The organism is Pantoea sp. sgz302252, from assembly GCF_047713085.1.
Taxonomy (GTDB): domain Bacteria; phylum Pseudomonadota; class Gammaproteobacteria; order Enterobacterales; family Enterobacteriaceae; genus Scandinavium.
Genome location: NZ_JBLFJW010000004.1, coordinates 1 through 215,856, shown reverse-complemented (window position 1 = coordinate 215,856; position 215,856 = coordinate 1). Strand labels below are relative to the sequence as shown.

Annotated in this window: 194 protein-coding genes, 5 tRNA genes, 3 other RNA genes, 10 pseudogenes and 1 other annotated feature; of the genes and pseudogenes, 110 read left to right on the top strand and 102 right to left on the bottom strand. The window is 53.3% G+C overall.

Annotation, left to right across the window (positions count from 1 at the left end; translation table 11 throughout):
• A partial coding sequence (locus tag ACLW56_RS05190) for a DUF6531 domain-containing protein (protein ID WP_330982736.1) occupies positions 1-2,393 on the bottom strand: 2,393 nt, incomplete at its 3' end.
• Between the two features lie 225 nt (positions 2,394-2,618).
• On the bottom strand, positions 2,619-4,298 hold the full coding sequence (locus tag ACLW56_RS05185; RefSeq protein WP_330982735.1) for an alpha,alpha-trehalase: 1,680 nt from the start codon (positions 4,296-4,298) through the stop codon (positions 2,619-2,621).
• 300 nt (positions 4,299-4,598) lie between these two features.
• Between ACLW56_RS05185 and ACLW56_RS05180 the strand changes: the two genes are divergently transcribed.
• From ACLW56_RS05180 to dbpA, 6 genes are all read left to right on the top strand, one after another.
• Positions 4,599-5,993, top strand: a complete 1,395-nt coding sequence (locus tag ACLW56_RS05180; protein WP_330982741.1) for a glycoside-pentoside-hexuronide (GPH):cation symporter — start codon at positions 4,599-4,601, stop codon at positions 5,991-5,993.
• Between the two features lie 197 nt (positions 5,994-6,190).
• On the top strand, positions 6,191-7,033 hold the full coding sequence (gene phnC, locus ACLW56_RS05175; protein ID WP_330982734.1) for a phosphonate ABC transporter ATP-binding protein: 843 nt from the start codon (positions 6,191-6,193) through the stop codon (positions 7,031-7,033).
• A 47-nt stretch (positions 7,034-7,080) separates the two neighbouring features.
• Complete coding sequence (gene phnD, locus ACLW56_RS05170) at positions 7,081-8,019, top strand: phosphonate ABC transporter substrate-binding protein (protein ID WP_330982733.1); 939 nt, start codon at positions 7,081-7,083, stop codon at positions 8,017-8,019.
• Between the two features lie 59 nt (positions 8,020-8,078).
• Positions 8,079-8,945, top strand: coding sequence for a phosphonate ABC transporter, permease protein PhnE (gene phnE / locus ACLW56_RS05165; RefSeq protein WP_415377567.1), 867 nt, complete (start codon positions 8,079-8,081; stop codon positions 8,943-8,945).
• A complete protein-coding gene (gene phnE / locus ACLW56_RS05160) occupies positions 8,942-9,823 on the top strand; it encodes a phosphonate ABC transporter, permease protein PhnE (RefSeq protein WP_330982731.1) in 882 nt (293 codons plus the stop codon). The genes phnE (ACLW56_RS05165) and phnE (ACLW56_RS05160) overlap by 4 nt, the downstream gene beginning before the upstream one ends.
• A 154-nt stretch (positions 9,824-9,977) precedes the next feature.
• Entirely contained in the window at positions 9,978-11,351 is a 1,374-nt protein-coding gene (dbpA, locus tag ACLW56_RS05155) for an ATP-dependent RNA helicase DbpA (RefSeq protein ID WP_330982730.1), read from the top strand.
• 49 nt (positions 11,352-11,400) lie between these two features.
• Here the strand turns inward: dbpA and ACLW56_RS05150 are convergent, their stop codons facing one another.
• The 8 genes from ACLW56_RS05150 to pth all read right to left on the bottom strand — a co-directional run bounded on the left by ACLW56_RS05150 (position 11,401) and on the right by pth (position 18,968).
• The gene (locus ACLW56_RS05150; RefSeq protein WP_330982729.1) at positions 11,401-12,759 is read right to left on the bottom strand and encodes a serine/threonine-protein kinase; all 1,359 of its coding nucleotides are present in this window, start codon (positions 12,757-12,759) and stop codon (positions 11,401-11,403) included.
• Between the two features lie 38 nt (positions 12,760-12,797).
• Positions 12,798-13,745 carry a hypothetical protein gene (locus tag ACLW56_RS05145; protein WP_330982728.1) on the bottom strand — a complete coding sequence of 316 codons (948 nt, stop codon included), beginning with the start codon at positions 13,743-13,745 and terminating at the stop codon, positions 12,798-12,800.
• Between the two features lie 59 nt (positions 13,746-13,804).
• Positions 13,805-14,302, bottom strand: a complete 498-nt coding sequence (locus ACLW56_RS05140) for an SH3 domain-containing protein (RefSeq protein WP_330982740.1) — start codon at positions 14,300-14,302, stop codon at positions 13,805-13,807.
• 339 nt (positions 14,303-14,641) lie between these two features.
• Positions 14,642-15,652 carry a type I glyceraldehyde-3-phosphate dehydrogenase gene (gap, locus tag ACLW56_RS05135; protein WP_330982727.1) on the bottom strand — a complete coding sequence of 337 codons (1,011 nt, stop codon included), beginning with the start codon at positions 15,650-15,652 and terminating at the stop codon, positions 14,642-14,644.
• 78 nt (positions 15,653-15,730) lie between these two features.
• Positions 15,731-16,711, bottom strand: a complete 981-nt coding sequence (locus tag ACLW56_RS05130; protein WP_330982726.1) for a GlxA family transcriptional regulator — start codon at positions 16,709-16,711, stop codon at positions 15,731-15,733.
• 94 nt (positions 16,712-16,805) lie between these two features.
• A complete protein-coding gene (locus ACLW56_RS05125; protein ID WP_330982725.1) occupies positions 16,806-17,051 on the bottom strand; it encodes a DUF2543 family protein in 246 nt (81 codons plus the stop codon).
• A 121-nt stretch (positions 17,052-17,172) separates the two neighbouring features.
• Complete coding sequence (gene ychF / locus ACLW56_RS05120; protein WP_330982724.1) at positions 17,173-18,267, bottom strand: redox-regulated ATPase YchF; 1,095 nt, start codon at positions 18,265-18,267, stop codon at positions 17,173-17,175.
• A gap of 116 nt (positions 18,268-18,383) precedes the next feature.
• Positions 18,384-18,968: an aminoacyl-tRNA hydrolase gene (pth, locus tag ACLW56_RS05115; protein WP_330982723.1), complete on the bottom strand. Its 585-nt coding sequence runs from the start codon at positions 18,966-18,968 to the stop codon at positions 18,384-18,386.
• A 272-nt stretch (positions 18,969-19,240) separates the two neighbouring features.
• On the opposite strand from pth, the gene ychH reads away from it, so the two are divergent.
• Positions 19,241-19,516 (top strand): stress-induced protein YchH, encoded by a 276-nt coding sequence (gene ychH / locus ACLW56_RS05110; RefSeq protein WP_330982722.1) that lies wholly within the window; start codon positions 19,241-19,243, stop codon positions 19,514-19,516.
• Positions 19,517-19,777: 261 nt separating this feature from the next.
• On the opposite strand, the gene ACLW56_RS05105 is transcribed toward ychH, so the two are convergent.
• From ACLW56_RS05105 to lolB, 5 genes are all read right to left on the bottom strand, one after another.
• On the bottom strand, positions 19,778-20,302 hold the full coding sequence (locus ACLW56_RS05105; protein ID WP_330982721.1) for a GNAT family N-acetyltransferase: 525 nt from the start codon (positions 20,300-20,302) through the stop codon (positions 19,778-19,780).
• A 37-nt stretch (positions 20,303-20,339) separates the two neighbouring features.
• Entirely contained in the window at positions 20,340-22,043 is a 1,704-nt protein-coding gene (gene dauA, locus ACLW56_RS05100) for a C4-dicarboxylic acid transporter DauA (RefSeq protein WP_330982720.1), read from the bottom strand.
• 112 nt (positions 22,044-22,155) lie between these two features.
• On the bottom strand, positions 22,156-23,103 hold the full coding sequence (prs, locus tag ACLW56_RS05095) for a ribose-phosphate diphosphokinase (protein ID WP_097164424.1): 948 nt from the start codon (positions 23,101-23,103) through the stop codon (positions 22,156-22,158).
• A 134-nt stretch (positions 23,104-23,237) separates the two neighbouring features.
• Entirely contained in the window at positions 23,238-24,098 is an 861-nt protein-coding gene (gene ispE / locus ACLW56_RS05090) for a 4-(cytidine 5'-diphospho)-2-C-methyl-D-erythritol kinase (protein ID WP_330982719.1), read from the bottom strand.
• The gene (gene lolB / locus ACLW56_RS05085; RefSeq protein ID WP_330982718.1) at positions 24,095-24,712 is read right to left on the bottom strand and encodes a lipoprotein insertase outer membrane protein LolB; all 618 of its coding nucleotides are present in this window, start codon (positions 24,710-24,712) and stop codon (positions 24,095-24,097) included. The genes ispE and lolB overlap by 4 nt, the downstream gene beginning before the upstream one ends.
• Positions 24,713-24,908: 196 nt before the next feature.
• On the opposite strand from lolB, the gene hemA reads away from it, so the two are divergent.
• From hemA to kdsA, 5 genes are all read left to right on the top strand, one after another.
• On the top strand, positions 24,909-26,165 hold the full coding sequence (gene hemA, locus ACLW56_RS05080; RefSeq protein WP_330982717.1) for a glutamyl-tRNA reductase: 1,257 nt from the start codon (positions 24,909-24,911) through the stop codon (positions 26,163-26,165).
• A gap of 42 nt (positions 26,166-26,207) precedes the next feature.
• The gene (gene prfA / locus ACLW56_RS05075) at positions 26,208-27,290 is read left to right on the top strand and encodes a peptide chain release factor 1 (protein ID WP_330982716.1); all 1,083 of its coding nucleotides are present in this window, start codon (positions 26,208-26,210) and stop codon (positions 27,288-27,290) included.
• Positions 27,290-28,126, top strand: coding sequence for a peptide chain release factor N(5)-glutamine methyltransferase (gene prmC / locus ACLW56_RS05070; RefSeq protein ID WP_330982739.1), 837 nt, complete (start codon positions 27,290-27,292; stop codon positions 28,124-28,126). The genes prfA and prmC overlap by 1 nt, the downstream gene beginning before the upstream one ends.
• A gap of 78 nt (positions 28,127-28,204) precedes the next feature.
• Positions 28,205-29,014 carry an invasion regulator SirB1 gene (gene sirB1 / locus ACLW56_RS05065; RefSeq protein WP_330982715.1) on the top strand — a complete coding sequence of 270 codons (810 nt, stop codon included), beginning with the start codon at positions 28,205-28,207 and terminating at the stop codon, positions 29,012-29,014.
• A 27-nt stretch (positions 29,015-29,041) separates the two neighbouring features.
• The gene (kdsA, locus tag ACLW56_RS05060) at positions 29,042-29,896 is read left to right on the top strand and encodes a 3-deoxy-8-phosphooctulonate synthase (RefSeq protein ID WP_330982714.1); all 855 of its coding nucleotides are present in this window, start codon (positions 29,042-29,044) and stop codon (positions 29,894-29,896) included.
• 118 nt (positions 29,897-30,014) lie between these two features.
• Here kdsA and chaA read toward each other — a convergent pair whose 3' ends face one another.
• Positions 30,015-31,115: a sodium-potassium/proton antiporter ChaA gene (gene chaA / locus ACLW56_RS05055; protein WP_330982713.1), complete on the bottom strand. Its 1,101-nt coding sequence runs from the start codon at positions 31,113-31,115 to the stop codon at positions 30,015-30,017.
• 400 nt (positions 31,116-31,515) lie between these two features.
• Between chaA and ACLW56_RS05050 the strand changes: the two genes are divergently transcribed.
• Entirely contained in the window at positions 31,516-32,196 is a 681-nt protein-coding gene (locus ACLW56_RS05050; RefSeq protein ID WP_330982712.1) for a gamma-glutamylcyclotransferase, read from the top strand.
• 203 nt (positions 32,197-32,399) lie between these two features.
• Here ACLW56_RS05050 and ACLW56_RS05045 read toward each other — a convergent pair whose 3' ends face one another.
• The 4 genes from ACLW56_RS05045 to ACLW56_RS05030 form a co-directional block, all read right to left on the bottom strand.
• Positions 32,400-32,645, bottom strand: a complete 246-nt coding sequence (locus ACLW56_RS05045) for a DUF1883 domain-containing protein (RefSeq protein WP_330982711.1) — start codon at positions 32,643-32,645, stop codon at positions 32,400-32,402.
• A gap of 188 nt (positions 32,646-32,833) precedes the next feature.
• Positions 32,834-33,031, bottom strand: coding sequence for a hypothetical protein (locus tag ACLW56_RS05040; protein ID WP_415377569.1), 198 nt, complete (start codon positions 33,029-33,031; stop codon positions 32,834-32,836).
• A 77-nt stretch (positions 33,032-33,108) separates the two neighbouring features.
• A complete protein-coding gene (locus ACLW56_RS05035; protein ID WP_330982710.1) occupies positions 33,109-33,459 on the bottom strand; it encodes a DsrE/DsrF/TusD sulfur relay family protein in 351 nt (116 codons plus the stop codon).
• A 51-nt stretch (positions 33,460-33,510) separates the two neighbouring features.
• Complete coding sequence (locus tag ACLW56_RS05030; protein WP_330982709.1) at positions 33,511-34,062, bottom strand: YbhB/YbcL family Raf kinase inhibitor-like protein; 552 nt, start codon at positions 34,060-34,062, stop codon at positions 33,511-33,513.
• 116 nt (positions 34,063-34,178) lie between these two features.
• On the opposite strand from ACLW56_RS05030, the gene ACLW56_RS05025 reads away from it, so the two are divergent.
• Both ACLW56_RS05025 and ACLW56_RS05020 read left to right on the top strand, forming a co-directional pair.
• Entirely contained in the window at positions 34,179-34,379 is a 201-nt protein-coding gene (locus ACLW56_RS05025; RefSeq protein ID WP_330982708.1) for a hypothetical protein, read from the top strand.
• Positions 34,339-34,638, top strand: a pseudogene (locus tag ACLW56_RS05020) (inverse autotransporter invasin YchO); the annotation flags it as partial. The gene ACLW56_RS05025 and the pseudogene ACLW56_RS05020, both read left to right, overlap by 41 nt.
• Here ACLW56_RS05020 and narL read toward each other — a convergent pair.
• Positions 34,635-35,285 (bottom strand): two-component system response regulator NarL, encoded by a 651-nt coding sequence (gene narL, locus ACLW56_RS05015; RefSeq protein WP_330982707.1) that lies wholly within the window; start codon positions 35,283-35,285, stop codon positions 34,635-34,637. The pseudogene ACLW56_RS05020 and the gene narL overlap by 4 nt on opposite strands.
• Positions 35,278-37,074, bottom strand: a complete 1,797-nt coding sequence (narX, locus tag ACLW56_RS05010; RefSeq protein WP_330982706.1) for a nitrate/nitrite two-component system sensor histidine kinase NarX — start codon at positions 37,072-37,074, stop codon at positions 35,278-35,280. Before narX ends, narL begins: the two co-directional genes overlap by 8 nt.
• A gap of 312 nt (positions 37,075-37,386) precedes the next feature.
• On the opposite strand from narX, the gene ACLW56_RS05005 reads away from it, so the two are divergent.
• From ACLW56_RS05005 to narI, 5 genes are all read left to right on the top strand, one after another.
• Positions 37,387-38,778: a NarK family nitrate/nitrite MFS transporter gene (locus ACLW56_RS05005; protein ID WP_330982705.1), complete on the top strand. Its 1,392-nt coding sequence runs from the start codon at positions 37,387-37,389 to the stop codon at positions 38,776-38,778.
• Between the two features lie 389 nt (positions 38,779-39,167).
• Positions 39,168-42,911: a nitrate reductase subunit alpha gene (locus ACLW56_RS05000; RefSeq protein ID WP_330982704.1), complete on the top strand. Its 3,744-nt coding sequence runs from the start codon at positions 39,168-39,170 to the stop codon at positions 42,909-42,911.
• The gene (gene narH, locus ACLW56_RS04995) at positions 42,908-44,443 is read left to right on the top strand and encodes a nitrate reductase subunit beta (RefSeq protein WP_330982703.1); all 1,536 of its coding nucleotides are present in this window, start codon (positions 42,908-42,910) and stop codon (positions 44,441-44,443) included. Before ACLW56_RS05000 ends, narH begins: the two co-directional genes overlap by 4 nt.
• The gene (gene narJ / locus ACLW56_RS04990; protein ID WP_330982702.1) at positions 44,440-45,150 is read left to right on the top strand and encodes a nitrate reductase molybdenum cofactor assembly chaperone; all 711 of its coding nucleotides are present in this window, start codon (positions 44,440-44,442) and stop codon (positions 45,148-45,150) included. Before narH ends, narJ begins: the two co-directional genes overlap by 4 nt.
• The gene (narI, locus tag ACLW56_RS04985; RefSeq protein WP_330982701.1) at positions 45,150-45,827 is read left to right on the top strand and encodes a respiratory nitrate reductase subunit gamma; all 678 of its coding nucleotides are present in this window, start codon (positions 45,150-45,152) and stop codon (positions 45,825-45,827) included. The genes narJ and narI overlap by 1 nt, the downstream gene beginning before the upstream one ends.
• Positions 45,828-46,055: 228 nt before the next feature.
• On the opposite strand, the gene ACLW56_RS04980 is transcribed toward narI, so the two are convergent.
• The 6 genes from ACLW56_RS04980 to ACLW56_RS04955 form a co-directional block, all read right to left on the bottom strand.
• Positions 46,056-46,185: non-coding RNA, RtT sRNA (locus ACLW56_RS04980), on the bottom strand.
• 42 nt (positions 46,186-46,227) lie between these two features.
• Positions 46,228-46,357, bottom strand: a non-coding RNA gene (locus ACLW56_RS04975) — RtT sRNA.
• A gap of 42 nt (positions 46,358-46,399) precedes the next feature.
• A tRNA-Tyr gene (locus tag ACLW56_RS04970) sits at positions 46,400-46,484 on the bottom strand.
• 35 nt (positions 46,485-46,519) lie between these two features.
• Positions 46,520-46,604, bottom strand: a tRNA-Tyr gene (locus ACLW56_RS04965).
• Positions 46,605-47,040: 436 nt separating this feature from the next.
• Positions 47,041-47,883, bottom strand: coding sequence for a formyltetrahydrofolate deformylase (gene purU / locus ACLW56_RS04960; protein ID WP_330982700.1), 843 nt, complete (start codon positions 47,881-47,883; stop codon positions 47,041-47,043).
• Positions 47,884-47,933: 50 nt separating this feature from the next.
• Positions 47,934-48,389: a YchJ family protein gene (locus ACLW56_RS04955; protein WP_330982699.1), complete on the bottom strand. Its 456-nt coding sequence runs from the start codon at positions 48,387-48,389 to the stop codon at positions 47,934-47,936.
• 110 nt (positions 48,390-48,499) lie between these two features.
• Between ACLW56_RS04955 and rssA the strand changes: the two genes are divergently transcribed.
• The 3 genes from rssA (at position 48,500) to galU (ending at position 51,612) form a co-directional block, all read left to right on the top strand.
• Positions 48,500-49,405, top strand: coding sequence for a patatin-like phospholipase RssA (gene rssA / locus ACLW56_RS04950; RefSeq protein ID WP_330982698.1), 906 nt, complete (start codon positions 48,500-48,502; stop codon positions 49,403-49,405).
• Positions 49,406-49,492: 87 nt separating this feature from the next.
• On the top strand, positions 49,493-50,506 hold the full coding sequence (gene rssB, locus ACLW56_RS04945; RefSeq protein WP_330982697.1) for a two-component system response regulator RssB: 1,014 nt from the start codon (positions 49,493-49,495) through the stop codon (positions 50,504-50,506).
• A gap of 197 nt (positions 50,507-50,703) precedes the next feature.
• Entirely contained in the window at positions 50,704-51,612 is a 909-nt protein-coding gene (gene galU / locus ACLW56_RS04940; RefSeq protein ID WP_330982696.1) for a UTP--glucose-1-phosphate uridylyltransferase GalU, read from the top strand.
• Between the two features lie 162 nt (positions 51,613-51,774).
• Here galU and hns read toward each other — a convergent pair whose 3' ends face one another.
• Positions 51,775-52,185: a histone-like nucleoid-structuring protein H-NS gene (gene hns, locus ACLW56_RS04935; protein WP_330982695.1), complete on the bottom strand. Its 411-nt coding sequence runs from the start codon at positions 52,183-52,185 to the stop codon at positions 51,775-51,777.
• Positions 52,186-52,746: 561 nt separating this feature from the next.
• Here hns and tdk point away from each other — a divergent pair.
• The gene (gene tdk / locus ACLW56_RS04930; RefSeq protein ID WP_330982738.1) at positions 52,747-53,373 is read left to right on the top strand and encodes a thymidine kinase; all 627 of its coding nucleotides are present in this window, start codon (positions 52,747-52,749) and stop codon (positions 53,371-53,373) included.
• A 91-nt stretch (positions 53,374-53,464) separates the two neighbouring features.
• Positions 53,465-53,593, top strand: a complete 129-nt coding sequence (locus ACLW56_RS04925) for a hypothetical protein (RefSeq protein WP_330982743.1) — start codon at positions 53,465-53,467, stop codon at positions 53,591-53,593.
• Between the two features lie 12 nt (positions 53,594-53,605).
• Here ACLW56_RS04925 and adhE read toward each other — a convergent pair whose 3' ends face one another.
• Positions 53,606-56,281, bottom strand: a complete 2,676-nt coding sequence (gene adhE, locus ACLW56_RS04920) for a bifunctional acetaldehyde-CoA/alcohol dehydrogenase (RefSeq protein WP_330982694.1) — start codon at positions 56,279-56,281, stop codon at positions 53,606-53,608.
• A gap of 477 nt (positions 56,282-56,758) precedes the next feature.
• Here adhE and ACLW56_RS04915 point away from each other — a divergent pair, with 477 nt between their 5' ends.
• The 7 genes from ACLW56_RS04915 to ACLW56_RS04885 all read left to right on the top strand — a co-directional run bounded on the left by ACLW56_RS04915 (position 56,759) and on the right by ACLW56_RS04885 (position 64,823).
• Positions 56,759-57,406 carry a YchE family NAAT transporter gene (locus ACLW56_RS04915; protein WP_330982693.1) on the top strand — a complete coding sequence of 216 codons (648 nt, stop codon included), beginning with the start codon at positions 56,759-56,761 and terminating at the stop codon, positions 57,404-57,406.
• Between the two features lie 758 nt (positions 57,407-58,164).
• Positions 58,165-59,796: an oligopeptide ABC transporter substrate-binding protein OppA gene (oppA, locus tag ACLW56_RS04910; protein ID WP_330982692.1), complete on the top strand. Its 1,632-nt coding sequence runs from the start codon at positions 58,165-58,167 to the stop codon at positions 59,794-59,796.
• A gap of 120 nt (positions 59,797-59,916) precedes the next feature.
• A complete protein-coding gene (oppB, locus tag ACLW56_RS04905) occupies positions 59,917-60,837 on the top strand; it encodes an oligopeptide ABC transporter permease OppB (protein WP_330982691.1) in 921 nt (306 codons plus the stop codon).
• A 14-nt stretch (positions 60,838-60,851) separates the two neighbouring features.
• Positions 60,852-61,760, top strand: coding sequence for an oligopeptide ABC transporter permease OppC (gene oppC / locus ACLW56_RS04900; RefSeq protein WP_330982690.1), 909 nt, complete (start codon positions 60,852-60,854; stop codon positions 61,758-61,760).
• A gap of 11 nt (positions 61,761-61,771) precedes the next feature.
• Complete coding sequence (locus ACLW56_RS04895; protein WP_330982689.1) at positions 61,772-62,782, top strand: ABC transporter ATP-binding protein; 1,011 nt, start codon at positions 61,772-61,774, stop codon at positions 62,780-62,782.
• A complete protein-coding gene (gene oppF / locus ACLW56_RS04890; protein WP_330982688.1) occupies positions 62,779-63,783 on the top strand; it encodes a murein tripeptide/oligopeptide ABC transporter ATP-binding protein OppF in 1,005 nt (334 codons plus the stop codon). The genes ACLW56_RS04895 and oppF overlap by 4 nt, the downstream gene beginning before the upstream one ends.
• 209 nt (positions 63,784-63,992) lie before the next feature.
• Entirely contained in the window at positions 63,993-64,823 is an 831-nt protein-coding gene (locus tag ACLW56_RS04885; RefSeq protein ID WP_330982687.1) for an ion transporter, read from the top strand.
• Positions 64,824-65,026: 203 nt separating this feature from the next.
• Here the strand turns inward: ACLW56_RS04885 and ACLW56_RS04880 are convergent, their stop codons facing one another.
• Complete coding sequence (locus ACLW56_RS04880; RefSeq protein WP_330982686.1) at positions 65,027-65,356, bottom strand: HI1450 family dsDNA-mimic protein; 330 nt, start codon at positions 65,354-65,356, stop codon at positions 65,027-65,029.
• Positions 65,357-65,390: 34 nt separating this feature from the next.
• Positions 65,391-66,851: a cardiolipin synthase gene (gene cls, locus ACLW56_RS04875; RefSeq protein ID WP_330982685.1), complete on the bottom strand. Its 1,461-nt coding sequence runs from the start codon at positions 66,849-66,851 to the stop codon at positions 65,391-65,393.
• 136 nt (positions 66,852-66,987) lie between these two features.
• Between cls and ACLW56_RS04870 the strand changes: the two genes are divergently transcribed.
• Positions 66,988-67,161 (top strand): YciY family protein, encoded by a 174-nt coding sequence (locus tag ACLW56_RS04870; RefSeq protein ID WP_330982684.1) that lies wholly within the window; start codon positions 66,988-66,990, stop codon positions 67,159-67,161.
• A gap of 45 nt (positions 67,162-67,206) precedes the next feature.
• Here the strand turns inward: ACLW56_RS04870 and ACLW56_RS04865 are convergent, their stop codons facing one another.
• The gene (locus ACLW56_RS04865; RefSeq protein ID WP_330982683.1) at positions 67,207-67,503 is read right to left on the bottom strand and encodes a YciI family protein; all 297 of its coding nucleotides are present in this window, start codon (positions 67,501-67,503) and stop codon (positions 67,207-67,209) included.
• A 212-nt stretch (positions 67,504-67,715) separates the two neighbouring features.
• Here ACLW56_RS04865 and tonB point away from each other — a divergent pair, with 212 nt between their 5' ends.
• A complete protein-coding gene (gene tonB / locus ACLW56_RS04860) occupies positions 67,716-68,438 on the top strand; it encodes a TonB system transport protein TonB (protein ID WP_330982682.1) in 723 nt (240 codons plus the stop codon).
• A gap of 161 nt (positions 68,439-68,599) precedes the next feature.
• On the opposite strand, the gene ACLW56_RS04855 is transcribed toward tonB, so the two are convergent.
• Entirely contained in the window at positions 68,600-69,457 is an 858-nt protein-coding gene (locus tag ACLW56_RS04855; RefSeq protein ID WP_330982681.1) for a fructosamine kinase family protein, read from the bottom strand.
• Positions 69,458-69,554: 97 nt separating this feature from the next.
• On the bottom strand, positions 69,555-69,848 hold the full coding sequence (ghoS, locus tag ACLW56_RS04850) for a type V toxin-antitoxin system endoribonuclease antitoxin GhoS (protein ID WP_330982680.1): 294 nt from the start codon (positions 69,846-69,848) through the stop codon (positions 69,555-69,557).
• 644 nt (positions 69,849-70,492) lie between these two features.
• Here ghoS and ACLW56_RS04845 point away from each other — a divergent pair.
• Positions 70,493-71,251 carry a YdiY family protein gene (locus ACLW56_RS04845; RefSeq protein ID WP_330982679.1) on the top strand — a complete coding sequence of 253 codons (759 nt, stop codon included), beginning with the start codon at positions 70,493-70,495 and terminating at the stop codon, positions 71,249-71,251.
• A gap of 188 nt (positions 71,252-71,439) precedes the next feature.
• Positions 71,440-72,216, top strand: coding sequence for a 5-oxoprolinase subunit PxpA (locus ACLW56_RS04840; RefSeq protein ID WP_330982678.1), 777 nt, complete (start codon positions 71,440-71,442; stop codon positions 72,214-72,216).
• A gap of 19 nt (positions 72,217-72,235) precedes the next feature.
• Here the strand turns inward: ACLW56_RS04840 and ACLW56_RS04835 are convergent.
• Both ACLW56_RS04835 and ACLW56_RS04830 read right to left on the bottom strand, forming a co-directional pair.
• Positions 72,236-72,612: pseudogene (locus tag ACLW56_RS04835) on the bottom strand (miniconductance mechanosensitive channel); the annotation flags it as partial.
• Between the two features lie 50 nt (positions 72,613-72,662).
• On the bottom strand, positions 72,663-73,379 hold the full coding sequence (locus ACLW56_RS04830) for an XRE family transcriptional regulator (RefSeq protein WP_330982677.1): 717 nt from the start codon (positions 73,377-73,379) through the stop codon (positions 72,663-72,665).
• 106 nt (positions 73,380-73,485) lie between these two features.
• Here ACLW56_RS04830 and ACLW56_RS04825 point away from each other — a divergent pair, with 106 nt between their 5' ends.
• The 23 genes from ACLW56_RS04825 (at position 73,486) to selO (ending at position 95,914) form a co-directional block, all read left to right on the top strand.
• The gene (locus tag ACLW56_RS04825) at positions 73,486-73,680 is read left to right on the top strand and encodes a Cro/CI family transcriptional regulator (RefSeq protein ID WP_330982676.1); all 195 of its coding nucleotides are present in this window, start codon (positions 73,486-73,488) and stop codon (positions 73,678-73,680) included.
• A gap of 230 nt (positions 73,681-73,910) precedes the next feature.
• The gene (gene thrS / locus ACLW56_RS04820) at positions 73,911-75,839 is read left to right on the top strand and encodes a threonine--tRNA ligase (RefSeq protein WP_330982675.1); all 1,929 of its coding nucleotides are present in this window, start codon (positions 73,911-73,913) and stop codon (positions 75,837-75,839) included.
• A 3-nt stretch (positions 75,840-75,842) separates the two neighbouring features.
• Positions 75,843-76,385, top strand: coding sequence for a translation initiation factor IF-3 (gene infC / locus ACLW56_RS04815; protein WP_319627598.1), 543 nt, complete (start codon positions 75,843-75,845; stop codon positions 76,383-76,385).
• Between the two features lie 100 nt (positions 76,386-76,485).
• On the top strand, positions 76,486-76,683 hold the full coding sequence (gene rpmI, locus ACLW56_RS04810; protein ID WP_001124225.1) for a 50S ribosomal protein L35: 198 nt from the start codon (positions 76,486-76,488) through the stop codon (positions 76,681-76,683).
• Positions 76,684-76,734: 51 nt separating this feature from the next.
• Positions 76,735-77,091, top strand: a complete 357-nt coding sequence (gene rplT, locus ACLW56_RS04805; RefSeq protein ID WP_000124852.1) for a 50S ribosomal protein L20 — start codon at positions 76,735-76,737, stop codon at positions 77,089-77,091.
• A gap of 118 nt (positions 77,092-77,209) precedes the next feature.
• Positions 77,210-77,334 (top strand) — a sequence feature (Phe leader region).
• Positions 77,215-77,259 carry a pheST operon leader peptide PheM gene (pheM, locus tag ACLW56_RS04800; protein ID WP_001386830.1) on the top strand — a complete coding sequence of 15 codons (45 nt, stop codon included), beginning with the start codon at positions 77,215-77,217 and terminating at the stop codon, positions 77,257-77,259. Its footprint overlaps the feature before it by 45 nt.
• Before the next feature lie 40 nt (positions 77,335-77,374).
• Complete coding sequence (pheS, locus tag ACLW56_RS04795) at positions 77,375-78,358, top strand: phenylalanine--tRNA ligase subunit alpha (protein WP_330982674.1); 984 nt, start codon at positions 77,375-77,377, stop codon at positions 78,356-78,358.
• 15 nt (positions 78,359-78,373) lie between these two features.
• Complete coding sequence (pheT, locus tag ACLW56_RS04790; RefSeq protein WP_330982673.1) at positions 78,374-80,761, top strand: phenylalanine--tRNA ligase subunit beta; 2,388 nt, start codon at positions 78,374-78,376, stop codon at positions 80,759-80,761.
• Between the two features lie 4 nt (positions 80,762-80,765).
• Positions 80,766-81,065 (top strand): integration host factor subunit alpha, encoded by a 300-nt coding sequence (gene ihfA, locus ACLW56_RS04785; RefSeq protein ID WP_006820203.1) that lies wholly within the window; start codon positions 80,766-80,768, stop codon positions 81,063-81,065.
• Between the two features lie 180 nt (positions 81,066-81,245).
• Positions 81,246-83,885, top strand: coding sequence for a CRISPR-associated helicase Cas3' (cas3, locus tag ACLW56_RS04780; RefSeq protein WP_330982672.1), 2,640 nt, complete (start codon positions 81,246-81,248; stop codon positions 83,883-83,885).
• Between the two features lie 3 nt (positions 83,886-83,888).
• Positions 83,889-85,394 (top strand): type I-E CRISPR-associated protein Cse1/CasA, encoded by a 1,506-nt coding sequence (gene casA, locus ACLW56_RS04775; RefSeq protein ID WP_330982671.1) that lies wholly within the window; start codon positions 83,889-83,891, stop codon positions 85,392-85,394.
• A complete protein-coding gene (gene casB / locus ACLW56_RS04770) occupies positions 85,391-85,918 on the top strand; it encodes a type I-E CRISPR-associated protein Cse2/CasB (RefSeq protein WP_330982670.1) in 528 nt (175 codons plus the stop codon). Before casA ends, casB begins: the two co-directional genes overlap by 4 nt.
• Positions 85,915-86,550: a type I-E CRISPR-associated protein Cas6/Cse3/CasE gene (gene cas6e, locus ACLW56_RS04765; RefSeq protein ID WP_330982669.1), complete on the top strand. Its 636-nt coding sequence runs from the start codon at positions 85,915-85,917 to the stop codon at positions 86,548-86,550. The genes casB and cas6e overlap by 4 nt, the downstream gene beginning before the upstream one ends.
• A 14-nt stretch (positions 86,551-86,564) precedes the next feature.
• The gene (gene cas7e / locus ACLW56_RS04760) at positions 86,565-87,611 is read left to right on the top strand and encodes a type I-E CRISPR-associated protein Cas7/Cse4/CasC (RefSeq protein ID WP_330982668.1); all 1,047 of its coding nucleotides are present in this window, start codon (positions 86,565-86,567) and stop codon (positions 87,609-87,611) included.
• A 3-nt stretch (positions 87,612-87,614) separates the two neighbouring features.
• Positions 87,615-88,313: a type I-E CRISPR-associated protein Cas5/CasD gene (cas5e, locus tag ACLW56_RS04755; RefSeq protein WP_330982667.1), complete on the top strand. Its 699-nt coding sequence runs from the start codon at positions 87,615-87,617 to the stop codon at positions 88,311-88,313.
• A 44-nt stretch (positions 88,314-88,357) separates the two neighbouring features.
• A complete protein-coding gene (gene cas1e, locus ACLW56_RS04750) occupies positions 88,358-89,218 on the top strand; it encodes a type I-E CRISPR-associated endonuclease Cas1e (protein WP_330982666.1) in 861 nt (286 codons plus the stop codon).
• Complete coding sequence (gene cas2e, locus ACLW56_RS04745; protein WP_330982665.1) at positions 89,215-89,505, top strand: type I-E CRISPR-associated endoribonuclease Cas2e; 291 nt, start codon at positions 89,215-89,217, stop codon at positions 89,503-89,505. The genes cas1e and cas2e overlap by 4 nt, the downstream gene beginning before the upstream one ends.
• Before the next feature lie 1,062 nt (positions 89,506-90,567).
• The gene (gene btuC, locus ACLW56_RS04740) at positions 90,568-91,548 is read left to right on the top strand and encodes a vitamin B12 ABC transporter permease BtuC (RefSeq protein ID WP_330982664.1); all 981 of its coding nucleotides are present in this window, start codon (positions 90,568-90,570) and stop codon (positions 91,546-91,548) included.
• Positions 91,549-91,576: 28 nt separating this feature from the next.
• Positions 91,577-92,128, top strand: coding sequence for a glutathione peroxidase (locus ACLW56_RS04735; protein ID WP_330982663.1), 552 nt, complete (start codon positions 91,577-91,579; stop codon positions 92,126-92,128).
• Positions 92,129-92,139: 11 nt separating this feature from the next.
• Positions 92,140-92,877 carry a vitamin B12 ABC transporter ATP-binding protein BtuD gene (btuD, locus tag ACLW56_RS04730; RefSeq protein WP_415377568.1) on the top strand — a complete coding sequence of 246 codons (738 nt, stop codon included), beginning with the start codon at positions 92,140-92,142 and terminating at the stop codon, positions 92,875-92,877.
• 78 nt (positions 92,878-92,955) lie between these two features.
• Positions 92,956-93,420, top strand: a complete 465-nt coding sequence (locus ACLW56_RS04725; protein ID WP_330982661.1) for a C40 family peptidase — start codon at positions 92,956-92,958, stop codon at positions 93,418-93,420.
• Positions 93,421-93,696: 276 nt separating this feature from the next.
• Positions 93,697-94,410 carry an EAL domain-containing protein gene (locus tag ACLW56_RS04720; protein WP_330982660.1) on the top strand — a complete coding sequence of 238 codons (714 nt, stop codon included), beginning with the start codon at positions 93,697-93,699 and terminating at the stop codon, positions 94,408-94,410.
• Positions 94,411-94,471: 61 nt separating this feature from the next.
• The gene (gene selO / locus ACLW56_RS04715) at positions 94,472-95,914 is read left to right on the top strand and encodes a protein adenylyltransferase SelO (protein ID WP_330982659.1); all 1,443 of its coding nucleotides are present in this window, start codon (positions 94,472-94,474) and stop codon (positions 95,912-95,914) included.
• 3 nt (positions 95,915-95,917) lie between these two features.
• Here the strand turns inward: selO and ACLW56_RS04710 are convergent.
• From ACLW56_RS04710 to ACLW56_RS04675, 8 genes and pseudogenes are all read right to left on the bottom strand, one after another.
• A pseudogene (locus ACLW56_RS04710) lies at positions 95,918-96,628 on the bottom strand (heme ABC transporter ATP-binding protein); the annotation flags it as partial.
• A gap of 49 nt (positions 96,629-96,677) precedes the next feature.
• The gene (locus ACLW56_RS04705) at positions 96,678-97,667 is read right to left on the bottom strand and encodes an iron ABC transporter permease (RefSeq protein WP_330982657.1); all 990 of its coding nucleotides are present in this window, start codon (positions 97,665-97,667) and stop codon (positions 96,678-96,680) included.
• Positions 97,667-98,485 (bottom strand): hemin ABC transporter substrate-binding protein, encoded by an 819-nt coding sequence (locus ACLW56_RS04700; RefSeq protein WP_330982656.1) that lies wholly within the window; start codon positions 98,483-98,485, stop codon positions 97,667-97,669. The genes ACLW56_RS04705 and ACLW56_RS04700 overlap by 1 nt, the downstream gene beginning before the upstream one ends.
• A complete protein-coding gene (locus ACLW56_RS04695) occupies positions 98,482-99,510 on the bottom strand; it encodes a hemin-degrading factor (protein ID WP_330982655.1) in 1,029 nt (342 codons plus the stop codon). The genes ACLW56_RS04700 and ACLW56_RS04695 overlap by 4 nt, the downstream gene beginning before the upstream one ends.
• Positions 99,511-99,560: 50 nt before the next feature.
• Positions 99,561-101,540, bottom strand: coding sequence for a TonB-dependent hemoglobin/transferrin/lactoferrin family receptor (locus ACLW56_RS04690; protein ID WP_330982654.1), 1,980 nt, complete (start codon positions 101,538-101,540; stop codon positions 99,561-99,563).
• Positions 101,541-101,623: 83 nt separating this feature from the next.
• Positions 101,624-101,809 carry a hemin uptake protein HemP gene (gene hemP / locus ACLW56_RS04685; RefSeq protein ID WP_330982653.1) on the bottom strand — a complete coding sequence of 62 codons (186 nt, stop codon included), beginning with the start codon at positions 101,807-101,809 and terminating at the stop codon, positions 101,624-101,626.
• 246 nt (positions 101,810-102,055) lie between these two features.
• Complete coding sequence (gene aroH / locus ACLW56_RS04680; protein ID WP_330982652.1) at positions 102,056-103,102, bottom strand: 3-deoxy-7-phosphoheptulonate synthase AroH; 1,047 nt, start codon at positions 103,100-103,102, stop codon at positions 102,056-102,058.
• Between the two features lie 153 nt (positions 103,103-103,255).
• On the bottom strand, positions 103,256-104,089 hold the full coding sequence (locus ACLW56_RS04675; RefSeq protein WP_330982651.1) for a pyruvate, water dikinase regulatory protein: 834 nt from the start codon (positions 104,087-104,089) through the stop codon (positions 103,256-103,258).
• A gap of 338 nt (positions 104,090-104,427) precedes the next feature.
• On the opposite strand from ACLW56_RS04675, the gene ppsA reads away from it, so the two are divergent.
• Positions 104,428-106,806 carry a phosphoenolpyruvate synthase gene (ppsA, locus tag ACLW56_RS04670; protein WP_330982650.1) on the top strand — a complete coding sequence of 793 codons (2,379 nt, stop codon included), beginning with the start codon at positions 104,428-104,430 and terminating at the stop codon, positions 106,804-106,806.
• Positions 106,807-107,003: 197 nt separating this feature from the next.
• On the top strand, positions 107,004-109,379 hold the full coding sequence (locus ACLW56_RS04665) for a glycoside hydrolase family 3 N-terminal domain-containing protein (protein ID WP_330982649.1): 2,376 nt from the start codon (positions 107,004-107,006) through the stop codon (positions 109,377-109,379).
• Here the strand turns inward: ACLW56_RS04665 and rprA are convergent.
• Both rprA and ydiK read right to left on the bottom strand, forming a co-directional pair.
• An RNA gene (rprA, locus tag ACLW56_RS04660) (antisense sRNA RprA) lies at positions 109,376-109,483 on the bottom strand. The two genes, ACLW56_RS04665 and rprA, sit on opposite strands and share 4 nt — an antisense overlap.
• Before the next feature lie 195 nt (positions 109,484-109,678).
• Positions 109,679-110,803: an AI-2E family transporter YdiK gene (gene ydiK, locus ACLW56_RS04655; protein WP_330982648.1), complete on the bottom strand. Its 1,125-nt coding sequence runs from the start codon at positions 110,801-110,803 to the stop codon at positions 109,679-109,681.
• 208 nt (positions 110,804-111,011) lie between these two features.
• On the opposite strand from ydiK, the gene ACLW56_RS04650 reads away from it, so the two are divergent.
• The 10 genes from ACLW56_RS04650 to ldtE all read left to right on the top strand — a co-directional run bounded on the left by ACLW56_RS04650 (position 111,012) and on the right by ldtE (position 122,786).
• Positions 111,012-114,068 (top strand): FAD-binding and (Fe-S)-binding domain-containing protein, encoded by a 3,057-nt coding sequence (locus ACLW56_RS04650; RefSeq protein WP_330982647.1) that lies wholly within the window; start codon positions 111,012-111,014, stop codon positions 114,066-114,068.
• Positions 114,065-114,475 carry a 1,4-dihydroxy-2-naphthoyl-CoA hydrolase gene (gene menI / locus ACLW56_RS04645; protein WP_330982646.1) on the top strand — a complete coding sequence of 137 codons (411 nt, stop codon included), beginning with the start codon at positions 114,065-114,067 and terminating at the stop codon, positions 114,473-114,475. The genes ACLW56_RS04650 and menI overlap by 4 nt, the downstream gene beginning before the upstream one ends.
• 434 nt (positions 114,476-114,909) lie before the next feature.
• The gene (lpxP, locus tag ACLW56_RS04640; RefSeq protein ID WP_330982645.1) at positions 114,910-115,824 is read left to right on the top strand and encodes a kdo(2)-lipid IV(A) palmitoleoyltransferase; all 915 of its coding nucleotides are present in this window, start codon (positions 114,910-114,912) and stop codon (positions 115,822-115,824) included.
• 336 nt (positions 115,825-116,160) lie between these two features.
• Positions 116,161-116,535 (top strand): Fe-S cluster assembly scaffold SufA, encoded by a 375-nt coding sequence (gene sufA / locus ACLW56_RS04635; protein ID WP_330982644.1) that lies wholly within the window; start codon positions 116,161-116,163, stop codon positions 116,533-116,535.
• A 2-nt stretch (positions 116,536-116,537) separates the two neighbouring features.
• Positions 116,538-118,025, top strand: a complete 1,488-nt coding sequence (sufB, locus tag ACLW56_RS04630; protein ID WP_330982643.1) for a Fe-S cluster assembly protein SufB — start codon at positions 116,538-116,540, stop codon at positions 118,023-118,025.
• A 16-nt stretch (positions 118,026-118,041) separates the two neighbouring features.
• On the top strand, positions 118,042-118,788 hold the full coding sequence (gene sufC / locus ACLW56_RS04625; protein ID WP_330982642.1) for a Fe-S cluster assembly ATPase SufC: 747 nt from the start codon (positions 118,042-118,044) through the stop codon (positions 118,786-118,788).
• Positions 118,763-120,034 carry a Fe-S cluster assembly protein SufD gene (gene sufD, locus ACLW56_RS04620; protein WP_330982641.1) on the top strand — a complete coding sequence of 424 codons (1,272 nt, stop codon included), beginning with the start codon at positions 118,763-118,765 and terminating at the stop codon, positions 120,032-120,034. The genes sufC and sufD overlap by 26 nt, the downstream gene beginning before the upstream one ends.
• Complete coding sequence (gene sufS, locus ACLW56_RS04615) at positions 120,031-121,251, top strand: cysteine desulfurase SufS (protein WP_330982640.1); 1,221 nt, start codon at positions 120,031-120,033, stop codon at positions 121,249-121,251. Before sufD ends, sufS begins: the two co-directional genes overlap by 4 nt.
• Before the next feature lie 12 nt (positions 121,252-121,263).
• A complete protein-coding gene (gene sufE, locus ACLW56_RS04610) occupies positions 121,264-121,680 on the top strand; it encodes a cysteine desulfuration protein SufE (protein WP_330982639.1) in 417 nt (138 codons plus the stop codon).
• Positions 121,681-121,781: 101 nt separating this feature from the next.
• A complete protein-coding gene (gene ldtE / locus ACLW56_RS04605; protein WP_330982638.1) occupies positions 121,782-122,786 on the top strand; it encodes a L,D-transpeptidase LdtE in 1,005 nt (334 codons plus the stop codon).
• 76 nt (positions 122,787-122,862) lie between these two features.
• Here the strand turns inward: ldtE and lpp are convergent, their stop codons facing one another.
• Both lpp and pykF read right to left on the bottom strand, forming a co-directional pair.
• Positions 122,863-123,099 (bottom strand): murein lipoprotein Lpp, encoded by a 237-nt coding sequence (lpp, locus tag ACLW56_RS04600; protein ID WP_003029373.1) that lies wholly within the window; start codon positions 123,097-123,099, stop codon positions 122,863-122,865.
• A gap of 308 nt (positions 123,100-123,407) precedes the next feature.
• A complete protein-coding gene (gene pykF, locus ACLW56_RS04595; RefSeq protein WP_330982637.1) occupies positions 123,408-124,820 on the bottom strand; it encodes a pyruvate kinase PykF in 1,413 nt (470 codons plus the stop codon).
• A 418-nt stretch (positions 124,821-125,238) separates the two neighbouring features.
• Between pykF and fumD the strand changes: the two genes are divergently transcribed.
• A complete protein-coding gene (fumD, locus tag ACLW56_RS04590) occupies positions 125,239-125,451 on the top strand; it encodes a fumarate hydratase FumD (protein WP_330982636.1) in 213 nt (70 codons plus the stop codon).
• A gap of 57 nt (positions 125,452-125,508) precedes the next feature.
• On the opposite strand, the pseudogene ACLW56_RS04585 reads toward fumD, so the two are convergent.
• Positions 125,509-125,628: pseudogene (locus tag ACLW56_RS04585) on the bottom strand (TetR/AcrR family transcriptional regulator); the annotation flags it as partial.
• Between the two features lie 248 nt (positions 125,629-125,876).
• On the opposite strand from ACLW56_RS04585, the gene ACLW56_RS04580 reads away from it, so the two are divergent.
• The 6 genes from ACLW56_RS04580 to ACLW56_RS04555 all read left to right on the top strand — a co-directional run bounded on the left by ACLW56_RS04580 (position 125,877) and on the right by ACLW56_RS04555 (position 130,567).
• Positions 125,877-126,644 carry a basic amino acid ABC transporter substrate-binding protein gene (locus ACLW56_RS04580; protein ID WP_330982635.1) on the top strand — a complete coding sequence of 256 codons (768 nt, stop codon included), beginning with the start codon at positions 125,877-125,879 and terminating at the stop codon, positions 126,642-126,644.
• A 69-nt stretch (positions 126,645-126,713) separates the two neighbouring features.
• Positions 126,714-127,478 carry an amino acid ABC transporter permease gene (locus ACLW56_RS04575; RefSeq protein ID WP_330982634.1) on the top strand — a complete coding sequence of 255 codons (765 nt, stop codon included), beginning with the start codon at positions 126,714-126,716 and terminating at the stop codon, positions 127,476-127,478.
• Positions 127,465-128,187 carry an amino acid ABC transporter ATP-binding protein gene (locus ACLW56_RS04570; RefSeq protein ID WP_330982633.1) on the top strand — a complete coding sequence of 241 codons (723 nt, stop codon included), beginning with the start codon at positions 127,465-127,467 and terminating at the stop codon, positions 128,185-128,187. The genes ACLW56_RS04575 and ACLW56_RS04570 overlap by 14 nt, the downstream gene beginning before the upstream one ends.
• An 89-nt stretch (positions 128,188-128,276) precedes the next feature.
• On the top strand, positions 128,277-129,002 hold the full coding sequence (pgeF, locus tag ACLW56_RS04565; protein WP_330982632.1) for a peptidoglycan editing factor PgeF: 726 nt from the start codon (positions 128,277-128,279) through the stop codon (positions 129,000-129,002).
• 313 nt (positions 129,003-129,315) lie between these two features.
• Positions 129,316-129,957: a helix-turn-helix transcriptional regulator gene (locus ACLW56_RS04560; RefSeq protein WP_330982631.1), complete on the top strand. Its 642-nt coding sequence runs from the start codon at positions 129,316-129,318 to the stop codon at positions 129,955-129,957.
• 4 nt (positions 129,958-129,961) lie between these two features.
• Positions 129,962-130,567 (top strand): helix-turn-helix transcriptional regulator, encoded by a 606-nt coding sequence (locus tag ACLW56_RS04555; RefSeq protein WP_330982630.1) that lies wholly within the window; start codon positions 129,962-129,964, stop codon positions 130,565-130,567.
• A gap of 802 nt (positions 130,568-131,369) precedes the next feature.
• Here ACLW56_RS04555 and ACLW56_RS04550 read toward each other — a convergent pair.
• From ACLW56_RS04550 to mdtK, 4 genes are all read right to left on the bottom strand, one after another.
• Positions 131,370-131,446, bottom strand: a tRNA-Val gene (locus ACLW56_RS04550).
• A 15-nt stretch (positions 131,447-131,461) separates the two neighbouring features.
• A tRNA-Val gene (locus ACLW56_RS04545) sits at positions 131,462-131,538 on the bottom strand.
• A 2-nt stretch (positions 131,539-131,540) separates the two neighbouring features.
• Positions 131,541-131,617 (bottom strand) — tRNA-Val (locus ACLW56_RS04540).
• A 138-nt stretch (positions 131,618-131,755) separates the two neighbouring features.
• On the bottom strand, positions 131,756-133,129 hold the full coding sequence (gene mdtK, locus ACLW56_RS04535) for an MdtK family multidrug efflux MATE transporter (protein WP_330982629.1): 1,374 nt from the start codon (positions 133,127-133,129) through the stop codon (positions 131,756-131,758).
• 237 nt (positions 133,130-133,366) lie between these two features.
• On the opposite strand from mdtK, the gene ACLW56_RS04530 reads away from it, so the two are divergent.
• Positions 133,367-134,008, top strand: a complete 642-nt coding sequence (locus ACLW56_RS04530) for a riboflavin synthase subunit alpha (protein WP_330982628.1) — start codon at positions 133,367-133,369, stop codon at positions 134,006-134,008.
• A 208-nt stretch (positions 134,009-134,216) separates the two neighbouring features.
• Positions 134,217-134,426 (top strand): cell surface composition regulator GlgS, encoded by a 210-nt coding sequence (glgS, locus tag ACLW56_RS04525; RefSeq protein WP_330982627.1) that lies wholly within the window; start codon positions 134,217-134,219, stop codon positions 134,424-134,426.
• A gap of 46 nt (positions 134,427-134,472) precedes the next feature.
• Here the strand turns inward: glgS and ACLW56_RS04520 are convergent, their stop codons facing one another.
• From ACLW56_RS04520 to punC, 5 genes are all read right to left on the bottom strand, one after another.
• Entirely contained in the window at positions 134,473-135,801 is a 1,329-nt protein-coding gene (locus tag ACLW56_RS04520; protein WP_330982626.1) for a PTS sugar transporter subunit IIC, read from the bottom strand.
• A gap of 1 nt (position 135,802) precedes the next feature.
• The gene (locus ACLW56_RS04515) at positions 135,803-137,191 is read right to left on the bottom strand and encodes a glycoside hydrolase family 1 protein (protein WP_330982625.1); all 1,389 of its coding nucleotides are present in this window, start codon (positions 137,189-137,191) and stop codon (positions 135,803-135,805) included.
• Positions 137,192-137,200: 9 nt separating this feature from the next.
• The gene (locus ACLW56_RS04510; protein WP_330982624.1) at positions 137,201-137,515 is read right to left on the bottom strand and encodes a PTS sugar transporter subunit IIB; all 315 of its coding nucleotides are present in this window, start codon (positions 137,513-137,515) and stop codon (positions 137,201-137,203) included.
• Between the two features lie 287 nt (positions 137,516-137,802).
• On the bottom strand, positions 137,803-138,951 hold the full coding sequence (gene cfa / locus ACLW56_RS04505) for a cyclopropane fatty acyl phospholipid synthase (protein WP_330982623.1): 1,149 nt from the start codon (positions 138,949-138,951) through the stop codon (positions 137,803-137,805).
• Positions 138,952-139,251: 300 nt separating this feature from the next.
• Positions 139,252-140,442 carry a purine nucleoside transporter PunC gene (punC, locus tag ACLW56_RS04500; RefSeq protein WP_330982737.1) on the bottom strand — a complete coding sequence of 397 codons (1,191 nt, stop codon included), beginning with the start codon at positions 140,440-140,442 and terminating at the stop codon, positions 139,252-139,254.
• 113 nt (positions 140,443-140,555) lie between these two features.
• Here punC and punR point away from each other — a divergent pair, with 113 nt between their 5' ends.
• On the top strand, positions 140,556-141,467 hold the full coding sequence (gene punR, locus ACLW56_RS04495) for a DNA-binding transcriptional activator PunR (RefSeq protein ID WP_330982622.1): 912 nt from the start codon (positions 140,556-140,558) through the stop codon (positions 141,465-141,467).
• Between the two features lie 169 nt (positions 141,468-141,636).
• Here the strand turns inward: punR and purR are convergent, their stop codons facing one another.
• Positions 141,637-142,662 carry an HTH-type transcriptional repressor PurR gene (gene purR / locus ACLW56_RS04490; protein WP_330982621.1) on the bottom strand — a complete coding sequence of 342 codons (1,026 nt, stop codon included), beginning with the start codon at positions 142,660-142,662 and terminating at the stop codon, positions 141,637-141,639.
• 293 nt (positions 142,663-142,955) lie between these two features.
• Here purR and ACLW56_RS04485 point away from each other — a divergent pair, with 293 nt between their 5' ends.
• Complete coding sequence (locus ACLW56_RS04485) at positions 142,956-143,045, top strand: YnhF family membrane protein (protein ID WP_330982620.1); 90 nt, start codon at positions 142,956-142,958, stop codon at positions 143,043-143,045.
• A gap of 170 nt (positions 143,046-143,215) precedes the next feature.
• Complete coding sequence (locus ACLW56_RS04480; protein ID WP_330982619.1) at positions 143,216-144,382, top strand: MFS transporter; 1,167 nt, start codon at positions 143,216-143,218, stop codon at positions 144,380-144,382.
• Positions 144,383-144,418: 36 nt separating this feature from the next.
• Here ACLW56_RS04480 and sodB read toward each other — a convergent pair whose 3' ends face one another.
• Both sodB and ACLW56_RS04470 read right to left on the bottom strand, forming a co-directional pair.
• Positions 144,419-145,000 carry a superoxide dismutase [Fe] gene (sodB, locus tag ACLW56_RS04475; protein WP_330982618.1) on the bottom strand — a complete coding sequence of 194 codons (582 nt, stop codon included), beginning with the start codon at positions 144,998-145,000 and terminating at the stop codon, positions 144,419-144,421.
• 123 nt (positions 145,001-145,123) lie between these two features.
• The gene (locus tag ACLW56_RS04470; protein ID WP_330982617.1) at positions 145,124-145,942 is read right to left on the bottom strand and encodes a C40 family peptidase; all 819 of its coding nucleotides are present in this window, start codon (positions 145,940-145,942) and stop codon (positions 145,124-145,126) included.
• A gap of 341 nt (positions 145,943-146,283) precedes the next feature.
• Between ACLW56_RS04470 and ACLW56_RS04465 the strand changes: the two genes are divergently transcribed.
• On the top strand, positions 146,284-146,631 hold the full coding sequence (locus tag ACLW56_RS04465) for a Grx4 family monothiol glutaredoxin (protein WP_330982616.1): 348 nt from the start codon (positions 146,284-146,286) through the stop codon (positions 146,629-146,631).
• 58 nt (positions 146,632-146,689) lie between these two features.
• Here the strand turns inward: ACLW56_RS04465 and ACLW56_RS04460 are convergent, their stop codons facing one another.
• The 8 genes from ACLW56_RS04460 to ACLW56_RS04425 form a co-directional block, all read right to left on the bottom strand.
• Positions 146,690-147,730 (bottom strand): pilus assembly protein, encoded by a 1,041-nt coding sequence (locus tag ACLW56_RS04460; protein WP_330982615.1) that lies wholly within the window; start codon positions 147,728-147,730, stop codon positions 146,690-146,692.
• Positions 147,731-147,733: 3 nt separating this feature from the next.
• Positions 147,734-148,468, bottom strand: coding sequence for a molecular chaperone (locus ACLW56_RS04455; protein ID WP_330982614.1), 735 nt, complete (start codon positions 148,466-148,468; stop codon positions 147,734-147,736).
• Between the two features lie 15 nt (positions 148,469-148,483).
• Positions 148,484-151,018, bottom strand: a complete 2,535-nt coding sequence (locus ACLW56_RS04450; RefSeq protein ID WP_330982613.1) for a fimbria/pilus outer membrane usher protein — start codon at positions 151,016-151,018, stop codon at positions 148,484-148,486.
• Positions 151,019-151,102: 84 nt separating this feature from the next.
• The gene (locus ACLW56_RS04445) at positions 151,103-151,645 is read right to left on the bottom strand and encodes a fimbrial-like protein (RefSeq protein ID WP_330982612.1); all 543 of its coding nucleotides are present in this window, start codon (positions 151,643-151,645) and stop codon (positions 151,103-151,105) included.
• Positions 151,646-152,390: 745 nt separating this feature from the next.
• Positions 152,391-153,041 carry a ribonuclease T gene (rnt, locus tag ACLW56_RS04440; RefSeq protein ID WP_330982611.1) on the bottom strand — a complete coding sequence of 217 codons (651 nt, stop codon included), beginning with the start codon at positions 153,039-153,041 and terminating at the stop codon, positions 152,391-152,393.
• Positions 153,042-153,261: 220 nt separating this feature from the next.
• Positions 153,262-153,669 (bottom strand): lactoylglutathione lyase, encoded by a 408-nt coding sequence (gloA, locus tag ACLW56_RS04435; RefSeq protein ID WP_330982610.1) that lies wholly within the window; start codon positions 153,667-153,669, stop codon positions 153,262-153,264.
• Positions 153,670-153,748: 79 nt separating this feature from the next.
• On the bottom strand, positions 153,749-154,846 hold the full coding sequence (locus ACLW56_RS04430; RefSeq protein WP_330982609.1) for an alkene reductase: 1,098 nt from the start codon (positions 154,844-154,846) through the stop codon (positions 153,749-153,751).
• 54 nt (positions 154,847-154,900) lie between these two features.
• Complete coding sequence (locus tag ACLW56_RS04425; RefSeq protein ID WP_330982608.1) at positions 154,901-155,500, bottom strand: TetR/AcrR family transcriptional regulator; 600 nt, start codon at positions 155,498-155,500, stop codon at positions 154,901-154,903.
• Between the two features lie 49 nt (positions 155,501-155,549).
• Between ACLW56_RS04425 and ACLW56_RS04420 the strand changes: the two genes are divergently transcribed.
• Genes ACLW56_RS04420 through ACLW56_RS04410 form a run of 3 tightly spaced genes read left to right on the top strand, consistent with a single transcriptional unit; the run spans position 155,550 to position 156,942 of the window.
• Positions 155,550-155,744: a hypothetical protein gene (locus tag ACLW56_RS04420; RefSeq protein ID WP_330982742.1), complete on the top strand. Its 195-nt coding sequence runs from the start codon at positions 155,550-155,552 to the stop codon at positions 155,742-155,744.
• Positions 155,745-155,756: 12 nt separating this feature from the next.
• Entirely contained in the window at positions 155,757-155,996 is a 240-nt protein-coding gene (locus ACLW56_RS04415) for a DUF1289 domain-containing protein (RefSeq protein ID WP_330982607.1), read from the top strand.
• A gap of 49 nt (positions 155,997-156,045) precedes the next feature.
• Positions 156,046-156,942: an aldo/keto reductase family oxidoreductase gene (locus ACLW56_RS04410; RefSeq protein WP_330982606.1), complete on the top strand. Its 897-nt coding sequence runs from the start codon at positions 156,046-156,048 to the stop codon at positions 156,940-156,942.
• A 97-nt stretch (positions 156,943-157,039) separates the two neighbouring features.
• Here the strand turns inward: ACLW56_RS04410 and ACLW56_RS04405 are convergent, their stop codons facing one another.
• From ACLW56_RS04405 to ACLW56_RS04395, 3 genes are read right to left on the bottom strand one after another with little or no spacing between them, the layout of a single operon-like run.
• Positions 157,040-159,064: an FUSC family protein gene (locus ACLW56_RS04405; RefSeq protein WP_330982605.1), complete on the bottom strand. Its 2,025-nt coding sequence runs from the start codon at positions 159,062-159,064 to the stop codon at positions 157,040-157,042.
• A gap of 2 nt (positions 159,065-159,066) precedes the next feature.
• Positions 159,067-160,002, bottom strand: a complete 936-nt coding sequence (locus tag ACLW56_RS04400; RefSeq protein WP_330982604.1) for an HlyD family secretion protein — start codon at positions 160,000-160,002, stop codon at positions 159,067-159,069.
• 9 nt (positions 160,003-160,011) lie between these two features.
• Positions 160,012-160,248 carry a DUF1656 domain-containing protein gene (locus ACLW56_RS04395; protein WP_330982603.1) on the bottom strand — a complete coding sequence of 79 codons (237 nt, stop codon included), beginning with the start codon at positions 160,246-160,248 and terminating at the stop codon, positions 160,012-160,014.
• Between the two features lie 181 nt (positions 160,249-160,429).
• Between ACLW56_RS04395 and slyA the strand changes: the two genes are divergently transcribed.
• A complete protein-coding gene (slyA, locus tag ACLW56_RS04390; protein WP_330982602.1) occupies positions 160,430-160,870 on the top strand; it encodes a transcriptional regulator SlyA in 441 nt (146 codons plus the stop codon).
• Positions 160,871-161,090: 220 nt separating this feature from the next.
• Here the strand turns inward: slyA and ACLW56_RS04385 are convergent, their stop codons facing one another.
• Together ACLW56_RS04385 and slyB are read right to left on the bottom strand one after the other, a co-directional pair.
• On the bottom strand, positions 161,091-161,816 hold the full coding sequence (locus ACLW56_RS04385) for an MASE4 domain-containing protein (protein ID WP_330982601.1): 726 nt from the start codon (positions 161,814-161,816) through the stop codon (positions 161,091-161,093).
• A 218-nt stretch (positions 161,817-162,034) separates the two neighbouring features.
• Positions 162,035-162,502 carry an outer membrane lipoprotein SlyB gene (gene slyB / locus ACLW56_RS04380; RefSeq protein WP_330982600.1) on the bottom strand — a complete coding sequence of 156 codons (468 nt, stop codon included), beginning with the start codon at positions 162,500-162,502 and terminating at the stop codon, positions 162,035-162,037.
• A gap of 274 nt (positions 162,503-162,776) precedes the next feature.
• Here slyB and anmK point away from each other — a divergent pair, with 274 nt between their 5' ends.
• From anmK to tyrS, 4 genes are all read left to right on the top strand, one after another.
• A complete protein-coding gene (anmK, locus tag ACLW56_RS04375) occupies positions 162,777-163,901 on the top strand; it encodes an anhydro-N-acetylmuramic acid kinase (RefSeq protein ID WP_330982599.1) in 1,125 nt (374 codons plus the stop codon).
• 92 nt (positions 163,902-163,993) lie between these two features.
• Complete coding sequence (gene mliC / locus ACLW56_RS04370) at positions 163,994-164,317, top strand: C-type lysozyme inhibitor (protein ID WP_330982598.1); 324 nt, start codon at positions 163,994-163,996, stop codon at positions 164,315-164,317.
• A gap of 57 nt (positions 164,318-164,374) precedes the next feature.
• Positions 164,375-165,031 (top strand): pyridoxamine 5'-phosphate oxidase, encoded by a 657-nt coding sequence (gene pdxH, locus ACLW56_RS04365; RefSeq protein WP_330982597.1) that lies wholly within the window; start codon positions 164,375-164,377, stop codon positions 165,029-165,031.
• Between the two features lie 126 nt (positions 165,032-165,157).
• On the top strand, positions 165,158-166,432 hold the full coding sequence (tyrS, locus tag ACLW56_RS04360; protein ID WP_330982596.1) for a tyrosine--tRNA ligase: 1,275 nt from the start codon (positions 165,158-165,160) through the stop codon (positions 166,430-166,432).
• A 167-nt stretch (positions 166,433-166,599) separates the two neighbouring features.
• Here tyrS and gstA read toward each other — a convergent pair whose 3' ends face one another.
• From gstA to blr, 13 genes and pseudogenes are all read right to left on the bottom strand, one after another.
• Positions 166,600-167,205, bottom strand: a complete 606-nt coding sequence (gene gstA, locus ACLW56_RS04355; protein ID WP_330982595.1) for a glutathione transferase GstA — start codon at positions 167,203-167,205, stop codon at positions 166,600-166,602.
• Positions 167,206-167,312: 107 nt separating this feature from the next.
• Positions 167,313-168,818, bottom strand: a complete 1,506-nt coding sequence (dtpA, locus tag ACLW56_RS04350; RefSeq protein WP_330982594.1) for a dipeptide/tripeptide permease DtpA — start codon at positions 168,816-168,818, stop codon at positions 167,313-167,315.
• 577 nt (positions 168,819-169,395) lie between these two features.
• Positions 169,396-170,031 (bottom strand): endonuclease III, encoded by a 636-nt coding sequence (gene nth, locus ACLW56_RS04345; protein WP_330982593.1) that lies wholly within the window; start codon positions 170,029-170,031, stop codon positions 169,396-169,398.
• The gene (locus ACLW56_RS04340) at positions 170,031-170,735 is read right to left on the bottom strand and encodes an electron transport complex subunit E (RefSeq protein ID WP_330982592.1); all 705 of its coding nucleotides are present in this window, start codon (positions 170,733-170,735) and stop codon (positions 170,031-170,033) included. Before ACLW56_RS04340 ends, nth begins: the two co-directional genes overlap by 1 nt.
• Before the next feature lie 3 nt (positions 170,736-170,738).
• Positions 170,739-171,359: an electron transport complex subunit RsxG gene (gene rsxG / locus ACLW56_RS04335; RefSeq protein ID WP_330982591.1), complete on the bottom strand. Its 621-nt coding sequence runs from the start codon at positions 171,357-171,359 to the stop codon at positions 170,739-170,741.
• A gap of 8 nt (positions 171,360-171,367) precedes the next feature.
• Entirely contained in the window at positions 171,368-172,420 is a 1,053-nt protein-coding gene (gene rsxD / locus ACLW56_RS04330) for an electron transport complex subunit RsxD (RefSeq protein ID WP_330982590.1), read from the bottom strand.
• 3 nt (positions 172,421-172,423) lie between these two features.
• Positions 172,424-174,448, bottom strand: a pseudogene (gene rsxC, locus ACLW56_RS04325) (electron transport complex subunit RsxC); the annotation flags it as partial.
• The gene (rsxB, locus tag ACLW56_RS04320; protein WP_330982588.1) at positions 174,441-175,019 is read right to left on the bottom strand and encodes an electron transport complex subunit RsxB; all 579 of its coding nucleotides are present in this window, start codon (positions 175,017-175,019) and stop codon (positions 174,441-174,443) included. The gene rsxB and the pseudogene rsxC, both read right to left, overlap by 8 nt.
• Positions 175,019-175,600 (bottom strand): electron transport complex subunit RsxA, encoded by a 582-nt coding sequence (rsxA, locus tag ACLW56_RS04315; protein ID WP_110508395.1) that lies wholly within the window; start codon positions 175,598-175,600, stop codon positions 175,019-175,021. The genes rsxB and rsxA overlap by 1 nt, the downstream gene beginning before the upstream one ends.
• Before the next feature lie 77 nt (positions 175,601-175,677).
• Positions 175,678-176,106, bottom strand: a complete 429-nt coding sequence (locus ACLW56_RS04310; RefSeq protein ID WP_330982587.1) for a DUF2569 domain-containing protein — start codon at positions 176,104-176,106, stop codon at positions 175,678-175,680.
• Positions 176,107-176,179: 73 nt separating this feature from the next.
• The gene (gene ydgT / locus ACLW56_RS04305; protein WP_330982586.1) at positions 176,180-176,395 is read right to left on the bottom strand and encodes a transcription modulator YdgT; all 216 of its coding nucleotides are present in this window, start codon (positions 176,393-176,395) and stop codon (positions 176,180-176,182) included.
• A gap of 222 nt (positions 176,396-176,617) precedes the next feature.
• Positions 176,618-178,018 carry a GH1 family beta-glucosidase gene (locus tag ACLW56_RS04300; protein WP_330982585.1) on the bottom strand — a complete coding sequence of 467 codons (1,401 nt, stop codon included), beginning with the start codon at positions 178,016-178,018 and terminating at the stop codon, positions 176,618-176,620.
• 113 nt (positions 178,019-178,131) lie between these two features.
• A complete protein-coding gene (gene blr, locus ACLW56_RS04295) occupies positions 178,132-178,272 on the bottom strand; it encodes a division septum protein Blr (protein ID WP_330982584.1) in 141 nt (46 codons plus the stop codon).
• 212 nt (positions 178,273-178,484) lie between these two features.
• Here blr and ACLW56_RS04290 point away from each other — a divergent pair, with 212 nt between their 5' ends.
• Positions 178,485-179,525, top strand: coding sequence for an oxidoreductase (locus ACLW56_RS04290; protein WP_330982583.1), 1,041 nt, complete (start codon positions 178,485-178,487; stop codon positions 179,523-179,525).
• 218 nt (positions 179,526-179,743) lie between these two features.
• On the opposite strand, the gene add is transcribed toward ACLW56_RS04290, so the two are convergent.
• The 3 genes from add to malX all read right to left on the bottom strand — a co-directional run bounded on the left by add (position 179,744) and on the right by malX (position 183,680).
• Positions 179,744-180,745 (bottom strand): adenosine deaminase, encoded by a 1,002-nt coding sequence (add, locus tag ACLW56_RS04285; protein ID WP_330982582.1) that lies wholly within the window; start codon positions 180,743-180,745, stop codon positions 179,744-179,746.
• 98 nt (positions 180,746-180,843) lie between these two features.
• Entirely contained in the window at positions 180,844-182,016 is a 1,173-nt protein-coding gene (locus tag ACLW56_RS04280; RefSeq protein ID WP_330982581.1) for a MalY/PatB family protein, read from the bottom strand.
• Between the two features lie 71 nt (positions 182,017-182,087).
• Entirely contained in the window at positions 182,088-183,680 is a 1,593-nt protein-coding gene (malX, locus tag ACLW56_RS04275; protein ID WP_330982580.1) for a maltose/glucose-specific PTS transporter subunit IIBC, read from the bottom strand.
• Between the two features lie 182 nt (positions 183,681-183,862).
• On the opposite strand from malX, the gene ACLW56_RS04270 reads away from it, so the two are divergent.
• Complete coding sequence (locus ACLW56_RS04270) at positions 183,863-184,891, top strand: Mal regulon transcriptional regulator MalI (protein ID WP_330982579.1); 1,029 nt, start codon at positions 183,863-183,865, stop codon at positions 184,889-184,891.
• 30 nt (positions 184,892-184,921) lie between these two features.
• Here ACLW56_RS04270 and ACLW56_RS04265 read toward each other — a convergent pair whose 3' ends face one another.
• Entirely contained in the window at positions 184,922-186,499 is a 1,578-nt protein-coding gene (locus tag ACLW56_RS04265) for a YdgA family protein (RefSeq protein WP_330982578.1), read from the bottom strand.
• A 225-nt stretch (positions 186,500-186,724) separates the two neighbouring features.
• Positions 186,725-187,903 carry a mannose-6-phosphate isomerase gene (gene manA, locus ACLW56_RS04260; RefSeq protein WP_330982577.1) on the bottom strand — a complete coding sequence of 393 codons (1,179 nt, stop codon included), beginning with the start codon at positions 187,901-187,903 and terminating at the stop codon, positions 186,725-186,727.
• 197 nt (positions 187,904-188,100) lie between these two features.
• Between manA and fumA the strand changes: the two genes are divergently transcribed.
• A complete protein-coding gene (gene fumA / locus ACLW56_RS04255) occupies positions 188,101-189,747 on the top strand; it encodes a class I fumarate hydratase FumA (protein WP_330982576.1) in 1,647 nt (548 codons plus the stop codon).
• Between the two features lie 189 nt (positions 189,748-189,936).
• Complete coding sequence (gene fumC / locus ACLW56_RS04250; protein WP_330982575.1) at positions 189,937-191,340, top strand: class II fumarate hydratase; 1,404 nt, start codon at positions 189,937-189,939, stop codon at positions 191,338-191,340.
• On the opposite strand, the gene tus is transcribed toward fumC, so the two are convergent.
• From tus to rstA, 3 genes are all read right to left on the bottom strand, one after another.
• Positions 191,330-192,262: a DNA replication terminus site-binding protein gene (gene tus / locus ACLW56_RS04245; RefSeq protein WP_330982574.1), complete on the bottom strand. Its 933-nt coding sequence runs from the start codon at positions 192,260-192,262 to the stop codon at positions 191,330-191,332. The genes fumC and tus overlap by 11 nt on opposite strands.
• Positions 192,263-192,336: 74 nt before the next feature.
• On the bottom strand, positions 192,337-193,638 hold the full coding sequence (gene rstB / locus ACLW56_RS04240) for a two-component system sensor histidine kinase RstB (protein ID WP_330982573.1): 1,302 nt from the start codon (positions 193,636-193,638) through the stop codon (positions 192,337-192,339).
• Between the two features lie 24 nt (positions 193,639-193,662).
• Positions 193,663-194,382 (bottom strand): two-component system response regulator RstA, encoded by a 720-nt coding sequence (gene rstA, locus ACLW56_RS04235; RefSeq protein ID WP_330982572.1) that lies wholly within the window; start codon positions 194,380-194,382, stop codon positions 193,663-193,665.
• A gap of 125 nt (positions 194,383-194,507) precedes the next feature.
• Here rstA and ACLW56_RS04230 point away from each other — a divergent pair.
• Positions 194,508-194,600 (top strand): annotated as a pseudogene (locus tag ACLW56_RS04230) (GlpM family protein); the annotation flags it as partial.
• A gap of 8 nt (positions 194,601-194,608) precedes the next feature.
• On the opposite strand, the gene folM reads toward ACLW56_RS04230, so the two are convergent.
• The 3 genes from folM to ydgH form a co-directional block, all read right to left on the bottom strand.
• Positions 194,609-195,331 (bottom strand): dihydromonapterin reductase, encoded by a 723-nt coding sequence (gene folM, locus ACLW56_RS04225; protein ID WP_330982571.1) that lies wholly within the window; start codon positions 195,329-195,331, stop codon positions 194,609-194,611.
• A 35-nt stretch (positions 195,332-195,366) separates the two neighbouring features.
• A complete protein-coding gene (locus ACLW56_RS04220) occupies positions 195,367-196,749 on the bottom strand; it encodes an amino acid permease (RefSeq protein ID WP_330982570.1) in 1,383 nt (460 codons plus the stop codon).
• Positions 196,750-197,087: 338 nt separating this feature from the next.
• Positions 197,088-198,038: a DUF1471 family protein YdgH gene (ydgH, locus tag ACLW56_RS04215; protein WP_330982569.1), complete on the bottom strand. Its 951-nt coding sequence runs from the start codon at positions 198,036-198,038 to the stop codon at positions 197,088-197,090.
• Positions 198,039-198,562: 524 nt separating this feature from the next.
• On the opposite strand from ydgH, the gene pntA reads away from it, so the two are divergent.
• The 8 genes and pseudogenes from pntA to ACLW56_RS04175 form a co-directional block, all read left to right on the top strand.
• Complete coding sequence (pntA, locus tag ACLW56_RS04210) at positions 198,563-200,092, top strand: Re/Si-specific NAD(P)(+) transhydrogenase subunit alpha (RefSeq protein ID WP_330982568.1); 1,530 nt, start codon at positions 198,563-198,565, stop codon at positions 200,090-200,092.
• A 10-nt stretch (positions 200,093-200,102) separates the two neighbouring features.
• Positions 200,103-201,491: a Re/Si-specific NAD(P)(+) transhydrogenase subunit beta gene (gene pntB, locus ACLW56_RS04205; protein WP_330982567.1), complete on the top strand. Its 1,389-nt coding sequence runs from the start codon at positions 200,103-200,105 to the stop codon at positions 201,489-201,491.
• Between the two features lie 108 nt (positions 201,492-201,599).
• Positions 201,600-202,238, top strand: coding sequence for a leucine efflux protein LeuE (leuE, locus tag ACLW56_RS04200; RefSeq protein WP_330982566.1), 639 nt, complete (start codon positions 201,600-201,602; stop codon positions 202,236-202,238).
• A gap of 433 nt (positions 202,239-202,671) precedes the next feature.
• On the top strand, positions 202,672-202,947 hold the full coding sequence (locus ACLW56_RS04195; protein ID WP_330982565.1) for a metal/formaldehyde-sensitive transcriptional repressor: 276 nt from the start codon (positions 202,672-202,674) through the stop codon (positions 202,945-202,947).
• Between the two features lie 25 nt (positions 202,948-202,972).
• Positions 202,973-204,091: an S-(hydroxymethyl)glutathione dehydrogenase/class III alcohol dehydrogenase gene (locus ACLW56_RS04190; RefSeq protein WP_330982564.1), complete on the top strand. Its 1,119-nt coding sequence runs from the start codon at positions 202,973-202,975 to the stop codon at positions 204,089-204,091.
• A gap of 154 nt (positions 204,092-204,245) precedes the next feature.
• Positions 204,246-205,937 carry a methyl-accepting chemotaxis protein gene (locus ACLW56_RS04185; protein ID WP_330982563.1) on the top strand — a complete coding sequence of 564 codons (1,692 nt, stop codon included), beginning with the start codon at positions 204,246-204,248 and terminating at the stop codon, positions 205,935-205,937.
• Positions 205,938-206,105: 168 nt separating this feature from the next.
• Positions 206,106-206,788: pseudogene (locus ACLW56_RS04180) on the top strand (MFS transporter); the annotation flags it as partial.
• Positions 206,772-206,879, top strand: a pseudogene (locus ACLW56_RS04175) (YdiH family protein); the annotation flags it as partial. The pseudogenes ACLW56_RS04180 and ACLW56_RS04175, both read left to right, overlap by 17 nt.
• Positions 206,880-207,035: 156 nt before the next feature.
• Here ACLW56_RS04175 and uspE read toward each other — a convergent pair.
• The 3 genes from uspE to ogt all read right to left on the bottom strand — a co-directional run bounded on the left by uspE (position 207,036) and on the right by ogt (position 209,585).
• Positions 207,036-207,986, bottom strand: coding sequence for a universal stress protein UspE (uspE, locus tag ACLW56_RS04170; protein WP_330982562.1), 951 nt, complete (start codon positions 207,984-207,986; stop codon positions 207,036-207,038).
• 137 nt (positions 207,987-208,123) lie between these two features.
• Positions 208,124-208,876, bottom strand: a complete 753-nt coding sequence (gene fnr / locus ACLW56_RS04165) for a fumarate/nitrate reduction transcriptional regulator Fnr (RefSeq protein ID WP_138097328.1) — start codon at positions 208,874-208,876, stop codon at positions 208,124-208,126.
• A 193-nt stretch (positions 208,877-209,069) separates the two neighbouring features.
• The gene (ogt, locus tag ACLW56_RS04160) at positions 209,070-209,585 is read right to left on the bottom strand and encodes a methylated-DNA--[protein]-cysteine S-methyltransferase (RefSeq protein WP_330982561.1); all 516 of its coding nucleotides are present in this window, start codon (positions 209,583-209,585) and stop codon (positions 209,070-209,072) included.
• Between the two features lie 931 nt (positions 209,586-210,516).
• Between ogt and ACLW56_RS04155 the strand changes: the two are divergent.
• From ACLW56_RS04155 to ACLW56_RS04135, 5 genes and pseudogenes are all read left to right on the top strand, one after another.
• Positions 210,517-210,774 (top strand): annotated as a pseudogene (locus ACLW56_RS04155) (Smr/MutS family protein); the annotation flags it as partial.
• 30 nt (positions 210,775-210,804) lie between these two features.
• A pseudogene (locus ACLW56_RS04150) lies at positions 210,805-210,999 on the top strand (3-oxoadipyl-CoA thiolase); the annotation flags it as partial.
• A 124-nt stretch (positions 211,000-211,123) separates the two neighbouring features.
• Positions 211,124-211,879 (top strand): 3-oxoadipate enol-lactonase, encoded by a 756-nt coding sequence (gene pcaD, locus ACLW56_RS04145; protein WP_330982559.1) that lies wholly within the window; start codon positions 211,124-211,126, stop codon positions 211,877-211,879.
• 598 nt (positions 211,880-212,477) lie between these two features.
• Positions 212,478-213,041, top strand: coding sequence for a hypothetical protein (locus ACLW56_RS04140; protein ID WP_330982558.1), 564 nt, complete (start codon positions 212,478-212,480; stop codon positions 213,039-213,041).
• Between the two features lie 168 nt (positions 213,042-213,209).
• Positions 213,210-215,856: beta strand repeat-containing protein (locus tag ACLW56_RS04135; protein ID WP_415377533.1), on the top strand; the 2,647-nt coding region annotated here is incomplete at its 3' end.

Below are 215,856 nucleotides of genomic sequence, written 5' to 3'. Positions count from 1 at the left end.
CGGTGCAGGCGGTCGCGGGTGAAGTCGATGAGCGGTGTGTCACCGAGCTTCATGCCTGCCAGATGGCCGGAGCCGTAGGTCAGCCACTCTGCGGCCGGGAGACCGTCAGGTGTGACGCAGGTGGCGAGTCCGGCCTGCCATGCGTGGCGGGTGTCGTGCTGCCACAGCAGTTCTTCAGAGTCCGCGGCGTGGACGGTCTGCCGTTCACGTGTGAGGCGGCCCTGGTCGTTGTAGTCATAGTGAACGGCCACGCGCTGGCCTTCGCTGAGGTGACAGATACCGCTCAGCCAGCCGCGCTCATCATACTGCCACTGCTCCGCCGGTTCGCCGCTGACCGTGCGGTGCGTCAGCCGGTCAGATTCATCGTAGTGCCAGAGGGTGATGAGGCCTTCATCGTCACTTTGGGTGAGTTTGCCGGTCAGCCCGTATTGGTAGCGCTGCGTGCGGCCATCGAACCCGGTCTGCTGCATCAGGCGGTCCAGTGCATCCCAGGTGAATTCCGTGTGGCGGCCGTTTTCATTGGTCAGTTGAATGACACGCCCGGCATCATCATATGCCATCTGCCGGGTCAGGCTGCCGGAAGTGGTACTGACCGGTCGCCCGGCGGCGTCGAACTGCGTTTCCCGGCGGGTGCTGTCCGGGAGCACTGTCACGGTGAGGTCGCCTGCGGCATTGTATTCATAGCGGGTCTGATGCCCTGCCGCGTCCGTCTGGCAGACCAGTCGGCCACGGGCGTCGTACTCACGCTGCAGGCTCAGCCCTTCTTCGCCGGATACCGCCGTCAGTTGCCCGAAGCGGTCGTATTCATAACGGGTCTGATAGCCCGAGCAGTCGGTAGAGGTCAGCAACTGGCCGTAGCAATTCCACGCCATCTTTTGCTGGCTGCCAGTGGCGTCCTCGCGGGTGGCCGGAAGTTCATTGCGTGGTGAATCAAAGGTATAGCGCACCGTATCGCCGTGACGGTCCGTTTCAGCCGTCAGCCGCCCCTGTGCGTCATATTCCCGTTGACTACGCAGACCGTCCGGGTAGGTGGTGCGGATAAGCTGCCGCTGCGGGCTGTAGCTGAAGGTGGTGATTCTGCCATCGGGGCTGACGATGGCATCTAACAGCCCGGAGCCCGGGCTCAGCCGGAACGCCGTCTTTCGTCCGGCCGCATCAGTCTGCGCCACCAGCCGGCCGTAGGGGTCGAACTCGCTGTGAGTCACTGAACCGTCGGCGAACACCTTCTTCACCACCCGCTTCAGGCCACCTTCACCTTCGGTGTGCAGCACTTCCTGGCGTTTCAGGCTGTCGGTAATGATGACCCGGTCTTTTTCATACACGTACGCGTAACTCAGGCCCGCCGGGTTGTGCTGCGCCGTCACCCGGCCTGCCGCATCGTAGCGATACTGCGTGGCCGGACGCCCGGCGTAATGGTGTGCCACCATCCGCCCGGGATATGCCTCATCGTAAGCAAAATGACGCGTCTGCACGCCGCTGCGGTCATGGACGGCGGTCAGCTCACCGCGAGGCGAGTACGCATAGCGCACCAGCGGCCGGGCGGGTAAATCCTGCGGATATTCCGGGTCCTGCGTCAGCCACACCTCCGTCAGGCGGATACCGGCGTCTGTCCCGTAGCGGGTCTGCGGCACGTCAGGAAATCGCGCGTAGTTCAGCCTGAAGCAACGACCTGCGCCGTCGGTGACCGTCATTATCGCCCCGGCAAAGACCCCGTCCGCGGCACGACGAAATGAAAGTGTGCGGCCCAAATTATCCACCAGCCCGGTCAGCACCCGGTACGGCGGCAGCGGCGCGGGCAGCACCTCATCCGCCTGTGGCACACGCTCACACCAGCCTAAAATCCACCATGGCCCCTGCAGACTGCTGGTCGCCAGATAAACGTGCGGACTTAGGCGCAGGGCCTCCGGCACTTTGCCCCACAGTACCGCCAATGGATGGCCCTCATACAGCCGGTCCACCCCGCCGCGCGCCAGCCAGAAAGACTCGCTGCGGCTGAACGCCAGCTCTCCCGGCAGCAGCGGTTCGAAGTGAATGCTGCGCCCGCCGTTGTCGTTGAGGATGAGTTCGCCCGGCGTAAGCAGCAGATGAATATCGGAAGGGGCTTTCCAGCCCGGACCGAACACCCCGACCGGGGCCGGGGTACGGGTCTGGTAGCTGCTGTAGGTGCGGGAGAGCACAAAGGGCATCGGGCCCGGCAGGGCAAGGTCGGTCTCATCGGGCAGGACTTTGGCCCCAGGCAGCGGGTTCACCGGACTCCCGGACACCACCCCGCCCGGGCAAACCGAGCAGGCGACGCCGGTGGGGGCGCCAATCATTACCCCGAGTGAGCCCTGCACAATCGGACCGCCTATGGCCGTCATATCTCCCTGTCGTGCCGCCGGTTTGCCACTCATCACCCTGTCCTGTTGAATAATGATAATGGCCGGATTTTACGCAGGGGATGGCGTGCGGAACCGTGACTCGGCTCACGAACAAAAATATAGTTAATTGTTTTTAAAGGAATTTATTTGTTTTGGTGATGACTGAATGATTACGGATTCGCATAGGAAATAGGTGAACAATACCGATCGCTCTACGCGATCGGTATTTCCGGGCGTTATTAAATTGATGGATGAGTTCTAAGGTTTTTTCTCATCAGTTGCTGACCGGTTTTTCGGCACGTCGTCGCAAGGCTTCTCTTTCGGGCAGATCAAATCCAGCATTTTCAGCGTCACGCCGTTACTCCAGCCAAAGCCGTCCTGTAACGGATATTCGCCGCCACCTCCGCCCGTACCGGTAGACGTAATGTCATATTTCTCGACCAGCTTTTTCTCACGATCGTAGGTGTGCTGCACGTTAGTCAGGAATCGCCAGCTGACTTCCATCGCGATGTTGTCCTTACCGTAATTTTGCAGCCCTTCAGTGGCGACCCATTGCAGCGGAGCCCAGCCGTTCGGTGAATCCCACTGCTGACCGCTGTTGACGGTCGTGGTCGCAATACCGCCCGCTTTCAGCAGGCGAGATTCCGTAGCCGCCGCCATTTTTGAGGCCCGATCATTGGAAGCCGCATTCACATAAAGCGGGAACAAGGCAGCGGCTGTCAGCTGATTGCGCACTTTGTGGGATTTCAGGTCGTAATCGGCATACCAGCCTTCTTTATCGTTCCACAAATAGTGTTCCATCGCTTTCTGGCGTGTGCCTGCCATTGCGTCATAGCTTGAGGACTTCCCGTCATCGCCTGCTGCTTTACTGGCGCGAGCGATGATTTTTTCCATCTTGTACATCAGAGCATTGAGGTCGACCGGCACAATGCTGGTGGTGCGGATGGTGCTGAGTTTTTGCGGATCATCCATCCAGCGCGAACTGAAATCCCAACCGGAAGCGGCGGCGGAACGCAGGTCGCGGTAAATCTCTGTCGCCGGGCGATTCGGATTACTTTTGGCGGTATTCACGTCATCCAGCCAGGATTCTGGTCGCGGTGTGTCTTTATCATCCCAATAGCGGTTTAACACCGTGCCATCAGCGAGTTTCACCACGCGCTTGTCGGCTTGCCCGGCCTGGAGATTCTCCTGCCCGTCCATCCAGTAAGCGTGCTCTTTCTCCATTTGCGGAAGGTATTTCTTCAGCGCGGCATCGCCATCGTGGGTGGCGAGCAGTTCGACCATCAAAGAGAAGAACGGGGGCTGCGAACGGCTCAGGTAATAGCTACGGTTGCCATTGGGAATGTGGCCCCAGGTATCGATTTCCCAGGCGAAGTTATCCACCATATCTTCGATTTTGTCCCAGTGTCCGCTCTCGGCAAGCCCCAGCATGGTGAAGTAGCTGTCCCAATAATAGACTTCGCGAAAACGCCCGCCGGGTACCACATACGGTTTGGGCAACGGCAGCAGGGAATCCCATTTGGCGGCGGTATCCGTGGTGCGCGTCAACACCGGCCACAGGCCATCAATATGTGCCCGCAGGCTCTCGCCTTCAGGCGGTATGTACTTATCTTTCTCTTCCGGCAGCGTGAAATTCACATCAACAAAATGGCGAAGATCAAAACTGCGCTGGTTCCGCTGCATGCGGTAATCCGCAAGGATCATCAGCGGGTCACCTTTGGGGATCGCATCAGCAAAGGTTTTCTGATCCGGGAAAAGTTTGGCGCTCTGCACATCATTAAAGAGTGGCCCGAGGAGTACGTCCGGGGACTGCGGCGGTGCAGAAGGCGCATCGTCGGCCTGTGCAGAGGCAAGAGTCAGTGAGAGAAGCATGCCGCCAAGCGCGAGTGGCAAAGCAGCGTAAAGGGGAGAGGTGCGGCGCAAAACGGGTTTTCTCATCGGTTATTCTCCTTGTAAGAAGCGCTAATTCCGCAGTTTCAACCATAGACGAATATCCACTGGTGCGCGTGTCGGGGTTAACGTTTTATGCTTTTCCAGACAAATTACCGGGACATTCGCGTGTGACCGGGAAAACAAAAAAGAGGGGGAGATTGCGCATCGAACCCTTTCAGATCACATAAAGCAAAAAACATAAGAAATTAGCAAAAAATCATAATGGATCTGTTTTCCACGCCTGTGCAAAGAATAACGCCTCAAACTGGAACCGGTTGCAGTTCAGTATCCTTAAAGGGGAAATATATCGTGGCTGGAGAAAAACTCTCTGTCAGAGAAAAAGTCGGCTATAGCCTGGGTGATGCCGCAAGTCATATTGTATTTGATTCCTCAGTCGCTATTCTTGCCTGGTATTATACCGACATTTATGGCTTGCCTCCGGCGGTCATGGGCACCATGTTTTTACTGGTTCGCATATTAGACGCTATTACTGACCCCATTATGGGCGCGATTGCGGATGCCACAGCCACCCGCTGGGGCCGCTTCCGCCCGTGGTTGCTTGCCATTTGCATTCCGTTTGCCGTCAGCTGCGTGTTGGTCTATTCCATTCCGAGTTTTTCCGACAGTGGTAAAGTGGTGTATGCCGTCGCGGCATATATATTTATGACACTGATGTATACCGCCATTAATATTCCTTACTGTTCATTGGGTGCGGCATTGACCACGGACCCCCAGGAAAGTTTGTCATTGCAATCCTGGCGTTTTGCCATTACGCCAATTGGCGGCGCATTAGGTACAGCCTTTATTTTACCGTTGGCGGATTTCTTGTTCCCAGGCGATCGTGCTACGGGTGTTCAGGCGGCAATGGCAATATTTGGGGTAATTGGTTGCCTGATGTTTATCGTCTGTTTCTTGACTACTAAAGAACGCGTGCAGCCGATTAAAGAGGAAAACCTCAATATTGCGCGGGATATTAAAATTTTGTTCCGCAACGATCAGTGGCGCATATTGTCCATCTACAATTTTACGATGCTGGTGGCCGTGGTTATCCGCGGTGGCGCGGTGGTGTATTACGTCAACAGCGTGCTGAGCAAAGGCGCGGATATTATCAGCTGGTTTATGCTCGGCGGGATGTTTGCTTCCATGTTCGGATCGGTGCTGGCAAAACCGTTCGGCACGCGTTTTTGCAAGGTCAAACTGTCGTTCTGGATCAACATGATTAACGCCGCCCTCGGCGCGGTGTGTTTCCTGCTGCCCGTCCAGTACTGGGCAATCCCGCTGTTTGCTCACATGCTGATTCAACTGGTGCAAGGCGGCAACGCTGCCATCCAGTGGTCGATGATCACCGACGCTAACAACTACGGTGAATGGAAAACGCAGCGCCGAATTACCGGCATGAACGTCGCCGCCAACATCTTTGTGATCAAGTTAGGCGTGGCGGTCGGCGGGGCCATCCTGGGTTGGGTGCTGGCGTTTTATGGCTATGCGTCCAGCAGCAGTGTGCAATCGGCCGAAGCCATCGGCGGTATCGTGCTGCTGTTCTCCATCATTCCGTCGGTGTTCTATGTGCTGACCGCCATCGCCATTCGTTTCTATGGCCTGAATGAAGCCCGAATGAACAGCATTGTCGCAGACCTCAACCACGGGAAGTTTGCCAGGGCTGAACCTGATGTCACCCGTCCTGTTTCTGTGCAGGAGTAAACGGCTGACCTTGATCCCAGCGTGAGGGCCAGTGCGCCAGATAGTGCGAAACGCTATCTGGCGCATGGCGAATAACCCGCACGTTCTCCCTCTTGCTTTGTCTGTCATCTTCATCTGTTTATCGTTTTTCTGTCATTAAAGCGTCACGCGCAGCGTTGTTAATAACCCACGACGAATTCAGGCTACGTGGAACCGATATGAACAACGCACGCGCACTCTTTTCTCTGAACGATTATCCGACCTTGCCGCAAATCACAGGCGTCCAGCAGCGTAAAGTGCTGAGCGTGAAAAATTTGTACAAATCGTACAACGCCAGCCAGCCGGTGCTGAGTGACATCAATTTTGACTTACATGCAGGCGAAATGGTCGGGATTGTCGGGCGCTCCGGTGCGGGAAAATCCACGCTGCTGCACGTGCTTAACGGCACCCACAGCGCCACGTCCGGCGAAATGCTGAACTACCCGGAAGTGGGCATGCCACATGATGTCTCTGGCCTTCGCGGTCGAGCGTTAAATCAGTGGCGCACGCAATGCGGGATGATTTTCCAGGACTTCTGCCTGGTGCCACGTCTGGACGTGCTGACCAACGTGCTGTTAGGCCGTCTGAGCCAGACCTCAACGCTGAAATCTTTATTCAAAGTGTTCTCCGATGACGACCGCGCTCGCGCCATTGCGCTGCTCGAATGGATGAACATGCTGCCACACGCCTTACAGCGCGCCGAGAACCTTTCCGGTGGCCAGATGCAGCGCGTCGCCATTTGCCGGGCATTAATCCAGAACCCTTCCATTTTGTTGGCCGATGAGCCGGTGGCCTCGCTGGACCCGAAAAACACCCAGCGCATCATGAGCGTGCTGCGGGAAGTGAGCGAGCAGGGCATCAGCGTGATGGTTAACCTGCACTCCATCGAACTGGTTAAAACGTACTGCACCCGCGTGATTGGCATCGCGCAGGGCAAAATTGTGTTTGATGACAGACCGGAGCGGCTGACTCCGGATGTTCTGCACCAGCTGTATGGCGACGAAGTCAGCCAGCTCCATTGATTCTTTTCACCAACGTTTCTCAACATAAGACAACACGGGCAAAGATAATGACTAAGCACATGACGAGCGCATTACGATTTTCCGCATTGATGGCAGGGCTGCTGGTGGCTTGGCAGGCAACGGCTGAGCAACCCAAAGAGCTGAATCTGGGGATTCTGGGCGGGCAAAACGCCACACAGCAAATCGGCGATAACCAGTGTGTCAAAACCTTCCTCGATAAAGAGTTGAAGGTGGATACCAAGCTGCGCAACTCTTCTGACTACTCTGGCGTGATTCAGGGTCTGCTCGGCGGCAAAGTGGATGTGGTCCTGAGCATGTCGCCATCTTCTTACGCTTCGGTGTACATCAACAACCCGAAAGCGGTTGATATCGTGGGCATCGCTGTCGATGACAAAGATCAGTCGCGCGGTTATCACTCAGTGGTGATTGTTAAGGCCGACAGCCCGTACAAAACCATTGATGACCTGAAAGGCAAATCCTTCGGCATGGCGGACCCGGATTCCACCTCCGGCTTCCTGATCCCAAACCAGGCTTTCAAGCAGAAATTCGGCGGCACGCCGGATAACAAATACAACAACTTCTTCTCCAGCGTGACCTTCTCTGGCGGCCACGAGCAGGACATTCTCGGCGTGCTGAACGGCCAGTTCGCAGGCGCGGTGACCTGGGCTTCAATGGTTGGTGATTACAACGAGGGTTACACCGCAGGTGCTTTCAACCGTCTGATTCGTATGGATCACCCGGACCTGATGAAAAATATCCGCATTATCTGGCAATCGCCGTTAATCCCGAATGGCCCGATTCTGGTCAGCAACAGCCTGCCAGCGGATTTCAAAGCCAAAGTCGTTGAGGCGGTGAAGAAACTGGATACGGAAGATCACGCCTGCTTTATCAAGGCGATGGGCGGTACGCAGCATATCGGCCCGGCGACGGTCGCCGACTTCCAGCAGATCATCGACATGAAGCGCGAGCTGGTTAACGCCCGTTAATCCGCCACACTTTTCTCTCCCGGTGTGTTGCCGGGAGAGCGACTCTCACGTGAGTGAACATGCTGAATACTGAATTTGAACGTTATTACCAGCAGGTCAAAATGCGCCAGACGCGTGATACGGTGACCTGGTCCGCGCTGCTACTGGTGCTCTATTTTGCCGCCGGACACGCGGCTGAATTTAATCTCATCACCATCTGGCACTCCTTGCCGAACTTTTTCGATTACATGCTGGAAACCGTGCCGACGCTGCACGGCAGCCTGCTGTTTGCCGATGCCCACACCAAAGGATCGCTCGCTTACTGGGGTTATCGGTTGCCCATTCAGCTGCCGCTTATCTGGGAAACGTTGCAACTGGCGCTGGCGTCGACGCTGGTGGCGGTGGCCATTGCCACGATCCTCGCTTTCCTTGCAGCACGTAACGCCTGGTCACCCGCGGGATTACGCTTCGGCATTCGTGCCTTAGTCGCTTTTCTGCGAACCATGCCGGAACTGGCGTGGGCCGTTATCTTCGTAATGGCTTTTGGCATTGGCGCTATCCCCGGTTTTCTGGCGCTAACGCTGCACACCATTGGCAGCCTGACCAAGCTGTTTTATGAAGCCATCGAAAGTGCACAGGACAAACCGGTACGCGGTCTGATTGCCTGCGGAGCAACGCCCGTTCAGCGGATGCGTTTTGCATTGTGGCCGCAGGTGAAGCCGATATTTCTCTCATACGGTTTTATGCGCCTGGAAATCAACTTCCGCTCGTCGACCATTCTTGGGCTTGTCGGCGCAGGCGGCATCGGCCAGGAGCTGATGACCAACATCAAACTGGACCGCTATGACCAGGTCAGCATGACCTTGCTGCTGATTGTCATGGTGGTGTCACTGCTGGACACGCTCTCGGGACGGCTGCGTCAACGAGTGCTGGAGGGGGCGAAATGAAGAGCTGGCAAGCGGTGACTGACACCGCACATTATCAGGAAGCGCACCCGGCGCTGTTTAAAGCTCAACGGCGTTATTTGCGCCATCTGGCGCTGCTGGCGCTGGTTGTCGGGCTGTATTACGTCTGGTTTTTCATTCAGTTCGGTATCAGCTATGAACAGCTAACCAGCGGCATGCAGCAGCTTGGCCGCTACTTCTTCCGCATGTTCGTCTGGCATGATTTCCTGAACTGGCCCTTTGGCTATTACTTCAGCCAGATTGGTATCACCCTGGCGATTGTGTTTTCTGGCACGATTACCGCCACGGTGATTGCTCTGCTGCTGTCGTTTCTGGCGGCGCGAAACATCATGCGTGGCCCGGTGACCCGAGTCATCGCCATGCTGATGCGTCGACTGTTCGACATGCTGCGCGGCATTGATATGGCCATCTGGGGGCTTATCTTTGTTCGCGCTGTCGGGCTGGGGCCACTGGCGGGGGTGCTGGCTATTATCATGCAGGACACCGGGTTATTAGGGCGCTTGTATGCGGAAGGCCATGAAGCCGTTGAACGTTCGCCGGGCAGAGGATTAACCGCTGTGGGGGCAAACGGCCTGCAAAAACACCGCTTCGGCATTTTCACCCAGTCGTTCCCGACGTTCCTGGCCCTGAGCCTGTATCAAATTGAATCTAACACCCGTTCCGCTGCTGTGCTGGGCTTTGTCGGCGCAGGCGGGATAGGGCTTATCTATGCCGAAAACATGCGCCTGTGGAACTGGGATGTGGTGATGTTCATCACCCTGATTCTGGTGGCGGTAGTGATGACCATGGATGCGCTTTCTTCCTGGCTGCGACGCCGTTATATCACGGGCGTGATGGTGCCGTTGTTCAATCAACGATAAAACACAGGTCGGGCAGTAAATTGTGCCCGGCCTGAGCTGGTTTCCGCCTTCTGCGGCCTGCTTGAAAAAATCCCTCTGTCACGCTTCAAATGGTATGATTGCCGCCTTAACCTCAGCTCAGGCTGATACCTCTCTTTAATACCGGAATACCGACGTGACCTCTTTTGCTGACTTAAACGCACTTCCTGCGGAACTTTTGACCAATCTGACTGAACTGGGCTATCTGACCATGACCCCGGTGCAGGCGGCGGCGTTACCGGCCATTCTTGCGGGGAAGGATGTTCGCGCCCAGGCGAAAACCGGCAGCGGGAAAACAGCGGCATTTGGCCTCGGTTTGCTGCAGCGCATTGATGCCAGTCAGTTTATTACCCAGTCTTTGATTCTTTGTCCGACGCGCGAGCTGGCCGATCAGGTGGCGAAAGAATTGCGTCGTCTGGCGCGCTATATGCCGAACATCAAAGTGCTGACGCTGTGTGGCGGCCTGCCATTTAGCGTGCAGCGTGATTCCCTGATCCACGCCCCGCATATCATCGTGGCGACCCCAGGCCGTCTGCTCGATCACCTGAAAAAAGAGACGGTGAAGCTGGATGCGCTGCAAACGCTGGTGCTCGATGAAGCGGACCGTATGCTGGACATGGGCTTTGCCGACGCTATCGATGAAGTGATCGGCCACGCGCCAGCGAAGCGTCAGACGCTGCTGTTCTCGGCCACCTGGCCAAAAGCGATTGCGGCGATCAGTACTCGCATACAACGTGACCCTGTCACGGTTGAAATCGATACGGTGGATGAACTTCCTGCCGTGGAACAGCAGTTCTACGAAGTGTCTCGTCACGGCAAAATCAGCCTGCTGCAAAAGCTGCTAAGCAAGCATCAGCCTGCATCCTGCGTGGTGTTCTGTAACACCAAAAAAGACTGCCAGGCCGTATGCGATGCGTTGACCGACTGCAATCAGAGCGTGCTTGCGCTGCATGGCGACATGGAACAACGCGATCGCGATCAGACGCTGGTGCGCTTTGCGAACGGCAGCAGCCGCGTGCTGGTGGCGACAGATGTGGCGGCTCGCGGCCTGGACATCAAAGCGCTGGAAATGGTGATTAACTTCGAGCTGGCGTGGGACCCGGAAGTGCATGTGCACCGTATCGGACGTACCGCACGCGCAGGTGAAAGTGGGCTGGCGATCAGCTTCTGCGCACCGGAAGAAGGGCAACGTGCCGCGGTGCTGGAAGAAATGCTTAACATGAAAGTGGAATGGCAACAGCCGCCAACAGGCATCAACGTTGCGCCGCTGGAAGCGAAAATGGCGACGCTGGCCATCGACGGCGGCAAAAAAGCCAAAATGCGTCCGGGCGATATTCTGGGTGCGCTGACCGGGGATATGGGGCTCGATGGCGCGGATATCGGCAAAATCGATATTCACCCGATTCATGCCTTTGTGGCGGTGAAGCAGAGCGTGGCCCGTCGTGCCTGGAAACAGCTCCAGCAGGGCAAAATTAAAGGCAAGTCGGTGAAAGTACGGTTGCTGAAATAAGCCTGCTAAATGAAGAAACGCCACCCAGTGTCGAACGGGTGGCGTTTTTTTATGGCTGTGGATCCAACAACCACGTACCCGGTTTATCGACGGTGATGTTTGCCGCACGAGACTGTCCGGCATTGCGTAACGTGATTTCATACTGACCTGGTGACAGCTGAATCGAGGCGTAGCCATTCACCGGCGTGGGCAATTTTTGCGTTTTGCCATTCACTTCCAGCTGTTCGCCTTGCTCGGCACGAAGATAGACCTTCGCATGCCCTGAGGTTGCGAGCGGTGCGCTGGTGGCTTTTGTCTCCGCCTTCACCACATCCTGCACGACATTCACTGATTCACTGCGACCAAAAATCAGGCCTCCAACAACCACGCCAACCACAACACCCGCTGCGATTTGCAGAGGGGTTCGATATTGTGCCCATTTCGGTGCAGGGCTGGGTGCTTCGGTTTTAGTTTCAACAGGCACCAGCATTGAGCCTGTTTGAATCACCGGTGGCGGATTGCCAGGATCATTGAGTGAAATACCCGCTAATGCTGCAAATTCTGCCAGCGTTTGAGGTCTGTCCTCCGGGCGCAATGCCAGGGCGCTATCTATCGCCTGTAAAAGCTCTGGCGACCATGAATCCGCGTGGCTTTCGGCCAGTGGCACGCAGTTGTCCTGGATACTGCGCGTGACGCTGGCAGGCGGACGGGAACCGCTTATCAGGGTGTAAAGAATCGCGCCAAGCGAATAGATATCGGTCCATGGCCCCGGTGGATTGTCGACATCATCAGAATACTGCTCCAGGGGGGTAAAACCGGGGTGTAACAGCGTTTTGTTGCTTTCGCCATTGTCGCCGGGCCCCTGACGTAATGCGCCAAATTCGAGCAGCAGCGGCAAGCCATTGTCCTGAATCTGGATGCTGTTCAGCGACAAGCGGCAATGGATAAATCCTTTATCGTGCAGGGCGGCCAGCGCGCCGCAAAGCATTGGTAGCAGGCGACGTACCCACGCTTCGTTGATTTTATCCGGGTGCTGCTGCGAAAAAGCGCTGAGCGTCATGCCGCTGTAAACCGGCGTTGCGGCATAAGCCGTCTCGTTGTACGTCCAGAAACGCAGGATTTGCACGACGTTCGGGTGATTCAGACGGGCTAACTGGCGAGCTTCATAAATGAAGCCCTCAAGCCCGGCGCTGAAGGCCGACTGATCCTGTTTACTGCGCGGTAGCAGACGTTGGGTATCGCTGCGAACGGTCAGGGTGCGCGGTAAAAACTCGCGAATGGCGACCTGGCGTTCAAGATGGTGATCGAGCGCCAGATAGACAATGTTATCGCTACTGGCATCAAGCACGTCCTGAATCTCAAACTCGTCAAAGCGATAGCCTGGCGGCAGAGCGTCGGGTGGTCGCTGTGTGTAATCGTTATCTGTCATGCTATGGCTCTTTGCTCAATAAGTGACAAATGTCAGGATCAATTCTGTGTACGCCATGCGCCAACGGCCGGGTCGCGTAGCTGAGTTTGCAGCGAATCCACCAGTTGAAGGGTGAGTGGCGTGTTTGGGGGCAGCCATTTCGCCCAGGCCTTGCGCACCTGATTTAACTGCGTTTGCAGACTGGCTTCATCCATGGCCATTTCACGAGGGACTTTGACGGCGATAGTCCCGCTGGCGGCCCAGGCATTGATTGCCGGTTTGTAAGGCAGGATCATCCAGCTCTGTGGAGCCTGTTCGTTACTGACCACCATACGTTCGTTGTTCAGGGTGGTGATAAGTAAGCTATCGGCGTCGGCATCATCACGCAATCCGCTCACCGGGAAGCCGTGAACAAACGTCATCTGCAGGCGTTTCTCGCCTTCGCTTCCGCTTTGGATAACCTCGCTGCGCCCACTCAGCCAGCCGCCTTTTTCGCACTGGCCTTCAGGGATGAACAGGGCAGAAGCGCCTGAGTTTGCTGTCCAGAACGTACGCAGACGGCAGCCGTCCTGCAACGTAAATTCCTGCCACGGCGTTCTGCTCGCCAGAGGCGATTTTCCGTCATTTTGCGTCTGAGGGATCTCTTCCTCGACCACTGGCGTCGCTTTGACATCCCAATCGTTTTTACGATCGGCGGTACCAAAAGCGAGGGTATTGCCTTGTGGATCTTCCATCCGCCACTGAACCCGTTGCAGTGTCGTACACTGGGTTTCCAGCAAAGCCCCAAGGCGTGGCATAAAGCCGTTCAGTATCGAGGGATTTTGCTCGCCGTTGGCCACTATGCGCAGCGGAAGCTCTTTAGCACACCAGCTCTGCGGCGAGGTGCTTTTGATGTTATCGATCCAGATATCCAGCTTCTGCGAAGGCGACTGTACAAAACGGTAGTTCTCTGCCCATACGGTCGAAGATGCCAGCAGCAACGCCACACCTGAAAGCCAGAGTTTCATAGATTTCCTTTATGCGTTTCTAAAACAGAGAAAACAGAAGCCAGAGAACAGGGACAGAATCAGTTAATAATCCAGGTCCCGCTGTTGGCGTTCTGACAGGCTTTACTGTTGCTATCGACATTCACACAGGTGGCTTTTTTGCTGTTGGCACGACGCGCACGTGGGCGATCTTTCTTCAGCGTTTGCGCATACAGCTCGCTTTTCACCAGTGCGCGAGGGGGAACGTAGCCCAGCAGTTCCTGCTTATCTTCTTCTGCAATCGCCAGCCAGTCGTTTTCAACGCTACCCAGTACAGTATAGGTTTTGCCGTTTTCCAGTTCGCTCAGCACCTTGCCACCAAAGTCCGGCGTATTCATCACTGAACCGGCATACAGTGCGCGATAGCTGGCATTAACGGGGGTAAATTCTTTCGGTACGGCAACAATATAACGGTGTGTCAGCGTCACGCCATTCACCTGGCTGGTGACCAGCGTATCATCCGTCATCTTCGGCGCAGGCGCTTTACAGCCGACCAGCACAGTGATGACCAAAAGAGGCAATACATTTCGCAATTTCATTCTGACTTTCCCTGCAAAGCGGGTGATGCCCAATAGCGGGACGTTGTTGGCACGAAGGGATGACTCAAGGCGTAGACCACGCACGGGGAACTCGTCATCAGGCGAACAACATCATGGACTGCAATTCCACTACAAAGTTAACAAGTGTTTAGCACGGATAGCATGATTTTACATAGGCTGATTAACAATACAATGCTGATTACACGGATATTTTTGGCTGCATCGGTCTGATTTATAAGCAAAGGCGTGCGAAGACAGGGGTTTCTGTCGCGATTGGGAAAGGGGAATACAGCGAGAGAAGCGACTCCCGGAAAGGCCGGGAGTCATTCGTACGGTGAATTAATGCTCTTGTTGTGCCATCAAAAGCGCCAAATCGACCAGCCGATTGGAGAAGCCCCATTCGTTGTCATACCAGGCGAGAATTTTGACCATGTTGCCGCCAATCACTAGCGTAGAGAGGCCGTCGATAATGGAAGAGCGGGGATCGCCCTGATAATCACTGGACACCAGCGGTTCGTCGCTATAGCCCAGAATACCTTTAAGCGGGCCGGATGCCGCCGCCTGACGGAAGGCTTCATTCACTTCTTCGGCAGTGACGTCGCGCTCCAGCGTGACGGTTAAGTCAACAATAGACACCACTGGCACCGGGACACGCAGTGAGTAGCCTGTCAGACGCCCTTCCAGCGCAGGGATAACTTTGCCGAGTGCTTTCGCCGCACCGCTGGAGTAAGGCACGATGGACAGCGCCGCGGCCCTGGCTCCGCGTAAATCTTTTTCCGGCTGGTCATGCAGCGCCTGGCTGTTGGTGTAGGCGTGAGTGGTGTTCATCAGCCCATGCTTAATCCTGAAATGTTGGTGCAGAACTTGTGCCGCAGGCGCCAGGCCGTTGGTGGTGCAACTGCCGTTACTGACGACCGAATGTTTTTGCGGATCGTAAAGCTGATGATTGACGCCCATCACCACCGTTAAATCATCGTTTTTACCCGGTGCCGAGATAATGACGCGTTTAGCGCCACCGCTGTGGATATGCATCGCCGCTTTTTCACGATCGGTGAAGAAACCGGTCGCTTCAATCACGATGTCTACCCCAACATCACGCCATGGAATGTTCGCCGGATCTCGCTCGCTGAATACCTTAATCGGCTGGCCGTCGACAGTCAGTTGACCTTCAGCAGCGGTGACCGTGGCGGGCAACGTGCCGAGCAGCGAGTCGTACTTCAAAAGATGAGCCAGCGTTTTGCTGTCAGTGAGATCGTTGATAGCGACTATCTTGATGTTGGCATTGCCAAAGGCAGCCCGAAGCACGTTGCGTCCGATTCTGCCAAACCCGTTAATACCGACCTTAACCATGTTCAACTCCTTCTCTGATGTCTATAGCGTAACTGTAGGCCCGTGCAGGTTTGGCGTAAACGACAAAAAATGATCACATTACGCCATTTTGCGACAATGGAAGCGCTGGCGATATTCGCCAGGGGTGAGATGAAGTTGTTTTTCAAACAGACGCCGCAGATTAATGCTGCTGCCAAACCCGGTCTGCTCAGCAATACGATCAAGAGTATCGTTGGTTTGCTCAAGCCGCTGTCGGGCAGCCGCAAGGCGCGCTTCAGCGACATAACGTGCCGGGGATGCGCCAGTCTCACGGGTGAAGACGCGGGTAAAATTACGTGGGCTCATCGCCGCTTTTTCAGCGAGGTTTTCAACACAAAGGTCAGTGGTGATATTGGCGAGGATCCACGGCAGCAGTTCGTTAATCGCGCCAGAGCCTGTTGATTGCGTGAGATTGTAGCGGCTGAACTGTAACTGGCCGCCAGGGCGATGCAGAAACATCACCATGTCCTGAGCAACATCACGGGCAAGGCTGAAGCCATAATCTTCTTCCACCAGAGCCAGAGTCAGATCAAACCCAGAACTGACGCCGCCGGACGTCCAGATATGTCCGTCCTGAATGTATAACGGCCCGGCCTCAACCGAGACTTGCGGATACTCATTCTGCAATGTATCCAGCAAGCGCCAGTGGGTTGTGGCCTGCTTACCATTGAGAAGGCCAGCTTGTGCGAGCAGCAGCGCACCGCCGCATACCGAAGCAATGCGGCGAGCATGAGGTGCGGCGAGGTGTAGCCAGTCGACAACCGCAACCGCTTCCTGCTCGTTCTGCCCGCGCCCGGTGATGATGATGGTGTCCAGCGGCTCGCGAGGGTCAAGCTCATGCAGACGATGATCGGCCAACAGGTTAAGACCAGACTGACCATGAATCACCTGGTGGGGCTGTGTGGTGGCGAGTGACACCTGATAACATGGATGCTCAAGCCCATCAGGATGCAGACGGTTAGCCTGCATCAGAATGTCGGCGATGCCCGCGGATTCGAACAGCATTCCGCCATCCGGGACGATAATCAGTATCTTCTTCATGGCATAAAAAGTAGCGGATTGACAGAATAAGTCAATAAGAAGGGCAGGGATGTTGACTGACGTTGAGGCCATACAATGATGGCCTCGGAAGGGACTACTCGTTACCCCAGCGGTTGAGGAACTCGGCGATGTCGTCAATGCGCTGTGCATCAATGCCTGCTTCAACGGCCATCTCCTGCTGCGCTTCTTCGCTGATTTCTTCGTTGTTCATCAGGCGGGTCACTAATAACTGGAAATACAGCGCCAGCGCATCACGCTCGGCGTCCTGTACGGGTTTCGCCGCTTCCGTCGAGTACTCGTCGGCGATGTCATAATATTTCAGTGAAATGTCAGTGTTCATAAAGAGCCTCTGGCGTTATCTCTACGGGAGACAAAGAAAAACCCACGCAATTGCGTGGATTTTATAGGGTTTTTCCGTTGTTATGAGATTCAGCGAAACCTCATGAGACAACAGGTTTTATTTAGACGTTAAACAGGAAGTTCATCACGTCGCCATCTTTGACGATGTAGTCTTTGCCTTCGGCACGCATTTTACCGGCTTCTTTCGCACCTTGTTCACCTTTGTAGGTGATGAAGTCTTCGAAGGCGATAGTCTGGGCGCGGATAAAGCCTTTTTCAAAGTCGGTGTGGATTTTACCTGCGGCCTGCGGGGCCGTTGCGCCGACAGGGATGGTCCATGCGCGAACTTCTTTCACGCCAGCGGTGAAGTAAGTTTGCAGGTTCAGCAGCTCGTAACCTGCGCGGATCACGCGGTTCAGACCGGGTTCTTCCAGACCCAGTTCTGCCATGAACTCATCACGATCTGCGTCATCCAGTTCGGCGATATCGGATTCAACAGCCGCACAAACGGCAACCACGACAGAACCTTCTGCGGCAGCAATTTCGCGCACTTTATCGAGGTACGGGTTGTTCTCAAAACCGTCTTCGTTCACGTTGGCGATGTACATGGTTGGCTTCAGCGTCAGGAAGCTCAGGTATTTGATGGCCGCTTTGTCTTCTTCGGTCAGGTTTTTCAGCGCGCGCAGCATACCGGCGTTTTCCAGCTGCGGCAGGCATTTTTCCAGAGCAGCTTGTTCAGCTTTTGCGTCTTTGTCGCCGCCTTTGGCTTTTTTCTGCACACGGTGTAATGCACGTTCGCAGGTGTCGAGATCCGACAGCGCCAGCTCGGTGTTGATAACATCGATATCATCAGCCGGGTCGACTTTGTTATTCACGTGAATAATGTTGTCATTTTCAAAGCAGCGAACCACGTGGCCAATGGCTTCGGTTTCACGGATGTTGGTCAGGAACTGGTTACCCAGGCCTTCACCTTTGGACGCGCCTTTCACCAGACCGGCGATGTCGACGAATTCCATGGTGGTGGGCAGGATGCGCTGCGGTTTCACGATTTCAGCGAGCTGATCCAGACGCGAATCGGGCATGGGCACCACTCCGGTATTCGGCTCGATAGTACAGAACGGGAAGTTGGCTGCTTCGATGCCCGCTTTGGTGAGCGCGTTGAACAGGGTGGATTTGCCCACGTTAGGCAGACCGACGATACCGCATTTAAATCCCATGATGTAAATCACCTTAATCTTTGATAATCAACCTGTTGCAAGTAACAGATTGCAGAAAAGTAAATAACTTCGCCTATTATACACGGCGGAGGGTAAAATTGCCGCCCGCCGGGGCGTTATTGTGCTTTAAAAGCGTGTAAGCGGTTGGTCGCTTTCGTCAGGCCCTCTTTCAGCCACACTTCCGTGCAGCGGGCCGCTTCGTCTACCGCTTCGTCGATCAGCTTCTGTTCAGAGGCTGGGGGTTTGCCCAGAACAAAGCCGACAACTTTGTTTTTATCGCCTGGATGGCCAATTCCCACGCGTAAACGGTGAAAATTCGGGTTATTGCCAAGCTTACTGATAATGTCTTTTAACCCATTATGACCGCCATGGCCGCCACCGAGTTTAAATTTCGCCACGCCCGGCGGCAGATCCAGTTCATCATGCGCCACCAGAATTTCGTCCGGCGCAATACGGAAGAAGGTTGCCATCGCGGCCACGGATTTCCCGCTGAGGTTCATGAACGTGGTGGGTACCAGCAGACGGACATCTTCGCCATCGACGTTGATACGCGAGGTGTAGCCGAAGAATTTGCTCTCTTCGCGCAGCGGCGCGCGGAAGCGTTCAGCCACCAAATCCACATACCACGCGCCTGCGTTATGGCGAGTCGCGGCATATTCGGCCCCCGGATTGGCGAGGCCGACAATCAGTTTAATCGTCACGTGTTTAGTCCTGAGTGCGTCGATATCTGGCGCGTAGTGTACTGTAATCGCTGCGGTTGACAAAATGCCGTAAGCCAGACGACAGGGAAAATGAATAGTTGCCTAACTGAATAATTAAAATACTTATCGTTCAGGCTGTTATTTGTAAAGTTTTGTTGCTCAGATGTTCATAATTGTGATCACATGCGCACTTAAAGACCAGGGTGTTGTCTATACTTTACACACAAGGACCAGGGGAATTCCCTGTCAACCCAAAGTTCCGGAGGTGACATATGAAACGCAGAAACGCTTCGCGACTCGGCAACGTGCTCATGGGTTTAGGGTTGGTGGTGATGGTTGTCGGCGTCGGTTATTCCATTTTAAACCAGCTTCCACAACTTAACCTGCCGCAGTTTTTCGCCCATGGCGCCGTGTTGAGTATCTTCCTCGGGGCTATCTTGTGGCTTGCAGGTGCACGTGTCAGCGGCCATGAACAGGTCAGCGACCGATACTGGTGGGTGCGTCACTATGACAAGCGCTGTCGCCGGGACAGCCACCGCCATAGCTAAGTCTTAGCAGAACGGCTCCCTTGGGAGCCGTTTCAGATTGCTGACAAAGAAGGAAAAAGCGTGGTTTTTCCTTCTTTGTGGTGAGCAGCCGAAAATCAATGAATTGATTTTCCTTATTTTTTGTTCGGTCGCTAATGACAAAACTGCACTCGTTAGAGGTTTGTCATCAGTCTCAAACGGCTCCCTTGGGAGCCGTTTTCATTGAATGTCATGCCCGGTGGCGGCTAACGCCTTACCGAGCCTACAAACTGCACAAAGTCATCAGGGAGCCGGGCGCGTAAACATGCCGACGGATTTGCTGTGATAGTTCACGTCATGCGCGTACTGAAAACCAGCCTGTTCCGCCAGATGCACCGAGCGCTGGTTTTCTTCGTCGATAATGCAGCACAGCGGCGCTTTCAGCTCACTGTCCGCCCATGCCAGCATCGCGTTCAACGCTTCCTTCGCATAGCCTTTGCCATGCACCTCTGGCGTTAACGCCCAACCCGCTTCTGGTGCGGTGAGGGCGGGTGTCAGATCGCGTTTTGCCTCCTGCAGGCCAAACTGCCCGACATAGCGCCCGGTTTGTTTCTCAATTACCGCCCAGTAGCCGTAGCCGAGCGCCTGCCAGTGGCCGATATAGCGCAGCAGACGGCTCCAGCTGACCTCCGCGCTTTGCGGTTGGCCGCCGATGAATTTCACCACTCCCGGGTTTGCCCAGAAGGACGCTAAATCTTCAAAATCATCCACGGTAAAATGACGCAGTATCAGTCGTTCAGTTTCCAGTCGCGGGGCTTGCGTGAGCATAGTCATCCTTTTTTAGTGCGCTAAAGCCGTCTTTCAGTCAGGCATTATCGCTAATATCCGCCAGCGCTGCATCGCGATTAGGGAAAAATGCGAGCCTGCCAGCAATCGGTTTTACTCCGGCGCGGGCCAGCGTACGTAACGGCTGAAACTCCAGGTTTGACACTCGCAATTCGCAGCCATCAGGCAATTTGCTGACAAACCGCTGAAAGGCTTCCAGACCGCCTGCATCCAGCACCGGCACAGCATCCCACTTCAGCACCACAATGCGTTTGCCCGCGATTTTGCTTTCCAGATCGAGAAACACATTTTCAGCCGCAGCGAAAAAGAGCGGACCGATAACCCGGACCACCAGAACATCATCCGGAACGGAAACGTCCACTGGGGCAAGATGCGTCATTCGCGCGATGCGGCGCATGAATAGCAGCGATGCCAGCACAATCCCCACGCTGATGGCGATGACCATATCGAACAGCACGGTGAGCGACAGACAAATCAGCATCACCATGATGTCATCGACCGGGGCACGACGCAGCAGATGTACAACTTTGTGCGCCTCGCTCATGTTCCAGGCTACCATCAGCAACAAAGCCGCCATGGCGGAAAGCGGCAGCCATGACAGCAACGGCGCAAGCACCAGCAGCGCCATAATCACCAGTATCGCGTGGATAACCGCTGCGACAGGCGACGTTGCACCTGCACGCACGTTTGCTGCTGAGCGGGCTATCGCTGCAGTGGCAGTAATGCCGCCGAAGAACGGTGCGATCATATTGCCAAGACCCTGGCCGATCAGCTCATTGTTCGCTTTATGGCGCGTGCCCGTCATGCCATCCAGAACAACCGCGCAGAGTAATGATTCGATCGCGCCGAGCATCGCCATGGAGAAAGCGGCGGGAAGCAAAGCCTGCAGCGAGGCCCAGCTCAGTTCGAAACTCGACTCCGGCATGTTCCATGGCAACACCAGTTGTGGCAGCAATTGCGGAATGCCATTGCCCTGCGTGCCATCACTGAGCACATAGTGAAACTGCGAGCCGATAGTCGCGACGTGTCCGCCCAGTAAATTCACAATGCCCATCATCGCGCAACCTGCGAGCAGCGCCGGTAAATGGCCGGGCAGGCGAATCCCCAGCCGTGGCCAGAAGATCAGGATGCCGAGCGTCACGATGCCGATGGCTGTATCACCCGGATTAATGGTCGGCAGCGCCATGACCAACGCCCCCACTTTCTGCCAGTAGTGTTCTGGCATATGCGGCAATTGCAGACCAAGAAAGTCTTTAATCTGCATGGTGGCAATCGTGATCCCAATCCCGGAGGTGAAGCCGAGCGTGACTGAGACGGGAATGTATTCGATAAGGCGTCCAAAACGCGCAAGACCGAAGAGCACCAGGAACAAACCTGAAAGCAGTGTCGCCATCAGCAGCCCGGCAAGCCCGAACTGCTGAGAAACCGGATAAAGGATCACCACAAACGCGGCAGTAGGGCCGGAGACGCTGTAACGCGAGCCGCCAGCGAGGGCGATAACTATCCCGGCTACTGCGGAAGTATAAAGGCCGTATTGAGGGGCAACGCCGCTGCCAATTGCCAGAGCCATCGCCAGGGGAATGGCAATGATCCCGACGGTTATCCCGGCGATAAGATCGCGAGTAAAGCGGCTAGCGGTGTACTTTTCTTTCCAGCAGGCGTCGATGAGGGCGCGAAACGGTAAGATATCTGCGAGTGTGGCTTTGTTCACAGGGGTCTTCATCCATGAGCGCATCATTTGCTTTGTTGATAGCAAACGAAGGAGGCATTAGTAATATAAATAGTTGGTAAGAAACAAAAAAACCCGCCGCAGCGGGTTTTTATACCGTGCTCGATTAATGCTCGAACATAGCAGAGATGGATTCTTCGTTGCTGATACGACGAATCGCTTCCGCCAGCATGCCTGACAGAGTCAGGGTACGGACGTTTGGCAGCGCTTTAATTTCATCAGACAGTGGGATGGTATCGCAGACGATAACTTCGTCGATCACGGAGTTACGCAGGTTACTTGCCGCATTGCCAGAGAAGATGGGGTGAGTCGCGTAAGCAAACACGCGTTTCGCACCACGCTCTTTCAGCGCTTCGGCGGCTTTGCACAGAGTGCCGCCGGTGTCGATCATGTCATCAACCAGCACGCAGTCACGACCCGCTACGTCACCGATGATGTGCATCACCTGAGAAACGTTAGCGCGTGGACGACGCTTGTCGATGATAGCCATGTCGGTGTCATTCAAAAGCTTAGCGATAGCACGTGCACGTACTACGCCACCGATGTCCGGAGAAACCACAATCGGGTTTTCCAGTTTCAGTTGCAGCATATCTTCCAGCAGGATTGGGCTGCCGAAGACGTTGTCTACGGGTACATCGAAGAAGCCCTGAATCTGTTCAGCATGCAGGTCAACGGTCAGTACGCGGTCAACGCCGACGCTGGACAGGAAGTCCGCGACAACTTTGGCAGTGATTGGCACACGAGCAGAACGCACACGGCGGTCCTGACGGGCATAGCCAAAGTAAGGGATTACGGCGGTGATACGGCCTGCGGAAGCACGGCGCAGAGCATCGACCATAACAACCAATTCCATCAGGTTGTCGTTCGTTGGGGCACAAGTGGACTGGATGATGAAAATATCACCACCGCGTACGTTTTCGTTGATTTGTACGCTGACTTCGCCGTCGCTAAAACGACCTACAGCGGCGTCGCCAAGAGAAGTGTACAGGCGGTTGGCAATACGTTGTGCTAGTTCCGGGGTAGCGTTACCAGCAAAAAGCTTCATATCAGGCACGAGAAGAACCTCAGGCATGCGTCCAGTGGTGGATGAATGGGCCAAAAACTGTGCGGGCCAGGCGCATTTCATCCAGGCGGTGTATTAAAGAGCACGATGCAACGTCTGGAACGGGGTGACGTTGTCACCGAAACTCAGTCTGCCCCTTCTAAAGCCTGCATTAACGGTGAGGTGTTTACACCGCGGGCGATAAAGCCCTGCAGCCATTCCGGGGCTTGCTCAAGCACCTGGCGGGCAGCGGATTCGGTGTCAAATTCAGCAAACACACAGGCCCCTGTGCCAGTCAGGCGCGACGGGGCGTATTCTAACAGCCAGGAAAGCGCCGCATCAACCTTACGAAATCGTTTTCTTGCGATAACCTCGCAATCGTTGCTGAATTCACAGTTTAGTAACGTTTCAATTGGCCTGTGCGGTGAATTTCTGGGCAGTTCAGGATCTTTGAAAATCACCGGCGTCGGGATGCTCACGCCAGGATGGGCCACCAGGTACCATTTTTCAGGCACGGTGACCGGCGTCAGGACTTCACCCACGCCTTCTGCAAAGGCGGCATGCCCACGAACAAAGACAGGCACATCTGCGCCGAGCATCAGGCCAATGGTAGCCAGTTCATCGACGGACAGGCCGCAGCGCCACAGATGATTCAGTGCCACAAGCACAGTTGCCGCGTTGGATGACCCCCCGCCGAGACCACCGCCCATCGGCAAGCGCTTGTCGATACGGATATCCGCACCAGCGCCGTTGGCCAGACGGCCAGTGTCGCTCGCTGCTTTCATCAGCAATCGGGCTGCACGCACGATCAGATTTTCTTCAGCTGGCACGCCCTCAACAGGCGTCAGAAGGCGCAACTCGCCGTCATTTCGGACGTCGATAGTTATCGTGTCGCCGTAATCAAGAAACTGAAACAGCGTCTGCAACGTGTGATAACCATCGGCGCGCTGACCGGTGATGTAGAGAAAAAGATTCAGCTTTGCCGGGGAAGGCCAACGGGTACTCATTTGACTATCCAGCTATCCATTTTGAGTTTGATGCGCTCGCTGCCCTGGGTCAGTTCCATGTTGGAGGGCAGGGAAGGTTTGCTGTTACTGTCATAGCCGCTGTACACCACTTTCCAGGTTTTGCCGTCCTGGGTGTAGTTCAGTTCGCTCAGACGAGCCTGGTCATCCAGTTTGTAATCGGTGGCATCGCCCGGAAGCCCCAGGATCCACTGACGCAGGCTGTTCAACGGAATCGGCATGCCGGTGAGTTTGCCAATCATCTCTTCGGCATCCGTAGAGGTGTAAGATTTTCCTTTGTTGTCGATGAGCGTCACGCTGCCAGGCTGTGCGGTCAGCGACAATTCGGTACTGCCCAGCGGGTTGGTCAGCAGCAGGCGATAGTTATCTTTGCCGGTCTGCTGCCAGAAGAAGCGGGCATAGACTTTCTGGTCATCAGACAGGAAAGCAAACGCACCGCGAGTTTGATACTGGTTGAGCTGACGCACTTCCTGCTGATGCTGCTGCCACTGAGGGGAGTCCGGGCTTTTGCCTGGGCCTTTAGGCGCGTTGAGGGTACAGGCGGTCAGGACCAGCGCAGCCAGCGGCATCAGGCGCATTACACGGGTTAAGCTCATCGAAAAATCCTTGATAGACGTTGCAGTTATAACCCTCAATGCTAGCGCCGCACGCGGGCAGCGTCTACGTTCAAGTTGTCCCAAATCATGATATTACCGATTACTCCGAAAGGGGGCCGTCTCTTTTATTGACCTTGCGCATCCTGTATGATGCGCTCAGACTAACCTTATCAACGCTGGTACTACTCCTGCATTCATGACGCTCCTGGCACTAGGCATTAACCATAAAACTGCTCCGGTCGCGCTGCGAGAACGTGTTTCGTTTTCGCCGGATACGCTCGACCAGGCGCTGGAAAGCCTGCTTTCCCAGCCGATGGTGCAGGGCGGTGTGGTGCTGTCGACGTGTAACCGTACCGAGCTTTATCTCAGCGTTGAAGAACAAGAGAATTTGCAGGAATCCCTGATTCGCTGGTTGTGTGATTATCATCAGCTCAACGAAGAAGACCTGCGTAAAAGCCTTTACTGGCATCAGGACGACGATGCGGTCAGCCATTTGATGCGTGTCGCCAGCGGCCTGGATTCCCTGATCCTGGGCGAGCCGCAAATCCTTGGGCAGGTGAAAAAAGCCTTTGCCGATTCCAGCCGCGGCCATCTCAACGTCAGCGAGCTGGAGCGTATGTTCCAGAAATCCTTCTCTGTGGCAAAACGCGTACGCACGGAAACCGATATCGGTGCCAGTGCAGTGTCTGTCGCATTTGCGGCCTGTACGTTGGCCCGACAAATCTTTGAGTCGCTCTCTTCCGTCACCGTGTTGCTGGTGGGCGCAGGCGAGACTATCGAACTGGTCGCCCGTCATTTGCGTGAACATCGCGTTAAAAAAATGCTGATTGCCAACCGTACCCGCGAACGCGCCCAGGTGCTGGCGGACGAAGTGGGTGCCGAGGTCATTGCGCTAAGCGATGTTGATGAACGCCTGAAAGAGGCGGATATCATCATCAGTTCCACCGCCAGCCCGTTGCCGATTATCGGCAAAGGCATGGTTGAACGAGCCCTGAAAGCACGCCGTAATCAGCCGATGCTGCTGGTGGATATCGCCGTACCGCGTGATGTCGAACCGGAAGTGGGCAAATTAGCCAACGCTTATCTCTACAGCGTGGACGACCTGCAAAACATCATTCAGCACAACCTGGCGCAGCGCAAAGCGGCCGCTCAGCAGGCTGAAACGATTGTCGAACAGGAAGCCAGCGAGTTTATGGCCTGGCTGCGGGCGCAAAGCGTCAGCGAGACCATTCGTGAATACCGTTCGCAGGCGGACGTTGTGCGTGAAGAACTCACTGCCCGCGCGCTGGCTGCGTTACAACAAGGCGGCGACGCCGAAGCCATTATGCAGGATCTGGCGCGTAAGCTGACCAATCGCCTGATCCACGCTCCAACCAAATCACTTCAACAGGCTGCCCGTGACGGGGATGACGAACGCCTGAATATTCTGCGCGACAGCCTCGGGCTGGAGTAGCGCTGCTCTCTCAAATACTCATTACAGGGTGAATTTACGCCTATGAAGCCGTCTATTGTTGCCAAACTGGAAGCGCTGCACGAGCGCCATGAAGAAGTTCAGGCTCTGCTGGGGGATGCCAGCACGATTGCCGACCAGGAGCGTTTTCGTGCACTTTCAAAGGAATACGCACAGCTTAGCGACGTCGCCAAATGTTTTACCGACTGGCAGCAGGTGCAGGAAGATATTGAAACGGCACAGATGATGCTCGACGATCCTGAAATGCGCGAAATGGCGCAGGAAGAGTTACAGGAAGCCAAAACCAAAGGCGAGCAGCTTGAGCAGGACTTGCAGGTGCTGTTGCTGCCAAAAGATCCGGATGACGAGCGCAACGCGTTTGTGGAAGTGCGTGCGGGAACCGGCGGCGATGAAGCTGCGTTGTTTGCCGGTGATTTATTCCGCATGTACAGCCGTTATGCTGAATCACGCCGCTGGCGCGTGGAAATCATGAGCGCCAATGAAGGTGAACATGGTGGATTCAAAGAAGTTATCGCCAAGATTAGCGGCGAGGGCGTTTATGGTCGGCTGAAATTCGAGTCCGGTGGTCATCGCGTACAGCGCGTGCCAGCCACTGAATCTCAGGGGCGTATTCATACTTCCGCCTGTACGGTTGCGGTGATGCCTGAACTGCCTGAAGCGGAAATGCCGGATATCAATCCTGCGGATCTGCGTATTGATACTTTCCGCTCCTCTGGTGCGGGCGGTCAGCACGTTAACACCACCGATTCCGCGATCCGTATTACTCACTTGCCGACCGGTATTGTCGTTGAGTGTCAGGACGAGCGTTCCCAGCACAAGAACAAAGCCAAAGCGCTCTCCGTGCTGGGCGCGCGTATTCGTGCTGCCGAAGTGGCAAAACGCCAGCAGGCTGAAGCCTCTGAACGCCGTAACCTGCTGGGAAGCGGTGACCGAAGCGACCGTAATCGCACCTATAACTTCCCGCAAGGACGTGTGACCGACCACCGCATTAACCTGACGCTTTACCGTCTGGACGAAGTGATGGAAGGCAAACTCGACATGCTCATTGAACCGATTGTCCAGGAATACCAGGCCGATCAGCTGGCGGCGCTGTCCGATCAGGAATGATGACCTTTAAACAGTGGTTAACGCAGGCCATCGGTCGGCTGGCAGAAAGTGAAAGTCCGCGCCGTGACGCGGAGATTTTGCTTGGGCACGTCACCGGGAAATCTCGTACTTTTATTCTCGCGTTTGATGAAACAGCATTAACGCAGGAACAGAGCGACGCGCTGGAAGCTTTGCTGGCCCGCCGGGTGAACGGTGAGCCGGTGGCGCATTTAGTCGGCATGCGAGAGTTCTGGTCATTACCGCTGTTTGTCTCGCCTGCCACGCTCATTCCGCGACCGGACACCGAGTGTCTGGTGGAACAGGCGTTAGCCAGAATGCCAACTGAACCTTGTTCGGTGCTTGATTTGGGCACAGGAACAGGGGCGATTGCGTTGGCGCTGGCCAGTGAGCGGCCAGATTGTGCCGTCACAGCAGTGGATTTTGTTCCTGCAGCGGTTGAACTGGCCACGTGCAATGCCATAAACCTGGCGCTCCGCAACGTGACTGTCATTCAAAGTAACTGGTTCAGTGCGCTTGAAGGGCAGACATTCAGCATGATTGTCAGCAATCCGCCTTACATTGATGAACAAGACCCTCATCTTGCACAAGGCGACGTGCGCTTCGAGCCAAAAACCGCACTGGTGGCGGCAGAAGCAGGGCTTGCGGACCTGGCGTTGATTATCCGTGAAGGGCGTCAACACCTTACGCCAGGCGGCTGGATGCTGCTTGAACATGGCTGGAAGCAGGGTGAAGACGTGCGGGATCTGTTTTTAAACGCAGGTTACGAGCAAGTGGAAACTTGCCGTGACTATGGTGGCAACGAGCGGTTGACGCTAGGAAGACGTAGTGCTGACTGAGAGCGCGTTTAGCGTTATTATTAGCATCATTTTGAAGTTATCTGGCTGCCTGTTGGCAGCCCGCAGTTGGGGTAGGTGATGAGGTCATTAGCGGATTTTGAATTTAACAACGCGCCTTTGTGCGACGGAATGATCCTCATTTCTGAACTGATCCGTGATGATTTCCAGGCCCAGTATGTCATCGACGAACTGGAGCAGTTAGTCAGCCTGGCGCAGGAAGAAATCAGTCCTTCCTGGACTGATACTCGTCAGGTTGAACGCTTAATCGAGCTGTTCTATGGCGAATGGGGCTTTGGTGCCTCTCACGGTATTTATCGTTTGTCAGATGCGCTTTGGCTCGACAAAGTGCTGAAAAATCGTGAGGGCAGTGCGGTGTCTCTCGGCGCAATTATGCTGTGGGTAGCACGTCGTCTGTCGATACCGATGATGCCCGTTATTTTTCCGACGCAGTTACTGCTGCGTGCCGATGTGGAAACCGGGGAAATGTGGTTTATCAACCCGTTTACCGGCGACACGCTGGACGAACACACGCTTGAAGTGTGGCTGAAGGGCAACATCAGCCCGCTGGCAGAACTGTTTAATGAAGACCTGGATGAGGCGGATAACTCAGAGGTTATTCGCAAGCTGCTGGACACGCTGAAGTCTGCATTGATGGAAGAGCGCCAGATGGAGCTCGCCCTGCGCGTCAGCGAAGCGCTGCTGCAGTTTAATCCGGAAGATCCTTATGAAATTCGCGATCGCGGCCTGATTTATGCCCAGCTTGAGTGCGAGCACGTGGCGCTGACCGACCTGAGCTATTTTGTCGAGCAGTGCCCGGAAGATCCGATCAGCGAAATTATTCGCGCGCAAATCAACAACATCGCGCACAAACAGATTACTTTGCATTAATCGATTACCTCCTGATAAGGCGATTTTATGAAACAAAAAGTGGTTAGCATTGGCGATATCAAAGTAGCAAACGACCTGCCGTTCGTGCTGTTTGGCGGAATGAACGTGCTGGAGTCCCGCGATCTTGCAATGCGCATTTGTGAACACTACGTCACCGTGACGCAGAAACTGGGCATCCCGTACGTGTTCAAAGCCTCTTTTGACAAAGCCAACCGTTCTTCCATCAAGTCCTACCGTGGGCCGGGTCTGGAAGAAGGGATGAAGATTTTCCAGGAGCTGAAACAAGCCTTCGGCGTGAAAATCATCACTGACGTTCACGAAGCCTCTCAGGCACAGCCTGTTGCTGAAGTGGTTGACGTTATCCAACTGCCTGCCTTCCTGGCACGTCAGACTGACCTGGTGGAAGCGATGGCGAAAACCGGTGCGGTCATTAACGTGAAAAAACCGCAGTTCGTAAGCCCAGGCCAGATGGGAAACATCGTTGATAAGTTCGCTGAAGGCGGCAACGATAAAGTGATTCTGTGTGACCGTGGTACGCAGTTTGGCTACGACAACCTCGTGGTCGACATGCTGGGCTTCAGCGTCATGAAAGCGGTGTCCGGCAACTCCCCGGTTATTTTCGACGTGACTCACGCACTGCAGTGCCGCGACCCGTTCGGTGCGGCGTCCAGCGGTCGTCGTGCTCAGGTAACTGAGCTGGCACGTGCGGGTATGGCAACCGGTATCGCAGGTCTGTTTATCGAAGCCCACCCGGATCCAGAGCACGCGAAATGCGACGGCCCATCCGCGCTGCCGCTGGCTAAGCTGGAACCGTTCCTGAAACAGATCAAAGCGATTGACGATCTGGTGAAGAACTTCGATGAGCTGGATACCAGCAATTAATCACTGTTGGATAATAAAAAAACTCGCTGCGGCGAGTTTTTTTATGGGTAATGCCCGGCGTCACTACGTTTGCCGGGCCTACGCGTAGGCCGGGTAAGCATCGCGCCACCCGGCGTTATCAGGCAAATATCGTCATCAGATAAGCCGCAAACAGTGCCAGATGCGCGGCACCATTCAGCACATTGGTGCGTCCTGTGGAGAACGAGATGTGGCACAACACCAGGGAAGCCACCATCACGATCATTTCTGGCGCGCCGAGGGCGAAGTGCAGGTCATTGCCCGTTGCGAAGGCAATCAGCGTAACGACGGGCACCGTCAATGAAATGGTGGCGAGCACAGACCCAAAGAACAGGTTCATGGCACGCTGTACCTGATTACTCAACACCGCCTTCAATGCCCCTAACCCTTCCGGTGACAAAATCAACAGCGCGACCAGGAAACCGGTGAAAGCGACAGGCGCATTCATGCTGGTGAGCAGTGTCTCAAGTGGATTCGCATTCATTTTGGTGACCGCGATAACGGCAATCAGATGAACGATCAGCCAGACGGTGTGCCACAGGCTGCTGTGCGCGGACGGCTTGCCGTGATGCGGGTCGTCGTCGTCGGCTTCGTCTTCATGTTCGTACACGAACAGGCTCTGGTGCGTTTTGGTCTGAATCAACAGGAACACGCCGTACATCGCCGCGGAAATCAGTGCGACCAGCAACGCCTGCCCGGTTGAGAAGTTTGCGCCCGGTAAGGCCATGGGGAATACCAGAACAATAATCGCCAACGGGAAGAGGGCAATCATATACTGCTTCAGACCGAATAAATTCATGTACTGCGTGGCAAACTTCTGGCCGCCCAACAGCAGCGAGAAGCCCACCAGGCCACCCGTCACAATCATAATGATTGAATAAAGCGTGTCTCGCATCAGGGTTGGTGCGGCATCGCCGGTCGCCATTAATGCAGAAATCAGGCTTACTTCAAGAATGACCACTGAAAGGCTTAAAATCAACGAGCCATACGGTTCGCCGAGGCGGTGGGCCAGCACGTCTGCATGGCGAACCACGCTAAATGCGCTGCTCAAAATACCGATTAACGCCAGAATATTGATGCCAATAACCACTGGCAGGGACTGGTTGTGACCAAAAAAAGCCAGCACCGCCAGTGCGACCAGCGGGAAAATAAGGGTTGTCTCCTTGTGGCGGGTCTTCACCGCCTCTTGCGCATGTGTCATGAACCATCTCCATTTCAGCAGGTTTTATAATTATAGATAACATAAGGCAATAAAATAACAGACCCGGGACTCATCTTAGCGTTGTTTTACCAAAATTTACCTCAATCATGGGAAAACGAAATAAGGCAGTTATAAAACTGAGTTATGTTTAATTTCAGTTTAAATAACAGTATATTGAAGTCATATTAAGTTCATTTATCTGTTCTTGATGCGTGAGGCATCCTCGTAAAGGCGTGGCGGTATACCGCCACTTGCTGGAACTATTTGTGCTTTATTGACGCTCTGTTGTCTTGCAAGCGGCCCGTACTTTGCATATTGTCTGAAGAAGCTGGATACTATTTCAGCAATTTTACAGGGATAGTAGTCGTCGCAGGGAAGTGTGCAGTGGCGGAGGTTAAAAGTGTTAACGCGTGATTTCTTGCTGAAAGCCGATTGCAAAACGGCCTTTGGTGCAATCGAGGAATCGCTACTCTGGTCGCCAGAACAACGTGCCGCGTCGCTTGCCGCCACGTTAGCCTGCGGTCCGGATGATGGCCCGGTATGGATTTTTGGTTATGGTTCGCTGATGTGGAACCCGGCGCTGGATTACAGTGAATCCTGCACGGGAACGCTGGTCGGCTGGCACCGTGCCTTCTGTTTACGCCTGACGGCAGGGCGTGGTAGCGCCTGTCAGCCAGGCCGAATGCTTGCCCTGAAAGAGGGTGGGCGCACCACAGGTGTGGCCTATCGCCTGCGTGATTGTGCGCTGGAAGAGGAGCTTACGCTGCTCTGGAAGCGGGAAATGATCACCGGCTGCTATCTGCCGACCTGGTGTAAGCTCGAGCTCGATGATGGACGTACAGTCAACGCGCTGGTGTTCATTATGGACCCCAGACATCCGCTGTATGAATCTGACACCAGCGTGCAGGTCATCGCCCCGCTCATTGCCTCGGCCAGCGGCCCGCTCGGCACCAACGCTCAGTATCTTTTCTCGCTCGAACAGGAACTGACAAAGCTGGGTATGCAGGATGAGTGTTTGGATGAACTGGTGAATAATGTGAGGCATTTGCTGGGTGGGGAAAACCTGCCGAGGATTGCGTAACAAAAAAGAGAACGCCCGGAGTTTCCGGGCTTTGAGAGTGATGACAAACCTCTAACGAATGAAGATTTGTCATAGGGTGCCTAATAAGAAACAAGGAAAATCAATTTATTGATTTTCGGCTGCTCACCACAAAGAAGGAAAAACCACGCTTTTTCCTTCTTTGTCAGCAGTCTGAAAGCCCGGAGTTTCCGGGCTTTGACGTTTCAGGCGGGCACGTAGCTTATCGAGTGCTCCAGAGACTGGCTGTGACTGTCGATGAGCACATTCCATGTCCCGCTGTACGGCACGGTAAGATAGGCATCTTCCCGGTTTTGCACGCTGAGGATATCGGTCTGAACATCCGTCACTTGCTTTTTAGCGCTCATCAGGTGAATGTGACAGCGCTCCGAACACCTTACCACCACGGTATCTCCGCCAAATAATGTCAAACTTGCTTTTACCATCGCCATTTTTTACCCCGTCGCCATCCGTCAACGCTCTCCCTGCCGAGAACTCCTGCGTGTGATGTTGTTCACAAATCACTCATGGCATAACACCAAAGCAGGGGCGTGCTGATGCTGATTTTGATCAAAAAATGCCGTAACGATTCAACAAAAATGACATTATTCCTGAAACCATTCAGCTTGCATGACGTTTGTCAGCCAAACCTGCGCCAGGGGCAGATTAAATGCGGAAATGGCCCGCAGTAGTAGCAAGGTCGCCCGCCTGACTCTGCAACGCGCCCGCCGCTGCGGCGGAATTCAGCATTCTGCTGTACCATCCGGTTGAGATGAATCACGGCGTGGTTAATCTCCTGGATGCCCTGCATCTGCTCGCTGCTGGCAAAGTTACGCACCTCACCGGCAACACAACGAGGAACTTGATGCTGGAAGCGGGGCTATAAGAAAAAACACTTTATCAGCGCTTTTTGACTCAAAACGTTAATACTTTGTCCGCCGCGAGCGTCCACTGAGCGAGCTCAATCAGCGTGCCAATTTCCACGCCATCCGCCAGCGGGAGGCTGCTTATTCCTCTGCCATCGGCGCAGGTTTTACACAGTTTTACTGGAACGTTTTGCGCGGTAAGAATTTCCAGCATTTGCTGGATGTTGTAGCCCTCAGCTGGCTTTTGGCCTTTCAGCCCAGCGGTCACCGCATCGGACATCAGAAACAGTTTCAACGCCAACGGGCCTTGTTCACGCAGAGCAATCGCCAAACGTAAACTGTTAAATAAGGACTCGCTGCCGTAGGCCGCACCGTTAGCGATAATCACGATCTTCTGCATAGTCACTCCATAGAAATAGCTTTGACAACAGGATGTTACTGCGTTCTCTCGCTACTGTCCAAAGCGACCAATTAAACCTGCGGCAGCAAGCTGATGCCCCTTGAGCTTCTCAAACAACGCTTCGCGTGTCAGCCCGGCAGGCAAGGTGGGCGCTAAATCGGTGGCAATTAACGTGAAGGTATAGTGATGCGCTCCGCTGCCGGGCGGCGGGCAGGGGCCATACCAACTGTTTGTGCCCGGCGTGTTTTTGCCTCCGGTAAAGCCATTAGGCGATTTCAGCGCGTCGGGCGCAAAACCCGTGGCAGACGGTGGAATGTTATAGGCCACCAGGTGCGTGACACCAAGACCCTTCCGGCCTTCGGGATCGTGAACGATAAGCGCAAGGCTTTGGGTTTGCGGCGGAATGTTGCTCCACACCAAAGGCGGCGAATTATTCTTGCCGGTGCAGTTGGCATTTTTCGGGTCATTACCGGCAAATTTCTGGTCAAGAAGCGCGTTGTCGGCAAAAGCGGGGGATTGCAGAATAAACAAATCGCTGGCGTGAACCACGCCGGAACTGAACAGCAGGGCACTGCAAAGAGCGAAACGAAGCGGCGGGCTCATAAGCGCAACTCTTACAGGAAAGGTGGTTTAAATGTAGTCAATTTTTAAGGATCTTCCTGAAATTCGCCCTGAGGCTGAAACGAAGAGACAAAGCCGTTAAAATACTCAGGATGTGTTTGTCTTACCGCCCTCAACTTCTGCTGTTATTACTCTTGCTGCTGGCAGGAGATGCCGCAGGTGCCCGTCAAACCTTTATCGAACAAGCTGAACACCCTTTTGATAACGCCCCGGCAGAATTGCCCAGCCTGGGTATGGCGGCAGATAATCATGAGAGTGAAAAACATCTCGCGGAAGTTACAGGTTCGCAGGCGGTTTAAAGTGAAGTCATTGACATGGCAGGGCGATTCGCAAGCGCTAAGCCTGACGTCACCGGTCAATCGCAACAACCTGGACGGCTGGACGGTAATTATGCCTGCGTGGGATTACAGCGAAGGGGCCAGCAACCGCTGGCATCTTTCGGTGGTGGCCGAGGATGAAAAAGGGCAGCGCGTTTCTTCCAATGAAATCACGTTGGTGCTGACGGAGCCGCTGGTGAGTTTCCCTGCGGCGACGTCAGAGGCGTTCTGGAACCCTTAAAAAATGCGTTCCTGGTGAACCCATACCGCCGCTTCCACGCGAGATTTCAGCTTCATTTTCTTCAGCATATGCTTCACATGGACTTTCACGGTGCTTTCGGTGATGTCGAGACGGCGGGCGATCATCTTGTTTGGCAGACCCTGAGCAATCAGCTTCAGGATATCGCGCTCGCGCGGCGTGAGCTGATTGATATCTCTGTCTGATATCGCGCGGTTGGCACGCAGGCTGGCAGCCAGCACCGGCGTTAGCGCTTCACTCAGCACCATTTCACCTGCGGCGGCCTGTTGCAGCGCTCTCAATAACTCTTCCGGTTCCATGTCTTTCAGCAGATAACCGTCTGCGCCACGTTTCAACGCCGTCACCACGTCTTCTTCGTGGTTCGACACGCTGAATACGACCACCCGGCCAGACAACGCTTTTTCGCGCAGTTTATCGAGGGTTTCCAGGCCGTTCATGCCCGGCATATTGAGGTCGAGCAGGATCAAATCCGGATCAAGGGCCTCTGCCAGCTCAATCCCTTGCTCGCCGTTGCTGGCTTCACCCACGACCTGAATATCAGGGGCCATGCTGATTAACTGCTTTACGCCAGTGCGCAGCATTGGATGATCGTCAATTAACAGGATGGTGGCCCGTTCCTGATTACTCATGGATTTCTCCTTGGGGTTGTGGAAGCGGTTTTTCTGGAATAAAGGAAACGACAACTTCTGTTCCACCGGTATCACGACGTCTGACCTGGCAATCGCCGCGCAGGCTTTGTGCCCGGTCTCGCATAATGATTAAACCATAGTGGTTAGTTCGCTCGGCATGATCCGGCACGCCGCGACCGTTGTCGGCGACGGTGAGTCGAACCTGATTGTCGTTCTGCGTCACCGACACGGTGACTTCCGTAGCTTCAGAGTGTTTAAGCGCATTGCTCAAGGCTTCCCGGGCGATTTGCAGCGCATGGATAGCCTGATGAGAAGGAACAAAGCGCGGAGGAAGCTGGTAATCCAGCTTCACGTCAAAACCAAAACGGGCGCTGTATTCATGACAGCTGGCTTCCAGCGCCGGACGCAGACCCGGCTCGGTTAATTGCAACCGGAAGGTGGTTAACAGCTCGCGAAGCTGCGCCCATGAGGTATTCAGTTCGTTGCGCATCTGGCTGAGCAACTGACGGCTTTCCGCCGAAAGGTCGCTGCCCTGCATTTGCAGACAGCTGACCTGCATCTTCATACAGGAAAGAGATTGAGCGATGGAATCATGCAGTTCACGCGCAATGGTGGCACGCTCTTCCATCACGATTAGCTGGTGCTGGCGTTCCTGGTGCCTGTCCAGCGCGAGCGTAGCCGTCAGTTGTTCAACTAAGGTATCGACCAGTTGCTGCTGGTCATGACTCAGATGGCGACCGGCAGGCAGTGTCGCCAGCAGGATGCCGAATTGATTATGTGCATCACCCAGGCGCCATTTCAGCGTGGTACCACCGCCAGGCGGGGCAGGGAGATCGCGTGGACACAGGAAGCAGCCTTTATCATCACAATTCAGCTCAGAATGGCAGCTGAACTCCTGATGGTTCTCTTCGTCCTCAACATCGTAAACCCGAACTTCTATGTCGCGAAGCAGCGTTAATTCTTGCAACCCGTTGAGCACGGGAGAGATTCGTTCACAAAGAGGTGCCTGTGAGTGCAGACGACGGTTTGCCTGCCAGAGAAAGCCCAGAATTTCGTTTTTCTGTTCGAGATTGGCGGTTTTTTCCTGCACGCGCTGTTCCAGCACAGAGTAACTTTCCGCCAGCTCTTTGGACATGTTATTCAGCGCCATGCCCAGCGTTGCCATTTCGTTACGCCCACTGATGGTTGCGCGTTGGGTGAAATCACGACGACTGACAGCACGCGCCATGCTCAGCAGTTGCTCCCACGGGTGAAGCAGGCGAGCACGTAGCCAGATGATGGTAAACAGCAGTAATAACGCCATAAACACCGCCATCATTCGTTGTACCCACACCACATGCTGAATGCGTTTTTCGGTGGTATGGTCGAAGGCGGTCACCAGTTGGTCAATGCGGTTCACAAAGCTTGCGACTTCCCCGGCGACAACGTCCTGGCTGCGGGCATTTTTAAGGCTCGGTGCAAGTTCGGTTTTCCAGTATTGCTGTAAGCCACTCAATTGCTGTTGCTGTCCGTCGCGACGCGCGGCTTCAATCAGCTCCGGGCTTGATACGGTTTGGTTCATATCATCGAGTAGTTTTTGATCGTTGCCATGCAGTGGAATAGCCGCCAGCAGGCGATAACTCTGCATACGCAATGAACCGGCTTTGTTGATTGCATGTGCGCTGCCTTGCACTCCATGAACCAGACGCGCAGAAATAGCCATGCCGGTCACACCGATAGCGGTGGACAGCAAAACGATAAGCGCCAGTTGATTGACCAGCGTAAGCGGGGTAAAAAGACGTTTAAACATCGACTACATGGCTCCTGACCAGGGATGCAATCCGGGAGTGCTAACTATTCTCGGATATCACCTGGAGTATACCCATACCCCTAAAGGATTACCTCTTAATTGCCGAAGGGATCGGGAAAAGGGAGTGGGTGGTGAATAACCCTGGAACGCTCGTGATAAACCACACTTTTTTAAGCGATGAGATCTACTCATTTAGAGTGATGGCGATTTTTTGAGCATGATTATGTTCCATTTTCATTTGATTTATATCAACTTACTTCGGCGCGTAAACCCTAATGTGGCGGCATCAAAACGCCATTATTAGAGGTTTCTATGAGTCAATCTTCCGCTTCGGAAAAGGATAAAGGCGCCGTCATCACCGACTGGCGCCCTGAAGACGCTGTCTTCTGGCAAACACGTGGGCATCGGGTTGCCAGCCGCAATTTGTGGATTTCCGTTCCTTGTCTTCTGCTCGCGTTCTGCGTCTGGATGTTGTTCAGCGCGGTAGCGGTAAACCTCAATAAAGTGGGTTTTAACTTCACCACCGATCAGCTCTTCATGTTGACCGCGCTGCCGGGTCTGTCTGGTGCGCTGTTGCGTGTGCCTTATGCGTTTATGGTGCCTATCTTCGGCGGTCGTCGCTGGACGGCCTTCAGCACCGGTATCATGATAGTCCCTTGCGTGTGGCTCGGTTTTGCCGTGCAGGACCCAACCACGCCATTTAGCGTGTTTATGATTATTGCGTTGATGTGTGGTTTCGCCGGCGCGAACTTCGCTTCCAGTATGGCAAACATCAGCTTCTTCTTCCCGAAAGCGAAGCAGGGCGGTGCGCTGGGTCTGAACGGCGGCTTAGGTAACATGGGTGTGAGCGTAATGCAGTTGGTTGCGCCGATTGCTATCTCTGTATCCATTTTTGCCATCTTTGGCGGGAAAGGTGTTGAACAGGCTGACGGTTCTTCCCTGTTCCTCGAAAACGCTGCATGGATTTGGGTCCCGTTCCTGATTGTCTTCACCCTGGCGGCCTGGTTTGGCATGAACGACCTGTCTGCGTCTAAAGCGTCTTTGAAAGAGCAACTTCCTGTTCTGAAACGCGGTCACCTGTGGATCATGGCGGTGCTGTATCTGGCGACTTTCGGCTCGTTCATCGGTTTCTCTGCCGGGTTCGCGATGCTGTCCAAAACCCAGTTCCCTGACGTGAACATTCTGCACTTTGCCTTCTTCGGTCCGTTTATTGGTGCGCTGGCACGTTCCCTGGGCGGCGGCATTTCTGACCGCCTGGGCGGGACTCGCGTTACGCTCATTAACTTCATTGCGATGGCCATTTTCTCTGCACTGCTGTTCCTGACGCTGCCAACTAACGGGCAGGGTGGAAACTTCGTGGCCTTCTTTGCCGTCTTCATGGGGCTGTTTGTGACGGCTGGTCTGGGGAGTGCATCTACCTTCCAGATGATTTCCGTTATTTTCCGCAAACTGACGATGGATCGCGTGAAAGCAGAAGGCGGCAGCGAAGAACATGCGCTGCGCGAAGCGGCAACAGATACGGCGGCAGCATTGGGCTTCATCTCTGCTATCGGTGCTGTCGGCGGCTTCTTTATCCCAAAATCTTTTGGTATCTCGCTGGAAATGACCGGTTCCCCGGCGGGCGCGATGAAAGTGTTCCTCGTGTTCTATATCGCCTGCGTGTTGATCACCTGGGTGGTTTACGGACGTAAAACTAAAAAATAAGTGTGACTTCTTGATTATCAGGCGCGAGTGAATCGCGCCTTTTTTTTACGCCGAATTTAGTTACAACATACTAGTTATATTGCAGAGAGGAAGGCACCTGACCACTGTGCTAAGCCTCGGTCAAATAGCGTACCTACCCCTTAATACCTCCCTGATGAAAGGTGACGAGCGGGTAGGCGTGATTAGTTAGTTTATTCATTGAAAAACAGTAAGTTACAAAAATAATTGTGATAATACTTTGGTGGTATTCGCTCTTTCCGCCCCAATTGTTAACAAAACCCGCCTTGATCGCCATCAATTCCCATCTTCTTTCAGGCAGTTACTTTCGCTGCAATTGTTGCAATGTCGATTTAGCAGAGAGCCGACAGGCTCCTTACAGGAGAAACCCGATGAGCAAATTTCTGGACCGGTTTCGCTACTTCAAACAGAAGGGCGAAACCTTTGCCGATGGGCACGGTCAGCTTATGGAAACCAACCGGGACTGGGAAGACGGATACCGCCAACGCTGGCAGCATGACAAAGTGGTGCGTTCCACCCACGGTGTAAACTGCACCGGGTCATGCAGCTGGAAAATCTACGTGAAAAACGGCCTGGTGACCTGGGAAACCCAGCAAACTGACTATCCGCGTACTCGACCAGACCTGCCAAACCATGAGCCGCGTGGCTGCCCGCGTGGCGCAAGCTACTCCTGGTATCTCTACAGCGCCAACCGCCTGAAATACCCTCTTATGCGTAAACGTCTGATGAAGATGTGGCGCGAAGCCAAAGTGCAGCATCCGGATCCGGTTGATGCCTGGGCGTCGATCATTGAAGATGCTGACAAAGCCAAAAGCTTCAAGCAGGCGCGTGGTCGCGGTGGCTTCGTGCGTTCCTCCTGGCAGGAAGTGAATGAGCTGATTGCCGCGTCTAACGTCTATACCGTCAAAACTTACGGCCCTGACCGTGTGGCGGGCTTCTCGCCCATTCCGGCGATGTCTATGGTTTCCTACGCCGCAGGCGCGCGTTATATCTCCCTGCTTGGCGGAACCTGCCTGAGCTTCTACGACTGGTATTGCGACCTGCCGCCTGCGTCGCCGCAGACCTGGGGCGAGCAGACCGACGTGCCAGAATCTGCCGACTGGTATAACTCTTCCTACATTCTGGCCTGGGGTTCTAACGTTCCGCAGACCCGTACTCCGGATGCCCACTTCTTTACTGAAGTTCGTTATAAGGGCACCAAGACCGTTGCTATCACCCCAGATTACGCGGAAATCGCCAAGCTCTGTGACCTGTGGCTGGCACCGAAGCAGGGGACCGATGCCGCAATGGCGATGGCGATGGGCCACGTTATGCTGCGCGAGTTCCACCTCGACAAGCCAAGCCAATACTTCACCGATTACGTGCGTCGTTACACCGACATGCCGATGCTGGTGACGCTGGAAGAGCGTGATGGCTACTATGCGGCTGGCCGTATGCTGCGTGCTTCCGATCTGGTTGATGCGCTGGGTCAGGAAAAGAACCCTGAATGGAAAACCGTTGCCTTCGATGAGAACGGCGAGATGACCGTCCCGAACGGTTCTATCGGTTTCCGTTGGGGTGACAAAGGCAAGTGGAACCTCGAACAGCGCGACGGTAACAGCGGCGACGAAGTTCAACTGCGCCTCTCGATGCTTGGCGGCCATGACGATATCGCTGAAGTCGGCTTCCCGTATTTCGGCGGCGATGGCACCGAGCACTTCAACAAAGTGGAGCTGGAAAACATCCTGCTGCACAAGCTGCCGGTGAAACGCCTGCAGATGGCCGACGGTTCAACCTGCCTCGTGACCACCGTTTATGACCTGACCATGGCCAACTACGGCCTGGAGCGCGGTCTGGGCGATGCCAACTGCGCCAGCAGCTACGACGACGTGAAAGCGTACACTCCGGCGTGGGCAGAGCAGATTACTGGCGTGCCACGTTCGCAGATTATCCGTACCGCGCGTGAGTTTGCCGATAACGCCGATAAAACGCACGGTCGCTCGATGATCATCGTTGGTGCCGGTCTGAACCACTGGTACCACCTCGATATGAACTATCGTGGTCTGATCAATATGCTTATCTTCTGTGGCTGTGTCGGTCAGAGCGGCGGCGGCTGGGCGCACTATGTGGGCCAGGAAAAACTGCGTCCGCAAACCGGCTGGGCTCCGCTGGCGTTCGCGCTGGACTGGAACCGTCCACCGCGCCACATGAACAGCACCTCTTACTTCTATAACCACTCCAGCCAGTGGCGTTACGAGACGCTGACCGCGCAAGAGCTGTTGTCCCCGATGGCGGATAAATCCCGTTATACCGGGCATCTGCTGGACTTCAACGTTCGCGCAGAGCGTATGGGCTGGCTGCCGTCTGCCCCTCAGTTGGGCACTAACCCGCTGACCATTGCAGCCGAAGCGGAAAAAGCCGGGATGTCTGCGGTGGATTACACCGTGAAATCCCTGAAAGACGGCTCTATGCACTTCGCGGCTGAGCGTCCTGAAAACGGTAAAAACCACCCGCGCAACCTGTTTATCTGGCGTTCCAACCTGCTGGGCTCTTCCGGTAAGGGCCACGAATACATGCTGAAATACCTGCTGGGTACTGAGCACGGTATTCAGGGTAAAGATCTGGGTGAGCAGGGCGGTCTGAAGCCAGAAGAAGTGGAATGGCGTGATAACGGCCTCGACGGCAAGCTGGATCTGGTGGTGACGCTGGACTTCCGTCTGTCGAGCACCTGCTTGTTCTCCGATATCGTGCTGCCAACCGCGACCTGGTATGAGAAAGACGACATGAATACCTCGGATATGCATCCGTTTATTCATCCGCTTTCTGCCGCTGTCGACCCGGCATGGGAATCGAAGAGCGACTGGGATATCTACAAAGACATCGCGAAGACATTCTCTGAAGTGTGCGTGGGACATCTGGGTGTGGAAACCGACGTGGTTACGCTGCCGATTCAGCATGACTCCCCGGCCGAAATGGCTCAGCCGCTGGACGTGAAAGACTGGAAGAAAGGTGAATGCGACCTGATCCCAGGCAAAACCGCGCCGCACATTATGACCGTAGAACGCGATTACCCTGCGACCTGGGAGCGCTTTACCTCTGTCGGTCCGCTGATGGAAAAAATCGGCAATGGCGGGAAAGGCATCGCGTGGAATACCCAGAGCGAAGTCGACTTGCTGCGTAAGCTGAATTACACCAAAGCAGACGGCCCGGCGAAAGGTCAGCCGATGATCAATACCGCTATCGATGCGGCAGAAATGATCCTCACGTTCGCGCCAGAAACTAACGGTCAGGTTGCCGTGAAAGCGTGGGCTGCGTTGAGTGAAATCACCGGTCGCGACCACACGCATCTGGCACTGAATAAAGAAGACGAGAAAATTCGCTTCCGTGATATTCAGGCTCAGCCGCGCAAAATTATCTCCAGCCCGACCTGGTCTGGCCTTGAAGATGAACACGTTTCCTATAACGCGGGTTACACCAACGTTCACGAACTGATCCCATGGCGTACGCTTTCTGGCCGTCAGCAGCTGTATCAGGATCACCAGTGGATGCGTGACTTCGGCGAAAGCCTGCTGGTTTACCGTCCGCCAATCGACACCCGTTCGGTGAAAGCGGTGATGGGCCAGAAGTCCAACGGCAACCCTGAGAAGGCGCTGAACTTCCTGACGCCACACCAGAAATGGGGCATTCACTCCACCTACAGCGACAACTTGCTGATGCTGACACTGTCACGCGGCGGCCCGATTGTGTGGATGAGTGAAACCGACGCTAAAGAGCTGGGCATTGAAGACAACGACTGGATTGAAGCCTTCAACAGCAACGGTTCCCTGACGGCTCGTGCCGTGGTGAGCCAGCGTGTGCCAGCGGGCATGACCATGATGTATCACGCTCAGGAACGTATCGTGAACCTGCCGGGTTCTGAGATTACCGGTCAGCGCGGCGGCATCCACAACTCGGTCACCCGTATCAGCCCGAAACCGACCCACATGATTGGCGGTTACGCGCAGTTGTCGTACAGCTTTAACTACTACGGCACCGTGGGGTCAAACCGCGATGAGTTCGTGGTGGTACGTAAGATGAAGAACATTGACTGGTTAGACGGCGAAGGCAATGACCAGGTACAGGAGAGCGTAAAATGAAAATTCGTTCACAAGTCGGCATGGTGCTGAATCTCGATAAATGCATCGGCTGTCATACCTGCTCAGTAACCTGTAAAAACGTCTGGACCAGCCGTGAAGGGATGGAGTACGCGTGGTTTAACAACGTGGAAACGAAGCCGGGTGTCGGCTTCCCTAACGACTGGGAGAATCAGGAAAAATGGAAGGGCGGTTGGATACGTAAAATTAACGGCAAGCTGGTGCCTCGCATGGGTAACAAAGCCATGCTGCTGGGCAAAATCTTCGCTAACCCGCATCTGCCGGGTATTGAGGATTACTACGAGCCGTTCGATTTCGACTATCAGACACTGCACAAAGCTGGCGAAAGCAAGCACCAGCCGATTGCCCGTCCTCGCTCGCTGATCACCGGTCAGCGTATGGACAAAATCACCTCTGGCCCGAACTGGGAAGATGATCTGGGCGGCGAGTTCTCAAAACTCTCCCGCGACCAGAACTTCGAGAACGTGCAGAAGGCGATGTACGGTCAGTTCGAAAATACCTTCATGATGTACATGCCGCGTCTGTGCGAGCACTGCCTGAATCCGGCGTGTGTGGCGACTTGCCCAAGCGGTGCCATCTACAAGCGTGAAGAAGACGGTATCGTGCTGATCGACCAGGACAAATGTCGTGGCTGGCGCATGTGTATCACCGGTTGCCCGTACAAGAAAATCTACTTCAACTGGAAGAGCGGCAAGTCCGAGAAGTGCATCTTCTGCTACCCGCGTATCGAAGCCGGTCAGCCGACCGTGTGTTCCGAAACCTGCGTGGGCCGTATCCGCTACCTCGGCGTGCTGCTGTATGACGCGGACATGATTGAGCAGGCGGCAAGCACTGAGAGCCAGAAAGACTTGTACCAGCGTCAGCTGGACGTGTTCCTCGACCCGAACGATCCGAAAGTGATTGAGCAGGCGCTGAAAGACGGCATTCCACAGAGCGTGATTGACGCGGCTCAGCAGTCGCCGGTTTACAAAATGGCGATGGACTGGAAGCTGGCGCTGCCACTGCACCCGGAATACCGCACGCTGCCGATGGTCTGGTACGTGCCGCCGCTGTCTCCGATTCAGTCTGCGGCTGACGCTGGCGAGATTGGCAGCAACGGTATTTTGCCGGATGTCGATAGCCTGCGTATTCCTGTGCAGTACCTGGCGAACATGCTGACAGCCGGTGATACCGCACCGGTGCTGCGTGCGCTGAAACGTATGCTGGCGATGCGTCACTACAAGCGTGCTGAAAGCGTTGACGGTGTGAATGACACCAGCGCGCTGGAAGAAGTCGGTCTGACGGAAGCGCAGGCACAGGAAATGTATCGCTACCTGGCGATTGCTAACTACGAAGACCGTTTCGTGGTCCCAAGCAGCCACCGCGAACTGGCGCGTGACGCCTTCCCTGAGAAGAACGGTTGCGGCTTCAGCTTTGGCGACGGTTGCCACGGTTCAGACAGCTCGTTCAACCTGTTTAACAGCCGTCGTATCGATGCCATCGACGTCACCAGCAAAACGGAGCGTCAGTCATGAAAGAACTGATGATCATCTCCCGCCTGCTGGAGTACCCGGATGCTGCCTTATGGCAGCATCAGCAGGAAGTGCATGACGCGCTGGCAGACTCTGACGTACTGGAAATGGAGGAAGCGCAGAAGCTTTGTGTGTTCCTGCGTGACCTGACTCAGCAAGATTTGCTGGACGTTCAGGCGGCGTATAGCGAGCTGTTTGACCGCGGCCGCGCGACCTCACTGCTGCTGTTCGAACACGTTCATGGCGAATCCCGTGACCGTGGCCAGGCGATGGTTGACCTGATGGCGCAGTACGCGCAGCACGGTCTGGAACTGGACAGCCGCGAGTTGCCGGATCACCTGCCGCTGTATCTGGAATATCTGGCGCAGTTGCCCCGTGAAGAAGCGCTGGGTGGCTTGCAGGACGTCGCACCGATTCTGGCGCTGCTGAGCGCCCGTTTACAGCAGCGTGAAAGCCGCTATGCCGTGCTGTTTGACGTGCTGCTGAAACTGGCCAGCACTGAAATCGACGGTGTGAAAGTGGCGGAGAAAATTGCTGATGAAGCTCGCGACGACACGCCGCAGGCACTGGACGCCGTTTGGGAAGAAGAGCAGGTTAAATTCTTCGCCGATCAGGGATGCGCGGATTCAGACATCACCGCCCATCAGCGTCGTTTTTCCGGCGCAGTTGCGCCGCAGTATCTGAATATCTCGACTGGAGGAGAGCGCTAATGCATTTCCTGAATATGTTCTTCTTTGATATCTATCCGTATATCGCCGGAACCATCTTCCTGGTAGGGAGCTGGCTGCGTTACGACTACGGCCAGTACTCCTGGCGTGCTGGCTCCAGCCAGATGCTGGATCGCAAAGGCATGAACCTGGCATCGAATCTGTTCCACCTCGGCATTCTTGGCGTGATCGCCGGTCATGCCTTCGGGATGCTCACGCCGCACTGGATGTATGAATCCTGGCTGCCGCTGGAAGTGAAACAGAAGATGGCGATGTTTGGCGGCGGTGCTGCCGGAGTGATGTGCCTGGTGGGCGGCATTCTGCTGCTGAAACGCCGTCTGACCAGCCCACGCATTCGCGCGACCACCACCAAAGCGGATATTCTGGTGATGTCAGTGCTGGTGCTGCAATGTCTGCTGGGCCTGCTGACCATTCCTTTCTCTGCCCAACATATGGACGGCAGCGAAATGATGAAACTGGTCGGTTGGGCGCAGTCTGTGGTGACCTTCCACGGCGGTGCTTCTGCGCACCTGGACGGCGTTGCGTTTATCTTCCGTCTGCACCTGGTGCTCGGGATGACGCTGTTTGTGCTGTTCCCGTTCTCGCGCCTGGTGCACATCTGGAGCGTGCCGGTTGAATACCTGACACGCAAATACCAGATTGTTCGCGCTCGTCGCTGATTAACGCGCTTTCTGTTCAAGGCCCTGCTGATGCGGTAATGCCGTTCACTTAAGCCTCACGTGACTTGTAGCTAAACGGATATTTAGGCGGAATATAAAGCACCGAACGATCGTATCGTCGGTGCTTCACTGCGTTCGAATCGAACCTTAGTCGAAGCTTCTCATCCTTCCCGCACGGGAGAATATGAAATTTTGGTGTCGATAGGGAATTCGGTGCTGAATGCAAGATGGTGGCGGGGGAAGGATTACTCGGCGCAAGCGCCTCGCCCTTCGGGTCGTTGCCTTTGGCAACGTTTTCTCACTGCGTTCGAATCGAACCTTAGTCGAAGCTTCTCATCCTTCCCGCACGGGAGAATATGAAATTTTGGTGTCGATAGGGAATTCGGTGCTGAATATAAGATGGTGGCGGGGGAAGGATTACTCGGCGCAAGCGCCTCGCCCTTCGGGCCGTTGCCTTTGGCAACGTTTTCTCACTGCGTTCGAATCGAACCTTAGTCGAAGCTTCTCATCCTTCCCGCACGGGAGAATATGAAATTTTGGTGTCGATAGGGAATTTGGTGCTGAATATAAGATGGTGGCGGGGGAAGGATTCGAACCTTCGAAGTCGATGACGGCAGATTTACAGTCTGCTCCCTTTGGCCGCTCGGGAACCCCGCCAGGGGTATGAAATGCTTGAGCGAAATACTTTTTGATGGTGGCGGGGGAAGGATTCGAACCTTCGAAGTCGATGACGGCAGATTTACAGTCTGCTCCCTTTGGCCGCTCGGGAACCCCGCCAGGGGTGTTGGCTATTCACTGCGGGAAGGATTATCGTTACCTGCGGTAACGCTCTCTCGCTGTGGCTCGAGTCGAACTTCGAAGTCGATGACGGCAGATTTGCAGTCAGCTCCCTTATGATCGCTCGGGAACCCCGCCAGGGGTGTTGGCTATTCACTGCGGGAAGGATTATCGTTACCTGCGGTAACGCTCTCTCGCTGTGGCTCGAGTCGAACTTCGAAGTCGTTGACGGCAGATTTGCAGTCAGCTCCCTTATGATCGCTCGGGAACCCCGCCAGGGGTTTGTTTCTTGTATTGCTATTACTGGCCGCTCCCTTGGGGAAGCGGGGCGCATCATATCAAATGACGCGCCGCTGTAAAGCCTTCCTTTCAGGAAAATGAACCGTTTGCGTACTTTTTACCCGTAACGTTTAAAAGCACCGCAAACGGGTTTTCCTTAGAGAATGATCGTTCTGTTGCCATAAACGAAGACGCGCTGCGCAAGGACCTGGTACAGGGCGCGGCTGAGGACGTTTTTCTCAACATCACGGCCGGCACGCATCATATCGTCGGCGGAGTAGGTGTGATCGACGTTAATCACATCCTGCATAATGATAGGGCCTTCATCGAGGTTATCGTTCACATAGTGAGCGGTGGCACCGATGATTTTCACGCCACGCTCATACGCCTGGTGATACGGGCGCGCACCAATAAAGGCTGGCAGGAATGAGTGGTGAATATTGATGATTTTGTTCGGGAAGCGGGCGACAAATGACGGCGTCAGGACGCGCATATATTTTGCCAGCACCACGTAATCCGGTTGATGAGCGTCGATGGCATCGGCCATCAGCTTGTCATGCTCTTCGCGGGTGTGGCCTTCGTGGCTGACCAGTTCAAAGGGGACATCAAAGCGCTCAACCAGCGGGCGCAGCGTTTCATGGTTACCAATGACGGCTGCAATATCGACGTCAAGACCACCGTAGTTGGCCTTCATCAGTAAATCACCCAGACAGTGCGCTTCTTTGGTGACAAGAATCACGATGCGACGACGACCCGCTGGCGTCAGTTCACGAACGGACCCTTCTGGTAAGGCGCTGTCGAGGTCGGCCAGCAGCGTCGAGTCATTGAAAATGCCTTCCAGCTCGGTACGCATAAAGAAACGACCGGTGCGGTGATCAACGAATTCGTTGTTCTGCACAATGTTGAGTTCGTGCTTGTAGCAGATATTGGTAATACGTGCGATCAGCCCTTTCTGGTCCGGGCAGATGGTACGCAACACTTTACGTTGTAATGAGTGCATTGCGGGGGAAATCCTGTTGAAGGTGTTTGCTGTTTCTGTGGCGGTCTTGACTAGCCGCAGCATTTTTTAAATTTTTTGCCTGACCCGCAGGGGCAGGGATCGTTGCGGCCTATCAGAGGACGTGTACCATCAATATAATACCATTGTCCATTTTCTTTTAAGAATCTTGAACGCTCAATCAGGGCGCCGCTCTTGCTATGTTCACGGAAGCGAGCGACGAAACTGACAAAACCTTCATCAGGATGATGCCCTTCATCAGCGGCAAAAATGGTCAGGCCAAGCCATTCGGTGTGCGAGAAACTTTGCTCAAGATCCTGCCTGAATGCCGTGGCTTCGCATGAGGGATGCCAGGTCCTGACCAGGTAGTCGGCATTTTTCATCACGAAGGCGGTATAGCGTGATCGCATGAGCTGTGAAGGTGTTGGCGCAGGCTCGTTGCCCGAAAGATATCGCTGGCAACATAAGCTATACTCCAGAGCGCTGCCGCAGGGGCAAAGTGAGTCCATAAACGCTTTCCCAGGTAACTATAATGAGGCGCAGAGCGCCGGGCGGTAAATATGTTAACCGAGCAATCGTCATGTTGCTACGACAGGAACGGGGTTCATCATCAGCAGGAATGAGAAAGCTTAAAATTGGTTTGGCTCTCGGCTCAGGCGCAGCGCGTGGATGGTCACACATCGGCGTGATTAAAGCGCTACAGAAAATGGGTATTGAGATTGATATTGTGGCGGGGTGTTCGATTGGCGCGCTGGTTGGCGCGGCTTATGCTTGCGACCGGTTACCCGTGCTGGAAAAGTGGGTCTGCTCATTCAGTTCCTGGGATGTGTTACGTCTGATGGATCTTTCCTGGCGCAGAGGCGGCCTTTTGCGCGGCGAGCGTGTGTTCAGCCATTTTCGTCAACTGATCCCCGCGGACGCGATTGAATCCTGCCCACGCCGTTTTGCGACTGTCGCAACAAATCTCAGTACCGGCCGTGAAATCTGGTTCACCGAAGGCGATCTTCATCTGGCGGTACGCGCCTCCTGCAGTATTCCCGGGCTTATGTCTCCCGTCATGCACAACGGCTACTGGCTGGTCGATGGAGCCGTTGTCAACCCGGTACCGGTTTCGCTCACACGCGCATTAGGCGCTGACATCGTGATTGCGGTTGATTTGCAACATGACGCGCATTTAATGCAGCAGGATCTCCTGTCAGTGAACCTTCAGCCCGATCCCGAGTCTTCAGATGATAGCCTGAGCTGGCATGAGCGTTTTCGTGCCAGACTAGGAAGGATGACATCTCGCCGGACGGCGGTAACGCCAACGGCCATGGAGATCATGACGACCTCTATACAGGTGCTGGAAAACCGATTAAAGCGCAATCGAATGGCGGGTGATCCGCCGGATATTTTGTTGCAACCTTTTTGCCCACAAATTTCCACTCTCGATTTTCATCGGGCGCCAGCGGCGATTGCTGCCGGACAACTGGCCGTTGAGAAAAAGATGGATGAACTTTTACCGCTTGTGCGTACTGCGGGTTAGGGCTTTTCGACGACTTCAGCAAAATCTGACAGGCGATCCCTGGAATAGCGTGCCACTATTTACTTATCGTCTGTCAGGGGAGATATCATGACGCAGCCATTGGCGGGAAAACAGATTCTGATTGTTGAGGACGAACCCGTTTTCCGCTCTCTCCTTGATTCGTGGCTTTCATCGCTGGGCGCAGAAACGACCCTGGCAGAAGACGGCGTGGATGCCCTGGAAAAACTGACGCATCTGCAGCCCGATTTGATGATTTGCGATATTGCCATGCCACGTATGAACGGTCTAAAGCTGGTGGAGCAGCTGCGCAACAACGGCCATCAACTGCCTATCCTGGTTATCTCTGCCACCGAAAACATGGCGGATATCGCCAGTGCGCTTCGTCTTGGTGTGCAGGACGTCTTGCTTAAACCTGTCAAAGATTTCAATCGTCTTCGTGAAACCGTTTTTTCCTGTCTCTACCCCAACATGTTTAATTCCCGGGTTGAGGAGGAAGAGCGTTTGTTTGAGGACTGGGATGCGTTGGTCAGTAATCCCGCCGCCGCGGCAAAGCTATTACAGGAATTACAGCCGCCAGTTCAGCAAAGCATTTCACATTGTCGTATCAATTATCGACAACTGGTGTCGGCAGATAAACCCGGGCTGGTACTCGATATTGCACCACTTTCAGATAAAGACCTGGCTTTTTATTGCCTGGACGTCACCCGAGCCGGGGAAAACGGTGTGTTGGCCGCATTATTGTTACGGGCTTTATTTAATGGCCTGTTACAGGAACAGTTAGCGCACGAAGGACAACGCCTGCCCGAATTGGGCAGTTTACTCAAACAGGTGAACCAATTGCTGCGCCAGGCTAATTTGCCTGGACAGTTCCCGCTGCTGGTTGGTTATTACCACAGCGGAATTAAAAACCTCATCCTTGTTTCCGCAGGCCTGAACGGCACGCTGAACACGGGAGACCATCAAATTCAGATCAGCAACGGCGTTCCGCTGGGCACGTTAGGGAATGCTTATTTAAATCAAATCAGCCAGCGCTGCGAGTCGTGGCAGTGCCAAATTTGGGGGGCTGGCGGACGTTTACGCTTAATGTTGTCTGCGGAATGAACAATTAACCAGAGAGGAAGGATATAGCTATCACCGCTTTCAGACAGTGGTGGTACTATCAGCAGGATTTATGCGTAAAATCCTAATTCAAGGTTAACGTGTCCTTTTCAGACCAGACTGCACAAACGGTACTGATATACTCAACGCGTTATTAATTAACGAGCACGTTCAAAGTTTGAACAGTTCAGGAGATTTCAATGGCTGCATTAAATTCAAAAGTCACTAAGGCCGTAATCCCGGTAGCGGGATTGGGCACCAGGATGTTGCCCGCCACTAAAGCGATTCCAAAGGAAATGCTGCCGCTGGTTGACAAGCCATTAATTCAGTATGTTGTAAATGAATGTATCGCTGCAGGCATTACTGAAATTGTACTGGTAACGCATTCCTCGAAAAATTCAATCGAAAACCACTTTGATACCAGCTTCGAACTTGAAGCTATGCTGGAAAAACGTGTTAAACGTCAGTTGCTGGAAGAAGTGCAGTCTATTTGTCCACCGCATGTCACCATTATGCAGGTTCGTCAGGGCCTGGCGAAAGGTCTGGGTCATGCGGTGCTTTGCGCACATCCAGTGGTGGGTAATGAACCTGTCGCGGTTATTCTGCCAGACGTTATTCTGGATGAATATGAATCTGATTTGTCCCGTGAAAACCTGGCAGAGATGATTACACGCTTTGACGAAACGGGCGCCAGCCAAATCATGGTTGAGCCGGTTGAAGATGTGACGGCGTACGGTGTTGTCGACTGCAAAGGCGAAGCACTGAAGCCGGGCGACAGCGTGCCGATGGTGGGTGTGGTTGAGAAGCCTAAAGCCGACGTTGCGCCGTCTAATCTGGCAGTCGTAGGGCGTTATGTCCTGAGCGCGGAAATCTGGCCTCTGCTGGCGAAAACCCCTCCAGGAGCGGGTGATGAGATCCAACTGACCGATGCGATTGATATGCTGATCGAGAAAGAAACCGTTGAAGCCTATCATATGAAAGGCAAGAGCCATGACTGCGGTAATAAACTGGGTTATATGCGTGCTTTTGTTGAATATGGTATTCGCCACAGCTCGCTGGGCGCGGATTTTAAAGCCTGGCTGGAAGAGACTGTAGGCGCGGGCAAGTAACACATTTTCGCACAGCATAAACCGGGGTTCCGAAAGGCCCCGGTTTTTTTACGGGTTTGAGCTGAGGTCAAGACGCGCAATTCAATACTGCTTTCGGACATTGTCATGAACAATGGGTAAAAAAAATCCCGCCGGAGCGGGATTTCTCAACAAACGAGAAGATTAAATCAGGAAATCATCCAGAGATTTACCTTGCTCATCCATTGCTTTTTTGATGATTGCCGGGGTACGACCCTGGCCGGTCCAGGTTTTGGTTTCGCCGTTTTCATCAACATAGCTATATTTAGCCGGGCGAGCTGCACGTTTAGCTTTAGCACCGGATTTATTTGCAGCAGCCATGCTGTTCAGCAGTTCATTCGGGTCAATGCCATCTGCAATCAGCATTTCACGATACTGCTGCAGTTTACGAGTGCGCTCTTCAACTTCAGCAGCAGCAGCGCTTTCTTCTTCGCGGCGCTCGTTAACAACAACTTCTAATTTTTCCAGCATTTCTTCGAGCGTTTCCAGAGAGCATTCTCTTGCCTGCGCACGAAGAGTACGGATGTTGTTCAAAATTTTAAGTGCTTCGCTCATTGTAGTAATCTCAAACTTATATTGTGGGGGTGGTTTGTTGAGGTAATAATAGAGCGATAATTTCAGATGTGCAATAGGGGGGATTGTAAGGAATTCAAAATAACCTGTTATTTTTCACTCTTCTTAATTAGATAAAGTTAAATTTTACGCGTTAGTTCACATACTGTGTGCTTATTGCCCGATGGCAAACATAAGAACACCCTTACAAAGTAAGCCCTTTTTGTTTGTTTCCGAACAGGTATATATCTGAGAATCACAAATATCAGCCTTTCGTATTAGCGATGGACCAGGGCGAGAAATGACGGCTATTGAATAGAATCTGAATCATAACATCACTAAACACTTTCTTATGGAACCGGGTTTAATGACGTGATAGCGCTCCCTGGCATTGAAGGAAGAGCGCCATCATAAGATTACGTATCTAATTGTTATTATAGATAAGTAGAACTTAATATTTTCAACTGACGGGAAAATGTTACTGCAAGCGTGAACACGGAAATCGACCGGGAATATGGTACACTTCGTGCCGTTAAAATCTCGATGATTGGAGTGATGCTGCGAATGGCACAACTTTATTTTTACTACTCCGCGATGAATGCGGGGAAGTCCACGGCACTGTTACAGTCCTCTTACAATTACCAGGAACGCGGGATGCGGACGCTGGTTTATACCGCGGAAATCGATGACCGTTTCGGTGCAGGAAAAGTCAGCTCACGCATCGGTCTCTCTTCACCCGCCAAACTTTATAACCCACAGACCTCGTTGTTCAGCGATATTGCGTCTGAGCACGCGCAGGAGCCGATTCACTGCGTGTTGGTGGATGAAAGCCAGTTTCTGACACGTGAGCAGGTTTATGCGCTGTCTGAGGTGGTTGATGAGCTCGACATTCCTGTGCTTTGTTACGGCCTGCGTACCGACTTCCGCGGTGAACTGTTTACCGGTAGCCAATATCTGTTGGCCTGGTCGGACAAACTGGTGGAGTTAAAAACCATCTGTTTCTGCGGGCGAAAAGCCAGTATGGTGCTTCGCCTGGATCAGGAAGGGCGGCCGTACAATGAGGGCGAGCAGGTGGTGATTGGCGGCAATGAGCGTTATGTCTCGGTGTGCCGCAAGCACTATAAAGAAGCGCTTCAGGAAGGCTCTCTGGCGCTTATTCAGCAGCGTATTCGCGGAAGTATCGAAGAGTAACTATTAAACGTTTCTTATCGCAGACATAAAAAAACCCGCCAATCGGCGGGTTTGAGACTGATGACAAACCTCTAACGAATACCGTTTTGTCATGGGTGGCAGAACAAAAAATAAGGAAAATCAATTCATTGATTTTCGGCAGCTCACCACAAAGAAGGAAAAACCACGCTTTTTCCTTCTTTGTCAGCAATCTGAAACCCGCCAATCGGCGGGTTTTTAATTCAGCTAACGATTAAGCGGTTTTCTTCGCTTTTTTGTCAGCTTTAGCGGGAGCAGCAGCTTTCTTCTCTACCACTTCACCTTCACTGAACTCGCGACCGTAGTAAGTATCCAGCAGGATCTGTTTCAGTTCGGAAATCAGCGGGTAACGTGGGTTAGCACCGGTACACTGGTCGTCAAACGCGTCTTCAGACAGTTTGTCAACGTGTGCCAGGAAGTCAGCTTCCTGCACGCCAGCTTCACGGATGGACTTAGGAATACCCAGTTCAGCCTTGATGCTGTCCAGCCATGCCAGCAGCTTCTCGATTTTCGCTGCAGTGCGGTCGCTGGAAGAGGTCAGACCCAGATGGTCAGCGATCTCTGCGTAACGACGACGCGCTTGTGGACGATCGTACTGGCTGAAGGCAGTCTGCTTAGTTGGGTTATCGTTCGCGTTGTAACGGATAACGTTGCTGATCAGCAGGGCGTTCGCCAGACCGTGTGGAATGTGGAACTGAGAACCCAGTTTATGCGCCATGGAGTGACACACACCGAGGAAGGCGTTAGCAAACGCGATACCGGCGATGGTCGCTGCACTGTGAACACGTTCACGGGCAACAGGGTTTTTCGAACCTTCGTTGTAAGACGCTGGCAGGTTTTCTTTCAGCAGTTTCAGAGCCTGCAGAGCCTGACCGTCAGAGAACTCAGAGGCCAGTACAGAAACATAAGCTTCCAGAGCGTGAGTCACGGCATCCAGACCACCGAACGCACACAGGGACTTAGGCATTTCCATGACGAGGTTTGCGTCAACGATAGCCATGTCTGGGGTCAGTGCGTAATCAGCCAGTGGGTATTTCTGACCTGTTGCATCGTCAGTTACAACCGCAAACGGCGTGACTTCAGAACCGGTACCGGAAGTGGTGGTGACAGCAATCATTTTCGCTTTCACGCCCATTTTCGGGAACTTGTAGATACGTTTACGGATATCCATAAAGCGCAGCGCCAGTTCTTCGAAGTGAGTTTCCGGATGCTCGTACATCACCCACATGATTTTCGCGGCGTCCATTGGAGAACCACCGCCCAGCGCGATGATCACGTCTGGTTTGAAGGAGTTCGCCAGCTCTGCACCTTTACGAACAACGCTCAGAGTCGGGTCAGCTTCAACTTCGAAGAACACTTCAGTTTCAACACCAGCCGCTTTAAGAACAGAGGTGATCTGGTCAGCGTAGCCATTGTTGAACAGGAAGCGGTCAGTCACGATCAGCGCACGTTTGTGGCCATCGGTAATCACTTCGTCCAGCGCGATTGGCAGTGAGCCACGGCGGAAGTAGATAGATTTCGGAAGTTTATGCCACAACATGTTTTCAGCTCGCTTAGCAACGGTTTTCTTGTTGATCAGGTGTTTTGGACCAACGTTTTCAGAGATGGAGTTACCACCCCATGAACCACAACCCAGAGTCAGGGAAGGTGCGAGTTTAAAGTTGTAAAGGTCACCGATACCACCCTGAGAAGCAGGGGTGTTGATCAGGATACGCGCGGTCTTCATTTTGTCGCCGAAGAATTTAACGCGCTCTGGTTGGTTGTCCTGGTCGGTGTACAGGCAAGAGGTGTGACCGATACCACCCATCTCAACCAGTTTTTCCGCTTTAACAACCGCGTCTTCGAAGTTCTTGGCACGGTACATGGCCAGAGTCGGAGACAGTTTTTCGTGAGCGAACGGCTCGGATTCGTCAACCACGCTGACTTCGCCGATCAGGATTTTGGTGTCTGCTGGTACGGTGAAGCCGGCCAGTTCTGCAATTTTGGTTGCTGGCTGGCCAACGATAGCCGCGTTCAGCGCACCATTTTTCAGGATGATGTCCTGAACCGCTTTCAGCTCTTTACCCTGCAGCATGTAGCCACCGTGGGAAGCAAAACGCTCGCGTACTGCAGCATAAGCGGAGTCAACCACGATAACAGACTGTTCAGAAGCACAGATAACGCCGTTGTCGAAGGTTTTGGACATCAGGATAGACGCAACAACACGTTTAACGTCAGCGGTTTCGTCAACCACAACTGGGGTGTTACCAGCACCTACGCCAATTGCTGGTTTACCGGAACTGTATGCTGCTTTAACCATGCCTGGACCACCGGTCGCCAGAATCATGTTGATGTCTGGGTGGTGCATCAGGGCATTAGAAAGCTCAACAGAAGGCTGGTCAATCCAACCGATCAGATCTTTCGGTGCACCTGCAGCGATGGCAGCTTGCAGCACAATATCTGCCGCTTTGTTGGTGGCGTCTTTCGCACGTGGATGCGGAGAGAAGATGATTGCGTTGCGAGTCTTCAGGCTGATCAGCGATTTGAAGATAGCGGTAGACGTTGGGTTGGTGGTAGGAACGATACCGCAAATAATCCCGATAGGCTCAGCGATAGTGATGGTACCGAAGGTCTCATCAGTGTCGAGGATCCCACAGGTTTTTTCATCTTTATAGGCGTTGTAGATATACTCAGAAGCGAAGTGGTTTTTAATCACTTTGTCTTCAACGATACCCATACCGGATTCGGCAACAGCCAGTTTCGCGAGAGGGATTCGAGCATCTGCAGCAGCCAGAGCGGCCGCGCGGAAGATTTTATCAACCTGTTCTTGGGTGAAGTTGGCATATTCACGCTGGGCTTTTTTCACTCGTTCAACGAGTGCGTTCAGTTCAGCGACATTAGTAACAGCCATAATGCTCTCCTGGATAATGTTAAACTTTTTTAGTAAATCAGCTGTACGATATGTCAGTATAGACAGACCGCTAACAGCTTGCGTAAGAGCCATAAAACCAACAGGTTACGTTCGACCTTCATTCCACTGATTTACTAAAAGAGCCTTCCATTATACCCGGTTGAGGACCCGGGCTACTCCCTGGTGCGACATCAAGATTACCCACTTCTGAGTACAAATTACGTGATCTAAATCAAGATTACACCAAGCTGACTCCTTTCAGCAGGCCGTTTTTAGCGGTTTGTATCAAGTGTTAAGAGATCGACCTTTCGAACCGATTTTACATTAGCATAATTTATACATTTGTATAACAACGTGTATTGGTAGCGTTTTCTGACAGATTTGTGGTGAAGAATACTGCCAAAAAGCGTATCTTCAGCGCGGTTTTTAGAAGTATTGAACGTCAACTACCACAATTGATGAGGGCGCGGGGTTACCGTGATTCAATCGCTGTTCGATTTTCCAACGTATATTAAATTTTTCATTGGCTTATTTGCGCTGGTCAACCCGGTAGGCATCATTCCGGTTTTTATCAGCATGACCAGCTACCAGTCAGCGCCTGCGCGAAATAAAACCAACCTGACGGCAAACCTGTCAGTGGCCATCATTTTGTGGACCTCACTGTTTCTGGGTGACGGCATCCTGCAGCTTTTCGGCATCTCAATTGACTCGTTCCGCATTGCGGGGGGCATTCTGGTGGTGACCATCGCGATGTCGATGATCAGCGGGAAGCTCGGCGAGGACAAACAGAACAAGCAAGAGAAATCAGAAACCGCGATCCGTGAAAGCGTTGGGGTCGTGCCGCTGGCGTTACCGCTGATGGCAGGGCCGGGGGCAATCAGTTCGACTATTGTCTGGGGAACTCGCTATCACAACTGGGCGCATCTGATTGGTTTTTCCGTGGCGATTGCACTCTTTGCGGCCTGCTGTTGGGGCTTGTTCCGTATTGCTCCGTGGCTGGTGCGTCTGTTAGGGCAAACGGGCATCAACGTCATCACCCGTATTATGGGCTTATTACTGATGGCGCTTGGCATTGAATTTATCGTGGCCGGCATTAAATCCATCTTCCCAGGCCTTCTTGCCTGAGTCCTTTCCAAAACGAGGTCGACATCGGCCTCGTCCTTCTTTCCTTATATTAGCAAAACATATCAATAAAATTGAAATACCCTCCGCTAATAACCTCTCGTTATGGCCTGTTAATCTTTTATCTATCAATGCATTAACACACCGACTGCCGGACAGTTCCCGCGGCGATAATGTTATTTCATTCACATGATACTCTTACGCTTGCCGTGGGATCATTGAAATGATATTAGTAATTTCAGTGTGCAGGCAGAGTAATGTGCTAAATAACAATCAAATGTTAAATTTTTGTGCAAAAAACGATCGCAAAATCGAAAAAGGCAACGACACGCAAGCTGTTAGCTGCAATGCACTGAAATTTAAGTAGTCATTACTGGATATTGCACTCGATAACGTCACATTTCATTTGAAGTCATCGTCACAAAAGAGAATTGGTTAACAAATTTGCAAATTGTATTGGCGGGCAGTAAATGCATTTGATACTTTCCGCCGAGGCATTTCGCCACATAAAACACGGAGATGAGAATAATTTTCAAATAAATCTCCGGGCGAAAAAAGAACAGAGGTCATCCCGACAGGGGGGATGGCTTAAAGAATCGACGTAAGGTTGCCGAAAGAGAGTAACCGTAATAAAAAAGTCGGTGATAGCACGCAGTAACCACCCGACAAGCGCTTTCACTCCTGCGCTAATCGGGAACCCCTTAGGGGATTAAACAGGCTGACGAAAAGTCGGTAATTATAATGAGCGGAGTATCAACACAATGACCATCATCACAAAAAAAAGCCTTATCGCAGCAGGCGTATTCGCTGCACTTATCGCAGGAAGTGCAATGGCTGCAGACGTTCCTGCGGGCGTTAAGCTGGCAGATAAACAGACCATGATCCGTAACAACGGCGCGGAACCTCAGTCGTTAGACCCGAACAAAATTGAAGGTGTGCCGGAAGCTAACGTCAGCCGTGACCTGTTTGAAGGCCTGCTGATTACGTCCACCAAAGACGGTCACCCTATCCCGGGCGTAGCAGAAAGCTGGGATAACAAAGATTTTAAAGTCTGGACCTTCCACCTGCGCAAAGACGCTAAATGGTCCAACGGCGAGCCGGTAACGGCACAAGATTTCGTTTATAGCTGGCAGCGTCTGGTTGACCCGAAAACCGCGTCCCCGTATGCGAGCTATCCGCAGTATGGTCACATCCTCAATGTTGATGAGATCATTGAAGGCAAAAAACCGACCTCCGATCTCGGCGTGAAAGCCATCGACGACCACACTCTGGAAGTCACCCTGAGCGAGCCGGTGCCTTATTTCTACAAACTGCTGGTGAACCCGGCGATGTCTCCGGTCAACAAAGCCGCCATCGAGAAATTCGGTGAGAAGTGGACTCAGCCTGCCAATATCGTTACCAACGGCGCGTATAAGCTGAAAGACTGGGTGGTTAATGAGCGCATCGTGATGGAACGCAACCCGAATTATTGGGATAACAAGAAAACCGTTATCGACCAGATTACCTATCTGCCAATCTCTTCTGAAGTGACTGACGTTAACCGCTACCGCAGCGGTGAAATCGACATGACCTATAACAACCTGCCGATTGAGCTGTTCCAGAAGCTGAAAAAAGAGATCCCAACCGAAGTTCACGTTGACCCGTATCTGTGCACCTACTACTACGAAATCAACAACCAGAAAGCACCGTTCACCGATGCTCGCGTACGTACCGCGCTGAAACTGGGCCTGGACCGCGACATCATCACCAATAAAGTGAAAGCACAGGGCGACCTGCCAGCCTTCGGTTACACCCCGCCATACACTGACGGCGCGAAACTGACGAAACCAGAGTGGTTCACCTGGACTCAGGAACAGCGTAACGCTGAAGCGAAAAAACTGCTGGCTGAAGCCGGTTATACCGCTGACAAGCCGCTGACTTTCAACCTGCTGTACAACACTTCTGATCTGCATAAGAAACTGGCTATCGCCGCGGCGTCCATCTGGAAGAAAAACCTGGGCGTTGACGTGAAACTGGTGAACCAGGAATGGAAAACCTTCCTCGACACCCGTCACCAGGGAACTTATGACGTTGCGCGTGCTGGCTGGTGTGCGGACTACAACGAACCGACTTCCTTCCTGAATACCATGCTGTCCGACAGCTCCATGAACACCGCGCACTATAAGAGCCCGGCGTTTGATGCCATCATGAAGCAGACGCTGCAGGTGACTGACGAAGCACAACGTGTTGCGCTGTACGACAAAGCTGAACAGCAACTGGGCAAAGACTCAGCCATCGTTCCGGTTTATTACTATGTGAACGCACGCCTGGTGAAACCATGGGTGGGCGGTTATACCGGTAAAGACCCGATGGACAACATCTACACCAAAGATCTGTACATCATTAAGCATTAATGGCAATCCGTGGGGCGGCGTGATGCCGCCTCACTGTGTCTTATTTCACGCACTATCACATGCCCCTCAGCCACACGCTGATTCGGGATATGTAAAGGCACACGCCAGAAGGTACGGGCAATGTTGAAATTTATTTTACGTCGCTGTCTGGAAGCCATTCCGACACTCTTTATTCTCATCACGATTTCCTTCTTTATGATGCGTCTTGCGCCGGGCAGCCCCTTTACCGGTGAACGCACGCTGCCGCCAGAAGTCATGGCGAACATTGAAGCCAAATATCATCTCAACGATCCGATGAGCGTCCAGTACTTCAACTATTTGAAGCAGCTGGCTCATGGCGATTTCGGGCCGTCGTTCAAATACAAAGATTACTCGGTGAATGACCTGGTGGCGGCAAGCTTCCCGGTCTCAGCAAAATTAGGCTTTGCGGCCTTCTTCCTGGCGGTCATTCTGGGGGTCAGCGCGGGCGTTATTGCTGCGTTGAATCAAAATACCAAATGGGATTACGCGGTCATGGGGGTGGCAATGACCGGTGTCGTCATACCCAGCTTCGTTGTCGCCCCCTTGTTGGTGATGATCTTCGCCATCACGCTGCACTGGCTGCCGGGCGGTGGCTGGAACGGCGGGGCGCTGAAATTTATGATCCTGCCGATGGTTGCGCTCTCTCTGGCCTATATCGCCAGCATCGCGCGTATTACCCGCGGCTCGATGATTGAGGTGCTGCACTCTAACTTCATCCGCACCGCGCGGGCGAAAGGGCTGCCTATGCGCCGTATTATTTTCCGCCATGCGTTGAAGCCTGCGCTGCTGCCAGTGCTCTCTTATATGGGGCCTGCGTTTGTCGGCATCATCACCGGTTCGATGGTTATCGAAACCATCTATGGTCTGCCAGGTATCGGCCAGCTGTTCGTGAACGGGGCACTGAACCGTGACTACTCGCTGGTGTTGAGCCTGACCATTCTGGTGGGGGCACTGACCATTCTGTTTAACGCGATTGTTGACGTGCTGTATGCCGTTATCGATCCGAAAATCCGTTACTGACACTGGAGTTCGCCATGATGTTGAGTAAGAAAAACAGCGAGGCGCTGGAAAACTTCAGTGAAAAACTGGACGTCGAAGGCCGTAGCCTTTGGCAGGATGCCCGCCGTCGCTTTATGCATAACCGCGCCGCCGTTGCCAGCCTCTGTGTGCTGGTGGTGATTGCGCTGTTCGTCACCCTGGCCCCGATGTTGTCGCAGTTCAGCTACTTCGACACCGACTGGGGCATGATGTCCAGTGCGCCGGACATGACCTCCGGGCACTATTTCGGTACTGACTCCTCCGGGCGTGACCTGCTGGTCCGTGTGGCGATTGGTGGTCGTATCTCTCTGATGGTGGGGATCGCCGCCGCGCTGGTCGCGGTGGTATTGGGCACGTTGTACGGTTCACTTTCTGGCTATCTTGGCGGTAAAACTGACTCCGTCATGATGCGCCTGCTGGAGATCCTCAACTCCTTCCCGTTCATGTTCTTCGTTATCCTGCTGGTGACCTTCTTTGGGCAAAATATTCTGCTCATCTTTGTCGCGATTGGCATGGTGTCCTGGCTTGATATGGCGCGTATCGTGCGCGGCCAGACGCTGAGCCTCAAGCGTAAAGAGTTCATTGAAGCGGCACATGTCGGTGGCGTATCAACGGCAAGCATCGTTGTTCGCCATATCGTGCCAAACGTGCTGGGCGTGGTGGTGGTGTATGCCTCGCTGCTGGTACCAAGCATGATCCTGTTTGAATCATTCCTGAGCTTCCTCGGTCTGGGTACCCAGGAGCCACTCAGCAGTTGGGGCGCATTGTTAAGCGATGGTGCCAACTCCATGGAAGTGTCTCCGTGGTTGCTGATGTTCCCGGCTGGTTTCCTGGTGGTGACCTTGTTCTGTTTCAACTTTATCGGCGATGGCCTGCGTGATGCCCTCGACCCGAAAGACCGCTAAGGAGTGATGCCATGAGCACGATTGAAATGGTTAACGCCCAGCAGCAGAACAAAGCTGGTCTGCTGCTGGATGTGAAAGATTTACGCGTTACCTTTGGCACGCCTGATGGCGATGTTACGGCGGTGAACGATCTGAATTTCAGCCTGAAAGCAGGTGAAACACTGGGGATTGTAGGCGAGTCTGGTTCCGGCAAATCCCAGACAGCGTTTGCATTGATGGGCTTGCTGGCTTCAAACGGACGTATTGGTGGTGTCGCTAATTTCAACGGTCGTCAGATCCTGAATCTGCCTGAGAACGAGCTGAATAAGCTGCGTGCGGAACAGATTTCGATGATCTTCCAGGACCCGATGACGTCGCTGAACCCGTACATGCGTGTCGGTGAACAACTGATGGAAGTGCTGATGCTGCATAAAGGCATGGGCAAAGCCGAAGCGTTTGAGGAGTCGGTCAAAATGCTTGATGCGGTCAAAATGCCAGAAGCGCGTAAGCGCATGCGTATGTATCCGCACGAGTTTTCTGGCGGCATGCGTCAGCGCGTGATGATCGCGATGGCGCTGCTGTGCAGGCCGAAATTGCTGATTGCCGATGAGCCAACCACCGCGCTGGACGTGACCGTTCAGGCGCAGATTATGACGCTGCTCAACGAGCTCAAGCGTGAATTCAATACGGCCATTATCATGATCACCCACGACCTCGGCGTTGTGGCAGGTATCTGCGATAAGGTGCTGGTGATGTACGCCGGGCGTACCATGGAATATGGCAACGCGCGCGATGTTTTCTATCATCCGGCGCACCCGTACTCAATGGGTCTGCTCAATGCCGTGCCGCGCCTTGACGCGGAAGGCGAATCACTGCTGACCATTCCTGGCAATCCGCCAAACCTGATGCGTCTGCCGAAAGGCTGCCCATTCCAGCCGCGTTGTCCGCACGCGATGGAGATTTGCAACAGCGCACCCCCTCTGGATGCCTTTGCGCCTGGCCGCTTACGTGCCTGCTTTAAACCGGTGGGAGATTTGGTATGAACGCCGTGACCGAAGAAAAAAAAGTGCTGCTCGAAATCGCTGACCTCAAAGTGCATTTCGATATCAAAGATGGCAAACAGTGGTTCTGGCAGCCGTCGAAAACCCTGAAGGCGGTAGATGGCGTTACGCTGCGTCTGTACGAAGGGGAAACCCTGGGCGTGGTGGGCGAATCCGGCTGCGGTAAATCGACTTTTGCCCGCGCGATTATTGGGCTGGTGAAAGCCACTGACGGCAAAGTGGCCTGGTTGGGCAGAGACCTGCTCGGTATGAAGCCCGATGAATGGCGTGCCGTGCGCAGCGATATCCAGATGATTTTCCAGGACCCGCTGGCTTCCCTGAACCCACGTATGAACATCGGTGACATTATCGCTGAGCCGCTGCGTACCTATCATCCGAACATGCCGCGCCAGGAAGTGCGTGATCGTGTGAAAGCGATGATGATGAAGGTGGGCTTGCTGCCAAACCTGGTCAACCGTTATCCGCATGAGTTTTCAGGCGGCCAGTGTCAGCGTATCGGTATCGCTCGTGCGCTGATCCTTGAGCCGAAACTGATTATCTGTGATGAGCCGGTGTCCGCACTGGATGTGTCAATTCAGGCGCAGGTCGTCAACTTGTTGCAGCAGCTGCAGCGTGAGATGGGCTTGTCGCTTATCTTTATCGCTCACGATCTGGCGGTGGTGAAGCATATCTCCGATCGCGTGCTGGTCATGTACCTGGGTCATGCCGTTGAACTGGGAACTTACGATCAGGTCTATCACAACCCACTGCATCCTTATACCAAAGCGCTGATGTCAGCGGTGCCGATCCCGGACCCGGATCTGGAGAAAAACAAAACCATCCAGTTGCTGGAAGGGGAGTTGCCTTCTCCGATTAACCCGCCATCAGGCTGTGTCTTCCGCACCCGCTGTCCCATCGCCGGGCCAGAATGTGCGAAAACGCGCCCGGTGCTGGAGGGCAGTTTCCGACATGCGGTTTCGTGTCTTAAGGTTGACCCGTTATAATCCGCAGGGCTGACAATGGTCAGCCCTGATATTGATGACAAACCTTCAACGAATTAAGTGTTGTCATAGGTTACTGAACAAAAATTAAGGAAAATCGATTTATTGATTTTCGGCAGCTCACCACAAAGAAGAAAAAACCACGCTTTTTTCTTCTTTGTTAACAACCTGAGGGCTGACAATGGTCAGCCCTTTTTCATTGTGAGGTCACGGTGTCGACACATCCGCATTCACTTCGTCAGCGCCTCTATCATTTTTTGTTCGACCAGCGTACCGTGTCCGGCCGCCGTACAGAGTTGTTCTGCGGGTTATTCGCGCTCTTTAGCGTAGTTATCGTTTTTATTGAATCCGGCTTTGGCACGCAATATCACCTGACCTTCGAGCAGTGGCGTGGTTTCATGCTGCTGGAAGTGGTCATCACCCTGGCGTTTACCTTCGAATATGTCCTGCGCATCCTGTGCTGGCCGCGACCGGAAAAATATGTTTTCAGCTTCTGGGGGCTGCTGGATTTAATCACTATTCTGCCGCTCTATATCCTGTGGCTCTGGCCGGAGATCGGCCTGAATTACCTTTTGGCATTTCGTACCATCAGGGTGTTGAGGATCCTAAAGCTTCTGCGCAACATGCCCTCACTGCGGATTTTCGCGGATGCGATTATCAGTGCGCGTCATCAGCTGATGGTTTTTTATTTTCTGATAGCGATTGTTATGGTGGTGTTTGGCTCGCTGATGTATGGCATAGAAGGGCCGGAGAATGGCTTTACAACGCTTGGAACGTCCGTGTATTGGGCGATTGTGACCGCTACAACGGTGGGGTATGGCGACATTGCGCCGCACACCCCATTGGGACGAACTATCGCTTCGCTGCTGATTTTAATTGGTTATTCGGTGATTGCGATCCCCACCGGGCTGATTACCACGCACATGAGTAACGAATATCAGAACCGCCGAAATGCACGACGTTGCCCGGCTTGTCATCATACGGGTCATGATAAAGACGCGCAGTTTTGCAGCGCTTGCGGAAATGAGCTGCCGAAAGGGTAATAAAAAAGGCCGCGGTAGCGGCCTCAGATTGCTGACAAAGAAGGAAAAAGCGTGGTTTTTCCTTCTTTGTGGTGAGCAGCCGAAAATCAATGAATTGATTTTCCTTATTTTTTGTTCTGCCACCCATGACAAAACTTCATTCGTTAGAGGTTTGTCATCAGTCTCAGGCCGCGGTAGCGGCCTCCTGGCGATCACCTGCAGAATTATTCACGCCACAGGATATGGCAAATTTTGTGGTCTTTTTCGCGGCACAGCAGCACGCGAGCGAAGATATCGTTGATGTCGCCGCCGTCGGTATCCGCCAGGCCAATCACCACTTCGGCAAAGAAATCGGGGTTCAAATCGAAATCCACATGCTCTTGCCAGTCTTCTGCCGGGTCGAACAGCTCGGCACCGCCGCGTTCTTCAAACTGCAGATTGAACAGAATGATATCTGCCGGGTCGAGGTTGTCGCCAGCCAGCTCAAGAAAGATATCGTAGGCCTGCTCAAGCGTTTCGTCTTCGGTCAGACGATTGTTTAAATCCATATCCATGATGACACCCTGGTTCTTAACTGATGGGCACGTTTTACAGCAATGGACTAAAGAAGTAAAACAGTCGCTCGACGATGCGCTGCCACAGCGGACGTTTAGCCCACAATCCCGCATCCAGCAAGCGTGAGCGGGAGATATAATCATCTTGTACTGCCGCCAAATCGCCGCCGAATCCTGCGTCGTCAATGGCCAGCGTAATCTCGAAATTGAGCCACAAACTGCGCATGTCCAGATTCACGGTGCCAACAAGGCTGAGCTCGCCATCAACCAGCACGCTCTTGGTATGCAGTAAGCCGCCTTCGAACTGGTAAATTTTCACCCCAGCGGCCAACAGTTCATTAAAGAAGGCGCGGCTTGCCCAGCCGACCAGCACCGAATCATTCTTCCTCGGCATGATGATGCTGACGTCAACACCACGCTGTGCAGCCGTGCAGATAGCATGCAGCAGATCGTCGCTTGGCACGAAATACGGCGTGGTCATAATCAGGTATTCACGTGCGGAATAGGCGGCGGTCAGTAAGGCCTGATGAATCAAATCTTCGGGAAAACCCGGGCCTGAGGCGATGGTATGAATGGTATGCCCGCTTGCTTCTTCAAACGGCATAATGTTGTTATCCGGCGCGGGCGGAAGAATGCGCTTCCCGGTCTCAATTTCCCAGTCGCAGGAGTAGACAATGCCCATTGAGGTCGCGATAGGGCCTTCCATACGGGCCATCAAATCAACCCATTGACCGACTCCAGCATCCTGCTTGAAGAAGCGCGGATCGACCATGTTCATACTGCCGGTATAGGCAATATAGTTATCGATCATCACCATTTTACGGTGCTGACGTAAATCCATGCGGCGCAGGAACACACGCATCAGGTTAACCTTCAGCGCTTCCACCACTTCGATGCCCGCATTGCGCATCATCGCTGCCCACGGGCTACGGAAGAAAGCGACGCTGCCTGCGGAATCCAGCATCAGACGACAATGTACGCCACGACGTGCTGCGGCCATCAGCGATTCCGCCACCTGATCGGCCATGCCGCCTGGCTGCCAGATGTAGAACACCATCTCGATGTTATGCCGGGAAAGCTGAATATCCCGAATCAACGCCTGCATCACGTCGTCGGATTCAGTCAGCAGTTGCAGCTGATTGCCTTTAACGCCCGCGATTCCCTGACGGCGCTCGCACAGTTTGAACAGCGAACTGGCGACCGGGCTGTTCGTTTCGGCAAAAATGTGATTACAGGCTTTGAGATCGTTAAGCCATTTCGCAGTGGAAGGCCACATGGCGCGGGCACGTTCGGCGCGGCGTTTCCCCAGATGTAACTCTCCCAGCGAAAGATAGGCAATGATACCGACCAGAGGAAGAATGTAGATGATGAGCAGCCATGCCATCGCTGAAGGCACCGCGCGTCGTTTCATCAGGATGCGTAATGTCACACCTGCGATGAGCAACCAGTACCCCAGAATGACCAGCCAACTCACCACGGTGTAGAAGGTTGTCATAAAATTCCTTTTGAAAGCCTGTCGTTATGAGTTTACGCGTACCGATTATTCTCGCAAATAAAAACAGGGGCGAAAGCACTGGTCAGCCGAACGCAAGGGTTTATACTATGCGCTCTTTCATCTCAGAGAGGTTGAAATGAAGCGTAGCAGAAATGAAGTGGGCCGCTGGCGGATGCTGAGACAAGCAAACCGCCGTAAAGCTCGCTGGCTGGAAGCCCAGTCGCGGCGCAATATTCGCATCCACTCAATCAGAAAGTGTCTGGTGAGCCGGCAGCGAAATTCACTGCTGTTTGCCATTTACGAATTCTGAGAACACAGAGGGCATCGCATGCCGGTGCCCCTTGTTTTTTTGGTCTCAGAACACTTTCTTGTAAGGACGGACTTTCACATTACCGTACACGCCAGCGGCGACATACGGGTCGGCTTCCGCCCAGGCCTGCGCCGCTTCGAGCGATGCAAACTCGGCAATGACCGTAGAACCGCTAAAACCCGCTGCGCCCGGGTCGTTGCTGTCTACCGCAGGCATCGGGCCCGCCGTTAAAAGACGGCCTTCATCGTGAAGCAGTTGTAAGCGCGCAAGGTGAGCAGGGCGAACCGACAGGCGTTTTTCCAGAGAGTCGGCGACATCTTCAGCATAAATCACATAAAGCACGGGCACAGCTCCTTATTAATCAATGGTCGAAACACGGTATTTCAAAGTGTCTGCGACTGCAATGCAAAGTTCCTGCGGCTCTTATTTCATGTCAATGAGTGCGCTTTTTTTCGCCAACAGTGGCAGAAAGTTGACCGAAGATAAGATGCGTTATTGAATATGATTGCTATTTGCATTTAAAATCGAGGCATCATTTTTCAACAGCAGCGACTATGACTTCAATGACTATTGATTTACCTCGCCGTTTTCCGTGGCCCACGTTGCTCTCTGTGGCTATCCACGGTGCCGTTGTAGCGGGGCTGCTTTATACATCGGTACATCAGGTTATTGAACTTCCTGCCCCCGCCCAACCGATTACGGTCACGATGGTGGCTCCGGCCGATCTCGAACCGCCAGCCGCACAGCCGCCAGCGCCCGAACCGGTCGTTGAACCCGAGCCAGAGCCTGAAGTGGTGCCTGAGCCGCCAAAAGAAGCACCTGTCGTTATTCACAAACCTGAGCCAAAGCCGAAGCCCAAACCGAAGCCTAAGCCCGAGAAAAAAGTGGAACAGCCAAAGCGTCAGCCAGTAGAGCCACGCCCGGCGTCGCCGTTTGAAAATACGAACACCCAGAGTCGCCCGGTAGCCAACACCGCGCCAGCGACCAGCAAACCGACAGTCACTGCGCCAACGGGGCCGCGAGCTTTGAGCCGTGGTGAGCCTCAGTATCCTGCCCGAGCACTGGCATTACGTATTGAAGGGAAAGTGCGCGTGAAGTTTGACGTGGCAGCAGATGGCAGCGTCACCAACGTGGAAATTCTCGAAGCCAAACCGTCGAATATGTTTGAGCGTGAAGTGAAAACGGCGATGCGGAAATGGCGCTACGAGCAGGGGAAACCCGGTACCGGCATCACGATGAATATCGAGTTCCGCCTCAAAGGCGTACAGATTAACTAAACCTGAAGCCCCGCGATGACGGTAACGCCGTTCACTTAAGCCAATGAATTAGGGGAAACACCGGGATTTGGTTCCCGGAGGGACGCCAAACCCGGTGGTCGCCCCGGATATCTCGGTCTTAAACTAACGGTGTTAGCGATGACGGGGCTTTTTTTAGTCTGCTAAGCAGCAAGTACCCGTTCCAGCGCTTTTTGCGCTGTCACCAGATGTTGCCCGCCAAACAAAATGGCACGGTTGAGAAGCGTATACAGCTGGTAGACCGGCTGACGCTCCAGGAAACCCTGCGGTAATGGACAAACGGACTGATACCCATCATAAATCTGCGGCGGTTGTTCCGGGTGTAACGGCAGCATCGCCAAATCGCATTCGCGATCGCCCCAATAACAGGCCGGATCAAAGATATACGGCCCGTTTGGCCCTAATGCGCAGTTGCCTGACCACAGATCGCCATGCAGCAGGGAAGGCTGTGGCTGATGTGAGCTCAGGCGTTGGTGAATGTGCTCCACAATGGCATCGATATTACCAAACTCAAGCCCTTTCTCGGCCGCCAGTTCAAGCTGCCAACCGATGCGTTGTTCGGCAAAGAAGGTAGACCAGCGACGTTGCCAGGCGTTAGGTTGCGGTGTGGTGGAGAGATCGTTGTCAAAATCGAGGCCAAACTGCGGCTGTTCGCTCCACTGATGAAGATGCGCTAATTGCTGACCCAACAGAAACGCGTTGTGGGCATCGAGAGGGCGTGGTGGAAGATATTCCATCACCACGAAGCTGTAGTCCCGGTCGCTGCCGACGGCAAAGACCTCCGGTACTGTCACTGTGTTGCTGCGTGAAAGCAGCTCAAGCTGGTCAGCTTCGGCGGTGAAGATGGGCAGCATTTCGCGCTCATCGCATTTAACGAAGTAATCCTGGCCGCTGATGCGCAAATGCCATGCGGCGTGGATTTCTCCGCCAGGCAGTTCGTTACGCAGCTCGATTTCGCCGTCTCCGTGCTCTTTTAACAGGCTACAGATAGCTTGCCACATGCTCTCTCTCCCCATGTTTTCTGCCAGATCATAAGGTTAGCGCATAAATGCGGTGGAAAAACTCGAACTGACGCACAACTGTGCGCTTTAAAGCAAATCAGGAGGCTGCATTCTCCTTCAGCCAGTGCTCAAACGTCACAATCTTTATCTCCGGCGTTTGACCAATCGCCGATTCCGCCAGCCCTGATGTCAGGGCTTTCACTTCTTCTTCACTTAGCGGGCTGATCAGGGCAAAAGTATTCGTGCCCAGTTCATGGACCTTGCCTTCATCATCGGTCTGCGTCAGGGTGAAGCCAGCACGAGTCAAATGGTTATTGAGTTCGTTCAGTTCCGTCAGCGTCTCTTCGTGAAAGCTGACGGTGACTACGTAGCGCGTTATTTCGCCGCTCATCGGGAACCTCATTGTTATCCATGGAGTTTTGATAGCATAGTCGAAACCTGCGATTTGGCGACTCCCGCCGCGATAGCAGCGGGCACAGCGATTAATGTCGACACAGATAATCGTAGATATGAGACTGATGATAAACCTCTAACGAATGAAGTTTTGTCATGGGTGGCAGAACAAAAAATAAGGAAAATCAATTCATTGATTTTCGGCAGCTCACCACAAAGAAGGAAAAACCACGCTTTTTCCTTCTTTGTCAGCAATCTGAGATATTCCTCGTATTTTCGAGCGAGCAAACGAGTGAGGATGCCTGCGTGAGCGTATAAATGCTCGCCATTCAATGACCTCCTTTTATCGCCTGCGAGGGGCATGCAAACATGAACAGAGATAAGCCTGGCACTGATGGCTCGGTTAAGACAATGACAACGGTATGATTTTGCGCAGATTTACAATTAATTTCGCGGCCGTTTATTATGAAATAAAACAGCATTTGAGATCCTTCTTATTCAAAAATTGAAATAAGAATTCATTGCTATGTTAAACGGGCCTTTTTATAATTTGTTACCTTTCTTAGGGCCGCAATCGTTGCTCCTCGCGAAAGTTTCCGGGACCGTAATGGTCTCTTTTTTTGTTGTACGGACTCTTAATAAATGAAGCTTTTCAAGACAGTACCCGCAGTGGTTGTGCTGGCGGGGGGCCTTTTTGCGTCGCTGCACGCACTGGCTGATAATACCGTTTTTACTGTCATGGACGACCCTTCCACCGCGAAGAAACCGTTTGAAGGTAAGATCAACGGGGGTTACCTGGCACAGTCTGGCAATACTAAAAGTTCTTCCCTGACTGCTGACTCCACGCTGACCTGGTACGGCAACTCAACAGCATGGTCGCTGTGGGGCAACGCCAGCAACACGTCTTCCAACGATGAACGCTCTTCCGAAACCTACCAGGTTGGCGGACGTTCGCGTTACAACATGACCGACTACGACTACCTGTTTGGTCAGGCTAGCTGGCTCACCGACCGCTTCAACGGCTACCGTCAGCGTGACGTGTTCACCGCCGGTTACGGTCGTCAGATCCTCAACGGTCCGGTTCATAGCCTGCGTTTCGAATTCGGTCCGGGCGTTCGTTATGACGAGTACACCAACGGCGATACCAAAACTCAGCCGCTGGGTTACGCGTCAGGGACCTACGCCTGGCAGATGACTGACACCACCAAATTTACCCAGGGTCTGTCGGTGTTTGGTGCAGATGACACCACCATCAACTCTGAGACTGCGCTGGATGTCGCTATCAGCGATAACTTCGGCCTGAAAGTGGCGTACAACGTCACCTGGAACTCCGAGCCGCCATCATCCGCGCCAGAGCATACCGACAAACGCACCACGGTTACGCTGGGTTATAAGATGTAATGTATCAGGCCGGAATTTTCCGGCCTGATTGTTTTGGCGAGTGAAGAACAGTTCCGTAAGCCAGAGCAAACCCAGCGCTCTGGGGCCAGATCAGTGTTGCAAAGTCCATTTTCGTCTCCTGTGGTAACGCGGTATAACAGTGATAACCCGACAGACCTTAACGAAAGACTAACAAGGAGAGGATTGCGATGTGTTCAGCTCTGGCCATTGATTTCAACAGTGACTTAGGTGAAAGCTACGGTCAGTGGACGATGGGGGATGACGAAGCTATTTTGCCCCTCATCAGCAGTGCGAATGTGGCCTGTGGTTTTCACGCGGGATCGCCTGCGGGGATCCTTTCCACGCTGCGTGCAGCAAAACGTCTGAATGTCTCTGTTGGCGCGCATGTCGCCTATCCGGATTTGGTTGGATTTGGCCGTCGGAATATGGATATCTCCAGCGATGAACTTACCGCGGACGTCATCTATCAAATAGGCGCTCTGCAAGGGTTAGCCGCTGCGGCAGGTACGCGCGTGAGTTATGTCAAACCGCACGGGGCTTTATATAACACCATCGCCAATGATGAACGTCAGGCGAGGGCGGTGATTGCCGCAATGTTGGCGGTTGACCCAATGTTAACGCTGGTGGCGCTGGCGGGCTCCCGCCTGATTGCCTGGGCGCAGGAAGACGGCATTACTACCGTGGCGGAAGCCTTTGCTGACCGGGCGTATCATCAGGATGGCAGTCTGGTTTCGAGGCGTGAACACGGAGCCGTGCTTCACGATCCGCAGCAAGTCGCGCAACGTGTGGTGCAAATGATTGTCAGTGGTGGCGTGGAATCCGTAGAAGGCGTGTTTACGCCCATTTCCGCACAGTCAATCTGCGTTCATGGAGATAGCCCTGGAGCCGTTGAAATGGCCCGTCAGATTCGCATACGACTGGATGCGGAAGGAATTAAAGTGAAGCCCTTTATGCAGGGTACCTGATGCACCCTGCGAGGAACTTTTAGTCGAGTGCTAAGGCCTGTGGGCGTAAATCATTGCCAGAAGGGCGCTGGTAAATTCTCAACCCAAATTCTTCAATCACCGCGTAAATATGGTCGAAGATATCCGCCTTAGCTTCATATTTCAGCCATTCTACGGTGTTGGCGAAGGCATAAATCTCCAGGGGCAATCCTTCAGCGCCAGGTGGCAACTGGCGCACCATCAGCGTCATGTCTTTGCGTAGTTTTGGGTGTTGATGCAATACGCTGTCAGCCATGCGCGGAAAGCGCCAATGTTGGTCACACTTTCCCCATTGAGCACGCTGCTTTTAGCGGTACTCCCCACCATTTTCTGACGGCGCTCTTCCAGCCACGGTTTCAACAAATACGCCTGGCTTAAACAACGGAGTGGCATTTGAAGAGAATTGACGGGTTAAGTCGGCGAGAGGATTACACCAGGATAAGTTTGGTTTCGATAACGACGCCGATGAGTCGACAGGTTTTATCCACAGCGATAAACGGCCACTGGGGGTTTAAACCCTTGAGGTACCTTTGGCTTCCATCGATGACCAGTTTTTTGAAGGTTGCTTCGCGGGTATTACTCAGTATGGCAATGACCAGACTGTTGTTCACAGGCTTCCGCCCGGTATCACACAGCACATAGGTTCCTTCAGAAATGCTGAGGCCTGTCGGGGCAGCCATCGAATCTTCATCCAGTTGCAACCAGAAAGCTTTACCCAGCACTGGTGTCTCTGATTCCAGCCACCGGTCAACTTCCTCCAACGTGAAGAATTCAGGATTGTCGCACCATGTACTCACCTGAGTGCGGCTGAGTAGCGGATATTTTTTGGCTGAAATGGAGGGCACGATATACGGGGCAATCGGTTCATTCGCGCTGACCACGGCCATATTCGCTAATTCTTGAGCAAGTGTCGGGCTAAATTCCTCAACGCTCACCTGGAGTTGTTGTGCGAATGTCAGGGCCATAACCAGATTCAGTGGGTTACGCCCATTCAGGTAATGAGCGACCGCTCCCTGGGTGATATCCAGCTCATCACCAATCGACTGCTGAGTGACACCGAGCAGTTTTTTCTTTGCTTCATAAAGGTCTTTAAGACGTTTAGCGTCTTCAGCCTGAGCCGGTGTGATGACTTTTTTCTTTCCCATATTCAAATAGTAATACCCAGGCTCTTAAAATAAAAATACCGGCGGTATTGTTTATTTTAATACGTAGAGTATTGTTTGCTCAGGTTGTGCCAGGGAGTTGCTCCGCATGAAAATGTCACTTGCGAAATACGTCGAGGAAGTGGGTCAGGTAAAAGCGGCGAAGGCCCTCGGTGTTCACCAGACAGCGATCAGCAAAGCGGTGCGTGAAGGGCGCCAGATTTACATCAACAAACTGCCCAGCGGTGAGGTTAAAGCGTTTGAATACCGCGCGTTTCCTCATCGCAGTAAGCAGAACACATAAGAGAGTAACGCCAACGATTTACGTCATCCTTTAATAACCACACAATGACGTGTACCATGTCGGTTCGTTATCAGAAGGCGAAGGCAGGGACAGGGCGGATTTTGTACATCCAGATGTCCACAGTTTGCAGAGTGAAGCAAATAAAACCTTCTAACCCTCTGATATGAATATACTCATCAATTTTGCATGTGCTCTTTCGTGTGGGGCACCACTGTAAATAAGGATATAAAATGCCTGTAATTACTCTTCCTGATGGCAGTCAACGCCATTTCGACCACGCTGTAAGCCCCATGGATGTTGCTCTGGATATCGGTCCAGGTCTGGCGAAAGCCACTATCGCTGGCCGTGTTAACGGTGAGCTGGTAGATGCCTCCGATGTCATTGAACAGGACGCGACGCTCTCGCTGATTACCGCGAAAGATGAAGACGGTCTGGAAATTATCCGTCACTCCTGTGCGCACCTGCTGGGACACGCTATCAAACAGCTGTGGCCGAACACCAAAATGGCCATCGGTCCGGTCATTGATAACGGTTTTTACTACGACGTTGACCTCGACCACACCCTGACCCAGGAAGATATCGACGCCCTCGAAAAGCGTATGCACGAGCTGGCGGAGAAAAACTACGATGTCATCAAGAAAAAGGTGAGCTGGCACGAAGCGCGCGAAACATTTGTGAAGCGCGGTGAGAGCTATAAAGTCAACATTCTTGATGAGAACATCGCGCATGATGACAAGCCTGGCTTGTATCATCACGAAGAATACGTCGACATGTGCCGCGGTCCGCACGTGCCGAATATGCGTTTCTGTCATCACTTCAAACTGATGAAAACCGCAGGCGCCTACTGGCGTGGCGACAGCAGCAACAAAATGCTGCAGCGTATCTACGGCACCGCATGGGCCGATAAGAAAGCGTTAAACGCCTATCTGCAACGCCTGGAAGAAGCCTCCAAGCGTGACCACCGTAAAATCGGCAAGCAACTTGATCTGTACCACATGCAGGAAGAAGCGCCGGGGATGGTGTTCTGGCATAATGACGGCTGGACTATCTTCCGTGAGCTGGAAACTTTCGTGCGTTCTAAGCTGAAAGAGTACCAGTATCAGGAAGTGAAAGGCCCGTTCATGATGGACCGTGTGCTGTGGGAAAAAACCGGCCACTGGGACAACTACAAAGATGCGATGTTCACCACCTCGTCAGAGAACCGTGAATACTGCATCAAGCCGATGAACTGCCCGGGTCACGTCCAGATCTTCAACCAGGGTCTGAAATCTTACCGTGACTTACCGCTGCGTATGGCGGAGTTCGGTAGCTGCCACCGTAACGAGCCATCAGGCGCGCTGCATGGCTTAATGCGTGTCCGTGGCTTTACTCAGGATGATGCGCATATCTTCTGTACTGAAGAGCAGGTGCGTGATGAAGTTAACGCCTGTATTCGTATGGTCTATGATATGTACAGCACCTTTGGCTTCGAGAAAATCGTCGTCAAGCTGTCGACTCGTCCGGAAAAACGCATCGGTAGTGATGAGATGTGGGATCGTGCGGAAGCCGATCTGGCCGTGGCTCTGGAAGAAAACACCATCCCGTTTGAGTATCAACTGGGTGAAGGTGCCTTCTACGGCCCGAAAATTGAATTTACCCTGTATGACTGCCTCGATCGTGCATGGCAGTGCGGAACAGTACAGTTAGACTTCTCTCTGCCGCAGCGTTTGAACGCCTCTTATGTGGGCGAAAGCAACGAGCGTCAGGTGCCGGTGATGATTCACCGTGCTATTTTGGGTTCCATCGAACGCTTCATCGGTATTTTGACCGAAGAGTTCGCCGGATTCTTCCCAACATGGCTGGCACCGGTGCAGGTCGTGGTGATGAATATCACCGATTCGCAGTCTGAATACGTTAACGAATTGACGCGTAAACTACAAAATGCGGGCATTCGCGTAAAAGCAGACTTGAGAAATGAGAAGATTGGCTTTAAAATCCGCGAGCACACATTACGTCGTGTCCCGTATATGCTGGTTTGTGGCGACAAAGAGGTTGAAGCAGGCAAAGTTGCCGTGCGCACCCGTCGCGGAAAAGACCTCGGCACTATGGACGTAAACGAAGTGATCGAGAAGCTGCTAACAGAAATACGCAGCCGCAGTCTTCAACAACTGGAGGAATAAGGTATTAAAGGCGGAAAACGAGTACAAACGGCACGTCCGAATCGTATCAATGGCGAGATTCGAGTTCAGGAAGTTCGCTTAACAGGTCTGGAAGGCGAACAGCTTGGTATTGTGAGTCTGAGAGAAGCTCTGGAAAAAGCTGAAGAAGCAGGAGTGGATCTGGTAGAGATCAGTCCTAACGCCGAACCGCCAGTTTGCCGAATCATGGACTACGGCAAATTCCTCTATGAAAAGAGCAAATCTTCTAAGGAACAGAAGAAAAAGCAAAAAATTGTTCAGGTTAAGGAAATCAAATTCCGACCTGGCACCGACGATGGCGATTACCAGGTAAAACTCCGCAGCCTGGTACGCTTTCTCGAAGAGGGCGATAAGGCCAAAATCACACTGCGTTTCCGCGGTCGTGAAATGGCCCACCAACAGATCGGTATGGAAGTGCTTAACCGCGTCCGTGACGATCTGAGTGAACTGGCAGTGGTCGAATCCTTCCCTACGAAGATCGAAGGCCGCCAGATGATCATGGTGCTTGCTCCTAAGAAGAAACAGTAAGGCCTTCAAGTAACAATCACTGTGGGGCTCTCGCGGGCCTCACAGCTTTTTGTTCGCCTGGGTTTCTATTTTTCAACAATGCGAAGTGGAAGTTATTAAGATGCCAAAAATTAAGACCGTACGCGGTGCTGCTAAGCGCTTCAAAAAAACCGGTAAAGGTGGTTTTAAGCACAAGCACGCTAACCTGCGTCATATTCTGACCAAAAAAGCGACCAAGCGTAAACGTCACCTGCGTCCAAAAGCCATGGTTTCCAAAGGCGATCTGGGTCTGGTCATCGCGTGCCTCCCGTACGCATAAGCCGTTAACGTTTAACTTTTTTACTAAGAATATAGAGACAGGAGAGCACATATGGCTCGCGTAAAACGTGGTGTAATTGCACGTGCACGTCACAAGAAAATTTTGAAACAAGCTAAAGGCTACTACGGTGCGCGTTCACGCGTATACCGCGTTGCCTTCCAGGCTGTTATCAAAGCAGGTCAGTACGCTTACCGTGACCGTCGTCAACGTAAGCGTCAGTTCCGTCAACTGTGGATTGCGCGTATCAACGCAGCAGCACGTCAGAACGGTATTTCTTACAGCAAATTCATCAACGGCCTGAAAAAAGCCTCTGTTGAAATCGACCGTAAGATCCTGGCTGACATCGCCGTATTCGACAAAGTAGCGTTCACCGCTCTGGTCGAAAAAGCGAAATCAGCACTGGCATAAGCCAGTTGAAGAGGGAGGCTTGCCTCCCTCTTTTCGTTTTTGTAAAGTCAACTCATTGACTTTTCAGGGTGAAGACTTTTCAATAAGCACTTCACAGACCTTTTCAGACAAGGTAACGCAAGCATGAATGCTGCTATTTTCCGCTTCTTTTTTTACTTTAGCACCTGAAACCAGGAGGCTAGCGCGTGAGAGAAGAAACGGAAAACAGCGCCAGAAAGCCTCCATCGCGGAGGCTTTTTTTGTATCTGCCGTTGATGAAAATCGCTAAATAACGAGGAAAACCATGTCACATCTCGCAGAGCTGGTTGCCAGTGCTAAGGCAGCCATAAATGAAGCTCATGATGTCGCCACGCTGGATAACGTGCGTGTTGAGTATCTGGGCAAGAAAGGGCATTTGACCCTTCAGATGACCACCCTGCGTGAATTGCCGGCGGAAGAACGCCCGGCAGCAGGCGCGGTCATTAACGAAGCGAAAGAGCAGGTTCAGCAGGCGTTAAATGAGCGTAAAGCGGCCCTTGAAGGCGCGGCCCTGAACGCCCGTCTGGCGGCTGAAACCATCGATGTTTCTCTGCCTGGTCGTCGCATTGAAACCGGCGGGCTGCATCCTGTGACTCGCACCATCGACCGCATTGAAAGTTTCTTCGGTGAGCTCGGCTTTACCGTCGCAACAGGGCCTGAAATTGAAGATGACTATCATAACTTCGATGCCCTGAACATTCCGGGTCACCACCCGGCACGCGCTGACCACGACACTTTCTGGTTTGATGCTACCCGTCTGCTGCGTACCCAGACGTCTGGCGTACAGATCCGTACCATGAAAGACAAGCAGCCGCCGATTCGTATTATTGCGCCGGGCCGCGTGTATCGTAACGACTACGATCAGACGCACACCCCAATGTTCCATCAGATGGAAGGCCTGATTGTTGACACCAACATCAGCTTCACCAACCTGAAGGGCACGCTGCACGATTTCCTGAATAACTTCTTTGAAGAAGATTTGCAGGTCCGTTTCCGTCCGTCTTACTTCCCGTTCACTGAACCGTCTGCAGAAGTGGACGTCATGGGTAAAAACGGCAAATGGCTGGAAGTGCTGGGCTGTGGCATGGTGCACCCGAACGTCCTGCGTAACGTGGGTATCGACCCGGAAGTTTACTCCGGCTTCGCCTTCGGCATGGGTATGGAGCGTCTGACCATGCTGCGTTACGGTGTCACCGACTTGCGCGCATTCTTCGAAAACGATCTGCGTTTCCTCAAACAGTTTAAATAAGGGCAGGACAGAACAATGAAATTCAGTGAACTGTGGTTACGCGAATGGGTTAACCCGGCCATCGACAGCGAAGCGCTGTCCGGCCAAATCACCATGGCAGGCCTGGAAGTGGACGGCGTTGAGCCGGTCGCTGGTGTGTTCAACGGTGTGGTTGTAGGCGAAGTGGTGGAGTGTGGTCAGCATCCGAATGCGGACAAACTGCGTGTCACCAAAATTAATGTCGGCGGCGAGCGTCTGCTGGATATCGTCTGCGGCGCGCCAAACTGCCGTCAGGGCCTGAAAGTGGCGGTGGCAACCATCGGCGCCGTTCTGCCGGGCGATTTTAAAATCAAAGCGGCGAAGCTGCGCGGTGAGCCTTCTGAAGGCATGCTGTGTTCTTTCTCTGAGCTGGGTATTTCCGACGATCATAGCGGTATTATCGAGCTGCCAGCTGATGCGCCGTTGGGCATGGATATCCGTGAGTATCTGAAGCTTGATGACAACACCATCGAAATCAGCGTCACACCAAACCGTGCTGATTGCCTGGGCATCATCGGGGTCGCCCGTGACGTGGCAGTGCTGAACCAGCAGCCGCTGAACGAGCCAGAAATGGCCCCAGTGGCAGCAACCATTACTGACACCTTCCCAATTAAGGTTGAAGCCACCGAAGCTTGCCCGCGCTATCTGGGGCGTGTCGTCAAAGGCATTAACGTTAAAGCTGCTACGCCGCTGTGGATGAAAGAGAAACTGCGTCGTTGCGGTATCCGTTCTATCGATGCTGTTGTCGACGTCACCAACTACGTGCTGCTTGAATTGGGTCAGCCGATGCACGCCTTCGACCTGGATCGTATCGACGGCGGTATCGTCGTGCGTAGGGCGAAAGAGGGCGAAACGCTGGTGCTGTTGGACGGTAACGAAGCGAAACTCAGCGCTGACACGCTGGTCATCGCCGACCACAACAAAGCGCTGGCGATGGGCGGTATCTTCGGCGGTGAGCACTCAGGCGTAAACGGTGAAACGCAAAACGTCCTGCTGGAATGTGCCTTCTTCAACCCACTTTCCATTACCGGTCGTGCGCGCCGTCAGGGTCTGCATACCGATGCTTCTCATCGCTATGAGCGTGGTGTCGATCCAGCGCTGCAGTACAAAGCGATGGAACGTGCAACCCGCCTGCTGATTGACCTCTGTGGCGGCGAAGCGGGTCCGGTGATTGATGTCACTCACGAAGCGACTCTGCCAAAGCGTGCCACCATCACTCTGCGTCGCAGCAAGCTGGACCGCCTGATTGGCCATCACATTGCTGATGCTCAGGTCAGCGACATCCTGCGTCGTCTGGGCTGTGAAGTCACTGAAGGCCAGGACCAGTGGCAAGCAGTAGCGCCAAGCTGGCGTTTCGATATGGAAATCGAAGAAGACCTGGTGGAAGAAGTGGCGCGTGTCTACGGCTACAACAATATTCCTGATACGCCAGTCCAGGCTGGTTTGATCATGGGCACCCACAAAGAAGCCAACCTGTCACTCAAGCGTGTGAAAACCATGCTGAACGACAAAGGCTACCAGGAAGTGATCACCTACAGCTTCGTTGACCCGAAGGTGCAGCAACTGATCCATCCGGGTGAAGAAGCGCTGATTCTGCCAAGCCCGATTTCCAGCGAAATGTCAGCCATGCGTCTGTCTTTGTGGACAGGCCTGCTGGGCACCGTGGTGTACAACCAGAACCGCCAGCAAAGTCGAGTACGTATCTTCGAAAGCGGCCTGCGCTTCGTGCCAGATACCCAGGCGCCTCTGGGCATCCGTCAGGATGTCATGCTGAGCGGTGTGATTTGTGGAAATCGCTATGAAGAGCATTGGAACCTGGCGAAAGAGACAGTTGATTTCTATGATTTAAAAGGCGATCTCGAAGCAGTCCTCGATTTGACCGGCAAGCTGGGCGATATCCAGTTCAGGGTTGAAGCGAATCCGGCGCTGCATCCGGGTCAGTCTGCGGCGATTTATCTGAAAGGCGAACGTATTGGTTTCATTGGGGTTGTTCATCCTGAGCTGGAACGTAAACTGGACCTGAACGGTCGCACGATGGTCTTTGAACTGGAGTGGAACAAGCTCGCAGACCGCGTGGTGCCTCAGGCGAAAGAGATTTCCCGCTTCCCGGCGAACCGTCGTGATATCGCTGTGGTGGTGGCAGAAAACGTCCCAGCCGCAGATATTCTTGCCGAGTGTAAGAAAGTTGGCGTAAATCATGTAGTTGGCGTAAACTTGTTTGACGTGTACCGCGGTAAGGGTGTGGCGGAGGGCTATAAGAGCCTCGCTATCAGCCTAATCCTTCAGGATACCAGCCGTACACTCGAAGAAGAGGATATTGCCGCTACCGTCGCCAAATGTGTAGAGGCATTAAAAGAGCGATTCCAGGCATCATTGAGGGATTGAACCTATGGCGCTTACAAAAGCTGAAATGTCAGAATATCTGTTTGATAAGCTTGGGCTTAGCAAACGGGATGCCAAAGAACTGGTAGAGCTGTTTTTCGAAGAGATCCGTCGCGCTCTTGAAAACGGTGAGCAGGTAAAACTCTCCGGTTTTGGTAACTTCGATTTGCGCGATAAAAATCAACGCCCCGGGCGCAACCCGAAGACGGGCGAGGATATTCCCATTACAGCCCGGCGCGTGGTGACCTTCAGACCCGGACAGAAGTTAAAAAGCCGTGTCGAAAACGCTTCGCCCAAAGCAGAGTAATTTCTGATTAACCAAAAAGGCCGCTTATGCGGCCTTTTTTCTTTTCTGCATTTCTACCCTTATCTTTCTGATAATCCGGCTTTTCGGACACCTCACACAATAACCTTTGAATTTCAAGGGTAGTGTGCTTGTCACCATTTATCTGTTGGGAAACACGACAACATTGGGATAAGCAAACTTATGAGGCTTCCGAAAACTATACAGGCTGCGTCGCCCGTCATGCTGGCACTGAACGCCAGAGAGTGTCCTGCGAAAACATTTCTTTCAGGTGATACCCTTCTGCCAGGGCGCAGTGTTTTCGAGCACTGTCTGATTGTGGGGCATGTCGCCCAGGCTCTAATTGCCACATTTCCTGTCCCTCTGAGGAGTGCGTTATTTCCCGCGGGATGTTCGTTGGTTGCTGCCTGTCATGACATTGGCAAACTCTCACCGCTATTTTATCTGCGGTTACATCTCGCACTGCAGTGGCCTGCATCATTATTGACTCAATCCTTGCTGAGATCTCTTGGGTTGACAGCTCAAGCCTTTGCACTGCGCGAGTTAGAGCAGAGTTGGGGAGGCCATGCAGGTGCAGGTGCTTCTGCCATTCAGGCGATTACCCGCCGTGGGGAACTGAGTACGGTCATCGGCCAGCACCACGGATTACGAACATTCAACGCCAGCATGAAAGCCAGTGACGACATGTTAGGCGGAGTCGCCTGGCAGGCAGCACGGCAGCAACTGGTCGAAGAGCTTCAACAGGCCTTGAATGAAACATGGCCGGAGGCTCTCAGCTTTTCGCAGCAACTGTCCCAGGCGGGCCTGACAACAGTGGCCGACTGGATTGGCTCTGGCCCACGGTTTACTGATCCGCTGAAAGACTGGCGCGCTCAACTTCCCCTTGCGCTGACCGACGCCAATATGTCAATGCCAGCCATCCGCCCAGGGTTGAGCTTCGGTGAACAATTTGGCGGTTATCAACCGAATGAGGCGCAGCTAGCCTTGTTTGAGGCTGTCAAAGGGCCCGGCGTTTATGTTCTTGAAGCTCCGATGGGGATGGGTAAAACAGAAGCTGCTTTGTATGCCGCATATCGTGTTCTGGCGGCAGGAGAGGCTCGGGGCGTCTATTTCGCATTACCGACACAGCTCACCTCCAACAAAATCTATCAGCGTTTCAGCAACTGGCTTCAGAACATCATTGAGCCCGGAAGCGCATGGCAAAAAACATTGCTGTTACACGGTAGTGCCCATTTGCAGGAAGGGATCGGTGAAGACGCTCAGCCAGGGGGAAGCTGGTTTGATTCTCGCAAACGTGGGCTGCTGGCACCTTTTGCAGTGGGTACGCTTGATCAGGCTTTAATGGCCGCAATGAACGTGAAACATGGATTCGTGCGCACGTTTGGCCTGGCTGGAAAAGTGGTTGTGGTGGACGAGGTACACTCATTTGATCCGTACACTGGCCTGATATTGCAGCAACTTGTCGAGGTGTTACGGGATCTTCACTGCACTGTCATCATCTTAAGCGCCACGCTGACCCGGTCGCGCCGGGATGCGCTATTCGCTGGTAAAGTTGAATGTGGGGATGGCTATCCGCTGATCACCTATCAGCCACAGAGGGCAACAGTCGCGCAAACGCGCAGATTGCTTTCGCCCACGAATCGCAACGTTTCCCTTAAATTTAGCCAGGACGAAGATGCGCTGGAAGAAGCGTTACTGCGTGCAGAGCAGGGGCAACAGGTGCTGTGGATTGAAAACACGGTGGATGCTGCGCAGGCGTGTTATGCAACCCTGGCGTCGCGTGGCAGTGACATGGGGATTGCCAGTGGATTACTGCATTCCCGCTATGTCCAGCGCGATCGCACTGCTCACGAAGAACGCTGGGTAAATCGCTATGGCAAAGAGGGCTGGCAGGTTCGCCAACAGGGCGGAGCCGTGCTGGTGGGGACGCAGGTCTTAGAGCAATCCATTGATATTGACGCTGATTTCCTGGTCACCCGTATGGCGCCCACAGATTTACTGATGCAGCGCATGGGGCGTTTATGGCGTCACCAACAAACGCCGCGCCCTGATGCCGCACGCTGTGAAGCGTGGCTTCTTTCTCCGACCCTGGAAAGTGCACTTGCTTCCCCTTATCAGGCTTTTGGTGCCAGTGCCTGGGTGTATGCGCCCTATATTCTCTGTCGTTCTCTGGAAGTCTGGCATGACAAAACCTCGGTAGCTTTGCCTACGGATATTCGCCCAGTGCTCGAGGCTACCTATGTGGAAAGGGAAGAACGTGAACCACTCAGCCTGTGGCGGCATGAGTTGCTCGAAGGAAAACGTACTTCACCCACACGTCCTGGCATCAATGAATTGCAGCAACAGGCCCGGCTGACGCTTTCCATGGTCGGAGCAACCCAACCAGAAAGTAAGGCCCGTACCCGTTATAGCGAACAGGACAACAATAGCTTCCTGTTGCTGCGTGCCGCGTTACGCGATGAAAAAAACAACACATTAAATCTTCAACTGCTGACCGGAGAGTGGCTAATCATTCCGAGGCAAAAGTCACGCATGACGGAGTCCGAACGCAGGCAATATTCGCTAAAGCTCGAAAAGGAAAAGGTGTCTTTGCCGCCCAGTCGCACTCCTGAGGGCGAGGACGGGCAATGGCTCTGGAAGTGGGGATTACAGCATTTGTTGTATGCCGGAAATTCGGCAGAGCGGGAAATGCCGGAAGTCAGGATTGTCATTGTGGAACCTTCGGGCGATGTGCGTGGGGTTGATGGGGCTTTTCGCAACACCCGTTACCGTTATCGCTATCAGGATAAGAGCGGTCTCAGGATTGAGAAAAAGGAGAGCTAAACCATGGCGGAAAACGAAAACCGTTTCAGCCTGATAGAGGAGCCCTGGATCCCTGTAGTGGATGTAGGGCGCGTCAGCCTTCGTCAACTTTTCAGCGAACCTCATTTACGAGCATTTGGCGGCAATGCACAGCAAAAAATCGCCCTGATGAAATTGCTACAGGCACTCTGCCAGTCAGCCGTCACTTTGAAGGACGAGCAGCAGTGGTTGGCACTGCGACCGAAGGGCGTAAGCCACGCTGTGCTTGCTTATCTCGATAAATGGCAGGACAGATTCTGGCTGTACGGGGATAGGCCTTTTTTACAAATGCCTGCCATTGCCAGAGCAGAGATAAAACCCTTTGGCACAGTCCAGCCTGAAGTGTCGACAGGGAACACTACCGTGTTAACCGAACGGCAGAGTGAAAAAGCGTTAAGCGATGCGGATAAGGCGCTACTGCTGGTGGTGCAAATGAGCCTGGCGCTTGGCGGTAAGAAAACCGACAACAGCGTGGTACTCAGTGCAGGCTATCGGGGCAAAACCAACGATAAAGGTAAACCTGCTACGGGTCGATTTGGTCCTGGGCTTGCCTTTCTGGGGTTGATGCACAGCTTTTGTGTGGGTGAAACGCTGGCTGAGACCTTCTGGTTGAATCTCTTAACTCAGAAGGAGATAGCCCTGTTCACTCAGTATCCGCAAGGGTGTGGAGTGGCTCCGTGGGAACAGATGCCAGAAGGTGAAGATTGTGCTGTCGCACGTTCGCTTAAACAGACGCTGATGGGGCGGCTTGTTCCCGTTTCGCGCTTCTGCTTACTGGCGGAAGCGGGGCTGCATTACTCAGAAGGGATAAGCCACAGCAGCTACAAAGAGGGGCTGTATGACCCTTCGGTACTGGTGAATAAAAAGGGCAAAGAGCTCAAGGTGCAGTGGATTAACCCCGGCAGAAGACCCTGGAGGGAGTTGACGTCCCTGCTGGCTTTCCTCTCCCCGCAGCAGTCAGAGTGGGAGTGTGAGCAACTGAGAATGGCTACAGACAAAGCGAGCCTTTCCCAGCGCTGCTTTGGCATCTGGTCTGGCGGTTTAAGCGTCAGCAGCAACGCTGGCGAGCAGTATGTTTCCGGCAGCGACGATCAGGTGGAATCGCTTTACTGGTTAGATCCTGCTCATCTGGGCGACAGCTGGTTTTACCACTTCAAAAATGAAATGTCTGGGCTAGAGGGGCTGGCGAAGACGCTGTATGGCAGTGTCAGTCGCTGGTGCCGTGAGATGAAGCTTGAACCTAAAGAATATGCTGCCAGAGCGACAGAGCACTACTGGCAGCTGTGCGAAACGCAAGCTCAGACGCTGCTTGAAAGCAGCCCTGACAGTGACCAACGTCTGCGGTTACGCAAGCAGTTTGCGGAGTATGTCTACAGGGTTTACGACGCGACTTGCTCAGGGCAAAACGCAAGACAGTTGGGCGCCTGGGCAGAAGCACGCCCGGTGCTGACTGACTATCTCAGAAGTACCACAGGGAAGGAGGTTGCATGAACACGAAAAATGAAGCTCGCAACACGCACCATCAGCCGTTAATCCACTACGTCTTCGAGCGTTGCCAGCAGGATAAAGGCTTTGCCGCCCGGCTGCGCCGAGCCAATAACCCGGCAACGGAGTATCAGTGTTGGGAAGTGCTGGGGCGTTTTGGTCTCGACCTTGAACATGAGACGAAGCGCAGAGCTCATGCATTAGTCGTGGCTGCTGTGGCAACCAGCCGGGCGGAGAAAAATGGCACGCTGACGCTGGGGAAAGCCATTGCAGAAAGCTTTCCGGAGGGCAGTCAAAGCGACCAAGCAAAATCGCGGCTCAATCGTTTGCTGGCCTGCGACACGGTCGCTGAGGCGTGTCAAATTCTCAGACCCTTACTGTCATTGATTCAAAGCCGAGTCACCGTGCCGCTGGACTATGAACGGTTGCTATCAGAGTTGACGGATTTTGGTTACAACAAAGATCGGATCAGAGCGCGTTGGGCGCAGCAGTTTTATGCCAGCAACAAGCAGGAGGCGACCAACGTATGACCCTTTATCTCAGTGCGCTGCATCTCAACAGCGCCGCCTGCCGGAAGCAGAAAATAACCGATGTCTACAGCCTGCACCGTGTGGTGTATGACCTGTTTGACGATGTGCGCACAGAACACCAAAAACAAGCTTCTGTGCCCAGCGGCATTCAGTGGGTCGATAAAGGCGGTGATGTGCGCGGCAGGCGACTGCTTATCTTGTCCGATCGCTCCCCAAACCAACCTGAATATGGGGAATTGCAAACCAAAGTGCTGCCGGATCACTTCCTCCTGCACAAGCAATATCGCTTTTCGGTCTGTCTCAACCCTGCCTCCCGCGACACTAAAACTCACAAGTTAACGCCTGTGCGTGGACGTGAGGCTATTGGCGCATGGTTTTGTCAGCGCACGGCAGCATGGGGCATTGAAGTCGATCCCCGTCAGCTCCAGGTTGAAGACATTACCCTGCTGCAAGTCGATGCCGGCATCCACAAATACATCACACTTCAGCAGGCCACGCTAAGCGGCAGGTTGACAGTTGTCGACCCTGAGCGCTTTAAAACCAGCTTCACTAAAGGCATTGGCCGCGGCCGAGCTTTCGGCTGCGGGTTGCTGCAAATCGTGCCGTTAACCGACAACTTCTTCTCCGAATAAAAAGGATTTTTACCATGAGCTTACTGAACAGTATCCGTATCGAATTTCATGTCCTGCAGTCCTTTCCGGTCACTTGCCTGAACCGGGATGATGTTGGCGCACCGAAAAGTGCGATTGTTGGCGGTGTCACCCGCGCTCGCGTGAGTTCACAGTGCTGGAAACGCCAGGTGCGACTGGCGCTGCAAGAGTTTGGCATCAAGCTGGGCGTAAGAACAAAAAAAGTCAAAGAGCTGCTGCTCCCGCATTTTGCTACGAAAGGTGCAAATAGCGAACAGGCAGAAGCGTGTGCCACAAAAATGGCGGAACTGCTGTCAGCCGACACGCTGCTTTTTATCAGTGATGCAGAAGCGGCTGCGCTGGCTGCCTATGCGCAAGAAAAGGGCTTTGATGCCGCAGAAATCAAAGATAAAGAGCTGGAAAAAGTGGCAAAAAAAATTCTCAACCCCAACCTGGATGCACTGGATATCGCGCTCTTCGGGCGCATGGTGGCGAAAGCCGCTGGCATGAATGTTGAAGCCGCCGCCTCGTTTAACCATGCAATTTCCACCCATAAGGTCAGTAATGAAGTGGAGTTTTTTACCGCATTGGATGATTGCCCGGATACCTCAGGATCGGCGCACATGGGCACTCTTGAGTTTAACGCCGCCACTTACTATCGCTATGTCTGTCTCGATCTTGGTCAACTGGCGCAAACGTTGGGCCACGATGAACAAGAGACCAGCACTGAGCAACTGCAAAAAGCGATTGCAGCCTTTACTAAAGCGCTATTTGTGGCACTGCCTTCTGCGCGCCAGACGACACAATCTGGTGCCAGTCCATGGGAATACGCGCGGGTGTTGGTACGTAAGGGTCAGCGTTTACAGGTTCCTTTTGAAACGCCAGTTAAAGCGGTACAAGGCGGTTATCTGCAACCCAGCATACAGGAACTGCAAACCTATCTGGCGAAAAAAGAAAAGCTCAGCGGGTCGCTGTTCGGCAAGCAAGGTGATTACGAATGGGGAGTCAACGAGGAGTACGTGATCGACCAGTTGATTCATGATTTGCAATCTCATGTGGTGTAAATCATGAGCCACCATTATTTACTGCTCTGGCTTGAGGGGCCGCTACAAAGTTGGGGACATGACTCACGCTTTGGCCGTCGCGATACCTTGCCATTTCCGACGCAGTCTGGCGTTTGCGGCATCCTTTGTGCGGCGCTAGGGGCTGGTGGACTGCAGCGTGACTTGCTGGCGCAACTGACTAGCGGAAAATGGTTTGTACGGGCGATGCCACGCTGCAACGCTCAACCGACGGTACCGTTGTGTGATTTTCAGATGGTAGGCAGTGGCTATGACGAGAGTGACCCGTGGCAGCTTCTGCTGATCCCTAAAACCAGTGAGGGCAAAAAGGCCGTTGGCGGCGGCACGAAAATGACCTACCGCTATTACCTTCAGGACAGCGCCTTCGCCGTAGCTATCGAGCTTCCGCAAGTGTTAGCAAACGAACTGAGTGTGGCGTTGGCCGCTCCGGTGTGGGAGTTGTCTCTTGGGCGTAAAACCTGCGTGCCATCAGAATTTATCGGGCAAGGAATATTCACCTCGCTCGATGAGGCCTGGGAGCGCAGCGACCTGTTAATGGAGCAGAAAAACCGACAGCTTCGTTTTACGGTCTTCCCATCGGCCTTGCCAGAAGAGGGGGAAGTGCTAACGCTGAACGATGTGCCCTTGCAGTTTGGTGAGGATAAACGTTATGGCGATCGTCTGGTCACGATTGTTCATCCGTAATCTTAGTACTGCGTTATCGCAGCCCTGTTTCAAGGAGAGTATTGATGGCCGATGGAAAGCGTCTGTTCGTCAAAATTACCCGAGAATCATTGCCGCAGGTGAAAGATAAATACCCGTTTATCTACCTTGAACGCGGGCGGCTGGAAATTGATGACAGCAGCCTGAAATGGCTGGATGCAGAAGGGCAGGTAGTGCGTTTACCCGTAGCAACGATTAACACGTTGCTGCTGGGGCCCGGAACGTCTATCACCCACGATGCGGTGAAAACGGCAGCAGCGGCAAACTGTTCACTTTGTTGGGTAGGGGAAGACAGTCTTTTGTTCTATGCCGCAGGCTTTCAACCCACTGCGGATAGCAGAAACTTTCGCCGACAAATGACGATTGCCTGCGATGAAAAGCGGTCACTGGAGGTCGCGAGACAGATGTATCAAAGGCGTTTTCCCGATGCCGAACTCAGGGAGAAAAGCCTGAAGGAGATGATGGGAATGGAAGGTCATAGGGTTCGGGCGTTATATCAAGAGAAAGCGCTGCAGTATGGCGTCGGCTGGAAAGGACGGCAGTTCACCCCGAATAAATTTGAACTGAGCGACACCACCAATCAGATCCTGACATCAGCTAATGCCGCGCTCTATGGCATCTTGTGTTCCGCCGTGCATGCGATGGGCTATTCGCCGCAAATTGGGTTCATTCATACTGGTTCACCGTTGCCATTTATTTATGATCTCGCCGACCTCTACAAAGCTGAGTTGTGCATCGATCTTGCCTTTGCGCTGAATAAAGAAATGGCAGGTCAGTATGACAAGCATCTGCTCGCAAAACGCTTTCGCGAACGGGTTATCACCATGGAGTTACTGGAGAGGGTTGCATTTGATATCAAACAGTTACTTGGGGAAGAGAAAAAATGATTGTCGTAGTCGCCAATAATTTACCCCCCGCTGTTCGCGGAAGAATGAAACTCTGGTTTCTGGAACCCAGAGCCAACGTTTTCGTTTCAGGCGTAAAAGACGCTATAGCCGGTCACGTTGTGGATTACCTGCTGAGCCACTACCCCGCAGCCTCCGGTGGGATCATCTTTAAAAGTCTCCCCACCGCTCCAGGCTATGAAATCCGCACGATTGGTCTGCCAGACAAGACCCTCTGCGAAATATCCGGACTGCAACTTGTCATAGAAAAAATGTTACAGGGTGATTAAGCAAAACCACTATATAGGGTTGATAGTGAAGGCTCTTTAACAATATATTGGTGTCTTCTCCACGCCCGTGGAGGTGTTTCGCATATTGTTGCTCCACCGGGAGTTCCGGATCTGTCTTCTCCACGCCCGTGGAGGTGTTTCCCGCACGAGCTTTACCTGTGCCAGGGCTTCCCGGTCTTCTCCACGCCCGTGGAGGTGTTTCTTGTCCCTGAAGTTTCACCCTGACCGCAACCCGGTCTTCTCCACGCCCGTGGAGGTGTTTCTTAGGCTACCCGGATGAAATCGAGTACGAGTGCGTCTTCTCCACGCCCGTGGAGGTGTTTCTTAAGCGCACTGTTTCCTCCTTCCTGGAGCAGTGTCTTCTCCACGCCCGTGGAGGTGTTTCCGTCTGCACCGTTTACCCGCTCATCGGCAAGGAGTCTTCTCCACGCCCGTGGAGGTGTTTCCCAGACGCAGATACGCGGCCCCGCGCTCAACCGGTCTTCTCCACGCCCGTGGAGGTGTTTCCATCTGAATCCATCGAATGATGGACTTAGTAGGGTCTTCTCCACGCTCGTGGAGGTGTTTCTGTTGTCGTGTTACGACCGCACTGTGCGGGGACTGTTTCTCCACGCACGTGGAGGTGTTTCCTGGCTGTGACGATGGACGCCGCGCAGCAACTTGTCTTCTCCACGCACGTGGAGGTGTTTCCGTCCCCGTTAAAGCGCCGGATGCATTGCTAAGGGTCTTCTCCACGTACGTGAAGGTGTTTCTAATCTTGGCTACCAGCAACAAGCAGAGATCGCCTCTTCTCCACGTATGTGGAGGTGTTTCTAACGATGGCTGCGTAATTGCGGGCAGCGCGGAGTCTTCTCCACCCAAGTGGAGGTGTTTCCGTTGCCACGTCCCGACCAAACCCTGCGGGACTCGTTTCTCCACGTCAGTAGAGGTGTCATCGTCAATCACATCCGAAAAGGGGACCGTAAGTGTGCAGTCAATTTTCCGACTTCCGGAGCTTTTCCTTCCCACCTGGCCAGAACCCTCTTAAAATCATTCACCTGACCCCAATGGATTCTGGATTTCATGCACACACTCGCCCAACGACAGCACAGACGAAATCAGCGATGGCTTGGCGTGTTGCTGCTGCTTCTGCTGCTGGCGATTTTTATTAGCCTTTGTGCGGGCGAACAGTGGTTGTTTCCTCATGACTGGCTGACGCCGCGTGGGGAATTGTTTGTCGGGCGGATTCGCTTGCCGCGGACAGTGGCGGTGATGCTTGTCGGGGCGGCGCTCGCAGTCTCTGGTGCGATCATGCAGGCTCTTTTTGAAAACCCGTTGGCGGAGCCAGGATTGCTTGGTGTCTCAAACGGCGCGGGCGTAGGGTTGATTGCGGCGGTGCTGCTTGGAAAAGGTTTGCTCCCCGGTTGGGCGCTTGGGTTAAGTGCGATTGCCGGGGCGTTACTCATCACCGTTATTCTTCTGCGTTTTGCTCGTCGTCATCTTTCAACCAGCCGTCTGCTCTTGGCGGGCGTAGCGCTGGGGATTATTTGCAGTGCGCTGATGACCTGGGCGGTCTATTTTTCGACCTCATTCGATTTACGTCAGCTGATGTACTGGATGATGGGCGGCTTTGGCGGCGTGGATTGGCACCAGGCGTGGCTGATGCTGGCTTTACTTCCGGCGATGCTGTGGGTCTGTCTGCAATCTCAGGCGCTGAATTTACTGTCATTAGGCGAAACATCTGCCCGCCAGCTAGGGCTTCCGCTCTGGCTGTGGCGCAGGCTTTTGGTGCTGGTGACCGGTTGGCTGGTGGGCGTCAGCGTGGCGCTGGCTGGTGCGATTGGCTTTATTGGTCTGGTTATCCCGCATATTCTGCGTTTATGTGGCCTGACGGATCACCGTGTTTTGCTCCCGGCTTGCATGCTGGCGGGCGGCACGACGCTGCTTTTTGCTGATATCGTTGCCCGTCTGGCGTTGGCATCGGCGGAATTGCCGATAGGCGTTGTGACTGCCACGCTAGGCGCTCCCGTATTTATCTGGCTATTATTGAAAGCTGGCCGCTAAGCGCCGGTTAATCACCGAAGAGGATGCTATGCAACACGATATTCTGAACACCCACGTCACGACCATTGATGGCGAAAATATCAGTCTCGAGACCTTTAAAGGGGATGTCCTGCTGGTGGTGAACGTTGCCTCTCAGTGCGGATTAACGCCGCAGTATGAGCAACTGGAGAACATTCAGAAAGCCTGGGAATCGCAAGGTTTTCGCGTGTTAGGCTTCCCGTGCAATCAGTTTTTGGGCCAGGAACCGGGTAACGAAGAAGAAATCAAAACTTTCTGCAGCACCACTTATGGTGTGACTTTCCCGATGTTCAGTAAAATCGACGTCAACGGTGAGCATCGCCACCCGCTGTACCAAAAACTCACTGCGGCGGCACCCGTTGCCGTCGCGCCTGAAAGCAGCGGCTTCTACGAACGTATGGCCAGCAAAGGACGCGCGCCAAAGCAGCCAGGCGATATTCTGTGGAACTTCGAGAAATTCCTGATTGGCCGTGACGGTGAAATCATCCAGCGTTTCTCGCCGGATATGACCCCAGAAGACCCGATTGTGATGGAGTCGATCAAACTGGCGCTGGCGAAGTAATCATGCCTTTGATGCAGCTTCAGGCAGTGGAAGAAGCAGGGCGGTTACAGCCCGTCACAGCGGACGTGATGCAGGGCGAAAGTCTGCATCTTGTCGGGCCAAACGGGGCCGGCAAGAGCACTCTGCTGGCGAGAATGGCGGGCATCAGTCAGGGCAAAGGGCAGGTTAGCTTACTGGGCCGCTCTTTAGCGGAATGGCAGGCGTTAGCGCTTGCCCGCCATCGGGCTTATCTGACTCAGCACCAGACACCGCCGTTCGCTATGCCTGTCTGGCACTATCTGACGCTGCATCAGCATGATAAATCGCAGCACCCTCTCCAGCACGACGTTGCCGCAAAGCTAGGGCTTGAAGATAAGCTCGCACGCCCGGTCAATCAGCTTTCCGGCGGCGAATGGCAGCGCGTGCGTCTCGCTGCGGTTGTTTTGCAAATTCATCCTCAGGGAAACCCGGACGGCAAATTGCTGTTGCTGGATGAGCCGATGAACAGCCTTGATGTCGCTCAGCAAGCGGCGTTCGACAGGCTGCTGACAGAACTTCATCAGCAAGGCATTACTATTGTGATGAGCAGCCACGACCTTAACCATACGTTGCGCTTTGCCAGCAGTACGTGGTTGATGCGTCGAGGGAAATTATTGGCGAGTGGCAAGACGCCGCACGTTATGACGACAGAAAATCTGACGGCTGCGTATGATATGCCGTTCAAAAAGCTGACGACGGACGGCACTGAAATCCTGATAGCGGCCCTGTGAGGCGGCTTAAGGGTTGCCAGTTTCCGGCTTCGCGAGCTAAATTAAACCTATAAAAAAACTCAGAGGATACGCCAGGATATGCGTCCCTTTATTTTGTTAGTGGCGGCATTCATTTTAGCAGGGTGTAGCAGCCATCGTGCGCCGCCGCCCAATCCACGCCTTTCTGATTCCATCACGGTCATCGCCAATCTCAACGATCAGCTGACGAACTGGCGCGGCACGCCGTATCGTTACGGCGGCAGCACGCGTCGCGGGGTGGATTGCTCCGCCTTTGTGATGATGACTTTCCGCGATCAGTTCGATATGCAACTGCCACGCGACACAGAAAATCAGGCAAGAGTTGGCACCAAAATCGACAAAGACGACTTATTGCCGGGCGATCTGGTGTTCTTTAAAACCGGCTCTGGCGGCAGTGGTTTGCATGTTGGGATCTACGATACCGACAATCAATTTATTCATGCCTCAACCAGCCAGGGGGTGACGCGTTCCTCGCTGGATAATGTCTACTGGCGGAAAAATTTCTGGCAGGCAAGAAGGATATAGTCAGACAACGCAAAGGGGCCATTGGCCCTTTTTTGTTTAAGAAGAAATAAAAGCCTGCTTGCGAAATAATTATCGCGTCTAACACTATTCACGTAATGAATCTGTGGATTGTGCGTCTGCATGAATATGGATTACAATCATCATAATGATAATGCAAAGGAATTCCTGAAATAAAAAGGAACGAATGAACTTAATCTTTTTAAAATCAAAGATTTTCTTTTCTACTGGACCCACACAGCCGCGACCGGGGATAGCCCTTAAACAGGGGTGGGCGCAATGATTGTCTCACTGGATAAAGCATACCGGGCAGAAATAGTATTCCTCCCTGCCAGAAATGGCGGGGGCAAACTTGTGGGGCTTGAGCTCATCGCTAACTTTGTTGGTGCGCAGGACAACGTCCGCACGCCAACCAGTTTGATTACTTCTCGCCTGAGTCCGGATGACGACATTGCGCTGTTTACTGAAAAACTCTTGCTGCTTGAAAGCTGCCAGATCTTTTTTATTCAACAGGAATTGATTGCCTGGATTAATATAACGCCGGCAATCGCTGAAGCACTTTTAGTGCAAAAGGAACTGGCAGAACGCGCCGCCCGATTTTCTTTTCTCGAATTCACCGTCAATGAGAATTTTCCTCAGTTGAATACCCTCGATGAACAGCATTTGTTGGTTCAACTGGTGAATCACTTTCCGTTGGTATTGGGCAATTTTGGTGCCGGAGAAGCGTCCGCCTTACCTGTTTTTAGTGGGCTGTTTAAACGTGTGGCGTTGGATAAAAACTTTATCCAACAGCAGGCGCCGCTATTATCTTTTGACCCTTTTATGCGAGCGATTACCGCTCAAATTAAACCGTTCTGCGACGACATGATGGCGGCGGGAGTGGACAGCCAGACTCTGCTTGAGCGCCTGCAGCCATGGGGGTTTAGCGCCTATCAGGGCGCGCTGTGGCCTGCTGTCGATGCGGCGGCGTTAACGTCACTGGTGCAGGAATAACCCTGCATCTCGCCCGTATTTATCTGCCTGCGTTGGCACTACACTAAAGACAGGAGGAACCATGACCCTGTCTTTTACCCATCACTGGCGCGATGAGCTGCCAGGTTTTTATACCGAGCTTTCCCCAACGCCACTGGATAACGCGCGCCTGATATGGCACAACGCGCCTTTGGCGGAAGCACTCAGCTTGCCCGCATCGCTCTTTGCCACGACCAACGGCGCAGGCGTCTGGGGCGGCGAAACGCTGCTGCCCGGCATGCTGCCTTTGGCGCAGGTTTACAGCGGCCACCAGTTTGGCGTCTGGGCCGGACAGCTTGGCGACGGGCGAGGGATCTTGCTTGGCGAACAGCAACTGGCCGACGGGCGTCGCTACGACTGGCACCTGAAAGGCGCTGGCCTGACACCGTATTCCCGCATGGGTGACGGACGAGCAGTCTTGCGTTCAACGCTGCGTGAAAGCCTTGCTTCAGAAGCGATGTTTGCGCTTGGTATTCCCACCACTCGTGCTCTGTCTGTGGTCACCAGCGACACGCCGGTGTACCGCGAAACGGTTGAGCAGGGGGCCATGCTGATTCGCGTGGCGGAAAGTCACGTCCGCTTTGGCCACTTCGAGCATTTCTATTATCGGCGTGAGCCGGAGAAAGTTCGCCAGCTGGCCGACTATGTGATTCGCCATCACTGGGCTCATCTCGATAAAGAGGAGCATAAATACGTTTTATGGTTCCGTGACGTTGTCACAAAAACGGCGCGAATGATTGCCCGTTGGCAAACCGTCGGCTTTTGCCATGGCGTGATGAACACCGACAACATGTCGATTCTGGGCCTGACCATGGATTACGGCCCGTATGGTTTTCTCGATGATTACCAGCCGGGCTACATCTGCAACCACTCCGATCATCAGGGGCGGTATAGCTTTGAAAATCAGCCTGCCGTAGGGCTGTGGAATCTGCAACGTCTGGCCCAAACGCTGTCGCCGTTTATCGAAGTCGACACGTTAAACTCGCTGCTGGATGTCTATCAGGAAGCGTTGCTGGTGGAATACGGCAAGCTGATGCGTGCCAAACTGGGCTTGTTCAGCGAAGAAAAAGGCGATAACGAGCTGCTTAATGGCCTGTTTAGCCTGATGGAAAGCGAGGGCTGCGATTACACGCGGACGTTCCGCATGTTGAGCGCAACGGAACAAAACAGTGCTGCGTCACCGTTGCGGGATGAGTTTATCGACCGGGCTTCGTTCGATAGCTGGTTTGCTTCTTATCGTGCCCGGCTGCAACAGGAACAGGTTGATGACACGCAGCGTCAGCAAAGCATGAAGCAGGTTAACCCGGCGGTTGTCCTGCGTAACTGGCTGGCGCAACGTGCGATTGAACAGGCTGAACGTGGAGAGTATGAGGAGTTTGCTCGTCTGCATGAGGTGCTGCGCAACCCTTATGCAGACAGACACGACGATTACGCCAGCCGCCCGCCAGAGTGGGGCAAGCGGCTGGAAGTGAGCTGTTCCAGTTAGGGATTAGCGAGCTAAAAAAACCTGCGGTGTCTGGCTGGCAGGATGTTGTCCGATATGCACTTCAGCGCCGTACCAACGGCTCAGGGTCTCTGCCTGCAAGACTTGCGCGGGCGTGCCCTGGGCCACCATCTCCCCCTGATGCAACAGCAAAAGCCTGTCAGCCCAAAGTGCGGCCAGATTTAAATCATGCAGCACGGCACAGACGTGCAAATCCCCCTGAGAAGTCAGATTTTTTAGCAGGCGCAGTAAATGCTGCTGATGATACAAGTCCAGGGCTGAAGTCGGCTCATCGAGAAACAGCCAGCCTCGTGGCGCATTGTCCACCCACAACTGAGCGAGGGCGCGAGCCAGTTGCACGCGCTGCTGTTCACCGCCCGAGAGCGTGTTGTACTTGCGATTTTCCAGCGGCAGACAACCCGTCAACGCCATCACCTGAGCCACAATCTTACGGCTATCCTGTTGCGGCCAGGGCGCGCGTCCCATGGCGACGACGGCTTCAACCGGCCAGTCAAATCCCAGCTGACTTTGCTGGCGCATAACCGCTCGCTGGCGCGACAACGCCTCGGGTGTCCATTCGTTCAGCGCTTTTCCTTTCAGAGCACACTGACCGTTATCGGGGGACAAATAGCCTGTCAGCACTCGCAGTAAAGTCGATTTTCCCGCGCCATTAGGGCCAATCAGAGCGACCAGTTCTCCCGGTTGCAGGGAAAGTGAGATATCCCGCAAGACTGGCGAATAGCACAGCGACCTGGCGTGTAAACAGTTATCCATGAGCGCCTCCGCGACGGAAAATCATCCACAGGAACCACGGCGCACCGAGCAGGCTGGTGAGCAGGCCGACAGGCATTTCAGCGGGTGCGACAAGCGTTCGCGCGAGCGTATCTGCAATCAGCAGCAATATGGCACCAACTAGCACGGAGCCTGGGATCACAGCGCGATGATCGGCCCCCAGCCACATCCGCAGCAAATGGGGCACCACCAGGCCGATAAAGCCAATCACACCGCTAACCGCAACGGCGGAAGCCACCAGCAAAGCGCTGCACATCAGCAAACGCCTTTGGATTTGACGCACGTTCACCCCGAGGTAATGCGCTTCTTCATCACCCAGTTGTAGCAAATTGAGCTGCTTTGCCTGTCGCCAGATAATCGCCACCGTAGGCAGCATCAGCGAGGCGGTGGCGAGTAATGTAGACCATTGCGCCTGCCCAAGACTTCCCATTCCCCACAGTGAAAGCTGGCGCAGTTGAGCATCGTTACTGAGCCAGGACAACACGCCAACCGCCGCGCCGCACAGCGCATTGATCGCAATGCCCACCAGCAGCAGGCGTGACAGCGAATTGTCGTGACGCTGGCTGAGGATAAAAATAATCACCGTCACCGCCAGACTGCCGATGAACGCGGCAAGCATGGGCATATACAGCATCAACACCACGGGCAGGGAAAACGGCAGGACAACCCACAGGGCTACCGATAATGCAGCGCCACTGCTGATCCCCAACAGACCGGGATCGGCCAGCGGATTGCGAAATAAGCCCTGCATCACGCAGCCTGCCAGCGCCAGAGAGCCGCCGATGGTGAGAGCCAGCAACACGCGAGGTAAGCGGATGGTGAACCAGATTTGGCGCAGCGCGCTGTCGCCGTGCCAAAGGGCGTCAAGCGGCAGCTTCAGCGCCCCGAAAGTGGTGGCGCAGAGCGTTAACAGCAGCAACAGCGCCAGCAATGAGCACAGAGAACGGAAAATCTGCGGCGTCATCAGGGCAGCTGCTCCGCTTTCTGGCGTAGCTGCTGGATGGCTTCCGGCGTGCGGATGCTGAAGCCCAGCAGCGCCATGTCATCCACCAGTAACACCTGTTTGTGACGGCCTGCCGGGGTTTGTGCGAGACCCGGCAGTTTCCACACTCCCTCTTCGCCGCCCAGGCTTCTTACGCCGTCTTGAGAAATGACGATTAAGTCAGGCTGGCTGACGATCACGCCTTCCTGGGAAAGTGGCTGGTAGCGGTTGAAACCCTGCATAGCATTTTGCAGGCCAGCCGCGCGAATCGCGGTATCGGCCCCCGTTTGCTGTCCCGCAGCCATTGCGCTCATGCCACCATGACTAAGTATAAACAGCACACGTTTGTTGAGCGGCGTGGTTGGCAAGGCGGCCAACTGAGTCTGCATTTGTTGGCGCAGCTTTTCGCCCTCGGCTTCTTTATGCAGCGCAGCGGCAATCACCTGGATCTTTTGATCAATCACCGAAACATCGTTACTGCCAGGAACGGTCACCACGGTCACGCCGTTTTGCGAGACTTGTTTCAGCGCCAAAGAAGGCTGAGCCTGAACGCTGGCGAGCACTGTTGTTGGGCGAGTGGCAAGAATGCCTTCAGCATTCAACTGACGAAGATAGCCGACATCCGGCTTTTTCGTCGCTTCAGGAGGCCACATGCTGGTGCTGTCACGTGCAACGAGGGCGCTTTGCGCCCCCAGTGCATAGACAATCTCCGTCACGTCGCCGCCAAGTGAAACCACTTTTTGTGCCGCTGCACCGGCCAGCAACGGCAGGGCAACCATCAACGCGACGAGAGTTTTCATGCGGCAAGCCCTTTGGCGATCAACGCTTCAACCTGCGCGCGCCATTGTGTTTGCTCTGGCTCGCCTTCAGTGCGCTGGCCATAAAGTTGCGCAATCTGCGTGCCATCGGCGGCGAACAGTTCCAGGCTGGTGACATGCCCGTCAGCCGTAGGTTTACGCGTGATCCAGCTTTCGGCGATGGTGTCTTCGCGCAGGTGCAGGGTAAAGGCGCTGTTGAAGATATTCAGCCAGCCTTTCATTGGCACGATTTTCTCAATCGCTCCGGTGAAAATCTGCACGCAGCCACGGTTGCCGACAAAGACCATGATTTCGTTGGCATCCAGACGGGCGTTTTCCAGCAGGCGGGCAACGGCATCGTTACCCACCAGACAGGCGAGATCGTCGCCAACCAGACGGAAAGCTTGCTGGCGGCTCAGGTTATGGCGTTTGAGCAGGGCAAAGAACTGATGGACGTCAGTCATTGCACGCCATTCGCCATCAAGCGTAGAGCCGTCGACCTCGCTAGCCGTGTTCTGTACTTCAGTTGGTTGCAGCACCAGTGCCGGGTTATCCGCGTGGATAAAACGGGTCAGCACATCCCCCCAGGCCGCCATATCCGTAGCTTCGGTGGTATAGACTTTTAGCAGCGCATCGCCCTGATTATCGAAAAACTGGATGCTTTGGCGCTCGCCGCGCACGTTGGTTTCGCTGATATGGAATACGCTTGCCCACTGATTGAGGAACAAACGCAGATCCAGAGCTCGTGGGTTTAACACCAGCCCGGCGTGTCCGCTCAGGTGCTGGTTTGTGAAACTGCCCACCTGTTCGTGAACAGCGTATTCGTTGCGGCAAATGCACTTCACGTCGCCAACAGCTTCGAGAGCGGCCAGCACATCGCGAACTTCGCCTTTTACTCGCCAGGCATCGTGCCCCACGCGCGCCCAGGTGAGCTCTGCCTCACTGATAGTCATCATGGCAGCAATATCACGGGCATATTTCCCAGGGTTTTCTTCTTTCAGTGCCAGCCAGCGTGTGTAGTGATTCATTCTCTTTTTCCTTCCAGTTCAGGACCCCGGCGAACCGAGGTTGGGTGTGATTACCACTGATAACTCACGAAAATTTTGCCGTTCTGTCCGTCTTGCGGAATGCCTTGCGGCGAGGCGTACTCTTTGTCGAAGGCGTTGCCGAAGACCAGCGTTGTGGTCAGGCCGCTGAGGGATTGCTGGCCTTTATAGCTGACGTAGAAGTCGTTCACGCCATAGCCGGCTTGCGGGCTGGCGCTGATGTTTTTGGTGTCTTCGGCAAAAGTGCCTATCCAGCCCACCGAGAAGCCAGAATGGGCAATTGGCACATCCAGGCGAGACGTCACGGTGTCCGGGTTGATGCTGGTCAGCCAGGCGCCCGTGTCGGTGTCTTTACCGCGGGTACGGTTATAGGCGACATCCAGGCTAAAGAAGTCGGTGGAGTATTTGCTCATCACGTCCCAGCCCCAGATTTTGGCGTCAGGCACGTTGACCGACGTGGTCGTCGCGGCGGCAAAATCGACGGAGGTGGTGATGTAATCTTTGGCGTTGGTATCGAAGTAGCTGGCTTTGAACTCCAGACCGTCGTTAGCCATCAGCAGATCGTCAAAGCGCAGACCGAAACCGTATTCCTGCGTTTCGTTGGTTTCCGGACGCAGGTTTGGGTTTGGCACCCAATAGTTGGTGTAGAAGCTGCCGATGGAGAAGTGCTTCGCATCGTTATACATCTCGCCCATTGTCGGGGCACGGAAGGCCTGGGCGTAAGAGCCGAACAGCATCAACCAGTCTGTCGGGCTAATGGTCAGACCCGCGCGGGAAGACCACTTGTCCGCATCGACATCGTCGTAGCCGTCGCTGCTGCCGCGGTAGTTGTCATAGCGGGTGCCGCCCAGCAGGGTGACGGGCAGGTCGCGCAGGGTTATCTCATCCTGTAACCAGCCAGAGCTGAAATTGATGCTTGCATCCGGGAATCCGGTGGTCACGCCGCCCGGATTTTGCTCCTGGCGATAGTATTCCCCGCCATAGGTCAGCAGGTGGGAAGCGAAGCTGTCACTGAACAGGCGCGTGCGGTTTTCAACCTTACCGCCTTTGGTGGTCTGTTTACGGAATTCACCGGTGTCATCGATGTTTTGCGCGTTGATACGCACTTCAGACCAGTAGGCTTTAACGTCCGCATTGAGCCAGTCGTTGCCTTCTGGCGCAATGTTGTAAGTCAGTTGGGCATCGCGCTGAATGGTAGAGCGATCGGTCAATGGGTTGCTGCTGTCGGATGCCGCAGGCGTTTGCGGATTTTTCGGTTCCTGCGAGGCGTTATTGTAGTAACGCAAAGAGCCACTCAGCTTCTGTGCCGGGTCGATTTTCCAGCTCCCTTTAGCAAGGAAGTTGCTGATGCTTTCGTCGTTAGGCGCGGTAAAACCGTCACTTTGTTTTAAATCACCCCGATCGCGGCTTGACCAGGACACCAGCCCGTCCAGCGTATCGGTTCTGCCAAACGCGCTGGCACCCATGCCAAGACTGTGATCGCCCGTACCGCCGGTACCAAACACGCGGTATCCGCTGTTCTGGCCTGCACTCAGTAAATCGGCGGCATCAACGGTGTCATAAGAAATCACGCCGCCCAGTGCGCCGCTGCCATACAGCAGGGCGGAAGGGCCGCGAACCACTTCGATGCGTTTGATAAGCGCCGGGTCGAGGAAGGTGCTGTTCAGGTGTCCGGTATCGGTGCCCTGGCGAATGCCATCGACCAGCACCAGCACGCCGCGACGGTCATAACCGCGCAGATTAACGTCCTGCCCGTTAGTCCGGCCTGTACCATCAATCGTAAGTCCAGGAACCTGACGCAGCATATCGGCGGCGGAACTGGCGGTTTGCCCTTCCGGGGTATCAGCCTCAATCACGGTGACCATCATCGGCGCTTCAAAAGCGCTACGTTCGTTGCCGGTGGCGGTAACGGTCATTTGTTCAGACGCCGCGAACGCCGGGGAGGCGATAGCGCCGAAAACAGCCAATGCGACCAGCGATGGGCGCAAAGACGCGGAATGCAGGTGTAGCATGCAACTCTCCATAGGAAGTGAAAAGCGCTGGCTGCCTCGGCATTCGGTCCTGGGTGGCTGGCGAAAGGTTGTGTGTTAACGAATTATTTTGTCAGGATTAATTTACCGGCATGAGTCTGGCGCAGCAGGTAATGCTGGCCATCATGTTCGATAATGACGCGGCCTTCCGGGCCCAGCAGCGTTTTGCTGTCTATGCGACGATCGCCAGGCTGTGGCTGCGGTTTGTGATTGAGTGGGCCGCGAGGAACCGAAGTGTCCAGAGATGTCATAATGGTAAAATAGCAATCAAGGTAACAATGATAATCATTATCAACAAATCAAAAGACGCAGCAAGTCCTTTTGTGAAAAATAGGTGAAGGGATCAAAAAATGGAGGTAAACCGTAAAACCTTCACTTCGAGAAGGTTTTTAGTGTTTGCTCCCTCTCCACGTGGGAGAGGGTTGGGGAGAGGGCATCAGACCGCACAGGGGGGGTGTAGGTCGGGTAAGCGAAAGCGCCACCCGACAAAGCAAAACTCAGAAACGACTCTCAACAGCCGCAGCCAGCTTATCCAGCAGAATTTCGCTGTCTTCCCAACTCAGGCACGGATCGGTAATCGACTGGCCGTAAGTCATTGGCTGACCGGCGACGATTTTTTGTGTGCCTTCCCGCAGGAAGCTTTCGGCCATGATCCCGGCAATGGCGGTGGAACCATTGCGAATCTGATCGCAGATGTCATCACACACTTCGAGCTGGCGACGATGCTGTTTCTGGCAATTGCCGTGGCTGAAATCCACCACCAGATGCTCTGGTAAATCGAACTCATGCAGCGTATCGCAGGCCGCAGCCAAATCCGCTGCGTGGTAGTTTGGCTTTTTGCCGCCGCGCATAATGATATGACCGTAAGGGTTGCCGCTGGTCTGGTAAATGGTCATCTGACCGCTCTTATCAGGTGAGAGGAACATGTGGCTGGCACGGGCAGCACGAATCGCGTCAACGGCGATGCGGGTGTTGCCATCCGTGCCGTTTTTGAAGCCAACAGGGCAGGAGAGCGCTGATGCCATTTCACGGTGGATCTGGCTTTCCGTGGTGCGAGCACCGATAGCGCCCCAACTGATGAGATCGGCGATGAACTGACCGGTCACCATATCGAGAAACTCGGTCGCCGTTGGCACGCCCAGCTCGTTGACCTGCAACAGCAGCTTACGTGCCTGCTCGATACCGTGATTCACGCGATAGCTGCCGTTGAGATCGGGATCGGAAATCAGGCCTTTCCAGCCGACAACGGTGCGCGGTTTTTCGAAATAGGTGCGCATGACGATTTCGAGGCGATGCTGGTGTTTTTCACGCAGCGCCTGCAAACAGCGTGCGTAATCCATGGCCGCGTCCAGATCGTGAATCGAGCACGGCCCGACAATCACCAGCAGACGTTTATCTTCGCCATTAAGGATTTTTTCAATACGGCGGCGTGAGGCGGTGACATGGGTTGCGACTTCAGCGGAAACAGGGTGACGCTGCGCCAGTTCAGCAGGCGTTACCAGGCTGTCGATGCGCGCCGAACGCAGTTCATCAGTTTTGTTCATTGGGACTCTCAGAATTGGGTTGCTCTCGCGGCTGAAATGCCGGAAGTGATGCGCATCACGATAAACCAATCTCTGTTTTATTCAAGGCAGAATGTGACGCACATCTTATTACGCAGCAAATCTTACCGCATTTCGCTGCGTTGTACTAGTGTGTTAGTACATGCGGCGGCTGAGACCCATCATGTCGAGGATTTTGGTGGCTATCTCTTCCACCGAATAGTTGGTGCTGTTCAGCCAGGGGATCTGATTTTTGCGATACAGCGCCTCGACTTCCGTGACCTCCATGCGGCACTGGCGCATTGAGGCGTAGCGGCTGTTTTCCCGGCGTTCTTCGCGGATTGCCGCCAGCCGTTCCGGATTGATAGTCAGACCGAAAAGCTTGTGTTGTAACGGCTTCAGCGCGGCGGGCAGGACAAGGTTATCCATATCGTCGGCGATAAACGGATAGTTTGCCGCGCGGATACCAAACTGCATCGCCAGGTACAAACTGGTGGGGGTTTTACCGCAGCGCGACACGCCGAGCAGGATAACCTGGGCCTGATCGAGATTACGCAAAGAAATGCCGTCATCGTGCGCTAACGTGTAGTCAATGGCAGCGATACGGGCGTCATACCTGGTGAGGTTGCCTGGCGTTAAGCCGTGCGTGCGGTGAGCGATAGGCGTGGGGTCCAGTTTGAGTTCTTGCTGAAGAGGGGCAACCAGTGCCTGAACGATGTCCTGACAAAACCCCTCACTTTGCAGAATGATGGTGCGGATTTCAGGCAACACGATGGAATAGAACACCAGAGGGCGCACGCCGCTTTGCTGGTAGATAGCGTCAATTTGCTCTTTAACCGCTTTGGCACGGCTTTCCGTTTCGACAAACGGCAACGTGATGCTGTTGACCGAAACCGGGAATTGCGACATCACGGCGTGGCCCAGCACTTCGGCTGTGATGGCGGTGCCATCAGAAATATAAAATACGTGGCGATCGACAGCATTATCCATTTTGACCATCCGGTTTGTTTAACGTTAATTCGCTGAAGGCTCTATTTATTTTAATCATAACTGAGGATATTTTGTCTCCCTTTAAAAAATGGAACAGTATTTTTATTTTTAATGAAAAGGGCTGTTCATTTTCAGTGAGCGGTCTATAGACCGCCATTTGGTGTGGGAATGCTGATGAATCATGGAGTTATGCTAAAGAGGGAAACTGTCTGAAAAAAGGGAAAAATAATTTGCTTGAACGATTCACCGTTTTTTCAGCCGGGTTAATTATGGCAGGATAAATAACGAAGCCAGGGCTCTTCTGGCATTTTTCTTAATTCATATAAGGAATTATTTCGATGTCCAACAATGGCTCGTCACCGCTGGTGCTTTGGTACAACCAACTCGGCATGAATGATGTAGACAGCGTTGGGGGCAAAAATGCCTCCCTGGGTGAAATGATTACGAATTTGTCCGATTTGGGCGTTAGCGTTCCGAACGGCTTTGCCACTACGGCTGATGCTTTCAATCAGTTCCTCGACCAGAGCGGCGTTAACCAGCGTATTTATCAAGTGCTGGACGAAACCGACATTGACGACGTCACCGCGCTGGCGAAAGCCGGGGCGCAAATTCGTCAGTGGATCATCGATACTCCTTTCCAGCCTGAGCTGGAGAAGGCCATTCATCAGGCTTACGACCAGCTTTCAGCTGACGACGCGGAAGCCTCATTTGCCGTGCGTTCTTCCGCGACGGCCGAAGACATGCCGGATGCTTCCTTCGCGGGCCAGCAGGAAACGTTCCTCAACGTTCAGGGCTACGATGCCGTGCTGGTGGCCGTGAAGCATGTGTTTGCCTCTTTGTTCAACGACCGCGCAATCTCTTATCGCGTGCATCAGGGCTATGACCACCGCGGCGTTGCGCTCTCTGCGGGCGTTCAGCGCATGGTTCGCTCCGATCTCGCCTCTTCCGGCGTGATGTTCTCCATCGATACTGAATCCGGCTTTGATCAGGTGGTGTTTATTACCTCCGCCTTCGGCCTGGGTGAAATGGTGGTGCAGGGCGCGGTGAACCCGGATGAGTTCTATGTGCATAAACCCACGCTTGCCGCCAATCGCCCGTCCATTGTGCGCCGTACCATGGGCTCGAAAAAAATCCGGATGGTGTATGCCCCGACTCAGGAGCATGGCAAGCAAGTCCGAATCGAAGATGTGCCGCAGGCTGACCGCGACCGCTTCTCGTTGACCAACGAAGAAGTGCAGGAACTGGCGAAACAAGCGGTGCAGATTGAAAAACACTACGGTCGTCCGATGGATATCGAATGGGCCAAAGACGGGCATACCGGCAAACTGTTTATCGTACAGGCTCGCCCGGAAACCGTGCGCTCGCGTGGGCAGGTGATGGAGCGTTATACCCTTCACGCTCACGGGAAAATCATCGCTGAAGGCCGTGCTATCGGGCATCGCATTGGTGCGGGCCCGGTGAAAGTGATTCACGACATCAGCGAAATGAACCGCATTCAGCCGGGTGACGTACTGGTCACCGACATGACCGACCCGGACTGGGAACCGATCATGAAAAAAGCCGCCGCCATTGTCACCAACCGTGGCGGGCGCACCTGTCATGCGGCGATTATCGCCCGTGAACTGGGCATTCCAGCGGTGGTGGGTTGCGGCGATGCAACCGAACGCATGAAGGATGATGAGAAGGTTACCGTCTCCTGTGCGGAAGGCGATACCGGCTATGTTTACGCCGATATGCTCGACTTCAGTGTGAAGAGCTCCAGCGTCGATACCATGCCGGATCTGCCGCTGAAAATCATGATGAACGTCGGTAACCCGGATCGTGCGTTTGACTTCGCCTGCCTGCCCAACGAAGGCGTGGGGCTGGCGCGTCTGGAGTTCATCATCAACCGTATGATTGGCGTGCACCCGCGTGCGCTGCTGGAGTTCGACGATCAGGACGCGAAGCTGCAGGCCGAAATCCGCGAGATGATGAAAGGCTACGATTCGCCGAAAGAGTTCTATGTGGGTCGTCTGACAGAAGGCATCGCGACGCTGGGCGCGGCGTTTTATCCGAAGCGCGTGATTGTGCGTCTGTCCGATTTCAAATCTAACGAATACGCCAATCTGGTGGGCGGCGAGCGTTACGAACCGGAAGAAGAAAACCCAATGCTGGGCTTCCGTGGGGCAGGCCGTTACGTATCGGAAAGCTTCCGTGATTGCTTCGCGCTGGAGTGCGATGCCGTCAAACGCGTGCGTAATGAGATGGGGCTGACCAACGTGGAAATCATGATCCCGTTCGTGCGTACCGTTGACCAGGCGAAAGCGGTGGTGGACGAACTGGCGCGCCAGGGGCTGAAGCGCGGTGAGAACGGGCTGAAGATCATCATGATGTGTGAAATTCCGTCCAATGCGTTGCTGGCCGAGCAGTTCCTCGAACACTTTGACGGCTTCTCGATTGGGTCGAACGACATGACGCAGCTGGCTCTGGGTCTGGATCGTGACTCCGGCGTGGTCTCTGAGCTGTTTGATGAGCGCAACGAAGCCGTGAAAGCGCTGCTGTCGATGTCGATTCGCGCGGCCAAGAAGCAGGGCAAATATGTCGGCATCTGCGGCCAGGGGCCATCGGATCACGAAGACTTTGCCGCGTGGCTGATGGAAGAAGGCATTGATAGCCTTTCGCTTAACCCGGACACCGTCGTACAGACGTGGCTCAGCCTGGCTGAACTGAAAAAATAATCGCCTCTCTCTCCCCGGCCTCCCCGGCACTGTCCGGGGATTTTTTTATCCCGCGTTCAACGCCTTGCGGCGGATCACACTCCTGGCAAAAAACAAAAAATCATAAAACCGCTGGTCAATTCTGCAATTGTCGGTCTGCGGTGCCTTTCCAATACTGAGTGCCTTAGCCTTTCCTTTCACGCACTCAGGAGTCAAAGATGACCGCTCTCTACAAAGATGCGCAGCGTCCCGTTGCCGACCGTGTTGCCGATTTACTGGCGCGAATGACGCCGGAAGAAAAATTTGCCCAGATGCATGCTTATTGGCTGGTGCTCAGCGTTCAGGGCGACCACCGCGAGCGTTCGGATATGAGCGATGAGTTTGCCGGTGTGTCTGAACAGGCCTCTTTAAACGAACGACTTAAGCTCGGAGTGGGGCAAATCACGCGCCCGCTTGGGACGCACATTGTGGATGCCAGAACGGGCGTAAGGGCGGCGAATCGCCTGCAAAAAATGCTGGTGGAAGAAACCCGACTCGGCATCCCCGCGCTGTTTCATGAAGAGTGCCTGGTGGGCTTGCTCTGCAAAGACGCCACGCTGTTTCCTTCCTCGCTAAACTACGGCTCAACCTGGGACCCGGAGCTGGTTCGTCATGCAGCAGAATGTATCGGTCAGGAAGCCCGTTCGACGGGGTGCCATCAGGGATTAGCGCCGGTTCTGGATGTCTCCCGCGATGTTCGCTGGGGGCGCACAGAGGAAACGTTTGGCGAAGATCCGTGGTTAGTCGGCGTGATGGCCTGTGCTTATGTTGAGGGATTGCAGGGCAAAAAGCGTGATGTGCTGGCAACCCTAAAACACTATGTAGGGCATTCTTTTAGCGAAGGTGCGCGCAATCATGCCCCGGTGCACCTGGGCTTTTGTGAACTCAATGACACGTTCCTGCTGCCCTTCGAAATGGCCGTCAAGCTGGCGAATGCCGGTTCCGTTATGCCTGCTTATCACGATATCGACAATCAGCCAGGGCACAGCGACCCCTTCCTGTTAACCGACATTCTGCGTGAAAAATGGGGATTCGACGGCATTGTGGTCGCTGATTATGGCGGCGTGAGCCTGTTGCATCAGCATCACGGCGTTTCTCACGATGCGGCTGAATCTGCGGCGCTGGCGTTTAATGCCGGGCTGGATGTCGAATTGCCCAAGGATGACTGTGCTCGTCATCTGGCGCAAGCCGTGGAGCGAGGGCTTATCTCGATGCAGAAAGTCGACGAAATTGTGGCTCGCACGCTCACCGAAAAATTCCGCCTCGGTCTGTTCGAACAGCCTTATGCGGACGAAAACGGCATTGAGTTGCAAAGCGCTACGACCCGTCAGGCAGCACGCGATGTGGCAACTCGCTCGATCACACTGCTGGAAAATAACGGGGTGTTACCGTTGGCAGGAAAACCCCGTGTTGCGGTGATTGGCCCGACGGCTGACGACCCGTTAGCGCTGCTTAGCGGTTACAGCTTCCCGGTGCATCTCATCATCAGCGATATGCTGGAAGAGACTTCTCAGGCCACTACGCCGCTCAACGCGCTGCGCCAGTGCCTGGGTGAACAGCATATTCGCTACGCCAAAGGCTGCCATATTATTGAAAAGCGTATGGCAGGAGCGCCAGTATTTCCGGGCGACAGCAGCGGCAAGCCGATGCAGCACTCCCCCGTTTCTTTCGATACTTCGCTGATCCCTGAAGCCGTTCGCATCGCGCAGGAAAGCGACGTGGTGGTGGCCTGCGTGGGCGATCTGGCTGGATTATTCCAGAGTGGAACGGTGGGCGAAGGGTCTGATACCGATTCGCTGGAATTACCCGGCGTGCAGCAACAGTTGCTCGAAGCGTTAGTGGCAACAGGGAAACAGGTGATTGTGGTGATGACCGGCGGGCGGCCTTATCACCTGCAAGGGCTGGAAGACAAAGTGGCTGCCCTGCTGATGGCCTGGGCGCCAGGCCAGGAGGGCGGCTGGGCGATAGCCGACGTGCTGACAGGACGAGCGGAGCCTCAGGGAAGATTAGTGGTCAGCGTGCCGAAAAGCGCCGGGGCAATGCCGTATTACTACAACCACAAACTGAAAAGTGGCGGAACGCCTTTCGCCTTCCACTTCGGCAGCCGCTATCCGTTTGGTTATGGTAAAGGCTGGGCGCAATTCAGCTTCGGTCAGCCTGAATTGCTGACATCCGAAGTGACGCCGGAAGGGGAAATTTCAGTGCGTATCGCTATCACCAACAAGGGCGAACGCCACGGCAGCGAAGTGCTGCAACTTTATGTGCGCGACAAAGTGGCCTCCATGGTGCGGCCGGTCAAAGAGCTGAAAGCCTTTCAACGTGTGTCACTGGCTGCGGGGGAATCGGCGAGCCTGACCTTTACGGTGCCTGTCGATATGCTCAATTTCACCGCGCGAAATGGGAAGCGAATTGTCGAACCCGGCGAGTTTGAGTTGATGATTGGCACTTCATCCACGGATATTCATGGCACGCTGACGGCAACAGTGAGCGGTGAAACGCGGGTTTTACCCGAAAATTGGCGCATGATGAGCCGATGTGATGTGAAACGCGGATAAAAAAAGGCCCATCGTGGGAGATGGGCAAAGACTACACACAGCAATTCGTTGTTTCACTCAGGGGATTTCCATGCTTATAAATCAAGGTGTTGATTTATAACCTTGGGCTAATAGTAGGCATGGAGAATTTTTGCGTCGATCAGATTGGTCTTAATAGTTAAAAAGAGGTAAAGAATTTGCGACGCGAAAGAGGGTGATTCAGGGAGTGAGAAGCGCTGAGTGTGGCCGAAAAGACTTTAATGATTAGCATTGCTTAAGTATTCGGCCCGGAAAAGTGACTATTTCCGGGCCGAAATTATTTAGTTATCAAGCTTTTGATGGCTGGCTTCGAGCTCTTCCAGCTCCTCAAGCACTTCATCCTGGTCTTCAGACGGTGGCGGAATTTCACGAACCCAGGCATCAAACAGACGCCAGGTCACCGCGAGCAGCACCGGCCCAATAAACAGCCCGATCATCCCAAAGGCAATTAAGCCGCCGATAACGCCGGTCAGAATAAGCACCATCGGCAAATCGGCGCCCATGCGAATCAGCATCGGGCGGATGAAGTTATCCATCGTACCCACCACGCAGCTCCAGACCAGCAGCACGGTGCCCCAGGTGGTATCACCCGTCCAGTAGAGCCAGATGATGGAAGGGATCAGCACAATCAGTGGGCCAAGCTGAACCAGGCAGGAGAAGATCATCACCACGGTCAGCAGCGTGGCGTAAGGCACACCGCTGATAGCAAGACCGATACCGCCCAACACCGCCTGAACCAGCGCGGTAACCACGACACCAAGCGCAACAGCACGAATAGCCTGACCCGCCAGCAGCACCGCAGCATCACCGCGTTTAGAGGCAAGTCGTGTGGCAAAGTAGCGCACACCAAATGCCACTTTTTCACCCTGCCAGTAAAGCAGGGCGCTGAACAACAGCATCAAGGCGCAGTGCATCATAAAGCGACCGATATGCGCCGCCTGACCGACAAACCAGGTGGTGGTGGTGCCGATATAAGGACGCACTTTCGCCATGATGGCGGTGCCGCCCATATCCAGCAGGCTATGCCAGCCTGAATAGAGCTTCGCACCGACAAACGGAATGCTGTTCAGCCAGCCGAGATCCGGTGGCGTCAGGTTGCCGGAAGTGACCGCATGAACCAGCGGCGTGCTGCCATCCACCAGGCTGTTAACCAACAGCGCAATCGGGATAACGAACAGCAAAAACAGCAGCAGCGTCATCACTAATACCGCCAGAGAGCGGCGACCAAACAGCAGGCGCTGGAGCTTAATCAGAACAGGCCAGGTGGCAATCACCACCATCGCGGCCCAGGCAAAGCCAAGAATGAAGGGCTGGACTATCCACAGACAGGCCACAATCATGAGGCTTAAAAACAATACCGACAGCAGGATCTGCGGTATATCACGGGGCCGATGAACGGTTGTCATACAGTTTGTACCTTTAAAAAGCACCCAAAATGGGTACGGGAGATAAATCCATTTACTGATAATAATATCAACAATTTCGGGATCATGATCGCTGCAAAATCCAATAAGCGTATAAGGAAAAAATGTGATACAACGAAGGAGCAATACGCAAACGATAAAACAGACCTAACACCACCATCCACAACTTAGTCAGGCAGGGTCGAGCGTCATGATCCCACAAATTTCTCAGGCACCCGGCGTCGTTCAGCTGGTGCTGAATTTTTTGCAGGCACTAGAGCTTCAAGGTTTTACCGGCGATACCGCCACCCGTTACGCCGACAGGCTGACGATGGCAACGGATAACAGTATTTATCAGCTCCTTCCCGATGCCGTGGTTTTTCCCCGTTCTACTGCTGATGTCGCGCTGCTGTCACGCATCGCCGACGAAGAGCGTTTCCGCTCTCTGGTCTTTACCCCACGCGGCGGCGGGACAGGCACCAACGGTCAGTCCCTGAATCAGGGCATCGTTATCGATCTTTCCCGCTACATGAACCGCATCATTGAAATCAACCCGGAAGAGGGTTGGGTGCGCGTCGAAGCCGGGGTCATCAAAGATCAGCTTAATCAGTTTCTCAAACCTTATGGCTATTTCTTTGCACCGGAGCTCTCAACGAGCAACCGTGCCACGCTCGGCGGCATGATTAATACCGACGCTTCCGGCCAGGGTTCGCTGGTGTACGGTAAAACGTCTGACCACGTGTTGGGCGTTCGTGCTGTCCTGCTGGGCGGCGATATTCTGGATACTCAGCCGGTTCCGGTACTGCTGGCAGAAACGCTCGCCAAAGAGCAGTCCGCCAGCGGGCGCATTTACCGCACCGTGTATGAACGCTGCAAAGAAAACCGTCAGCTGATTATCGACAAATTCCCCAAACTCAACCGTTTCCTGACGGGCTACGATCTGCGCCATGTCTTTAATGATGAGATGAGCGAGTTCGATTTAACCCGCATTTTGACCGGTTCAGAAGGCACGCTGGCGTTTATTACCGAGGCGCGGCTGGATATCACCCGCCTGCCAAAAGTTCGCCGTCTGGTGAATGTGAAGTACGATTCGTTCGATTCAGCGCTGCGCAATGCCCCGTTCATGGTGGATGCGCGGGCGTTGTCGGTCGAGACCGTCGATTCAAAAGTGCTGAATCTGGCGCGGGAAGATATCGTCTGGCATTCGGTGAGCGAGCTGATCACCGACGTGCCCGATAAAGAGATGCTGGGCCTCAACATCGTCGAATTTGCCGGGGATGATGAGGCGCTGATCGAAAGCCAGGTCAGCGCACTGTGTGAACGTCTGGATGCGCTGATAGCGGCGGCTGAAGGCGGCGTGATTGGCTGGCAGCTTTGCAATGAGCTTGACGATATCGAACGAATCTACGCGATGCGTAAAAAAGCGGTGGGATTGTTGGGCAATGCCAAAGGGGCCGCCAAACCGATTCCGTTTGCTGAAGATACCTGCGTGCCGCCTGAACATCTGGCGGATTATATTGCTGAGTTTCGCGCCTTGCTGGACGGTCACGGTCTGAGCTACGGCATGTTCGGCCATGTGGACGCCGGTGTGCTGCACGTTCGTCCTGCACTGGATATGTGCGACCCGCAACAAGAGATCCTGATGAAGCAGATCTCGGATGATGTGGTGGCGTTAACAGCCAAATACGGCGGTTTGCTGTGGGGCGAACACGGTAAGGGCTTCCGTGCTGAATACAGCCCGGCGTTCTTTGGCGAAACGTTGTATGGCGAACTACGCAAAGTGAAAGCAGCGTTCGACCCGAATAACCGTCTGAACCCGGGGAAAATCTGCGCGCCAGAGGGCATTGACGATCCGATGATGAAAGTCGATGCGGCAAAGCGAGGCACCTTCGACAGACAAATTCCCATTGCGGTGCGTTCATCCTGGCGCGGCGCGATGGAGTGCAACGGCAACGGCCTGTGCTTTAACTTCGATGTGAACAGCCCGATGTGTCCGTCGATGAAAATCACCAGCAACCGCATGCACTCGCCGAAAGGCCGCGCCACGCTGACGCGTGAGTGGCTGCGTTTGTTGGCCGATCGCGGCGTTGACCCGCTCAAGCTTGAGAAAGAGCTGCCGGAAAAACGCGGCAGCCTGCGCTCCTTGATCGAACGGACCCGCAATACCTGGCATGCCAGCAAAGGCGAGTATGATTTTTCTCACGAAGTGAAAGAGGCGATGTCCGGCTGTCTGGCCTGTAAAGCTTGCTCGACGCAGTGCCCCATCAAGATTGATGTGCCGGAGTTCCGTTCGCGTTTCTTGCAGCTCTACCACACTCGCTATCTGCGACCGCTGCGCGATCATGTTGTCGCCACGGTGGAAAATTATGCCCCGCTGATGGCGCGAGCGCCGAAAACCTTCAACTTCTTCATCAGCCAGCCGTGGGTGAAAAGCCTGTCGAAAAAACACATCGGGATGATCGACTTGCCGCTGCTTTCCGTGCCGTCACTGCAACAGCAGATGGTGGGGCACCGCTCGGCGAACCTGACCCTGGAGCAGCTTGAAGCGCTGTCACCAGAGCAGAAAGCGAAAACGGTGCTGGTGGTACAGGATCCTTTTACCAGCTATTACGATGCACAAGTGGTGGCGGATTTTGTCCGTCTGGTTGAACGTGTGGGCTACCAGCCTGTGGTGCTGCCCTTCTCGCCAAACGGCAAAGCGCAGCACATTAAAGGTTTCCTCGCGCGCTTCGCCAAAACAGCGCAAAAGACGGCAGATTTCCTGAACCGAATTGCAGAGCTTGGCATGCCAATGGTCGGTGTCGACCCGGCGCTGGTGCTGTGTTACCGCGATGAGTACAAGCAGACGTTGGCGGATAAACGCGGTGATTTCCAGGTGCAACTGGTTCACGAATGGTTGCCAAAAGCGCTGGAAAATAGCGACCTGCCTGAGGTCAGCGGCGAATCCTGGTACCTCTTCGGTCACTGTACAGAAGTCACGGCGCTGCCGATGGCACCGAAACAGTGGGCGGCTATCTTTGCCCGCTTTGGGGCGAAACTGGAAAGCGTCAACGTTGGCTGCTGTGGAATGGCAGGGACGTATGGGCACGAAGTCCAGAACCATGAAAACTCGCTCGGCATCTATGCACTTTCCTGGCAGCAGGCGATGCAGCGTTTGCCACGTAATCGCTGCCTGGCGACAGGTTACTCCTGCCGCAGCCAGGTGAAGCGCGTAGAAGGCAGCGGCGTGCGCCATCCGCTACAGGCATTACTGGAGATTATGGGATGATCTGGAAACGTACCGCCACGCTCGATGGCCTGAATGCCATGAGCGAAGGCAATATGGTCGGGCTGCTCGATATTCGCTTCGAGCATATTGGCGAAGACAGTCTGGAAGCCTCCATGCCGGTCGACAGCCGCACGCATCAGCCATTTGGCCTGTTACATGGCGGTGCTTCAGTGGTGCTGGCAGAAACTCTGGGTTCAGTGGCGGGGTATCTCTGCACACAGGGCGATGAGAAAGTGGTAGGTGTGGAAGTGAACGCCAATCACCTGCGCTCTGTACGAGATGGACGAGTGCGCGGTGTCTGCAAGGCATTGCATGCCGGACGCAGGCATCAGGTGTGGCAAATTGAGATCTTCGATGAGCACGGTAAATTGTGCTGCACCTCTCGTCTGACAACGGCCGTGGTGTAGGGCAATGTTGAGATAAATTGAACAACGAGGATTCTGAAAAAGCACCGCGCTACGGTGCTTTTCTTCATTATTTCTGACGATTTGTCTTAATAAACAGCATGACCAAAATCAATAATCATTAGCAGTGTAATTATTCGTCATTAAATATCAGACATTTCTCGTTTTATCAATGAGCACTTAAGGTGAGCTTCAGATTAATTCACTATCTTTTTTTAAACGAATGTAGCATCCTGCCTCCAGGCAGTTAACCTTGCCACAACGACACCTGCTTTTATCTCTTATATGGACTCAGTTTATCGGGAGATTTTTGGCGTTTGGCTCAGAACTCTGTTTTTTGAGCAACGTGAAAATTTGTTCTGTATCGCCTAAAGATTGATGATTTCCTTCGTTTTTTCCTTATGCGCTACTGGTTCACATGCTTACAGGAATTAACGATGGCAAAAGCCTTCGACACAACGCTGCTGCACCCCCGTAACTGGCTCACCTGGTTTGGTTTAGGCGTGCTCTGGCTGATCGTACAACTCCCTTATCCGCTGCTGTATATCATTGGCTCTTCTCTGGGTCGTGCCTCACGCCCCTTTTTGAAAAGAAGGGAAAAGATAGCGTCAAGAAATATATCGCTCTGTTTCCCTGACATGAATGCGCAAGCGAAAGAGAAATTAATCGAGCAGAATTTTATTTCTTTAGGAATGGGATTAATTGAAACGGGAATGGCCTGGTTCTGGAGCGATGCCCGGGTTAAAAAATGGTTTGATGTAGAAGGCTATGCCAATCTCACTCGCGCGCTGGAAGATAAAAAAGGCGTGATGGTGGTGGGGGTGCATTTTATGTCGCTTGAATTGGGTGGCCGTGCGATGGGATTGTGCCGTCCGATGATGGCAACCTACCGTCCGCATAACAGCAAAATGATGGAATGGGTGCAAACCAAAGGTCGCCTTCGTTCCAATAAAGCCATGATTGATCGTCGCAATTTGCGCGGGCTGGTGAGCGCGCTGAAAGACGGCGAAGCGGTGTGGTTTGCTCCGGATCAGGATTACGGCCCGAAAGGCAGTACTTTTGCGCCGTTCTTCTCGGTTCCTGAGGCGGCGACGACCAACGGTACCTACGTGCTTTCGCGCCTCTCCGGTGCCGATCTGCTGAGCATTACCATGGTGCGTAAAGCCAATAACCGTGGTTACAGTCTGCACATCAGCGAACTGATGACCGATTACCCGATTGAAGACGAGTTCAAGGCCGCAAGCTACATGAACAAGGTGATTGAGAAAGAGATCCTGCGCGCGCCAGAACAGTATCTGTGGGTGCACCGGCGCTTTAAGACTCGTCCGGCTGGCCAGTCCTCGCTTTATTGATCTGACTGTTTTACCGAAAGCCCTGCGCGTCTGTCCTGACCGCAGGGCTTTTTTGTTGGCTGAACCTGCGTAAACCCTATCTCATAAATAGATATTTTCTATACATCTTTTAAAAACCGCCGAATTTGCGGGTCGCTCACGATAAAGCCATTATTTTTCAAAGCATTGAACAATTAAATCGATGGCAACGCTCTCCGCGCACAGGGTCTATGCTTAGTGAAAGCCCCCAAAAAGGGTGATTCCGGGGAAAGCCCCTGCAGGCAAGGGGTTGAAGTGATAATCATTATCACTACCATAGCGGTATGCCCTGGTGGCTTCAACTCATAAGGTGAACCTATGGAATTGCAATCAGAAACCTTCAATCCTGCCGATTTTGCCTGGCGTGGTATCAGCATGACGCCAGAAGCCGCCGCGCATGTGCGCGAGCTTGCGGCAAAGCAAAATGTGCAGGGGATCAGGCTTGGGATCAAAACCTCCGGCTGCGCAGGTTTTGCCTACGTGCTGGACACTGTCACGGAACCGAAAGCCGACGATCTGCTGTTTGAATCGGATGGCGCGAAATTGTGGGTGCCTTTGCAGGCCATGCCCTTTATTGACGGTACCGAAGTCGATTATGTGCGTGAAGGCTTAAACCAGATCTTTAAGTTCCATAACCCGAAAGCACAGCATGAATGCGGCTGTGGTGAAAGTTTTGGGGTGCAGGCGGAGTAACCATGTCACGTAATATTGAAGCAACTGACGATGTCAAAACCTGGACCGGTGGGCAACTGAACTATAAAGAAGGCTTTTTCACCCACCTGCAAACCGATGAGCTGGCGAAAGGGATCAGCGAGGACGTCGTGCGCGCTATCTCGGCGAAACGTAACGAGCCTGAGTGGATGCTCGAATTTCGTTTAAACGCTTACCGTGCGTGGCTTGAGATGGAAGAACCTCACTGGCTGAAAGCGCATTACGACAAACTGAATTATCAGGACTACAGCTACTATTCCGCGCCATCTTGCGGCAATTGCGATGAAACTTGTGCCTCAGAGCCCGGTGCCGTGCAGCAGACGGGCGCTAATGCGTTTCTCAATGAAGAAGTTGAGGCCGCGTTTAATCAGCTTGGTGTGCCTGTTCGAGAAGGCCGTGAGGTTGCCGTCGACGCGATTTTCGATTCCGTATCCGTGGCGACGACCTACCGTGAAAAACTGGCGGAGCAGGGGATCATCTTCTGCTCGTTCGGTGAAGCCATTCATGATCATCCTGAACTGGTACAGAAATACCTCGGCACTGTGGTGCCCGGCAACGACAACTTCTTCGCGGCCCTGAACGCGGCGGTGGCTTCCGATGGCACCTTTATTTATGTGCCAAAAGGCGTGCGCTGCCCGATGGAACTGTCGACTTATTTCCGTATCAACGCAGAGAAAACCGGCCAGTTTGAACGCACCATTTTAGTGGCCGATGAAGACAGCTATGTCAGCTACATCGAAGGGTGTTCTGCGCCGGTGCGAGACAGCTACCAGCTTCACGCTGCGGTGGTCGAAGTCATCATCCATAAAAACGCGGAAGTGAAATATTCCACGGTGCAGAACTGGTTCCCGGGCGACAACAACACTGGCGGCATCCTGAACTTCGTGACCAAGCGTGCGCTGTGCGAAGGTGAAAACAGCAAGATGTCGTGGACGCAGTCCGAAACAGGCTCAGCCATTACCTGGAAATACCCGAGCTGCATTTTGCGCGGTGATAACTCCATCGGTGAGTTTTTCTCTGTCGCGCTGACCAGCGGGCACCAGCAGGCCGACACGGGCACCAAAATGATCCACATCGGCAAGAACACCAAATCGACCATTATCTCGAAAGGGATCTCCGCCGGGCACAGCCAGAACAGTTACCGCGGCTTGGTGAAAATCATGCCGACAGCGACCAATGCACGAAACTTTACCCAGTGCGATTCGATGCTGATTGGGCCAGACAGCGGGGCGCATACCTTCCCGTACGTCGAGTGTCGTAACAACACGGCTCAGCTGGAGCATGAGGCTACCACTTCGCGCATTGGTGAAGATCAGCTGTTTTACTGCCTGCAGCGCGGGATCAGTGAAGATGACGCTATCTCGATGATCGTCAATGGTTTCTGTAAGGACGTTTTCTCTGAGCTGCCGCTGGAATTTGCCGTTGAAGCGCAAAAACTGCTGGCTATCAGCCTCGAACACAGCGTCGGTTAAGGATTAAGGGACACACATGTTAAGCATTAAAGATTTGCAGGTTGCGGTAGAAGACAAAGAAATCCTGCGTGGCTTGAGCCTGGACGTTCGCCCGGGTGAAGTGCATGCCATTATGGGGCCGAACGGCTCCGGGAAAAGCACGCTTTCCGCCACTTTAGCGGGTCGTGAAGATTATGAGGTCACCGGCGGCAGCGTCGAGTTTAAAGGTAAAGACTTGCTCGAACTCGCGCCGGAAGACCGCGCGGGCGAAGGCATCTTTATGGCATTCCAGTATCCGGTGGAAATTCCCGGTGTCAGCAATCAGTTCTTCCTGCAAACGGCTCTGAATGCTGTGCGCCAGTATCGTGGGCAGTCCACGCTCGACCGCTTTGATTTTCAGGATCTGATGGAAGAGAAAATCAAACTGCTGAAAATGCCGGAAGATTTGCTGACCCGTTCCGTAAACGTGGGCTTCTCCGGCGGTGAGAAAAAGCGTAATGACATTCTGCAAATGGCGGTGCTGGAGCCGGAACTGTGCATTCTGGATGAGTCAGATTCAGGGCTGGACATCGACGCACTGAAAATTGTCTCTGAGGGCGTCAATGCCCTGCGTGACGGCAAACGTTCTTTTATCATCGTCACGCACTATCAGCGCATTCTCGACTACATCAAGCCGGATTATGTCCACGTGCTGTATCAGGGCCGTATTGTGAAATCCGGTGATTTTACGCTGGTGAAACAACTCGAGGAGCAAGGCTATGGCTGGCTTACCGAACAGCAGTAACGCGCTGCAACAGTGGCATCATCTGTTCGAGGCTCAGGGCAGGGAGCGCACGCCGCAGGCTGAGCAGCATTTGCAACAGATGTTGCGCCTCGGGTTGCCAACGCGTAAGCACGAGAACTGGAAATACACGCCGCTGGACGGGTTGCTGAATAACCGCTTTGTCAGCACTGAGTCGGCGTTGACGACCGCACAGCGTGATGCGCTGGCATTGCCTGTCGAGGCGTTACGGCTGGTCTTTGTGAACGATCAGTATAGCGCTGAGCTGAGCGATGAACTGGCTGGCAGCGCTTTCCAGATTACAGTTGATAATGCCCGTGAGAGCTTGCCTGCGGCGGTGCAGCCTGAAGTCTTTCTGCATCTGACGGAAAGCCTTGCGCAGACTGTGACTCACATTAAGGTGGCGCGAAATCAGCGTCCTGCAAAGCCACTGCTGCTGATGCATATCACTCAAGGGCTGGACGGCGAGGAGATGAATACCGCGCATTATCGCCACCATCTTGAACTGGAAACGGGCGCTGAAGCGACGGTCATCGAACATTTTGTCAGCCTGAACGAAACGCGCCATTTCACCGGTTCACGCCTGACCATGCAGGTTGCAGCAGGCGCTCACCTGCAACACATCAAACTCGCGTTTGAGAACCCGCAGAGTTACCACTTCGCGCACAACGATATTCTGTTAGGCCAGGATGCCAGTGCGCACAGCCACAGCTTCCTGCTTGGCGGTGCGGTGCTGCGTCACAACACCAGCACTCAGTTGAATGGTGAAAACACCACGCTACGGATCAACAGCCTTGCGATGCCGGTGAAAAGTGAAGTCTGCGACACGCGCACCTGGCTTGAGCACAACAAAGGCTACTGCAACAGCCGCCAGCTGCATAAAACGATCGTCAACGACAAAGGTCGGGCGGTGTTTAATGGCCTGATTAACGTGGCGCAGCACGCCATTAAAACGGACGGGCAGATGACCAACAACAATCTGCTGTTAGGGCGCTTGTCGGAAGTGGACACCAAACCGCAGCTTGAAATCTACGCGGACGACGTGAAATGCAGCCATGGGGCAACCATTGGTCGTATTGATGACGAACAGCTGTTCTATCTGCGTTCACGCGGCATACACCAGCAGGCCGCGCAGCAGATGATCATTTACGCCTTTGCCGCCGAACTCACGGAAGCGATCAGCGATAAAGTGATCAGACATCAGATTCTGGCTCGTATCGGTCAGCGTTTGCCGGGAGGAAGCGAATGACATTTTCCCTTGAACAGGTCAGGGCTGATTTCCCTGTGCTTGCCCGTGAGGTCAATGGGCAACCGCTGGCGTATCTCGACAGTGCCGCCAGCGCGCAGAAACCCAATGCCGTGATTGACGCCGAAGCCGAGTTTTATCGCCACGGCTATGCCGCTGTGCATCGCGGCATTCACACCTTAAGCGCGGAAGCGACCACGCGCATGGAGCAAGTGCGCCAGCAGGCCGCCACGTTTTTGAATGCTGCGTCGCCGGAAGAGTTAGTGTTCGTGCGTGGCACCACTGAAGGGATCAACCTTGTCGCCAACAGCTGGGGCAACAGCAACGTCGGTAAGGGCGATAACATCATCATTAGCCAGATGGAGCACCATGCGAATATCGTGCCCTGGCAGATGCTCTGCGCGCGTGTAGGGGCAGAGTTGCGTGTTATCCCACTGAATCAGGACGGCACGCTTCAGCTTGATGCGGTGCCTGCGTTGTTTGACGAGAACACTAAACTGCTCGCCATCACTCAGGTTTCGAACGTCTTAGGAACAGAGAATCCGGTAAAAGCACTGGTTTCACTCGCCCATCAGCACGGAGCGAAAGCTTTGATAGATGGTGCGCAGGCGGTGATGCATCACGCGGTGGATGTGCAGAGTCTGGATTGTGATTTTTACGTTTTCTCCGGCCATAAACTGTACGGGCCAACCGGTATCGGCGTGCTGTATGTGAAAGAGGACATTTTGCAGGAGATGCCACCGTGGGAAGGGGGCGGCTCAATGATCGCTACCGTCAGCCTGACGGAAGGCACCACCTGGGCGAAAGCGCCGTGGCGGTTCGAGGCGGGGACGCCGAATACGGGCGGGATTATTGCGCTGGGTGCTGCCCTGGATTATGTTAGCAATCTTGGGCTGGAGCATATTGCCGATTACGAACAAACGCTAATGCACTATGCCATGGTGGAACTCGCCAGCGTGCCAGACATCGTTTTGTATGGCCCACAAACGCGTCTGGGCGTGGTCGCTTTTAATCTGGGTAAACATCATGCGTATGACGTTGGCAGCTTCCTCGATAACTATGGCATCGCTGTCCGCACCGGGCACCACTGCGCCATGCCGCTGATGGCGTTTTATAACGTGCCAGCCATGTGCCGTGCTTCATTGGCGATGTACAACACGGTTGAAGAAGTGGACCGTCTGGTGGCTGGATTAAAGCGTATTCACCGCCTGCTGGGCTAACAGGGAGCAAACATGGCCGACTTGCCGGACAAAGACAAACTGTTGCGCAACTTCGCCCGTTGCGCCAACTGGGAAGAGAAATACCTCTACATCATCGAGCTGGGGCAGCGATTAACGCCGCTCAGTCCGGAGGCGCACACGGCGGACAACATTATTCAGGGCTGCCAGAGTCAGGTCTGGATAGTGATGCAGCGCAATGAAGAAGGGCGTATTACCTTGCAGGGCGATAGCGATGCGGCGATTGTTAAGGGGCTGATTGCTATCGTGTTTATCCTCTATCACCAGATGACCGCTCAGGACATTCTGGCGTTTGATGTGCACCCGTGGTTTGAGCAAATGGCGCTGACTCAACATCTCACGCCCTCGCGCTCGCAGGGGCTCGAAGCCATGATCCGTGCAATTCGCACGCAGGCTCTCAGTTTTAGCTAAACTAAAAGTATAGCTTTCATTCTGTTACGCGAGGTGGGGATGCCGCCTCGCTGGTTGTTCAGCTTTCTGGCGTCAGTCAGTGACTAAAAGGGAAACTCAGTATGAAACGCGCGTTTCTTGTTACTCTTCTGCTGTTAGGTGCTCTTGGCGCGTCTCAGGCCGCCAGAGCGGTTGAATACACCTTGCCGTCCGACGGTAGCCGCCTGGTCGGGCAGAATCAGACTTACACGGTGCAGGGGGGCGATAACAACCTGCAAACTATCGCGCGACGCTTTGATACCGCCGCGATGATCCTGCTTGAAGCCAATAATACGATTGCGCCTGTGCCACAGCCTGGCACGCAGGTGGTTATTCCGCTGCAACTGCTGCTGCCTGATGTGCCGCGTGAAGGGATTGTGGTGAATCTGGCGGAACTGAGGCTTTACTATTTCCCACCAGATGGGAAGAGCGTGCAGGTTTACCCGCTGGGTATTGGTCAGTTAGGGCTGGAAACGCCAGAGATGACGACACGTGTGGGGCAAAAAATCCCTAACCCAACGTGGACGCCAACGGCCGGGATACGTCAGCGTTCGCTGGAAAAAGGTGTCACGCTGCCGCCGGTCGTGCCCGCAGGGCCGAATAATCCTTTAGGGCGCTTTGCGCTGCGCCTGGCGTACGGGAACGGCGAGTATTTGATTCACGGTACCAATGCGCAAGGTAGCGTTGGGCTGCGAGTCAGCTCGGGCTGTATGCGAATGTTTGCCGATGATATCAAAGCACTGTTTGCGCAAGTTCGTGTCGGTACGCCAGTCAGGGTTATCAATCAGCCAGTGAAGTATTCGGTAGAGCCGAACGGCATGCGGTATATGGAAGTCCATCGTCCAATGACCCAGAGCGAATCGCAGAACCCTCAGACCATTGCTTATGTGCTGCCGGAAGGCTATGCGCAGTTCACCAGCGACAAGGGAACGGACAAAGCGATGGCGGATAAAGCGATGCATCGGCGGATGGGGGTGCCGGTGGTGGTGTCTGCCGGGGCGACGCCTGACGTCAGCGCAATGAATCCGGTGCAGTCGGTGCTGAACGGCACGCCTGCGACGGCATCAGAAACGCGGGTTACGCAGTAGCGCAGAAAACAAGGAAGGGGAATGACAGGCAAAAAAATGGCGCACAGAGTGCGCCATTTTTACAACACAGATACCATTACTTACGGTATTTAGTCGCTGCGTTGTCCAGGCGCTGGTTAGCGCGTGCTGCGTCGTCTTTAGCAGCCTGAACGTCGGAACGCATTGCGTTCACGTCGTTGCTCAGCTGGTCAACTTTAGCGTTCAGAGTCTGAACGTCAGAAGACAGCTGATCGATTTTAGCATTGCTGGAGCAACCTGCCAGCAGAGTAGAACCCAGGATTACCGCGCCCAGTACCAGTTTAGTACGATTCATTATTAATACCCTCTAGATTGAGTTAATCTCCATGTAGCGTTACAAGTATTACACAAAGTTTTTTAGGTTGAGAATATTTTTTTGATGGGAATACGCTTATTTTTGATCGTTCGCTCAAAGAAGCATCGAACTTAACAAAAAGGGATAAAAAACTGTGTGAAAACAGCGCGGTTTCATCGGATTCATCTTAAATAATCAAAACTTAAATAGTGAAATCCGATTTGCTTTTTTATTAAACATCGCTATTGGACGAATAAAAAAGCGCCACGAGGGCGCTTTAGCGGATAAATTAATACAACTGGAAATAATTACAGTACGTGAACAGACGCAGTGTTCGTGGTGCCGCTCGGTACCAGAGCACCGGAAACCATCACCACAACGTCGCCTTTCTGAGCCAGACCGCTCTGCAGAGCCACTTCTTTACCCAGACGGTAGAAATCATCAGTAGAAGAGATTTCTTTCACCAGCTGTGCGTTAACGCCTTTAGACAGCACCAGCTGACGGGCAGTCAGTTCGTTGGTGGTCAGCGCCAGAATGGTCGCGTCCGGGAAGTATTTACGGATGGCGCGTGCAGATTTACCGCCCTGGGTCGCAACAACAATCAGTGGCGCTTCCAGTTTCTCAGCCGTTTCTACCGCACCGCGGCAGACCGCTTCGGTGATACGCAGTTTACGGCTGTCGTTGTTGAAGTCCAGACGGCTGGTCATCACGCGGTCAGTACGCTCACAGATGGTCGCCATGATGGTCACCGCTTCCAGTGGGTATTTCCCTTTTGCGGATTCACCAGACAGCATAACAGCATCGGTGCCGTCGAGGATGGCGTTCGCCACGTCGCCTGCTTCTGCGCGGGTGGGGCGTGGGTTTTTGATCATGGAATCCAGCATCTGGGTCGCAGTGATAACCACTTTGCGAGCACGGACACATTTCTCGATGATCATCTTCTGCGCGAAGATAACTTCTTCAACCGGGATTTCAACGCCCATGTCGCCACGAGCAACCATGATGCCGTCAGACGCTTCGAGGATTTCGTCGAAGTTGTTCAGACCTTCCTGGTTTTCAATTTTGGAGATGATCTGGATGTTCTCGCCACCGTGCGCTTTCAGGTGCTCACGGATTTCCAGCACGTCAGAACGCTTACGGATAAAGGAAGCTGCGACGAAGTCAACGCCTTGCTCGCAACCGAAGATCAGGTCTTGTTTGTCTTTCTCAGCCAGGGCTGGCAGCGCGATAGAAACGCCGGGCAGGTTAACGCCTTTGTTTTCGCCCAGGTCGCCGTTGTTCAGCACTTTACAGATAACTTTATTGCCTTCGATGGCCGTCACTTCCATGCCGATCAGGCCGTCATCAACCAGAATGGTGTTGCCGACTTTCAGGTCAGTGGTGAAACCTTCGTAGGTCACCGCGACAGTTTCGCTGTTGCCCACAACGGATTTATCGGTGGTGAAGGTAAAGGTCTGGCCTGCTTTCAGGGAGACGTCATTACCGCCTTCCAGCTTGATGGTACGGATTTCCGGACCTTTGGTATCAAGCAGAATGGCAGCTTTCTTACCGGTTTTGTTCAGCACGTTGCGCAGGTTCTGGATGCGCTGGCCGTGTTCAGCGTAGTCACCGTGGGAAAAGTTCAGACGCATTACGTTCATGCCGGCGTCCAGCATTTTGGTCAGCATCTCTTCGGATTCGGTTTTTGGACCGATAGTACAAACGATTTTGGTCTTTTTCATGACAGTCTTAGTCTTTAAGTTGAGAAGGATAGGAGAATCTCGATTCGTGGGCGCACTGCCACGAAGTCAAACCGGTATAACGAAAGTTGCGATGCCACGAGTTAAGGATAGGTGACATCAAAAAAGCGTGCAGAGGAAAGTGAGCCCGGTTGTCAGCTACGAAGGAAGGATGAAGTTTTAAGCTATTTTTTGTGCAGTCCAATGCGCTGAAACCATTCAATAAAGAACCGGCGCGTATTATACGAGGTTACGGGTAAAAAAGAAAATGAAAACGCTGTTTCAGAACAAGACGATAGCGCTTAACAAAATCCCTACGAAATCTTTTGCTGCTGGTAACAGAAGCACAGTGCGAAAATCTCGCCAAATGCGGCTATTATCAATAATGAATTGATAATTAACGAGTTAGCAGGAGCAGGGAATGGGCAATCAACACAGTGAAGACGCGCTGTATCAGGAAATGTGCCGGGTCGTCGGCAAAGTGGTGCTGGAGATGCGTGATCTCGGGCAGGAACCCAAACACATTGTGATTGCTGGTGTGTTGCGCACCTCACTGGCCAATCAGAAAATCAAACGCAGCGAGCTGACCAAAGAAGCCATGGAACGAGTGATCCTCGCGCTGGCAGGGCAATAAGCCGGGGAATGCCAGACTGCCTTAGCGAATCAGGCAATCACAAACCAGGCCAAGCTAAACGTGTTCGAGCACCGCCTGGTAAAGCTGCTCTTTGGTTTTGAAGTAATACACCACCATCCTTTTGGTGGTTTGCGCTTCCCCGGCGATTTGCTCCATGCGCGTTCCAGCAAGGCCATGGACGATTGTTTGTTTAAACCGCTTCAGTTGCCGCAGCTTCAGGGAATGCTTGAGGCGGTAGCCGAGCATCATCTGAATCAACTTAACGACGCGATTGCGAGCTGGCTGGAGGCGTCTTGATACGATGTCGTCCGGCCTGGCGGCGCGGCTGTAGGACATAACCTACCGTTATAAGGAAGATCATTTGTTGCATATGCAGATTAAGTTCTGTATTTTTATGCAAATTAAATGCATAAAAAGGTAGCGATATGATCAGCAAATGGATGAAAGCCTGTTGTCTGACGGCAGCGTTAGCCGCAAGCGCACAGGCAGCAGCAGAAACGTATGTGGTAGGGGCTGGCGGTACCTATCGTCCGTTCGAATTCGAAAACAATCAAAAGCAGCTGGAAGGCTTTGATATCGACGTGATTAAGGCCATCGCCAAAGCGGAAAATTTTGAGATCAAACTGGTCAACACGCCATGGGAAGGCATTTTCGCGACCCTCAATTCTGGCGATCGCGACATCATCATTTCAGGGATCACCATTACTGACAAACGTAAACAAATGGTCGATTTCTCTGCCCCTTATTTCCCGGCAGAACAGTCCATTGTGGTGCCGAAAGACTCCAAAGTGGCGTCGCTTGATGCGCTGAAAACAGAGAAAGTCGGCGTGGTGAACTCCAGCACCGGCGATATCGTCGTGTCGGATGTGCTGGGTAAAAACAGCACCGCTATCAAGCGTTTTGACAACACGCCGCTGATGTTACAGGAACTGTTTGAAGACGGTGTGAGCGCGGTGGTTGGCGATGTCGGCGTGGTGAAGTACTACATCAAACAGCACCCGGAAAAACAGTTCAAACTGGTGCCGGACGCCAAATTTGAACGTCAGTATTTCGGCATTGCGGTGGCAAAAGGCAACACCGAGCTGTTGGGCAAAATCAACGATGGCCTGAAGAAAATCGTCGCTGACGGCACTTACGCCAAAATCTACCAGACCTGGTTTGACGCAGACGTTCCAACGCTGCCTGCACAATAATCACGCTTTTCATTTAACACCACGGCGATCGCCTTCGCGGACGATCGCCGTTTTTTTCAGGGATAAAGTATGACGGGATTCCGTTGGGAAATTATCGAGGAGTACGGCCCGCTGTTTATTGACGGCGCGATAATGACCCTCAAGTGCACCATCATCTGTGTGATCCTCGGCACGCTGTGGGGGTTGACCCTCGGCCTGGGGCGAATGGCCAAAGCTGAACATGGGCCATGGAAATACATCCTGCGCTATCTGGTGCAGTTCCCGGTGCGTTTTTACGTCAGCGCATTCCGTGGCACGCCTCTGTTTGTGCAAATCATGGTGGTTCACTTCGCGCTGGTGCCGTTGTTTATCAACCCGCGCGACGGCCTGCTGGTCACCGGCGGGCTGATGAGCAGTGACTTCGCCCGCGAACTGCGTTCAAACTACGGCGCGTTTCTGTCCTGTATCGTGGCGATCACGCTGAATGCGGGGGCCTACGTTTCGGAGATTTTCCGCGCTGGCATTCAGTCCATCGACAAAGGGCAGATGGAAGCCTCGCGTGCATTGGGGATGCCATGGTGGAAAACCATGCGGAAGGTGATTTTGCCGCAGGCATTTCGCCGCATTCTGCCGCCGCTTGGGAACAACGCGATTGCTATCGTGAAGGATTCTTCCCTGGCCTCAGCCATTGGCCTTGCCGATCTCGCTTACGCCGCGAGAACAGTTTCCGGGGCTTACGCCACCTACTGGGAACCCTACCTGACCATTTCAGTGGTGTACTGGGTTATTACGTTCGTGCTGGCGCAGCTGGTTAACCGTCTGGAAAAGAGGTTTGGCAAAAGTGATTCACATTAAAAATCTGCATAAACGCTTTGGTGAAAGCCATGTCCTGCGTGGGATCGACTGCGATATTCAGCCGCAGGAAGTGGTGTGTGTGATTGGCCCGTCCGGTTCCGGGAAAAGTACGTTTCTGCGCTGTATGAATGCGCTGGAATCGGTGAGCGAAGGGGAAGTGGTGGTCAACGGCTTTCCGGTTCACGACAAGAAAACTGACCTGAATAAGATGCGCGAAAGCGTTGGGATGGTGTTTCAGCGCTTTAACCTGTTCCCGCACATGACGGTGCTGGAAAACTTGCTGATGGCTCCGATGGCGCTGCGTGGCCTGTCACGGGCGGAAGCTATCGCTTTTGCTGAAGGTCTGCTGGCGAAAGTTGGGCTCAGCGATAAGCGTGACGCGTGGCCGTCGAGCCTTTCTGGCGGTCAGCAACAGCGCGTAGCCATCGCTCGGGCGTTGGCGATGCAGCCTTCCATCATGCTGTTTGATGAACCCACTTCAGCGCTGGACCCGGAACTGGTGGGCGACGTGCTGGACGTGATGAAAAACCTCGCCAAAGAAGGGATGACGATGGTTATCGTGACTCATGAAATGGGCTTTGCCCGTGAAGTGGCGGATCGGGTGATTTTCATCGACCAGGGCGTGATTCAGGAGCAGGGCACACCAGAACACATTTTCAACACTCCGCAAAACCCTCGTACCGCTTCCTTCCTCAGCAAAGTGCTGTAACGACGCAAAACTTGCGGTGTCATCCGGCTTGCCGGAATGGCATCGCTGGTTTACGGTTATAGGCTAAGCCCAAAGACGCAAAGACAATTATGGCCTGGTTTTCTCGTTTACTGACCGACATTCCCGGCATCCGCCACGCTTTCCTGAACGTTCATGAATCTGCAGCTTTTGATCAATCCCGGCTGGTGGATATCAAGCAGGTGCATGGTGCTGAGCTTTTGTCCCTGACTGAAATGCCCGAACAGCGGCCACATGTGGACGGCGTAATCACGTCGCTTACGGCGCAGCAGATAGGGATTGTGACAGCGGATTGTTTGCCTCTGCTGATGGCTTCTCGCGACGGCAGGGTGATTGCCAGTGTGCATGCCGGATGGCGTGGTACAGCGGCAGGCATCGTACAGCAAACCGTGCAGCAGTTTGCTGCCAGTGGCGTTGAGGCGAAAGATATTGTTGTCGCCATAGGGCCGCATATTCGGGCTTGCTGTTACGAGGTGTCTGAAGCTTTTTATCACACTTTGTTGCAGATGCCTGCCCGAGAAATTGTTAACCGAAATCAGGAACGGTTGTTCTTCCGTTCCCCACAACATCCTAATGCGTTAAGCGCACGTGCCCGCGAAAACAACAGTCGTTGGTTTGATTTGCCGGCCTTTTGTCTGCTGCACCTGCAAGATTTAGGGATTCATGCTGAAAATATCGATGTGCTGGAAAAATGTACCTATTGCACGCCTGACGAACTGGGTTCTTATCGCCGACGTACTCATGAACCTGCGACTAAAACGCAGCAAATTTCCTGGATGAATAAAGACAGTCAATAAATGAATCATTCAGAAAAGGGTATTCGTTTAATTCATGTGTTTACTCACGCTCGACGTTTTCCTCGCATGGATGTGTTTGTTTCATCCTCAGTGAAAACCTGAGGCACGCTATTATGCGAGAGGGTTCTGGATCCTCTGTACGGGCGGGAGCGGATGCTTTAGGATTTTGTCAGGTCATTAATTAAAAATGAATAATTTATTAATTGTAATGAAATTGTATAAATATAATCCAGTATTGGACTATTTGAATCATTGTAAATGAATGTGAATCTACTATTCTGAGGCCGCTAATCATTTTCTGATCATGGAAGTTATGAAACAAGGATCTACCATAGTGCCAGCGCTATTTCTTTTTGAGCCACGCATGTTGCTGCGTACGGCTGTTACAAATTTATTAACAGAACAACACTCGCAAATTCAGTCACATCAAGTACTGCCTTCATTAATTGAGAGCATACATGCGACACGTTCAGACAATAAAACATTGTTAATCGGTGTGGGTGGCGCAGGGCACGCTTATTACGATCTCTTGCGCTTCATTCGTCGCATGAAATCACTGAAAGTCAAAACCATTGTCTGGGTACCTGCAGAATATCCCTGGATGCTACGTTTGTTGAATTCCCTTCATGTTCACCAGGTGATTGTCGAAGAAGACATTGCCACCGTACTGCCTGCCTTGGTTACCGAGGTCATGGGCGCTAAACCGCGATCTGCACGTGAGACTGGTGGGGTAAAACGAACACGTAGCATCACGCAAACTGAGCTGGATATTCTGCTGCAATTTGCCTCCGGACTCTCATCAAGAGAAATGTCCGAACAGCGTAATTGTAGCTATAAAACGATTTTCTCATGGAAGCATAATCTGTGCGAAGCCTTAGAGCTTGAATCGCATTCTGACTGGCTTGAAGTGCTGTTCCAGCTTTCACAACTTTCATCTCAATATCAGGCAGGGTAATATTGTGGCAAATTACAACGTCTTATCGCTTTCTGCAGATAGCATCTGGATTCAGGCTATTGGGTTAGGTTTTACTCATTTGGCGCGTACCAATCCAGGTTGGACTTATCTTATTACCTCAAAAGAAGAAGACGGATTTATTCCAAACCTCCATATTCTTGATTTGACTTCCAGTGAAGATATTGATGTGCAAGCGCTTCCGGCTGTTAATTCTCGATTATTAGTTCTGGTGCATGCTTACCAGCGTCGCTTGATAAAAACATTGTTGCAGGAATGTCGCTGTTCCATTCTTTGTGTCGATGAACATTTTTTAAATTTTCGCGAGATTATTGAATGCAGTGCTCGGAATAAACGATTCATGAGCCCATTTATTCGTGAATTAATGACAAAACAACCTGAGGCTACAGAGGAAATTCTGCTTACTGACGCCGAGAATAAAGTTTTGAATTTTATTCGCAACGGGAAAAATGGGGTGGAGATTTCGCAGGCCTTGTTCCGTAGCCAAAAAACCATCAGCAGCCATAAACGAAATATCATGCGCAAGCTGGGAGTTCGCGATGACCTTGGGTTGAAGCAAAAGATCCTGGCGATGGAAGAGAGTGCGAGGTAACTGAGGGCGCATGGATGCGCTGGGGTCCAGAGTACTGTTCCGTTCACTTTATGACTTTCAGCCACCTCAACTTTCGCTGCACGTGAACGGGTTAAGGGAGCCTCTCGCGGCTCCCTTAACAATCCCGGCGACCCCGCGAATGAAACCGGTGCTTTGCACTAAACCTCCCTGCCAACCAGCTGTCTGCGGCCGGCTCGACGTCCCTGTCTCATTTCGCCTCAGTCCGCCATCCATGGCGGCCTGACCTTGTCATCTGGTCGTCAGCTCGGCGGTTTCAGCGGGGGGCAACACCAGCGCCCACTGAAGCCGATGTGTGGGGTTTTAGTCCGGCTGAAAATCGCCTCAACCTTCAGCAACTGGCCGGGGGCGCCCGCAACCCGGCGGGGGGCCCCCGCCCCATGCGGGAGGGTGGGGGTACGGGGAGCCCCCCCGCTTCCGGGGGGGGGCCCCCGGCCAGTTGCTGAAGGTTGAGGTTCCGTGAAGCGGCGATTTTCTTTTGCCGGGAGCCGGGACAAATTTGTCAGGAACAAATTTGAACAGCGCTTGCGCTGGCCCCGAAGGGGTGAGGCTCATGGATGGGCCGAATAATGTAAGGGAATGGCGGTGAATTCCCTTAGCACGTTCACCGCAGCGGGGACAACAGAGTAGCAGTGGACTTATAGTGAACGGAACGATCCCACAGATGTTTTATGGATATTAATTTTATGGCGATCTCTCAGTACGAATACCGAGCAACAAATAGCAATAGCTTATGGGATGAGCCAACAGCAGAAAGAGAATACAAGAAAGGTAAAACAGTGAATGGTGCGTCCGAGTGGACTCGAACCACCGACCCCCACCATGTCAAGGTGGTGCTCTAACCAACTGAGCTACGGACGCACAAAGAAAAAGCAATGGTGCGTTCAATTGGACTCGAACCAACGACCCCCACCATGTCAAGGTGGTGCTCTAACCAACTGAGCTATGAACGCAATGGTGCGTCCGAGTGGACTCGAACCACCGACCCCCACCATGTCAAGGTGGTGCTCTAACCAACTGAGCTACGGACGCACAACGGGGACGAATATTAGCGGCAGGGAGGGGAAGTGGCAAGAGGCAATTGCCACTTTTCTTTCTGATTTCACGCGATTGCGGAACAACTGCACAAACTGTTGAGAAAGCCGCCACTTAAAAGCAGCGGCTTTGGGGTTAGCGAGCCGCGCGCGCCAGAATGATGGTGGAAGGTTGACGCTGAAGGAAGCGCATACGCAACATCATCAAAATGGCCGCCGAAGTCAGGCCGATAATAAAGCCCATCCAGAAGCCTGCAGGGCCCATTCTCGGCACGACAATATCCGTTAACGCCAGAATATAACCGCCTGGCAGACCCAGCACCCAGTACGCCGTGAAAGTAATAAAGAAGATGGAACGCGTGTCTTTATAGCCGCGCAGAATGCCGCTGCCGATAACCTGAATGGAGTCAGAAATTTGATAAACCGCGGCCAGCAGCATCAACTGCGAGGCGAGCGTCACCACCTCAGGGTTATCGTTGTACAACATAGCAATGTGTGAACGCAGGGTGACGGTGAAGATAGCGGTCATGACCGCCATACATACGCCTACGCCAAGCCCTGTCCATGCAGCTGTTTGAGCATCCAGCGTCGAGCCCTGGCCCAGACGGAAGCCCACACGAATGGTCACCGCAGCGGCCAGTGACATCGGCAGAACGAACATCAGCGAGCTGAAGTTCAGGGCAATCTGGTGCCCGGCAACCTCAATAATGCCCAGCGGTGAAACCAGCAGTGCCACGACGGCAAACAGTGTTACTTCAAAGAACAGCGCCAGCGCAATCGGCAGGCCAAGTTGTACCAGGCGTTTCATGATAGCCATATCCGGCATCACAAACCCTTCGTGCGTGCGAATGTCACGCATAGAACGGGCATTTTTCACATAGGACAGCATGGCAATGAACATCACCCAGTAAACCGCGGCTGTTGCCACACCGCAGCCAACACCGCCGAGTTCCGGCATGCCAAAGTGGCCATAAATAAAGATGTAGTTGACCGGAATGTTGACCAGCAGGCCAATAAATCCCATCACCATGCCGGGTTTGGTTTTGGCCAGACCTTCACACTGGTTACGGCAAACCTGGAAGCACAGATAGCCAGGAACGCCCCACAGCAACGCGCGCAGATACCCCACGGCTTTGGCGGCCAGTTCAGGGTCGATATTGTGCATGGAGCGAATAATGTACCCGGCGTTCCACAGGACGACCATCACCAGCACCGAAACGGTGCCTGCGAGCCAAAAGCCCTGGCGAACCTGATGTCCAATGCGGTCACGACGGCCGGAGCCATTGAGCTGGGCAATGACTGGCGTTAACGCCAAAAGCAGGCCGTGTCCGAACAGAATAGCTGGAAGCCAGATGGACGTGCCGATGGCGACGGCGGCCATATCGGTGGCGCTGTATCCACCTGCCATGACGGTGTCGACAAAACCCATTGCCGTTTGGGCCACCTGCGCAAGGATGACCGGGATTGCCAGCGCGAGAAGCTGGCGCGCTTCTGAAACGTACTTTTGCACGGGTAGATACCTTCTTATCTTTGTTATTGTGGAAGAGACTAAAAAAGCCGCCGTAACTGGCAGCAAGAAGAAAGAGCAGGGGAATTTTCGAATATATTGTAGCGAGTCATCGTCATTAAGCCAGTCAAAAAATGGCGGGGAGCACTGGCTGACTGGCAACGCGGAAGGGCAACTGATATTGTTTGAGGCATAAAAGACGGTGCTGATTCCGTCTTCGTAGATACAGGAGTTAATGGCATGTTTACTGGTATCGTTCAGGGCACCGCAAAAATTGTGTCCATCGATGAGAAACCGAATTTTCGCACCCATGTGGTTGAAATGCCGGAGCATATGCTCGACGGCATTGAGACTGGCGCGTCGATTGCCCACAACGGTTGCTGCCTGACGGTGACGGAGATTAATGGCAACCGCATCAGTTTTGATTTAATGAAAGAGACGCTGCGTATTACCAACCTCGATGAGCTCAAAGAAGGCGATGTGGTTAACGTCGAACGCGCCGCACGTTTTAATGACGAAATCGGTGGGCATTTAATGTCCGGTCATATTATGACGACCGCCGAGGTGGCGAAAATTTTGACGTCTGAAAATAACCGTCAAATCTGGTTCAAAGTCCAGGACGCCGCGCTGATGAAATACATCCTCTATAAAGGATTTATCGGCGTCGATGGCATCAGCCTGACGGTGGGCGAAGTGACGTCAACCCGTTTCTGCGTGCATCTGATCCCGGAAACGCTGGAACGCACCACGCTTGGCAAGAAAAAACTCGGTGAGAAAGTGAATATCGAAATTGACCCGCAGACTCAGGCCGTGGTCGATACGGTTGAGCGTGTCATGGCAGCGAAAGAAGCGGCCGCATTGCAGCAGAGCGCAGACGAGTAACAGCTTTTCACAGCGATACATAAAAAGACGGTAGCGTTTAACGCTGCCGTTTTTTTATGCCTGAAAAAACCATTGATGCGTAGAAATGTGAACCAGACCCGGCTTCGTGCAGCAGAAGCGCACGCAGCGCTCAAAAAAAGAGCAACCATAAGTCGATACTGAAAGTAGAAGCATATGGCCTTATACGATAAATATTGTCACGGAGGGTATGCTGATGAACCAAAACAATCTCTATGCGCTAAAGAATTTTGATTTTCTGGCCCGCAGTTTCGCTCGAATGCACGCATTGGGCCAGCCGGTAGATATTCAGAGCGTTACCGGGAATATGAGTGAGGAGCAGCAGGTCTGGTTTCGGAAGCGTTTTGAACACTATCGCATGCAGGCTGAACAGGCCCGTCAATTAGAAGAATACGCATAATGTCAGGCCGCGGGAAATATCGCCCGCGGCCTGTTTCTTTTGGTTATCAGTTTGATTCAGCCAGCTGCTTTGCTTGAGCTTCTTCTTCCTTTTGCTGCTGTTCAGTTTCCAGCATCTTCTTCTCGTACACTTTGAAGAACGGGTAGTAGATAGCCAGCGAAATAAAGAAGCAGACGAACACTAATCCGCAGGCAATCAGGTTCCAGTTGGTGGTTATCAAGGCTCCCAGCGGGGCAGGAATAGTGAAGGGCGGTTTGACCATCATTCGTGGGATCAACCCGGAAATAGTAAAGAGGTACACCACCACCGTGTTGACCATCGGCGCAAGAATGAATGGCACCGCCAGAATGGGGTTCATCACAATGGGCGCGCCAAATATCATTGGCTCGTTAATATTGAACAAACCCGGAATGAAAGACAGCTTGCCGAGCGATTTCAGGTAGACAACTTTCGAGCGAATAAACAACACCACCAGCGCTAAGGTAGAGCCTGTTCCACCCATTTGTGCGTACCACTGGAAGAATTGTTCGGTGAAGATATTGGGCAATTCATAGGCGCTGGTTCCGGCCTGGAACAGCTCCATATTTTGTACAATAGCCTGATCCCACAGCGGGCGAATCAACGGACCCATGACGGCATGGCCGTGAATACCAAACACCCAAAACAGGTCGATAAAGAACTGAGTGATGATCCCGCCAAACAGGTTGGTCCCGGTCATAAAGCCTTTCAGCGGCATAATAATGAAGCTGATAATGGCATTAATGTCGATATTGAAAAAATGCCGGGGGATCCAGAATATCAGCAAGACAGCAAGTGTCGGGAACAGGGCCGAGAAAGAACTCGCCACCACCGGTGGAACACCAGCAGGCATCTTGATTTCAATATTACGAACTTTGATAAAACGGTAGATTTCAATGGCAATCAACGAGGAAATAATCGCCCCGAAAAGCCCCTGAGAGCTTAAAGAAGTAATCGGGATATAGCGGCCAGCAACGGCTTCTCCGGCCACGGTCACGCCCTCTTTGATATTCACTGGCACGATCATCAACAGTGTCGCCAGCATGGCCAGTAACCCGCTGGTGATGTCGTTGAGCTTATAGCTTTTGCCGAGGAACGAGCCAATGGTGAAGGCGGCGTACAGCGACATCAGCCCTACTGTGAAGCGAAACGGCACATCCAGCATGTCTCGCCACGGGGCGATAAAGTCCATATAGCCTTTAATCGGGATATTCAGCAGGATAACGAAAAAAGAGCCGACAATCGTCAGCGGCAGAATGGAAATTAAGCCATTGCGAATGGCCTGCATATGACGTTGATTGCCAATGGCGTTCGCCACCGGCAGCATTTTTTCAGCCAGCTTTTCAAAAAAGGCCATGTCACGCTTCCCCGAACCCGTTGTTATCAATGACGGAACGGAACCACTGTCCCGATTTTTTCAGCGACCGTTGCTGAGTCGCCAGATCAAGGCGGTAAAATCCATAGCGATTTTTGTAGGCGTTCTGCCATGACCAGCAGTCGACGAAGGTCCACATGTGATAACCCAGACAGTGACTGCCGTCGGCAATGGCCTGATGCAGATAGCTCAAATGTTCCTGCAGGAAGGCGATGCGATACTCATCCTGCACCTGCCCATCAACCATAAACTGCTCTTCATCCTGAATACCGATACCGTTTTCAGAGACAAACCACGGCACATTGCCGTAGGTGTTTTTCATCACCATGGCGATGTCGTAGAGCGCCTCCGGGTAGATTTCTATGCCCCGGGAAGTGTTCATCCGACGACCGGGCATAATGTACTCTTCAAAAAAACGTTCCGGCACAAAAGGCTGACTGTCATCAAGTGGCGTTTCACGCGCTTTAACGCGGCGAGGGCGGTAGTAATTAATCCCGACTAAATCGACGCGTGTATTAGCGATGAGTTCACAATCGCCTGGCAGTGCTTTCGGAAACTGGTCAACTTCTTTCAGGATGGTCAGCAACTCTTCGGGATAGTGACCCAACAACATAGGTTCATTAATGCTGCGTGTGTAAAAGAGGTCGGCCATTTTAGCCGCCTGAAGATCTTCTTCGCTGTCGCTGCGCGGGTACACTGGAATGACATCCATGATGATGCCAATCTTTCCTTGTCGCCCTGATTCCCGCCAGGCGGCAACGGCTTTGCAGTGCGCCAGCACGATGTGGTGCAACACCTGTGCCGCACGCCCAAAGTCACTGACGTAAGGGTAATGACGTGGGTGCAGATATCCCGCTTCCGCCGGGATCAGCGGTTCATTGAAGGTGAACCAATAACGCACTCTGTCCCCGAACAGTTCGTAGCACTGGCGGGCATAGCGGGCAAAGGCATCCACCACTTCGCGATTCTCAAAGCCGCCTTTTTGCTGCAGGGCCATGGGCATATCGAAGTGATAAAGATTGATAAACGGTTCAATGCCCTGAGCCTGCAACTCATCGATAACTGCGTTGTAGAACGCCACAGCCTGAGGATTCACCTCGCCATCGCCGTCAGGGATCAGGCGTGACCAGGAAATCGAGGTACGAAAAGAGTTCAGGCCAATCTCTTTGGCACGCTGAATATCTTCTTTGTAGTGCGTATAAAATGTAGAGGCCTCACTGCACCCGACGCCGCCATGGAAGCGTTCATTGAAATGATCTGAGGCATAGTCCCAGATATTTTCGCCTTTACCGTCGCCGGCCACGCGGCCTTCCGATTGCGTCGAGCTGGTTGCCGTGCCCCACCAAAAATGTTCAGGAAAGTGGTATTTCATGGCTTACCCTTATTGTGGTTGCGGTAAAAGCGAGAGTGCCTGTTGCAGCACTTTGTCACCCTGCATGGAGCCGTATTGCATCATGTCGATAGCCGCAACCGGTACGCCATAAGGCTCGGCGGCCTGGGTTAAACTTTGCAACTGAAACTTCACCTGTGGGCCGAGCAGAATGACATCGGCTTCGGTGACAATCTGTGAGAAGTCAGAGACGGGCACCGCCGTAATTTCCGCTTCAATATTCTGGCTTTTGGCGGCGGCCCTCATACGTTCAACCAGCATGCTGGTGGACATGCCTGCAGCACAACATAAATAGATTTTTTTCATCGTATCCCCCGTCGTTACAGCTCTGTCTATCCGCAAAATTGCTTAAGAGCATTCTGGGTAGGTGCGAAAAAAGCGGCAAGAGAGGGTCAACACAGTTCTGCTATTTAGCGCTGGTACTTTTGGCGGTGAAAATGAATGTGGCGAATAAATAGGCTTTAAAAACAAAAAGGTGTGAATGGTACTTTCAGCCGCTTTCGCGATTTTTAGTAGCGAATTTCAGAGTGGATGTCAAAAAAAGCCCCCGGCAGAACCGAGGGCGTGATCGCTGATAAGTGGTCATCAAAACGTTAACGGGCGACGCGTAATCCGCCATCCGCCCCACGAGAGAACACCACTTGCCAGAGCTGAATGTCACGGGCGCGGAAGGCACCTGCACAGGCATTCAGGTAATACGAGAACATTCTTTTAAAACGTTCTGAATAGTTCTCTGCAATTTCAGGCCAGCTTTCCTGAAAACGACTGTGCCAGGCCATCAGCGTGGTGTCGTAATCCGCGCCGAAGTTGTGCCAGTCTTCCATGATGAAATGGGGCTCGCTGGCATTGGCAATCTGGCGAACGGAAGGCAGGCAGCCGTTCGGGAAGATGTATTTGTTGATCCACGGATCGACGTTATTATCCGTCCTTTTCGAACCGATGGTGTGCAGCAGAAACAGGCCATCTGGCTTCAGATTTCTGTCAACCACCTCGAAATACGTCGCGTAGTTTTTTGGCCCAACGTGTTCGAACATGCCGACGGAAACAATACGGTCGAATTGGTCCTGCAAATCCCGATAGTCCTGCAACAGAATTTGCACGTCCAGCCCTTCACAGCGTGCCTGAGCCAGCTTTTGCTGCTCGGAGGAGATGGTGACTCCCACCACGCTGACGCCGTAGTTTTGCGCCATGTAATACGCTAGCCCGCCCCAGCCACAGCCGATATCCAGCACTCGCATGCACGGCTGCAATTGCAGTTTCTGGCAAATCAACTCCAGTTTCGCCTGCTGAGCCTGCTCAAGATTTTCTGCTTCTTTCCAGTAACCGCAAGAATATTGCATAAAAGGATCGAGCATGCGGCTGAACAGGTCATTACCGAGGTCGTAATGCTCTTTGCCGACTATCCATGCACGTTTTTTATTTTGCAGGTTAAAGAGACGAGCGCCGGCAATTCTCAGCGTGTCTTTAAGAGGGTGGGGGAGCTGGCTTTCCAGTCCTGCGCGAAGGACATTCTGAAAAAAAACATCAAGGCGTTCGCACTCCCACCAGCCATCCATATAGCTTTCACCTAATCCCAGCGAGCCTTCCTGCAACACGCGTTTAAAAAAATGGGGATTATTGATTCGGATGTCTGAAGGGGCGGAGCCATTAATACCAATCCCTGCACGGCCAAGTAACTCGCTGCAAATGCGGGTCCAGTCGTCATCAGGAACGCTAACTTCTTCTATACACGATGTACTCATAGCTTCTCCATCACGCGGCTTGTGATCAGAACCTTAAAACAGCGTAGACGCTTTTTGGGTTATGTGAGAACTCTCACGGAAGTTCCGTGAGCCTGCTATCCGACGTAGAACAGAGGAAGGGAGATAACCCTTGCCGAAAGGTCTTCCATGATGAAACGGAAGCATTCCTGTCCTCCGTTAATCGCTAATATTTATCGTAATTATGTGATGCCGAAAACAGTATAGGCCGCAGAAATGAGTGATTCAATAAAAAATTCTTAGCGGCCTAATTACATTGTTGTTACATAGTTGTCTCAGACATTAGGCGTGAGACTGTTCTGCGGAGCCCGTTTCATCACGTTGTGCAACATACTGCATCCTGTAACCCCAACCGGCTAACACTACGGTGGCGAGCATCACACTGGTGGTGGTCAGCAGAGGCGTCGCAATCAGCGTAGAGACCACCAGGCTTGCGAGGAAGCACAGGCCAAGCTGTAACGTGTTTTGCAGCGCCGCCGCACGGCCCGTCGCCTGTGGGAAAGGACGAAGCGCCTGAGCGACAACAATCGGATAGATTGCCCCGTTTGCCATCGCCATCATGCAGAAAGGAATGAGCAGAGCAGTCAACGAGGTGTCAGCGGCAAGGCCAACGGCGAAGGTAGCAGCCACACTTATCGCAAAAGCGATGAGCAGCCACGGCAGCATTTGCTGACCCTGCCATTTCTGCAACGCGGCGCGACAACCGTAACCGCCAATCAGGAAAGCGATGGTCTGCGGCACATAGCTCAGACCAATCACTGTCGGGCCGTAGCCCATCGCATTCAGAATGAACGGGGAACCGGTCAGCCAGGCAAAAAAGCTCGCTGAGCAGGCCGCGTAGATAAGCACGTTGCCACGATAATCACGAGAACGCAGCAAGGTCATGAACGTCAACGCTTGTTCTTCTTTGTGCGCTTTCTTTACTGGTTTTTTCAGGCGCAGTGCAGGCAGCATCAACATCAACGTGATACCAAACAGCGTGGCGAAAATGGCCTGCCATTCAAAATGGTGCAGGATCCAGCTGCCCAGCAGTGGCGCCAGGGCAGGGGAAAGCCCAACCAGCGGCATAATGGTGGCGAAGATGCGGTTAGTACGCTGCGCAGGATAGTAGTCCGTCACCATCGCTTGCCAGGTCACCGCTGCGGCGCACACCCCCACCGCCTGGATGAAGCGCAGCACAAGCAGCCACGTGGCATCACGAACCCAAAGCATGCCAATACAGCCCACGGCGAAAATCGCGAGGCCAATCAGCAGAATGGGTTTGCGCCCGTAACGATCGGACAGCGGCCCCCACAATAATTGTGCGAAAGCGAACCCGGCGAGGAACAGGCTCAGGCTTGCGCTGACGGCTGCAGCCGGTGTTTGTAAATCATTCTGAATCGCGGCGAAGGCGGGCAGGTACATGTCGGTTGCCAGAAAACCCAGCACGCTTAAGCCTGCCAGCCAGCACAAAAAACCAATTCCTGGTTGCATAGTCATTCTCTTTCTCGTTGCAGGTGGTGATGGCAGCAGAGTGTAGGGAGTGCAACTTCGCTTGTGAAACGCTAATATTTGTCGGGTGGATTCAAAAATTTTGCAGGCAGATTATGTGGTCCGAATACTCTCTTGAAGTGGTGGATGCCGTAGCACGCAATGGTAGCTTCAGCGCGGCAGCGCAGGAACTGCATCGCGTGCCTTCTTCGGTCAGTTATACCGTGCGTCAGCTGGAAGAATGGCTGGCGGTGCCGCTGTTTGAACGCCGTCATCGCGACGTGGAATTAACGCCAGCCGGGGTCTGGTTTCTGAAAGAAGGGCGCTCTGTTATCAAAAAAATGCAGATCACTCGCCAGCAGTGCCAGCAAATTGCTAACGGCTGGCGCGGTAATCTGGCGATTGCTGTCGATAATATTGTCAGGCCAGAGCGAACCCGACAGCTGATTGTCGATTTTTATCGCCACTTTCAGGATGTGGAGCTTTGTGTCTTTCAGGAAGTGTTCAACGGCGTGTGGGATGCGCTCTCCGATGGCCGCGTGGAGCTGGCAATTGGCGCAACGCAGGCGATCCCTGTCGGCGGACGTTATGCGTTCCGCGACATGGGAATGCTCAACTGGAATTGTGTTGTGTCCAGCCGTCACCCTTTGGCGCAGATGAAGGGGCCGCTAAGCGACGATGTGTTGCGCAACTGGCCTTCGTTGGTGCGCGAAGACACCTCTCGTTCATTGCCAAAACGCATTACCTGGCTGCTGGATAACCAAAAGCGCATTGTGGTGCCAGACTGGGAATCTTCAGCAACGTGTCTTTCTGCAGGCTTATGCGTTGGGATGGTGCCAGGGCATTTTGCTCGCCCATGGATCGACAGTGGGGAGTGGGTGGCTCTAGAACTGGAGAACCCGTTTCCGGATGCGGCTTGCTGCCTGACCTGGCAACAGAATGATATGTCACCGGCGTTAACCTGGCTGCTGGACTATCTGGGGGACAGTGAAACGTTAAATAAGGAATGGTTGCAGGAGCCGGCATAACCGGCTCCTGAGTCCGATCACAAATCGCTAACGAGTAAAGCGTTGTTATCCAAAAAAACAAGGAAAATCAATTTATTGATTTTCGGCTGCTCACCACGAAGAAGGAGAAACCACGCTTTTTCCTTCTTTGTCAGCAACTTGAGGAGCCGGCATAACCGGCTCCTGACTCTTAACGGCGGTAATCGCGGAATGGACCGTCGGCGACAGAGCGGCGCTCGATCAAACGAGGATGCACCTCAATTGACTGCGACTCTTCGCGCTTGTTAACGATGCGGTCCAGCAGCATGTCAAACGCCGCTTCACCCAGTGAATCTTTAGGCTGGTGAATGGTGGTCAGCGCAGGGGTAAAGAAGCGCGCGTTGCGCACGTTATCGTAGCCAATCACGGAAATGTCCTGCGGAACGCGCAAGCCCATTTCATCGGCGGCGCACAGTGCGCCCATCGCCATGATATCGCCGCCGCAGAAGACGGCAGTAGGGCGTGGCTGTTGCGCAAGGATTTGCTGCATGGCGCGGTAGCCGGATTCAGGCTCGAAATCACCCTGCACAATCCAGTTTTCCGGGATCTTAACCTGCGCTTCTTCCATGGCTTTCATAAAGCCTGCCAGACGACCCGCGCCGGTATTGCGCTCCATAGGGCCTGGGATCACGCCAATATCACGGTGGCCGCGTTCAATCAGATAACGACCAGCCAGATAGCCGCCCTGGAAAGCGTTATCGTTAACGGAGTCAGTGAAGTCCGCTTTTGATTCGCCCCAGTCCATCACCACCATCGGAATATGGCGATATTCTTCAAGCATATCGAGCACGGATTGCGGGTATTCAGAGCACATCACCAGCAGGCCATCGACGCGTTTTTGCGCCATCATCGACAGATAGGCACGCTGTTTTTCCAGGTTGTTCCAGGCATTCCCCAGAATCAGGGTATAGCCCTTTTCGAAGCAGTTTTTCTCAACGGCTTCGATAATTTCCGCAAAATAGGCGGCTTCGCTGCTGGTTGCCAGCAGACCAATGGTTTTGGTGTGGTTCACTTTCAGGCTGCGAGCCACGGCGCTTGGGGAGTAATGCAGCTCTTTAATGGCCGCCCATACCGCGTTGCGGGTCTCTTCCGCAACGAAACGCGTCTTGTTAATTACATGTGATACAGTTGTAGTGGAAACGTTTGCGCGCTTCGCTACATCTTTAATTGTTGCCATTCGCTCTCACTCCAGACCCTTTCCTTACGCCTGATTATCGACACGAAAACGTTTGCCTTTACACACCCTGAGTGCAATTCATTTCAATTGCGGTACGCCGGGAAACAACACAGGACGACGGGAGGGGGTCAATGGCTGCTACGCTTTTAAATTAGCGTGGAATTTTGTCTGATTCTGAGGCAAAGGGAAAGAGAAAAATCGTTATGGGCCGAAAACCTGGAAGATTTTTACGCTTAACTGTGCAAAAATGAGCAAGCTCACTTTTGTTGTGGGGATTAAAAGGAGAAAAATTGATGAGTACCGACCTGAAGCTCTCGTTGATGACGACCGTTTTTGCCCTGGGTGTGATCATCATTGGCGCACTGACCGCAGTCCTGCACTGATTTACGCGGAGGAGGCCCGCGCCTCCTCCGTGACGCCCTTCCTTAGATTGTTATCAATTTCGCAAAAATCTTTTGCCATTTCGTTCACTTTTGTTTTTTTGTGATTGATGTCATGCTTTTGACTTCTGCTGTCGCGCCATCACTTCAGGATGGCTTACCGGAGTCACAACATGAAAATCAACTTTCCCCTGCTGGCACTGGCAATCGGGGCTTTTGGTATTGGCACCACGGAATTCTCTCCGATGGGGCTGCTGCCCGTTATCGCTAAAGGGGTCGATGTCTCCATTCCTGTCGCGGGGATGCTGATCAGCGCGTATGCCATCGGCGTGATGATTGGTGCGCCGCTGATGACGTTGCTGCTGTCACATCGTGCTCGCCGTAATGCACTTATCTTCCTGATGGCGATTTTTACCCTCGGCAATGTGCTCTCGGCCATCGCACCGGATTACACCATGCTGTTGCTTTCTCGCATCATTACCAGCCTTAATCATGGCGCTTTCTTTGGCCTTGGGTCGGTGGTGGCCGCAAGCGTAGTGCCGAAACATAAACAGGCCAGCGCCGTCGCGACCATGTTTATGGGCCTGACGATTGCCAATATCGGCGGCGTTCCTGCTGCCACCTGGCTGGGTGAAACCATCGGCTGGCGTATGTCATTCCTTGCAACGGCGGGGCTGGGTGTGGTGGCGATGGCGAGCCTGTGGTTCTCCTTACCGAAAGGCAGCAGCGGTGAGCGTCCGAACGTGAAGCAGGAACTCTCTGTGCTGGTACGCCCTCAGGTGCTGACCGCTTTACTTACCACGGTGCTTGGGGCAGGGGCGATGTTTACGCTCTACACCTATATTGCGCCGGTACTGCACACCATTACTTCTGCCTCTCCTTTGTTTGTGACGGCGATGCTGGTGTTGATTGGCGTAGGCTTCTCTATCGGTAACTACCTTGGCGGTAAATTTGCTGACCGCTCTGTCACCGCAACGCTGAAAGGTTTCTTGCTGCTGTTGATTGCGGTCATGGTCGCTATCCCGTGGCTGGCGCAAAGTGAAGTGGGCGCGGCTGTCAGCATGGTGGTTTGGGGCGCGGCGACCTTTGCTGTAGTGCCACCGTTGCAGATGCGTGTTATGCGCGTTGCGCACGAAGCGCCAGGGCTTTCTTCATCCGTTAACATCGGAGCATTCAATCTGGGGAATGCGTTGGGTGCAGCAGCAGGCGGCGCAGTCATTTCTGGCGGTTTGGGCTACAGCTTTGTCCCTGTGATGGGGGCGATTATCGCCGGGTTGGCATTAATGGTAGTGTTGTTTAGCGGCCGTCGTCAGCCAGAAGAAGTTTGTGCCAGTCAGTAAGTTAACGCCCGGCGACCGTCGTCGCCGGGCAAGGCATTACGCCGCCAGGTTTTTGGCAACGAATTCCCAGTTTACCAGCGCCCAGAAATGTTCGAGGTAGTTCGGACGGGCGTTACGGTAGTCAATGTAGTAAGCGTGTTCCCACACATCAACGGTCAGCAGCGGCTTCGCGTCAGTGGTCAGCGGTGTACCTGCGTTAGACGTGGAGACAATCGCCAGTTTGCCATCTGCTTTTTTCACAAGCCATGTCCAGCCAGAACCGAAGTTCTTGATAGCGGCATCGGTGAACTGCGCCTTGAAGTCAGCAAAGCTGCCGAAGCTGGCATTGATGGCTGCAGCCACTTCACCGGTCGGTTCGCCACCGGCATTGGGTGCCAGGCAATGCCAGTAGAAGGTGTGATTCCACACCTGAGCCGCGTTGTTGAACACGCCTGCTTCAGAAGTGCGCACGATCTCTTCCAGCGTTTTACCTTCAAACGCGGTGCCCTTGATCAGGTTATTCAGGTTGGTGACATAGGTCTGGTGGTGTTTGCCGTAATGGTATTCCAGCGTTTCAGCGGAAATGTGTGGTGCCAGTGCGTCTTTCGCATACGGTAATGCAGGTAATTCAAATGACATTGCTTCTCTCCCTATTGTTCTGACTTATGAATCAATAACCCTGTATTGAGTAGGGATAGGGTAGCAAATTAAAAGAAATGGCAAAAGAGGAACTTACCCTGTCGGCTGGCGACAGGGCAGGGATCAGCGGATGGTTTTAGGCGTCATCACGCGGCGAGCGCCGACGTAGTGGTTTGCCCAGTAATCTTCGCTGAGGGAAGTGATTTGAATGTCCCGGCCGGTACGAGGTGACTGAATGAATTTGCCGTTGCCAACATAAACGCCAACATGGTCGGCAGTGCCGCGACCGCGAGTACGGAAGAACACCAGATCGCCACTTTGCAATTCGCCACGATCAACCGCACGGGCATCACGCAGGTGATACATTTCATTGGCGGTACGTGGGATACGGAATTTCACCAGATCTTTATAGGCGTAATACACCAGACCGCTGCAATCAAATCCAGTGCGAGGAGAAGTGCCGCCCCAGCGATACGGCTTACCAATCTGGCCCATCAGCTTGTTCATTGCGGTTTTCTGCGCTTTCTGCACGCGAGTTTTATGCGCATCGGCGATGGTCTGCGGCTTCACTTCTTCATTCACACACTTCTTCTTATGGCCTTTACGCACGGTGCATTTCTGTACCATTTTTGCCGAAGCAGTTTTTAACGCGGCGCTGTGCATGCGGCGGGTTGAAGTGGTTTTACTGCTGGAGGAAGTGCGTTTGCTTTGAACCGGGGCTGTAGACTTCAGGCTGCTGGTTTTTTTCTTGCTGGTATTTTTTGCGGTGGTTTTGCTTTTATTACTGGCCGTTTTCTTTTTACGGTCCGTATCTTTCGCCTGATGGGACTTTTGAGATGCAGATGAACGCGCCTGCTCTGACGCATGCGACAAAGGCGTAATGGACAACGATGTAAACAGTAAAGCACAGAGCGTGATAGAGATTTTATTTACCCGCGCCACCCAGCGTTCCTCTGTGAATCAGGCATAAAACAGTCATGCCTGGGTATGATTGACAAAACGCTTCGATTTTAATGCATAAAAACCGCGATTGTTAATAGACTTTTTGTATCGGATGCACTGTTTCGTTAGCGACTGCAAAAAAATGCGTCAAAGTCGACATAAGGTGGCTGGAAAACACTCAGAATTACCAGGTGTTTGCTGATAAAGACACATTTTTAAGGCAACTTCACGGCACCGGATGTAAAATACAGTTGAGTGAACAAAATGTTATTTTCTGACTAAGGGGTTGGCGTTACACTGACCGACTCCGGTTATAAAAAGAAGTTTAAGGAAGCAAGACAATGAGTACGACTCTTGAGAAAATCCAGGCCCAAATCGCAGAAAACCCCATCCTTCTGTATATGAAGGGGTCTCCAAAGCTGCCAAGCTGTGGTTTCTCTGCTCAGGCGGTTCAGGCGCTGTCAGCTTGCGGCGAGCGCTTTGCTTACGTTGATATCCTGCAAAACCCGGACATCCGTGCCGAGCTGCCGAAATACGCTAACTGGCCCACCTTCCCACAGCTGTGGGTTGATGGTGAGCTGGTTGGCGGCTGTGACATCCTGATTGAGATGTATCAGCGCGGCGAACTGCAGGCGCTGATCAAAGAGACGGCGGCGAAATATAAAGACGACGAGCAGACGGCAGAGTAAGCCTCTGGTTGGCGATAAAAAACGGCTGGTCACCTTGTGGTCAGCCGTTTTTTTGTCATTACTGATAGTTAATCTTCAACACCAAATCTTGACTGAAGGGGCCAGTCTCGATGGATCTTCCCGGATTTTTGGTTAGTTTTGCCGTGTAGTTGTGGGTGATGGTGTTGTAACTGCCGCCAGGGTAGTAGGTAGTAAAGGGATAGTAGGTATTCATCAGAAGGTCTTCTCCCAAGGTTTCGTCGCGTATTTGCATCAATAACCCATTCTGCATATCCACATGGCTGGGGTCGTAAAGCTCGTCGGTGTTAAAGCTCAGAGTGACATCAAACTGCTCTGAACAGGCGGCGGTGGCATCACGAATGGTTGAAATGCTAAACGGCGCTTTTTGCGATATCACGTCGACATTGCTCACCTGGCCAAAATTAACGGTCTGGTTTTCCGGGAAGATTTGAATATCGACCCCGCAATCCAAAAAGTGCACATTATCCAGACCATCAATGCTGTAATGCAGGTTCTTTGCATTGGAGAGATTAGCACCCCCTTTGCCATCGAACTGCAACACGTTAACCGTGCCGAAGTTATAAACGGCGTCGGGATCGGCTGGAAAAGATTTCAGCTTTACATATAAGCGGAAACGGGCGGGAAAGGTGACACTTTTCTGCACTGTGCTGCCATTGCAGACAGGATCGTGCCAGATACCATCATAATATTCCTCGTATTTATCCAGACACTGGCCGGTATCAATGCCTTCATCAATGCCCTCATGATCCACACCGTTATAAGTGACACCAAAGGTGAAATAGGGATTATTGAGCATGTCAGAGCTGTTTTTTGCCGACAGTTTAATCCACGCGAAAACATTTTCTGCCTGGTCGGCTTTGGTCCAGCCTGTTGCTTTGTCGCAATAAACAGTCACGTTAGTGTCTGAGCTTTCCCATATTTTACTTCCTGGTACCGCGTTGGAAGGCACCGTAAAACTGGGTAATTCGGTGATGACTTCTGTCTGTCCGTTGGCCACATCTTTGTAACATAAAACAGCCCATGAAGATGAAGATGCCAGTAGCAGTAATGAGCACAGCAGCGCAATAATGGTTTTCATCACTTACCCTTTTTTCACTGATTCGCTGTGGCAAACAGGCTGGACAGACGTGCAGTTGACCTGAAACATGTTTAAACCGCCGTAGTCGCCGATATAACCAATCTGGAAGGTTGCGGGGATATTCTTTATCTCTGAACTGCTTTGCTCAAAGGGAGGGATCATAAAGCCCTTAGTACCAGGAAAAAGGGTATTACCATCAATCCCGATATACCCGACGGTGATGTGATAGGGGGTACCGTTTTTAACCGTGATGCCGGATGCCGTACGCGAAATCGCAACCTTGTCCATTGCGATAGCTTGCCCTTCTTTCAGCACAATCGCTTTAGGGCGCCAGAATAATTTCAAACGACTCTGCATGGCCAACTGCATAACATTCTTTTGCTCAGTACGAGGGGGAATCTCACGCATGTTGTAGTAAAAAAGCGTCTCTCTGTCCGTCGGCAGTTGTTTCAGCGTGGGTTGTCCCATCAGGCGAACCTGGCTTTGTTCCCCAGGTTCAAGACGCAATAATGGCGGAAGCGGAGAGACATAATTTCGTGTCTTTTGTCCCTTATTATCTTCAACCCATGACTGTGCCAGGTAAGGCAGTGTCTTGCTCTGATTGATTAACTTGATGGTGATGCTCTTATCCGTTTCATTGAAGATAATGCGCGTTCTGTCCGGTGATACCGTGGCATTCGCCACAGAGCACACGCTGAGTAAACCTAAAAGTCCTTTCATTAACAATGTTGGTTTCATCTGATTCTTCCTGAATTAGTTTACTGTTTTACAAGGTAAAATAAGGGTCTGGTCGTCTGTATTACTGTGGTTCGGCGGAGATATTTCACAGGTATTCTCGCCCCACTGCAGGCGCAATTTGCTGTCTTCCTGAATCCCACTGAGATACACATAACCGTCGTCAGCCACCAGTCCGACATCTTTGCCACTGGCCGTGTCCACCACGGTGACGCCCAGAGGAGGGAAACGACCATTTGCCAGCCTGACAATGCCGACTATCTGATAACCCTGGGTGGTATTCAGTTTTACATAACCGATGGCACCTTCGGTCAGGGTGGTGTTAAACACGGAGTTATTAATATCAATACCGTCGGGTAACTTATCGCTGTCTACCCGGACGGTAGAGGTGGTGTAATTGCTGACTGAATTCGTCACCGCAATCCCCATCTGATTGGTCACAGTGCGCCTGTCGCTTAGCGGAACACCGGCAATACCATCGGTATCCACCATCATTCTGGCATTATTGCCGTTGGTATTATCATGGAGCGCCATACCATGACGTGTGGCGGTGAACGAGCCATTCCAGCCCGCGGTCATTGAACGATATTCATTGGGCTGTACGCTGCCGTTAACGCTCAAACGGCCGTAGGGAGAGTAATGCTGGTAGCTGCCACGAAACGTGGGCTCTGCCTTGCGAAAATCGCTTTCGTCGCCCGCCGCCGAAATGTTCCAGCTATTATCGCGGTCTGAGGAATCGTAGTAAGACACCGTTTGGGAGAGACTGTCGCTGCCATTTTTCTGCATGCTCCAGGACAAGCTGCGGTTCTGCTCCAGCGGAATTGAAAACGAGAGATAGTACTGGGTTTCTTCTTTGTCATCCCACGTAGAGCGGCCAACTGACAATGAAGAAGAGATGCCTTTGAAACCGCTAATATCGAAGTTACGGCTAATGGAGACCGTATAACTGGTGCTGGCGGACTCGTCCCAATAGGTATTACGGGTCAGGTTGAGATAGGCGTTCATCGCCAGGGGTTCAATGTATTGGTTGAACGACAGCACGTAGTTTTCTTTCTGATTGTTCGTTGAATCATCACCGTTACGTGCCGACAAATACTCGCTCATGGTGACAAATTCTTTATCCGAGAAACGGTAGCCGGCAAAAGTGACCTGACTTCCCGTTGATTCGAATCGCTTGGCGTAGTTGACCCGATAGCTGTAGCCGCGCTGATCTTCATTATTTTCGTTATTGTCAGTTTGCAAAGTGGCCTGTGCACGCGTCACGTCGAAGGAAAGTGAGCCAAAGCTATTAAGGTTAACGCCCACACCGACTGTGGCCGCCTGGTAATCTTCAGCGGTCAGCAAGACCCCACCGTACAGCGAAGTATTTCCCGTCCATCCCCAGGAGAATTCACTGGTCCAGAATAGCGGATTATTGACGTCGGTATGGCCCACTGAGGTCGGTTTACCTGTCGACGCTTTGTAACGTACCTGTCCTTTACGCGTCAGGAACGGAATAGACGATGAACCGACCTGGAAGGTATTTTTTCGTCCATCTTCCTCTTCCACTGTCACATCAAGCTGACCCTGGAACGTGTCGCCAATATCGGCAATATTGAACGGCCCTGGCGGCACGGTAGTCTGGTAAACCATACGACCGTTTTGGGTCACTGTGACTTTGGCGTTAGTCTGCGCAATGCCGGAAATTTGCGGTGCGTATCCTTGCAAATCCGGAGGCAGCATATTGTCATCGCTCTCCAGCGAAGCACCCGTAAAATGGAACGTATCATACAGATCGGAATTCAGATCGTACTGGCCCAACGTCAGTTTCGAGGCAATAGACGGAATAGGGCGAAACAGATAAGTGCGGTCCATGCTGCTGTTGCTGTTCGTTGAGTGACCGTCTTCATAGGATTTGTCGTATTGATAATCAGAACGCAAACGCCATGCGCCAAGGTTGAAACCCAGTGTGCCGTAAGAACTGACACTCTGGTTTTTGTCACCGTCGTCGGGGGCATACTGGCTGGCATAAACGTTGTAATCCAGGATCATTCCTGCGATGCCGTCATCCCAGAACTCCGGCGGCGTCCAGTTGGTTGCCTGATATTTCATCCATGCCTGTGGCGCCACAATGGTCACCACCATCTCTGCTTTATCCAGCCGGATGATAAGTTCAGGCTTACTGGAAAAGTCCAGGCATCCTTGTTCGCCCGCGGCGTGCAACGATTGAATGAAGTCATCGGCAAACCCGAAAAGCAGTAAGTCCTTCTTTGTCAGGCAGATTTGTGACCCACTCTCGTTATCCGCTTTCACCCACTCGACTGACCAGGAATTCGGTAATTTCTTTTTGTTGATGTCTACTTGCACCACGTAGACACCCGGCGGGATAAATCCTTTTTTCTCAAACTGGCTGAGGTCGATATTTTCCTTATCGTCAGCATCGATCATACCGGTATTAAATTCTACCGCCCACGCAGGCATCGCCACAAACACGGCTATAAGTATCGGACACAGAGACCGTTTTATTAAATGAAGCGGTTTTTCTGGCTTTCGTTTTATAAACGTGATGTTCATAAAATCCTTTTCTCTTAATAAAAGGCCAAAAAGCCGGTGATGACCTCACCGGCTTGAATCACAAATTATTTCGTACGCAAGTGATTAGTTGTAAGCCAGAACATAGTTAACGTCAGTGGTTACGTTACCTGGTGTGGCTGTGTTTTCTGGGGATTCCATACGCGCTTTAAAGCTCAGGACCTGATAAGAGCTATCCGGTGCGAGAGTGATTTCCTGAGGTGTGCCCATCACCACATTTTCATTACCTGCAGTCAACAAACGTACGCCGACGTCTGTCGCCCCACCATAGTTACCTTCAGAGGTGTTTTTCAGCAGGTTAGTGGTTGCGTCTGCATTGGCTGAGGTAAAGGTCACGTCAACTTTGGAGATCGTCCCTAAGGTGCAGTCCTGCAGGTGAATGTTGACATCAACCGGCAGAGAATATTTATCACCGTTCAGCGCAGTATCAGCCACTTCACCCAGATTAATGGTCTGATCTTCGTCACCCGGCGCGATAGAGCATGGCGCGGAAATGACGATCCCTTCGAATGATATTTTACCGTGACCTTCATCGGCAGCGGAGGCACTAAAAACGGCGCTGGAAAGAAGGGTAGCAGTCGCGACTGCAAGAAGCGTCTTATTAAACATTGAATATAATCCTTTATACTAAATGAAATTTATAGTACTCAATAAATGAGCATACTAAACACCACGTTACGAATGTAATGTGGTTACGCAATGAGGAAATAAACGAATTGTTAAACAAAAACAATTTTTTTTAAAACTCATATTGTAAATTAAGTTTATCATGGCGATTGGTATTTATTGCATTAGTCAGACTGAATTATTAATTAAGGAAGGTGGTTTCATATTCGTGCTGAAAATACTTTGAAGGGAGATATCAGCAAGCGTTGAAGTATTTGTATGAGTTATGTTAGCTTAAACCGATTTTCTTTACGGCCTCAATGCATCGTCCTTTCGTAAGGAATCATACAGTTAAGTATCATGTGATAAAAAAAGTATTTATTTCATAGGTGAATTGTTGTTGAATATATATTCATTTAACAATCATAATTACAAGGTATGTTTTATCATTAAAAAAATGCGTGTGCTGGCTCTTTTTTTCGGTCTTTTGCGAAATATTGATGTAAAAGGGGGTCATGATGAACATGACCCCCTTCAGACTGCTGACAAAGAAGGAAAAAGCGTGGTTTTTCCTTCTTTGTGGTGAGCAGCCGAAAATCAATAAATTGATTTTCCTTGTTTTTTATTCGGTACCCTATGACAGATCTCATTCGTTAGAGGTTTGTCATCACTCTCAAGGGGGTCATGATGAACATGACCCCCTTTTATACCAACCATCTGAACTACATTAACCAGCGGGCAGCTCTTTTTACGCCTGTTCTTCCGCTATTGGCAGCGGCCAGCCGCCAAGACGCTTCCAGCGATTGACGATTTCACAGAAGAGTTGAGCTGTTTGTTCGGTGTCATACAGTGCGGAGTGCGCTTTGGCGCCGTCAAATTCCATGCCTGCGGCGATGCACGCTTTTGACAGGACGGTTTGACCCAGCGCGATCCCGCTCAGCGCTGCAGTATCAAAAGTCACGAAAGGGTGGAATGGGTTGCGCTTCAGCCCGGCACGTTCTGCTGCTGCCATCATAAAGCTGTGATCGAACGTGGCGTTGTGCGCCACCATGATCGCGCGATTGCATTCCCTATCCTTCATGCCTTTACGCACTTCTTTGAAGATGGCATGCAGGGCGTCGTATTCACTCACCGCGCCGCGTTCAGGGTCGTTCGGGTTAATGCCGTTAAAGGCCAACGCTTCGGGGACCAGGTTTGCGCCTTCGAAAGGCTCAACGTGAAAATGCAGCGTGCTGTCCGGCATCAGCCAGCCTTCCTCATCCATTTTTAACGTCACAGCCGCCACTTCGAGCAGTGCATCCGTTTTGGCATTAAAGCCTGCGGTTTCTACATCGATGACTACAGGATAAAAACCACGGAAGCGGTCGCACAGTGCGTTACGTTGAGCGTTGTCGGACATCAGGATCTCTTAGACTGGAAAAAATGAGCGCGCATTATGGCAAATTTTGCCGAATGTTGCAGTAAAGGCAGGTGTAAAAAGGGCGCTTACGCGCCCTGGAGAGTGATGACAAACCTCTAACGAATGAGATCTGTCATAGGGTACCGAATAAAAAACAAGGAAAAACCACGCTTTTTCCTTCTTTGTCAGCAGTCTGAGGGCGCTTACGCGCCCTGAGATGTTATTGACCGAGGCCTTTGCCCGCGTCTTTCGCTTCTATCAGTTCGATTTTATAGCCGTCTGGATCTTCGACAAAGGCGATGACCGTGGTGCCGCCTTTAACCGGACCCGCTTCACGAGTCACGTTACCGCCATTATTGCGGATGCGCTCGCAGGCTTCTGCCGCGTTATCGACGCTCAGCGCGATGTGACCATAAGCGGTACCGAGGTCGTAGCTGTCGACGCCCCAGTTGTAAGTCAGTTCGATCACCGCTTCTTCGGTTTCCGGGCCGTAGCCAACGAAAGCGAGGGAGTATTTATATTCCGGGTTTTCGCTGGTGCGCAGCAGCTTCATGCCCAGCACGTTGGTGTAAAACTCGATGGAGCGTTGCAGATCGCCAACACGCAGCATAGTGTGAAGTAGGCGCATTCTCTTCCCCTTAAACTATTGTTTGATAAACCAGAACATAGAGTATAGCGGCGGATAGCCGCCGCTATCAATGCGAGGATCAGAGAGTAGGGTAATCGGTGTAACCTTCCGCGCCGCCGCCGTAGAAGCTTTCCGGACGCTGAGGGTTCAGTTCGGCTTTACGCTCAAGGCGTGCGACCAAATCAGGGTTGGCAATGTAAGCGCGGCCAAATGCCACGGCATCGATCAGCCCTTTAGCGATCAGGTCTTCGGCTTTCTCTGGGGTATAGGCTCCCGCACCGATGATTGGGCCGTGGAAACGTTCACGCACTTTACGGCGGAACGCTTCGGTATACGGTTGGCCGCCAGCCCAGTCAGGTTCTGACATGTGCAGGTAAGCAATGCCGCGTTTACCCAGTTCTTCAATCAGGTACAGCGCGTCGGCTTCTTCATTCGGACCGTTGTCGGTGTTCTGGAAAGAGCCCATTGGAGAAACGCGAATACCGATGCGGTCCGCGCTCCACTCTTTGCTCACCGCATCGACCACTTCCAGCACCAGGCGAGCGCGGTTTTCTACGCTGCCGCCATACTGATCGGTACGATGGTTCGCAGAAGGTGACAGGAACTGGTGCAGCAGGTAACCGTGCGCAGAGTGCAGCTCGACCAGGTCAAAACCGGCTTCGCGGGCATTGGCCACCGCCTGGCGGAAATCATTGACGATGCCTGGGATCTCTTCGAGTTCCAGCGCACGCGGCGTGGAAGTGTCTTCACGAGTGGCGTTGCCATTGGCATCGCGCAGGGAAGTGCGTGTACCCGCGCTCAGGGCGGAAGGTGCAACCGGAGCCTGTCCACCCGGTTGCAGGCTAGTGTGAGAGATACGGCCGGTGTGCCACAGTTGGATAGCCATGTGGCCGTTTTCAGCGTGAACGCCTGCAGTGATTTTTTTCCATGCGGCAATTTGTTCCGGGCTGTGCAGGCCAGGTGCGCCAGCGTAGCCTTTCGCCTGAGCAGAAATTTGCGTGGCCTCAGAGATAATCAGACCAGAGCTTGCGCGCTGGCGATAATATTCACCCATCAGCGGCGTAGGGATATCGCCCGGTTCAATGCTGCGCAAACGAGTCAGCGGGGCCATAAAGACACGGTTAGGAACGGTAATTGCACCGACCTTCAGCGGGGAAAACAGTTTCTGTTGAGACATCGATAACTCCTGAATAGACCGGTCGTCTAGTGATTCATTAAATAAAAACGCCTGTTAACGCCCAGGCGCGGCAATCATAGTCTTTGCATGTTCGAGCGCGCTTTCCAGCGGCGTTGAACTGCGGGACATTTTGGCCTGAAGATTGGCGCCCAGCCATAAGGAGTAGAGTACTTCGGCCTGAGTATGGGCGTCACCCTGGAAGGTCAGACTGCCTTCCTTTCGGCCATCTTCAAGCGCATGGGTCAGCAGGACAATAATCTGGCTGGCCCCTTTGTTCATTTCTGTGCGCATCACTTCCGAGAGGTCACACACTTCGGCAGATAACTTTACTGTCAGACAGCCGCTGATGATGCCCTGCTGGCAAAACTGGTTCAGCGTATGCTGATAGTAGGCCAGAAGCCTGTCGCGGCAGTTACCTGCGCCGGACGAAAAATGCTCCACCAGACGGCGATGATAGTCGGCATAGTGTCGTTCCAGCATCGCCACACCAAAAGCTTCTTTAGAGCGGAAATAGTGATAGAACGACCCTTTCGGCACTTCTGCCGTTTTCAGGAGTTCGCTTAACCCCATTCCGGTAAAGCCGCGATGCATACACAAGGTCTCGCCGGTGGCGAGGATATGCTCGCGGGTGTCATGTTCGGTCTGTCTGCTCATACGGCTCACTTTAGTAGACCGATCGGTCTAATGCAAGAGGAAAATGAATGTGGCTGAGGGTGAAAGGGTGAGGGCACAGCGTTGTCATTATCTGCCCATTAAAAAAATCAGGAAAATCAATTCATTGATTTTCGGCTGCTTACCACAAAGAAGGAAAAACCACGCTTTTTCCTTCTTTGTCAGCAAGATAATGAATGTGGTTGCAGGATGGCGATTCTCAGGCTTCAATGAGAAGAAGCGATAAACAGGGGGCGGTGTGGCAGAACAACTGGAGTTTTTCCCGGTACAAAGCCCGTGCCGGGGCATTTGCCAGTCGGATGAACGCGGCTATTGCCGTGGCTGTATGCGTAGCCGCGACGAGCGTTTCCAGTGGCAAACCATGAGCGACACGCAAAAGCAGGAGGTGCTTCGCCTTTGCCGTCAGCGTCTGCTGCGCAAAATCCGCGCAAACAAACCCTCAGAAGCCGAAGATCCTGAGCAGCCCTCACTGTTTTGAGCGCAAATGTGCGTATACTCGATGAAATTTTTCTGTTGAGGAAGCTTTGATGGTTCAGCGTATTACTCTCGCGCCTAATGGCCCGGAATTCTCCCGTTTTGTGATGGGTTACTGGCGTCTGATGGACTGGAACATGTCCCCGCGCCAGCTGGTAAGCTTTATTGAAGAGCATCTCGATCTTGGCATCACCACGGTCGATCACGCCGATATTTACGGCGGTTACCTCTGCGAAGCGGCCTTTGGTGAAGCCCTGAAGCTTGCGCCACATCTGCGCTCCCGCATGGAAGTGGTCAGCAAATGCGGCATCGCCACCACGGCCCGCCCTGAAAATGCGTTAGGACACTACATCACCGATCGCGACCATATCGTTCGCAGCGCCGAGCAGTCACTGGTTAACCTGGCGACCGACCACCTCGATTTGTTGCTGATCCACCGCCCTGATCCGCTGATGGATGCAGACGAAGTGGCCGCAGCCTTCACTGAGCTACACCAGAGCGGCAAAGTCCGTCATTTCGGTGTGTCTAACTTTACGCCAGCACAGTTCTCACTGCTGCAATCCCGCCTGCCGTTTACCCTGGCGACAAACCAGATTGAACTGTCGCCTGTACATCAGCCGCTGCTGCTGGATGGCACGCTGGATCAGCTGCAACAGTTACGTATCCGCCCAATGGCCTGGTCTTGTCTGGGAGGCGGTAGCTTGTTCAATGATGAGAACTTCCTGCCGCTACGTGATGAGCTGGCTAAAGTGGCGGAAGAACTGAATGCCCAAAGCATTGAGCAGGTGGTTTATGCGTGGGTGATGCGTCTGCCTTCACAACCACTGCCTATTATCGGTTCCGGCAAAATCGAGCGTGTTCGTTCTGCCATTGCCGCCGAGTCGCTTGAAATGACCCGTCAGCAGTGGTTCCGCATTCGTAAAGCTGCGCTGGGTTACGACGTACCGTAAATCTGACTTTCCGCTCAAAAAGGTGTCGCTGGTTTAGACTTAACAGCGACACCTTTTTTATGGAGGTCTTCTGGTTATCTCAACCGATAAAGCGCGGTTAAGACGCCGGAGTCTCTATCGTGCCAGCCTGTGGCGCTTGTTCAAGCTGCGACAGCGAGCAGTATAACCGCCACACAATCGCCGCTAACTCCCGGGCCGCAGGCTGGTGGTGGTGACCCAGCGCCTCGTAAATTCGCTGCAATTCTTTCAGCGCTGAGGCCAGCGGGCGCTGCTGAACACCGCGCTCGCTCATCACATCCCGCAGCAAAGAGATGCAGAGGTCGCGTACCTGAACAAGCGGATCGGAGCGGGTTTGCCAGTCACGAAGCTGCCAGACGACATGGGAGCAGTTGAGTAACACCACACCCCAGCGTAACAACCAGCGTCTGGCCATTGCGTCCTGGCTGTTACTCAACTGGCTAATGTAGTGATACACCAGCGACTCAAATTCATGTTCGCTTTGCTGAGGATGGCGGCTGAGCTGGTCAACAAAATGGCGGCGTAATGAACGGATATGGCGTCGACTTTTGCGCGCATCGGAACCGGGCTTCAGTACCGCAAAGGCCAGCCACGCCAGACCGACCCCCAGAATCTTTGCCAGATTGTCGTTAAGGAAACTGCCAAAGTCATACACTGGCGGATTAGATACCGCGATAAACGAGCCCATAAAGACAATCATCTGCCCCCATAACCCGGCGAACTTCGGCATCTGCAATTTCAGCAATTGCATGGTGATAATCAGCGGGAACAGGAACAACAGGAACTGCCAGAGATCACTTATCTGCACCATCAAACCGAATTTCACCCCAAAACTGAACAGCGAGAGCAGCAGCAAGGTGCGCAGCAACAGCGTCAGCGAATTAAACGGTGAAGGGGAAATGGAATAAAGCACACAGCATATCGCCGCTAACGTCAGGGCGGCCGGGCCTGACGACCATTGCGCGTTGATAGCCCATGCGCCAACCATGACCAGTGCGATGAAAGTACGCACGCCATTGAGCAAAGCTTCGGCATGGTCGGTACGACGCGCCAGGGCAGGTGCCTTCGGAACATCAAACTCAGTGATGGCGGAGGCATTTTCCAACCGTTGAAGCCAGCGGCTGGACGACAAATAAAGTCGGCAGAAATAGCGCAGCCGATGCCAGAAGGCGTGGTGACGAAAATCCAGCGGATCGCCTGGGGCTAAAGGGGCAATAATTCGGGCTACGGTATAGGCATTCGCGTTGGGTTTTGCCAGCTCCGCAAACAGGTTTTCCAGTACTTCACGGGTATTTTCAGGCGGCGTTGACCAGTTCATCAACATACGGCGCAGGCTGGAAATCACGCTGGTTAAACGCAGTTGCTGATGAAGGAGATAGTTCAGCAAGCTGTTCTGGCGACGAAAGCGATAGTGGCTCCAGAACGCCTGGATGCGCAGCAGGTTCATGGTCAGGATCTGACCGATGACGCTTTCATGAGCGGTACGCACGGCATCGCTGTTTTCAGGTTGCCAGAGCAAACTCGCGTGTTCGAGGATGCGCGCATGCATTTTCTTCAGGGCTGTCAGTAGCGCGGTACCATCGGAAGTACTCGGCATGATCATCATCATCAGCGCACCGCTGATAATGCCCACAATCACTTCACAGACGCGTGCCTGGGCGATTTCCCACAGCTGCGAGGCTTCAACGAGATTAACCAAAGGGAAAGCGATGATGGCGCAGGTGTATCCGGCTAGCTGAAAAGCGTAGGCCACATTGTTCATAAACATGGCGCAGGCCCAGGTACAAAACGCTATCCAGGCGGACATGCTTAACAGGAAAAACCAGGGATCGGTCATGGTGTGCCCGGCAATTAAAATTGCTGCACAGGCACCGAGCAGGCTGCCGGCGATACGCCCGAAGCTTTTGCTGATAACGCCGCCGACAGTCGGGAAGCTCACGACCGCTGCCGACGTCATCGCCCAGTAAGGCTCATCCAGGTTGATGTAATAAGCGAAGCTTAACGCCAGACACATGGCGATGCCGTTTCGCAACGCATACCGCCACTGTGGGCGAGTCGCTTTAATCCACGGCAGCGTTCGCCAGTTCAGAGCCTGGAAAGTCATCATCAACCGCCAATCGACACGGTGCAGGTGGTACCTGAAACCAGCACGACATCGTCAGGCAGCTTATCAAATTCAATGCGAACCGGAACACGTTGCGCCAGACGAACCCAGGGGATCGTCGGTTTGACGTCTGCTACCAGATTATTTTCACTGCCCACGCTCTGATCGGAAATGGCGCGCCCGATGCTGGCTACGTGACCCTGTAACGTATTGCCGTTGCTGTACAACACGATACTGGCTTTATCACCGGCCTGAATGTGCCGCAATTTGGTTTCTTCAAAGTAGCCCACGACGTAAAACGAATGGCTATCGACAAGGGCGAAGACAGGGCGGCCGACGGAAGCGTAATCGCCAGCCCGCGTGGACAGATTAGTGACCCAGCCGTCGACAGGGGCTTTGACCTCCGTTTGGCTGAGCTGCCATTTGGCATGCTCCAGTGCCGCGTTAGCCGCATCGGCACTGGCTTTTGCTGCGGTAACATTGGCTTTCGCTGCTTCCGCGTCAGCTTTCGCCGTTTGCAGGGCAATATTGACCGTATCCAGGTCTTCAGCCGAGATGAAATTTTTCGGCAGGTCGCGGCGTCTGTCGGCTTCGCGGCGTGCTTTCATCCTATCCGCATCGGCCTTATCCATGTCGGACTGGGCTTTTGCTTTATCGGATTGCGCTTTTGCCAGCTGGGCTTCCGCATTCATCACTGCGATGCGAAATGGCGTCTGATCCAGGCGAAAAAGAGTATCGCCAGCATTCACCCGTTGGTTATCACGAACGGTCAGTTCAATGATGCTGCCAGACACTTGAGGGGTGATGCTGACCTGCTCAGCGCGAATTTTACCGTCGCGAGTCCAGGGTGATTGCATGTAGTAATTCCACATCAGCCAGACAGCAATCAGCGCGAGCGCTGCAACCAGCAGCGTGGAGAAATATTTTAGTTTTTTCATCAGGCTTCGTTACCACATCACGATCAGAAATAACGACAGGCAGACTGCCAGCGCGAACAAAGAGAGATCCATCAGCAACGGATGCCAGACGTCACCCGCGTACATCCAGTCGCGCAATTGACGATGGGCAATGAGCCAGATGAAGAAACCGGGTAACACCGCTTTGAACAGCGGTGGGAAGTAAATGGATGCCCCGACGAGCAAGTCCTGGAGGGGAAGTCCGGTGCTGTTTAACGTCAGATTCACGGGCAAAAATCCTTTGCAAATGCGTTATCGCTGGTTGAATGGGGCTGCGCGAGAGAATTATTATCAGTGTAAATCATTGTGTCAGTCTGCAAGGAAGCGGTAATACATTTGTTTTGAATATTTAAATGCTGCACACTATTCTAAAATCAGTATAATAACTTAGCAAGCTAATTATAAGGAGATGAAATTGGAATCGCCATTAGGGTCCGATCTGGCACGATTAGTGCGCATATGGCGTGCTCTGATTGACCATCGCCTCAAACCTCTGGAATTAACGCAGACTCACTGGGTCACGCTGCATAACATTCATCAGCTCCCGCCAGAACAGTCGCAAATTCAACTGGCTAAAGCGATTGGTATCGAGCAGCCGTCTCTGGTTCGTACGCTGGATCAGCTGGAAGAAAAGGGCCTGATTTCGCGTCAGACCTGCGCCAACGACCGTCGTGCTAAACGCATTAAACTGACTGAAAAAGCAGAGCCGCTGATTGAAGATATGGAGGCGGTGATCCGCAAAACCCGGGGGGAAATCCTTTCCGGTATTTCGCCGGAAGAACTGGATTTGCTGCTTGGACTCATCCGCAAACTGGAGCAGAACATCAACGATCTGCAGTCCAGAGACTAATATGAACAGAAGAGGCCCTGAATTTCAGGGCCTCAGACTGCTGACAAAGAAGGAAAAAGCGTGGTTTTTCCTTCTTTGTGGTGAGCAGCCGAAAATCAATAAATTGATTTTCCTTGTTTTTTATTCGGTACCCTATGACAGATCTCATTCGTTAGAGGTTTGTCATCACTCTCAGGCCCTGAATTTCAGGGCCTTTTTCTTTATTAAGCCTGCCAGGCTATCACCTGGTTGCGCCCATTCTCTTTTGCCTGATACATCGCTTCGTCTGCTCGCTGAACACAGATTTCCTGTGAGGCCTCTGCTTGCGTCGCGGTATAATCAGGGCACTAATAAGATAGTTATGCCAGAGCGAAGTAAAGTGACGGCTTAGATTATCGATGATTAATAAATGCATACCGCCATAATGACTGGAGTACAGCCACGATAATGCGAGCATACTGACAGTAAAACCGATAATTAAACTAAGGATAACCATGTGATTCCGCAACGTATGAATTTCGCTGTGACGATATTCATACAGAATTATTGATGCCATGAATAATGCTGCCATCATAACATTACGGAAAAAGTAGTAGATAAACGCATCGTTATAATTCACTTTGGCGATAGGCGAGCACAGTAACCAGTCGGTATAGCTGCTTAACGTTCCCAGCATCAGCAGCGCAGAGCCGCCGAAGGCACAGGCAATGGCCATCAGATACAGACGGTGTTTATCGCAAAGATATTTCATCACCATAAAGCTGGCGATCAGGATATGAAACACCATTAAAAAAATGGTCATGACAGGGAAAAGCGTTGGCATTGTCGCAGGAATACGATAAATGACCTGGCTGGAAAAAAGATTTAACAGCCCAACAGCAAGCACTGAGCAACCAAAAAAGAACAACAACCGATTAATCGGGAAAGACGAGTTTACAAGCATGTTAATTTCCTGGGGGTATGGCATTACAATGTGCAAAGCCAAAAGCAGGCGTAAGCCTGAAACGTTTTGAGTTTATTTCGTTACAGCGTAATGAGTATTGCGCAGGCGAAAATATTAATTCGCTCAAGTGCGAGGATATTTTTGGATATGTAAAGTAAGCAAGATATTTGTGGGGAAATAACGATAAGCGTGAGGAGACGTAAAAAAAACAGTGTGTGGCCGAGTGGCCACACACGGGAACATTAACGAGGGGACACCGTCACCTGGCTGCCGTTGCTTGCCATCACAACACGCTGGCCAGCAGAGAAACGGGTATCACCCTGTTTCTGAACCACCATGATGGTGTTGCCATCGTCTTTGCGGATTTCCAGCTCAACGCCCTGAGTTTTGTTCATTGCGCTCTGAACACCCTGGCCGGCAACGCCGCCTGCCACTGCACCCGCCGCCGTTGCCAGTGAACGGCCTGTGCCGCCACCCACGGTATTGCCCAGGAAGCCACCGAGGACTGCGCCGCCGATAGCGCCGATGACGTTAGCATCATTACCACCCTGAATCTGGACTGGACGTACGTGAACGATAGTTCCGTAAGTCACATTCTGAACTTGTTTGGCTTCGGATGCGGAATACACGTCGCCAGACAAGCCGCTGCTGCTGACACAACCCGCGAGCGTTAAACCGATCATTGAAACGGCCAATACACGTAACATCATTTATGAATCTCCTGTTCACCAAGTAACGCTCTTGAGAGCATCCTTACCTCGCAATTATATGGTATTTATCCCTCGGGGGTCATATGTTCTGCGCGGATATAATGAAAATTATAATTGGAATCTTCTTAACCAAACGTCAACGGCCGCTTCACCAGTGAAGAAAGCAGGGGCACGAGAGATTTTGTGCGCGATTGTTAAATTTTATTAGCCGGTCGTGGCATTGAGAAAGACTTTATGTTTCAGTGTGCTTTTCGGTCACAACTAAGGAAGGCGTATGAAATCGGGTCGTTATATCGGCGTAATGTCAGGTACCAGCCTTGATGGGGTTGATGTGGTCCTCGCAGTAATGGATGACAACATGGTGGCGCAGCAAGCCAGCCTTTCTTACCCCATTCCCTTTGCGCTGAAAGAGGCCATTCTGGCCATTTGCCAGGGACAGCAATTAACGCTGTCACAATATGGTCAGCTCGATACTCGCCTTGGGCACCTGTTCGCTGATGCGGTTTTAACGCTGATGGCGCAGGAAAATCTGACGGCCAGCGATGTCGTTGCCATCGGCTGTCACGGGCAAACCGTCTGGCATGAGCCTGACAGTGATGCGCCACACACTCTTCAAATCGGTGATAACAACATTGTGGCCGCTCGCACAGGCGTTACGGTAGTAGGGGATTTTCGTCGTCGCGATATGGCGCTGGGTGGGCAGGGCGCGCCGCTGGTTCCTGCCTTTCACCAGGCATTACTGGCGGACCCGCTTGAGCGTCGCGTGGTGCTGAATATTGGCGGCATCGCAAACCTGTCACTGTTGTGTCCTGGCTTACCGGTAAAAGGCCATGATACCGGGCCTGGAAATATGCTGATGGACGCGTGGATCTGGCGTCAGTGCGGTAAGCCTTATGATAAGGATGCTGCATGGGCGAGTAGCGGAAAAATCAATCTGCCTCTTTTACAGGAGATGCTCAGCGACCCGTGGTTTGCCTTGTCTGCGCCGAAAAGTACGGGGCGCGAATATTTCAATTACGGTTGGCTCGAACGTCAGTTGGCGAAGCATCCGAACGTCAGCGCGGTCGATGTCATGACCACGCTGACGGAACTGACAGCGGTGACCATCAGCGAACAGGTCCTTCTGAGTGGCGGCTGTGAGCGGCTGTTAGTCTGTGGTGGTGGTAGCCGTAATCCTCTGTTAATGGCTCGTCTTGCTGCGCTGCTCTCAGGAACCGAAGTGTCGACCACTGACGAAGCCGGTGTCAGTGGCGATGATATGGAAGGCCTGGCGTTTGCGTGGCTGGCATGGCGTACCCTGGCAGGACTGCCTGGCAACCTGCCATCCGTTACGGGCGCCAGCGAAGCAACCGTCTTAGGCGCAATTTTTCCTGCCAACGCCCCGCAGAATCAGAGTTAACTGACTGAGTCATTCTGGCAATGCCAATAAACTAGAAGTGTTATGGGAGGGCATCTTGCCCTCCGGGACCGGGACAGCCTTAAGGCAAGCTAATGAAAAAACTCCTCCTCGCAATTGTACCCCTGATGCTCTCCGGATGTAGTTATTACAGCCAGTTCGTTGAGCGCATGAACACCGACACGCTGCAATACCAGTGTGACGAAAAACCGTTAACCGTTCATCTGAACAATACCCGCCAGCAGGTCGACTTTATTTACGACAACCAACAGCAGACGCTGACTCAGGGCATTTCGGCTTCTGGCGCACGTTACACTGACGGTATTTATGTCTTCTGGTCGAAAGGCGACTCCGCGACAGTCTACAAACGCGATCGTATCGTCCTGAATAACTGTCAGTTACAAAATCCGAAGCGTTGAGATTTTGCCGAGGGCAGCGCACAATAGCGCTACCCGAAGACAACACTCTCAAAAGCCATGTCTGATAACGACGACCTGCAGCAAATCGCGCATTTGCGCCGTGAATATACCCGTGGCGGCCTGCGCCGCCACGATCTTCCTGCTGAACCTTTGGCTTTATTTGAGCGCTGGCTCGGGCAGGCCTGTGAGGCGAAACTCGCCGATCCCACCGCCATGGTCGTCGCGACCGTTGATGAGAGCGGTCAGCCGTACCAGCGCATCGTCCTGCTCAAGCATTATGATGAAAAGGGGCTGGTCTTCTACACCAATCTCGGTAGCCGCAAAGCACATCACCTTGAGCAAAACCCTCGCATCAGTTTGTTGTTCCCATGGCATACGCTCGAACGTCAGGTGATGGTGACCGGCAAAGCGGAACGCCTCTCTACCCTCGAAGTGGTCAAATATTTCCACAGTCGCCCACGCGACAGCCAGATTGGTGCCTGGGTTTCGAAACAATCCAGCCGTATTTCGGCGCGCGGCATTCTGGAAAGCAAATTCCTCGAACTCAAGCAAAAGTTCCAGCAGGGCGAAGTCCCGCTGCCGAGTTTCTGGGGCGGATTCCGCGTCAGCATTGAGTCGATGGAGTTCTGGCAAGGGGGCGAACACCGCCTGCACGATCGTTTTCTCTACCAGCGTGAAAGCGACGCCTGGAAAATCGACCGACTCGCGCCGTAATTGCGTATTTTGTTGTTTTAAGCGCTGGCACAACACGGGCTGGCGTTTTATTCTATGACCCTTTCGCATCTGGCGAAACGTCGTGTACCGGCTAAGGTGCAGTCTGTTTTATACATGGAGACTTTGATGGCGAGCAGTAACTTGATTAAACAATTGCAAGAGCGGGGCCTTGTGGCTCAGGTGACGGACGAGGAAGCGTTAGCAGAGCGACTGGCGCAGGGCCCGATCGCGCTCTATTGCGGCTTCGACCCCACCGCTGACAGCTTGCATTTGGGGCATCTCGTTCCCCTGTTATGCCTGAAACGCTTCCAGGAAGCAGGTCACAAGCCAGTGGCCTTGGTAGGCGGAGCAACCGGTCTTATCGGCGATCCGAGTTTCAAAGCGGCCGAGCGTAAACTGAACACCGAAGATACCGTTCAGGAGTGGGTTGAGAAAATCCGTAAGCAGGTGGCGCCGTTCCTCGATTTTGATTGCGGCAGCAACTCCGCTATCGCGGCCAACAACTACGACTGGTTTGGCGGCATGAACGTCCTGACCTTCCTGCGTGACATCGGTAAACACTTCTCTGTGAATCAGATGATCAACAAAGAAGCGGTAAAACAGCGTCTGAACCGTGATGACCAGGGGATTTCCTTCACCGAATTCTCTTATAACCTGCTGCAAGGTTATGACTTCGCGTGCCTGAATAATCTGCACGGCGTTGCGCTGCAGATTGGCGGTTCCGATCAGTGGGGCAACATCACCTCAGGTATCGACCTGACGCGTCGCCTGCATCAGAATCAGGTGTTCGGTCTGACCGTTCCGCTGATCACCAAAGCTGACGGCACCAAATTCGGTAAAACCGAAGGTGGCGCAGTGTGGCTGGATCCGAAGAAAACCAGCCCGTACAAATTCTACCAGTTCTGGATTAACACCGCGGATGCGGACGTTTATCGCTTCCTGAAGTTCTTCACCTTCATGGATATTGCTGAAATCAATGCGCTGGAAGAAGAAGACAAAAACAGCGGTAAAGCGCCACGCGCACAGTATGTGCTGGCGGAAAATGTCACCCGTCTGGTGCACGGTGAAGAAGGCCTGGTGGCGGCAAAACGCATCACCGAAAGCCTGTTTAACGGCACGCTGAGTGACCTGAGCGAAGCCGATTTCGAGCAACTGGCGCAGGATGGCATGCCAATGGTCGAAATGGAGAAGGGCGCTGATCTGATGCAGGCGTTGGTGGATTCTGAGCTGCAGCCGTCCCGCGGTCAGGCCCGTAAAACCATCGCGTCTAATGCTGTCACCATCAACGGTGAAAAGCAGATTGACCCGGAATATACCTTCGTCGACAGCGACCGTCTGTACGGCCGTTACACGCTGCTGCGTCGCGGTAAGAAAAACTACTGCCTGGTGTGCTGGAAGTAATTTCCAGGTGAAGTCATTGCACGGTGGCGCAAGCTTACCGGGCCTGCACGCCATCGTTTATCGGTGTCTACGTATTTCCAGGCCTGCGCAAACGAAGTGCCGCCAGGCATTTCTCCGGGCAAACAAAAGGCCGCAGCGGCGGCCTTTTTTACGTCTTTCGAAAGCGATTAACTGATCCCTTCCGCCGCCAGTGCCGCTGTCACGCCTGGGCGAGCTGCCACGCGAGCCATATAGGCCTCGATATTCTTCAGCCCACTCAAATCCAGCTTCACCGCATGCGCCCAGCGCAGAACGGTAAACAGGTAGGCGTCAGCAATGGTGAAGCGATTGCCGCTGATCCACTCTCCGCCGCGTAAGGATTCATCCACATAGCCCATTTTCTTCTCAAGCAGTGAGCGCACAGTCGGTTTGTAATCTTCTGGCGTGTCCGGGCGGAACAGCGGCGTGAAGCCTTTGTGCAGCTCGGTGGCAATGTAGTTAAGCCATTCAAGCGTTTTGTAACGCGCGATGCTGCCAGCGGGCGCCAGTAGCTGGCGGTCTGCTTTGTTGTCTGCGATGTACTGCATGATCGCCACGCCTTCGGTCAGCAGCGTATTGTCGTCCAGAAGCAGGGCAGGCACCTGACCTTTTGGATTGACCTGCCAGTAATCCTCACCGTTCTCCAGTTGCTTCTTCGCAAGATCGACACCAACCAGCGAAAAGTCCATTCCGCTTTCACGCAGCGTGATGTGTGAAGCCAGGGAACAGGCGCCGGGTTTGTAGAACAATTTCATGATGAACTCCTTTAGACAGAGGTGTGCCTCTATCCTAGTGTGCTGACAGATAAAAAAAAAGCCGCTGAACGTGTCAGCGGCTTAATTAATTTTGTTTCCCGGAGGGGTTAAGCAGTGGCGGCTTCGCGAGCTTTCTCAGCAGCATCATCGCTCAGGGTCATACGGTTCAGTTTTGGTGCAGTCAGTAGCATCAGTACAGCGATAACCGCGGTGGCGATACCAATCTGCATGAACACATGGCCGTAGACATTCAGAGACAGCAGTGGGTCAGTCACGTTCTCAGGAACGGCCATCAGGTTCGCAATTTTACCTGCGATGATGGCTGCACCCGCAGTGGTCAGGAACCAGCTACCCATGATGAAGCCCATCAGACGCTGTGGAACCAGCTGTGCCACCATCGCCAGACCCAGACCGGAGATCATCAGTTCACCGATAGACTGCAGTGCGTAGCTCAGGATCAGCCAGTTGACAGACACGATACCGGCGTCAGTTGCAAACTTAGTCCCCAGTGGCAGCACCAGGAAGGCACCGGAGCACAGGACCATACCGATAGCAAATTTGTGCGGCATCGGCATACGGTCGCCCATCTTGTTATAGATAGCGGCCAGAATCGGGCTACCAATCATGATCCAGAATGGGTTCAGGGCCTGGAACTGCTCTGGCTCGAACGCGATACCCAGGATGGAGTGCTCAACGTTACGGATAGCGAAGAAGTTCAGGGAAGTCGGCATCTGGCTGTACAGCACGAAGAACACAATCGCTTCAACCATCAGGATGAACGCCACGATCATTTTACGACGTGCAGCACCCTGCATCGCGAAGGTTTCTTTGGCGAAGACACAAACGATACCCAGAGCGACAACGCCCAGAACCATACGAGCGATGCCCTGGTTATGCAGCAGCCAGGTAGCGATAGCGACCAGAACCACAACACCTGCGAGGGTTGCCAGCAGTTTACCGTAGTTAACCGGTGCGAAGTCAGGTTTAGAACCGTAGTTTTTCACCCACTTCTGGCAGAACGCAAAGTTCACAACGGTGATCAGCATCCCGACAACGCTCAGTGCGAACGCAGTGCTCCAGCCGTATTTCGCGGCGAGCCAGGGCGTTGCCAGCATAGAGAAGAAGGAACCGATGTTAATGGACATGTAGTACATGGTGAATGCACCGTCCAGACGCGGATCATCCTTGTCATAGCAGGTAGACAGCAGGGAAGACGGGTTCGCTTTGAACAGGCCATTACCGACAGCAATGGCGGCCATACCCATGTAAACCATACCGGCATCGTGGCCAGAGAAGGCCACCATCGAATAACCGATAGCCAGCACGATGGCACCCAGCATAATGACGCGTTTGGTACCCAGAACTTTATCACCCAGCCAGCCACCGACGGCAACCAGACCATAGACCAGAGCACTGAAAGAAGAGAACAGTGTGATGGAGTCTGCTTCGGACATCCCCAGTTGTTTAACCAGGTAAACAGCCATAATCCCTTGCAGGCCGTAATAACCAAAACGTTCCCAAAGTTCGATAGAGAAAATGAGATAGAACGCTTTAGGTTGTTTGAAAGCGTTCAGACTGACGCTTTCTGTTGGTTTGTTGTTTGCAGTAGACACATATACCTCTTTTTTTAAGTCCCGCAGTAACGGGGGTCATCCGGCGTGACGATCGTGGAGTCATCCGCCTTATAGTTATTCTTGGAGGGGAAAACGGCAGGTAATGTTCACTATCCTGGTCCATCACACAAGTGCTTTGTAATATTCTGTTACACATATCGAAGGCGTTATAATCGTCCGTTCATACAAATGTTATTCAGCGTTTAACTTCGCCGTTTCGTTTCTTCCAGATTTTTTCACTGTTGAAGTGGGGGTTTTATCGGCAAATGGCGATATGTTCTGCTGGTTTGTCCGTATTGCAGTGATATAGGCCAATAATCCGAAAATTAGTGGTGATATCTCTGGTTAAAAAACGGTTAACCACTGCATCGGCAAAGGCTTAAGCGTTTTCTCGTAACGATAATTTAACGTGATGTTATCGAAGTGATCTGTGTCACATTTGTATGGAAATTTTCGTTGAGAAAAAAACGATTAACCGGCCTGGGCGGTAAGCGGCCAGATCATCAGTTAGTCTTAGGCGTGATGTGTGGTCAATAAGACGGCAAAATCGCCGTGCGGGAACACGGCGTTGGCAGGGTCAGGCGTCGGTCTTCTCTTTGAATTCGCAAAGGTCTTCAATCAGGCAGGAGCCACAGCGGGGTTTGCGCGCAATGCAGGTATAACGTCCGTGCAGAATAAGCCAGTGATGACAATCCACTTTAAACTCAGCGGGAACCACTTTGAGCAGTTTCTCTTCGACCTGCTCGACGTTCTTACCGGGCGCAAAGTTAGTGCGGTTGCAGACGCGGAAGATGTGCGTATCGACAGCAATGGTTGGCCAGCCAAAGGCAGTATTTAGCACCACGTTCGCTGTTTTACGTCCGACACCGGGCAGGGCTTCGAGCGCCGCGCGATCTTCTGGCACTACGCTGCCGTGTTGTTCAATCAGGATTCGGCAGGTTTTAATCACGTTTTCGGCTTTGCTGTTAAACAGGCCGATGGTTTTGATGTACTCCTTCACACCGTCCACACCCAGCGCCAGCATGGCTTCGGGCGTATTGGCAACAGGGTACAATTTTGCAGTGGCTTTATTGACGCTGACGTCCGTTGCCTGCGCAGAAAGCAGCACGGCAATCAGCAGCTCAAACGGCGACGTAAAATTGAGTTCGGTCGTGGGGTGCGGGTTGTTGTCCCGCAATCGCGTGAGGATTTCCTGACGCTTCTCTTTGTTCATTACGCTTTCCCTGTCGTGGTTTTCACGTCCGGCGCCACTTCACAGTGATTTCTCACCGCGCTGGCTTTTTGTTTGGCCCGCTGATCAATCAGGTATTTTACGGCCAGCAGCATGCCAAGGCCAATAAAAGCACCGGGTGGCAGCATTGCCAACAGGAAAGGGGTATCGGTGTGGAAGACTTCAATGCGCAGCACTTTCGCCCAGCCGCCCAACAGCCCATCAGCGCCATCAAACAGCGTGCCGTTGCCCAAAATTTCGCGCAGCGAGCCCAGCACGAACATGGCGCAGGTTGCCCCCATGCCGATGGAGAATCCATCCAGTGCTGAAAGCATCGGCCCTTTTTTAGCCGCAAAAGCTTCGGCGCGACCGACCACAATACAGTTGGTCACAATCAGCGGAATAAAAATGCCAAGAGACTGATACAGCCCGAACGCATAGGCGTTGATCAGCATCTGCACACAGCTCACCACCGAGGCGATGATCATCACATAAATCGGGATACGAATTTCGGACGGCGTCCAGCGGCGAAGCAGCGAGATAAACAGGTTGGTCAGCGTCAGCACCAGCGTCGTTGCCAGGCCGAGACCGAGGGCGTTCGTCGCGGTGGAGGTCACCGCCAGCAGCGGGCAAAGACCCAGCAGTTGCACCAGTGACGAGTTGTTTTTCCATAATCCCTGGACAATAACGTCTTTAATTTCGCTCATGATTTACTCTTCGCAGGGGCTAAGTTCGTTGATCTGTGAGGGCAGGGTTTGCGCATACACCCCAGCACGCTTAACGGCATTCACTACGGCACGAGGGGTAATCGTCGCGCCAGTAAACTGGTCGAAATCACCGCCGTCTTTTTTCACTGCCCAATGACTGTCGTCCGCACCATGAATCATCTTCCCGGCAAAGCGAGTTATCCAGTCGGAATGGCGCATCTCGATTTTATCGCCAAGGCCAGGTGTCTCATGATGTTCCGTCACGCGCGAACCCAGTACTGTGCCGGTAAAGTCGGTACCGACCAGAAGCTGTATGGCTCCGGAATAGCCGTCCGGGGCGGTTGCTTCCATCACCACGGCGACCGGCGTGTCGTCTTTACGGGCGATATAAATCTTGTGGCTGCCTTTGCCAAGCGTTGGCTCGGTGACCACATAACAGCTTTTCAGCAAATCGTTATTATAGCGATCCTGCGGGACCACCTGGTCGAACAGGGCCATTTGCTGTTTAGCAGACTGCTGGTCGATGGTGCTTTTGGTCATCTGGTTGATGACTGCCGTCGCGCCCGTCGCGCCAGCGGCGAAAAGGGCAAGGGTGATACCGTGTTTGCGAATAGTCGTCAGCATGGTCTGTCTCAGCGATGTCCGTAAACGCGTGGGCGTGTGTAGTAATCAATCAGCGGAACGGTGATGTTCGCCAGCAAAGTGGCGAAAGCTACGCCGTCCGGATAGCCGCCGAAGCTGCGAATCAGCCAGACCAGCACGCCAGCCAGGGCACCGTAGAGCAGACGCCCCCGGTTAGTGGTTGAGGCCGTGACCGGGTCAGTCAGAATAAAGAATGCGCCCAGCATGGTTGCGCCTGAGAGCAAGTGCATCTGCGGCGAAGCAAGGCTTTCTGGCGAAAACACCCATCCCAGCGTGGAGCAGACCGCCAGCGTCAACAGGAAACTGACCGGAATGTGCCAGCGAATGGTGCGCTGCCACAGCAGGAACAGCCCGCCCAGCAGATAGGCCGCGTTTACCCACTGCCAGCCAATGCCCGCCAATGCGCCCTGATAAATGGCCGAATGCATAATCTCGTTCACGCTATGACCCGCGTGAAGCGACGTTTTAAAAGTATCGAGCGGCGTGGCCTGGCTGATGCCATCCACACCCATACGCAGTGTGTTGATATCCGCGCCTGTGGCAGTGTGGCCGGCAAAAATAATCTGCAAAGTGTCCAGCAGGTCTGGCGTCGTAATCGCGATGTCATGCGGCGGAAGCCAGGAGGTCATTTGCACCGGGAAAGAAATCAGCAACACGACATAGCCAATCATGGCCGGGTTAAACGGGTTATGCCCAAGACCGCCATACAACTGCTTGGCGATGATCACTGCGAAAGCTGTGCCGAGGACAATCATCCACCACGGCGCGAGCGAAGGAATACTGACTGCCAGTAACAGGCCTGTCAGTAACGCTGAGTTATCAGCCAAGGACTGAGCCATGTTCTGTTTACGCAGACGTACGATAGCGGCTTCCGCAACCCAGGCGGTCAGGCTGGCGATCACGATTTGAACGAGGGTGCCCCAACCAAAAAGCCAGGTCTGAACGGCGATGCCCGGAACCGTCGCCAGCAGGACCAACAGCATAATGCGTGAGGTCTGGCGATGGTTGTGGGTGTAAGGAGAGCTTGCGATTTTAAAAACCATTTATTCCTCGTTCACTGCCTGTTTTTCTGCTTTGCGTGCTTTCGCACGGGCGATAGCCGCTTCGACGGCGGCTTTACGCGGGTCGACGTTTTCAGCCGTAGGTTCATTGGCTGCTTGTTGTTCAGCTTTGCGAGCTTTGGCGCGAGCGATTGCAGCTTCAACAGCTGCTTTGCGTGGATCGACCGCTTCAGCCGCTGGTTCAGCAGGAGCCTGCTGTTCAGCTTTGCGAGCTTTAGCACGAGCGATTGCAGCTTCAACAGCTGCTTTGCGTGGATCGACCGCTTCAGCAGGAGCCTGTTGTTCAGCTTTGCGAGCTTTGGCGCGAGCAATTGCAGCTTCCACAGCCGCTTTATGCGGATCGGCAGATTCGCTGGTTGATGTTTCTGGCGCGGTATTCTGCTGCTTTTCTGTCTGAGCAGCACGAGCCTGAGCTTTACGAGCTTCGCGGGCGGCGATAACTGCGCTGTTATCCGGCTTTTCGCCAGCCTGAATGACAATTGGCTCGTTGGCCTGTTGCTGCTTTTCACGTACGCGGTTCAGGGCTGCATTGATAGCATCCTGACCCCTGGCGGCAGGTTGAACGGCAGCCTGTTTATGGCGCTCAAGTCGGGCCGCTTTTTCACGCTCAAGGCGTTCCTGACGAGCTTCAAAACGCGCTTTGGCGTCGGCAGCACGCTTCTCTTCCTGACGAATCGCAGCAATCTCGGCTTTCTCCTGGCGGAAATACTGCACCAGAGGAATATTACTTGGGCAAACCCAGGCACAGGCTCCGCATTCGATGCAATCCGCCAGATTGTGGGCGGTTGCTTTATCGTGCTGCTGGCCTTTACTGAACCAATAGAGCTGCTGTGGCAACAGATCGGCAGGGCAGGAGTCGGCACAGGCGCTGCAACGGATACAGCTTTTCTCTTCCTGGGTTTCGCCGATTTCATTCGCGGAAGGCGCCAGCAGACAGTTGGTGATTTTAACGACGGGCACATCCAGCCACGGCAGGGTAAAGCCCATCAGCGGGCCGCCCATGATCACCATCTGGTCAGAAGATGCGCAGAAACCGGCGTCTTCAAGCAGGTGACGAACAGGCGTGCCGAGGCGCGCCCAGACGTTGCCAGGGCGAGAAACGGCTTGCCCTGTCAGCGTCACAACACGCTCAGTCAGCGGTTCACCATCAATGACTGCACGTTTGACGGCAAAAGCGGTGCCGACGTTCTGCATCAGCACGCCGATATCGGAAGAACGGCCACCGTGAGGGACCTGTTTGCCGGTCAGAATTTGGGTAAGTTGCTTTGCGCCACCGGAAGGATATTTAGTTGGGATAACGCGCAGGCTAATGCCATGCGTTCCCTCAAGGACGGCACGCATCATGGAGATCGCCTGCGGTTTGTTGTCCTCGATGCCGATCAAAACCTGCTTAGGCTGCAGGATATGAGCAAGAATGCGCACCCCTTCGATGATTTGCGCCGCGCAGTCCTGCATCAGACGATCGTCTGCGGTGATGTACGGTTCGCATTCCGCCGCATTGATGATCAGCGTGTCAATTTTGTCGCCGCCGCCGCGCAGTTTTGTTCCTGTCGGGAAACCTGCGCCACCCAGCCCGGCCACGCCAAAATCGTGAATCCGTTCAATCAGCGCTTCACGGTCTTTCTGCTGCCAGTCGCTCCAGCCGTCACGCTCAATCCAGATATCTTCGCCGTCGGCTTCGATAATCACGCTCATCTCCGCCAGAGCGGAAGGATGTGCGGTGGAGTGGGGGGCAATGGCGACGACGATGCCAGACGTTGGGGCGTGAATAGGGAGCATACGGCCCCAGCCGCGCGTCAGCGGTTGCCCACGCAGCACGCGATCGCCGACCGCGACACTCAGCTCGCCTTCGCTGCCAATATGCTGCTTCAGCGGAATGACGTAGCGTTGTGCCAGAGGAACCTGGCGCAGCGGGGTGCCATTGGACTGGGTCTTCATTTCCGGCGGATGAATGCCGCCATCGAAGTCCCAGATTTTGTCCTTTCTGAACGCGGAAAATAACTTAAGCATGGTGTTCCACAGGAATAATACGGACCGGAATGGTTTGCAGATCCCACTTCCAGTTTTCGGTCGTCTCGACGACCGGGCGTAATTCAATACACTGCGTTGGGCAAGGGGCTACGCAGAGATTACAGCCGGTACAAAGGTCGCTCACTACGGTGTGCATGGCGCGAGTCGCACCGACAATGGCATCCACCGGGCAAGCCTGAATGCATTTGGTGCAGCCGATGCAGTTAGGTTCGTCAATGACGGCGAGCATACGTACTGGCTCAACGGCTTGTTCATCGCCGTCAATCGGCTGCGGCTCCACATTAAGTAACGTGGCGATTTTGAGCATCACCGCTTCGCCGCCTGGCGCACAGCGGTTAATTTTTTCGCCATTGCTTCCTACGGCTTCCGCATAAGGATGACAGCCGGGATAGCCGCACTGCCCACACTGGCTTTGCGGCAAAATTTCATCAATTTTTTCTACGATCGGGTCGTCTTCAACCGCAAAGCGGCGCGAAGCATATCCGAGAATGCCGCCAAAAATCAGGCCGAGCAGGCTAAGGGCGGCGATGGCAATCCACACTAACGTCATTACAACTTCACCAGTCCACTAAAGCCCATAAAGGCCAGAGACATCAGGCCTGCGGTTATCAGCGCAATGGCGTTACCCCGAAACGGAGCAGGCACATCGGCGACAACGAGGCGTTCACGGATGGCGGCAAACAACACCATCACCAGCGAAAACCCGACAGCGGCGGAAAAGCCGTACAGCGCGGATTGCAGGAAGTTATGCCCAAGGTTGATGTTGAGCAGCGCTACGCCAAGTACCGCGCAGTTGGTGGTGATCAGCGGCAGGAAAATACCCAACAGACGATAAAGCGCCGGGCTGGTTTTACGCACCACCATTTCGGTGAACTGCACCACCACGGCGATAACCAGAATAAAGGCCAGCGTGCGCAGGTAAATCAGGTTGAGCGGAATGAGGATCCAGGTGTCTATCAGCCACGCGCAGACCGAGGCCAGCGTCATCACGAAGGTGGTGGCGAGCCCCATTCCCATGGCCGTTTCCAGTTTTTTGGACACGCCCATAAACGGACACAGTCCAAGGAACTTCACCAGGACGAAGTTATTCACCAGAACAGTGCCGATAAAGAGCAGCAGGTAATCAGTCATATTGAGCCTGAAACGAAAAAAAGCCGCCCATTATCGGTCAAACCGCGTCAGGCGACAACAGATTATCTGTAGGGTTATTACGGGTTCACGAAGGTGCGTTTCACGCGGGCTGAGCGCTTAAAGTAGGGCACCAGCAGTGCGGTAGCCAGCAGCGGAAACAGCAGTTGACGCAAGGCCAGGGCATCGGAAACCGGCGCAAAGGCGAACGTTTTCACAGCCAACAGGACCATGATAAGTAACCAGATGATGTAATGTTTGGGCACCAGTTGACGACGTTTAAAGAAGGCGGCTGTGAGCCACAGGGTGTAGCACCACATAGCAATGCCGAACAAAAGTGAGAAGCCGATCAGTGCCAGGTTTGTCGTGCTCAACATCTTCAAATTGGCGACAAAGAGAACCCCGATAAAATTCAGCGTGGTCAGGGTGACACTTATCAGCGCCACCAGAAGCCATGCCAGCGGGGCCAGTAGCCAGCCCCCAATACGTTCTGCGGGTTGTGTTGTCATCACTACTCCTGAAAAGCGTCAGTCAAAAAGCAGGTCGGGAAGTATAAGCAACTGACGCGACAGAAAACAGTGTTTATTGCACGTAACGCCAGACTGTTTTGGGCACCTGGCCGATATCGAACAAGCGGCCGCCAGACACCAGTTCCGCGCGGCGATGATCGGCAGCACGGTACATATTGACGATTTCGTGGGTATCACTGATTGAGTAATTAAGGTGATCAAACAGTTTTTCCAGATTTTCGAGGGAACTTATTTTTCGGAATTTTAATAAATAGTCCTGAACGGTCATTTAGCGCGTTTCCATTTTATCGTATTGTATTTATTGGGTAAGAATAACCCTCTTTCAGCATTATCTGGCGGTTTACAGCCAAATGAGCTCGGGTAACTCGAACAGATTATTTCGGCTATAAATACCAAAAACAAGGACAGAAAGAGGTTCTGACAGTGTAAAATTTAAATTAAGAACTTTCTTGGGTAATAACAGGCGCCAGACGGCGCCTGGGAAAGAAGGTTAACGCTGTTCACCACGAGTGGCAATCACGTTTTGATACCAAAAAAAACTCTTCTTACGTTTTCGGGCAAGATTCTGATTATGATCAACATAAACGAAGCCGTACTGCTTTTTGTATCCGTTTAACCAACTGAGTAAATCAATAAACGACCAGGGATAATATCCACGCACATCTGCGCCTTGCTGCATTGCGTTTTCCATTGCCTCAATATGCATTTTTAAATAATCAATGCGTGGATCATCTACAATCTCACCATTAATTATCGGGTCTTTTGCGCCCAGACCATTTTCCGTGATGTACATCGGAACATTGCCGTAGCGTTCGTTGATCATCATGATGCCATCGGTCAAACCCTGCGGCCAGATTTCCCAGTCCCAGTCGGTGTATACGCCATTCGGGTTACGCACAAACTTGAACAGATTTTTGAAGCCAAATTCGTTGCCGCTGTTTGGTTCGCCATCATGGTTGCTGGCCGTTTTGGTTTCATCTGGGTTGGCGACCACCGTTTCACGACGATAATAGTTAAGCCCAATGAAGTCGCAGAGGTGATTGCGCAGCAGTTCGTCGTCGCCAGCTTCAAAGTGCGGAACGCCCCACAATGCCTGCGTTTGTGCCAGCAGCGCCTGCGGATATTCCCCTTTTAACACTGGGTCATACAGCCAGTGGGTATGAATCGCATCGGCAATGTCCGTCGCAATTTTATCTTCGGCGCTGTCAGTCAGGGCAGTGTGCGGTTGCAGCACGTTCACAAAACCAATCTGACCCGCCACGTTCATTTCACGGAACGCTTTCACCGCCAGCGCGTGAGCGATAAACACCTGATGACAGGCCTGAACGGCTCTTGCCGGGTCACGGACAGAAGGAGGGTGGCTACCGGTAATGTAACCATGACCGATAAACACGATGGTTTCGTTGAACGTTGCCCACAGCTTCACGCGGTCGCCGTAGCGGGAATAACACAAGCGCGCGTATTCTTCGAAGGCTGTCGCTGTGGAGCGAACTTCCCAGCCGCCTTCATCCTGCAAGGCCTGCGGTAAATCCCAGTGATACAAGGTAATCATCGGCTCGATGTTATGTGCCAGCAACGTGTCGATCAGGTCGCTGTAAAACTTCACGCCGGCTTCATTCACCTTGCCACGTCCCTCAGGCAACAGGCGAGGCCAGGAAATAGAAAAACGGTAGCTTTGCAGCCCCATTTCCGCCATCAACGCGACATCTTCCTGCATGCGGTGATAGTGATCGACGGCGACATCGCCATTGGTGTTTTGCCAGGTGGTGCCGGGGAGATGAGAGAACACGTCCCAGATGGAAAGACCTTTGCCGTCTTCGTTGTGTGCGCCTTCAACCTGATAAGCGGCGGTTGCCGCGCCCCAGAGAAAGTCTTTCGGAAATACAGCCATGACATGCTCCTTATCGATGAGATAACGAGAGTTTACGAAGTCAGGCTTTGAATCTGCAACCGGTTTCAGAAACCGGTTACATAGTTGCGATCGCTATCACTTTCTGCGGTGATTTATTTAGGCTGATTCGCCACGGCAGGGGGCTCAGGGGCCTTGTAGTTGTCAATATGATGCGCTGCAACCAGCAGCAAAACGCACACTCCCAGCACAATCCAGCCAACCAACTCGACGATGCGATTAAATACCATAGTCATAACAATCACTGTCCCAAAATATCCAGATTGCAAATGTTACCAGGAACATGTGATCCATGCCAGGGCCGGAAGCGCACAAAGTGTCTCTTTTTTGACCTTTTGCCGAAAGTTGCGCCGATTGCGCAAATCGAAGGGGGATAATGTTAATAAGGAGTTGTGAGGTGCCGGCAGATGTTGTGAAATGACAGACCTCCACAGATGAGGGCTACAAGATGAGCGACACTATCCGCGTCGGATTAATAGGGTACGGCTACGCGAGCAAAACGTTCCACGCGCCGTTGATTAGCGGCACGCCGGGCATGGAACTGGCGGCTGTTTCCAGTAGTGATGAAGCGAAAGTTAAAGCGGACTGGCCGGGCGTTAAAGTGGTCTCCGAACCCAAACATCTGTTCAATGATCCGAGCATTGACCTGATTGTTATCCCCACCCCCAATGACACGCACTTCCCGTTAGCCAAAGCGGCGCTGGAAGCGGGCAAACATGTGGTGGTCGATAAGCCTTTTACCGTGACACTGTCACAAGCGCGTGAGCTGGATGCCCTGGCGCGCAGCCTTGGGCGCCTGTTATCCGTGTTCCACAACCGTCGCTGGGACAGTGATTTCCTGACCGTCAAAGCGCTAATCGCCGAAGGCACGCTGGGTGAAGTGGCTTACTTTGAGTCGCATTTCGATCGTTATCGCCCTGAAGTCCGTAACCGCTGGCGTGAGCAAGGCGGCCCGGGCAGCGGCATTTGGTACGATTTAGGCCCGCATCTGCTCGACCAGGCCATTTCACTGTTCGGCTTGCCGGTCAGCCTGAATGTCGATCTGGCGCAGCTGCGCCCTGGCGCGCAATCAACCGACTATTTCCATGCGGTACTGACTTACCCGCAACGTCGCATTGTGCTGCACGGCACTCTGCTGGCAGCCGCCGAAACGGCGCGTTATATCGTGCACGGTTCACGTGCGAGCTATGTGAAATACGGTCTGGATCCGCAGGAAGAACGCCTGAAAAACGGGGAGCGACTGCCGCAGGAAGACTGGGGTTATGACATGCGTGATGGCGTGGTGACCCGTGTTGATGGCGAGGAACGTCTCGAAGAAACCTGGTTAACCGTTCCGGGTAACTATCCAGCTTACTACGCAGGGATTCGGGATGCGCTGAACGGCAGCGGTGAAAACCCGGTGCCAGCAAGCCAGGCCATCCAGATTATGGAACTGATTGAGTTGGGCATTGAATCGGCGAAGCATCGCGCGACGCTGAGTTTGACCTGATTCCCGCCAAAAAACGAAGCCGCTCATTGAGCGGCTTGAGAGTAATGACAAACCTCCAACAAATGAAGATTTGTCATAGGTCATCGAACAAAAAATAAGGAAAATCAATTCATTGATTTTCGGCTGCTCACCACAAAGAAGGAAAAACCACGCTTTTTCCTTCTTTGTCAGCAATCTGAAGCCGCTCATTGAGCGGCTTTTTTTATGCAGAATGGCAATCAGGCTGCTTTTACTTTCTCAATCAACGCCTGTTTTTCCTGAGCGGAGAGAAAAGCAATTTCCAGCCCATTGATCTGCGCCTGACGAATTTGCGCCGCAGACAAGCCTGCTTCCGGAGCCGCGATTTCATACTCGTGAATGATATCGACACCCTGAACCGCAGGGTCATCTGTATTCAGGCTCGCCAGAACGCCGTGTTCGAGGAGCGTTTTCAGCGGATGGCGTGCAAGCGTTGGCACAGTGCTGGTCTGAATGTTTGACGTCAGACAAGATTCAATCCCGATGCGTTGTTCCGCCAGGAAGTCCATCAATGCGGGATCTTCAACAGCTTTCACACCATGTCCAATACGTTCCGCCCCAAGTTCACGGATGGCCTGCCAGATACTTTCCGGGCCAGCTGCTTCACCAGCGTGAACGGTAATACGCCAGCCCGCATCACGAGCGCGGTTAAAGTGATTGAGGAACAGGCTGCCCGGGAAACCGAGTTCGTCACCGGCCAGATCAAGGGCAGTAATGCTGTCGCGATGAGCGAGCAGGGCGTTAAGTTCTTGCTCGCAGGCGGTTTCGCCAAAGGTGCGGCTCATAATGCCAATCAGATTCGCTTTGACCGGGAAATCTTTGCAGCCTTGCTGCACACCCGCAATAACGGCTTCTACCACACCGGCAACAGGCAGGCCGTGGGTCATAGCCATATAGCCGGGGGAAAAACGCAGTTCGACATAGTGCAGGCCATTACGTGCAGCATCTTCGATGTTTTCATAAGCGACGCGGCGGCAGGCATCAAGATCGGCCAGCACTTTCACGCCCCAGTCGAGTTTACTGAGGAAGCTGACCAAATCGGGTTCCAGGCTGGTGACCTGAACATGAGGACGTAATGTTTCCACGGTGGTGGCAGGCAGAACAATATTATGCTGGCGACCGAGTTCGAGAATGGTTTGTGCGCGGATGTTGCCGTCAAGGTGGCGGTGAATATCAGTCAGGGGCAGGTCTTTATGAATCATGGTCGCACTCTTTTTTTAGGTAAAGTGCGACTCATTATAAATTCAAATACGTTCAAAAAGCTATTTTGCGCAACTAAAAATAGCGTTGCGCAACTTAATTAGCGAACGGCATGCAGCGCGTTGATTAAGCCCTGAACACCTTTTTCGAGTTTGCTGCGTGGGCAACCGGCATTAAGACGTACAAAGCCATTACCTTCTTCGCCGTAGGTATAGCCCGGCATGATGGCGACTTTCTGTTGCTCAATCAGCACTTTTTGCAGCAACTTGTCGTCAATGTGCAGTGGGCGAAGGTCAATCCAGGCCAGGTAAGTGGACTCCGGCGGCTGCCAGTTCAGTTCAGGAAAAGCGGCGTTCAGCTCACAGGCAATAAAGCGCATGTTGCCTTGCAGGTAATCACGCAGCGCATCCAGCCAGTCTTCACCTTCGGTATAGGCCGCAATATGGGCCACCAGAGCAGGAACCGAAGGGGAAGACAACCCATCGCGACCTTTTAAGGCGTTGAGATAAGCCGTGCGTGAGGTCTCATTGCCAATCAGGCCATAAGCCCCCGTCAGTGCCGGGATGTTGAAACTTTTGGAACCGGAAGTGAACAATGCCCAGTCATTACCCGCCACGTCACACCATGGAATGTGTTGACGACCATTCCAGGTCATATCCATGTGAATTTCATCGCTGATAACGCGCACACCATGTTTCTCACAGAGTGCCGCCATGGTGGTCAGTTCTTCACGCGTCCAGACTTTACCGGTGGGATTATGCGGACTGCACAGCAGCAGGATTTTATTCTCTGGCTGAGAGAGCGCCGTTTCCAGCAGCGTCATGTCGCACTGCCAGCCTTCGGCTGTTTGATGCAGTGGCACCGCAGCGACTTTGCGACCGTTACCTTCAATGGCTTTATAAAACGCATCGTAAGCCGGGGTTTGAACCACGATGCCGTCACCGGCATTCGACCACTGGCGGATCAGTTCGGCCACCATATAAATCACGGAAGGGCCGTACACCACGTGTTCAGGGTTGATGCGGCTGTTGAAGCGTTGCTGGTACCAGTGCTGAATGGCGCCCAGAAACTCGTCGTTTTTCCAGCGGCTGTAGCCCAGCACGCCGTGGCTCAGGCGCTTGCTGATGGCGTCAATCACGCAAGGGGCCGTGGCGAAGTCCATATCCGAAATGGTAAAGGGCAGAAGATCGGCTGCGCCAAAGCGGTCGGCAACGTAGTCCCATTGTGTGCACCAGGTGCCGTGGCGATCGATAACCGTCGAGAAGTCAAACATCGGAAACTCCATTTCAGTCAAACAGGAGGGGAAAACATTGTCCCCCTTCAGGGCGAAGGGGGAAAGGGGAATTACGCTTCTACACTGTGCATCAGCGTGGCAATTTCATCTTTAACCGACTGAACCTGAGTGCCGATGACGACCTGCAGGCTGGTCTGGTTCAGCTTGATAACGCCAATGGCGCGGTTGGCTTTCAGCGCAGCGTCATCGACTTTGCTCATATCAATAACGGACAGACGCAGACGAGTCAGGCAGTTGTCGAGGCTGGAAATATTATCTGCTCCGCCCAACGCAGCAAGGATTGCCGGAGAGTTGTAACCCGATTTACCGGCCACGCCTGCAACTGCTGTTTCAACCGCACTTGAAGTGTCAGTATCACGACCTGGGGTCTTGATGTTGAAGCGAGTAATCGCGAAGCGGAAAATGGCGTAGTAGGCCACAAACCAGATAGCCGCCACAACCGGCACCAGATACCACTTGGTCGCCAGACCGTGCAGGATACCGAAGACCACAAAGTCGATAATGTTGCCGTCGGTGTTACCGATAGTCACACCCAGCACCGCCATGATGGTGAAGCCCAGACCCGTTAGCAGCGCGTGGATAACGTACAGCACTGGAGCCACGAACAGGAACAGGAATTCCAGTGGTTCAGTGGTGCCGCCAACCACACAGGCGATCACGCCGGAGATCAGCAGGCCTTTAATTTTGTGACGGTTTTCAGGGCGAGCACAGTGATACATCGCCAGCGCCGCACCAGGCAGGCCGCCGAGGAATGCCGGCATTTTACCCTGAGACAGGAAGCGGGTCGCGCTTTCAGAGAAACCGTGAGTAGTCGGGCAGTTCAGCTGCGCCTGGAAAATGGTCAGTGCGCCGCTTACCGAATGGCCGCAGACGTCCATCGTGCCGCCCGCTTCGGTGAAGCGAATCAGGGCTACCAGAATGTGGTGCAGGCCGAAAGGTAACAGCAGACGCTCACCGGTACCGAAAATCATCGGACCAAACTCGCCAGCGCCGTTGATAACATAGCCCAGGCCGTTAATGCCTTTAGCAAAGAAAGGCCAAATCATTGGGATCGCCAGACCAACCAGACCCATCACCACGGTAGTGATAATAGGGACGAAGCGGGTACCGCCGAAGAACGCCAGCGCATCTGGCAGGCGGATAGCGTGGAAACGGTCATGCAGCAGCCAGACGATAACGCCGCAAATTACCGCACCCAGGATCCCGGTGTCGATGGACTGAATACCGATGATGTTCTGGATGTTGTTTGCTTTCAGCACCAGCGCATCGGTGGTCGGCAGAATGCCTTTCGCGGTCAGGGAAAAGTTAACCGCCAGGTTCATCACCGCATAGCCAACGAAACCGGCAAAGGCGGCAACGCCTTTGTTGTCACGCGCCAGGCCCAGTGGGATGGCGATACAGAACATCACGGGCAGGAAGGTAAAGGCGAAGGAGCCCATTTTCCCCATCCAGATAAACACGGCCTGCAGGAATGGCGTGTCGAGCCACGGAAGCAGAGTGGTGACGTCATGGCTGCTCAGGGAGCTGCCAATGCCCATCATGATCCCGCAGAAAGAAAGAAGGGCTACCGGCAGCATAAAGGTCTTGCCTAGCTGCTGGAAAAACTCCCAGAGAGTAATTTTGGGTGCTGCTTTTGTCGTCATGTAACGACTCCTTAACCTGGAGAAAAAGTTGCTGTTGTTGGTTTTTAGAACACGGATGACAAGATAAAACGTTTAACCCAATTTTAGTGCGAGCAATATCACATAATCGTACGATGATTAGGTTTATAAAGGTAACTCATTGATAAAACGTTTTAGCACATGCAGGGAGTGGCTCGCGGGTTATGGCTATCGCAAAGAAAATCACCATTAACGATGTGGCACATGCGGCGGGCGTTTCTGTTGCGACCGTGTCATTGGTGTTAAGTGGTAAAGGCCGTATTTCGCAGGCGACAGGGGAAAGGGTTAACCACGCGATTGAGCAACTGGGGTTCGTGCGTAACCGCCAGGCAGCCTCACTGAGGGGCGGGCAGTCCGGGGTGATTGGACTGATTGTCGGCGATCTCTCCGCACCCTTTTATGCTGATCTGGCCGCTGGGCTGATTGAGTCGCTGGAGTCGCAAGGCAAAATCGTGTTTCTCACTCAAGGTGGGCGTAAAGGCGAGCACATGTTGCAACGCTTTGATGCCCTGGTCTCCCAGGGCGTAGACGGCGTGGTGATTGCCGGCGCTGTAGATAGGGCTGCGGAGCTGCGCGATAAAGCCGATGAGAACGCGATTCCGCTGGTGTTTGCTTCGCGGGCCAGCTATCTGGACGATGTCGATCTGATTCGTCCGGACAACATGCAGGCCGCGCAGTTGATAACCGAACATCTTATTCGTCGTGGGCACCAGCGCATTGCGTGGCTGGGCGGCCAAAGTGCATCGTTAACGCGTGCTGAGCGGGTTGGCGGCTATTGCGCCACGCTGCTGAAATTTGGCTTACCGTTTCACAGTGACTGGGTGGTGGAGTGTGAAACCAGCCAGAAACAGGCCTCACAGGCGTTATCAAAATTATTACGTCACAACCCAACGATTACTGCTGTGGTCTGTTACAACAGCGTGGTGGCGATGGGCGCATGGCTTGGCCTGATGCGGTCCGGCTGGCAGAGTGGTGAAGAGGGCGTGGACAGCTACTATGACAAACGCGTGGCATTGGCGGCATTTGCGGAAGTCCCTGAAGAAGATCTTGATGATGCGCCAATGAGCTGGGTGATTACGCCTGCGCGAGAAATGGGGCAGCAAGTGGCGGAACGAGTCCTGCAAAGGATAAGAGAAGAAAAGAGCGCGGCGCGTAATCAGATTATGCCGCCGCGTCTGGTCAAACAGCAGTAATACCGGCAGGCTGGCTGCCGGTAGTCAGACTTAATCCGGGCTGTCTGATGGGGTTTCCGGGAGATCAGCCGGTGGCTGAGGAGCAGCTTGTCCCGGCTGAGCCGGAGTTGCATCCCCTTGTGGTACTGGCACCGCGATATCCGGTACACCAAACATGCCAACGAAATCAGCCAGCGGCATTTTGTCACCGTTCAGCGTGACCTGACCGTTAGCATATTGCAGGCTTGCCTGAATATTGTTGTCCTGCTGAGTGGTAATGCGGAACATCTGTCCCATTGCCGCCAGGCCTTTTACCTGCTGGCTGGCGAGCTTCTCAGCATCCGCCTGCTGATAGCCTTCCAGACGCGCGACCTGAGTCATAAACTCCGTCGCCATATCCATCGGGATAACCAGTTTGCTGTCGAGCGATTTCACGCTGCGATCCACTTCCTGCGCCAGCGTTTGCGGTGCGGTGGTGGCCTGTGACGGATCTTTCAGGAACAACGACAGATTAAAGGTGGTTTCACCCTTGCTGTTTTTCCAGCTCAGCGGCGCAATGGTCACCACTGGCTCGCCTTTCAGCAGCAGCGGCAGGGCACCGAAGAAGGCTTCAGTCACTTTCTGCTGATACACTTCCGGGTTCTGCATCACGTCCGGCTGGCCTAACAGCGCCTGAACCTGGCCGCTATACTGCTGGCTGAACTGGTGCCAGGCCTGGCCATCAATCTGGCCGACTTTCAGCGCCAGCTTGCCGCTGCCCATATCCTGACCCTGCAGCTTCAGGCTGTTGAGGGTGTAGTTCAGCGTGCTATCGATGGTTTTGCCGTCTTTCGACAGGTCGGCATTGCCGTCGAGGGTCGTGCCTTCCATCACCGCCAGCTCTTTGCCTTCAACGGCAATGGCCACTTTATCCAGCGTCATTTTCTGGCTGCCGATGCGCTCATTGAAGCTGGTCAGCTTGCTGTTGCCTTCGGTCTTCAGATTGTTGAAGGTTAACTGCACCTTCTGATTGTATTCATTAACCGCATTCACCAGGCCGCTTTCGGCATTGCCGCTCAGCGACAAAACGTTACCTTGCTGGTCGGCGTTAAGTTCGAACTCACCACCACTGAACGCAACTTTCTCTTCGCCTTTCTCGTCATTCAGCGCTTTGAGACTGATGTCCGAACGGGTGTCGCCGGAGTAGCTGATGCGGGTGCTGATATCAAACGGCGACTGGCCTTTTGCGATATCAAACAGATGTTGGCTGGCTTCATTTTTCACCAGCACCGTGTCGACGGTTGCCATCGCCGGCGCGAGGTTAAAGTGTTTCAGCGACGCTAACGGGAAGGGGCCGTGAGAGACATTTTCGTCCAGAACGACAGTCTGGTCCGGTTTGAGCCAGCTGCTTTTCGCGCCATCTGCCGGTTTGACAACCATCTGCAACTGGCTGCTGAATACGCCGCGCTGATAGTTCTGGTACGCCAACTGCAGACCTGCTTCCGGTGCATTGCTTGCGAGCTGCGCATTTGCCTGCGCAACCATATCGGCGATGCGGCCTTCAAGTTGCTTACCGGTATACCAGGAGCCCCCGGTCCATACCACTCCTAAAGCCACAATGACGCCAACGGCAACCAGCGATTTTTTCATAGTGTTTGTCCATAAATGAAAACAGGCGGATAAACCCAGCCCCAGACTGATGACAAACCTCATGCCAGCACGGTAAGAGAAGATGCCGCCAGATAATAAAAAGGAAAATCAATCGATTGATTTTCGGCTGATAATCACAAAGAAGGAAAAACCACGTTTTATCCTTCTTTGTCAGCGATTTCAGGCAGCCTCAAGCTTAGCAAGAGTTACCTGAATGTTCAGTATTTACTTAAGCTTATTGTAAACGCGGGCTACGCGTCCAACGCCGCTCAGACTGACCGGAGACTCGTTCGCAGCCACAAAAGCAGATTCACCCGCTTTCAGGGCCAACTGCTGCTCGCCTTTACGCAGAACCGCTTCGCCTTCCACACAGAACAAGATCGCCGCGCTTTGTTGCGCCACTTCCGCGCCAGCGGTGTTGAGGTCGTGCAGGGAGAAGGCGAAATCGTCGACCGGAATCGGAAAGTCCAGTTCCGCACCGTGTTTGGCGGGTTGCGTCAGCAACTCTGCGGCGGGTTTCGGGGTGAATTTCACATTCGCCACCAGTTCCGGAATATCAATATATTTCGGCGTCAACCCTGCACGCAGCACGTTATCCGAGTTCGCCATCACTTCCAGCGCCACGCCTTGCAGATAAGCATGCGGCGTTTCAGCAAACAGGAACATGGCTTCGCCTGGATTCAGTTTCACCACGTTCAGCAGCAGCGGAGAGAACAAGCCGCTGTCATCCGGGTAGAACTGAGCGATAAAGCGAATGGTCTCCCACGGCTCGCCCTGTTGGCTGTTGAGTGCCGCTTTCAGCACGCCCAGCGCACGAGATTTTTCTTCGCCTTGCATATTGAGCAGGCTGGCGAACAGCTGGCTCAGACGCTCAGCGTTGGGCTCCTGCAGGAAATGCGCAATAGAAGTATGGGCACCAGACACCGGCTGAAGCAGAGAAACGATATCGGAGAACTCGCGGAAGGCGTTCATCGCGAGGTACGGGGTGAGGGCGAACACCAGCTCCGGTTTGTGATTAGGGTCTTTGTAGTTACGCTCTGCCGCGTCCAGCGGAATGCCAGCAGCGTTCTCTTTGGCAAAACCTTCTTCAGAAGCTTTCTTGTTCGGGTGAACCTGAATCGAAAGCGGGTTATCAGCGCAAAGCACTTTAAACAGGAACGGCAGTTCGCCAAAACGGGTAGCAACTTCGTTGCCCAGCAGCGCGGATTTATCGGCATCTATGACATCACGCAGGCTCTGCAGCTGGCCGTTAGCATCGGTGATTTTTGAGCTGCTCTTCGGGTGCGCACCCATCCACAACTCTGCCATCGGCAGGTGTTCCGGGTTGGCGATACCGTAGAGTTCCGTTAACGCACTTTTGCTGCCCCAGGCATAGTTCTGCACGGAGTTAATGAGTTTTTGCATTATCAAGCCCTGTATTCAAAGGAATTATCTGCCGTTATTAAACCAATAAACCGCGCGGATGTAACCCACTCCCGGAAAAAGTCGTCCTTGTCTCAGTTTTTGTTAAAAAATTGTGTAGGATAAGCGGACTCGCTTTTCCCAGGGCAGGCGGAACGTTGCCCGATAAATAATCAGCTAATGTCGTAAGTGAGAGCACAATGTCGAACAAACCTTTTGTCTATCAGGATCCTTTTCCGCTGAAAAAGGATGACACTGAGTACTACCTTCTCAGTAAAGACCATGTCTCCGTGGCCGAATTCGAAGGCCAACAAATCCTCAAAGTTGACCCACAGGCGCTGACGTTGTTGGCCAAACATGCGTTTCACGACGCATCGTTCATGCTGCGTCCGGCGCATCAGCAGCAGGTCGCGGATATTCTTAACGACCCGGAAGCCAGTGAAAACGATAAGTACGTGGCGCTGCAGTTCCTGCGTAACTCGGATATCGCGGCGAAAGGCATTCTGCCGACCTGCCAGGACACCGGCACGGCCATCATTGTTGGCAAAAAAGGCCAGCGAGTCTGGACCGGCGGCGGTGATGAAGCTGCGTTAGCACGCGGGGTTTACGACACCTACATCGAAGACAACCTGCGTTACTCGCAGAACGCGCCGCTGGATATGTACAAAGAAGTGAACACCAGCACCAACCTGCCCGCACAGATTGACCTCTACAGCGTAGACGGTGACGAGTACAAATTCCTCTGCATCGCCAAAGGCGGCGGTTCAGCGAACAAAACCTATCTGTACCAGGAAACCAAAGCGCTGATCACCCCGGCGAAACTGAAGAATTACCTGGTGGATAAAATGCGCACCCTGGGCACCGCGGCTTGCCCGCCGTACCACATTGCGTTTGTTATCGGCGGCACGTCCGCAGAAGCGACGCTGAAAACCGTTAAGCTTGCCTCCACTAAGTATTACGACGGTTTGCCAACCGAAGGGAACGAGCACGGTCAGGCGTTCCGCGACATCGAACTGGAAAAAGAACTGTTGCTGGAAGCGCAGAATCTAGGCCTGGGCGCACAGTTCGGTGGCAAGTACTTTGCCCACGATATTCGTGTTGTTCGTCTGCCACGTCACGGCGCATCCTGCCCGGTCGGGATGGGCGTGTCCTGTTCCGCAGACCGTAATATCAAAGCGAAGATTAACCGCGAAGGCGTGTGGATCGAGAAACTTGAGCACAATCCGGGGAAATACATTCCCGAAGAACTGCGCAATGCAGGCGAGGGCGAAGCCGTACGCATCGACCTGAACCGTCCGATGAAAGATATTCTCGCCCAGCTTTCTGATTTCCCGGTATCCACGCGCTTGTCGCTGAACGGCACCATCATCGTGGCGCGCGATATTGCCCATGCCAAACTCAAAGAGCGCATGGACAACGGTGAAGGGCTGCCGCAGTACGTGAAAGATCACCCAATCTATTACGCAGGTCCGGCGAAAACTCCGGAAGGTTATGCGTCAGGTTCACTTGGCCCAACCACCGCAGGGCGTATGGATTCGTATGTTGATCAGCTTCAGGCGGAAGGCGGCAGCATGATCATGCTCGCCAAAGGCAACCGCAGCCAGCAGGTGACCGACGCGTGTCATAAACACGGCGGTTTCTATCTGGGCAGCATCGGCGGCCCGGCCGCAGTGCTGGCGCAGGGCAGTATCAAGAGTCTGGAATGCGTGGAATACCCGGAACTGGGAATGGAAGCTATCTGGAAAATCGAAGTCGAAGACTTCCCGGCGTTCATCCTTGTGGATGACAAAGGCAACGATTTCTTCCAGCAGATTAAACCTGGGCAGTGCTCTGCCTGTCTGAAATAACCCTCTCGCCCGGCGGCGCTCACGCTTGCCGGGCCTACAATACAGGTAGGCCCGGTAAGGCCACGCCGCCACCGGGCATTTCAAAGAGCGCACAAAGCGCCATGCAGGCAACCTGAAGTCAACAATACTTATTCTTTGAAGCCACGTGAGCCCATTTATTCACCTCATTTTGTTATCAAGGAGCAAGTCATGACCACCAATCGCCGCGAAAGCGACTCCATGGGCGCCATCGAAGTCCCGGCGGACAAACTCTGGGGCGCACAAACTCAGCGCTCGCTCGAACACTTCCGCATCTCAACTGAAAAAATGCCTGTGGCACTGATTGCCGCGCTGGCGTTAACGAAACGCGCTGCCGCCAAGGTGAATCAAGACCTTCAACTGCTGCCCGCTGAAAAAGCCAATGCCATTGTGGCTGCCGCCGATGAAGTGCTGGCAGGCAAACATGCAGATGAATTCCCGCTGGCTATCTGGCAGACCGGTTCCGGCACGCAAAGCAATATGAACATCAATGAAGTGCTGGCGAACCGGGCCAGTGAGCTGCTCGGTGGCGTGCGCGGCATGGAACGTAAAATTCACCCGAATGATGACGTGAATAAAAGTCAGAGCTCCAATGACGTTTTCCCGACGGCCATGCACGTGGCAGCCGTCATTGCGCTGCGCGAACATCTCATTCCGCAGTTGCAGGTGCTGAAAAAAACGCTGAACGACAAAGCCAACGCCTTCGCCGATATTGTCAAAATCGGGCGCACGCATTTGCAGGACGCCACACCGCTAACGCTCGGGCAAGAAATCTCCGGTTGGGTTGCGATGCTGGAGCACAATCTGAAGCATATCGACCTGACGTTACCGCATCTTAGCGAGCTGGCGCTGGGGGGAACCGCCGTGGGTACGGGCCTCAACACGCATCCGGAATATGCTAAACGCGTAGCCGATGAGCTGGCGGCTATTACCTTCCAACCGTTCGTGACTGCGCCAAACAAATTCGAAGCGCTGGCAACTTGTGATGCGCTGGTTCATGCGCATGGTGCGCTGAAAGGGCTGGCGGCCTCGCTGATGAAAATCGCCAATGATGTGCGCTGGCTGGCCTCTGGCCCACGCTGCGGAATTGGTGAAATCTCGATACCAGAAAATGAACCGGGTAGCTCCATCATGCCGGGCAAAGTAAACCCAACGCAGTGCGAAGCGATGACTATGTTGTGCTGTCAGGTGATGGGCAACGATGTGGCCGTCAATATGGGCGGGGCTTCCGGTAACTTTGAGCTGAATGTGTATCGCCCGATGGTTATCCATAATTTCCTGCAATCGGTGCGACTGCTGGCTGACGGCATGGAAAGTTTTAATGAACACTGCGCGGTGGGGATTGAACCAAATCGTGCGCGCATCGATCAATTGCTGAATGAATCGCTAATGCTGGTGACGGCGCTGAACACGCACATCGGCTACGACAAAGCGGCTGAAATTGCTAAAAAGGCCCACAAAGAGGGCCTGACGTTAAAAGCTTCAGCCCTGAAACTGGGCTATCTCACTGAAGCTGAATTTGATGAATGGGTTCGCCCGGAAGCGATGGTGGGCAGTATGAAAATCAGTCGTTAGCCAGATACAGGTGCAGCCGCGGGATCATCAACGTCAGCGACTGCGCCTGTGGCTTGTAACGATACTGCACGTTATCCGCATCGTAATTAAGTAACTCACCAATATCCGGCACGCTGACACCCTGAGTGCCGGTTATCAACGCGATCATCGGGCCAGGGCAGGCGTATTGCACCTGTTTTTGCTGCCCGGCATACCAGACGCGTGAAATGGGCTGCACCTTCACTGGGCGTTTGATTTTCAGCCTGGCTTTTTGTGGCAGGGCGGCAATGTCCTGATATTCCCGTTCGAGTTTGTCCTGCCACTGCTCGCGCGTATAGGGCGGCACAGAACGCGGTGAACGCAGGCTATTTTCCAGCTGTTTCAACACCTCATCGCGGGTGAAATTTTTAATGATGTGCTTATTGGCCCAGCCGAAACGGATGGTTGCCGGGTCACGCAGTAGCGTCAGCGAGCGATAAGCCTTAAGCGTCAGCAGGCCGGGCAGGTGATGGTGAACCCACTCAAAGCGAGCGCCAGTGGGCAGGCCCGACTCGACGGTAACGATGTGCTCAAACGTGGCTTTTAGGGTGTTAATGACGTTGATTCTGTTTTCTAATGCCGGTAATTGCTCTGCTTCTGCGTGCAAACAAATGACACCCGGCAAACGCACCGCAGCCTTACTACTGCGGTGCTCCGACTGCTGCTGGATAAAAAGATGACGATAGTGATTAAGCGCCATTTGCCGCGCTTTATCGCCCAGATGCTGGACGACAGGAATGGTGGCGAGCGGGGCGTGCTCGTGCTCTTTACGCACTTCCGGCAGTTCAAACACGCGGGCAGCGAGCAACCGGCACTCCGTCAGTTGCTGCTCCAGTGTCAGCAGTTCCTGTTCCACCTGACGAAAGGTCGATGTTAAGCGCTCAATTAAGTCGTATTCGGCCATAACTCCCTGCATTAGTTACAACATACTATTTAAGTTTAACTGTATACCAGGGTCAGGCATTGTGCAATGTTCGGTCAGGCAGGGGACGTGGCGCTAAGTTGATGATTCACCGGCCAGCTGAAGCTAAAGCGTGCGCCGCCGAGAGGACTGGCGTCGCAGATAACGTCTCCGGACATTGCCTGAGCAACGGAATGCACGATAGCCAGACCTAACCCGCAGCCACCCGTAGCACGGTCACGGCTCGGATCGAGGCGTACAAAAGGCTCGAACACGCGCTCACGCTCTTCTGCGGAAATGCCCGGGCCATCATCATCAACGGTTAACGTCGCCCGTCCGGCTTGTTGAGTCAGACTGACCTGAATTTGCTGCTGGCTATAGCGCATGGCGTTATTGACGAGGTTATCCAGCACACGTTCCATCAGGCGCATATCCAGTGCGCCATAGTGACCGTGAGTCAGTTGTACCAGCGTGACGTCGCGCTGAGGATTGACAGCCTGAATATCGTCCACGTGATGTGTAATCCACTCGGAGAAATCTGGTGTGGTAAGGATCAGTTCGTTTTGCGGGCGGTCGAGGCGCGCATAGGTCAGCAGCTCATCAATCAGGCCTTCCAGTTGACCGATATCCCGATTTAGCGCCTGAGATTCCGCTTCTGTCAGATTCTCGCTCATTTCCAGCCGATAGCGCAGGCGAACCAGCGGCGTGCGAAGTTCATGCGCGATGCCGTCGGTGAGCTGTTTCTTACTGGCAATCAGCGTGTTGATGTTGTCTGCCATTTGGTTGAACACCACGCCAAGCCGTTCGAAGCTCGACATGCTGTCAAAATGAATACGTTCGGCCAGGTGACCTTCACCGAAACGCTGCGCGGCAGTTTCCAGCCTGAGCATGTCCTGCCAGTGCGGTCTCATCCAGATAAATACCGGGAAGGCCAGTGAGACGGCGATAAAGGCTAACAGCGCCATGTCGAGCAAGCGCATTTCATGCAGATAATAGAGATAGGGCACCGGGCCGACCGCGAGCACATAATGGCTGCGAGGAATGCGCTGGATGAAAGTGTATTGATCGTCAAGCGCGACAATATCGCCTTTGCGTAAATGCGCCATCGAGCTTTCAGCCAGATTGAATTTACTCAGGGGTTCAATGCGTAAATCGAAAGAGAGATTGAGATCGAGCTCTTTAAGCGTTTTGCTCCAGTCCTTGGGCGGGATTTCACGCAGTTCGCTGCGCATCAGGTACAGCGAACTTTTCATCAAGTCGTCGAGGGATTGTCGGCCTGCGCGTTCGGCGGTGAATTTGTACACCAGACCGACCAGCATGGTCATCACCAGAAAGCAGACAAACAGCAGCAAATAGAACTGCACGAACAACTTTTTCATTTCTGGCCCCGGAGGTGGTGTAACTCAGTTATCCCATGCGTGTGGGGCAAACAGGTAGCCCTTATTGCGCACGGTTTTGATTCGATAAGGTTCCGTCGCGCTGTCGAGCAGCTTTTTACGCAAGCGGGAAATCGCCACGTCGACGCTGCGATCCATCCCGTCATAGGTCACGCCGCGCAGGTTTTTGAGCAGCGCATCGCGGTCCATAATTTGTCCTGCGTGAGTGGCCAGCTCCCACAGCAAATCAAAATCTGCGGTGGACAGCGTGACGTTTTCACCGCTCAGAAGCACCTGGCGATTCACCGGATCGATAGCCAGCGTGCCAAAGCGAATGGCTTTGTGGGGTGTCAAACCTGAGGCTGGTTTTTCACTGACTGGCATGGCGACGCGTTGACGTAAATGCAGGCGTAAACGCGCCAGTAAAACAGCCGGTGGGGTGGTTTTGAGAATATAGTCACTGGCGCCCATTTCCAGCGACAAAATATGGTTCATGTCGCTGTCGAGCGAGGTGAGCAGAACGATCGGGCCTTGCCACTGGGCACGCAAATCGCGGCAAATGGTCATCCCGTCTTTTCCGGGGAGCATAATATCCAGCAGCACCAGGTCTGGCTGTTCACGCAGAACAACTTCTTCGGCGCGGTCGCCGCGCGGTTCAACGATAACGTCGATATCATGCTTACCGAGGTAGGCGGCGATCAACGACCCGACTTCCGGATCATCTTCCACAAAAACGATCTTATTCATATCCGCTATGCACAACGAAAAAAGCTAAAATACACCGACAAAATGCGGGGTGCCATTAATCTTTCATAAACGATGTCATTTCCGTTATCCTGCACGCATCCATGAAATGAATTTCAGGCTGGATAATGGCATTACTGATTAAAGCCGTATTGGGCGCGCTGGCGAAAACAAAAAATGACTACATTGCCGGGCTCATCCCGCTGTTTCCTGCCTGGAGCCGTTTTCACTAACGCAGCGGACGGCCGCCATCCACGCCGAAAGAACGCCCGGTGACATAACAACTGGTCAGCAGATACTCGACCAGGTCGATAATCTCTTTCTCGCCGGGCTCGATTTTCATCAACGATTTGTTCAGCGCCTGCTGGCGATAGTCTGCGTCGTCATGTTCATTGAACAGGATAAGCGCAGGCGCAATGGCGTTAACTTTGACTTCCGGTGCCAGTTTGCGGGCAAACGAGCGGGTCATATTATCGAGTGCAGCTTTGCTGGCTGCATAGGCGATGTGCTTATCACTGCCTTTTTCAACCACGTAATCGGTGAAATGGATAATGTCGCTTGCCGCATGGCCGTGACCGCGCAGGAGCGGCTCCAGCGCGTGATTGAGCAGGTAGGGGGCATTGACGTGAATTTGCATCATCTGGTGCATCACATCAGATAAAGACAGATCCGGTTTTTCAGGCACCCAGGCGCTGGCATTGTGGATAAGCGCGCGCAGGCCGTCGGTCTGAGACTTTACTTGTTCAGCAAAAGCCAGAATCCCTTCATCGGTAGAAAAATCAGCGGGAAGGCACAGCGCACCTGCCTTTTCGAGTACGCCGATGGCGTCATAGCGCGTGCGATAGCTCACGATGACGGGCTGTTGCTGATTGACAAAATGATGGGCAAGGGCGAGGCCGATACGGCGGCCTCCACCGGTAATCAGGACTGGGCGGGTTTTACGTTCTCCCATCGTTCTCTCCTTAGCATCGCGATGGGGGACCGTTGTCACCCCACTAACATCCACGTTGCCGGCACAGCGGCAACCAGTAAAAAGCCAATCAGTGCCATTTCACGGCGCTTGAGCGTGGCATTCAGCTCGTGAGTACGTCGTGCATAAATAAACACCAGCAGGCCCGGCGCATACAGCACCACGGACAGCAGCAGATGCATTGGCCCTGAAGCGTACAATAACCATAAGCCATAAATGCAGGCCCCGACACCCACGGCTTTGTGCAGGGGACGAGTCGCCATCTTCAGCAGGAACGCGCCCACCAAAAAGTAAGGCACCAGGATCATCTCTGAGGCGATGGTCAGCAGCGTATTATAGTCTGAACCGGTAAGCCAAATAAGAATCAAGCACACCTGAACGCTGATATTTGTGAGCCACAGCGAAGAGGATGGCGCATTGTTTTTGTTCTGGCGGCCAAACACTCGTGGAAACGCTTTATGCGTTGCCGCCAGGTACGGCACTTCTGCTGCCATAATCGTCCAGCTCAGGTAAGCGCCACAGACGGAAACAATTAGCCCGGCAGCAATAATCACCTCGCCCCAGGAACCCATCATGCGCACCATCAGGCCTGCCATCGAAGGGTTACGCATTTCAGCAAGCTCAGGGCGTGGCACCACGCCGAGTGACAGCAATGTCACCAGCAAATACACGCTAAGCGCAGAAAGCACCGCCAGCAAGGTTGCGCGTCCGACATCTTTCTTATTACGCGCACGTGCAGAAACCACCACCGCGCCTTCTACACCGATAAACACCCACAGCGTAATGAGCATGGTGTTTTTGACCTGTTCCCACACTGGCACGCCGAGTGCGAGGCCGCTGAAGTCGAGGCTAAAGGTGTCGCTGCTGAACGCCTTTGCCGCCAGCACAATAAACAGGCCCAGAGGAACCAGTTTCCCCAGCGTGGCGACCAGGTTAATGCTGGCGGCGGTTTGCACACCACGTAGCACTAAAAAGTGGACGAACCACAGCAGAAATGAGGCTCCGACCATCGCCTGCCAGGTATTGCCATCGCCGAACAGGCGTAACGCTGGCGTATCGGTAAAGAAGCTCAGCGCCGAGAAGACGATAACGAGGTAAGACACGTTGGCAATCACCGCGCAAAGCCAGTAACCCCATGCGGAACAGAAACCGATCAGTTCGCCGAACCCTTCACGCGCGTAAGTGAAGATGCCGCCGTCCAGGTCCGGGCGAATGCGTGTCAGCAACAGCATCGCAAACGCGAGGAATAAAATGCCTACACCCGTAATGGCCCAGCCAATGAGCAGAGCAGAAGGGCTGGCCACTTCGGCCATGTTCTGCGGCAAACTGAAAACGCCCGCGCCCAGCATTGAGCTGAGAACCAGGGCCGTCAGGGCACTAAGGCCGAGTTTCTTTTCCATTGGCATCCTGTTGGAAGAAGGGTGAAAGCCAGAATATTTATTTGGTTAAAACGCATAAATAGGGAGAAATGCGCTAAGTCGCGGGATTTTACGGAGTGTGCTGCTGGCATGCAACGATTGGTGCCAGAAAAAAACAAAAAAGGCAGCCGAAGCTGCCTTCAGATTGCTGACAAAGAAGAAAAAAGCGTGGTTTTTCCTTCTTTGTGGTGAGCAGCCGAAAATCAATGAATTGATTTTCCTTATTTTTTGTTCTACTACCCATGACAAAATGGTATTCGTTAGAGGCTTGTCATCAGTCTCAAGGCAGCCCAAGCTGCCTTTCACCTAACTAAAAGAACTTATTTGTACAGATCGGCGCTGATGGTCATGTTGCCACCACGTTCCTGCCACTGGCGGGTAATGTGGTAGAACTTCGCGCCTTTCTTCGCAGCACGCTTCGCAACCTGATAGGAGATTTCAGTCATGTTGCCGTAGTTACCGGTGAACTGAACGTTGTCAAACGGCACCATCTGTGCCGCCGCGACTTTGTTCAGTTCTTCGATTTTCGTCCCATCCGGCAGAGTGACACTGTAACGTCCACCTTTGGTTGACTGAGTTTCAAAGAAACGACCCACGCCTTCAGTGGAGCCGACAGTGGCCGATGACGCTACGCCTGGAATTTCAACAGTGGCGGCAGTTGCCCCACCCGCTGCCAGAGCGGCTTTACCCGCCTGAGAGTTTGCAGGAATGGCGTCTGCGCTCTGAACCACACGTTTTTTCGCATCCGCTTTATAGACGTATGCGGTGATACGCTGGTTACCGCCACCGTTCGCATCAACCTGACGCACAATAAAGAAGGACGCAGCGTCTTTCTGTTTTGCGGCTTTGGCGATGGCGGAGTTGACGTCAGGCTGGCTGCGGTAGAAGCCCTGAACGGTCACGGTATCGAAAGGTTCAAGCTGAGCGGCCTGGTCTTTCGGCAGTTCCATCACGCCGTCAATGATGCGATTTTTTGGTGCATCGGCTTTCTGAGCATCTTCTTTATAGAAATCAGCGGTCACACGCCAGTTACCACTGCCAGAAAAATCAGATGTATCGACAACATAGAAGGACGCAGCGCCTTCTTTGTCCGCTTTACGGGAAACGGCCTGAACGGCATCACCAATAGCATTAAAACGACCGGTGATAACCACACGATCGTACGGCTTGAGGGCTGCCGCTTGCTCCGGCGTTAACTCGGTGGCGGCAAAGGCGCTAAATGCCGTTGCAGACAGAAGAGCGGACGCCAGGAGGGTGTTCTTAAGCTTCATAAAAATAATCCTTCGCCTTGCGCAAACCAGGTACTGGTCGTTGTTAGTGACTAAAACGCCGATGATTATTGCATTTAAACAACGTGACTGTCTGCGGGATTTTGTTCATCTTGTGCGACTGCTTTAACAAGGCGCGATAACTTTTCATGATATGTTGCAGAAACAGGCTGTTGACCAGCAAAAGCGATAATCAATATGACTTTTATAAGTTAATGTAATGTTAAAATCCTGAAACGTTGCCGAGAATAATCACGTTTTGCCGCTTCGCTTAAGCGATTTATCAGGCCTGCAGGTGAAAATCAGGTAAATATTGCTACCTGAGCGCGGCACAAGTCAGTTTTCCCTAATAAAATCAAAATTACTTTTTCTGGCTGTGGATCACGGCGGTTATTTTCAGTAGGTTATAGAAAGTTTGTTACCGTTTTATTTTTCCGGGCGCTTCGCCTCTCAGCCACAGCACGCGGCCAGGGACGGAACCCGACCTTATAACAAACCATCATTACTCTCCGATGGAAGGGAAAACTATGCGTATTGCAGTACCTAAAGAGACGCTGGCCCTTGAAACCCGAGTGGCAGCCACACCGAAAACGGTGGAGCAATTGCTGAAACTCGGTTTCACGGTCGCCATTGAAAGCGGGGCGGGCAAGCTTGCGAGCTTCGAAGATCGCGCCTTTACCGACGCGGGTGCCGAGGTGGTCAGCGCGGCAGAAATCTGGCAGTCCGGGATTATTCTGAAGGTGAATGCGCCGACTGAAGCAGAAATTGCGCTGCTGAACCCGGGCACCACGCTGATTAGCTTTATCTGGCCAGCCCAGAACCCTGAGCTGATGGCGAAACTGGCCGAGCGTCAAATTAACGTGATGGCGATGGATTCCGTGCCACGCATTTCCCGTGCGCAGTCACTGGATGCCCTGAGCTCCATGGCGAACATCGCCGGTTACCGCGCGATTGTGGAAGCCGCACACGAATTCGGCCGCTTCTTCACCGGGCAAATCACTGCGGCAGGTAAAGTACCGCCAGCCAAAGTGATGGTTATCGGTGCCGGTGTGGCCGGCCTGGCTGCCATTGGCGCAGCCAACAGTCTGGGGGCCATCGTACGTGCCTTCGACACCCGTCCGGAAGTGAAAGAACAAGTACAGAGTATGGGCGCGGAGTTCCTCGAATTAGATTTCGAAGAGGAAGCGGGCAGCGGCGATGGCTATGCCAAAGTGATGTCTGAAGCGTTCATCAAAGCCGAAATGGCCCTCTTTGCCGCCCAGGCAAAAGAAGTCGATATCATCGTCACCACGGCGCTGATCCCAGGGAAACCTGCACCGAAGCTGATTACCCGCGAAATGGTCGATTCCATGACCCCGGGCAGTGTGGTTGTCGACCTGGCGGCGCAAAACGGCGGTAACTGCGAATACACCGTGCCGGGCGAAGTCTTTACCACGCCTAACGGGGTGAAAGTGATTGGTTGTACCGATCTCGCCGGTCGTCTGCCAACGCAGTCTTCTCAGCTCTACGGTACCAACCTGGTTAACCTGCTGAAACTGCTGTGCAAAGAGAAAGACGGCAACATCACTATCGACTTTGACGATGTGGTTATCCGTGGCGTGACCGTCGTTCGTGAAGGTGAAATCACCTGGCCTGCGCCACCGATTCAGGTTTCCGCTCAACCGAAAGCCGCTGCAAAAGTTGCTGCTGAACCTGTCGAACCGGCAAAACCAGCTTCTCCATGGCGTAAATATGCGCTGATGGCGCTGGCGATTATTCTGTTCGGCTGGCTGGCTGACGTGGCACCGAAAGAATTCCTCGGTCACTTTACTGTCTTCGCGCTGTCTTGCGTGGTGGGTTATTACGTAGTGTGGAACGTGTCACATGCGCTGCATACGCCGTTGATGTCGGTCACGAATGCCATTTCCGGGATCATCGTGGTCGGTGCTTTGCTGCAAATTGGGCACGGCGGATGGGTGAGCTTCCTGAGCTTCATCGCCGTGTTAATTGCCAGCATCAATATTTTCGGTGGTTTCACCGTGACTCAGCGCATGCTGAAAATGTTCCGCAAAGGGTAAGGGGTAACACATGTCTGGAGGATTAGTTACAGCTGCATACATTGTTGCCGCGATCCTGTTTATTTTCAGTCTGGCGGGGCTTTCAAAGCATGAAACCTCACAGCAAGGGAACTATTTCGGCATCGCCGGGATGGCCATCGCGCTGATTGCGACCATTTTCGGGCCGGAAACCGGCAACGTCGCGTGGATCCTGGTGGCGATGATCATCGGCGGCGCGATGGGTATTCGTCTGGCAAAACGTGTCGAAATGACCGAAATGCCAGAGCTGGTGGCGGTGCTGCACAGCTTCGTCGGTCTGGCGGCGGTGCTGGTGGGCTTTAACAGCTACCTGTATCACGAACCGGGTCTGGAGCCGATTCTGGTCAACATTCACCTGACCGAAGTGTTCCTCGGCATCTTTATTGGTGCGGTGACCTTCACCGGGTCTATCGTGGCGTTCGGCAAACTGCGCGGGAAGATCTCTTCTAAGCCGCTGATGCTGCCAAACCGTCACAAGATGAACCTCGCGGCGCTGGTGGTTTCCTTCCTGCTGATGGTGGTGTTTGTTCGTACTGAAAGCACTGGCCTGCAGGTGATGGCGCTGTTGATCATGACCGTGATTGCCCTGGCATTCGGCTGGCATCTGGTGGCTTCCATCGGCGGGGCAGATATGCCAGTCGTGGTATCGATGCTGAACTCCTATTCAGGTTGGGCAGCCGCGGCGGCAGGTTTCATGCTGAGCAACGACCTGCTGATCGTCACCGGTGCGCTGGTCGGTTCTTCTGGTGCCATTCTGTCGTACATCATGTGTAAGGCAATGAACCGTTCGTTCTTCAGCGTTATTGCGGGTGGTTTTGGTACGGATGGTTCGTCTACCGGCGCAGATGAAGAAGTCGGCGAACACCGTGAAATCAGTGCGGAAGACACCGCGGATATGCTGAAAAACTCCCAGTCGGTGATCATCACCCCAGGCTACGGCATGGCAGTGGCGCAGGCCCAGTATCCAGTGGCGGAAATCACCGAGAAGCTGCGTGCTCGTGGCATCAAAGTGCGCTTCGGCATTCACCCGGTTGCGGGCCGTCTGCCTGGGCACATGAACGTGCTGTTGGCGGAAGCCAAAGTGCCTTACGACATCGTGCTGGAAATGGATGAAATCAACGACGATTTCACCGACACCGACACCGTGCTGGTGATTGGCGCGAACGACACCGTGAACCCGGCGGCGCTCGACGATCCGAAGAGCCCGATTGCCGGTATGCCAGTGCTGGAAGTGTGGAGGGCGCAGAACGTTATCGTCTTCAAGCGCTCCATGAACACCGGTTACGCTGGCGTCCAGAACCCGCTGTTCTTCAAGGACAACACCCACATGCTGTTTGGCGATGCTAAAGCCAGCGTGGATGCGATTCTGAAAGCACTGTAATCCGTCAATTTTTGATGCTTAAAGCCGTCTTCCGGTAAAAGGAAGGCGGCTTTTTTGTTATGATGGCGGTCACATTTCGAAGCAGGCTGCAGCAAAAGGGAGAGCAGGGTGTTTTCAGATTTTGGTGTACTGAATTACTGGACCTATCTGGTCGGGGCGATTTTTATCATTCTGGTGCCAGGGCCCAACACATTCTTTGTGCTTAAAACAAGTGCGGCATATGGCATCCGGACCGGCTATCTCGCGGCGCTGGCGGTGTTTATTGGCGATGCCGTGCTGATGTTTCTCTCCTACGCAGGCGTCGCGACGCTGATTAAAACCACGCCGGTGCTGTTTAATATCGTGCGCTACCTTGGCGCGTTTTATCTGCTGTATCTCGGCATCAAAATGCTGTGGTCGGTCATTAAACAGCAGGGCGGTCAGCACGAACATTCCGCCGATCAGCGCAGCACCATCTTCAAGCGCGCGCTAACGCTGAGCCTGACGAATCCGAAAGCGATTCTGTTCTACGTGTCGTTTTTCGTGCAGTTCATCGACGTTCAGGCCACCACGCCAGGTCTGGCATTCCTGATCCTCGCGGTCACGCTGGAGATGGTCAGCTTCATCTATCTGAGCTTCCTGATTGTGTCAGGGTCGCTGGTGACACGCTTTGTCGGCAGCCGTAAGAAACTGGTCAAACTTGGGAACAGTTTGATTGGTTTAGTCTTCGTAGGGTTTGCTGCCCGGCTCGCTTCGCTGCAGTCTTAACCTGAAAGGATGCTGGCCGCCAGGTCAGCATCCTGATACCCTCACGCGATTTTCTGCCCGGTCATTCGGTTGTTTCCGCTGCTATCTTTTCTATGAAGGCTTTCGCCTCACTCTCTTTTACGCAATAAGTTTTGCTGGTGCGTGTCGATGAGGCATGAAGACACTCCCGTTCGCTGCTGTAGGCGCCAATTACGGCGGCCTGGTTCCCGCCAGCATTCAGGGAGACGGCAAGGATGAGATAATAAAGAGAAGTCATAATAGGGGGACGAGCATCCATTTCGTCTGGAAAAGTAAAGCAGTGTAGCGCTCCCCCCATCCAGTGTGCAGTCCCGATTCGGATACTCTTCCCTGAACGTCATCGCCGCAGAGAAACAAAGACTCCGCAGTGATCACTATGATAGTATACCCCCCTACAGTATATTGAGAGGGTCCCATGCCGCATTCACCTGAAGACAAAAAGCGTGCTTTGACGCGGGTTCGTCGCATTCGTGGGCAGGTTGAAGCGCTCGAACGGGCGCTGGAGTCTGGCGATCCGTGTCTCACCATTTTGCAGCAGATAGCCGCTATTCGTGGGGCCACCAACGGCCTGATGGGCGAAATGGTGGAAATGCACCTGAAAGATGAGCTGGTGGCGGGCGAAACCACCGCGGATCAGCGAGCTGTTCGCATGGCGGAAGTCGGCCATCTGCTACGATCGTATTTAAAATAACTGACAACAAGGGAAGAGACGGAAGATGAAATCACGTGCTGCAGTTGCGTTTGGCCCAGGCCAGCCGCTGAAAATTGTTGAAATCGACGTCGCACCGCCGAAAAAGGGCGAAGTGCTGGTGAAAATCACCCACACCGGCGTATGTCATACCGATGCTTTCACGTTGTCGGGCGATGATCCGGAAGGCGTATTCCCGGCGGTGTTAGGCCATGAAGGGGGCGGCGTGGTGGTGGAAGTCGGTGACGGTGTCACAAGTCTGAAGCCGGGCGATCATGTTATTCCGCTGTACACCGCAGAATGCCGCGAATGTAAGTTCTGCAAATCCGGTAAAACCAACCTGTGCCAGGCGGTTCGCGCCACTCAGGGCAAGGGTTTGATGCCAGATGGCACCACGCGTTTCTCCTACAACGGAGAACCCATTTATCACTACATGGGCACCAGCACTTTCAGCGAATACACCGTAGTGGCAGAGATTTCGCTCGCCAAAGTCAACCCACAGGCTCCGCTGGATAAAGTTTGTCTGCTGGGCTGCGGCGTGACGACCGGTATCGGTGCGGTACACAACACCGCAAAAGTGAAAGAAGGCGATACCGTCGCGGTATTTGGCCTTGGCGGAATCGGTCTGGCGGTAATTCAGGGCGCGGTGCAGGCGAAAGCAGGCCGTATTCTGGCTATCGACACCAATCCGGAAAAATTCAAACTGGCGGGTGAAATGGGCGCGACCGATTTCATCAACCCGAAAGATTATGACAAACCGGTTCAGGACGTGATTGTTGAACTGACCGATGGCGGCGTGGACTTCAGCTTTGAGTGCATCGGCAACGTGAACGTGATGCGCGCGGCGCTGGAATGCTGCCATAAAGGCTGGGGTGAAAGCGTGATTATCGGCGTTGCGGGCGCGGGTCAGGAAATCAAAACCCGTCCGTTCCAGTTGGTGACAGGGCGCGTGTGGCGCGGCTCTGCATTTGGCGGCGTGAAAGGGCGCACCCAGCTACCGGGCATGGTGGAAGACGCGATGGCGGGTAAAATTAACCTCGATCCGTTTATCACTCACCGTCTGCCGCTGGACAAGATCAACGAAGCGTTTGACCTGATGCACGAAGGCAAATCTATCCGCACCGTTATCCATTTCGGCGATAACTAAGCACCAGGCCAGCGGGTCATCCCGCTGGCTTTAATGCGAATTGTCCAAAGTGTGACCGGTGTAGCGCTTTTACCGGTAAGCAATCTCCCAATCAGGCCGATGACAATCTTACGGGCGTGTGAGTACGCCTCTTACAATAAGAGAGTCGAGAGCCATGGAAAAATCAGCCGCAGGGCTTAAGCCGCAAACTGTCAGTTTCTTACATCACATTCGTTTGGTTCCGCTGTTCACCTCCATTCTTGGCGGTATCCTGCTGCTGTTCGCGTTAAGTTCAGGTCTTGCGGGCTACTTCCTGCTTCAGGCGGACAGGGATCAGCGCGACGTCACCAAAGAACTGGAAGTCCGTATGGGCCTTGCCAACAGTTCGAATCATCTTCGTACCGCGCGTATCAACATGATCCACGCCGGGGCCGCCAGCCGTATTGCCGAAATGGATGACATGAAGCGCAATATCGCCGAAGCCGAACAACGGATTAAAGAGTCTCAGGAAGGCTTTAAGCAGTATGTGAATCGCGACGTGAAAACGCCTGCCGATGAAGCACTGGATGGCGAAATCAATAAGCGCTTTACCGATTACGTCACCGGTTTGCAGCCGATGCTGAAATACGCCAAAAACGGCATGTTTGAGGCCATCATTAACCATGAAAACGAACATGCGCGTCAGCTGGATTCAGCTTATAACGATGTGCTGGCTAAGGTTATTCAAATCCGTAGCGATCGCGCTCGTCATCTGACTGAAACCGCCCACAGCCGCACGCAAATGGGGTTAGCCTTTATGGTTGGCGCGTTTGCCTTTGCGCTGGTCTTAACGCTGTTAACCTTCGTCGCCCTGCGCCGCACGGTGATTAATCCGCTGAAGCGCGCCTTGCATCGCATTGAACAAATTGCCGATGGCGATTTAACTCTGGCCGACGAACCTACCGGACGCAGTGAAATCGGCAAGCTGAGCTTCGATCTGCAAAAAATGCAGCACGCACTGGCGGAAACTGTCGGCACTGTGCGTCAGGGCACTGAAGAAATTTACCGTGGCACCAGCGAAATTTCAGCAGGTAACACCGATCTCTCTTCACGCACCGAACAGCAAGCCGCTGCCATCGAAGAAACGGCCGCCAGCATGGAACAGCTTACCGCGACGGTGAAACAGAATGCCGATAACGCGCATCATGCCAGCAAACTGGCAGAAGATGCCTCCGGCAAAGCGACGCGCGGTGGGCAGATTGTTTCTGGCGTGGTGTCGACCATGGGCAACATTTCCGCTAGCTCGAAGAAAATCTCTGAGATTACCGCGGTGATTAACAGCATCGCCTTCCAGACCAACATTCTGGCGCTGAACGCCGCAGTCGAAGCCGCTCGTGCAGGTGAACAAGGCCGTGGCTTTGCGGTGGTCGCCAGTGAAGTTCGCACCCTGGCAAGCCGTAGTGCTCAGGCAGCGAAAGAGATTGAAGGGCTGATCAGTGAATCCGTCACCCTGATTGAACGCGGCTCTGGCGAAGTGGTCGCGGCGGGCAGTACGATGAGTGAAATTGTCGATGCCGTAAAACGCGTCACCGACATCATGCTGGAAATTGCGGCGGCCTCCGACGAACAAAGTCGTGGCATTTTGCAGGTGAGCCAGGCGATCACTGAAATGGACAACGTCACCCAACAGAACGCCTCGCTGGTGGAAGAAGCTTCAGCCGCAGCCGGTTCGCTGGAAGAGCAGGCGGCCCGCCTGACAGAAGCGGTTGGGGCGTTTCGTGTGTTGAATAACAACAGCGTGATCCATCAGCCGGAACCGCATACGGGTAAAGTGTTTGTGCCTCAGCGTCCAGCGCTGACTTCAGGAGATAACTGGGAAACGTTCTGATCGGAACCTGTAGGGATGTAAAAGGGACCGAAAGGTTCCTCAGATTGCTGACAAAGAAGGAAAAAGCGTGGTTTTTCCTTCTTTGTGGTGAGCTGATGGCCCAGATGATGGTGGACGCCACAAACGCGATATATGGGCGCGTATCCCTCAGACTGACGAGGGCTAGATTTTACCTGCTGGATAGATAACTTCGGTTTTATGGCGTTTGTTGCCGGGTCAGGGCTGGTCTTTCTGCTAACGGCTTCCCTCGGCGAAACGGCGATGAATGACTGGGGCTGGCGCATTCCGTTTCTCATTGCCGGGCCGCTGGGCTGGGTGGGATTATATCTTCGCCAGCACCTTGAAGATTCCCCCGGATACCAAGCGGTGGCGCAAAGCGGCAAAACTGAAAGTGCGCCTTTGCGTGCAGCCGTCACCAAAGCGTGGCCTGCATTATTGTTTTGCGTAGGATTTGTTGTCCTGAAGCCGTGGGGCACTGGACGCTGCAAACTTTTATGCCCGGTTATCTCTCCACCGAACTGCATTTTTCGAAGCTGGATTCCTACGCGATAACCACGGCAGGGCTGTTAGGCATCGCCGTATTGGTGCCATTTATGGGCTATCTGTCCGATTGTTTTGGCCGTAAGCCGCTGATGTTAGCCGGTTGTGCAGGTTTTATTCTTTTCAGCTACCCGACGATGATGGTCATGGCTCAGGGTAATTTCCTCTCGGCGGTGCTGGCAATGTTGTTACTGGGAGCCTTTATCGCAGCGTTCGATGGCGCATGCAGCGCAGCGATGGCTGAGCTGTTCCCAACCAGCGTGCGTTACGGCGGATTGTCCATCGCTTATAATTTTGCCGTCGCTTTCTTTGTTAGAGCTGGAATTTGCCGATCTGATGGCGCTCTCCTCGCTGGAACTGAAAGAAGAGATCGACTACGCCTGGCGCATGGGTATCCACTGATCCTTGTAGCCTGCTAATGCCGGGTGGTGGCTGCGCCTGACGCCGGCCTACGATGGATTTCTACCTGTAGGCCTGGCAAGCGCAGCGCCGCCGGGCAATGAAGTAAAAAAAAGCCCGCCGGGTTTCCTCGACGGGCTTTGCTGTTTTATACGCGAATCAATCGTCTTCTTCGTCGTCCAGCTCAACCGGCGTCTGGTACTGATCGGGTTTCAGCGCCAGCAGGTCGCAGCGCAGGTGGTCGATAACCTGTTCCGCTGTATTGCCGAGGAACGCCGCCGACAGCCCGGTGCGCCCCACGGTGCCCAGCACCACAATCCCCGCTTGCAGATGTTCGGCGATATCCGGAATGACTTCTTCTGGCAGGCCTTTTTCCACATGGGTCATGTTTTCGCTGATGCTGTATTTCTGACGCAGCGCTTTCATTGCCAGCAGGTGCTGACCGCGAATGGCGTCGTTGTACACGCTCGGATCAAAATCAGGGAGCTCGATCGCAATGTTGATGGGGGTGACCGGATAAGCGCCGACCAGATGCACTTCGGTATGGTTGATTTGCTCTGCTAACTGGATGGTTTCACGAACCAGTTTATCGTTGAGGGCATTGTGATACTCCTCTTCGCTGGCAAGATTCACGGCCACTATTGCTTTGCCGCCTTCCGGCCACGGCTGGTCTTTGACCATCCATACCGGGCAAGGGCATTTACGCAGCAGATGCCAGTCAGTCGGGGTGAAAATCACGGCTTCCAGTTTGTCGTGCTGGTGAGCCATCTTCAGCAGCAAATCGTGCCCGCCGCTCATGACTTCCTGGATAATCGCTTCGAAGGGACGGTTATGCCACACGACTTTAATGTCAATCGGCACGCCCGCTTCAATGTAAAACCTGGCCTGTTCGCGGATCCACGCGGTCCGCTGGCTAATGACGCCCTGACGCATCGCAGTGCGTTCGTCAGGCGACAGAAGAGTGGTCATCTCGTAGGAAAAATCATAGATCGGCAAAAAGGCTTTAATCGATCCACCAATCCTTTGATGAAGGTAAACTGCGCGCCGCAATGCGGGTTGATCGTCCTGGTTAGGATCGATGGCTACCAGCATATTTTGATACTTTGCCATACAGGGTCTCCTTACAACTGTCACCACAGTCTGTAACTAAAAGATAACCCATCCGGAGTGATTGAAACAGGGGATAACCTTCGCCAGATCAATAAATCACAAAAATTTAGCGACCTGGCGGAAGGAAAGAGCAGGGGTCAGGCGACGTTGCGGGCCTGACCTGCGAGAACAGACAGCGCATCGCTGTTTTCGATGGTGATGTATTTGCCTTTGACTGCCAGCATGCCGCTTTTCTGGAAACGACCCAGCAGACGGCTGATAGTTTCTACCGTCAGGCCGAGGTAGTTACCGATATCACCACGCGTCATGGTCAGACGGAATTCACGAGGCGAGAAACCGCGCTGTGCAAAACGGCGGGAGAGGTTATAGATAAACGCCGCCAGGCGCTCTTCCGCGTTTTTCTTGGACAGCAGCAGGATCATGTCCTGGTCGCCTTTAATTTCGCCGCTCATCAGACGCATCATCTGCTGACGCAGATTGGGCATCTTGCCGGAGAGGTCATCCAGCGTTTCGAACGGGATTTCACAGACCATGGAGGTTTCCAGCGCTTGCGCAAAGCTCGGGTGATGACCCGTGCCGATGGCATCAAAGCCGACTAAATCGCCCGCCAAATGGAAGCCGGTGATCTGCTCGTCGCCTTGTTCTGTGATGGTATAGCTCTTGATCGTACCGGAGCGAATGGCATACAGAGATTTGAGCTCATCGCCTGCTTTGAACAGGGTCTGGCCTTTCTGAATCGGCTTTTTACGCTCGATAATATTATCAAGCTGATCAAGCTCATGCTCATTCAGCGTGAACGGGATACAGAGCTGGCTGATGCTGCAATCCTGGCAGTGGATAGCACAACCGCCAGACTGAATGCGTCGTATAATTCGCTTTTCCGGGATCATAGATATGCTCGAGCTTTAATTGATATTGGTCAATTTTAACATCTTTTTGGTGAGCAAGTAAGTCTCGAAAACTCGAATCACGCAATATTAGCAAGGGAAAGGCGGTTTCCTTTCTATCTGACTGATATTCTTAGTTTTAATTGGCGGAATTCGAGCGTAAAATTGTCTAAAATTTCCAATATAGCACGGATCATCAAAGCAGAAGGTAGCCTTCGTGGCGCAACAGCCACTCTTTTCGCTGCACGCCTCCGGCATAACCGGTCATGGTGCCATTGCTGCCGATAACACGGTGACAGGGGACCACCACGCTTACCGGGTTTGAGCCATTTGCCGCGCCGACGGCACGGGCCGCGCCTGGGCGACCGAGGACTTGTGCAAGCTGGCCATAATGCATCACCTGCCCGCAAGGAATGGTGCGCAGTGCCTTCCAGACTTCACGCTGAAAAGGCGTGCCTGCGGTTTCGCTGGGCAAGGTATCAATCACGCTGAGATCGCCTTCAAAATAGGCTTTCATCTTGTCGCTCAGGCCGTTTGGGTTGCTGGCCGCGACGCGCTGATAGCCTTCGCTGCGATAATGAAGGTCCAGCAATTGCACCATTCTGTCGCTGTGTTCTTCCCACTCGACGGCGCGCAGACGGAATTGTTCGTCGCACAGGAGCCACAAGGGGCCGAGTGGGGTGGTAATTTTGTCTTCCAGCAGTGTCAGCATCACGTTTCCTTTATACAGTGGCGGGCATTCCCCGCTCCAGTCCAGTGGGAAGGCTGACAAGATATCATGCTGCGTCTTTTCGCTTAACCAGTATCTTGCCTCGCGTGTTATCTCTTTGCGTTGATGATTTTTTTTGCAAAAATGTAAAATTAAAGGCCGGGAGTGGCGAATAGTGGACTGAATGCATTGCAATCGTTTTTAATTCTCGCTGTTTTATCATTATTCCTGGTCCGTAAAATTCGCTATGGCATTTTCAATAATGGGCGACTGGAACGCAGGATGATATATTTTCGGAAGAAAGTGGCGGGTTAATTACTACGGTTAAATATATTTTTAGTGAATATATTTCGTGAGAGTAATGTAATGATGCTCAGTGACGTTTGTGCTTTGCATACCCTTTGCTCGCTAACTGCAGGCGATGTCAGCCAAAAGTTTCAGACTATTCGCTGGGGTTACAGCGACCTTTGTCATACATTTCAATGACATTCATTAGAGAAATTGCAGTATTGAAAGTGCTAAAACAGCAATAAATGCGGGCAGGTAATTATTTCAGAGGTGATTATCTTTTACGGATAAAAAAACAGGATCTGTCGACATCCGCCAGATCCCGCAGTATACACAGCAATATTTCCATAACGTCGTCCCGCATTTTACTCCCCCATGCAGGTAATACAGTTATAGCGAATTTATATTTAATTACCAGTACTTTTAGGTGATTAATTTCACGATTTTTTAACATTGTCATTTCATGTTATCTGCCATTAATTTTAGTTAAGCATGTCTTAACTATTTTTATTCTTCGCCAGGTTAAAAAATGGCAGTGATATATCCTTTTAGCAAACAGTTTCCACTAAACCAAAACGCATTGAGCGTGAGGCAGGGCACGGCTATAGTACGTTTTCAGTAGTCGCAGCAGCGGGAGGATGTGAAGATGAACCCTGACGACAAATCGCTGTTTCTTGACGCCATGGAGGATGTCCAGCCCTTAAAGCAGCGTATCGATGTGTACTGGCAACCCCATCGCAATACCAAAGCGCCAAAGCACATCAATACGCTGCAGCTCGACAACTTCCTCACGACTGGTTTTCTCGATATCGTGCCGCTGGGCACGCCGCTGGAATATAAGCGGGAAGGCTTGCAAAACGGCGTGCTGGATAAACTCCGCGCCGGGAAATATAGCCAGCAGGCAGGCGCACCAGGACGGGCTGCGTAATATGCTCTGAAAGGGGTTGTGTGCGCAGATGGCAGCGTAACGGCCGGAAATGCATCTGGCGTGAACGATGGCGCGTGTGCGCGAGCGAGCGTTGGGCACCGAATTATGGGGTTTGGTCCGTCGCCTGCGGTGCGTAAAGTGTTAGCGCAAACCGGGCTGATGCTGGATCAGAAACGACACCTGCTTGAATTGCTGGAAAGCGAACCTCGCGTCAGTACCCATTTCACGTCAACCGAACTCAGGGCGTTACTGGACCCTTCGCGGGCCACCGGCAGCGCCACTCACTTTGTGCGTCAGGTTCTGGCGCGCGATAAGGAGCAAAATCATGATGCTTCACTATCAGCTTGATGGCCCTGAAGATGCGCCGGTTCTGGTGCTTTCCAATTCCATGGGCACCACGCTCTCGTTGTGGGAGCCGCAGCTTAAAGCGCTGACGGCGCACTTTCGCGTGCTGCGTTACGACATGCACGGTCACGGGCAAACTCAGAAACGCGGCAAAGTGACACTCGCCCAACTGGGTGAAGATGTGATTGCGCTGCTCGATCATCTGAATATCGACAAAGCCTGTTTTTGTGGGATTTCAGTCGGTGGTCTGATTGGTCTGTGGCTGGCGCGGTTTGCCCCGGAGCGGTTTTACGGTCTGGTGGTGGCGAACACAGCCGCAAGGATTGGCGACCAGGCAAGCTGGCTTTCACGTGCGCGCGCTGTGCGTCAGGAAGGCATGGATGTTGTCGCTGCCGGAACAACGGATCGCTGGTTCACACACAGTTTCCGTCAACACTACCCGGAAGTGGTGGAACCGCTAGTGCATCAACTCACACAGATGGACCCGGAAGGGTATGCGGAAAGCTGTGAAGCGCTGGCTGGTGCAGACCTGCGTACTGAAGTGGGGGCGATCACAGCGCCGGTGATGATTATCGCCGGGGAACACGACCCGGTGGCGACCGTTGCCGACGCCGATTTTCTGCATCAGCAAATTACTGGCAGCCAGCGCGTGACGCTGCCTGCCTCACACCTTTCCAATGTAGAAGCCGCAGAAGTATTTACTGCGGCGGTGCTGACTTATTTTCGGGGGCAATAGATGAACGGCAAGGTATGGCGATGCTCACGTTGACCGCACGCTCACAATCTCAGCCGGTTTTCGACGAGATGGATGTCTGACCATTTTTGCCCGGTGACGCAAACCCCACCGGGCTATGCAGGTTCCGGTTTTGTCTGTCTACAGACAAACGCAGCGTCGCCAGGCAAAGAATGGTGTGAATGGACCATTTTGCGTGTCCGCACTTGGTTTCATTACCTCACCTTCCTGCATCCCTTCGCTGCCCAGTTAAGGGAATTTCTAAGTCGTTCCTTTCTTATTTTTGGATGAGGATTCCTCCTTGGTTAATTATTAAATCAGTGTGAGTGAATTATTAAATTTCACCTTTAATTTCAATTGGTTAGTTAGGTGTTTTGCCGTTATCTTCAGGTCGATTTATTTCTTAAATTATTTATTTATTGAGATATAATGTTTCGAATTTAAAATTCTTTGCCGCATTTTCAATGCTGCGCACGTTGTTGCAATAAAAAGTGCGCATGGCATACGTTTTCTATTGCCCAAAAAAGGTGCCGAGGGGCATCAGCATAATGTTTGGTCTTTTGGTTAAACATCTGTCTTAAATTTTGGAATGGAATTCCTCATGGACGTCATTTGTATCATCTCGGACAACTGCTATTTTTCTCTTGGCCTTGAATCATTACAAGCTTCAGACCGCAAGGTGCTGTCGTTAACGCCTTCTCAGATACTTGAAAATAACCACTTGCTTAACGAAGTCAGTGTTTTCTATGTATTTGTTCGTAATCGGCAGGTGCATTTGCTTGTCTGTGCCTTTTTGGAAAAGGCTAAAGGGCGAATTTTCTTTTTTATCGACCGAATGTTGACGGACACGGTTGTTCAATCTTTTTTTCTCCCCTCTATGGCTCCGCTGCGGGTGGTTGAGTTCATGTGCTATGACTCTCTCTGGAGAAAGCCGAACGCATTTTTCTCTATCTCTGAACGCAACAGGCAGCGTATCAACTATGCGGCGAGTGGGTTACCTCATTATATGAGCTGGTTAAGAAAAAATACCCATTCAAGTAAAGATATACACAATCAGCACAGAGCCTTGCTCAAGGTTTTAGGGATTAACACGGTCTCGGTGCATAGCTTGTTTTTATCCGAATATATTGCCGCTGGAATGAAAGCAGTGGGCAAATGCAATTGAATACTGTTCATCGACATCGTTTTTTCGCTTCACATTAAGATTGCTTTCATTTTCAGAAAATGAAAGCTGTCGATCTCTTATGCATTAATGAATTTCACCTCCGCCACGAAGGCGGTTTTTTAACTATTACAAGGAGTTCATGCCATGAAACCGGCAACCAGTAAAAAAATGTTAAAAAGGAGCACACTTTCTCTGTGTGTTGCCTTCACTCTGCAAGGAAATATGGCGTGGGCGGATCCAACTGAGCCCGCGGAAGAGAAAACGGAGATTCAGTGTCCGAGTGATCTCAGTAAATTAACGAAAGAGCAAAAAGAGAAGCTCGCTCCGGTGTGCCTGAAGCCAGTGGTTAACGCTGACGAAGGAACGACATGGGCGTGGGTTGCCGGTGGTGCGACTGCGCTGCTGGCGACGGTTGGCTTAGCGGCTACCAATAGCGACGGTGACAGCCACCACAGCAGCAATGATTCCGGTAGCGGTGGTGACACTGGCGGCGGTGGTGATTCTGGCGGCGATTCTGGCGGTGACTCCGGCGGTGATGATTCTGGTGGCGACGATTCCGGCGGTGGAACTGACACCACGGTCACCACCTATAACAACAACGTCACCATTGATAAAGGGGCGAAAACGCTGACCGTGGGTGATTCCGTCTGGAACATTTCCACTAATAGCGACGGCACCTGGACGCTGACCAACACAACCGACGGCAGAACCGCGCTGCTGAATCAGTACAAAGTAAATGAGGCCAGCAACACCATTAAGCTGGATATGATCAGCGGCGATGGCACCAAAGCCGCGGTTTACGATTACAAAGGCAACCTGACGCTGACCGATATTGGTGACATGACGCTGACCGACAACAGCTCCGTCACCATCAGCGGCGGCACTGCCTCCGGCAACGGTAATGCGGGCAAGATAGTTGATGGCAGCGGCAACACCGTCAGCATCGGAGACTCAACGGCCACAGAAAGCGCTACCGGCAGCTTTATTATCGGCGACGATAACATCATCACTAATAACGGGACGGCCAGCGCCACCGGCACTGGCTCCATCGGCGTCGAGGTGGATGGCAGCAATAACACCATCAGTAACAATGGTGACGTGACCGCCAGTGATGGCGCCGCGGGTATTCAGGTGAATGGTGATGGCAATAACATCACCAACGGCGGCACCACCACCGTCAGCAGCGGTGATGAAAATGCCCGCGCCACCGGTCTGGCGGTGGACGGCAATGGCAACACGGTGACGCAGACCGGCGAATTGAATGTGGGCGATTTCTCCACCGGGCTGGATGTGTCCGGCACGGGGAACATCGTCAATCTGGACTCACCTTCCATCAATGTCACCGGGCAAAAAGCCACCGGTGTCAATGTGACCGGTGAAAGTAACACCGTAACGCTAAGCGGCAACATGGTGGTCGATAAAGACCAGACTGCGGATAACGCCGCTGACTATTTCTTGGACCCATCAGTCGGCATTAACGTCGAGGGCAATAATAACAATGTCACCCTTGACGGCAGTTTAACCGTGATCAGTGACGGTGAATATGCAGGTTCGAAGTATGGCAATGCCAGTGGAACAGAAGAAGAGATTCAGGGGCTAAAAGTGAAGGGCGATGGTAACACCGTCACCCTGAACGAGGGTATTCATCTGGTCGGCGAAACCGATGCGATGACGGATACCGCCGCTGGCGATGAGATTGCCAACGGGCGCTATGGCCTCGCTTATGATTCTCCTGTTTCAGTCGATGGCCAGTCGACGTTGGTCCTGAACGGTGAATCCACCCTGAGCGGCGAATTTAAATCCGGAATATGGAAGTCCTTATTCGATCTCACAAATGGTGCCTCTCTGATAATTGAAGACGGGGCAAGCTTTGTCATTGATGCAGACCCAATTGATAAGTCTTGGGAAGAGTCGACATTAATCACTGCCAGCGATGGTTCATCCGTTGTCAATAAGGGGGCTATCGAGTCAACCAATATCTCTGTCGTGACGAGTTTTAGTAACGGCACGCTGGTCAGTAACCAGGGTGAAATTACCCTTAACCGCGCAACTTCAACCTCAAGAGATCTATTTGCACTCTCTGGGACACTCACCGAGTTTGGCAGCACGGCCGTCAATGAGAGTGGTGCCGTGATAACTGGGAAAGTGGTTAACCAGGACAGCGTGGTGAACACTCCTGAATTCTATGGTGTCTACGCACAAACCACCTTCAATAATAAGGCGACTTCCGTTCAGGGAATGGTTGCTGCGGTTGACGGCAGCACGGTAGTGAATAATGGCACTATCGATATGGCCGGACGTGGCGCTGTCGGCATGGCCGGATTATACGGTGGCGGTTATGCCGTCAATAATGGCACCATCACGACCGATGCGTTATGGGTCGACCCGAATGATACCACCACTCTGGCTTCAAATATTGGTACCCGGGCGATTGATTACTCAGTGGGTATGGGGGCTGGTGGTGACCATGACGTTAATTATGGTAAATCCGGCTCTTCCGCTCTCAATCAGGGTACCATTACTATTAATAATGCCGGTGCGGGCATGGCGGCCTATGGTAATAATACCGTGGTTAACCAGGGCACCATTAATCTCGAACAAAACGGGAATTATGACCCAGCGAACCCAACGCCGCTGGTTGGCATGGCGGTCTACGCCGGCGGTACTGCGATTAACGACACCACCGGGGTCATCAATATCAATGCTGAAAATGGTGTGGCCTTCTATTCCGACGGCAATGCCAACAACCGTATCATCAACAAAGGCCAGGTTATCCTTGGCGAAGGTGTACCAGACAGCGCCGATAACACTGACG

What these genes read in the sequence shown, in the direction of transcription:
- ACLW56_RS04220 (WP_330982570.1), bottom strand. Translation starts at nt 196,749, where the DNA reads ATGGAAAAGAAACTCGGCCTTAGTGCCCTGACGGCCCTGGTTCTCAGC.
- ACLW56_RS04400 (WP_330982604.1), bottom strand. Translation starts at nt 160,002, where the DNA reads ATGAAAAAACTAAAATATTTCTCCACGCTGCTGGTTGCAGCGCTCGCG.
- ACLW56_RS05150 (WP_330982729.1), bottom strand. Translation starts at nt 12,759, where the DNA reads ATGACAGATAACGATTACACACAGCGACCACCCGACGCTCTGCCGCCA.
- pdxH (WP_330982597.1), top strand. Translation starts at nt 164,375, where the DNA reads ATGTCTGATAACGACGACCTGCAGCAAATCGCGCATTTGCGCCGTGAA.
- ACLW56_RS04340 (WP_330982592.1), bottom strand. Translation starts at nt 170,735, where the DNA reads ATGAGCGAAATTAAAGACGTTATTGTCCAGGGATTATGGAAAAACAAC.
- sodB (WP_330982618.1), bottom strand. Translation starts at nt 145,000, where the DNA reads ATGTCATTTGAATTACCTGCATTACCGTATGCGAAAGACGCACTGGCA.
- pcaD (WP_330982559.1), top strand. Translation starts at nt 211,124, where the DNA reads ATGATGCTTCACTATCAGCTTGATGGCCCTGAAGATGCGCCGGTTCTG.
- narI (WP_330982701.1), top strand. Translation starts at nt 45,150, where the DNA reads ATGCATTTCCTGAATATGTTCTTCTTTGATATCTATCCGTATATCGCC.
- ACLW56_RS04520 (WP_330982626.1), bottom strand. Translation starts at nt 135,801, where the DNA reads ATGGCCTTTTTTGAAAAGCTGGCTGAAAAAATGCTGCCGGTGGCGAAC.
- ACLW56_RS05140 (WP_330982740.1), bottom strand. Translation starts at nt 14,302, where the DNA reads ATGAAATTGCGAAATGTATTGCCTCTTTTGGTCATCACTGTGCTGGTC.
- rssA (WP_330982698.1), top strand. Translation starts at nt 48,500, where the DNA reads ATGAGAAAGCTTAAAATTGGTTTGGCTCTCGGCTCAGGCGCAGCGCGT.
- nth (WP_330982593.1), bottom strand. Translation starts at nt 170,031, where the DNA reads ATGAACAAAGAGAAGCGTCAGGAAATCCTCACGCGATTGCGGGACAAC.
- narH (WP_330982703.1), top strand. Translation starts at nt 42,908, where the DNA reads ATGAAAATTCGTTCACAAGTCGGCATGGTGCTGAATCTCGATAAATGC.
- ACLW56_RS05035 (WP_330982710.1), bottom strand. Translation starts at nt 33,459, where the DNA reads ATGCAGAAGATCGTGATTATCGCTAACGGTGCGGCCTACGGCAGCGAG.
- ACLW56_RS04265 (WP_330982578.1), bottom strand. Translation starts at nt 186,499, where the DNA reads ATGAAAAAATCGCTGGTTGCCGTTGGCGTCATTGTGGCTTTAGGAGTG.
- ACLW56_RS04465 (WP_330982616.1), top strand. Translation starts at nt 146,284, where the DNA reads ATGAGTACGACTCTTGAGAAAATCCAGGCCCAAATCGCAGAAAACCCC.
- punC (WP_330982737.1), bottom strand. Translation starts at nt 140,442, where the DNA reads ATGCAACCAGGAATTGGTTTTTTGTGCTGGCTGGCAGGCTTAAGCGTG.
- rsxB (WP_330982588.1), bottom strand. Translation starts at nt 175,019, where the DNA reads ATGACGTTAGTGTGGATTGCCATCGCCGCCCTTAGCCTGCTCGGCCTG.
- cls (WP_330982685.1), bottom strand. Translation starts at nt 66,851, where the DNA reads ATGACAACCTTCTACACCGTGGTGAGTTGGCTGGTCATTCTGGGGTAC.
- tus (WP_330982574.1), bottom strand. Translation starts at nt 192,262, where the DNA reads ATGGCCGAATACGACTTAATTGAGCGCTTAACATCGACCTTTCGTCAG.
- oppB (WP_330982691.1), top strand. Translation starts at nt 59,917, where the DNA reads ATGTTGAAATTTATTTTACGTCGCTGTCTGGAAGCCATTCCGACACTC.
- purU (WP_330982700.1), bottom strand. Translation starts at nt 47,883, where the DNA reads ATGCACTCATTACAACGTAAAGTGTTGCGTACCATCTGCCCGGACCAG.
- pykF (WP_330982637.1), bottom strand. Translation starts at nt 124,820, where the DNA reads ATGAAAAAGACCAAAATCGTTTGTACTATCGGTCCAAAAACCGAATCC.
- sirB1 (WP_330982715.1), top strand. Translation starts at nt 28,205, where the DNA reads ATGAGGTCATTAGCGGATTTTGAATTTAACAACGCGCCTTTGTGCGAC.
- phnE (WP_415377567.1), top strand. Translation starts at nt 8,079, where the DNA reads ATGCTGAATACTGAATTTGAACGTTATTACCAGCAGGTCAAAATGCGC.
- galU (WP_330982696.1), top strand. Translation starts at nt 50,704, where the DNA reads ATGGCTGCATTAAATTCAAAAGTCACTAAGGCCGTAATCCCGGTAGCG.
- slyA (WP_330982602.1), top strand. Translation starts at nt 160,430, where the DNA reads ATGAAATTGGAATCGCCATTAGGGTCCGATCTGGCACGATTAGTGCGC.
- ychH (WP_330982722.1), top strand. Translation starts at nt 19,241, where the DNA reads ATGAAACGCAGAAACGCTTCGCGACTCGGCAACGTGCTCATGGGTTTA.
- phnE (WP_330982731.1), top strand. Translation starts at nt 8,942, where the DNA reads ATGAAGAGCTGGCAAGCGGTGACTGACACCGCACATTATCAGGAAGCG.
- ACLW56_RS04665 (WP_330982649.1), top strand. Translation starts at nt 107,004, where the DNA reads ATGACCGCTCTCTACAAAGATGCGCAGCGTCCCGTTGCCGACCGTGTT.
- ACLW56_RS04695 (WP_330982655.1), bottom strand. Translation starts at nt 99,510, where the DNA reads ATGAATCACTACACACGCTGGCTGGCACTGAAAGAAGAAAACCCTGGG.
- ACLW56_RS04845 (WP_330982679.1), top strand. Translation starts at nt 70,493, where the DNA reads ATGAAGCTTTTCAAGACAGTACCCGCAGTGGTTGTGCTGGCGGGGGGC.
- rplT (WP_000124852.1), top strand. Translation starts at nt 76,735, where the DNA reads ATGGCTCGCGTAAAACGTGGTGTAATTGCACGTGCACGTCACAAGAAA.
- ACLW56_RS04720 (WP_330982660.1), top strand. Translation starts at nt 93,697, where the DNA reads ATGATTGTCTCACTGGATAAAGCATACCGGGCAGAAATAGTATTCCTC.
- ACLW56_RS04140 (WP_330982558.1), top strand. Translation starts at nt 212,478, where the DNA reads ATGGACGTCATTTGTATCATCTCGGACAACTGCTATTTTTCTCTTGGC.
- rsxA (WP_110508395.1), bottom strand. Translation starts at nt 175,600, where the DNA reads ATGACTGATTACCTGCTGCTCTTTATCGGCACTGTTCTGGTGAATAAC.
- ACLW56_RS04725 (WP_330982661.1), top strand. Translation starts at nt 92,956, where the DNA reads ATGCGTCCCTTTATTTTGTTAGTGGCGGCATTCATTTTAGCAGGGTGT.
- hemA (WP_330982717.1), top strand. Translation starts at nt 24,909, where the DNA reads ATGACGCTCCTGGCACTAGGCATTAACCATAAAACTGCTCCGGTCGCG.
- ihfA (WP_006820203.1), top strand. Translation starts at nt 80,766, where the DNA reads ATGGCGCTTACAAAAGCTGAAATGTCAGAATATCTGTTTGATAAGCTT.
- ACLW56_RS05130 (WP_330982726.1), bottom strand. Translation starts at nt 16,711, where the DNA reads ATGAAGAAGATACTGATTATCGTCCCGGATGGCGGAATGCTGTTCGAA.
- ACLW56_RS04510 (WP_330982624.1), bottom strand. Translation starts at nt 137,515, where the DNA reads ATGAAAAAAATCTATTTATGTTGTGCTGCAGGCATGTCCACCAGCATG.
- ACLW56_RS04480 (WP_330982619.1), top strand. Translation starts at nt 143,216, where the DNA reads ATGAAAATCAACTTTCCCCTGCTGGCACTGGCAATCGGGGCTTTTGGT.
- ACLW56_RS04445 (WP_330982612.1), bottom strand. Translation starts at nt 151,645, where the DNA reads ATGTTTAATAAGACGCTTCTTGCAGTCGCGACTGCTACCCTTCTTTCC.
- ACLW56_RS04405 (WP_330982605.1), bottom strand. Translation starts at nt 159,064, where the DNA reads ATGACTTTCCAGGCTCTGAACTGGCGAACGCTGCCGTGGATTAAAGCG.
- ACLW56_RS04455 (WP_330982614.1), bottom strand. Translation starts at nt 148,468, where the DNA reads ATGAAACCAACATTGTTAATGAAAGGACTTTTAGGTTTACTCAGCGTG.
- ispE (WP_330982719.1), bottom strand. Translation starts at nt 24,098, where the DNA reads ATGAGTACCCGTTGGCCTTCCCCGGCAAAGCTGAATCTTTTTCTCTAC.
- ydgH (WP_330982569.1), bottom strand. Translation starts at nt 198,038, where the DNA reads ATGAAGCTTAAGAACACCCTCCTGGCGTCCGCTCTTCTGTCTGCAACG.
- ACLW56_RS04880 (WP_330982686.1), bottom strand. Translation starts at nt 65,356, where the DNA reads ATGGATATGGATTTAAACAATCGTCTGACCGAAGACGAAACGCTTGAG.
- malX (WP_330982580.1), bottom strand. Translation starts at nt 183,680, where the DNA reads ATGACGACAAAAGCAGCACCCAAAATTACTCTCTGGGAGTTTTTCCAG.
- ACLW56_RS04925 (WP_330982743.1), top strand. Translation starts at nt 53,465, where the DNA reads ATGGGTGGCAGAACAAAAAATAAGGAAAATCAATTCATTGATTTTCGG.
- uspE (WP_330982562.1), bottom strand. Translation starts at nt 207,986, where the DNA reads ATGGCAAAGTATCAAAATATGCTGGTAGCCATCGATCCTAACCAGGAC.
- ACLW56_RS04190 (WP_330982564.1), top strand. Translation starts at nt 202,973, where the DNA reads ATGAAATCACGTGCTGCAGTTGCGTTTGGCCCAGGCCAGCCGCTGAAA.
- ACLW56_RS04705 (WP_330982657.1), bottom strand. Translation starts at nt 97,667, where the DNA reads ATGACGCCGCAGATTTTCCGTTCTCTGTGCTCATTGCTGGCGCTGTTG.
- ACLW56_RS04280 (WP_330982581.1), bottom strand. Translation starts at nt 182,016, where the DNA reads ATGTTTGACTTCTCGACGGTTATCGATCGCCACGGCACCTGGTGCACA.
- manA (WP_330982577.1), bottom strand. Translation starts at nt 187,903, where the DNA reads ATGCAAAAACTCATTAACTCCGTGCAGAACTATGCCTGGGGCAGCAAA.
- dauA (WP_330982720.1), bottom strand. Translation starts at nt 22,043, where the DNA reads ATGAAGACCCCTGTGAACAAAGCCACACTCGCAGATATCTTACCGTTT.
- rsxG (WP_330982591.1), bottom strand. Translation starts at nt 171,359, where the DNA reads ATGCTGACGACTATTCGCAAACACGGTATCACCCTTGCCCTTTTCGCC.
- pntB (WP_330982567.1), top strand. Translation starts at nt 200,103, where the DNA reads ATGTCTGGAGGATTAGTTACAGCTGCATACATTGTTGCCGCGATCCTG.
- tyrS (WP_330982596.1), top strand. Translation starts at nt 165,158, where the DNA reads ATGGCGAGCAGTAACTTGATTAAACAATTGCAAGAGCGGGGCCTTGTG.
- ACLW56_RS04870 (WP_330982684.1), top strand. Translation starts at nt 66,988, where the DNA reads ATGAAGCGTAGCAGAAATGAAGTGGGCCGCTGGCGGATGCTGAGACAA.
- ACLW56_RS04700 (WP_330982656.1), bottom strand. Translation starts at nt 98,485, where the DNA reads ATGAAAACTCTCGTCGCGTTGATGGTTGCCCTGCCGTTGCTGGCCGGT.
- thrS (WP_330982675.1), top strand. Translation starts at nt 73,911, where the DNA reads ATGCCTGTAATTACTCTTCCTGATGGCAGTCAACGCCATTTCGACCAC.
- ACLW56_RS04195 (WP_330982565.1), top strand. Translation starts at nt 202,672, where the DNA reads ATGCCGCATTCACCTGAAGACAAAAAGCGTGCTTTGACGCGGGTTCGT.
- ACLW56_RS05005 (WP_330982705.1), top strand. Translation starts at nt 37,387, where the DNA reads ATGAGTCAATCTTCCGCTTCGGAAAAGGATAAAGGCGCCGTCATCACC.
- ACLW56_RS04955 (WP_330982699.1), bottom strand. Translation starts at nt 48,389, where the DNA reads ATGGACTCACTTTGCCCCTGCGGCAGCGCTCTGGAGTATAGCTTATGT.
- rstB (WP_330982573.1), bottom strand. Translation starts at nt 193,638, where the DNA reads ATGAAAAAGTTGTTCGTGCAGTTCTATTTGCTGCTGTTTGTCTGCTTT.
- rstA (WP_330982572.1), bottom strand. Translation starts at nt 194,382, where the DNA reads ATGAATAAGATCGTTTTTGTGGAAGATGATCCGGAAGTCGGGTCGTTG.
- slyB (WP_330982600.1), bottom strand. Translation starts at nt 162,502, where the DNA reads ATGATGTTACGTGTATTGGCCGTTTCAATGATCGGTTTAACGCTCGCG.
- ACLW56_RS05145 (WP_330982728.1), bottom strand. Translation starts at nt 13,745, where the DNA reads ATGAAACTCTGGCTTTCAGGTGTGGCGTTGCTGCTGGCATCTTCGACC.
- rsxD (WP_330982590.1), bottom strand. Translation starts at nt 172,420, where the DNA reads ATGGTTTTTAAAATCGCAAGCTCTCCTTACACCCACAACCATCGCCAG.
- anmK (WP_330982599.1), top strand. Translation starts at nt 162,777, where the DNA reads ATGAAATCGGGTCGTTATATCGGCGTAATGTCAGGTACCAGCCTTGAT.
- ACLW56_RS05045 (WP_330982711.1), bottom strand. Translation starts at nt 32,645, where the DNA reads ATGGCGATGGTAAAAGCAAGTTTGACATTATTTGGCGGAGATACCGTG.
- phnC (WP_330982734.1), top strand. Translation starts at nt 6,191, where the DNA reads ATGAACAACGCACGCGCACTCTTTTCTCTGAACGATTATCCGACCTTG.
- narL (WP_330982707.1), bottom strand. Translation starts at nt 35,285, where the DNA reads ATGAGTAATCAGGAACGGGCCACCATCCTGTTAATTGACGATCATCCA.
- folM (WP_330982571.1), bottom strand. Translation starts at nt 195,331, where the DNA reads ATGGGAGAACGTAAAACCCGCCCAGTCCTGATTACCGGTGGAGGCCGC.
- pheT (WP_330982673.1), top strand. Translation starts at nt 78,374, where the DNA reads ATGAAATTCAGTGAACTGTGGTTACGCGAATGGGTTAACCCGGCCATC.
- cfa (WP_330982623.1), bottom strand. Translation starts at nt 138,951, where the DNA reads ATGAGTACATCGTGTATAGAAGAAGTTAGCGTTCCTGATGACGACTGG.
- ACLW56_RS04515 (WP_330982625.1), bottom strand. Translation starts at nt 137,191, where the DNA reads ATGAAATACCACTTTCCTGAACATTTTTGGTGGGGCACGGCAACCAGC.
- fnr (WP_138097328.1), bottom strand. Translation starts at nt 208,876, where the DNA reads ATGATCCCGGAAAAGCGAATTATACGACGCATTCAGTCTGGCGGTTGT.
- prmC (WP_330982739.1), top strand. Translation starts at nt 27,290, where the DNA reads ATGACCTTTAAACAGTGGTTAACGCAGGCCATCGGTCGGCTGGCAGAA.
- casB (WP_330982670.1), top strand. Translation starts at nt 85,391, where the DNA reads ATGAACACGAAAAATGAAGCTCGCAACACGCACCATCAGCCGTTAATC.
- kdsA (WP_330982714.1), top strand. Translation starts at nt 29,042, where the DNA reads ATGAAACAAAAAGTGGTTAGCATTGGCGATATCAAAGTAGCAAACGAC.
- ACLW56_RS05030 (WP_330982709.1), bottom strand. Translation starts at nt 34,062, where the DNA reads ATGAGCCCGCCGCTTCGTTTCGCTCTTTGCAGTGCCCTGCTGTTCAGT.
- ACLW56_RS04270 (WP_330982579.1), top strand. Translation starts at nt 183,863, where the DNA reads ATGGCTATCGCAAAGAAAATCACCATTAACGATGTGGCACATGCGGCG.
- btuC (WP_330982664.1), top strand. Translation starts at nt 90,568, where the DNA reads ATGCACACACTCGCCCAACGACAGCACAGACGAAATCAGCGATGGCTT.
- ACLW56_RS04840 (WP_330982678.1), top strand. Translation starts at nt 71,440, where the DNA reads ATGTGTTCAGCTCTGGCCATTGATTTCAACAGTGACTTAGGTGAAAGC.
- cas1e (WP_330982666.1), top strand. Translation starts at nt 88,358, where the DNA reads ATGGCCGATGGAAAGCGTCTGTTCGTCAAAATTACCCGAGAATCATTG.
- ACLW56_RS04675 (WP_330982651.1), bottom strand. Translation starts at nt 104,089, where the DNA reads ATGGATAATGCTGTCGATCGCCACGTATTTTATATTTCTGATGGCACC.
- tdk (WP_330982738.1), top strand. Translation starts at nt 52,747, where the DNA reads ATGGCACAACTTTATTTTTACTACTCCGCGATGAATGCGGGGAAGTCC.
- sufS (WP_330982640.1), top strand. Translation starts at nt 120,031, where the DNA reads ATGACATTTTCCCTTGAACAGGTCAGGGCTGATTTCCCTGTGCTTGCC.
- ACLW56_RS04690 (WP_330982654.1), bottom strand. Translation starts at nt 101,540, where the DNA reads ATGCTACACCTGCATTCCGCGTCTTTGCGCCCATCGCTGGTCGCATTG.
- ldtE (WP_330982638.1), top strand. Translation starts at nt 121,782, where the DNA reads ATGAAACGCGCGTTTCTTGTTACTCTTCTGCTGTTAGGTGCTCTTGGC.
- punR (WP_330982622.1), top strand. Translation starts at nt 140,556, where the DNA reads ATGTGGTCCGAATACTCTCTTGAAGTGGTGGATGCCGTAGCACGCAAT.
- cas3 (WP_330982672.1), top strand. Translation starts at nt 81,246, where the DNA reads ATGAGGCTTCCGAAAACTATACAGGCTGCGTCGCCCGTCATGCTGGCA.
- prfA (WP_330982716.1), top strand. Translation starts at nt 26,208, where the DNA reads ATGAAGCCGTCTATTGTTGCCAAACTGGAAGCGCTGCACGAGCGCCAT.
- ogt (WP_330982561.1), bottom strand. Translation starts at nt 209,585, where the DNA reads ATGCTGACACTGCTGGAAGACAAAATTACCACCCCACTCGGCCCCTTG.
- narJ (WP_330982702.1), top strand. Translation starts at nt 44,440, where the DNA reads ATGAAAGAACTGATGATCATCTCCCGCCTGCTGGAGTACCCGGATGCT.
- pgeF (WP_330982632.1), top strand. Translation starts at nt 128,277, where the DNA reads ATGGCCTGGTTTTCTCGTTTACTGACCGACATTCCCGGCATCCGCCAC.
- ghoS (WP_330982680.1), bottom strand. Translation starts at nt 69,848, where the DNA reads ATGAGCGGCGAAATAACGCGCTACGTAGTCACCGTCAGCTTTCACGAA.
- rnt (WP_330982611.1), bottom strand. Translation starts at nt 153,041, where the DNA reads ATGTCCGACAACGCTCAACGTAACGCACTGTGCGACCGCTTCCGTGGT.
- chaA (WP_330982713.1), bottom strand. Translation starts at nt 31,115, where the DNA reads ATGACACATGCGCAAGAGGCGGTGAAGACCCGCCACAAGGAGACAACC.
- ACLW56_RS04830 (WP_330982677.1), bottom strand. Translation starts at nt 73,379, where the DNA reads ATGGGAAAGAAAAAAGTCATCACACCGGCTCAGGCTGAAGACGCTAAA.
- fumD (WP_330982636.1), top strand. Translation starts at nt 125,239, where the DNA reads ATGGGCAATCAACACAGTGAAGACGCGCTGTATCAGGAAATGTGCCGG.
- lpp (WP_003029373.1), bottom strand. Translation starts at nt 123,099, where the DNA reads ATGAATCGTACTAAACTGGTACTGGGCGCGGTAATCCTGGGTTCTACT.
- casA (WP_330982671.1), top strand. Translation starts at nt 83,889, where the DNA reads ATGGCGGAAAACGAAAACCGTTTCAGCCTGATAGAGGAGCCCTGGATC.
- ACLW56_RS05105 (WP_330982721.1), bottom strand. Translation starts at nt 20,302, where the DNA reads ATGCTCACGCAAGCCCCGCGACTGGAAACTGAACGACTGATACTGCGT.
- ACLW56_RS04450 (WP_330982613.1), bottom strand. Translation starts at nt 151,018, where the DNA reads ATGAACATCACGTTTATAAAACGAAAGCCAGAAAAACCGCTTCATTTA.
- adhE (WP_330982694.1), bottom strand. Translation starts at nt 56,281, where the DNA reads ATGGCTGTTACTAATGTCGCTGAACTGAACGCACTCGTTGAACGAGTG.
- ppsA (WP_330982650.1), top strand. Translation starts at nt 104,428, where the DNA reads ATGTCCAACAATGGCTCGTCACCGCTGGTGCTTTGGTACAACCAACTC.
- tonB (WP_330982682.1), top strand. Translation starts at nt 67,716, where the DNA reads ATGACTTCAATGACTATTGATTTACCTCGCCGTTTTCCGTGGCCCACG.
- ychF (WP_330982724.1), bottom strand. Translation starts at nt 18,267, where the DNA reads ATGGGATTTAAATGCGGTATCGTCGGTCTGCCTAACGTGGGCAAATCC.
- blr (WP_330982584.1), bottom strand. Translation starts at nt 178,272, where the DNA reads ATGACTATGGTATTTAATCGCATCGTCGAGTTGGTTGGCTGGATTGTG.
- fumA (WP_330982576.1), top strand. Translation starts at nt 188,101, where the DNA reads ATGTCGAACAAACCTTTTGTCTATCAGGATCCTTTTCCGCTGAAAAAG.
- hemP (WP_330982653.1), bottom strand. Translation starts at nt 101,809, where the DNA reads ATGACATCTCTGGACACTTCGGTTCCTCGCGGCCCACTCAATCACAAA.
- menI (WP_330982646.1), top strand. Translation starts at nt 114,065, where the DNA reads ATGATCTGGAAACGTACCGCCACGCTCGATGGCCTGAATGCCATGAGC.
- gap (WP_330982727.1), bottom strand. Translation starts at nt 15,652, where the DNA reads ATGGTTAAGGTCGGTATTAACGGGTTTGGCAGAATCGGACGCAACGTG.
- ACLW56_RS04185 (WP_330982563.1), top strand. Translation starts at nt 204,246, where the DNA reads ATGGAAAAATCAGCCGCAGGGCTTAAGCCGCAAACTGTCAGTTTCTTA.
- ACLW56_RS04385 (WP_330982601.1), bottom strand. Translation starts at nt 161,816, where the DNA reads ATGCCATACCCCCAGGAAATTAACATGCTTGTAAACTCGTCTTTCCCG.
- ydgT (WP_330982586.1), bottom strand. Translation starts at nt 176,395, where the DNA reads ATGACCGTTCAGGACTATTTATTAAAATTCCGAAAAATAAGTTCCCTC.
- ACLW56_RS04290 (WP_330982583.1), top strand. Translation starts at nt 178,485, where the DNA reads ATGAGCGACACTATCCGCGTCGGATTAATAGGGTACGGCTACGCGAGC.
- oppF (WP_330982688.1), top strand. Translation starts at nt 62,779, where the DNA reads ATGAACGCCGTGACCGAAGAAAAAAAAGTGCTGCTCGAAATCGCTGAC.
- ACLW56_RS04530 (WP_330982628.1), top strand. Translation starts at nt 133,367, where the DNA reads ATGTTTACTGGTATCGTTCAGGGCACCGCAAAAATTGTGTCCATCGAT.
- narX (WP_330982706.1), bottom strand. Translation starts at nt 37,074, where the DNA reads ATGTTTAAACGTCTTTTTACCCCGCTTACGCTGGTCAATCAACTGGCG.
- ACLW56_RS04560 (WP_330982631.1), top strand. Translation starts at nt 129,316, where the DNA reads ATGAAACAAGGATCTACCATAGTGCCAGCGCTATTTCTTTTTGAGCCA.
- gstA (WP_330982595.1), bottom strand. Translation starts at nt 167,205, where the DNA reads ATGAAATTGTTCTACAAACCCGGCGCCTGTTCCCTGGCTTCACACATC.
- rpmI (WP_001124225.1), top strand. Translation starts at nt 76,486, where the DNA reads ATGCCAAAAATTAAGACCGTACGCGGTGCTGCTAAGCGCTTCAAAAAA.
- ACLW56_RS04425 (WP_330982608.1), bottom strand. Translation starts at nt 155,500, where the DNA reads ATGAGCAGACAGACCGAACATGACACCCGCGAGCATATCCTCGCCACC.
- ACLW56_RS04460 (WP_330982615.1), bottom strand. Translation starts at nt 147,730, where the DNA reads ATGAAAACCATTATTGCGCTGCTGTGCTCATTACTGCTACTGGCATCT.
- sufA (WP_330982644.1), top strand. Translation starts at nt 116,161, where the DNA reads ATGGAATTGCAATCAGAAACCTTCAATCCTGCCGATTTTGCCTGGCGT.
- ACLW56_RS05185 (WP_330982735.1), bottom strand. Translation starts at nt 4,298, where the DNA reads ATGAGAAAACCCGTTTTGCGCCGCACCTCTCCCCTTTACGCTGCTTTG.
- purR (WP_330982621.1), bottom strand. Translation starts at nt 142,662, where the DNA reads ATGGCAACAATTAAAGATGTAGCGAAGCGCGCAAACGTTTCCACTACA.
- phnD (WP_330982733.1), top strand. Translation starts at nt 7,081, where the DNA reads ATGACTAAGCACATGACGAGCGCATTACGATTTTCCGCATTGATGGCA.
- rssB (WP_330982697.1), top strand. Translation starts at nt 49,493, where the DNA reads ATGACGCAGCCATTGGCGGGAAAACAGATTCTGATTGTTGAGGACGAA.
- sufD (WP_330982641.1), top strand. Translation starts at nt 118,763, where the DNA reads ATGGCTGGCTTACCGAACAGCAGTAACGCGCTGCAACAGTGGCATCAT.
- sufB (WP_330982643.1), top strand. Translation starts at nt 116,538, where the DNA reads ATGTCACGTAATATTGAAGCAACTGACGATGTCAAAACCTGGACCGGT.
- sufC (WP_330982642.1), top strand. Translation starts at nt 118,042, where the DNA reads ATGTTAAGCATTAAAGATTTGCAGGTTGCGGTAGAAGACAAAGAAATC.
- ACLW56_RS05125 (WP_330982725.1), bottom strand. Translation starts at nt 17,051, where the DNA reads ATGAACACTGACATTTCACTGAAATATTATGACATCGCCGACGAGTAC.
- ACLW56_RS04580 (WP_330982635.1), top strand. Translation starts at nt 125,877, where the DNA reads ATGATCAGCAAATGGATGAAAGCCTGTTGTCTGACGGCAGCGTTAGCC.
- ACLW56_RS04825 (WP_330982676.1), top strand. Translation starts at nt 73,486, where the DNA reads ATGAAAATGTCACTTGCGAAATACGTCGAGGAAGTGGGTCAGGTAAAA.
- ACLW56_RS04300 (WP_330982585.1), bottom strand. Translation starts at nt 178,018, where the DNA reads ATGGCTGTATTTCCGAAAGACTTTCTCTGGGGCGCGGCAACCGCCGCT.
- ACLW56_RS04735 (WP_330982663.1), top strand. Translation starts at nt 91,577, where the DNA reads ATGCAACACGATATTCTGAACACCCACGTCACGACCATTGATGGCGAA.
- ACLW56_RS04485 (WP_330982620.1), top strand. Translation starts at nt 142,956, where the DNA reads ATGAGTACCGACCTGAAGCTCTCGTTGATGACGACCGTTTTTGCCCTG.
- mliC (WP_330982598.1), top strand. Translation starts at nt 163,994, where the DNA reads ATGAAAAAACTCCTCCTCGCAATTGTACCCCTGATGCTCTCCGGATGT.
- cas6e (WP_330982669.1), top strand. Translation starts at nt 85,915, where the DNA reads ATGACCCTTTATCTCAGTGCGCTGCATCTCAACAGCGCCGCCTGCCGG.
- oppC (WP_330982690.1), top strand. Translation starts at nt 60,852, where the DNA reads ATGATGTTGAGTAAGAAAAACAGCGAGGCGCTGGAAAACTTCAGTGAA.
- btuD (WP_415377568.1), top strand. Translation starts at nt 92,140, where the DNA reads ATGCAGCTTCAGGCAGTGGAAGAAGCAGGGCGGTTACAGCCCGTCACA.
- fumC (WP_330982575.1), top strand. Translation starts at nt 189,937, where the DNA reads ATGACCACCAATCGCCGCGAAAGCGACTCCATGGGCGCCATCGAAGTC.
- selO (WP_330982659.1), top strand. Translation starts at nt 94,472, where the DNA reads ATGACCCTGTCTTTTACCCATCACTGGCGCGATGAGCTGCCAGGTTTT.
- cas5e (WP_330982667.1), top strand. Translation starts at nt 87,615, where the DNA reads ATGAGCCACCATTATTTACTGCTCTGGCTTGAGGGGCCGCTACAAAGT.
- ACLW56_RS04310 (WP_330982587.1), bottom strand. Translation starts at nt 176,106, where the DNA reads ATGACAACACAACCCGCAGAACGTATTGGGGGCTGGCTACTGGCCCCG.
- ACLW56_RS04895 (WP_330982689.1), top strand. Translation starts at nt 61,772, where the DNA reads ATGAGCACGATTGAAATGGTTAACGCCCAGCAGCAGAACAAAGCTGGT.
- cas7e (WP_330982668.1), top strand. Translation starts at nt 86,565, where the DNA reads ATGAGCTTACTGAACAGTATCCGTATCGAATTTCATGTCCTGCAGTCC.
- ACLW56_RS04410 (WP_330982606.1), top strand. Translation starts at nt 156,046, where the DNA reads ATGGTTCAGCGTATTACTCTCGCGCCTAATGGCCCGGAATTCTCCCGT.
- add (WP_330982582.1), bottom strand. Translation starts at nt 180,745, where the DNA reads ATGATTCATAAAGACCTGCCCCTGACTGATATTCACCGCCACCTTGAC.
- ACLW56_RS05000 (WP_330982704.1), top strand. Translation starts at nt 39,168, where the DNA reads ATGAGCAAATTTCTGGACCGGTTTCGCTACTTCAAACAGAAGGGCGAA.
- hns (WP_330982695.1), bottom strand. Translation starts at nt 52,185, where the DNA reads ATGAGCGAAGCACTTAAAATTTTGAACAACATCCGTACTCTTCGTGCG.
- sufE (WP_330982639.1), top strand. Translation starts at nt 121,264, where the DNA reads ATGGCCGACTTGCCGGACAAAGACAAACTGTTGCGCAACTTCGCCCGT.
- ACLW56_RS04430 (WP_330982609.1), bottom strand. Translation starts at nt 154,846, where the DNA reads ATGTCTCAACAGAAACTGTTTTCCCCGCTGAAGGTCGGTGCAATTACC.
- pntA (WP_330982568.1), top strand. Translation starts at nt 198,563, where the DNA reads ATGCGTATTGCAGTACCTAAAGAGACGCTGGCCCTTGAAACCCGAGTG.
- ACLW56_RS04575 (WP_330982634.1), top strand. Translation starts at nt 126,714, where the DNA reads ATGACGGGATTCCGTTGGGAAATTATCGAGGAGTACGGCCCGCTGTTT.
- glgS (WP_330982627.1), top strand. Translation starts at nt 134,217, where the DNA reads ATGCTGATGAACCAAAACAATCTCTATGCGCTAAAGAATTTTGATTTT.
- gloA (WP_330982610.1), bottom strand. Translation starts at nt 153,669, where the DNA reads ATGCGCCTACTTCACACTATGCTGCGTGTTGGCGATCTGCAACGCTCC.
- cas2e (WP_330982665.1), top strand. Translation starts at nt 89,215, where the DNA reads ATGATTGTCGTAGTCGCCAATAATTTACCCCCCGCTGTTCGCGGAAGA.
- lolB (WP_330982718.1), bottom strand. Translation starts at nt 24,712, where the DNA reads ATGAGCTTAACCCGTGTAATGCGCCTGATGCCGCTGGCTGCGCTGGTC.
- ydiK (WP_330982648.1), bottom strand. Translation starts at nt 110,803, where the DNA reads ATGACAACCGTTCATCGGCCCCGTGATATACCGCAGATCCTGCTGTCG.
- oppA (WP_330982692.1), top strand. Translation starts at nt 58,165, where the DNA reads ATGACCATCATCACAAAAAAAAGCCTTATCGCAGCAGGCGTATTCGCT.
- pheS (WP_330982674.1), top strand. Translation starts at nt 77,375, where the DNA reads ATGTCACATCTCGCAGAGCTGGTTGCCAGTGCTAAGGCAGCCATAAAT.
- aroH (WP_330982652.1), bottom strand. Translation starts at nt 103,102, where the DNA reads ATGAACAAAACTGATGAACTGCGTTCGGCGCGCATCGACAGCCTGGTA.
- ACLW56_RS04650 (WP_330982647.1), top strand. Translation starts at nt 111,012, where the DNA reads ATGATCCCACAAATTTCTCAGGCACCCGGCGTCGTTCAGCTGGTGCTG.
- ACLW56_RS04855 (WP_330982681.1), bottom strand. Translation starts at nt 69,457, where the DNA reads ATGTGGCAAGCTATCTGTAGCCTGTTAAAAGAGCACGGAGACGGCGAA.
- lpxP (WP_330982645.1), top strand. Translation starts at nt 114,910, where the DNA reads ATGGCAAAAGCCTTCGACACAACGCTGCTGCACCCCCGTAACTGGCTC.